The organism is Psychrobacter sp. bablab_jr014 (assembly GCF_016464015.1).
GTDB lineage: Bacteria > Pseudomonadota > Gammaproteobacteria > Pseudomonadales > Moraxellaceae > Psychrobacter.
The window spans coordinates 115,344-298,260 of the sequence record NZ_JACDXT010000019.1 but is presented as its reverse complement, the minus strand read 5'-3'; the positions used below and the strand labels follow the sequence as shown (position 1 = coordinate 298,260).

Below are 182,917 nucleotides of genomic sequence, written 5' to 3'. Positions count from 1 at the left end.
TTGCCATTACTGGCTGAATAACTAACATTCTGTGTCAGCAAAAATCCACACAAGTTGTTCTTTAGTATGCTTTTAAAAAGTAATATCACTGTCGTCCAGTAAATATTTATTACCCATTATAACTAAGCTAATACGCTTCGCTGTATGGGTGAGCCGACTAGTCTATCATAAAATCACAAACTGTCAAACTCTTTTTTTACTAACTTCACAAACCAGCTCTTTAACAGCCGCTTTGCCTCTTCAGTGGGGCGTATTATAGAGAGTTTATTTTGTGTGTCAAGTAGCATTTGATATTTTATTCAAATATTTTACTTGGCTACTCTCTTAACCCGCTTCCCTTTCAGCTGGGACGCATTATAAGCGGATTTAAAACTGGGTCAAGGATTATTTCGAGGGTCTTGCTCACTGCCTTGGCGGACATCAAATTATAGAGATATTCCAATGGTTTATACACTTCGATAGTTTTACTGGCTTAACAACAGTTATGCAAAACAGGGTTTGGCGATACTTTTAAGAGGCTACTACTATTTTAAAATGCTAATACTAAAAGCATAGACATAAAAAAAGCCACTACTCGTGTTAGTGGCTTTTGGTGGTATGAGTTAACAGTATTTTTTACTACGCAACTTTATACGTAATCAATCGCCATCATTAAGCATAGCGTCATCATGATGATAATGGACAGTCCAAAGACTTTATACGCCCACTTAATCTGTTGCTGGATTTGGTCTTGTTGACTGGTGACCTTGATTGGTCTCATGGCAACAAATAACCAATAGCCTGACAACAGCAGATGGACGCCCAAATACCAATAGCCAGTTGCGTTCAATGCTGTGAGCAAACTGCCCACGACTAAGAAAATGGCAATACTAATCGTAATGTGCCACTGCGTCGTTCTAAAGGAGCGTTTGACTGGTAATACAGGGATACTCGCCGCGCTGTAGTCTTTTTTACGAAAGACAGCGATGGCATAAGCATGCGGCATTTGCCAAATAGCAAACATGGCAAACAGTACCCAATACACCCCATCAATAGACGGCGTCAAAGCAGCATAGCCAATCACTGGCGGAATAGCACCAGAGAAACTACCAATGAACGTTCCCCAAACGGAGTGCCGCTTAAAGTACAGACTATAAAATCCGACGTAAACGACATAACCAAACAACGCTGAGTATAAAGCCAATGGTGTGGTAGCGGCCAAACATACGACCCCGATACCTAGCAGTATGGCTGCATAGAGCATGGCGCCAGCAATAGAGAGTTCACCTGTCACTAAAACACGGTCACAGGTGCGCTGCATTCTCGAGTCAATATCACGATCGATGATGTTATTGATTACACAACCAGACGCTATCACTGTCAAAGTCCCAATCAAGGCTTGAAACAATATCAACCAATCGGGGTTGCCTTTGGCGGCTAAAAAATAGCCACCCAAGACGGTGATAGCGTTACCAAACACAATGCCAGGCTTGATGACCTGAACAAGAGGTTGTTTGGCGACATCGAGTTTTAACTGTGCAAGTTTATTCATGATAGTCCATCAGTTAATATCTTCAAATGTCTGAGACCTATGGGTGAAACATTGCCATTTAGGAATGATGAGCCTATATATAAAAGTCTATAAAAGCTCATCATCAGACATTTGCGATAACTTATATACGCAAGCTTGCCGCGCACATAAGAAAGGTAGGAACTTACTGTTGCATATCGGTCATGTCTGAATGATCAGCAATGTCCGAGTGATTTTCTTGTGCTGTAGCAGCAGGCGCACCTTGATGAGATGGCTGGTAGTTCTCTGGTAGATCCAATTTATCTTCAAAACCTTCAAGCTCACGATCCAATCTTGGTGTACCATCGGCATTGGTCGGCATTCTCATGCCCATGTCCATCTGCATTTTTCCCATGCCAGGCATCATGTTTTCGTTGGCGTTATGCATAATCCACAATGAACCAATCATCACAATCGCCACCACAAACAAGGTGAACAAGAAGCTATAGAGTGTATTACGCTGCTCAGGGCTAAAGTCCACATGCAAGAAGAAGTACACTTGCACAGCAACCTGTGCCGCAGCAAAGATAGCAATCATCCAAATCACGCTAGTACCTGACATCATCTCACCCATGACTAGTCCAAAAGGAATGATAGTCAGGATTACTGATAATACAAAGCCGATGATATAGCTCTTTTTACTACCGTGACTGCTCTGGCCGTGGCTTACATCGCCATGTGCATGCGCCTGTTCGGCTGCATGTAAATTTTCATTCTTCATACTGCCACTCCTACCAGATACACTAGCGAAAAGACGCAAATCCACACGATATCCAAAAAGTGCCAGAACAGACTTAAGCATCTTAAACGCGTCATCATGCGCTCAGAAAGACCAAATTTGCTTAACTGGAACAACGTAAATAGCAACCAGCAAATACCGACTGTGACGTGAATACCGTGCAAACCTACCAAACTAAAGAAGCTCGATAAAAAGGCACTGCGATCAGGCCCAAAGCCTTCGACGATGAGATGATGGAACTCATAAACCTCCATCCCAACAAAGCCCATGCCAAATAGCGCCGTAATAATCAACCACAGCTTAAGCTTTGACATGTTGTTTTGATAAGCACCAAGCATGGCAAAACCAAAGGTAATACTACTGATCAGTAGCAAGAACGTTTCAACCAAAACAAACTTAAGGTCAAAAATGTCTTTAGGACTTGGTCCATCGGCTACGCCAACCTTGAGTACCGCATAAGCGGCAAAAAACGTTGCAAACAGAACCAAATCCGTCATTAGGTAAACAAAAAAACCGAGTACCTTGTTTCCCTGCGCATCCAAATGGTCTGGATGATGAGGATCACTGTGGTTAAAGTAATCTATGTTGCCTTTGTTATGATCATCAGAGGGCAACAGCTCCTCGCCGTTGTCGTCTGGTAAATTACTATTTACGTCATGTTTATTCATAGTTTCGGTATTACTCATAATCCGTCTCCTGCGTGAACCGTACGAAGACGCTTATAATAAGCATTTTCAATTTTTTCAATGTCCTCAACGGGTACGATGTAATCGATATCACGTTTGTTTGCTTCACGAATCACAAAGAAAATCATGACTAAGAAAGAGGCAATGACCAACCACCAGATATGCCAGATAAAAGCAAAACCAAAGACGAACGTCAATAAACCAATAATCACACCAGAATCTGTATTTTTGGGCATATGTATTGGGCTGTAGTAATCGGGCGCTTTATCTGATGTCCAACCGCTGTCTTTAAGATGCGCTAAGGCATCAAGATCGTTAATAACGGGCAGCTGAGCAAAGTTATAAAACGGTGCAGGCGATGGCGTGCTCCACTCTAACGTACGACCATTCCAAGGATCCCCACTCACATCAGCAAGACGCGCGCGATCGCGATAACTGACATAGAACATCATCAACTGGCTGAAAATACCGAATAGAATAATAAAGGCACCAACCGCAGCAACGATCAACCAAATCTGCCACACATCATTGGCATAATGATTGGTACGACGTGTCATACCGAAAAATCCTAAAACGTACAGCGGCATGAAGGCCACAAAGAAGCCAATGAGCCAGCTCCAAAACGCACGTTTGCCCCACTTTTCGTCCAAACGATAGCCAAACATTTTTGGCCACCAAAAGGTAATACCCGCAAAGTATCCAAAGACAGCACCACCAATAATGGTGTTATGGAAATGCGCAATTAAGAACAGACTGTTATGCAAGACATAATCAATACCAGGAACCGCGAGCATGACACCTGTCATACCACCAATGGTAAAGGTAATGATAAAGCCAAGTGTCCATAAAATTGGCGTACCAAAAACAATCTTGCCTCGATACATGGTAAAGAGCCAGTTAAAGACCTTCACCCCAGTCGGTATGGCAATAATCATAGTGGTAATACCAAAGAAGGCATTGACGTTCGCGCCTGAACCCATGGTAAAGAAGTGATGCAACCAAACGATGAAACTTAAGATGGCAATAACCATCAAGGCATAGACCATACTGACGTAGCCGAAGAGTTTTTTCTGCGAGAAGGTCGAGATGACTTCTGAGAAAATACCAAAAGCAGGCAGTACCAAGATATAGACCTCTGGGTGACCCCAAATCCAAATCAAATTGATATACATCATGACGTTGCCGCCAGCATCATTGGTAAAGAAGTGCATACCAAGGTAGCGGTCTAATGTTAGCATTGCCAACGTTGCCGTTAATACAGGGAAAGCGGCAACGATCAAAATGTTGGTACAAAGCGCTGACCACGTAAAAATTGGCATGTGCATCAGCTTCATACCAGGCGCACGCATCTTTAAAATAGTCACTAAGAAGTTGACACCCGTCAGCAAGGTTCCCAATCCTGACAGCTGTAAGGCCCAGATGTAATAATCTACCCCCACTGTTGGACTGTATGTCAGCTCTGACAGCGGTGGATAAGCCAACCAACCCGTTGCCGCAAAGTCACCAATGACGAGCGACACGTTGACCAACAAGGCACCTGTAACGAACAGCCAAAATGACAGTGAGTTTAGGAACGGAAAGGCCACATCACGGGCACCAATCTGTAGTGGTATGATCGCATTCATAAGTCCCACAACCAGAGGCATGGCAACAAAGAAAATCATAATCACGCCGTGGGCGGTGAAAATCTGATCATAGTGATGCGGCGGCAAATACCCTGTCTCAGGATAGTTGGCCAGCATCTGATGAGTACGCATCATAATGGCGTCACTAAAGCCGCGTAATAGCATTACAATCGCGACGACGATATACATGATACCAATTTTTTTATGGTCAACTGAGGTCAGCCAATCACGCCAAAAAACGCCCCAAAGCTTCTTTTTGGTTAGAAAAATTAAAACCGCTAGCCCAGCCAAGACCATCATACCACCAGCTGCCATAATGATAGGCTCGTGGTAAGGTATTGCCTCAAGGGACAATTTACCGAATATTGCTTCCATAATCAGCTTTCCTATTATTGAGCGTCAGCTTCTTGCGCATCATCTTTATTTGATGGCGCTGCTGGGTTAATGCTACCTTCGCCGTCATCCTTCAGATCAGACTCCAAGCCCTTATTCACAGCGTTTGGATTATCACGCTGATTGACTTCATTAGACTCTACAAACTGATTTTGTTGCTGTGTCTCTGAGCTATACTGATTGACGATATAGTCAAACATGCCAGGTTGTGCCGATTTGAAGTATTCGATGGCATGGTTTTCTGAAGGTTTCGACAGCTCTTCATAAACCGCCGTATCAAGAACCTTATTGTCTCCCGCTTTAATCTTAGAAACCCAGTTATCGAACCCTTGCTTATCGACAGCATGAGCCAAAAATTTCATATCCGAGAAGCCAGGACCACTATAGTTGGCAGAGAGTCCGTTATAGACACCAGGCTTATTAGCGATCAGATGCAGCTGTGTCACCATGCTCGACATGGCATAAATTTGGCTGCCCAGTCTCGGAATGAAGAACGAGTTCATTACCGTATCTGAGGTGATTTTGAAGCTAACTGGACGGTCTACTGGTAAATAAAGCTCATTGACGACGGCAATATCTTGTTCTGGGTAGATAAACAGCCATTTCCAGTTTTGTGCCACCACTTGAATCTCAAGCGGCGGATTGTCTTTTTGAGTCTCTAGTGGCTTGTAAGGGTCAAGCGCGTGAGTACTTCGCCAAGTAATCACAGCTAGGATTGCAATAATAATAATGGGAATCGTCCACATTAAAACTTCAATCCAAGTGTTGTGTGACCACTGCGGGTCGAAGTCTTTATCAGCATCTGGTCTGTCCGCGCGATAACGGTAAGTAAACCAGAGCGCCATGACGATGACTGGTATGACCACAATCAACATCAAGGCAGTAGTAACAATGATAAGTTCTTTATTTTGCACGCCAACTGCACCTTGAGGATGCAATACACCTTTATCACAGGCGGTCAGGAGCAAGCTGCTTATCAATACCACTACGTTGGCTTTTAGCCAGATCGGTAATTTGAAAAACGTCATGCCTTGTTAACCTTATATTCGGTCAGTTTTGTTAATACATGTTAAATGTCAGAAACACTCCATGGCTGTCACATGCTTACCATGGACAGTAAAGAGATGACGTTCAGTTTTGACCTTATTTATACTCTCTATCGCGTTGGCTATCATCATGTCAGCACTGTTACCAATCAAAATGTGGTGGGTAACACTGCTGACAACTTTAAGCGGCAAAGAGTGCATTCGGTCACTAGATTGCAACAATCATCAATAGAGTAGGTCTTAACGCTATCTGCCCAATCGAAACAGCCGCACAGAATAACGAAACAGTAGCCATAATGTACTGTTTCTATCGGTTTAAAAGACTGAAAAGATTGGCAAACTGCTTTACTAAAAAGGGGGTTAATATTTAAGATTGGCTTATTCTGAGACTAAATTTTATCTGGCTACCACAGTAGTATTCCATGCTGCCTATAGGGTATAAAGCCATCAAATGCAACCCTTTTTAGCTGACAGGCACTATACGCTTCTTTTTTTGAAAAATCTTATCTGCAACAAATTAGAAATAAAACAACATGTTTTTACTATCTAAAATGGATAAATAAAGCTTGAAACTTCTATCAATTTGCGCTTATAGCTTTCATATATATGAATATTCATTTTAGTCTATATTGTGCTTAGTAATTTGGTGGACGGCTACCATAGAAGATAAGAGGTATCGAACAGTAGAATATTTTTGATAACATCCTGTTTTTTTAATAAATAACGTATAAAAAAAGGGACTTACCTATTGGCAAGTCCCTTTTTTTATCTCAGTAACGTTCATATTTACGCTTACATCTTTGCTTTGATTGTCGTCACAATACCTGATAGCGCATAAATGACACCAATCGCGAGAATGCCGACTGGAATGTCATAGAGTACGATACTCATAACAAGTACGCCAACAATCAACGCAACAAAAGGCACTTTTTTCTTATCAAACTCTTTAAAGCTGTAGTATTTGACGTTACTGACCATCAAGAGACCGCAAACGACAATCCAAATGGCAAACAAGGTCATAATAAGCGCGTCAAACTGCCCGACCCAGTCATTGTGATCAACGGCAACCATCACAGCGGAGGTAACCAAAATCGCTGCCAATGGACTGGCTAAACCAACGAAATATTTTTTATCGACAACCCCAATCTGCACGTTAAAGCGTGCCAAACGAAATGCCGCACAGGCAGTAAAGACAAACGCGCAGCCAATACCAATACGACCGAGTGGCTCTAAAGCAAAACTATAGACCAAGATGGCAGGCGCAACCCCAAAGGCAAGCATGTCGGCGAGCGAGTCGTACTGCTCACCGAAGGGGCTTTGCGCGTTTAGCATACGGGCGACACGCCCATCCATGCCATCTAAGATGCCTGATAAGAAAATCGCGAGCGCCGCTTTGTAAAACTCTCCTTGCGTACTGGCAAGGATGGAAAAAAAGCCAGACAGCAAAGACAAGGTGGTAATCAGGTTGGGCGCAAGATAGACGCCGCGACTGACCACTTGCTTGCCTTCTGCCACTTCTTGTTCAATCACCTCAAAGGTCAGACCGTCATAGTTGTCGGTATCTGCCAAGCGCAAGTTATGCTCGCTGTCATCGGTAAATGGCGGCTTGGTGGCAGTGGGCGCGGCTTTAGGGTCAGTGCCTGTATTATTGGTGGGCGGCTGCTCGTGTGTCATGGTAAGTCCTTACTCGCCGACCAGCCAGCGTACATTGGTCGCGCTGTCTACCGATAGCTGTGGGGCGTCCGCGGCTTTTAAGATAGGCTGCAAGAAACGCACGATATCGCGGGCTTGGTTATCAAACTGCCAAGGCGGGTTAATAATCAGCATGCCTGTGCCATTAAGACCCACTGCCACATCATTTGGGTAGATGTTTAGCTCACAGACGAGCTGGCGACGAATCTCAGTACGCTTCATTTTTTTATAAAACAGCTCGACCGCATCGACGTTTTTAATCGGGAACCACAGCGCATAGACCCCTTGTGGCCATTTGTTATAGGTGTGTACCAACAAATCCACAAGCTGCGTAAAGTCTTTGTGCTCTTGCTCATACGGCGGATCGAGCATAATCAGACCACGGCGCTCTTTTGGTGGTACGACCGCTGGGATGCCTTCGTAGGCATTACGGTGATGAATGCCAATCGGCAGCTGATACACCTGATAGTTTAGTGCATCGTATTCATTGGCTTTGGCTTCAAAGGCTTCGCCGCGAATGCCAACGTCTGGATGCTTGGCAATATGGTCGGCAATCCACCATGGCGAGCCAGGATAGACGTTTTTGTCATACGTCTTTTTGGCTTGTTTGACGCCGTCAATATAGTCTTTGACCGCTTGTGGCGCTCTTTCGGTGTCGGCTTGCAACAAGGCTTCGATACCGCCTTTGGCTTCGCCTGTTTTGCGCGCTTCGACGCTGCTTAGAGAATACAATCCACGCCCGCCATAGGCATCAAGCACGTAATAGGGCTTGTTTTTTTGGCTCATTTGGTTGAGCAGTTGTACCAATAAAATGTGTTTGACCACGTCAGCGAAGTTACCAGCGTGGTAGGCGTGTTGATAGTTCATAAGTATAAAAGTTTAAAGTCAGAAAAATTGTATCTATGGTAGCATAGGCTGGATAAAATATAACGATGGTTTTGGTAAAGAGGCCGCTTTCTATCATGACAACGATTACCAGCAATCTACAACTGACCCGCGCTGCCATCACGGATCACCTAGAACTCGTTCCCGAAACGCAGCGTGCGTTGTCTGCCGAAACCTTTATAGTCGACTGGGAAACGCGCTTGGATGACGCGACGCTCGATGCCTTGACGCAGCAAGGTTGGGCGGTACTGGATGCTGTGTTTTCACCTGAGGCGCTGGCGGCATTGCAGGAGGAAAGCGGCTTTGTCGATTACCGTGCGGCGGCATTGACCGCAGGCATTCAAATCAAAGACATTCGCGGCGACCGCATCCGCTGGATTAGCCAAGACTTTTTTGCAGGCTTTTATTATTTGGGCAGTATCAATACCCTAGCCGCTCTGCTCAATCGCTACTTGTTCGCGGGGATACGTCATAGCGAGGCGCATTATGCCTGCTATCCTATTGGCTTTGGCTATCAGTGGCACAGTGACAACCCTGCGGGGCGCGATGAGCGTGTTATTTCGGCGGTATTTTATTTAAATGACGACTGGACGGATGCCGATGGCGGCGCGCTAGAAGTGGTCGATAATCATGGCGTCCATCATGAAGTGAAGCCTGTCGCCAATCGCTTGGTGATTTTTGACAGCAATTTGCAGCATCAGGTACAGACCGCGCACCGTCAGCGCTACTCTATCGCCACATGGATGCGCCGTGATGGTTTGGTGCCTTTTGTCAACGATACGCCGTAAGTGACGTCACGTTTTTTTATTGTTCATGTGCTTCTTATTTTTAATGTTCATTGATGTTTTCTTCTTGGTTTTTGATTAAAAAGGTTTGATATGTCCACTCAACAACACGCCGATTCTGCGGCAATGCACGCCAGCACCCCTGATGACTGCCCACAAGCGGCAACTTTGGCACTCAGTAAAGACTTGATGGCGCGTGCGTCTGTCACCCCTGAAGACATCGGTTGCCAAGATGTCTTAGCGGCGCGTTTGGGCAGCGTCGGTTTTGATTGCGAATTTATGTACTTTGGCGACGCAGCGCAGCAAGGACAGCACGCCGAGGTCAAAAACCTATGGGCACGCCGTGGCACAGGCAATCCTGTAATTTGCTTTGCAGGGCACACCGATGTCGTGCCAACGGGCAATGAAGCCAACTGGACGTACCCGCCATTTGAGCCGACCGTCGCGGACGGCTACCTGTGGGGACGCGGCGCGGCAGATATGAAAACAGGCATTGCCGCATTTAGCGTAGCGGCGGAGCGTTTTGTCCAGCGTCATCCTGAGCACAATGGCTCTATCGCGCTGCTGATTACTTCAGACGAAGAAGGGCCATCGGTCAATGGTACGGTCAAAGTGATTGAAGCCTTAGAAGCGCGCGCTGAGAAAATCACTTATTGCCTAGTCGGCGAGCCATCGAGCACCGATACGCTGGGCGATGTGATTAAAAATGGTCGCCGTGGCTCTTTGGGCGCGGTATTGACGGTGACAGGCAAACAAGGTCACGTTGCCTATCCGCATCTGGCACTCAATCCTATTCACGCGCTCTTGCCAGCTCTCGCTGAGCTGACGGCTGCAACGTGGGACAATGGCAATGACTACTTCCCCGCCACGTCACTACAAGTCTCAAACATCAATGGCGGCACAGGCGCGACCAATGTCATTCCTGAAACCGTTGAGGTGGTGTTTAACTTCCGTTTTTCGACCGAAAATACGGCAGACGCACTCAAAGAAAAGACACATGCCATCTTTGATAAGCATTTTGCTGACAGTGATGCCAGCTACGTCATTGATTGGAAACTCTCAGGCGAGCCGTTCTTAACCCCAGAAGGCAAGCTCGTCTCTGCCTGCCAGCAGTCGATTAAATCGGTAACAGGCACAGAAACCAAATTGTCTACCTCAGGCGGTACGTCTGATGGGCGCTTTATTGCCCCAACGGGCGCGCAAGTGGTTGAGCTTGGCGTACGTAACGCCACCATTCACCAAGTCGATGAGAAAATCGAAGTGGACGACCTTGGGCGCTTGGCACAAATTTATGAAGGAATTTTGGAGCGTTTGTTGTTGGATTAATTGCTTGATTAATTGCTAATTGGGCTTAACCAATCATTCTTTACTGTATAAAAAAAAGCGCCTTTGGAAACTGAGGCGCTTTTTATTGCTCTAGCGTAAAGTTTTAATACGTATCAGTCCGCTTCATCAATCCAGTTCATTTGAATCGATTCTAAGATGCGCTCGTTTGATTTTTGTGGGTCATCGTCAAAATCTTCGAGCTCAGTCACCCAGCGATGCAAGTCGGTAAAGCGCACATATTGTGGGTCGGTGTCGGGGTATTTTTCTGACAGTTGGATGGCAATCTCAAGACTGTCTGACCATTTTAAAGACATGTAGCACTCCTTTTAAGTGGCTGATTTATAACGCATCAAAACGCAGGTTAACTTTTGGTTTTAGGCTTTTTATTTAGGCTTACTACAAAACCACCTTGTCATTTAAAGCTATGTTTAAAATGTATGCACGACAAAGTGGGCTTCAACCTTCATTATACCAATCCCTAAAAACAACCTACCTTTATCAGACTCGCTTGCTGTACTGACTGTACTATCTTCGCTCCTCTTCCTCGATAAATTAGATATCTTGATTTTTGGGAATGGTATTCTCTCTTGGTTGTTAATGCTAGCAAATTTTTTCTACCTCTGTCGAAATTCCTTGATTTTTTTTGCTACACTGAGCACTGACAAGGAAGTTGTCATTATTTTTTGATAAAAAAACATCTACACGCCAAGTTTTGGGCGATATTCATCTGCCGATTCGATACAGATTCAGTCTCATGTTGACTGATTTTTCGTCTAATTTATTGTAGAATCCCCTGTTATTTTTACCATACCCAATTAAGACGGTGGTTTTAGTCATTGATTTGATTTGATTAGACGCCTTTTAGTTTGAGAGTGATTGATGATGTTATACAAGGATTTGTTATGTTAGCGTTAGAGACAAGTCATGTGCGTATGCAGCAGCAGGCTGCGGATAAATCTCAGGCGTTGCAATGTCTGGCAAATATTTTGGTAGAAGACAATCTGGTGACACCAGAGTATCTGACTGGGCTACAAGACCGAGAAAAACAAAGCCCGACCTATCTGGGTCAAGGCATTGCCATACCCCATGGTACGCCCGACTCCAGACAACACATCTTACAAACTGGCGTGCGCTTGGCACATTTTCCTGAGGGTGTCTTGTGGGACGGGGAAAACAAAGTGTATCTGGCGGTGGTCATTGCTGCCAAATCTGATGAGCATTTGCAAGTGCTACAGATATTGACCCGTGCGCTGTCTGAAGACATCTCTGAACAAGTAAAAACAGCAACCTCTGCTGAAGAAATTATCGACTTACTCCAAGCCAGCCCCCCTTCTCTTGCCCTCCACGAAAATTTGATTGATACCCAAGTGCCAGCCGACGACATCGAAGATTTGCTTTGGCACAGCACGCAATTGCTCAAAAAACAAAACTTAGTGTCTTGCGGGTTTTTAACGGGGTTGAACTTAAATCAACTGATACCCTTAGGTGGTGACATCTGGTCTATTACCAGTAACAACCACGTGCTGAGTCCTGCGGTCAGTATTGTTAAGGCGCAAAATCCAGTCACTTATAATGAGCAGCCCTTTGGTACGCTCATCTGTATTGCCAATAATGACAAGACCGACATGCCACAGCTGCATCGTCTGATGGATATCTTGTTTGACCCTGAGCAATTTCAACGATTAAACCAACAACAAGACCGCCGTCAAATTGCTGATCTGATAGGCGCTGAGGTGAATCCTGACTGGCCCAGCCGCAAGGTGGTGGTTGCCAATGCGCATGGACTGCATGCGCGTCCTGCTACCAACTTGGTGAATCTGACCAAGGCATATGATGGTGAGATTTTGGTAGCGCTGGACGACGGCAGTTATGTTTCTGCCAAAAGCCTGACCAAGCTTTTGTCTTTGGGTTGCAGACGTGGTCAGGTGCTGACCTTTATTGCTCAGCCAGAGACCGACGCTGTGGAAGGTTTGGCTAAAATTGTACAGGCGGTGAAGTCTGGATTGGGTGAAGAGGTAGAGCCCGTTGATGAGCAAGCCACACTCACGGCACAAGCGCCTGATCTGGAGTTTGCCCGTAGCATAGATGGCAACGATCAAAGCATTGGCATTGCTGCCTCTGCGGGATTGGCATTTGGCCCTGCCCATGTGATTAAACCAAAGCAGTTTAGCTATGAGCGCTTGGGGGATGGCGTAGAAAAAGAAACGCAAAAACTAAAACACGCCGTGGCTGAAGTCAAACGCCACATCCAAGATGACATAGACAGTGCCGAAGCGGTGCAGATTCAGCAGATTTTTCAGGCGCATTTAGAGATGCTGGATGACCCTGAGCTGGTGAAAGGGGTGAATGAGCATTTGGTACACGACCTGTCTGCCCCAGCCGCATGGCATGCCCATATAGAGGCGGCTGCCGATGCTCAAGAGGCTCTAAAGGATAAGGTGCTGGCTGAACGAGCGGCTGACTTAAGAGACATTGGGGAGCGGGTGCTGGCGGTACTGTGTGGGGTGGCAGCAACCGAAGAGCCTGACGCGCCATATATTTTAATCATGCATGATGTGGGCCCAAGCGATGTGGCACGCCTCAACAAAGACCGTGTGGCGGGCATACTCACTGCGGTGGGTGGGGCAAGCGCACACAGTGCCATTGTGGCTCGGGCACTTGCCATTCCTGCGGTGGTTGGTGCTGGTGAGGCAGTGCTAAACATAGAGACGCAAACGACGGTACTTATAAATGGTGACAACGGTGAATATGTCATCAGCCCAGAACAAGCGCTGATTGACAACGCCATACAAGAGCGTGCTCGCCAGCAGCAATTGCGCCTTATTGCAGAAAAATCTAGCCAAGACCCTACCATCACAACAGATGCGCATCAGGTTGAGGTGGCGGCGAACATTGGTAAGATTCAAGCAGTCCGTGACGCAGTGAGCGCCGGTGCAGAAGCGATTGGGCTGTTGCGTACTGAGCTGGTGTTTATGGCGCATGCCAGTGCACCCAATGAGCAAACGCAAGAGGCAGACTACCGCCACGTGTTAGACACGCTTGCCGGACGCCCTTTGGTGGTGCGTACCTTGGATGTGGGTGGCGATAAGCCATTGCCCTACCTGCCTGTGCCCAGTGAAGAAAACCCATTTTTAGGACTACGGGGCATTCGTTTGACCTTGCGTCGTCCTGAGTTGCTGCGTCAACAGCTGACGGCATTGCTGAAAGCCTCAGATAATCGCCCATTGCGCATTATGTTTCCAATGGTTGGGCGGCTGGAAGAATGGCGGGCTGCCAAAGCCATCTTGGATGAGCTGTTGGTCAGCTACCCATGTGAAAATTTGCAAGTGGGGATTATGGTTGAAGTGCCTGCTGCGGCATTGCTTGCGCCAATACTGGCTAAAGAAGTGGACTTCTTTAGCATTGGTACGAATGACTTGACCCAATACACCATGGCGATAGACCGTGGTCATCCCCTACTCTCGGCAGAAGCGGATGGACTGCACCCCAGTGTGCTAATGCTGATAGACCAAACTGTGAAAGCTGCACACGCTCATGGAAAATGGGTGGGTGTGTGCGGTGAGCTGGCGGCGGATGCCTTGGCAGTGCCCGTGCTGGTGGGACTGGGTGTGGATGAACTAAGCATGTCAAACACCAGCATTCCTCTGGCTAAAGCTCAGATACGCACGCTGAACTTTGCCAACTGCCAACAGCTGGTGCACAAAGCCTTGGCGTGTGATAGCGCTACCGCTGTCAGAGAGCTGGTGAGCGCTGAGCAAAACCGAGCGGCAAATAACTCACAAGCAAATCAGGAATAAGGCATGGCAAAGATATTAACCATTACCCTAAACCCTGCCATTGACTTGACGGTGGGCATTGATGAGCTGATGGTAGGTGCTGTGAACCGACAGCAGTCTGTCATCACCCATGCAGCTGGCAAGGGCTTGAATGTGGCACAAGTGCTCAAAGACTTGGGGCATGAAGTTGTTGTCAGTGGGTTTTTGGGGGATGAGAACCGTCAGATATTTGAAAGTCACTTTGCTCGTGAAGGGTTTGATAATCAGTTTGTGTATGTGTCCGGTGAGACTCGGCAAAACCTGAAAATTGCTGAAGCGTCAGGACGCATGACCGACATTAATGGCAAAGGATTTTGGGTGGATGACAACGCCAAAACCCAGCTGCGAGCTCAGCTCAGTGCTGTTTTGCAAAGCGATGCAGAAACTGGCGGCAATGAAGTGGATATGGTTATCATTGCTGGCAGCTTACCACAAGGTTATAAAACCAAAGAGCTGACTGCACTGATTGAATGGCTTAAATCACAAGGCAAGAAAGTGGCCGTGGATACCAGCGGTCAGGCGCTGAGTGCGGCTATTGCTGCCAGTCCTTGGCTGATAAAACCCAATACCGACGAGCTGACAGAAACCTTTCACCGACCTGCGGCAACGTTTCGAGAACAACAAAAGCTATTTGCCTCGATTAACCAGAACATTGAGCATGTGGTCATCTCGATGGGGGAGCAAGGGGTTAACTGGCTCAATACACAACAGCCACTGTATGCCAAAGCACCCCATGTGACGGTGAAAAGCACCGTGGGCGCTGGCGATTCGCTATTAGCCGGTATGGTGCATGGCTTGTTGTCCGATGATAGCGCCGAACAAATTTTGACTCAAGCTACTGCGATTGCCAGTCATGCGGTGACGCAAGTGGGCTTTAGCATTTCTGATTTTTCTTCTATTACCGATTTGCAGCAGCAAGTCACTGTCCACCCATTAGGCCAGTATGATGCAAGATATTAAACACATTTTATTTATTCCTCATAGCAGCACGCAGCCCATTAATGCGTTGATTTTGACCAGAAAACTTGCCAGTGTGGCAACCCAGCTTGGCTATGAGCATTTTATTTCTGAGTCTGCCAAAACCTTTGATGCCAGTGCGGTGGATGCGGTGATTGTGGTGGGCGAGCCGCTAAAGTCTGTCGGAAAACTACAAGGCAAGCCTGTGGCGAATATTCATTTAGCCAATGCCCAGCAAGATGCTCAGGCGTTATTAACGACGGCATTAAGTCATGCAAGCGTTAATGAAGCAGACTTGGAAACAGGTCAAGCAGGCGAGCCAGCAGCAAGCCTCTCTAGTAGCCCCTCAAGCAGCCCCTCTATAAATCCCTCGACAAGCGACCCTACCCGTTTTGTTGCCATCACTGCCTGCCCAACTGGGGTCGCGCATACCTTTATGGCGGCTGAAGCCTTGGAACAAGGCGCCGCAAAGCTGGGTTATGAAATTGAGGTGGAAACCCAAGGCTCGGTGGGGGCAAAAAATATTTTGTCTGATGAAGACATTGAGCAGGCAGATATTGTGATACTGGCGGCAGATATTGAAGTGAATACTGACCGCTTTGTGGGCAAACGTGTGTACCGCTGTAGCACCGGATTTGCCTTAAAACAGACCGATAAAGCTTTTGCGCAAGCGATCACTGAAGCCAAAGTGCTGACTGCTGCCAATCAAGCTGCTGATGTCAGTAGCGGCGCTCAAGGCGCTGAGAAAAAAGAAAAAGCAGGCGTTTATAAACACCTACTGACAGGTGTGTCTTTCATGCTGCCTATGGTGGTTGCCGGTGGTTTGTTGATTGCGCTGTCGTTTGTGTTTGGTATTGAGGCATTTAAAGAGCCGGGCACACTGGCGGCAGCACTCAAGCAAGTGGGTGATGCGGCATTTTTACTTATGGTGCCTATGCTGTCTGGCTACATCGCCTACTCCATTGCCGACCGTCCAGGGCTGGCGCCCGGATTGATAGGTGGGGTGCTGGCAAGTCAGCTACAAGCAGGGTTTTTGGGCGGGATTGTCTCTGGATTTTTGGCCGGTTATGTGGCATTACTCATCGCCAAAAAGTTAAAAATGCCCGCCAGTTTGGAGGCCTTAAAACCCATTTTAATCATTCCCCTGCTGGCGTCTTTGATTGTTGGCTTGGCGATGATTTATGTGATTGGCAACCCTGTGGCGCAAATCTTTGAAGCCATGCAAAACTTCTTGAACAATATGGGCACGACCAATGCGGTACTGATGGGTATGGTGCTGGCTGGCATGATGTGTATAGACCTTGGTGGTCCAATTAACAAAGCTGCTTATACCTTTACCGTTGGGCTGCTGACCACGCAAACTTATATGCCAATGGCGGCAACCATGGCGGGCGGTATGGTGCCTGCGATTGGTATGGGCATTGCGACTTTGGTCGCTAGAAATAAATTTAGCCAGCCAGAGCGTGATGCGGGTAAGGCGGCGTTTGTATTGGGGCTGTGTTTTATCTCGGAAGGGGCGATACCCTTTGCTGCCAAAGACCCGATACGGGTGATTCCCAGCTGTATCGTGGGTGGAGTGTTGACTGGTGGTCTGGTGGCACTATTTAACAACCAGCTAATGGCACCACATGGCGGGGTGTTTGTGCTGTTGATACCCAATGCCATCACTCAGCCCATGCTGTATTTGTTGGCGATTGCTGCCGGTAGTATTGTTACTGGTGTGGTGTATGCAGTTGTTAAAAAACGGCAAGAAGCTGCGCCCAGTCTGGAGACTCAACCTGTATAAGCACAGCCTATGTATGCGCTGTACGAGGTATAGGCTGTTTTATACCTGTACTGCTAAAAACCATTGACCTTCGATAAAAAAGCTGGGACTTATCCCAGCTTTTTTTGTGTCTGCCTAAAGTAGCTAAGGGTAGCTAAAAATGCGTTTAATGCGCCATCACATAAGGGCAAACTTATTTAAGCGACGGCAATTGGATGCTGCCATCAATGCAGGTCACCGCTTGACCGCCGACCAAAACTGCCGCTTGCTGAATCTGTAGGCGGATGTGCCCGTCTCGACCCAATACCTGACCTTGGCTAGACTGTATTGTGAGACCATCTGCCCCCTCTTCTTCTGCATAATCAAAGACCGCATGGTGTCTCATAAATGCTGCCACACTGCCATTGCCACTACCGCAAACGGGGTCTTCATTGATGCCTGATATTTTGATACTTTTATTTTGGTACTTTTAAAGGTTTTAGTTTTTTTAATTTTGCGATTTGATGGCGGTTTGATGCGCGTTCCACGTATCTATCACGGCACTGGGATGGCTGTCTTCATTGACCAGAATTTGCGGAAGCTTGAGTTCTTTTTTGGTTTTTAGCATAAACTTGGTCATGCCAATTGCCATCAAGCTATTATTTACAAAAAAATGGTGCTGAAAATACAGATATTTTTTATCCCACCCTTCTAGCTGACTTTTTACCGTGAGCTTTTCTAAAAAACGCACTTCTTTTAAATAGACCATCTCTTGCATGGAGATAATCCAGAACAGATTGGGTATGCCTTTGTGATGACAGCATTCGACTATCCATTTGGTGATGTTCAGCTCAATAAAAGACAGATAGCGATAGTTTGGCAAATGATCACGCCAGCCCATGTCATGTGGCAAAACCCGATAGCTGCGAGAGATGGGCGAAAACAATTGCTCATGGTTAAGCTGAATGCTTTGCGATGGTGATGCGGCTGACTCAGTTGTTGATGACTGGGTGTGCTTTAGCTGCTGTTTTAAGAGTGCCATCATGATAAAAAAACGGATAAGCATGTTCATGTGCTGAGGTGGTCCTTGTCATGTTTTTGGTTATTTTTATAAAGTATAAAAGAAAAAGACTGCCGAAGCAGTCTTTTAGGCTGATGATAAAATCTAGGGCGTATCATCAATTAGCCCATGAAATCATTTAGCGGTCTTAAACTGGCTAAATCTTGCCAAACAGCGTCAAAAATCTTGTGAATATACCGATATTCTCTGCAATTTTTTCCTTATTTGGCGACGATTTATCTCACTTTAAGCCTCGCTATCTAAATGATGACACGCCCTAGTTCAAGACTCAATACGGCAATGAGGCCACAGTAAGTGAATAACTGTTAGTGACCCGTACCGTTGATGCTACGCACCATTTCTTCAACCATCTTCTTAGCATCTCCAAATATCATCATGGTTTTGTCCATATAAAATAAGCTGTTGTCCAAACCTGCGTAGCCTGTACTCATTGAACGTTTGATAACCATCACGGTTTGTGCCTTGGTCACCTCAAGGATGGGCATGCCAAATATCGGTGAGGCTGGGTCTTCTTTGGCAGATGGATTGACCACGTCATTTGCACCAATCACCAACACCACATCAGTACTGGCAAAGTCTGAATTAATCTCATCCATTTCTAAAATATCATCATAAGGTACGTCTGCTTCGGCAAGTAACACGTTCATGTGTCCTGGCATACGCCCTGCGACAGGGTGAATCGCAAAGCGAACATTGACGCCTTCATCTTTTAATAGCGCGTACATTTCTTTAACCGCATTCTGCGCGCGGCCTTGAGCCATACCGTAGCCTGGTACGATAATCACATCACTGGCATTGGCCATTAAGAAACCTGCATCTTCTGCTGAACCAGACTTGTAGGTTTTTGGCGCGCCATCGTCGTCACCAGCAACAGCAGCAGCCGTACCCATACCTCCAAACAAAACATTTAATAAGGAACGGTTCATCGCGCGGCACATGATATACGACAAGATAGCGCCTGATGAGCCAACCAAAGAGCCTGCGATAATCAGCATGGAGTTGCCAAGCGTAAAACCAATACCTGCGGCTGCCCAGCCTGAGAATGAGTTTAACAGCGATACCACAACAGGCATGTCACCGCCACCAATCGGTGCAATCCACATCCAGCCAAAAATTACCGCCAATAGCGTCATGATATAAAATGCGGTCAAAGAATCAGTCGTAAAATACAGAATACCAAAGCCAATCATGGCGACAAATAACAGCCCCTGCACGGGCTTCACCCAGCTGCCAGCCACTGTTTTTGCCCAGCTTTTTGCCGCCAGTTTACCAAAGGCAAATACGGATGCCGAAAAGGTAATCGCGCCAATAAAACAGCCGACGAACAATTCAAGACGCGCTATCGTACTGTGTGCTTGCTCGGTATGTAATACGGTTGCCAAAGCAATCGCAACTGCCGCCAAACCTACAAATGAGTGCATCAGCGCGACGGTCTCTGGCATCTGCGTCATAGCGACGGTCTTGGCTTTCCATAAACCAACTAGCGCACCCAGCACCATGGCACCAATAATCAGCCAAAGTATAGGGCCCTCCGCTAAGAAAAAGGTCGTAATCACCGCAATGGTCATGGCCGCCATACCCAAACGGTTGCCACGGATAGCGGTTTTGGGACTGGATAAGCCGCGTAACGTCAATACGAACAATATCGCACCAACAAGATAAAACCAGTCTGCATTGGCAGCGATGACATTCATAGAATTCATGCGTCGCTCCCAGTGTCGGCTGCTACTTTTTTGGCTTTGGGTTTGAACATAGACAACATGCGCTCCGTGACCGCAAAGCCACCAAAAATATTAATACTGGCTAAAAATACAGCAAAAGCACCCAACAGACTGGTGGCACTAAAATCACTACCATCAATCGTCACGGTTTGTAGCATCGCGCCAACAATCACAATGCTCGATAGCGCATTGGTCACTGCCATTAGCGGCGTATGCAGCGCAGGCGTGACGCCCCACACCACGTAATAGCCCACAAAAATCGCCAGCACAAAAATGGTAAAAATCGCTACAAATGGCGTGCTACTCATGTCTCCAGTGTGCGCTACACCCAAAACGGTCGCTATCATCTGATTCTCCTAAAGTCCCTTTAAAGTTGTCAAACTGTGTTGTCAATGCGTCGCTGCGTCATTAGCGTGGTGCTAGGCGTATCTGCCCTGCATGGGTCACAGCCAATGCCCCTTGGATGTCATCATTCATATCAAGGTATAAGGTCGGTGTTGTTTTGTCACCATCAGACCCCTCGCTCTTAATAAGCGTTGTAATAAAGTTCACTAAGTTATTGGCGTACAAGTCAGAAGCCTGCGCTGCGAGCATAGACGGAATATTCGCCGCCCCTACGATGCGTACGCCTTGCTCGGTTGTGACGGTTTCATTCGCGATACACCCTTCGACATTGCCGCCCGTCGCAGCTGCCATATCAATAATTACAGCCCCTGCTTTCATAGTGTCGAGCGTCGTTTTATGTACCAACCTTGGGGCTTGGCGACCGGGTATTTGCGCGGTCGTAATAACGATGTCCGCCGCACGCAAGGCTTTGTCCACTACGGCCGCTTGGTCTTTGATGTATTGCGCTGAAGGCGTCCATGCATAGCCGCCTGTGGTTTTTGCTTGCTGGGCTTCTTCTTCGCTCATGGGCACATCCAGCCACTTACCGCCCAATGATTCCACTTGTTCTTTGGCCGCAGGGCGTAAATCACTGGCCTCAACGACCGCACCCAAACGCTTGGCTGTGGCAATGGCTTGTAGACCTGCCACACCAACACCCAAAATAACAACTTTGGCGGGTTTGACCGTGCCTGCGGACGTCATAAACATCGGAAAAGGACGCGAGTAGGTATTGGCTGCGAGCAACACGGCTTTGTAGCCTGCAAGATTGGCCTGTGAAGACAGTACATCCATATTCTGAGCACGCGACAAGGTACGTGGCAGTAGCTCCATCGCAAATGCCGAAACCCCTTTTTCTGCATACGTGTTTAGCTGAGTATTGCGATACGGGTCGAGCATACCAATCAGCAGTTGTCCTGAGCGCATGCCTTCTACCAAATTGGCTGACAAATCATCTACCACGGTAATAATATCTGAGGACTTGATGACTTCAGCGCTCGTTGGCACGACGCTGGCACCCGCGTCCTGATAGCTGGTATCGGTATAATAAGCGCCCACACCTGCCCCTGTTTCAACAACCACAGAAAACCCCAGTTTTTGTAATTTTTTGACGGCATCAGGGGTGAGTGCTACGCGATTTTCTAGGGCACTTGCGGCACGGATAACACCTATGTTCATACGCTTTCCTTGTAGTGAGTGAAGGCATCGCACGGATAATGCATAAGACGATATTCAGATTAGGGCGTGTCTTCATTTTAAAAATGGCGATAAAAATGAGATAAGTTGCAGGCAAACAAGAAAAATAGCGCAGACAATATTGAGATATTGACCAGCTGTTTGACACCGTTTGCCGATAATTTAGCCATTTTTAGCCCATTTAGTCATAGACGTTTGAATTGAAGACATGCCCTAGAACTGGAGCGATATTGTTTAGCAAAAGAGCGGTATTCTTTAAAGTTCAGCCCGCATCATTTCGCAAAGGTAGTAACCTCACAAATACTATCAAGTAAATAAATGGAATTATAGTGGCCATCACGAACATTTATTATATAAATAATCCTTGTATTGTCTTGGCTGTGCGCGATACCTTAAAAATAAGTGATAAATTCGGTTTTACATTACTCTTGGTCGTTTTATTGATATATTGACCTGACTTATTTTTAAACCCGTTTTAGCTGATGAGGAATAATCATGTACTTTTTACTCTCCCCTGCAAAATCCTTAAACGAAACGGATGCTGTGCCTGCTGCGGCAACTGAATTTTCGCAGCCTGAGCTGATTGCACCTGCCAGCGAGCTGATGCACGTCTTAAAAGAAAAAGACCCGCTGGACTTGCAAGAATTAATGGGCATTTCAAACGACTTGGCAACCTTAAATGCCGAGCGTAACGCACAGTGGCAAACGCCATTTACCACCGACAATGCCAAGCCTGCGCTGTACTTGTTCGATGGCGATGTATACACAGGCTTGGACGGCTATGCGCTGGACAAAGCCTCAGTCGAGTATGTCAACGCGCACGTGGGCATCCTCTCAGGCTTGTATGGGGTGTTAAAGCCGCTGGACTTAATCCAGCCATATCGCCTAGAGATGGGCACCGCGCTTGAAAATCCTAAGGGCAAAAACCTATACACCTTTTGGGACGACGCCATCACGCAAGTGGTTAACGAGCGCGTACAAGCGGTACAAGGTGATGAGGGCAAACCCGTACTCGTCAATCTGGCATCGAATGAGTATTTTAAAGCGGTAAAAAAGAAAGCGCTGAATGCGGACATAATCACGCCACGATTCGAAGATGAGAAAAATGGTCAATATAAAGTCATTAGTTTTTATGCCAAAAAGGCACGCGGACTGATGGTCAAGTACGCAGCAGACAATAAGCTGACCAGTGCTGAGCAGCTAAAGCAGTTTGACTTGGCGGGCTATTATTATTGTAAAGAGGCGTCTGATGCTAAGACGTGGACGTTTCGCCGTGATGCGGCGGATCAGTAAATCGATACAAAAAACGGCTGATACAGCCATGAGGCATTATTGACGACCCTTTTCAATAGTGCCCCATAGCTAGTCTTTATTTTGCTTTATCTTTCATGGGTTGCCAATCATAAGCGCCATAAAACTCGCGTCGTTTATTTCGCGCGATTGGACAAGATGACACCGATGGTACTGAACGCGATGCCGCCTATCATGATAAGTGATAAAGACTCCTTGAGTATCAGCGCCGCCAATATGGCGGTTAATCCTGGGGATAATGAGCCAAGCAACAAGGTACGCATAGAGCCCAATTGCTTGACCGCATAAGAAAAGGCAAGGGTCGACACCACCCCAACCCCAAGACCTTGTACTAAGACAAACGGGAGCGCGTCATCAAAGGAGACAGAACCCATATTGGTCTTCATCACGCCCGACAAAACCATCACCAAGGTCAGAAAAAAAGAGCTATAAGAGAGTACAATAGCAATCACTATCGGACTCAACGTGGTGCTTTTTAACCCCAGTGTGTAACCCGCCCAAATCAGGCTTGCCGTCAATAATAATCCCACACCATACAGCAGACTACTGGGTATGACCTCTGCCCGCCCACCAATCATCGTCGCGATACCAAAGAGAATAAGCATCAATGCGGCAAATTTTCCGAGCGATATCCGCTGCCGATAAAGAATAAAAGACAGCAAGGCAGCAAAGAAGACGGGCGTCCCTGTCAAAATGGTACCCATGTAAGCTGCTGGTACCGTACTCGCACCAAAAGCCGCCAACAAAAGAAACGGTACGCCGCCAAGTAAAATAAATAGAATATCTGGCAGTCTTATGCTTTTGATGTCTTGCCAATGAGCGCGTACCCAAGGGGTTAACAAAACGAGCGGTATACTAAAGCGAATAAGCATGACATCCGCAATACTAAGAGGCGACGCCCCAACCGCACGCACAGTCAACGCAAATCCTGACCAAATCAATAACACAACACTCATCGCCACATAACCTTTGGCTAGCGGCGACATAATAACTAAAGGATTTCTGCGCGACGAGGGATGAAATATCGTATTCATAATGGTGTCTTATGCGGGTTCACAAAGACCAATTATCGATTAAAATACGCGCTTTTATCTCTATTTATTCATTGCAATTTTTCAGAAACTTGGTGGATAATGCCAATTAAATTAAAATTCTTGGCTGAAAAAACCAAAAGGCAAACTATGGACAAAATTGACCGTCATATCTTAGAAGTGCTTCAAAAAGAAGGGCGCTTATCTACGGCAGAACTGTCCGAACGAATAGGGCTGTCGCCATCTCCTTGTGCAAGGCGCCTAAAGCGCTTGGAGGATGAGGGGTACATAGAAAACTACCAAGCGAACATCAATAAAGCCAAAGCGGGCATTATGCTAAGCTTCTTTGTGGAGGTCCGTCTGAACAATCACCAAGAAGACTCTATTGCCGCTTTCGAAAATGCCCTGTCCAATATGGACGAGGTCATCAATGGGCATGTGGTGTCAGGCTCTTACGATTATTTATTAGAAGTGGTCAGCCCAAATCTCGATGGTTATGAGCGCTTCACTCGTAAGCTGCATAAACTTGCGAGCGTCAAAGACATACACACGCATTTATCGGTAAGAAAGGTCGTCAATAAGACGACTTTACCCATTTTTGTGTAAGACTCTTTTGTACCGACTGGAAGAACAATGTCTCACTTAATAAACGCTAACTACCCTATTTAAGGCGGTACGCTTGACAACAAAAACCCCCGATAAGCGATTGCCTATCGGGGGTTTCGTTTGGCTGATGGGCTCAGCCAGCTTTATAGCAGTATTAGGGGATGATTACATCATACCGCCCATTCCACCCATGCCGCCCATACCACCAGCAGCACCCATACCTGCCATTGCGTCTTCTTTCTCTGGCAAGTCGGTAATCATGGCTTCAGTGGTTAGCATTAGACCTGCTACTGACGCTGCATTCTCTAGCGCTGAACGTGATACTTTGGCTGGGTCAAGGATACCCATCTCTAGCATGTCGCCGTACTCGCCTGATGCGGCGTTGTAGCCGTAGTTGCCACTGCCGTTCTTAACTTCATTTACAACGACTGACGCTTCTTCGCCTGCGTTGGTAACGATTTGACGTAGTGGCGCTTCCATCGCACGACGTAGGATGTTGATACCTGCGTCTTGGTCTTGGTTGTCGCCAGTTAGGTCGGCTAACGCGTTAAGCGCACGTACGAGCGCAACACCACCACCAGGCACGACGCCTTCTTCTACCGCTGCGCGTGTTGCGTGCAAGGCATCGTCAACGCGGTCTTTCTTCTCTTTCATTTCAGTTTCGGTCGCTGCGCCAACTTTGATGACCGCAACACCGCCTGATAGCTTAGCGATACGCTCTTGTAGCTTTTCTTTGTCATAGTCAGAAGTAGATTCTTCTGCTTGACGACGGATAGATTCAACGCGCTCTTCGATGTCAGTTTTGTTGCCCGCGCCATCAACGATAACGGTGTTTTCTTTACCGACCGTGACTTTTTTCGCAGTACCTAGCTGCTCAAGTGTCGCGCTCTCTAGGCTCAGACCAATTTCTTCAGAAATAACCGTACCGCCTGTCAAGGTTGCGATGTCTTGCAGCATGGCTTTACGACGATCGCCAAAACCTGGGGCTTTAACGGCACACGTTTTTAAACCGCCACGCATGTTGTTCACAACCAATGTCGCTAGCGCTTCGTTTTCTACGTCTTCAGCGATGATAAGCAGTGGCTTGCTTTGCTGCATCACTTGCTCTAGTAGTGGCACGATTTCGCGGATGTTGGCAATTTTTTTGTCAACCAATAGGATGAATGGGTTTTCAAATTCAGCAGTTAGGCTGTCTTGCTTGTTAGCAAAGTATGGGCTGATGTAGCCACGGTCAAACTGCATGCCTTCGACCACTTCTAGCGTGTCTTCAAAGCCTGAACCTTCTTCAACTGTGATGACGCCTTGCTTGCCGACTTTTTCCATCGCTTGTGAAATCAGTTCACCGATTTTGGTGTCTGAGTTGGCAGAGATAGAGCCGACTTGAGCGATGGCTTTGGCATCGTTCGCTGGCGTTGATAGCGTGTGGATTTGTTCTACTGCCGCGCGTACTGCTTTGTCGATACCGCGCTTTAGATCCATTGGGTTCATGCCCGCAGCGACTGACTTCATGCCTTCTTGCAAGATGGCTTGTGCCAATACGGTTGCGGTAGTGGTACCGTCACCTGCCACATCGTTGGTGCGGCTGGCAACTTCACGTACCAGTTGCGCGCCCATGTTTTCAAATTTGTTTTCTAGTTCGATTTCTTTGGCAACCGAGACACCATCTTTGGTGATGGTTGGTGCGCCAAATGATTTGTCGATAACCACGTTACGACCTTTAGGGCCTAGGGTCACACGTACCGCGTTTGCGAGTACGTTTACGCCGTCCATCATTTGTTTGCGTGCGTCAATACCAAATTTTACATCTTTTGCCATGTTAAATTACTCCAAGAATCATTGATTATATAAAGGGAATGCGTGTTTTGGGTGCGCCTTTATGCTTCTAATACACCCAGCACGTCTGCTTCTTTCATGATTAATAATTCTTCACCGTCAACTTTCACTGTTTGACCTGCATATTGACCAAACAATACGGTATCGCCAACATTTACGTCTAGGGCGCGGACCTCACCGTTTTCACGGATTTGGCCATTGCCTACAGCCAAGACTTCACCTTGAGAGGGTTTTTCTTGGGCTGAACCTGGCAATAAAATGCCACCAGCAGTTTTTTGCTCTTCTTCTACGCGGCGAACAACAATACGGTCATGTAAAGGACGAATGTTCATCTGTATGACTCCAAAAATCAGTCGTTGATTGTGAAATTATTTAAGTTAGGGGGCTTGATTTTCTCATCAAGCTTGTTGCCAATAGTGGGGGCTTAGGCATTTTGCTTCAAGTGTTACGCCCATATTTTTGGCAAAAAACTTGCGCCTATGAGGCGTTTGTTTGTGCACTATGTCTTACTCACTTTAAAAAACAAAGCACTGTGCTAACAGCCATGACATATAGCGTAAGCAAGAATAATCATGCGCTAGCAAAGCTATTCATGTGATTTTGTAGCAATAGAGGCAACAAAAACCACACAGCGCCGCAAGGCGGTAGGCTTGAAAGTGTAACAAAGTATGACCACTATATAGGGCACATTCATCCCTCTTTTTTATCACATCATAAGGATTGATTATGACAAGAAACACATCAGCGCGGGTCAATCTTGCGACAAAAACATGGGTAAAATCATGCCTTACAGGTATGAGCATCGCGGCTATCGGGGTCGCAAGCATTGCCGCACCCAGCATCGCCAGTGCCAAGACCATTGAGCCGAGCAGTGCCACCTATAATTTTACGGTTGAGAATAAATATAAAGGCACCGCAACGCGCACGCTTAGCCACTCAGGTAATGATTGGCAATATAATGTCAAAGCGCGTGTGGCAGGCGTGGCCAGTGCCTCGCAAAACAGCAGCTTTAGCATCACTGGTAATCAAGTGCGTCCAGCCAAAGCCAGCACAACTTATAAGTTATTTGGTATCGGCAACACGCACAACCTGAGCTTTAACAACAGCAAAAAACAAGTCGTCAGCAGCTATAAAGGCGATACCAATACCCTATCGATGCCGCAGCAAGCGTTTGATGACTTGAGTCTAGAGGCGCAAATCCGCCAAGAACTGTTAAATGGTAAATTCTCAGGCAATTATTATCTGGCCAAAAAAGACAAAGTCGAAAAGACGCCATTTAAAAAGTCAGGCGCAACCAAAATCACCGTGCCTGCAGGCACTTTTGATACCGTACGTGTCGACCGCGTCCACGATGACAGCAGCCGCAGTACCAGCTTTTGGCTCGCGCCCAGTCTTGACTATTTGCCTGTAAAAGTCATGCAAGTCAATGACGGCAAAAAAATGGATTTAGAATTGACCAAGGTGAATTAAACCAACCTCGTATCTGTGTTTAAAATTTATGGACAAAAAAAGCGGTCTCGCTCATGAGGCCGCTTTTTTTATGTCAGGTCAGTGCTTTGCCCGTGCTGCTATATCTTTTCTTATTAACGGTTTAATAGCGCGGTGTACGTGGTTTTTTGACCACTTTATTCATCGAAGGTAAGCGTTTTAACAGCACAAACAGACCACCATTAATCAATAATAATAAAACAAAATCAACAATATAAATGGCCAGCTCCGCCATGTCGCTGCCATACACACGGATAAACAACACCACGCCGCTTGCGCCTAAATAAATCAGCGTCAGCATACTGCCGAGCAATAGCGCATAAGGCGAGCGCGCGCGCCACATCCAGGGCGTGAAGATAAACGCGGGCAATAGCCACAGCCCCTGCCACACCATACCACCGATAATATCAGGGTGATTGGCATTGATTGTATTAATGAGTATAGGTAAGCCCAGCAGCCGATACACAAGCCACGTCAGCCATAATGTGCGCAACCATGGGGTAATGCGCGTGACTGCAGCGGCGTGCTGTTCGTCAGGAGTTTGAGCGGGGCGAGAGGTCTCAGACATGGGCATATCTACAGCATAGAGGATTAAATAAGCGGGCAGCTTAGCCCTTCCAGTTGGCTTGTGCAAGCGCTTCGGCACTAATAGCGAGGCGGCGACCCTGCGCAATCGCCAGCTCAAGCTCGTCATCACAAATCGGCTGGTCATGTAACATACCACTGATATGGCTGGCACCATAGGGCGAGCCGCCACGTACCGTACGTTTTAGCGCAGGCTCAGAATATGGTAGCCCAATCATCATCATGCCATGATGTATCAGCGGCATCATCATGCTAAGCAGTGTGGTTTCTTGGCCACCATGGGTCGAGCCTGACGTTGTAAAAACACACGCTGGCTTGTTTTGAAGATTACCACCCAACCAAAGCGTTACGGTGTTATCCAAAAAGTACTTTAAAGGCGCGGCCATATTGCCAAAATGTGTGGGGCTACCCAGTGCAAGACCCATACAATCCTTTAGGTCATCCATCGTACAATAGCGGTCATTGGTATCATCTACATCCGCCTCTGCTCCCGAAGCTTCTGCAGCGACGCTTGCCCGTGATATTTCAGGCACTGTACGCACGCGGGCTGCCATTCCTGTTGATTCAATACCTTTAGCAATAGCATACGCCATTGATTGGGTAACGCCATGATTGGAATAATATAAAACCAGCACATAAGGTGATGTCTGATTCATGCAACGCTATCCTTTATTTTAAGTACGATCCATACCCAGTGGGTACGATGACTGTGTCTACAACACTTCACTGTAACCTGCTCAAAGAGCAGACCAATGGGTCGGTCTATTATGCCTCAGTTGTTGGGTTTCTAGCAAACCATGCCCGCCCTGCAATTTGACACAAATCAAAAGCAGATGTTGATAAACGATATTTGTTACACTGTTTCTTGATAATGACTTGTACCTATTTATTTTTGTATTAAAAGACGCTTATGGATAATTTGCTCACAAAAGTACCTTTTACCAACAAGCGTTGGTTTCAGTTTTTACGCTTTTTAACGCGTCATTTTATTGAAGACAACTGCTCGCAAAAAGCCGCTTCATTAACCTACACAACCATGCTCTCAATCGTGCCGATATTGACGGTACTGCTGATGATACTATCCTCTGTACCTGCGCTGTCCTTAGTACGCGCTCAGATATATGAGGTGATTTATAGCAATTTACTGCCGCAGTCGAGCTTACAGGTCAGCCAATACATCAATAATTTTGCCGAAAAGTCCTCTAATCTCACGGTTATTGGTGTCATGATTCTCTTTGTGACTACGATTTTGACGCTCACGACTATTGAGCGCGCCTTTAACCAAATATGGCGGGTCGAAGACCGTTCAGGCGGCTTTAAAAGTATCTTACGCTATTGGACGATTGTGACACTAGGTCCATTGATTTTGGGAACCGCTTTTATTGCTTCGAGCACCATTCAAAGTTTAAGTTTTTTGAATCAACAAGTCGCAGGCTACGGTATTGATTGGTCATTTTGGATTCAGGTGGCATCGCTCACAGTGACGACGGGCGGCTTTATTGGGATGTATTGGTTTATCCCAAAAGCGCAAGTGCCGCTTAAAAATGCAGCGATTGCAGGACTCATTGTGGCGCTGGTATTTGAGCTGCTCAAACATATCTTTGGGACGGTGATTAGCAACTTTACCAGTTATGAGGCAATTTACGGCGCGTTTGCAGCGCTGCCTGTGTTTTTAATATGGCTGTTTTTGTCGTGGAATTTGATTTTATTGGGTGTAGAGATTAGTTACACCTTAACTATTTTTGCAACCGAAGAAGTCTATCCGCGCCATCCTTTGTTGAGTCTGCTTGATATGCTTAATTTGGCCTATAGCGAACATCAAAACGGCAACAGCGTCACTGAACAAGAGCTGCGTAATGTGCTTGGGCGTAAAGAGTTGCCTAAATGGTATACCTATATTAACTACCTTAAAGACAGCAATCTAATCACAGTGACTGATGATAATGCGTACGTACTCAAAAAAGATCTCAACCGCATGACGTTATGGGAATTTTATCGCACGCTGCCCTATCCGCTACCTATAAAAGACGAACTGGATGAGATGAAAAGTGAGCATCAGGCACCATGGCTGGGTCTGTTAGTACGCCGCTTTATCCATACCGAAACTTATGCCAAAGAGCAGCTCGATCTGCCGCTCGCGCACATTTTTAGGCACAATCATCCGCGTAAAAAGTCTGACCCTGAAACCGAAAAGCCAAGGCATCATTTTAAGTCTAAAAAATACCAGCCGCATTTTGAGCCAGAGGCCTTTGATAAAGACAGCGATATTGCTGAGGACAACTTTGATAAAGAGGCCATCATTCCGCAGGACAGCGCCGATAATATCATCACTGAGGCAGACAATCCTGCGCTTAAAAAGCGGCGCTGATAGTAGCTTCAGTCCACTCCCCTTTTATTAACTATTTACCAAAGCCTTATGACTCAGCATGACAGCGGTATGAAAGAGCGCATCAAACAAAGCCCCAAAGCCAGCTTATACTGGTTCAAAAAGTTCGTGCAGCTGTGGTCACTGCAAACGCTGACTGATCTGCCTGATCGCCTGCGAAATCTGTGGCAAAAGTTAATTGGCTCTTATTGGTTTATCCCGACCGCATGTGTGCTGGCAGGTATTTTGCTCGCTCCTCTACTGATTGCTATTGATCATCAATTTGACAGCAAAGCCATTAAAGAGATTGGTATTGCATTTACAGGCAATGACGATACCGCGCGCGCAATCGTTACAAGCATTGCAGGAGCGGTATTGGGCGTTGCAGGCACCACTTTTTCGATTACGATTGCCGTACTGTCAATGGCGTCTTCACAGTTTGGCCCACGCCTACTACGTAACTTTTTGACCGATACCTCCAATCAGTTTGTGCTGGGTGCGTTTATTGGGACATTTAGCTATAGTTTATTGATTTTAAAGTCCATTTATCAAAGCGATGTGGCATCAGGGATTCCTCAGCTAGCCATTACCTTTGCTATTATGATGGCGATTGTGTGTGCGCTGCTGCTGGTTTATTTTGTCCAGCATATGGTGCATTCGATTCAGGCATCGCATGTTATCCAAGGCGCGAGCAATGATGCGATTTCTAATATTCATTATTGGTATCGCACCTACTGCGATACCGAGCATCAGCACCATGTGGCCGAGAGCGAAGATATTGACGACTACTGCTACTGGCATAAAATTCCCATCTATGCGCCTGTATCAGGCTATCTTGAGCAGCTGTATACTGAGTCCTTGGTCACGCTTGCTAAAGATTATGGCGGCGTGATTGAGATGTATACCCATCTTGGCCAGTTTGTGACCGACCGCAACGTGGTGGGACATTTTTATCAGCGTCCTGCCAAACATGCCAGCCATATTGAGCGTACTCGCACGGCACATTTGGGTATTGCGCCGCGTCCCGTTGATTCGGTATTTTGGCAGCGTTTTGCCACTTCCCTACATATTGAGCGCCGCCGCAGTCATTCAAACGATATTGGTTATAGCTTAAGCCAAATGACAGAGATTGCCATTCGTGCGCTCTCACCTGGCATCAATGACCCAAAAACGGCTGTAAACTGCGTACAATCATTGACTGTATGTTTGAGCGTGATGATGCGCCGCCAGCCGCCCAGTCCCTACCATTTTTATATTCCGTCGCGTGACTATGACCAAACGCCTATCGTCGCCAATGAGCCGCGTCCTGCGATTTTGGCTGTGGTGGCACGCAGCCCAACCATTTCTGACTTTATCAGCACCTCACTGGGCGAGATACGTCACTATGCGATGGCCGATTTGATGGTACTCAAAGCCTTGTGTCGAGCGATGGTCGATTTGAACTATGCACGTGTCAACGATGCCCAGCGTCAGAGTCTGCTGCACGAGCTGGGACTGATTGAGCGTGCTGGACGTGATAATTTGGGCTATACCGAGCTGGTGACAGATTTAGAAGCTATGTGTCGACAGGCGAGGCAGTTTATCAATACTAAAGGCTCGCGCCGTGAGAACTTCGTTTACGTCAGTAAATTTGATGCCCATGTCCGTAAGCAGTTGCGTCGCCAGTTCCGCGAGTCTTAGCCTCATGGTGTTTGGTTTCATACCTTTTAGCAGTGTGAGACTTTATTTTGTTAATTCCAGACGGTGTCTTATTTTGTATCGTCGATTATGTGTTAAAGAGTATGCCCATGACTTCTGTATCCAGCCTTACCGTTCTTGATATTTGCGCGGTATTCCTCTCCATCACGGCAGTGCTCGCTTATGTCAATCACCGCTTTATTGGTCTGCCCACCACCATCGGCGTGATGGTCATCTCGATGCTGGTGTCGATTGGCGCAATTTTCTTGGGCTTTTTGGGCTTTGACCAACTGATTGATTACGAGGTCAGCTTGCTCAATCAGCTTGATTTTACCGAGGTGTTGCTCGATGGCATGCTCTCGATGCTGCTGTTTGCAGGCGCGCTGCATATCAATATTGGCGATTTGCGCCGTTATAAACTGCCGATTGGGGTGCTCGCTTGTATCGGTACACTGCTCTCGGCAGTGATTATTGCAGTGGTCTTGTATTATCTGTTGCCTTTACTGGGTTTTGGCTTACCGCTGATTTGGTGCTTATTGTTTGGTGCGCTTATCTCCCCTACCGACCCGATCGCGGTGATGGGCATTTTGCAATCGGCAGGCGCGCCCAAAAGTATTGAAACGGTCATCGCGGGCGAGTCGTTATTCAACGATGGTATTGGCGTGGTGATTTTTGTGTTGCTGCTGGGTATTTTATCCAGCGGCGAGCTGCCTGATGCGAATTACGTGCTGCATACGCTCAGTGTAGAGGCAGGTGGCGGGATTTTATTTGGCGTTGTGCTCGGTGGTATTTTGTATTACTTGTTAAAGAGTATCGATAGCTATCAAGAAGAGGTGCTGCTAACCTTGGCGGGTGTCATCGGCGGCTACGCCCTTGCCAGCTATTGGCATTTATCAGGGCCGCTTGCGATGGTGATGGTCGGACTGATGGTAGGCAATCGCGGGCGGGCGCTCGCCATGAGTGATAAGACGCGCCATTATGTGGATTTGTTTTGGGAGCTGATTGACGAGATATTAAACGCGATTTTGTTTGTGCTGATTGGTCTTGAAGTGGTGATGATCGCGTATTCGGGCAATTTATTTATCGCCGCGGGATTGACCATTATTTTGGCTTTAGTGGCGCGTTTGATTGTTGTTGGTCTTGCCAGCAAAACTTTCCATCAGCAGTTAGAGCTACCCTCGGGCGCATGGAAAGTCTTAACGTGGGGCGGACTGCGCGGCGGTATCTCTGTTGCGCTGGTACTGCAACTGCCGACAGGCGATGAGCGCGATATTTTACTGGCGCTTACTTATGCCGTGGTGGTGTTCTCAATCTTGGTACAAGGATTGAGTATTGGCCGCGTTGCCAAAACCATTCGTCCTGCACAAACCAAACATTTAAACCGCTGAATAGCTGAATATAAAGACCAGCCAAGCCTAAAAAAGGCAAACCAGACATCCAATGCACACAGGCGTTTTTGTCTTGGTTTGCCTTTTACAATTAAAACTTTACCTATTTTTTAATAACACCGCTTTTATTTCAATAATTACAGCAGTCCTTTTTGCTTCATATTGCGATAGACGACAGTGACAACGGTAATATTGAGTAGTAGCACGCCTACTTTAAACCAATCAAACGGATGCGCAATCAAGTAATACAGCTCAATGGGAATAAACACGCCATAGCCAATCACGCAAAACCAATATGCCCATACCTTGTCATGCCACAAACCGTACGCTTCAATAAAGCGCAAGGCGGCATAAGCAAGTATTAAAAACAAAAAATATATCCAGTGGACACTGGCTTGTTCAGCGCTTTTGCTGATGCTCTCAACTTGCGGCGCAAGCAAACTGCCAAAATGCTGCTGCCACGTATGCGCCAGTCTCTCGAGCCCTTTGGTCAAATCGATATGCCACAGCCAAAGCGCACCTGCCGCAGTCAGGGCACCCAGCCCTTTGATAATTTCATAAACCGCGACCGCCTTGACAGATTCACTAGCAACGTGACTGTCATCGGCAGCCAGCGGCGCAGCACTGTCTTTGGCCTTGGGCATATTACTCAAAGAAGGTCTCCACCACGCGACCTTGCAATGTTTGCTGATAGAACGGGGTGTTTTTGCCATTAGAATACATGGTGTCTTTATCAACGACCCATGTCAGCTCAGGGTCAACCAAGACCGCGCCGCCAACGTCTGCATAATGCGCTTCGATGCCTGCAATTTTGGCAGGGTTCAGACAGATTTTTTCGACCAACGCTTCTTTGGTCAACACACCATCGCGTACCAATTGACAGCCAAGCGCCATAAAGGTATCGACATTCGAAATGCCTGGTGTACATTCGGCAAATGGCGCTTGCTTGGCGGTGCTGCTTAGCGGCTCATGATGACTACAAATTGCATCAATCGTGCCGTCCTGCAAGCCCTTACGCAGCGCTTGTTGGTCGGTGTTACTGCGTAGCGGTGGCAAGACATACGCCTGCGCGTTGAAGCCTTCTAGGTTGTCATCGGTTAAGAACAGCTGATGCATTGCCACATCACAGGTCACAGGCAGCCCTTTGCCTTTTGCCCAGCGCATCAGCTCGACCGATGATTTGCAGGTCAGTTGGCTAAAGTGCGCGGCTACGCCTGTTTCTTCGACCATCAACAACTGCTTGGATAAGGCGACCGTCTCCGCAATCCACGGAATCCCTTGTAGACCATGATAAGAGGCAATATAGCCTTCGTGCGCCACGCCGTCTTTAGACAGGCTTGGCTCATCGGGATAAAAGAAAACTTTCATGCCAAACGTTGCAGCGTATTCTAGCGTGCGCAAGAGTACCAAATCATTGGCAAACGGACGACGCGCATTCGACACTGCGATACAGCCGCCTTTTTTGAGGCCTGCAATGTTAGAAGGGCACTCGCCCGCCAGCCCAGCGGTCAGGGCACCGATGATATGCAGATAAATACCGCCGTCATCAAAGGCACGCTCACGCAAGCCTTTTAACAATGAGCCGTTTTCTAAAACAGGCTTGGTATCAGGCGGGATAACAACATGCAAAAAACCACCTGCCCGTGCGGCATGGCCTTCAGACGCGAGCGTGCCATGTTGCTCTTGGCCTGGCTCACGCAGACGCGCACACAAATCTACCAGCGGCGGCAATAGCCAGTGGTTGCCATCATGGATATTTTTTTGCTGGTCGTCAGAAAAGTTAGGGGTCTTAAAGTTATCAGGAAGTAGATTGACAAGCGTCGCGCTGGTGCTGTTTGCACGGGTATTATGATTCATGAGCGTTATTACCGTATTGAGTCTAAAAAGAATAAAACAAATCAAGGCGCTGCCGATAGCGTTTGACCAAATACAGCCAACGGGCAGGCAGCTGTCTGCTTAGCGCGCGGCTTGGTGCGCGCGCTGCCCTTCCATCGCTAGCGACAGCACCGCCATACGAATCGCAATGCCGTTATTGACCTGCTTTAGAATGACCGACTGATTACCATCTGCCACGCTAGAGGCAATCTCTACCCCGCGGTTCATCGGTCCTGGGTGCATCACCAGCGCATCAGGCTTGGCAAGGGCGACGCGCTCAGGCGTGATGCCATACTGCTTATAATACTCGCTCGATGACGCCAGTAGCGGTGAGCCAATACGCTCATTTTGGATACGCAGACCCATGATGACATCACAATCTGCAAAGCACTTATCGATATCCTCATAGACCGTCACGCCAAAGCGCTCCATGCCCTTTGGTAACAAGGTACGCGGTGCAATCACGCGAATGTCTTTGACGCCCAGCGTCTGTAATGCGCTGATGTCCGAGCGCGCCACGCGTGAATGCTTGATATCACCCACAATCGCCACTGACAGCTCGCTAAAGGGGCGCGGTGCTTCGCGGTGAATGGTTAACATATCGAGCATGCCCTGAGTGGGATGAGCATGCCAGCCATCGCCGCCATTGATGATGGCAATATCTGGCGTGACTTCGGTTGCCATAAAATGTGCCGCACCCGACGCTGAATGACGCACGACAAAAATATCTGCCGCCATCGCTTGCAAGTTCCACAGCGTATCGCGTAGACTCTCGCCTTTTTTAGTGCTTGAGCGGGCGATGTCGATATTGAGTACATTCGCCCCAAGGCGTTTTTCAGCGACTTCAAACGTGGTGCGTGTCCGCGTCGATGGCTCAAAAAATAGATTCATCACCGTGCAGCCTTCCAGCTCAGGGCGATTAATCAGCTGGCCATTGTCATCAAAAAACGTCTCCGCTTTATGAATAATGGCTTCAAGCTGAGCGCGGCTCATGCCTTCTACGCCCAAAAAGTGCCGAAAGCCACCATCAGCATTGAGCTGCGGGCGACTTAGCGAAGTATCGAGTTTGTTTTGGATGGTATCAGAATCCAGCTTGGCATAATCACTGGGCGAAACAGCAGATATCGAGGTTGGCATAATGGCACGTCTTATAGTTGGTTTATATTGAGTCAATACGAGGATAAGTACGACTTTTTGGCCCTAATTTGCTACACTTTACCGCAATGATATCCGTGACCTCTATCAGCCCTTATTTCACTACCTATAGTAGTGATTGGGTAGGCGCGTACAGCATAATCTTGCACCAAATAGCTATAGTGTAGCTGATTTTATGGTTCGGACAAAGATACCCTGCGCGTATTGGCAGAATTTGTCCTCAATTGCGAGCGACCCAGACCCAGTCCGCAACCCACTTTTTTTATTATAATCGCATTTATTAGGAATTGTTATGACCACCTTGACCCATTACCTAGCGCGCCAAGACGTTGATCCTGCTGTCAGTAGCGTCATCACTACCGTCACTGATATCGGTAAAGATATTGCGGCACTGCTTAAAAAAGGCGCATTGGCAGATATCTTGGGCGAGGCAGGCAACCAAAACGTCCAAGGTGAAGAACAAAAGAAGCTCGATGTGCTTGCCAACGACATGTTGCTTGACGCTTTAGCAAAAAATACCCATTGCGCGGGCGTTGCCTCAGAAGAGCTGGACCATGCAACCCCTGCCAACAATGACGGCGAGCTGCTGGTACTTTTTGACCCACTAGACGGCTCATCAAACATTGATATCAATATGGCGGTCGGAACGATTTTTTCGTTCTTACCGTACGAGCGCCAAGGCGAGCAAATCGAAGACGCGGACTTTTTGCAGCATGGGCACAAGCAGCTGGCGGCAGGTTATTTGTTGTATGGCACCTCGACCATGCTGGCACTGACCATTGATAGCGATGTGGTCATGTTTAGCCTCGACCCAGACAGCGGCGATTATGTGATGGTCAATGAGCGCGTGCAAATTGCCCCAGACACCAGTGAATACGCGATTAATAGCTCAAACTACCGCTATTGGCTTGCCCCAATGCAGCAATATATCGATGAGCTGATTGCTGGTGAAACAGGCGTCCGTGGTCGCGACTTTAATACCCGCTGGGTCGCTGCGATGGTCGGTGATGTACACCGCATTCTATGCCGCGGCGGTCTGTTTACTTACCCGTTTGATACCAAGTACGCGCATAAAGCGGGCAAGCTGCGTCTGATGTACGAAGCCAATCCAATGAGCCTATTGATTGAACGTGCGGGCGGCGGCGCGACCGATGCCACGCAGCGTATCTTAGACATCACCCCGACCGACATTCACCAGCGTGTGCCTGTGGTCTTGGGCAGCAAAAACGAAGTTGATTACGTCAAAAACCTACACCTAGCACATAAAGCGTAATCGTACTTGCTACCTACTGGGCGCTGATGGTCTGTCAGTGCCCAACGTAGCCTTTGCCCGTTTCTCGCCTCTTTTATCTCTCATCAGGACACCGCGCTTTGTTATGACTGCCTACTCTTTTGAGCCGATTCATTCGGATAAAAACCCGACCATCAAGCGTGTCAAAGCGCTATTGACCCAAGCTCGCCAGCGCAAAAAACAACAGCAGACGGTACTTGAAGGCGTCCATCTGATTGATGCCGCGCTGCGTAGCGATTATCCCATTGCGCAAGTGTTGTTGTCTGAGGCCAGCCAAAGCCATCCTGAAGTGCAAATGCTGCTGTCACAGTTGCAAGCTGAGAATGCGCCCATCTTACTGCTCGATGATGCACTGTATCAAAACCTGCGTACGCTGGGCACAGGCGTCGATATCATGGCGGTGATTGACATTCCTGCGCCTCATTTTGCGCCCATCACCAGTGATTGTCTTATCCTCAATGATGTGCAAGACAGCGGCAATGTCGGTACGCTGCTACGCACGGCGGCGGCAGTCGGTATTGATACCGTCATCTGTACGCCGATGACCGCGCAAGTTTGGTCACCAAAGACTTTGCGTGCGGGCATGGGCGCGCAGTTCGCGTTGACGATTTATGAAGATGTGTCTATTGATAGCATTTTGTCTGAAGTCAAAGTCCCCCTTCTTGCCACCAGCTCGCACACCGACACGCTGATTTATCAGCATGATTTGCGTGAGCCATTGGCGTGGGTGATGGGCAATGAGGGGCAAGGCGTGGAGGCCACTTTGCTACATTCAGCGACCCCGATTGCGCTGCCGCAGCCCAATGGGCAAGAGAGTCTTAACGTGGCGATTGCTGGGTCACTATGCTTGTATGAGACGTTGCGCCAACGCAGCTATCGAGAGCTTTCTTCATTTTAAGCACTGATTATTATTGTATTTTTTTAAAAAGAAGCCAATCCGCCGAGTTATAGCGCGACTTTCGCTTCTTTTTTTGTCGCTTCTTTTTTTGTAGGCGTTATAGCGGCCTGTTTCTTTTTATTGAGTTGAATCATTACGACCCCAGCGGTAATCAATACCAGCGCTACTATCTCGAAGGTAGTAATCTCTTCACCGATGAAAGCAGCAATGATAACTGCAACGACTGGCGCAATATACGTCGCACCCGCCGCACGCACTGAGCCAAGTTTATCAATCGTAAAGTAATACAAAATGTACGCAGCGCCAATAGCGCTTGCGCCTAAAGCCTTTATCAAAAAAGAATTGCAGACAGGATTGTTGATACCTGTTAATGATAAGACCTTGACGCTTGAATCCAGTTATTACTTAGTGCGTAAGCGCACCGCCTTACCGCGTCCTAGTGTAGATGCCGTATGGCAGTGGTGTCTTGATCATTTAGTAGACGAAGAGACAACCTAAAGTTTACAAAAAAACGCTCAACACAAAAAAATCCCGCTACCCAACCAGTTATGGTGAGGATAGCGGGATTTGAATGATGCTAATGATTGAATAACGCTTAGCATCAACAGCTGTTATTAACTGTCTTAGATTTTGCTGGTCAACTCAGGCAGTGCCTCGAATAGATCCGCTTCTAAGAAGTAGTCCGCGACGCTGGCAATCGGCGCTTCTGGGTCATTGTTGATCGCGACAATCACCTTAGAGTCTTTCATACCTGCCAAATGCTGAATCGCACCTGAGATACCTGCAGCGATGTACAGTTGTGGCGCGACGATTTTACCCGTCTGACCAACCTGCATATCATTCGGTACAAAGCCCGCATCGACAGCAGCGCGTGATGCACCGATAGCAGCGCCCAGTTTGTCGGCAAGTGGCTCAATGTATTTGGTGAAGTTTTCACCGCTTGCTAGAGCACGACCACCTGACACCACCACTTCTGCCGAAGTCAATTCTGGACGGTCAGATTTTGCCATCTCTTCGCTAACAAAGCTTGATTTGCCTGAGTCTTGGACATTCTCTAGCGTCTCAACCTCTGCACTGCCGCCAGTGGCAGCAACGGCGTCAAAGCTGGTGGTACGTACCGTCACGACGACTTTGTTTTCAGTCGTTTTTACGGTAGCGGTCGCGTTACCTGCATAAATAGGACGCTCAAAGGTCTGTGCGTCGACCACAGCAGTCACATCAGACAGCATACTGACATCTAATAGCGCTGCTACACGTGGCATAAAGTTTTTGCCCGTAGTAGTCGCTGGCGCTACGATATGGCTGTAGTTTGCCGCAAGATCCGCTACAAGTAGCGAGATGTTCTCTGCCATCTGGTGTGCATAGGCGGCATTATCAGCGCGTAGTACGCGGCTGACGCCTTCAATCTGTGCTGCTGCATTTGCTGCTGCTTCGTTGTCGCTACCAGCAACCAATACGTGTACGTCGTCGCCCATTTGCTTTGCTGCAGCAACGGTGCTTAGAGTCGCTTTTTTGATACTGGCATTGTCATGTTCAGCATATACCAAAATTGCCATGATTTTTATCCTTTTGTTATTCGCATTATCGTCTGTTTTTGGTTGAGCATGAGCGCCATTGTTTAGTGTGTGAACAAATGGCTTGTCTCTGCCCTAACCTAATGTTTAGACGTGATTATCCGATTACTTTCGCTTCATTTTTTAGCTTGTCTACCAGTTCATCGACTGAGGCAACTTTAATACCTGCACTGCGCTCAGCAGGTGGCACAACCTTGACGATTTCTTGCTTTGAGGTCATATCAACACCATAGTCCGCTGGGGTTTTTTCGTCCAGTGGCTTTTTCTTGGCTTTCATGATGTTTGGCAATTTGGCAAAGCGTGGCTCGTTCAAACGCAGGTCGGTAGTGATAATGGCTGGCAAGTCTAGTGCTACGGTCTGTAGACCACCATCGATTTCGCGAGTGACGTTGACTTTATCGCCTTCAACGACCACTTCTGAAGCAAACGTACCTTGACCGACACCCATCAACGCTGCCAGCATCTGGCCTGTTTGGTTGTTGTCATCGTCAATCGCTTGCTTGCCCAATAGGACAATCTCAGTGCCTTCTTGCTCAGCGATTTGTTTTAGGATTTTAGCGACTTGTAGTGGCTGCGTTTTGTCTTCAGTAACGACCAATACACCACGATCCGCACCCAAGGCTAGTGCGGTACGGATTTGCTCTTGTGCTTCTTTTGGTCCGATTGACGCGACGATAATTTCGTCAATAATGCCCTTTTCTTTTAGACGCACCGCTTCTTCTACCGCGATTTCATCAAATGGGTTGATAGACATTTTGGTGTTTGACAGGTCTACACCTGACTGGTCAGCCTTGACACGAACCTTTACGTTATAATCAATGACACGCTTGACCGCGACTAATGCTTTCATACGTTCCTCTTTATGAATTGTTGTCAATAAAAAAGTAAACTTGCCACACGATGGGGGACACGTTACTCGAAAAAAAATAGGTGAATAGCAGCAGAATGCCTGTGCTTTATTCTTTTTGCCAATCTATGTATCTTGCGTGAGCCTATATGCAAGGTCAAGATAGCGCCATGAATACTGCGTCACGGATTTATTACCCATAAGGTATTGTGCTTTTTATACAATGTTGAGTTTGCCAAAAATTTGCTATATCAAAACAGCTTTTTATATACACAATTAAGCGCTAAATAAATGCTCTATGCGCAAACGCAGCGTTTAGAGCATAGCACACCATATCTCACTGCTTATCGTCATTATCTTCTTAATGACAAAAAGACACTTTACTGCCATATCTGATAGCGCAATCTGCACACAATAAATCAGTACTAAAAGTTTTTATCTTTCTTATTATTAATTTGTACGCTCTAACGATCTAACAGACAGCCGTATCGTTTCTCGTCACCCTGCAGCGTAATAGGCTGCCCTACAAGCCATATATGGCGCGCCTTATAACGGTATCAGCCATCATCTTACCATCATATATTACGATTACAAGCCAGCGATATTGGTTCTTGACAACGCGTGTCTAATCCAGACTGTTTATATCTTACAAGTATTAGATTTTTAAGACAAAAATAAATAGACCCTCAGTTATGATATATATTCATTCTGCTATTCCAAAAAGTAAAAGACGCATACTTGAGTCATGGTATACGGCTCTTAACTATTTTTTACGCATAAAAAAAGCAGCCATTTAATAGGCTGCTTTTAAATTACAATCTAAACAATATTTTTATAACAAACTAAATCATCTGGCTTGTTGTTAATCTTATCGCAAATAAAAATGGCTGACAGTCAGGCATGTCTATTTAACAGTGAAGATTATAGAGCTTCGATTTGCTCAGCTTGTGGGCCTTTTTTGCCTTCACCTAAGATGAAAGACACTTTTTGACCTTCGGCTAGGGTTTTGAAACCGTTACCTTGGATAGCGCTGTAGTGAGCGAACACATCTTGTCCACCGTTGTCTTGAGCGATAAAACCAAAACCTTTAGCTTCATTAAACCACTTTACAGTGCCTTCAACTTTATCAGACATAAATTTTCCTAACTCTTAAACTATTCGTAACGACTTTGTCGCTACCGATTGATTGATAAATACTTACACAAACCAAGAGCAAATGCCTCAAACAGCATAATAAACTATCTAGTGATACCCTACTATTTTTGTTCTCATTTTCATAAGTACAGCCTTAGTATAGCAGCTTTTATGGACTGGAGAAGACTAAATTCAAAAGTTTTGTAACTTATTGATAGCTTTAAAATGACCGTGCAACTTCACTTATTTATCAAACTTTAAAGCATTCCCGCCCAGCTAAAGTGCGTCAAAGATACCAAACACAGTACAAAAAACATCAGTGCAAAGGACTGACTGTACGCAATATATTTAGGTGGAATCACCAAATCATCAGGAGAGTCAGGAATACCGCGACGTCTGAGCAAGCGCGTGCCATAGACCCAGCCAAACACAGTATAAATGCTATACGCCACAGGCACACTGGTCATGATGGACATACCGTCTTCGGCATAGAGCACCCATAAAGAGACAAAAAACCACGCGGTATCAACCAAAGAGAACGTATGAAAGGTGGTAGACTTGGGCAATGCGCCATCGCTACGCTTTAGCATCTGTCCTTCAATCCATATCAGTACAGCAACTACGGCGCTAAGTACCACATAAATCGTTTGCCCATCGAGCCATTCTGGAATTGATATTTGCACAACGTATAACCTATATCTAAATCTATTCATTGATGGTGATTGTTTATGATTTGCACCATCAGTACCTGTACGCCGCTAGTATGCTTTGAACATAAACAAGACATTTCATCTTGTATCCGTAATACTGCACATCAAGCCGATAGCTATCTATATAAGGTATTTTGTTACGATTTCAAGCCAGCACTGGCGACCGTTTAAGCCATAAAAAACCCATGCTACTGTAAGTAACATGGGTCATGCAAAAGCAATGCTATATCGTTACCTGTAAACAGGTTTTGATATGAGCTTAGTTTTTGTCTTTATCGATGATTTTGTTGCCACCAATCCAAGGCATCATGGCGCGTAGTTTTTCACCAGTTTGCTCAATCGGATGGGCTGCGTTGTTACGACGACGTGCTGTCATTGATGGGTAATTACTCATACCTTCATTGATGAACATCTTCGCGTATTCACCAGATTGAATACGTTTTAGGGCATTGCGCATGGCTTTGCGTGATTCTTCATTGATAACCTCAACGCCAGTCACATACTCGCCGTATTCAGCATTGTTACTGATTGAGTAGTTCATATCAGCGATGCCGCCTTCATACATCAAATCAACAATCAGTTTTAGTTCATGCAAGCACTCAAAGTACGCCATTTCTGGTGCATAGCCTGCTTCAGTTAGGGTTTCAAAGCCCATTTTAACCAATTCTACAGCGCCACCACAAAGAACGGCTTGCTCACCGAATAGGTCGGTTTCAGTTTCATCTTTGAACGTGGTTTCGATAATACCTGAACGGCCGCCACCAACGCCTGCTGCATAAGACAACGCCAACTCTTTGGCTTGACCAGAAGCATCTTGGTAAATAGCGATAAGGTCAGGGATACCGCCGCCTTTAACGAATTCAGAACGTACGGTGTGACCTGGTGCTTTTGGCGCAACCATAATGACGTCAAGATCACTACGTGGTTCAACTTGGTTGTAGTGAATTGCAAAGCCGTGAGCAAACGCTAGGGTCGCACCCTCTTTGATGTTTGGCTCAATCACGTCACTGTAAAGCTGCTTTTGGAATTCATCAGGGGTTAGAATCATAACCACATCAGCAGCCGCGACAGCGTCTTGTACTTCAGCGACTTTTAGACCTGAGTTTTCTGCTTTTTTCCATGAGTTTGAGTTGGCACGTAGACCAACGGTCACATCAACGCCAGAATCTTGTAGGTTTAGCGCGTGTGCGTGACCTTGTGAGCCGTAGCCAATAATCGCAACTTTTTTGCCTTGGATGATAGATAAGTCACAATCTTTATCATAATAAACGTTCATAAATAGCGTCCTTTTTCCTCAATCATGGAGACCATGGGTAGTATGCGCGGCCATATAGGCCCTATTAGCAAATGTCCGCGCTGTGTTTAAATCATTATAGGGTTAAAAACAGGGTCAAAAATATTGTGTTAGATACTCAGTGTTTTTTCACCGCGTGCGATACCAATCACGCCTGAGCGTACCACTTCTAAAATACGGTCGCGACCGATGACGTCGATAAAGCCATCGAGTTTGGCCGTATCGCCAACGATTTGGATGGTGTATAGATTGGCCGTCACATCGACGATTTGTGCGCGGAAAATATCTGCGCTACGCTTCACTTCTTCACGCACACCGCCTGTTGCGCGTACTTTGATGAGCATCAGCTCACGCTCAACATGTACGGTGTTTGATAGGTTAATGACTTTGACCACTTCAATCAGCTTATGCAGCTGTTTGGTAATCTGCTCAATCTTTTCAGGTGAGGTAATGGTTGTCAAAGTCAAACGCGAGATGGTTGGGTCTTCTGTTGGCGCGACGTTGAGCGTCTCAATGTTGTAACCGCGCTGAGAGAACAAACCGACCAATCGTGACAAAGAGCCTGCTTCGTTTTCCATCAATACCGAAATCAGATGCTGTTGCATTAGGTGCGCTCTCCTTTTGATAACCACATATCACGCATGGCTTGTCCTGCGATTTGCATCGGATACACATGCTCGTTACGGTCGACATAAACATCAATAAAGACCAATTTGTCTTTGATTGCCATCGCTTCTGCCAACTGCTCTTCCATTTTTTCTGGGTCGGTAATTTTGATACCCACATGCCCGTAGCTTTCTGCCAATTTAACAAAGTCAGGAAGCGACTGCATATACGACTGCGCGTGACGGCCTTCATACAGCATGTCTTGCCACTGCTTGACCATACCAAGTTGGGCATTGTTAAGGTTCAAAATCTTGACAGGCAAGTCATACTGCAAGCAGGTTGACAGCTCTTGGATATTCATCTGAATAGAGCCTTCGCCTGTGATACACACCACGTCACGCTCTGGGCAAGCAAGTTTTGCAGCCATCGCGTATGGCAAGCCAACACCCATCGTACCTAAGCCACCTGAGTTCAGCCATTGACGCGGTTCATCATAGGTGTAGTATAGCGCCGCAAACATCTGATGTTGACCGACGTCACTGGTGATAATCGCTTTACCATCGGTGATTTTACATAGGGTTTGTACAACGTTTTGTGGTTTGATGCCCTGCTCAGTATTGGTGTCATAGCGCAGACCATGACGCGAGCGCCATTCATCAATCTGTGACCACCAGTCGCTTAAAGCCTGTTCGTCCAGCGTTTTGTCATCGCCAATCATATCGAGCATATCGGTCAGTACTGACTTCACATCGCCAACAATCGGAATATGCGCATTAATGGTTTTTGAAATTGAGGCAGGATCAATGTCAATATGAATAATGGTCGCATTGGGGCAGAATTTTTTGACATTATTGGTAACGCGGTCATCAAAACGTGCGCCAACAGCAAAAATAACATCTGCATGATGCATGGTCATATTGGCTTCATACGTGCCATGCATGCCCAGCATACCCAAAAATTGCTTGTCTGAACCTGGGAATGCGCCCAAACCCATTAAGGTATTGGTCACTGGCAGATTCAAGCGATGTGCAAGGTCAGTCAACTCTTTGTGCGCGTTGCTCCAAATGACGCCGCCACCTGAATACAGTACAGGGCGTTTGGCAGCCAGTAAAGCTTCAACCGCTTTTTTAATCTGACCTGTATGACCTTTAACTGACGGCTGATAGGAGCGTACGAATACTTCTTCTGGGTACTCGTAAACATATTTTTCGTGTGGGGCGGTCATGTCTTTTGGCACATCAATGACTACAGGACCAGGGCGACCTGATTGGGCGATATAGAATGCTTTTTTGACGATAGTAGGAATTTCGCTTGGATGACGTACCTGAAAGCTGTGCTTTACGATAGGGCGTGACACACCGACCATGTCCGTCTCTTGGAACGCATCTTCGCCAATCAAACCGCTTGGCACCTGACCTGCGATGACGACCATCGGTACAGAGTCCATAAAAGCAGTGGCAATAGAGGTCACGGTATTGGTCGCACCAGGGCCTGACGTCGCAAGTACCACCCCTGTTTGTCCTGTCACTCGTGAGTAAGCATCCGCCATATGGCCTGCCGCTTGCTCATGACGTACTAAGACGTGCTCGATGTTGTCTTGTTTAAATAGCGCATCGTAGATATGCAGTACCGCGCCGCCAGGATAGCCAAAGATGTATTTGACACCCTCATCGGTCAGCGATTGCACCAACATCTCTGCGCCAGACATCATCACAGGCTGCGCTGTATTTTCTGCAAGCTTTTGTTGTTTTTTGTCAAAGTTTTTAGCGGCATCACTCGTTTGAGTATGCCCCGTCATGTTCGGACTTTGCGTGGTTTGCGTCACTGTCATCACCTTTTTTTTCGGCATAGATAACGCACGTGGCAGCGCATAACATATGCTGCTGATGTATGTGTCATCTTAATCCATATTAAGAATGTGTGCCCACCATGCCAAAGCGCAGCTGCAAAAAAGCCAGCTTACAGCTCAAACATAGCAATAAAAATGGTCATTTGTGATTAGACAAAAGCAGAATACAGCGACAAGATGAGACTTCATCTGTATGAGACGCTTATCATGGGATATCACCCTATGCCAACATAGCGGGGCTACGGTTAGGCTTTTGAGTCACGTACTCTTTTAAACATTTATAAAAGGACGTTTGACTGCTCCATGATAAGGATATCTTAGTCATTGTAGACCGGTAAGTCCAAAGACGAAACGGTAGCTGGGCGCAATCAACATTAGCACTGTCATCCTGACGCTACCTACGTCACAAAGAAAACCACATCAATCTAAAGGCCGATAAACCATAAGAAGATGTGGGCTTTCAAGTAAAGACATCTGCGCTAGCAGTGTTTTACTGACCAATTAACGACTCTTATATTCACCGCTTTAACATCTGTTGTCAAGAAAAAATTTATGTGATGATTGCCAACTAATGGTTATTAAAAAATATACATTTATTTGTATTTTTTGCTAAAATCGACCATGATTTAATACACATCTTATTGTCTGTTGTGCGTCTGTTTACTTTACAGCCTCACGACAGAGATTATTCGCCTGTTGCTAACAAGGAATGCTGTCATGGGATATCCTACTGTGATAAATATCATAACTCGCCTATCACTGCCATTATTGACCGCTACTCTCTTGCTTGGTACCACCAGTGCCAGCCAAGCCGTACAGGTATATAAGTCTGTGGGCACTTATGGTGAGGTGAAGTACAGTCAATATCCACCACAAAAAAGCAAGAACTATGAAGTCATTGAATTTCGTAGCGATGGTCGCCAAAATGACGCAGGACAAATGGCAGGCAAAACCAATAGCAATCAAGCAGCCGCACCCGATCCAGAGGCTCAGCGTATCGCTGAGCTAGAGGCGCGTATTAAAGAGCAGGACGCCAATGCCAATGCGCAGCGCTGCCAATCACTGCGTAACAACCTAACCAATTTGAACGTCGGCGGTCGCATCTATGAGATGGATGACAATGGCAATCGCCGCTACCTTGATGGACGTGAGATTGAGCTAAAACGCGAGCGCGTACAACAAGCCATCAATCAATATTGCACAGGCGCTTAACCCATACGATAAAAAAGGCTGATACGTGAAGTGTCAGCCTTTTTTATTTTGATATCAGCACACTTTTTTTATTCACATCTCTCTATTCGGTCATCTGTGCCATTAAATGACGAATGCAAGCGGGCATGTCTTGCGCCTGTAAGCCGCGCTGCCCAATTTGCCAAGATGATGGCGATGTATTCGCTAACTCATCTCCTGCCAGCCCATGCAATAAAACGGCCTGCTGTAAGCTACGCTGTGAGGTTTCCAAATCTTGTTGCGCCATCAGTCCTGCATTAAGACCAGAGAGGACATCACCCATCCCAGCACTTGCCAGCCCTGCATTACCCACACCGCAGACATACAGCGTATCTGCTTCTAAAACCAGCGAGCCTGCGCCTTTTAATAGCCAATCGCCGCCATAATGCTGGGCACATTGTTTAATCGCCGCAAAGCGATTGTTTTCAATGTCGTTAACCTCACAATGCAATAATCTTGCCGCCTCGCCACTGTGCGGGGTAAAGCGCACAGAATGCGTTTTTGCATAGTCTTTTAGCGATTGAACAAAATTAGGCGCTGTTTTGTATAGATTTGCCAAATGATACAAGCCGTCAGCGTCAATGACCAGCGTGACATCCTTTGCCATTGCCGCTTGCACATAGGTTTGAAATAAGGTTTCGGCGGCATCATCACGCCCAAGCCCCATACCAATCGCAATGACTTGCGCGGACTTGATAAGCTCACTGACACCATCCGTGTCCTGTATGTCCATCGTCATGGCATCAGGCAAGCTGGTCAATAGTGCAGCGTGAAAGGCATGGTGACACGCCACAGTTATTTTACCTGCTCCTGCTGCCATCGCGGTCGATGCTGCCAATATCGCTGCACCGCCCATACCTTGAGAGCCATCAACACGATTGCCGCCAATAATGACAACATGCCCATAGCTCCCTTTGTGGCTGTTGTTTTTACGTGGTGAAAAGGGCTGCACAGTATGCGTTAACCATGCACTTGCGGTCATACTGCCATGCGGTATCAGCGGTATGTCTTCTACCCTACCGATATAATCGAGCGCATCTTTGGTATGTAGCCCTTGTTTACGCGCCACCAAACACAAGGTCACATCAGCTTGAATGGCAGTTTCGTCAAAGACTTGTCCTGTACTTGCCACCACGCCGCTTGGCACATCAATAGCGACTGCCAGCGCTTGATACCTTTTGCTAAGACGATTAAAAGCATTAATGGCGCTAGCATCGGCTTCACGCGGCGCACGGTCAAACCCAATACCAAACAGCGCATCGACATACACTGCCGCATCCAAATCCTTATCAGCAGACGCTTTTGCATCAAGGATATGATAATGATCATACTCCTGACGCGCCAAACGCTGTGCCTTTTGCGCATCTGTAAGGTCTTGCTTATCCATGCGACGTGTATCGGAATTGCGAATATCTTTGTCATCAAGTAGATTGTCTCGTCCTACGACGACGGTAGTGACTTGCCAGCCCAGCTGATGTAAATAGTAGCTAACCAGCCAACCGTCGCCGCCATTATTGCCATGACCTACCCAAACGCACGCACGCTTGTCTTGAGGTTTTGGCCGCTCTAGATGTATGATACGCTGCGCGCATTGCCACGCTGCCTGCTGCATTAAGGCAAAACTGTCGTGACCTTGCTCAAACCAAGCGCGCTCTATGTCATATACTTGCTGGGCATTATAAAGGGCTATCATTATTTATTGTCCTATCGTTATTTTGTTATTTAGCAATTACATTCTTTTTGCATTTGAATGTGTCTTAGCCTAACAAAGGCAGCACGCCTATGCTGTAGTGTCTGCATGACGCTTTATTTGGTTTTTGTAGTGCGACAGTGACGCCCAATCTGCCCATCCATCACAAGGACACCTGCCCTGCCATGAGTTTACCCGACACACGCAAAATAGCCACGGTCTCACCAACCACATTTCATGGTGCCGATGATGTCAAGCTGTGGATTAAAGCGCAAGCGCAAGCGCTGGGGTTTTCCGACTGTGGGTTTTTGTCCGTGCACCATCCGCTATTTAAAAAGCAAATCACTCACCTTGAGCGTTGGCTAGAAAAAGGCTATGAAGGCGACTTGAGCTTTATGCATCAGAATCATCATTTGCGTGCCAATCCCGCCGCCTTAGTCGAAGGTGCACGGACGATTATCAGCGTGCGTATGGATTATCTCACGAGTGCGCCCAAGCCACGCACGATTGAAGATGATTTGCGCCCCAATAATGCCATTATCGCCCGTTATGCACGCGGACGCGACTATCACAAAATCATGCGCAGTCGCCTAAAGCAGCTGGCACTAAAGATCGAATCGATGCTGGGTGAGTGGCAGCATCTAAATATTGGTGCAGAGGACGATTTTGTCTTTCGCCCCTTTAGTGACTCTGCGCCTATCTTTGAACGTCCTATCGCCGATGCCGCAGGGCTTGGGTGGACAGGCAAGCATACCTTGCTCATTAATAAACAAGCAGGCTCGTTTTTTGTTTTAGGGGAGCTGTTTACCAGTTTAAACCTGCCCGATGGCGCGCCCGTTAAGGGGCATTGCGGCAGCTGTAGCGCTTGCATTGATATCTGTCCGACCAATGCCATCGTTGCCCCACATGAGCTGGACGCACGCGCCTGTATTTCATATTTAACTATTGAATACAAAGGCAGTATCGATGTGAAGTATCGCCGCGCCATGGGCAATCGTATTTTTGGTTGTGATGACTGCCAGCTGATATGCCCGTGGAATCGCTACGCCAAAATGACAGCGGTAGACGATTTTGCGCCGCGTCATGGGCTCGATAACAGCGACTTATTAACCCTTTGGCGCTGGGATGAAAAGACCTTTTTAAAGTCTACCGAAGGCAGCCCTATTCGGCGTACAGGCTATGTCAGTTTTTTGCGCAATATTTCTATTGCTTTGGGCAATGCGCCTGCCAGTACAGAAATCATCACGGAACTGCAAACACGCACGGGGCAACATGGTGAAATACTCGATGAGCATATTGAGTGGGCAATCAAAGAGCAAAAAGGCAAGATGGCGATGGGCTAAACAAGCATCTCAGCGTATTTCATATCCATTCATTAAAAAGCCCCGCTTATCATAGCGGGGCTTCTTATTTTCATACTGTTTTATAGAGCATATCTACCCGATTATGGCTTAGGAATACGCAGCACTTGACCTGGATAGATTTTATTTGGGTCAGACAGCATTGGTTTGTTGGCTTCAAAGATTTTCATATAGTCATCAGATGAGCCATACACGTCTTGAGCAATCTTCGATAAGCTGTCGCCTGATTTAACCGTGTACATGGTCGATTCTGGCGCATCTTCTTCGATGTCAATACTGTCAATCACTTTAGCGACATTTTGCACGTTACCGATGGCGATAATGGCCTTTTCGCGGTCAGCTTGTGTTTTTGCAACGCCGCTGATTTCTGCAGTATCGGTCGTACCGTTATATTTGACTTTTAAGTTACTGATATTCAAATGCTGCTGCTGGATACGGCGCAGTAAGATATTAGCAACCGATTGTGCTGAAGGCTCAGTTTCTTTAACAGGCGTGCTGGCGTCAGCTTTGGTTTCTTTCTGCGCCTGATGTTTTTCATCATCACGATTGAAAATTTTGTCGCCCATGTCTTTAGCAAAACTAAAAATACCCATATTAATTTTCCTTAAACTATTATTGTCATATTTCTATTTTGGTGTATTCACTTATGAGGAGGTTTATATCTTTGAGCTGAATATATCCAAAATGATTTTTTGTTATTCATCATCACTGATGGTCGTGTCGTAACACGTTGAATATGAGTATAACGAAGGCGTTTTATTTTTATAGTAAAGGTATGTTGAGTAATGTAAAAGGCATGTAGCATTGTAAAAGTGAGTACAAATGACAGATATAAAAAAACCGCCTATTAAAAATAGACGGCCTGTATCGACTAAGCGGCTATGAATTATAGCTGAGCTTGTACGTAGTCGATAGCTTTTTGCACGGTAGTTAGCTCTGCTGAATCTTCGTCAGGGATAGTGATGCCAAAGTCACTTTCGAATGACATTACTAGCTCAACTAGGTCAAGAGAGTCAGCGCCTAGGTCTTCCATGAAAGAAGCATCGTTGCTGATGTCTTCAACGTTCATGCCAAGCTGTTCAGCAACTGCAGATTTTACGCGTAATTCGATATCGTTACTCATGGGAAAAACTCCTCGTTAGTATCAGTATATTAAAAATCCAAACAGGGGACTTTTGATTAATGATAATGGGTGATGTCTACTATAGTGTGCGCTTTATACACTAACGCATCACTATTGCTTCATGACGTTTATGTTCCAAAACAACGCCACAGCGGTATCTTGGAACAAATTTGATGGGCATTATAACACTATTAAATACAGTTTACACTCGTTCACAAAAAGATTTATTGTTTCCTTGTGAGCAATCATTGCTACGGCGTATCGTAACACGTCAATAGACGTATTACATGTACATACCGCCATTTACTGGCAATACGCAGCCTGTGATGTAGCTGGCTTCGTCACTGGCTAAGAATGACACGGCAGCAGCGATGTCTTCTGGCTGACCTAAGCGCCCTACTGGCACAGCGTCTAGCATAGAGTTTAGTAGGCGCTCATCCATCTCATCGGTCATGTCGGTCTCAATCAGACCAGGGGCGACACAGTTGATGGTGATCTGACGTGAGCCAAGCTCGCGAGCTAGCGTACGGCTAAAGCCCTCTACACCAGCTTTGGTCGAAGCATAGTTTGCCTGACCTGCGTTGCCCATCTGTGCAACCACAGAGCTGATGTTGATGATACGACCACGGCGCGCTTTCATCATACCGCGGATGGCGCGTTTGCTCATGCGATATACTGACGATAGATTGGTGTTGATCACACTGTCCCAATCATCATCTTTCATACGCATCAGCAGACCGTCTTTAGTGATACCTGCATTGTTTACGAGTACTTGTACTGCACCATAGACGCTTTCAATCTCTTCAAACAGCTTTTCAATCTGAGCAGGGTCTCTAACGTCTAGTACGCGACCAATACCGCCTGAATCATGTAAGTAATCATTGATAAGTTCCGCACCTTTTTCAGTGGTCGCTGTACCAATAACAAAGTGGCCTTCTTTCGCGAAACGCTTGGCCACTGCTTTACCGATACCACGGCTGGCACCTGTTACTAGGGTGATGGTTCTACTCACAATAAAATCTCCATTAATTTTTCTAGCCGTGCAGGCTTATCAACAGGATAGCCAACGATAGGATTGGCTTGACGCTTTGCTAAATTGCTCAGCACAATACCACTACCACACTCTATCAATAGATTGACCTGCTTATCTGCGAGCTCTTGCATGGTCTGTGACCATAGAACAGGCTCACTTAATTGCTCTGTTAGGGCTTGTTTAATACCTTGAATATTGGTTTCAACACGCGCATAACGGTTTTGAATGACAGGAATGCTCGCTTGTTCAAATTTAATTTCAGACAATAGCTTTGCTAATGCTTCTGTTGCAGGCTGCATTAACGCACAATGTGATGGCACGCTAACTTTTAGCATAATGGCTTTTTTGCCTGCATTTTGCACTTCATCAACAACCGCAGTGACCCCAACAGCATTACCCGAAATAACCACTTGTCCTGGGCTGTTAAAGTTAGCCGCACCGACAATCGCACCTTCAACGTGCTCAGTGGTTTGCTCGCATAGGGTCTGAACGCGCTGGTCTTCTAAACCTAAAATTGCAGCCATTGCAGTATCAATGCCAGTGACTGCTTCTTGCATCAGCTGACCACGCGCATGTACTAAGCGCACCGCATCTGCAAACTCAATCACGCCTGCTGCACATAATGCACTATACTCACCCAGTGAGTGACCAGCCATATAGCAAGGCTTTTGTGGTAGTTTATCTTCTAGAATACGCCAAATAGCAATACTGGCTGTTAACAACGCAGGCTGTGTATACTGTGTCTGGTTCAGCTTGTCTTCGTCTTGACAGATTGCCCATAAGTCCTCGCCCAATGCGGCGCTAGCCTCGGCAAACGTGTCATGAATTTGTGGATACTGCTCAGCAAGTTCACTGGTCATACCGACCACTTGCGAGCCTTGTCCTGGAAAGATAACCGCGATACGTGGTGGCTGCGTTGATGCTGTATCAGGTGCAGATGCCATAGCCCATATTCCTTAAATAATAACCGATATTGAATCATAAGACCTAAATATCGTCGAGATAAAAAGTAAATGACGGTAGGTAGACTATACACTGAGCAGCTGCATTATCATAGCGCTGTTAATAAGAGTGGATATAAATTTGCAACACCAATCATTATCAGCGGTCAATAATTTATGACAAGCAGTATCTCAAGCGAAAATTACACATAACAAAAAGCCAAGTTATCTGGCCATCTTATGGAGGATAGCAAAATAACTTGGCTCTTGTTAATCAGTGTCTAATGTCCGATATGAAAGTCTCACTGTCGCAATCTGGGTTGCCATAAACAGAGTACTTCCACTATCGTACAGTCAATCACTTACGCGTCTTGACTGACTTTGAACAACTGACGACCACGGTAAAAACCGTCTTTGGTCATGTGGTGACGACGATGCTTTTCACCAGTGGTAGCATCAACGCTTAGCTCAGCCACAGTCATGTGGTGGTGTGAACGACGCATGTCACGACGAGAACGGCTTTTGCGACTTTTTTGAACAGCCATGATATAGCTCCTATACTTAAAAGGGTAAGCTTAAAATTCAGCTTTAATCGATACTGACACAGGCTATGGAATCACAACAACCTAAGTCTTTTGCATCATTGAATGAATCAGGTCTGCTACTGCCATAAAACCAAAGATAAGAACAAAGTATCATAGATGATTTGCTCTGTATCGGTGATATATCAAATAGCTTGTTGCCAGAATGCAATAAACCCAGCATTATACGCATCTTTAAAACATTAATAAAGCCCCATTTTGCCGCAAATGCAAAATCTAAAAGCTTTGAAAGTTTAAGACAATTTTCCTTTTAGAGCAGCCAAAGCGGCAAAAGGATTTTCAGCTTCTTCTTCTTCAATCTCACCCACTTGTTCAACAGCCATTTCACAATCTTCGTGCTTAGGCGACATGGGTACTTTGAGTAAAATTTCATCTTCAATCAATGATTTAAATGGCAATAGACGCTCGGAGGCTTGCTGTATTACTACCTCATCAAGCAATAGATAATCTTGTTCTTCATCAAGAAGGCGCGTCTGGCTGTCGTCATCCAATAATGCAATATTGTATTCGTCACTAATATCGACAGCAACAGGTTGTAAACAACGTTGACAGGTGAGCCATACGATCCCTTCAAGAGTAAATCCCAAATGCAACACATTGCTTTCGCGATACAAATTGGCCTGCAGTTGAATGGCTGGCTGCTCATGCTCTAAAGTTAACAAGGCAGCAAGGCGCTCAAAGATATTGGGAGTAACGACACCAGCCCAGTCAAAGCCATTGTCCGCCCACTTATCTAGCACAATACTTTCAGGCAAAGTCTTGGCGTCATTTTGCTTATTATCAGTTACGTGTTCGCTCTTTAGCGTAGTGCTCATATACGGTCTCATCAGTTAAAACAATGTATAATATTACTCGTCATACTAACGGAAAGCCCTATTTGACGCCAGCGCTAGTATGTTACTATTTTCGCCTTTGTCTAGACTCGTTTTACGATAAAGTAGCCGATTACATCGTTATACCCAGGCTTATTTTAGGATGACTATGCAACAATCCAAGATTTCTTTTGATTCACTATTGTCATCTTCGCGTCGTACGTTATTGCGCCAAACGCTCGGTGAGAGTGTCGTTATCGACGATACATTAACAAGCGCGCTTTCTACATTCAAAAGTCGCTGGCAGTCACTGAAAGCGGCGTCTACCGATAATTGGGTTGATACAGCAATGTCTCAAAAGGCACACGAGGACGCACAAGTTGATTGGCTGATTGAGCTGTTTGATTGCACGTTTTCACGCTACCGTACGCATCTGGTACGCAGTGCAGGCGAACCTGAATATTTTCCTGCCACAAACACCACACCTGCGCGCATTGCGTTTGCCCATGGTTTCTTTGCTAGTGCATTACATGAGATAAGTCACTGGTGTGTTGCCGGTGCGCACAGACGCACTCTGCCCGACTTTGGTTATTGGTATGCCCCCGATGGACGCACCCAAACCCAGCAAGCAGCTTTTGAGCAAGTAGAGATTAAACCGCAAGCTATAGAATGCTTACTGACACTTGCCTGTGGCAGAAAATTTTCGGTTTCTCAGGACAACTTGTTCGCCAACTTCGATACCAGCAAAAGTACTTTTGCCCAAGACGTCTATAACCAAGTTGAAGATTATTTAGATACCCCGCACCATCTACCTAGAGATGCGCGTACTTTACTTTGGGTGTTATTAACGGTTTGTTGGTCCGAGCCGCTAGCTGTTTAAACATTTAAACGAGATACACAATCGCTAACAAGTCCCTAAACAACTTAAAATCTTTCTTTAATTGTCACTTGAACACACTATTTTTGCGGTAAAAGCGCGGGCTATACTAAAAAACAAGCTAACAATAACTTATAAACATATCGAGGTTGTATGCAAACATTATATATTCATCCTGACAATCCGCAGCCAAGACTCATCGAGCAGGCAGCGAAAATGCTTAAAGAAGACAAACTTATTGTCTACCCAACCGATACCAGTTACGCTTTTGGTTGTCGCTTAGGTGCAAAAGCAGCACTGGATAAGTTAAAACACATTCGGGAACTGGACGATAAACATCAATTTACCTTGCTGTGTCGCGACTTGAGTGAAATTGCCACTTATGCCACCGTAGATAATCTCCAGTTTAAACAATTAAAAGCGCATACACCTGCGCCCATTACGTTTATTTTAAATGCCACAAAGGACGTCCCCAAAAAATTGGCTCATCCTAAGAAAAAAACTATCGGTATTCGAGTGCCCAGCAATCCCATTGCGCAAGCATTACTTACTGCTATGGATGAACCTATCTTAACCAGTTCATTACTCATGCCCGATGATGAGCGCGTATTAGACGACCCATTTGATATTGAAGAGCTACTGGGCAATCAAATTGATGGATTAATCAATGCAGGTATTAAGACCACGCTGCTAACCACCATTGTTGATATGACACAAGGCAATCCAGAAGTTATCCGCCAAGGCGCAGCAGATGTAGAAAGCTTGTTACTTTAAAATCAACTACTGCATTTGTTCCTAACACTTCAGTTTTACAAAAACAGCAGACATAAAAAAAAGCTCCAACGAATTGGAGCTTTTTCTATTGCTACAGTTGAGATTAGTCGCGATCAACCAATTCAACATAAGCCATAGGGGCATTATCACCGTCACGGTAGCCGCACTTGATGATACGCAAGTAGCCACCTGGACGATCCTGATAACGAGGACCTAGGGTGCTAAACAATTTGCCTACCATTGGTTTGCTACGCATACGGCTGAAAGCCAAACGACGGTTAGCAACACTGTCTTCTTTAGCCAAAGTGATTAGCGGCTCAGCAACACGACGCAATTCTTTAGCTTTTGGCAATGTAGTTTTGATCAGTTCATGCTCAAACAGTGAGTTGGTCATGTTCTGGAACATTGCCTTACGATGACTGCTGGTACGACCCAGCTTGACTCCACTCTTACGATGGCGCATGGTCAATTATCCTTAAAGTTTAACGGCTACGATAAGAAAAGCGATCATCAACACGTAAATCAGCTGGCGGCCAGTTGTCAAGGCGCATTCCAAGCTCTAGATCTTTAGATGCAAGTACATCTTTGATTTCTGTTAATGATTTCTTACCAAGATTTGGGGTTTTAAGCAGTTCAGTCTCTGAACGTTGAACCAAATCACCGATATAGTAAATGTTTTCAGCTTTTAAACAGTTGGCTGAGCGAACCGTTAGTTCAAGATCGTCTACAGGGCGTAACAGCACTGGATCGACCTCTTCTTTTTCTTTCACAGGCTCAGGCGCTTCTTCAGCTTCTAGGTCAACAAAGATAGAAATCTGTTGCTGTAAAATAGTCGCTGCTTTACGAATTGCCTCTTCTGGATCGATCGTGCCGTTCGTCTCAAGCTCAACAATAAGACGGTCAAGGTCAGTACGCTGTTCAACACGAGCGTTTTCAACTTGATAGGCAACACGCAATACAGGGCTAAAGCTTGCATCAAGCTTTAAGCGACCAATTGCTTTTGTGTCACCATCTTCACGGCGCTGGTTTGCTGGCTCATAGCCACGACCCATAACCACGCGCAGACGCATCTTAAGATGCCCACGTTCACTCAATGTACCTAGTACCAAATCTGGATTGGCAATATCAACATTATGTGGCAGTGTGATGTCTGCAGCAGTGATGGTGCCTGGACCTTGCTTGTCCAAGGTCAAGAATACTTCATTTTGGTCATGAAGTGTAATTGCTAAGCCTTTTAAATTAAGCAGCAAATCAAGTACATCTTCTTGCAAGCCTTCAAGGGTTGAGTATTCATGGTCAACACCATCAATCTCAGCTTCAATCACAGCTGCACCGGGTAATGAAGATAGTAAAATACGGCGTAAGGCATTCCCTAAGGTATGCCCAAAGCCGCGTTCTAACGGTTCGAGCGTGACTTTCGCAATCGTTTCGTTAACCGTGTCCACATTAATGGCGTTCGGCGTTAGAAACTCAGTTGCATTTAGCATCATGATGTCACCTCGAATTATTTAACTGGTTTAATGAACGTTCGTTACTTAACGTTATTACTTAGAGTACAGCTCAACGATCAAGCTTTCGTTGATTTCAGCAGGCAGATCAATGCGATCAGGTGCTTGTTTAAAAGTACCTTGTAGTTTGCTGTGGTCAACATCTAGCCACTCTGGAATACCACGTTGCGTTGCAAGTTCTACAGCGTTTTTGATACGTAGTTGTTCACGAGATTTTTCATGGATAGCGATAACGTCACCGTCTTGTAGCTGAATTGATGGGATGTTCACACGAACAAACTCATCACGACCAGCTTTTTTAACCATAACTGAACGGTGGCTAACCAACTGACGTGCTTCTGCACGAGTTGAGCCAAAGCCCATACGGTATACAACGTTATCTAAGCGGCTTTCTAGCATAGCTAGTAGGTTTTCACCAGTAGCACCACGCTTACGAGCAGCTTCTTTATAGTAGTTAGCGAACTGACGCTCTAAAACACCATAGATACGCTTAACTTTTTGTTTTTCACGTAGCTGCAATGCGTATTCTGAAGTCTTGTTACGACTTACGCCATGCTGACCTGGTGGACGGGCCGCTTTTTTAGTCTTCACGTCATATGGCTTAACACCAGACTTAAGACCTAGGTCAGTGCCTTCGCGACGTGATAATTTAAGTTTTGGTCCAATATAACGGGCCATTTTTATGTCTCCTTAAGCTTTCGGGATAAAAAGCTTCGTCTTTAATATTAGACGCGGCGCTTTTTAGGCGCACGGCAACCATTGTGTGGGATTGGGGTTACATCAGAAATGCTGTTGATTTTATAACCCAATGCACCTAGTGCTCTTACCGCAGACTCACGACCCGGTCCTGGTCCTTTGACCAAAACGTCGACATTCTTAACACCATATTCTTGAGCAGCTTTACCAGCGACTTCAGCAGCAACCTGAGCTGCAAATGGTGTAGATTTACGTGAACCACGGAAGCCTTGCCCACCAGAGGTGGCCCAAGCCAATGCATTACCTTGACGATCGGTAATCGTAACAATGGTGTTATTAAAAGACGCATGGATATGGGCTACGCCCTCCGATACTGAACGACGAGTCACTTTTTTGCGACTACGAGTGTCTTTAGCCATCTTTTAGCTTCCTAAGTTAATTATTTTTTGATTGCTCTGCGTGGACCCTTACGAGTACGCGCATTCGTCTTCGTACGTTGACCGTTTACAGGCAGGTTACGACGATGACGGATGCCACGATAACAGCCCAAATCAACCAAACGCTTGATATTCATTGATACTTCACGACGAAGATCACCTTCAGTCGTATAGTTTGCAACTTCTGCACGGATAGCATCTAACTGTGAATCATCCAATTGACTGATTTTAGTAGTTGGTGCGATGTCTACTGCTTTCAAGATTTGAGCAGAAGTAGTACGACCAATACCAAAAATATAAGTCAATGAAATAACAGCGTGCTTATTATCCGGAATGTTGACACCGGCAATACGAGCCATTGATTTCTCTCCATTAAAGAAAAATAGCGCTTACTTAGTAAAATAACAGCCTATTTTTCAGATTTATTGCTGTTAATACAAGTCGAAAAACACCATTACGTCTTTAATCATGAAATCAAAGACAGTAACAATGTTTAGCTTCTGTATAAACTACGGCAAGTGGCGGATAATAACTTATCCGCCGTCATTTTTCAAGTATTAATTTCAATTGGCCAGTCTTGACCTTTTGATATTAACCTTGACGTTGCTTGTGGCGTGGCTCTGATGTGCAAATAATATGTACACGACCTTTACGGCGTACAACTTTACAGCTACCACAAATTTTCTTAACTGATGCTTGAACTTTCATCGCATGCTCCTTGAAATATCATCGCACTCATTAGCTCTTTAAGGCTGGGTGGACGATTGAATTAACGTCTGATCATGATATTGATGGGTCATCAAGTGCGCTTGGATTTGCGAAATGAAATCCATCACCACAACGACCATAATCAATAGAGACGTACCCCCAAGATGGAATGGCACACCAAATGACGACTGGATAATCATAGGCATTAAACAGATGACCGTCATATAAATAGCACCAATAAAGGTCAGTCGGTTTAATACATGATCGAGGTAACGCTGGGTTTGTTGACCAGGACGAATACCTGGAATATACGCACCACTACGTTTAAGGTTTTCAGCAACTTCGCGCGGACTAAACACCAATGCCGTATAAAAATAGCAGAAGAAAATAATCATTGCGCCAAAGAGCACCAAATACAACGGCTGTCCTGGTGACAATACCAAAGCTATATTTTGCAATATTTTCTGCATAAACGTCGGATCGGTAGACTGACCTACCCATTGACCCAAACTTGCGGGAAATAAAAGCAAAGAGCTGGCAAAAATTGCAGGGATAACACCTGCCATATTAATCTTAAGTGGTAGATGTGATTGCTGCTGGGCGTAAATTTTACGACCTTGTTGCTGCTTTTGCGCATAGTTTACAGGAACGCGGCGTTGTGCCCGTTCGATATAAACAATGCCTGCTGTCACAGCAACGCCCAATACTACGAAAATGAACAGTACAATCAGGTTCATCTGACCCTGATTGACCTGCTCAATAGATTGAGAGATGATGCCGGGTGTTCCTGCCACAATACTGGCAAAAATAAGCATTGATATGCCGTTACCCACACCACGCTCAGTAATCTGCTCACCAAGCCACATTAAGAACATTGCACCAGCGACCAAAGAAGTCACAGCGGGGATGTAAAAGGTAAGTCCTGTTGAGAGCGTTAAGTTTTGGCTAATAAGACCAGCACACATACCCACCGATTGCACCAGTGCTAAAGCAAGTGTACCTTGACGGGTATATTTATTTAACTTACGTCTGCCTGCCTCGCCTTCTTTCTTGAGTGCCTCTAAAGAAGGAAGTACTGCCGACATCATCTGTACAATAATCGACGCTGAAATATAAGGCATAATACCTAATGCCATAATAGACATACGTTCAAGCGCACCACCTGAGAACATATTGAACATGCTCAAAATGGTGTTTTCGTTACGCGAGAACAGATCAGCAAGATTTACAGGGTTGATGCCTGGAACAGGAATATGCGACCCTAAACGATAAACAATCAATGCACCAATTAAAAACAATAAGCGCGACCACAGTTCATCATACTTACGAATAAACGCCAGTGGATTCAGTGGGATACCAGTTGATGACATTGATTGCTTAGACACGTGACTACTCCTCGATGCTGCCACCAGCAGCTTCGATTGCTTGTTTAGCGCCTTTGGTTACTTTAACACCTTTGAAGGTATAAGCCTTGGTAACATCGCCTGATAGGATGATGCGTACACGCTTCATGTCACCACGGATAACGTTGGCGGCTTTTAGGGTTTCAACGCTGACTACGTCACCTTCTACCTTGTTTAGCTCAGACAAACGCACTTCTGCAGTTGTCATTGCCATTTTACTGGTAAAACCAAATTTTGGTAGACGACGATATAGTGGCATTTGACCACCTTCAAAACCCGCTGGAACGCTAGAGCCTGAACGTGATTTTTGACCTTTTACACCACGGCCACCAGTCTTACCAAGACCTGAACCGATACCACGGCCACGACGTTGTGCAGTTTTCTTTGCACCAACACCTGGAGATAATTCATTTAATCGAAGACCCATTACGCTTCCTCCACTTTTACCATGTAGTTGACGCGATTTACCATACCACGAGTTGAAGGGGTATCTTCAACTTCTACAGTATGACCAATACGGCGTAAACCCAATCCTTTTAAGCACGCTTTGTGGCTCTTAAGGCGATGGGCACCCGATTTCGTTTGAGTGACTTTCATTGTTTTCATCGTAACTCACCTACTCTAAGTTAGCCCAAAATTTCGTCTACAGATTTACCACGTTTTGCTGCCATCTTTTCTGGAGTTGACATATCACGTAGGCCGTTAAACGTTGCACGTACAACGTTAGCAGTATTGGTAGAGCCGTAGCACTTAGTCAATACGTTTTTAACACCAGCAACTTCAAGCACGGCACGCATTGCACCACCAGCAATAACGCCAGTACCTTCTGATGCAGGCTGCATGTATACTTTACTTGCACCGTGACGGGCTTTAATTGGGTGGAACAAAGTTGCGTCATTAAGTTCAACAGTAATCATGTTGCGCTTAGCCGCTTCTAGTGCCTTTTGGATTGCTGCTGGTACTTCGCGTGCTTTACCACGACCAAAACCAACACGGCCATTGCCATCACCAACCACAGTCAATGCTGTGAATGAGAAAATACGACCACCTTTGACCACTTTCGCGACGCGATCAACGGCAACCAAGCGTTCTACCAAACCGTCTGTCTGTTCATTTTTCGCCATGATTAAAACTCCAATCCATTTTCGCGAGCAGCTTCTGCCAAAGCTTTCACTCGACCATGATATTTAAAACCACTACGGTCAAAAGCAACTTTAGTGATACCAGCGGCTTTGGCACGTTCTGCAATCATCTGACCTACAGAAGTTGCTGAAGTTACGTTGCCAGTTGCGCCTGAACGCAAGCTGCTGTCTAAAGTAGATGCTTGAGCGATCACTTCACCACCAGTAGGAGAGATAATCTGTGCATAGATGTGCTTTGGCGTACGGTTAACCGTTAGGCGATGAACACCCAAATTACGGATATGTGCGCGGGTTTTTTTAGCTCGACGCAGACGAGCTGCTTTTTTATCAAACATTTCAACTCACCTTATTTTTTCTTAGCTTCTTTGCGAACAACGTGTTCGTCGCTATAGCGGATACCTTTACCTTTGTAAGGCTCTGGCGGACGGAAACCACGGATGTTAGCGGCAGCTTGACCCAATTTCTGCTTATCGTTTGATTTCAAAACGATTTCAGTTTGGCTTGGGGTTTCGGCTGAAACGCCTTCTGGCAATGTGTACTCAACTGGGTGTGAGTAGCCAACGTTCAACGTGATTTTGTTGCCAGCAGCTTGGGCACGATAACCAACGCCGATAAGCTGAAGACGCTTTTCAAAGCCTTCATGAACGCCTTTAACGTAGTTGTTGATCAGGGCGCGCATGGTGCCAGTGTGCATCATGGCTTCTTTGGTATCTACTGCAGGTGAGAGAACAATGTTATCTTCTTCCTGTTTCAGCTCGACCAATTCATGCAGGCGTAAAGACATATTACCGTTCTTGCCTTTAACTTCGACCTGCCGATCGTTCAAAGTAACGCTTACGCCGTTAGGCAGCGCTACTGGGGCTTTAGCCACACGAGACATAGGAGTATTCCTTAAAAAAATTTAACAACTGATATTTGCGAAAAAACTAACAGGCTAAAAAGCCTGCTAGTTTAGCATAGTTGAATATGATAAGCATCACTAAAATAAGTATTGCCTATCAATGATTCAAATAGACTTTATCGAATCGGCATTATGCAACAAATGCAACGATTTCACCACCGATACCAGCAGCACGAGCAGCACGGTCGCTCATGATACCTTGGCTGGTAGAAACGATAGCCACACCCATACCTTGTTTTACGGTAGGAATGCTGTCTTTGCCACGGAATTGGCGTAGACCTGGACGGCTATAGCGTTTGATACTTTCGATAACAGGTTTGCCTTCGAAGTATTTCAACTCGATAGATAGAGTCGCTTTACCATTACCTTCTTCAGTAACTTCAGCGCTTGTTAGGTAACCTTCGCTGACAAGTAGGTCAGCAATAGATTTGCGTAATTTTGAACTTGGCATCGCTACTGATACTTTGTTCGCCATTTGCGCATTACGAATACGGGTTAGCATATCCGCAACGGTATCTTGCATACTCATGTAGTACTCCTTACCAGCTTGCTTTACGAACACCAGGCACATCGCCTTGCATGACACGCTCACGCAACATATTGCGTGATAAGCCAAACTTGCGGAAGTAGCCATGAGGACGACCAGTAACGCCACAACGATTGCGTAGACGTACTGGTGATGCATTACGTGGTAGAGCTTGTAGCTCTAACATTGCATCCATACGCTCTTCATCACTTGCATTTACGTCACTGATGATTGCTTTTAGCTTGATACGCTTTTCAGCATATTTTGCTACCATTTTTTCGCGCTTTAATTCGCGATTAATCATGCTCTTCTTTGCCATAACGTCTTTACCTTATTTAAATGGGAAGCCGAATGCTTTAAGCAACGCACGACCTTCATCATCAGTCTGAGCTGACGTAGTAATCGTTACATCCATACCACGGAGACGATCAATCTTATCAAAGTCTACTTCTGGGAATACGATTTGCTCTTTGATACCCAATGAGTAGTTACCACGTCCATCAAATGCTTTTGATGAAAAACCACGAAAATCACGAATACGAGGAATCGCAATGGCAATGAGACGATCTAAAAATTCGTACATTTGCTCACCGCGTAGCGTTACTTTACAACCAATAGGCCATTCTTCACGAATTTTAAAACCAGCAACTGATTTACGTGCTTTGGTGATTACAGGCTTTTGACCCGCGATAGCGGTCATGTCTGATACTGCACCTTCAAGCAATTTTTTGTCTTGAGCTGCGCCGCCAACACCCATGTTTAGCGTGATTTTAGTGATTTTAGGCACTTGCATCACGTTTTCTAAACCAAGCTCTTGTTTGATTTGCTGTTTTAGCTCATCGTTATATAAAGATTTTAATCTTGCCATTACCATTACACCCTTAGTGTCTTACGCAGTCGCCACTACTTCACCATTTGAACGATAAACGCGCTGTTTCTTGCCTTCGTCGTTAAATTGGTAAGCAATACGGTCTGCTTTTTGGGTTTGCGCATTGTAGATTGCGACATTTGAAATATGCAAAAAAGCTTCTTGTTTAACAATGCCGCCTTCCGCGCCAGTCGCCTGATTTGGCTTTTGGTGCTTAGTGACAACGTTAACGCCTTCTACTTTGATGCGGTCATCTTTTACAGCCAACACAGTACCTTGCTTGCCTTTGTCTTTACCAGCAATCACGATAACTGTATCGCCTTTTCGTAATTTAGCCATGGGTTACCTCACAATACTTCTGGTGCTAGTGATACAATTTTCATAAATTGATCACCACGTAGTTCACGAGTTACCGGTCCAAAAATACGAGTTGCGATTGGCGCTTTGTTTTGGTTCAACAAAACAGCAGCGTTATCATCAAAACGTAGTACAGAACCATCAGGACGGCGAACGCCTTTTTTGGTACGTACAACTACTGCATTCATTACGTCGCCTTTTTTAACACGGCCACGAGGAATAGCTTCTTTAACGGTTACTTTAATGATATCGCCAACCGATGCATAACGACGATGAGAACCACCCAGTACTTTAATGCACTGAACTCGTCTTGCACCGCTATTATCTGCAACTTCCAGCATTGACTCAGTCTGAATCATAGCGTTACTCCACACGTGTGAGCAATAAAAAGCCAGCTGCTGCCGCTGAAACACAATCAGCAGGCAGCTTTTGGAATATCAAAAGCTGTTGCCTGCTTGATTTGTGATTGCTATACGCTCGGCGCAATTAGCATCCTTAAAAAGGCAAGTAGTTTAACAGCTTCTGGCTTTTAATGCAATTTACTTAGATTTTTTCTACTTTCTCAACCACGTCAACTAAAGTCCATGCTTTAGTTTTTGAGATTGGACGCGTTTCTTTGATGCGTACAAGATCGCCTTGTTGGCAGACGTTGTTCTCATCGTGGGCTTTGATCTTAGTAGAACGACGAAGCTGCTTGCCATAGATAGGATGGCGAACCAGACGCTCAATCAAAACCGTGATGGACTTGTCCATCTTGTTGCTGACAACTCGTCCTGTCAATACGCCAACATCTTGGGTTGCTTGATTGTTATCGCTCATGAGTCGCCTCGTTGTTTCTCGTTAATCAAAGTCTGAATCTGAGCAATCGTACGACGATTGCTTTTGACTTCATGGGTGTTACCCAACTGACCCGTTGCTTTAGCCATACGAATACGGAAAGCATCAAGTTGCTTTTCATCAAGTAACTGAGTCAGTTCTTCTAATGATTTATCACGTAATTCACTGATCTTCATTACATTATCGTCCGCTTAACAATGGTAGTTTTAAAGGGCAGTTTTGCAGCAGCAAGCGTAAGCGCTTCTCGTGCAAGCTCTTCTGAAACCCCTTCGATTTCGTATAAGATTTTACCAGGCTTGATTTCGCATACCCAGTACTCTACAGGACCTTTACCTTTACCCATACGTACTTCTAATGGTTTGTTGGTAATTGGCTTGTCTGGGAATACACGAATCCAAATTTTCCCACCACGCTTAACACGGCGAGTAATGGTACGACGTGCCGCTTCGATTTGACGTGCTGTCATGCGGCCACGAGTCAAAGATTTTAGACCAATTTGTCCAAAAGCAACGGTGCTTCCACGTTGAGCTAGCCCTGTGTTACGCCCCTTATGCATTTTGCGAAACTTGGTACGTTTTGGTTGTAACATAGTTTAACCTCTGTCTGAGTTTCGGCGGTTACCACGACCACGGCGTTTTGGCGCACGAGGCTTCTCTTCAGTGACGGGATTGTACACACTGTTCATACCGTCAAGGATTTCTCCACGGAAAATCCAAACTTTTACGCCGATAGTGCCGTAAGTAGTTTCTGCACGTACTGATGCATAGTCGATGTCAGCACGTAGAGTATGAAGAGGTACACGACCTTCACGATACCATTCGGTACGAGCAATCTCAGCACCGCCAAGACGACCAGATAGCTCAACTTTGATACCTTGAGCGCCAGAACGCATGCTGTTCTGTACCGCGCGCTTCATAGCACGACGGAACATAACACGGCGAGCTAGCTGACTTGCGATACCATCAGCAACAAGGCGAGCGTCTAGATCTGGAGAAGTGATTTCTTCGATATTGACCTGAGCAGGTACGCCCATAATTTTGGTCAATTCTTTTTGAAGTTTCTCGATGTCTTCGCCTTTTTTACCGATAACGATACCTGGACGGGCAGTTGCGATAGTAATTTTCGCAGCACCTGTTGGACGCTCGATAGTGATACCGCTAACCATAGCGCTATCTAGTTTTTTGCGTAGGTATTCACGAACTTGGATGTCGTTGATTAGGTATTCTGAATACTGTTTAGGATCAGCATACCAGTTTGCATTATGCTTTTTGACAACCCCAAGACGGATACCGATTGGATGTACTTTTTGACCCATAACTTATTCTCCTACCTTAATAGTGATGTGACAGGTACGCTTACTGATACGATCAGCACGACCTTTCGCACGTGGTAGGATACGCTTTAGCGTGATGCCTTCATCAACATAGATGGTCGATACTTTTAGGTTATCGATATCTAGGCCGTGATTGTTTTCGGCATTAGCGATGGCTGAGTTAAGGCATTTCTTAACAAAGACAGCACCTTTTTTATTGCTATACGTTAAAATATCCAAAGCACGCTCAATAGATTTGCCACGAACTTCATCAGCAACGAGTCTAACTTTTTGTGCCGAGATGGCGGCACCGCGCAATTTTGCAGTTACTTCCATGGTAAGCACCTTATCTCTTAGCTTTTTTGTCAATGCCGTGACCACGATAAGTACGCGTCGGGGCAAATTCACCTAGTTTATGACCAACCATCTGCTCACTTACGATAACAGGTACGTGTGTACGACCGTTATGAACAGACAACGTTAGGCCAACCATTTGTGGTAGGATCATCGAGCGGCGAGACCAAGTTTTGATGGGCTTGCGTGAGTTGGTGTCAATAGCATTCTCAACTTTGGCAAACAAGTGCGCATCGATGAATGGACCTTTTTTCAATGAACGAGGCATGAAACTCTTCCTTTATTTCTTGGCACGACGGCGACGGATGATCATACTGTCAGTACGCTTATTATGACGCGTTTTTTGTCCTTTAGACTTCTGACCCCAAGGGCTAGTAGGATGACGACCTTTGTTACGGCCTTCACCACCACCATGCGGGTGATCAACAGGGTTCATCGCCACACCGCGAACGGTAGGACGAACACCGCGCCAACGTGAAGCACCGGCTTTACCAAGTGATTTCAAGTTGTTTTCAGTGTTAGAAACTTCACCAATAACTGCACGGCAGTTTACGTGTACACGGCGAGTTTCGCCTGAACGCAAACGAATGATTGCGTAAACGCCATCACGACCCAATAACTGTACACCTGCACCCGCTGAACGAGCCATCTGTGCACCTTTACCGATTTTAAGTTCGATATTGTGAATCACAGTACCCAATGGGATGTTTTTTAGCGGTAGGCAGTTACCTGGACGGATTGGAGAACCTTCACCTGAATGTACCGTGTCGCCAGTAGCCAATTTCTTTGGCGCAATGATGTAACGACGCTCACCATCAGCATACTTTAGTAGTGCGATGTGTGCGGTACGGTTAGGATCGTATTCAATACGCTCAACCACTGCTGGGATATTGTCTTTGGTGCGTTTGAAGTCGATTACACGGTAATGGTGCTTGTGACCACCGCCAACGTGGCGAGTAGTGATACGACCATTGTTATTACGACCACCTGACTTGCCTTTTGATTCGACAAGTGCTGCATATGGACGACCTTTGTAAAGGTGTGGATGCACCACTTTTTCAACAAAACGACGGCCTGGTGATGTTGGCTTTGCTTTTACGATAGGCATGATTGTTATCCTTATTCGTTGTTCGCTGTTTCACTAGTAGAAGAAGCGACTTCCTCACCAGCATCAGCCATTTGTACATCTTGACCAGCTTTTAGGGTAACATAGGCTTTTTTGTAGTCATTACGACGGCCGATGCTTTTGCCAAAACGCTTTGTCTTACCTTTAACATTCAAAGTGTTCACACGAGTGACTTCAACACCTTCAAACATTAACTCAACTGCTTTTTTGATTTCACGTTTAGTCGCGTTAGTATCAACTTTGAATACCTGCACACCAAGTGAGTCACCAAGCATTTGAGATTTTTCTGAGAATACAGGCCCTTTTAAGACCTGATAAAGTCTTGCGTTATTCATGCTAGTGCTTCCTCAAATTGTTTCGCAGCTTCAACTGACATGATTACTTTATCAAAAGCGATCAAGCTCACTGGATCCACTTCGTTTGTACCTAGTACATTGACGTGTGGAATGTTGCGGGCCGCTAGGTATAAGTTTTCGTCAACTTCTTTGGTGACGATCAATGCGCGAGGTGCATTTAGTTCACTTAACTTTGCAACCAACTCTTTGGTCTTAGGTGCAGAAACACTCAATTCTTCAACCAAAATTAGACGCTCTTGACGTACTAGTTCGGCTAGGATGCACTGCATAGCACCGCGGTACATTTTGCGGTTAACTTTTTGTGACCAGTCTTGTGGTTTTGCTGCAAATGCACGACCACCTGAACGCCATAGCGGGCTACGAATAGAGCCTGCACGAGCGCGACCAGTACCTTTTTGACGCCATGGCTTGATACCACCGCCAGAAACTTCGGCACGGGTCTTTTGTGCACGTGTACCTTGGCGAGCACCAGCAAGATATGCGGTTACAACCTGATGCACTAATGCTTCGTTGAATTCACGACCAAACGCTGTGTCAGAAAGTTCAACCGCCGCACCTGTAACTGTTTTTAAATCCACGTTAATCCCCTTGCTTAGGCTTTGATTGACGGACGTACGATGACATCGCCACCGTTGGCACCTGGGATAGCGCCCTTGATGACCAATAACCCTTTTTCGGCATCAACCGAAACCACTTCTAGGCCTTGAACGGTCACACGCTTGTTACCCATCTGACCTGGCATTTTTTTGCCTTTGAATACACGGCCTGGTGTCTGGTTTTGACCGGTTGAACCAACAACGCGGTGTGACACTGAGTTACCATGAGTGGCATCTTGGGTGCTGAAGTTGTGACGCTTCACGCCGCCTTGAAAGCCTTTACCTTTACTCTGTCCTGTGACATCTACCATTTGACCTGCTTCAAATAGGTCAGCTAGGATCTCACCACCAACTTCACGACCTTCAAGATCGCTTTCATTGGCACGGAATTCCCAAACACCACGACCCGCTTGAACGCCAGCTTTCGCGAAATGGCCTTTTTGTGCGGCTGTTACGCGGCTGTCACGACGAGTACCTGTGGTGATTTGAATGGCTTGATAGCCATCTGTATCAGTAGTTTTTACTTGAGTAATGCGGTTTGCATCGACCTCGATCACAGTCACAGGGATAGACGCACCTGCTTCAGTGAAGATACGGGTCATGCCGCATTTTTTACCGACTAAACCGATCGCCATTTTAAACCTCTTTATATCTTCTGTTAATGGGTTGGGTGTTATGCATTAACCCAAAGCAATTTGAACGTCAACACCCGCCGCTAAATCTAACTTCATTAGCGCGTCCACAGTTTTGTCGGTAGGCTGAACAATATCAACCATACGCTTGTGGGTACGGATTTCGTACTGGTCACGTGCGTCTTTGTTAACGTGTGGCGAGGTTAGGACGTTGAATCGCTCAATGCGAGTCGGCAACGGTACAGGACCACAAACTTGCGCACCAGTGCGCTTTGCAGTATCGACAATCTCTTGTGCCGACTGGTCAATCAATCGATGATCAAAAGATTTTAGTCGGATACGGATTCTCTGGTTAGCCATGCCAGCAAGCTCCTAATATGTGCTTTTGTCATTCTTGCGCTGCAAGTTGCTGACGAAAAGCCGTTTGGTTAAAGATTTACTTTAAGCGGCTTTATATTCTTAAGTAGAACCAGCAGCGTGCTAAAAGCAAAATAGTTTAAAGCCCCGCCAGCCCTCCATGTATTGGAAAGCAGCAAAGGCATAATGAAATAGTGCTAGAAACGATGCTCTAGCTGTCATAGCGCCAGCTGTTTGCTTGGCCGTGCGCTTATAATTCAGTAGTGCGTATTATACACTTTAATATGACGATTGCAAGGGCAATATCCCTACTCTTAACGAATAATTCGCAAGCAAAACGCTTGATTTTGTCGCTATTTTTGTCATTTTGCAGAGCAAATAGCGTATTTGTCCCCTACTTGCATCATTTGCGTTTTTTACCATTACCATGGCTAATCTAGAACGATATCATATTGTTCTTGGGTGTAGAGGTTTTCGACTTCAAAGGTGATGACGCGCCCAAGCAAATATTCAAGGTCGGCAACGGTGTCGGCTTCTGAGGTCAATAACAGATCAATAACCGCAGCATGCGCAACGACGGTAAATTTCTTAGGGGAGTTATACGTACGCGCGCAGCGCATGATTTCGCGGAATATTTCAAAGCAAACCGTTTCGGCCGTTTTGACAAACCCGCGACCTTGGCAGGTAGAACAAGGCTCACACAGCTGCTGCTCAAGCGATTCGCGTGTGCGTTTACGCGTCATCTCGACCAGCCCCAGCTCACTGACTTGGGTAATGTTGGTTTTGGCGTAATCCTGACTCAGCTGCGTTTGTAGGTTAGCGAGCACGTCGTCTTTGTGCTCTTGCTCTATCATATCGATAAAATCAAGAATGATGATGCCGCCAAGATTACGTAGGCGCAGCTGTCGCGCGATGGCATGCGTTGCCTCTAGATTGGTCTTATAGACGGTGTCCTCAAGCGATCGTCCACTCACAAACGAGCCTGTATTGACATCAATGGTCGTCATGGCCTCGGTTTGGTCAATGATAAGATAGCCGCCTGATTTTAAGTCCACGCGGCGCTTTAAGGCATCGCGTAGGTCTTCTTCCACGCGGTGAACATCAAACAAGGGCTGTTCGGCAGTGTAGTGGATGATACGATCAAAAACAAAGGGCACAAACTCTTTGGCAAAATGGCGCACTTGCTCATAAATCTGAGTATTATCGACGACAACCTTTTCTGTGTCGGCATGGACAAGATCGCGAATGGAGCGCATGGGCAAAGAAAGCTCTTGATAAATCAGCTCGGAGCTTTGGTGGTGATTCATCTCTTGACGGCGGGCGCAGACGGTACGCCACAGCTGAAGCAGGTAATAAATGTCTTCTTCAAGTTTGTCTACGGGCACACGCTCAGCAGCGGTACGCGCAATCACGCCACCTTGCAGATTAACCGTTTGCATAAGGGCCGAAAGCTCGGTCTTTAGACGACTGCGCTCTTCTTCACTGTCAATACGCTGCGAGATACCAATATGAGTGCTCGATGGTAAATACACAAGATAACGTGACGGCAAGGAAATATTGGTAGTTAGACGCGCGCCCTTGCTGCCAAGCTGATCTTTAGTGACCTGTACTAAAATACGTTGACCCTCATGCAGACGGTGCTGTATTAGGTTTTGTGCCGACTGCATGTCAGATGTGGTCACTGCAGGCAGCGCGCTTAAAGCGGTATTAGTGTCTTCACGGTTAATATCACTATCGCTGCCAAGCTTTGAGGTATTTGTGACGTCCTTGGTCGGTGCTGGTGGAGTGACAGGACGCTGCATGTCATTGACATGCAAAAAAGCAGTCCGTGATTGTCCAATATCTACAAACGCCGCCTGCATACCTGGCAATACGCGTACGACCGTACCCAAGTAAATATTGCCAACGAGTCCAAGCTTGTTATGCCGTTCGATATAAATTTCGCTGAGTACGCCATTGTCGAGTACCGCAACACGCGATTCCATGGGACTGACATTAATAAGCAGCTCTTCTGACATAACGCCTCTTTTTTTATCATCTAATAATACGGCGCATGTTAAAGAATGCGCCTAATGGTGGTATCGACCTTAGTGTAACAAATAGACCGTCGATTGCAGGTTTTTTTGGGTAAGTTTAAACGCTATAACCCAGCTTGTGCAGCATGGCTAAGGTTTGCGCCAGCGGTAAACCGACCACATTGGTGTAGCTGCCATCAATACGCTCCACCCACGCCGCTGCCCCACCTTGAATGGCGTAGCCGCCTGCTTTATCGTGCGGCTCACCGCTTTGCCAGTAACTTGTCATCATGGTGTCACTAAGGGTGACAAACTGCACATCGGTCTTTTCTAAAATGTTTACCGTATTTATAACGCTGATGCTACCATCGACACACTGAACTTGGGTCGCTTGTACCGCCGTCCACACTTGGTGCTTGACCCCTGACATCTTTTGCCACATAGCAAAGGCATCAGTTCGGTCTTCAGGTTTAATCAGTACGCTGCGCCCGTCAGGCAATACGCCAATGGTATCGGCAGTTAGGATAATTTGCGTATCGTTTTGCGGCTGTGATGCGATTAATAACGCTGGGTCACTTTGTAGCGCTTGTACAGCGGCATTGGCTTTGGCAGCAACCATACGTGCGATGTAGTCGGTCGGCAGCTCATTTGCCTTGGGCGTCTCATCAATATCGACGCGCAGAATGTGACAGGGCACACCCGCACTGGCGAGCAGTTCACGGCGGCGCGGTGAGCCTGAAGCAAGAATGATCATAAGGTGTCCTATTGATAGCGGTATTTTATAATGAATGGATTAGGGCATGTTGGCGCGTTTGTCGTGTCGTATCGGTTTGACATCATTTGCTTTGCAGCATAAAAGATGCTCAGTCATCGTCATTGGGCGCTCGCCGATAGCGGGAAAATAATAGCATCATCACCAGCCAGCCGCCCATATTGACTGCCACATTAATGGTAATCGCTTGTATTAAGGTAGGTGCAGATACGCTGTCACTAAGTACCGTCGGTGCTATCCACAGATAATACGCGCCACTTGCCAGCACTATAGCCGTCAATGCCACCAGCCAAACACGCCAGCCTGCTAATGGATACCAATAATGACGGCAAAGACTGACCCAAAACAGCAATAAGACAAATAACATGCTGTGCTGCCCTAGCCTACCCTGACTGACAATATCGACTACGAGCCCCAATGCAAATGCAGCGCCTAGCCCCATATAGCGCGGCTGATACAATGCCCAAAACAACATAACCGCAATCAGCCATAACGGGCGCTGCCACTCTTGATAGATGCTAAGTGGATATATCAGCACCAATAGACCTGTCAGCAAGCTGAATGCCATCGCCATAAAAGGACGCGCACGGGTATTAGGAGATATCGGCATCAGTCACATTGGCGGTCGGTGGCAGATTTGGCTCATTAGCGCCTAGCTCATTAATGTTTAGCTCATTGGGCTGGACAATCAACGCGTAGCGTCCTGTATCCATCATGGCAGCGGGGGTCACACGAATCTGTAAAAAACGCGCACTGTCATCACGCTCGACATGACTGACCCGCCCGACCTGATAGCCTGCGGCAATACGCCCGCCCAACCCTGAAGAAATCAATGTATCGCCAACGCGGATATCGGCGCTTTTTAACATATACGATAATGCCAGCTCATTGGGCAGCCCTGTGCCCGTGACGATGGCGCGCTGATTGGTACGCGCCACTTGCACAGCGACCGATTGATTACTGGCGGTCAACAATAACAACTGGCTCGTATTGGCGGTGGTATGCACGATTTGTCCAAGCAGCCCATGGGCATCTATGACGCTTTGCCCCACACGGACGCCCTGCTGACTGCCTTTGTCCAGTAATAAAATTGGCTGCTGTACGCTGGGGTCAGCGCCGATAATGGTGGTGATTTGCAGGCGCGATATGGCGGGCTGCTGAATGCCAAGCAGCGCCTTTAATTGGGTATTGTCGCTTAAGATTTGGTTTTGCTGTTGCAATTTGGCTTCGGTTGTCAATAGCTGGGCGCGAAGTTTGGCATTGTCACGGTGCAAGGATGCTTTACTTTGAGTCATATCGCCAAGCCAGTCAGAGACATAGTGCGGCAATAGGGCCCAGCGCTGCACAGGCTGCAATGCGTTATGCACTTGCGTGTTGATGTGCTGATAGGAGGGCGCAAACCATGCAGGCTTGACCGTATCTATCCATAACAAAATCCCTGCTGCCATCAACAGCAGCACTGCCCGCTTGATGGGCAACGGCGTTTGGCGCATCATACAAAAATAGAGCTTAAACGCTTGTCTTTAATAAAATCCAGCGCTTTGCCGCCACCACGCGCCACGCAGGTTAAGGGGTCTGGCGCGACAATTACGGGTAGGCCTGTGGCTTTGGACAATAGAACGTCCATATCACGCAGCAGCGCCCCGCCTCCTGTCAACACAATGCCGTATTTGGCAATATCTGCAGATAGCTCAGGTGGCGTTTGCTCTAGGGCAGACTTGACCGCGCTAATGATACTGTTTAACGGCTCGTGCAGCGCTTCTTGGATTTCTTTAGCACTTAAATGTACCGTCATGGGTACACCTTGCGCGATACTGCGACCGTGGATTTCTATCTCGTTTGTCTTCGCCTCTGTCGGGGTGTTCGCACAGCCAATAGTGTGTTTGATATGCTCTGCCGTTGGCTCGCCGATGATACAGCCGTGCGTGCGGCGTACGTGGGTAATAATCGCTTCATCGAGCATATCGCCGCCCACGCGCACCGATGCTGAATACACGCAGCCTGAGAGTGCAATAATGGCAATCTCGGTCGTGCCGCCACCAATATCGACAATCATAGAGCCGCTTGCCTCGTGTACTGGCAATCCTGCACCCAATGCTGCTGCCATTGGCTCTTCTAACATCAGCACGTTACTTGCGCCTGCGGAGAGCAGCGCATTACGAATACCCTTACGTTCAAACAAGGTCGAGCGGCACGGCACACAGACCACCACTTGGGGCTGCATAAATAAACGCTTGGCATTGACTTGTTGTAAAAATCGCTTGAGCAGCTCTTCGGTCACTTCAAAATCAGCAATTACGCCATCTTTTAGCGGGCGAATCGCGGAGATATCCGCAGGTGTGCGTCCGAGCATGGCTTTGGCATCGCGACCAATCGCCGCCACCGTCGGGCGCTCCATACGGGTGTGACGCAAGGCGACGATGGTTGGCTCATCGAGTACCACGCCTTTATTGGGAATAAAAATCAGGGTATTTGCCGTACCCAAATCGATGGCGATATTATTGGCTAAAAATCCAAACACATTCATGACAAATCTATCCAAAAGCGGTGCGCAAACGCAGGTCCACATCGCACCAATACACTGCGCGATACCTATAAGGACTCACTGTAGCGAAAGTTTACCGATGCAACAAGTCAGATAGGCACAATAATGCTAAGATGATGCCAATTCTGTACACAATCGTATTGTGTCCGTACCTAATTACAGCGCGACTTATCGACGCAGCAACGCGGGTAAGCTCTGTAATATCAAAGCAGATGCTTTATAATAGACACCACAGATACCCCTTATTATTAAGCGTGGGCGGTCAAACACGCCCGCTCATGGATTCTTATTTGTTGTCAAATTTGCTTGGCAACGATTTATTGCCACATTGCTTATTTTAAACTGGAGCGTTTATGTCACAGCAATCCTCAAGCACTGACCAAGTCAGTCGCCAAGAAATATTAGAAATTGCCAATCTTGCCCGCCTAGGCGTGGACGAAAGCACCGCCGACAGCTACGCAGGCGACATCAATAAAGTATTAAAAATGATGCAAACCCTCGCCTCGGTAGACACCAGCGACCTAAAACCTTTGGCAAACATTCACGAAGCCTGCCAAGAGCTGCGCGCTGACTTTGCTGAGCACGACATTGACCGCGAGCGCAACCAGTCGATGGCACCTGCGGTCGAAGACGGCTTGTACCTTGTGCCACAAGTCATTGAATAACAACAATACCTACCGCTATTTTTTATTTTCCTCATTATTAACGGACGACCGACTATGTCTGAGCTTCATCATTTAAGCCTACACGAGCTGATTACTGGATTAGAAGACAAACAATTTAGCAGTGTTGAGCTGACCGAACATTATCTAAAGCGTATTGAAAAGTTAGATGGCAAAATCAACAGCTTTATCACACAAACTGGCGACACCGCGCGCGCACAGGCCAAAGCCGCTGACGAGATGCGTGTACAAGGCGACAACCGTGCATTGCTTGGCGTACCTATGGCGCACAAAGACATCTTTTGTACCCGTGGCGTATTGACCACCTGTGGCTCAAAAATGCTGCATAATTTTGTTGCGCCCTATGACGCGACCATTGTCACCGCGATTGACGAAGCAGGCATGATTAGCCTTGGTAAGCTGAACATGGATGAGTTCGCCATGGGCTCGGACAATGAAAGCTCACATTATGGCGAAGTCCACAACCCATGGGACATCGAGCGCGTGCCTGGTGGTTCATCAGGTGGTAGCGCGGCAGCAGTTGCGGCAGGTTTTGTGCCTGTAGCGACAGGCAGTGACACGGGCGGCTCTATCCGTCAGCCAGCATCATTTTGCGGCTTAACAGGCATCAAGCCAACGTACGGTCGCGTATCGCGCTTCGGTATGATTGCGTATGCCTCAAGCCTTGACCAAGCAGGCAGTATGGGACGCAGCGCTCAAGACTGTGCGTATCTGCTCCAGCCGATGGTCGGACACGACCCACGCGATGGAACATCTATCAAACATGACGTGCCTGACTATGTGCAAGACATGATCGACGCCGAAAAGCGCGATGAAAATAAGCCGCTGGCAGGTCTGCGTATTGGCGTGGCAAAAGAATACTTTGGCGCGGGTCTAAACAGCGATGTCGAAACCGTGGTACGTAGCGCGCTACAAAAGTATCAAGAACTTGGCGCGACCATCGTTGAGGTGAACATCACCGACCCTGAGATTACCCTTGCCACCTACTACATGCTCGCACCCGCAGAAGCGTCATCAAACCTATCACGCTTTGATGGTGTGCGCTTTGGCTACCGCTGTGAAGCGCCAAAAGATTTGATCGACTTATATACGCGCTCACGCTCAGAAGGCTTTGGTGATGAAGTACAGCGCCGTATTTTGATGGGTACTTATGCGCTATCGGCAGGCTACTTTGATGCCTACTACACCAAGGCACAAAAAATTCGCCGCATGATTGTGCAAGACTTTAATACCGCGTTTGCCAGCTGTGACATCATCGCCAGCCCAACCGCACCAACCGCCGCTTATAAGCTCAGCGACGATCTTGACCCTGCTTCAATGTACCTAGGCGACGTCTATACCATCGGTGTCAACCTAGCGGGTCTGCCTGCGCTCAGCCAACCTGTGGGACTGACGCCAAACGGTCTGCCCGTTGGTCTACAGCTCATCGGTAAGCACTGGCAAGAAAGCCAACTGTTGACCACCGCGCATCTGTTCCAGCAGCACACTGACCACCATCAACAACACTCTGCCATCGCTAAGGAGACCGTATAATGACGCACGCATCAACAACTGAGAGTCAAGCGCAGCCTGTGCGTACCGATTTACTGGTCGATGGCTATGAAGTGGTGATTGGTATCGAAATCCATTGCCAGCTGAACACCGAAAGTAAAATCTTTTCTACCGCGCCGACCGACTTCGGTCACGAAGCCAACACCCAAGCGAGCCTCGTTGATTTGGGCTTGCCAGGCGTGCTGCCTGTGTTAAACGAAGGCGTCGTCGAACGTGCGCTTAAGTTTGGCATGGGCGTCAACGCCGAGCTGGGTCTGTACAATACCTTTGACCGTAAAAACTACTTTTACCCCGATTTGCCCAAAGGCTATCAAATCACGCAAATGGCAAACCCCATTGTTGGGCGCGGCTATATTGACGTGGTGGTCAATGAAGGCGAGAAGAACGAGTACCCCAAACGCATCGGCATCACCCGTGGTCACCTAGAAGAAGACGCGGGTAAATCGGTACACGACGCCATCGTTGGTATGACGGGCATTGACTTAAACCGTGCGGGCACGCCACTCATCGAAATCGTCTCTGAGCCTGACATGCGCTCAACCGCTGAAGCCATCGCTTATGTTAAAGCCATCCACCAGCTCGTGACATGGCTGGGCATCTCGGACGCCATCATGGCGGAAGGCTCGTTTCGCTGTGACTGTAACGTCTCAGTGCGTAAGCCAGGTGCTGAGCTGGGCACGCGCTGCGAGCTAAAAAACCTCAACTCGTTCCGCTTTATCGAGCGCGCTATTAATCGTGAGATTGAGCGCCAAATCGACTTGATCGAAGATGGCGGTCGCGTCATTCAGGCAACCCGTCTGTATGATCCTGAAAATGACGAAACCCGCGCCATGCGTACCAAGGAAGAAGCCAACGATTACCGCTACTTCCCCGACCCTGACCTATTGCCTGTGCGCATCGAACAGCACACCGTCGATGAAATCAAAGCAGCCATGCCTGAGCTGCCTGTGGCTCGCCGCGAGCGTTTTGAGCAAGACTTACAGCTGTCAGAATATGATGCGCGCATCTTGACAGGCAGCCGTCAGCTTGCCGATTACTTTGAAGCGGTGGTTGCAGAAGTGGGCACAGAGCATGCCAAGCTGGCCGCCAACTGGGTCATGGGTGAGCTGCTCGGCGCGCTCAACAAAGACGACACCGACATCACCGACGCCCCTATCAGCGCCAAACAGCTGGCAGGTATGCTAAAACGCATCAATGACGACACCCTATCTGGCAAGCTTGCCAAAAAAGTCTTCGCCGCCCTTTATGCGCGTGAAGCGGGTGACGCGGACGACGCCGCTGACCAAATCATCGAAGCCAAAGAACTCAAGCAAGAGACCGATACTGGCGCGATTAAAGCGATGGTCGAAGAGGTCATTGCTAATAACCAAGCGATGGTCGAAGAGTATCGCGGCGGCAAAGAAAAAGCCTTTAACGGCTTGGTCGGTCAGGTCATGAAAGCAAGCCGTGGTAGCGCCAACCCACAACAAGTCAACCAGCTGCTAAAAGAGCTGCTCGGCTAACTGTATGATAATACAAGGAGGTAAGGGCTGACGGCGCAAGAGATGCAATTAGCCCTTGCAATATGTATTATTTTGCGTAAAATAGTCAGTCATTCGGGGCGTAGCGCAGTCTGGTAGCGCACCACACTGGGGGTGTGGTGGTCGCAGGTTCAAATCCTGCCGTTCCGACCAAACATTGAAAAGAGTCAGTAACTTAGGTTGCTGGCTCTTTTTTTTAGCTTAAATTTAGCACACGTCTATCAGAAGTATTTATACTAATAAAATACATTTGTTCGAGCTGGACAGATAATGATTTTGCAAGGCTCATATCCGAAGAACAGCCATTAACACACCTTCGGGCTGTTAACGCCTTGCATCTATTTTCTAAGGGTGAGAGAGTGTATTTATGCAAAATCAAAACTGTTATAAATTCTGGAAATTATCCAAATCGCTAAAAATAGACGATATTGTCGCACTGTGGTGTGATGTTGAGCCATCACAATTTAATCATTTTGTTTCTCAAACTGGATACAGCCCATCTTGTGCCGACGCTAAAAGGGTTGCTATAGAAGACGCTTTAACTAGTGAGGAATTAGATTATATTGACGAAGGGACATTTACTAGAAATGGTGGGCTTTGGATAGGAAATCCAGTAGAGGAGCTTATTCAAAAAGATAGATTGAGAATTAGCAAAGACGTTTTAAAAGAGTGGTTTATTCAAAAATACGAGCAAGGTTATCTTGATGAGATACCAACTTTTTTAGATGAAGAAAAACAGCAAGCTCAACAAATAAGCGAACAGAGAGCGCATCAAGAACTACCTAATAAAGAGATGACGACTAGAAACAAAAATACAGCCGTTAAGATTATGTACGCAATGCTCATCAAGTCTGGCTGGGATAATACATATCCTACCTCACAAAATCGAGGTAGCGCTAATTCAGAAATTGCGACTCTACTTGATGGATTAGGGCTGCCCGTAGGACATAAAACTATTGGGGACTTTTTACAAGAAGTGCAGAACCTTGAAAAAGAATACCCTAGAAAACTAACTTTTGACCACTCGGACATACCTTTTTAGCCAATTACCCACCAATTGGAACTATTGAATAGCCCAACCCCTTAACCTATCCATATCGCAGCACACCGCAGCGACACAATGTGAACGATATGGAGAAGTTAAGCATGACCAACCCAAATACCCCAAACCAACGCCGCCATCTATTAATCAAGCTGTATCGAGTACTGTCTCCCCTACTCGTTAAATTGATATTTCTTCTAATTCCTTATTTATTCTTTCCATACGATATCAACATCACCATTCATAACCTCACCCTAATCTGGCTCACATAACAAAACTGCCGTTTCCTCTTACGCAGTCCATACCCACGCTACCCGCCGCTCATAGACTTTTTGTGGTGCAGTGGGTACGGTAGGGATTCACTTATTCATTCATTGATTGACTTGGGTTGCCCTATGACCGAGCCTGTTTCCCTACCCGCCAGCCCAGAGACGTCCGCCGCACCGTGGGAGCGCTATCGCCGTCCGTTTGTGCGCGATTTGGCGTTTGTCTTATCGTGTCCTGATGTGATTACCCGCTGGCTGGATTTTGCACCGCATCAAAACAACCATCAAGTCTATGTGCATGATTCGGACTTTTGGCAGGCGCAATATGCTGCCTACTCGCCGCGCTTGCAGGAGATGGACGACAGTAGCGCCTATCAAACCCTCACCCGCTACTTGATGTCGCGGCCGAGTCCTAGCCGTTTGGGCTTTCATTTTGAAGGCTTGATTGCCTTTTGGTTGACTGATGGCTATCGCTTTGGGCTGCACCCGTATGAGATGCTGGCAAGCAATGTGCAGCTGTATCGCGGCAAGCAGACCATCGGTGAGCTGGATTTGCTGCTGCGCAATCATGCGACAGATGAGGTCGAGCATTGGGAGCTGGCGATTAAATTTTTTATGGGGTCAGCGCCGTTTGCGCCTGAAAATTGGGTAGGCATAAACTCAAAGGACAACCTTGAGCGCAAGATGACTCACATGCAGACCAAGCAGTTTCGTAGTGTGTGGGTGGATACCAAAGACTATGGGCAGGTAAAGATTGATAAGCGCTTTGGCATCGTTAAGGGGCATTTTTTTGTGCCGCATGACTGCGATGACTTTGTGCGCCCTGAATGGATGACAGCAGACTTTCCGCTACATCGCTGGTATGACCGCGATGATACCGACGCGCTGATGGCGCTAGAGACAAGTCACTTACGCCGTGCGCGTTATGTCGAGTGGTTTACCAAGCGCCCATTTTATGAAGCGCGCGGTGAGCCTATCGATATGAGTGATATGCCATTGCGCTCTGGGCTGTACTTTTATAATGGCGCGCCGATGGTGGTGTATCGGCGCTATCAGGCACGAGAGGCGGATAAAAACGGTAATACAACGTCTGAATAAAAATTTGCGCTTTACAGCTGCTCAATCACTGCTAACAGCTCTGCACGCAGTATCTCAACGCTCGGCATACGCTCGGCGTGATAACGGACGACGGCAATACCTGCACTCGCCAGTGCCTTGTCTTTTTTGGCATCTGCCTTTTCGCGGGCGCGGCTTTGGTGCGTCCAATCGTCCAGCTCAATCGCGACCAAAATACGCTGGGCATCGCTATCAACAAGCACATAATCCACGCTTTGGCGGCAAATACGATTGAACCAAAAGTTGCGCTCGGACGCGGTATCGCTATAGCTCTCAATCATACGTGACAGCTGCACTTGTACAAAGATATAGCACTCAGGAATGGCTTGGGTGAGCCTATCAAAAAAGATGACTTCGGTATCGGTCATCATAGGCATCGGCTCAAACGGCCAAATGCTTTGCGCGTCTGCCTCTTGAATAGCCACAGAAGGCTGGTCTACTATGTCGTTTGCTGTATCACTTACTGTCTCACTACGCCTTTTGAGCCAAAGCAATAGGACGAAACCCACTGCCAGTACCACAAAGCCCAATGCAAATAACTCATCCATCAGTATTGCCTGTCTCTTTACATCATTTGTTTGGCTTAAATAACAAAACACGGCAAAGGCTGCCGTGTTTTGTCGTCACATCATCTGCTTATATATTGTTTTATTAGGGCATGTCCTCAACTCAAACACTTAAGACTACCAATACAGCACCCATGCGCTGGTGGTCTTAACCTCAGGGTCACTGTTAATTTTGTCTTTAAGCGCAAGGGCGGCAATTTTACCACGCTCAGGCCCGACGACCACACGTACGCCGCGACTGGTACGACTGGTTTTGACTTTATAGCCAGCCGCTTTAAATCGTTTGGCCACTTCATCGGCTGAGTTTTGGCTGGTCGCTAGCGCTACTTGCACACCAAAGCTGCCTTTAGCATCCGTTTCTTTGACCGTCTGACGGGCACTTTCAAGCTTTTTTTGCGCCGCTTCTTTGGCATCTTCAGACTTCGCTGCTTTTTTCTTTTCCTCAGCAGACTTTTGTTCTAGCTCACGCTTTTTTTTTGCGTTTTCTGCTGATTTTTCGAGCTTTTCGACCTCACCTTTGGCAGGGATTTTTAGGGTTTTGCCCACTTTGATAGGGTCAGTGCTTGACATATTATTGGCAGCTGCTAACGCGGCGACTGACACACCGTATTGACGCGCGATGCTGCCCAGTACATCACCACTTTGGATGGTATGCGTGCTTGCGGTACTGCTTGCGCTGCTGGTTTCTTTTTTGGCATCTGCTTCTTTTTTCTTAGCAGCAGCTTGTTCTTTTTCCGCGCTCTCTTTTTCTGCCTGTGCTTTTGCTGCTTTTTCTTTTTCGGCCTTGTCTTTTTCCGCCTGCGCTTTTTTCGCTACGGCTTCAGCGTCTTTGGTGGTCTCAGCAGCATTGTCTTCTGTTTTTGTTTTGGCTTGAGCGGCTTCTGGGCTATCGCTTTCACCACCCATCGAGCTACTGTCTTCTAAGTATTGCTGATTTTCGGCACGGGATTTTTCTAGTGCTTGTGCAGCGGCAGCCTCTTGTTCAGCCAAAATCTCTTGTGCTCGTTTTTGCTGCACAGCCACACGGGCTTCACGCTCTTTTTGCTTTTGCGCAAGCAGGCGTTTTTCAGTCTCAACATCAGTAGTCAGTGGCGGCTGGGTTGCTGTTTTGGTTTCGGCTTTCGCAACTGCGGCAGGCTGGTTGGCAGGGGCTGGGTTGTTACTTACTTGACTGACCATCGCGTATAGCATGACGCTACCGCCTACAATCATACCTGCACCCAATAAAGCTTGTCTTGACAAATTCATCCGTTCACGTCTCTTTACATGTCTTTAGCGCCCAAAGTATCCCTTACAAGGGCGCGTAAATGACTGATTATTAATAATAAACACGTTGATTATAAAGTATATTGCAGCAGCTGTCTGCCACGATGATACACTTATACAGCAGGCGACGTGCTGGTAGGTACATCCGCCGTTAAAGCACTCAGCGCTTCGGCGATGGTGTGAAACGATCCACAGGCCACCAGTAAATCATCGGCATGACTGTCATGGATAATGGCGTCCGTTGCTTCTGGCAGGTCATTGAATGTATGTACCTTCTCGCTGTCCACCTGCTTGGTTAGCGCTTCAAGCATATGCGGCATATCGGCCGCGCGTGGATGATCAATCGGGGCAACATACCAGCTGGCAATCGGCAAGCCTGATGCTTTTAGGCTGGTGACGACTTTATTGACGTCTTTATCCACGAGCATAGAAAACAGCAAATGCATACGCGCATTTGGCTTACTGGCGCTATAGGCTTGCCATTTTGGTACAAGCTGTGCCAGTAAAAAGCCCACGCCTTCTTCGTTATGCGCAACATCAAATACCCAGTTGCGTCCAGCAAGCGTGCGGTTGTCAAACCTTCCTGCCAAGCGCACGGTGCGTAGCGCCTGCTCAATGGCATCCGTAGAGACAGTCAAAGGACTGGCTAAAACAGCAGAGAGCGCGTTGGTTGTATTAATCAGTGATAAGCTCGGGCGCGGCAGACGCAGGGTCACGCTACTGCTGCTATACTGCCAAGTATCCTCATCAATCTCCTCAAAGCTATAATCGCGTCCCGCTTGATAGGCCGTAGATTGATGCGCGTCAATACGTGCCTGTACGCTGTTTGGCATCTTTTCAGAGCCATAAATCAGCGGGATACCATCACGCAAAATACCTGCTTTTTCTGCGCCGATAGATTCAACATTGTCACCCAGCCAATCAACATGATCGATGCCGATATTGGTAATCACGGCCAAATCAGGATCGATAATATTGACCACATCAAGGCGACCACCTAGTCCGACTTCTAAGACCCATACATCGCATTTTGCTTCAGCGAAGATTAAAAATGCCGCCAAAGTGGTCATCTCAAAGAATGACAAGGTCACATCACATTCAGCGCGTGCCACATCGACCGCAGCAAAGGCTGCTATCAGTTCAGCATCACTGACCATCTGCCCATTGATGCGCACACGCTCATTAAAGTCAATCAGATGTGGTGATTGATACAGCGCTGTCTTGTAGCCAGCCGCTTCACACATGGCGGCGATAGTCGCGGTGGTCGAGCCTTTACCGTTCGTACCAGCGACAGTAAAGACGTAAGCGTCATTTTTGGCTCTGCTTGCAATGCCCAGCTTTTGCGCCACAGGGGTTACCCGTGACAATCCCATGTCGATGGCAGATACATGAATCTGATAAATATAATCAAGCCACTCACTCAAATTAGATTGAGCAGTCGGTGCAGTAGAGGTTGATAAGGCAGACATAAAAATACCTGTAAAAAGTGGCAAGAAATCGTAGCCAATAAAAATATAGGGCATTCGTACACCAAAGTGTACAGGCCAAAAAATAGCACTTATCACACAAAGTGACAAATGCTATTTATAAAATATTCAGCTTAAAAAAGCGGGCAATGACGTTGCCTTACGCTTGAATATTTGGCTGCTGACACAGCTTGGCAAGTAAGCGATAGCTGGTGTCAATCAGTTGGTGACGGTGCACCACTTCATCGACCACACCATGGTCTAATAAGTATTCAGCGCGCTGGAACGGTTCTTCCAGTTTTTCGCGTACGGTCTGCTCAATCACGCGCTTACCTGCAAAGCCAATCATCGCTTTTGGCTCTGCCAAATGGATATCGCCAAGCATAGCAAGTGACGCGGTCACGCCGCCGTAAACAGGATTGGTTAATACGACCAAGTACGGTACACCCGCCAAGCGCAAACGCTCAATGGCAGCAGCAGTACGAGCCATTTGCATCAGTGACAACAGGCCTTCTTGCATACGTGCGCCGCCTGAGGCTGCAAAGCATACCAAAGGCATACGATGCTCTAGGGCATACTCTGCGGCTTCCACAAAACGGTCACCCACCACAGAACCCATCGAGCCGCCCATAAAGCGAAAATCAAAAGCACAGCTCACCACATCCAGATTGCGCAATTTGCCGCGCATCACAATAAGAGCTTCGCTTTCGCCTGTTTTTTCTTGGGCTTCGGTCATGCGCTTGGGATACGGTTTGCTGTCTACGAACTGTAGGGGATCTTTTGCAGTGAACTGCTGACCCATCTCGGCGTCCACGTCGTCTAAGAACCACTTTAGACGATCGCGCGCGCTCATGGTCAAGTGATGGTCACAATGCGGGCACACATAGCAATTAAAAATCAGGGCGGTGTTGGTCGTTACTGTATGACAGTTTGGACACTCGGTTGATGGCTCCGTATTGACGGCAGTTAACGGTGCGGTCAACTGCTGCTTAACGCCAGGAACGCTGCGCTCTAACCAAGAAGGTTTCTTGTTATCAGTGGCCGCAGCCGTTGGATTTTGAATATCAGTCATAGTCATCGCCATTATTAAAGGCTGCTGGACAAGCTCGCTCATACACTTGCCCATTAAAATAAGAAAGCTTATGCAAGTAGGCGGTTATGAGGCGCGCCCATTTGCTCATTATTCAATGATTATACGTCATATTAGTTTACACACGTAAACTAAATTTAGCAAAGTCATCTGATTAATGGGGCGCTACGCTGGTGTGACAGACAAACTGTCCAAGGCGGCGCGCAGCTCGTCCATTTTTGCCATAATATTGGCGCGGGCGTTTTCGATGGCTTTGGCATCCTCACCCACATCCGCAAAATTCTGTACCAAGGCACTGCCGACAATCACGCCATCAGCGTGTTGACCCACCGCTTTTGCGGACGCACCATCACGGATACCAAAGCCCACACATACAGGCAAATCGGTATCGGCTTTGATGGCTTGCACTTGGGCGGACACATCATTGGTATCAAGCGTCGCTGAGCCTGTGACGCCTTTTAATGAGACATAATAAATATAGCCGCTGCAATGGGTTAAAACTTGTTTGCGGCGTGCAGCCAGCGTGGTCGGCGACAATAAGAAAATCCCGTTCATGTCGTGGTCTTGCAGCTTTTGGGTAAAATCGCCTGCTTCCGCAGGTGGCAAATCCACCATCAATACGCCGTCAACGCCCGATTCAGTACAACGATTAATGAAGTTATCATAGCCAATGATTTCAACAGGGTTTAAATAACCCATGATAATAATGGGCGTATCGCTGTCTGTTTCGCGGAATTTAGCAACCATGTCCAGCGCATCGCGGGTACTGGTGCCTGCCGCCAAAGCGCGCTCGCCTGCCAGTGATACGGTCGGGCCATCGGCCATTGGGTCAGAAAATGGCAAACCCAGCTCAATCATGTCGGCACCATGCGCGACCAGCTCATGCAGCAAGTCTACGGTGACGCTGGGGTTTGGGTCGCCTGCCATCACATAAGGAATCAAGGCTTTTTTGTTTTGTGACTTTAAGGTGTCAAAAGTGCTTTTAATTCGGGTCATAATACTCTCAATAGTTTATCAAAGATGACAACAATCGCTATGCAGCGCTTAAGTTATCTCAACTTATAACTCAATGCCTTCTGCCTGCATAACTGAATGCAAGTCCTTGTCACCGCGACCTGACATATTAACGATGATGCTTTGCTCTGGGGTCATGGTTTTGGCAAGTTTGAGTGCATAGGCGACCGCGTGCGCCGACTCGAGCGCAGGGATGATGCCCTCTTTACTGGTCACTTCATGGAAACCGTGCAGCGCTTCTTTGTCCGTACAGCCGACATATTGCACGCGCTCAACGTCTTTTAAGAAGCTGTGCTCAGGGCCCACACCTGGGTAATCCAGACCCGCTGAGATAGAATGCGTCTCTTGAATCTGACCGTCATCATCTGCCATCAGATACGTGCGATTGCCGTGTAATACACCAATGCGCCCCGCAGCAAGCGGCGCTGAGTGGCGACCCGTCTCGATACCATCGCCTGTCGCTTCGACGCCGTACATGGCCACTTCTTTATCATTTAAGAAGTCATAGAACAGACCGATAGCGTTGGAACCACCACCGACACAGGCCACAAGGGCGTCAGGCAGTTTGTCCGTTTTTTCTAAATGCTGAATGCGGGCTTCTCTACCGATAATCGCTTGAAAATCACGCACGAGTAGCGGATAAGGGTGTGGCCCTGCGACCGTACCAATGATGTAATAGGTGCTATCGACGTTGGTCACCCAGTCGCGCATCGCTTCGTTCATCGCGTCTTTGAGCGTACGTGAACCTGAGGTAACAGGCACGACTTTTGCACCCAATAAGCGCATGCGATAGACGTTCATCTTTTGGCGCTCGACATCGTCTGCGCCCATATAGACGATACATTCAAGTCCAAGGCGCGCTGCAATCGTGGCGGTTGCCACGCCATGCTGACCTGCCCCTGTTTCAGCGATGATGCGTTTTTTGCCACACATTTTGGCAAGCAGTGCCTGACCGATGGTGTTATTAACCTTATGCGCGCCTGTATGGTTTAAGTCTTCACGCTTAAAATAAATCTGCGCGCCACCAATCTCATTACTCAAACGCTTGGCATGATATAGTGGGGTAGGACGTCCGACATAATTCACAAGGTCGTCATGATACTCTTGCCAAAATGCGGGGTCTGCCTTAACTTTGGTATATAGCGTCTCTAGCTCTTCTAGTGCTGCCATTAGGGTTTCAGAAACAAAACGGCCACCGTGAACGCCGAAGTGTCCATGAGCATCTGGCTGAGCGGTAAAGTTAATTGCAGTAGCATTCGACATGATAAGTATCCTTGTTATCTTACTTTATGCTGGTTATCAGCATCCTCTTACCTGTGTACTTATAAGGCTTGGCGCTGTATATGTAATGGCGCAAAGCTCTGAGCGGTAGGCATGACTTCAATGGCATTGATATTAACATGCTTTGGCTGCTCAGTAAGCCATAAAACGATATTTGCAATGTCTTCTGGACGAATGGCATCAACGTCTTTATACACGTTCGCTGCCTTTTGGTCATCCCCGCGAAAGCGGACATTAGAGAACTCTGTGCCTTCGCATAATCCTGGCTCGACATTGGTGACGCGTAGCGCCGTACCAATCAAATCGGCGCGCAGGTTTAAGCTAAATTGGCGCACAAAGGCTTTTGTCGCGCCATACACGTTACCGCCTGCATAGGGGTACGTGCCTGCCGTTGAGCCGATATTAATGATGTAGCCTGTATTTGCCGCCACCATCTTTGGCAGCAGTAGCTGCGTGATGTTGCATAGGCCTGTGACATTTGTATCAATCATCTGTTGCCATTCGCTCATATCCGACTTGTCCGCCGTCTCAAGACCGATGGCAAGTCCTGCATTGTTCACGAGCACATCTAGCGTTTGCAGCGCTTCTGGCAGAGATTCCACAGCAGCTTTAGTAGCAGCCACATCGCTAATATCAAAGCTTAAGGGTACAAAGTTATCGCCAAGCTCAGACTTTAACGTATCAAGCTTGTCTTGGCGGCGACCTGTACCAATCACGGTATGCCCTTTTGCAATAAACGCGCGCGCTATCGCTGCCCCAAACCCTGCACTTGCCCCTGTTACCATGACTTTCATTGTTTTATCCTTATCGTTGCTATTTTGGTTGTCTACATCGTTATGAGACATTGATAAACACATCATAAAATCAGTTCTTTATAAACAAAATATAGTGAGATAAAACGGTATCTTTCTTGCTTGCTGTGACTTTATCTCCAGAGGCGACGAAAAGTACCGTTTCATCGAGCGCACTTTTTATGCTGTATCTTTTTATTCGGTACTGACTATAGATGGTGGTGGCCAGCGCTCTTCGCTGCGGCAATAAACGCCTGCATCTTCTCTTTATCCTTTTTACCTTTGGCGTATTCGATACCGCCACTGACATCCAGCGCTTGTATAGGCAGATGCAAAGTATCCGCAGCATTATCAGGTGTCAATCCGCCTGCCAAAACCAAAGGTACATCGCTGTCTTTGGGAATGAGTGACCAATCAAAGCGGTGCCCCGTGCCGCCGTAAGCATCTTTATGATACGCATCCAGCAGCACACTGCTCGCCCCTGCCTCGCTATAGGCGGCAATCTCATCAGTAATACTGGCTAAGCTGTGCGTGTCTTTATTGACGCGCAGCGCCTTTATCCAGCGCTTGTTAATCGCGCCTGCGAGCCTTTGGCATTGCTCGGGTGTTTCGTCACCATGAAACTGCACGACATCAAAGCATACTGAATCGGCAAGTGTTTGTAAATCCTGCATCGATATGTTGACCACCAAGGCAGTAATGCTAACAAAAGCAGGAACCGCGTTGACCAACTCACGCGCCGTCTCGATATCTACGGCACGCGGGCTGGGCGGATAAAACACCAAGCCAATCGCATCCACACCGAGCGCTACAGCAGCACGAATATCTGCCGCTTCGGTAAACCCACAAAACTTAACCTGCATTCTGCCCCCCCCTGTGTCGCTCGGCCTTAACAAAACCTATCAATCAGTCGCTGAGCCAAAAAAGACAAACCCAAATCCCGCAAGCATAAATGTCCCTTATTTTGCGGTCTTTGGGGTAAAGAAGTGATGGCAATTTGTTACCCGTACGGATAATCGTGTTACTCAGACAGGGTTTCAATTGCGCATAAAAACTTATCCTAGCATACTTTTAGCCATCTTGTACGCGCTGGTATTTGCTGGTGTGATGGTTTTATTTTTATCCTACCTTGACCTTAAAAAATTAAAAAAGGACGCCTTATGACAGATAAAAAAATAGACAACAATCAACTGGCGCCATTACACTATCTGATGTGGTTTCGTCGCGATTTGCGCATTGATGACAATACCGCACTGACGGCGCTGTGTGAAAAGGCAAACAAAGACCACGCATACGTTTCTGCGGTGTTTTTTATCACCCCTGAGCAGTGGCAACAGCACGATACGGCGGTGACGCAAGTGGACTTTATCATGCGCCGTTTGCCGCATTTGGCTAAGGCGCTCAAAGATGACTTAAACATCACATTAACGGTCGCGGTCTGCGATACTTTTAGCGACTGCGTGGATGTATTGACACAGCTGTGTTTGGATACGCATGTGAAATGTGTAATGGCAAACCATGAATATGAAGAAAATGAAATCAATCGCGATACCCAATTGATTGCCAACCTTGCTGAGCACAACATCAGCGTGATTCGTCATCACGACCAGTGCGTGTTGCCACCTGCCAGTATCACCACGGGCGACAACACCATGTACAAAGTCTTTACGCCATTTTATAAAAAGTGGCAACAGCACTTAGACGTCAGTCCCATACATTGCCACAGCCCTTGCGCGGTCAATGAGCATACGCCAGCACCCAACCAATCGCTTCGTGACGTACTGCCTAAGAAAATCACACACGCTGATAATAAAAGCGGCATCGCAACCCTTATCAAAGACATTGTCAAAGACTATGAAGACGATTGGCAAAAGCGCGATGCTTTACAACACATTGACATTGCCGACCAGTTGGCGTGTACACGTGATGCGTATCCTACCGATATGGGCGCACCTGAGACGCGCTTGCATGATTTTATTAGCGATGATATTGACGATTATGACTCGCACCGCGATACGCCGCATTCGCACGCAACCAGTCGCCTGTCTGCGTATCTGACGACAGGTATGATCAGCCCGCGCCGCTGTTATATCGCCGCCATAGCGCATTTAGAGCGTAAGCGAGACAATAAAGACAGTGATGAGACAGACATTACCCGCTGGTGTAGCGAGCTGGCATGGCGCGATTTTTACCGCCATGTGCTCTGTGACCGTCCCGAATTGATTCGCCACGAGGCGTACAATCAAAAGCTTGATAAGGCGATAAGCTGGTCAAACGATGAAGACAGTTTTGCCGCATGGTGTTGCGGGCATACAGGCGTGCCCCTTGTTGATGCGGCCATGCGCTGCTTAAATGCCACAGGCTTTATGCACAATCGCTTGCGCATGGTGGTGGCGATGTTTTTAACCAAAGATTTATTGATAGATTGGCGCTGGGGCGAAAAGTATTTTGTGCAAAACCTGATTGATGGCGACTTTGCCTCAAATAACGGCGGCTGGCAGTGGAGCGCCTCAACAGGTACGGACTCTGCGCCATACTTTCGTATTATGAATCCCTTTAGCCAAGGCAAAAGCCACGACAAAGACGCGCTATTTATTAAGCAGTGGTTGCCTGAGCTTAAGGATGTGCCTGCGGATGTCTTGCACTCTGAAGCCAAGCTGAATAAAGCTTTTGGCGATAAGGACAAAAAACAAAAAGAGAAAAAAGATAAGGATAAGCAGAAAAGCAAAAAGCAGGACAATCCTTATACTGATATTGATTATCCTGCCCCTATCGTCGATCATAAGGCGGCGCGTAGAGACACCATTGCGATGTTTAAAGACAGCAAGTAGCCGCGGATTAACACAGCACGCTTATTTATGGTTATGCTCTGCATCTAAGGCCACCAGCTCGTTGGTGGCTTTGTTCATGCCATGCATGATTTGCCCCAATAATACTTGTTGCTTGGTAACCAAAATGAGAATCATCGGTAAGTTTTCATTGGCTACCGAGCTGATCATAACTTTGCCATTATTGGCATCCAAAATCACCGAACGACAGCCCGTCAGCTGCGCTTCTTGGGTCAATGCCTGTACCAATGCCAGAATTGAGCTGCCTACTGCAGAGAGCTTGCCGCCATCATAGTCTTTTTGAAATATGGACGCAATTTCAAAGCCATCTGTCGAGGCTAACAGCACACCGTCAATACCGCTGGTGGTGTATACCAGCTCATGCAAAACAGCTTTTGCTGATGCTAAATAAGCGTCAGAGGGCTGCACACGATTGGATTGGTTCTGGAACAAAGCATCATTAAACATAATGTATCCATCATCAAAATTATAAACACGGTAAGGTTTTAGCGCATCAGTACGCCGCTATAAGGGTATGGCAAAAAGGGTATGGCAAATGTATAGCACCACTTCTACGCTATAGTAAAATAATTGTTTAAGCATCTTCTAACGCAGTAATGATGGTTTCAACGAGCAATAAGACATCGTCTTTTTCACGCATATCGACAGGAAAAATGGGCAGCATACGCCCTTTACTGTCCAGCCACTCGCGATACACATTAAATGGACGCTCAGGTTTTTCATCAACGTGGCTTATGCCAACGACCACACGGCCTTGATAAATCTTATCAAACGTCTCTAAATAATGCGCCAAATCCGCGACTGAATCGGGCGCTGAATGGTCTATCAGAATAATAACGCCCAGCGCGCCTTGCGCCAATATCGGCCAAATAAAACTAAAACGCTCCTGCCCAGGCGTACCATACAGCCCAATACTGGTGCCATCACCAATGGTCAGCTCACCATAATCCATACCTACGGTGGTCAGCGACTTACTGTGCGCGTCAAGGTCAGTATTTTGCACCTCAGTTGACACCACCTCAATGTCAGACAAGCTGGCAATGGCGGCGGTCTTACCTGCGCCCATTGGGCCACTAAAAACGATTTTTAAACGCTGCATAACGATAAAACCTCTTCATTAAATAAACCCAATCCCTAGACACGCTTATAAGCTGCTCCAAATACAAACGGCAGCAATCAAAACAAACAAATAACGCCCGACCCACACGTTATCCAAAAATGCGCGAAAGCACGCCATCGGTACTTGGGTGGCGCAAGCACGGTTTTGTTTGGCGAACATCATCGCCACTAAGGCCAAACCAAAAACAGGCGTGATACCCAGTGAGGTTGGCGCAAAGTAATGCCACATCACAACGCCCATCAGTATCAAAAAGGCGGTTTGCAGCAGCCCGATAATGAGCACATCAAAGCGACCAAACAATATCGCTGTAGACTTAATGCCGACCTGTAAATCGTCGGCTCTATCTGCCATCGCATACTGGGTATCATACGCCACTGTCCAACACATATAGGCCATAAACAGTAGCCAACACCAGATATCAGGCGCGCCCAATATGGCGACATACGCCATCGGTATTGCCCAGCCAAACGCCGCTGCTAAAAACACTTGAGGTAAATGGGTATAGCGTTTCATAAAGGGGTAAATAAACGCCAAAGCCACCGCGCCAAGCGACCAATAAAATACCGATAGCGGTAAGAAAAACAACAAGCTGGCGCTGATAAGCGAGAGCACCACAAACGCACCGACCGCTTCTTTACCACTCAAGCGACCATCAGCCAATGGACGACCTTTGGTACGGCTCACAGAACCATCGACCTTACGATCGGCAAAATCATTAATCGCGCAGCCTGCTGCCCGCATAAATATGGCACCGAGCGCAAAGATAAATACCAGCTTCATCTCTGGTAGCCCTGCACTAGCGCCGTCAACTTGCGCAGCATCCATCGCTGCAAACATCACGCCCCACAAAGTTGGCCATAGCAGAAGTTCAATGCCTACTGGCTTATCAAAACGGGTCAGATGAATATAAGCCTGTAGCTTATCTTTAGCGCTCAGCGATGAGGCGGGCATAGTCATAGGTATCGTTATTTATATAAAGTGTACGGTTAGGGCGTTGCAACCAGAAATACAGAATGCGTATCAAACAAAATAACCATCAAAACGCAGGGCATCGTTTTGCCACTGCTCGTCAGGCACTTGCGCGGCAAATAAGGGCGCATCGCTTGGACGTTTAACAATGACGCGACCGCTCTTAGCGTTAGTCTGACACAGTTTCTTAGCAAAGGTAAAGAGCGTTTGTTCCTCAGCATCATTTGGTGGCGCAGCCAGTCGATGCAGCGCCTGCATGCCCTTACCCACTTTTGCCCCTTTACCATTTTTGCGGTCTTGATAGCTGCCTTCAGGAAACATCGGATCCAAATAGACCACATCAAAATGCGTGTCCGCATCTTTCGCGTCTTGCACATATTGCTGTAATGTGGTGTGGCGAATATTCAGGCGCGCCATGAGCTTTTGCCAGTTGGGGTGCGTTTGCATTCGCTGCTGCTCGCTAAGTAGTAATAGCGCCATAATAGGCGCGGCCTCAAGCATCTGTACCTGTGCGCCTGTACTCGCGAGAATCAAACTGTCGTGACCAAAGCCTGCGGTCGCATCGAGCACGCGGCTATGGTCATTGATTTTAGCCGCTTGTAATAACAGCTCAGACTTACGTCCTGCCCGCACCACGCGGCGCTGTAACTTGTCCCACTCAGGCGTGACCAACAGCTCGCCGCTGAGCCAAGACAGCTGATAACTGCCTTCTAATATTAAGACAGGACACGTACTCTCTGTACTCAGCAGTCGCTTTTGCCGCGTATTGAGTTTGCCTGTTAGCGGCATCGCTTGTAGCGTGAGCGGAATATTGGCGTCCGTCACCAATCGCTCAATCGCTGCAATATCTTCAGGTGTTACCGTCTCGGTATACCACAGCTGGCAAGCGTGCGTCGCTACTTGGGTCATCATCCTACCTTGTGTCTTATCATAGCGTTGTTTGTTTTAAAAACACAGCACATACATCTTGTCATTAACCGCTTTGGTCAGAAAATAAGTCTCTAGTCAGGTTTATACAAAATTATGCCGTGATTTGGTAACCAAACACCCATGTGGCAATCAGTACCAACACACCTGTAATGATACGCAGCCATGCAAAAATGGTAAAGTCGCGGCGGCTGACCCAGTCGACCAACCAGCGGATGCACAACAGCGCTACCACGAAGGAGACGACTGTGCCCACGCCCAACACCCACCAATCTTCGCTACTGTTTAACACTTCATGGTGTTTGATTAAGTCAAGAAGCGCCGCACCAACAATCACAGGGATACCTAAGAAAAATGAAAACTCCGCCGATGCCTTACGCGAAACGCCCAGCCACAATGCCCCAATAATGGTCGAGCCCGAGCGCGATGTCCCTGGAATCAGCGCCAAACATTGAAACAGACCAATCAATAATGCCGTTTTAATACCGATATGCTCCGCTTCGTGCGCAATAATGTGTTTGGGGCGTTTTTCCACATAAAAGATCAGCAAACCACCAATAATCAGCATGATGGCAACGGTAATGGGGTTAAATAAATACGCCTTAATCTCATCAGCAAAGGTAAAACCAACAATCATCACAGGAATGGTCGCCACAATCAGGCTCAAACCCAACTGGCGCGGGTTGCTCATGCCGTCAGCCTTACCCGTCAGTAAACCAACCAGCGCTTGCCATAAGCGTCCCCAATAGTCATAAATAACCGCCAAAATCGCGCCCAGCTGCACTACCACCACGAACAAATCGACCTTGTCCTTATCCCAAAAGTTCATGATGTCCGCAGACAGTATCAAATACCCTGTACTTGATATGGGTAAAAACTCGGTAATACCCTCAACAATGCCCATGATGACGGCTTTTATTAATAAAATGATATCCACAATGGTCGTCCTAAGACCAGCGGTACTGGTCGTATGTGTGTTGTTATCTATACTGTAATGATAAAAGTACCCAGCGCTGCCCTATCACGCTTGGTTATCAGAAGAATGGAGGCAAAAAATTAGGCTTTGCCTTGTTCTTTGAGGGTTTTCCATGCTTTGTTACGTAGGTATTTTGGCAAAGCATTACCCGCACTGACGCCGCCTGTCGCGTGAAATTCAGCATAGCCCAAGATGCCAATCACGGCGGCGGTCGGAATAATATCAGGATAAAGCGTTTGTCCATCTTCTGTAGCCAGTAACGGCGCGCCATCACCTGCGATAGGCAGTGCCCCCTTGGTCGCGGTGTCATAGTCGAGCAAGCGCTCGGTGTCCGCGTCTTCATCTGACGCCGCATCTTTTTGCGCGACAGGCTGCATAATACCCGCCTGCAAGGCATATTGCCCAAAGTACACCTGCGACATCCGCGCATCATGCGCGCTGTATAGCTCGGTTACTTGATGCGCACTATAGGTTTGCTGCGCGATGGCTTGTAAGCTTGAAACGCCCACGCACGGAATGTCCTGCGCGACCGATAAGGCTTGCACTACGGCAGTATTGATACGGATGCCGCTAAATGCACCTGGCCCACGATTAAAAAATAACGCCTGAATATCAGACAGTTTGCTGTTATGGGCGCTTAATAGCGCATCAATCATCGGGAGGATTTGTTGTGTTTGCTGGCGTTTGTCGCGCTTGGTATCTTCATTGAGCACCTTGCCCGATGCGTCCAGCAGCGCTACAGAACACTGGTCAAATACGGTATCTATCGCTAAAAACATCCTCACCTCAGCTCTATCATGGGCAGCAAAAAATTGCGCCTATCATAGCACTTAGCATACCAAACAGTGTGATTTTCTGTGTTTTTCATCGTTTATTCACGTCCGCAGCTGCTGTGCGCCAAAGCACTGGTAAGACGGTAGGCGTTTATTTTTTAGTTGTCTTACGCACGTTTTATGATTGCGCTGCACGCTAAAAGCTTGTCTTTATGGCAAAAAAGTTAAAAAAATCCCTCAAAACCACTGATTTTGAGGGCGTGTACTTTTTTATAATTTAGCGTTTATGACATAGGTTTAAAAGCGAGTCTTAAACTTCTTTGGCGCTTGCGACTGCATTTCTTGCATTTTCTTTTGCATCTCTTCGGCGCTTGGCATGTTGTTGGGGTCAAGTCCCATTTGTTTGGCAAGCTCTGCTTGGTTCACGTCCTGCATGCCGCCTTTGCCTTGGTTGCCGCCGCCGAATAATGGACCGCCGCCACCTGCAGCGCCGCCTGCCAATCCTTGTACCGCCTTCATCATTTTACTGATGCCATCAGGCTTAGAAATCATTTTCATCATTTTTGCCATTTGCTTGTGCTGCTTAAGCAAACGGTTGACGTCCTGAATGTTACGTCCTGAACCTGCGGCGATACGGCGCTTGCGGCTTGGGTTAATTTTGTCAGGGTTGCGGCGCTCAAACGGCGTCATTGAGTTGATCAGCGCCTCCATTTCTTTGACTTTTTCTTCAGGCTTGGCGTCTTCGACCGCTTTTTGCATGTCCGAGCCGCCCATACCTGGCATCTTGTCTAAAAAGCCTGCCATGCCGCCCATGTTTTTCATTTGCTGGAACTGAGTGAGCAAGTCTTCTAGGTCAAATTCGCCGCCTTTTTGAATCTTTTTCGCCATTTTTTCGGCTTTTTCGCGGTCAATTTTTTGCTCAACTTCTTCAACCAAACTTAAGACATCGCCCATACCAAGGATGCGCTGGGCAATACGCTCAGGGTGGAAGGCTTCGAGCGCGTCCAGTTTTTCCCCGCGGCCGAGGAATTTAATCGGTTTGCCCGTGATGGCACGTACAGACAGTGCCGCACCGCCACGCGCATCACCATCGGTCTTGGTTAAAATAACGCCTGTTAGCGGCAGCGCATCGTTAAAGGCTTTGGCGGTATTTGCCGCATCTTGACCCGTCATCGAGTCAACGACGAATAGGGTCTCTGAGGGGTTAACCGCAGCGGTCAGCGCTTTGATTTCGTCCATCATGTTGTCATCAATGTGCAGGCGACCGGCGGTATCGATGATAAGGATGTCTTGGTATTGTAGCTTGGCTTCGGCGATAGCGCGCTCAGCGATGGCAATCGGGTTTTCGTCCGTGCTTGAGGGCACAAACTTGGCGCCCACTTGACCCGCCACTTGTTCGAGCTGCTTAATCGCGGCAGGACGGTATACGTCAGCAGACACCAACATGACTTTTTTCTTTTGGCGCTCTTGCAAGTATTTTGCAAGTTTACCCGCGGTGGTGGTTTTACCCGCGCCTTGCAGGCCTGCCAGCAAATACACTACAGGCGGCTTGCCCGTCATTTCCAGTTGCTGGTTGGCGCTGCCCATCATTTCGGTCAGCTCGTCATGGACAATTTTAACAAACGCTTGACCTGGGGCGAGCTCTTTGAGCACTTCTGCGCCGAGCGCTTGCTCTTTCACACGTTTGACAAAGTCGCGGGTCACAGGCAACGCCACATCGGCTTCTAACAGTGCCATGCGTACTTCGCGCAAGGTGTCTTTAATGTTGTCTTCGGTCAGTTGCCCACTGCCAACGATGTTGCGCAGGCTTGATGATAAGCGTTCAGTTAAGGTATCAAACATATCTGGCTCTCAGGTTACAGGTGAATCTATACATCGGTTGCGATACAGCACATACGCCACAAGGATGCGTGGGCGGCAAAAGATGCTTATTGATAATTTTTCTCAAATCATAAGCGAATGGCGCTCAATACGGCTCTATTTTATGATAAATTGAGGGATTATTCTAATCATACCATTTTCACGCGTCATCGCGTCGTTAATATGCTTTTGTTATGTAGTGAGGCCTGTCTGTGTCGTTTGCATTTATGATAGCCAGTGTGGCGTATATTGCGGTAGGTGCCTATATTGCATGGGCGCTTATTCAGCAGATGCCTATCCATAAAGGCGTCAGCTTGATAGGTTTGCTCATCGGTGTGATGGCACACGCAGCGGTGCTGTACCCTCAGATGGTCACGCTGTATGGGTTAAATTTTAACTTATTCAACGTTTTAAGCTTTACCAGTTTGCTGTTTTTGTTCTTCTATATTTTGTTCTGCCTATATCGTCCAATTTTAAGCTTTGGTATTTTGGCAGCGCCAACCGCCTTACTTGGCATGGCGGTTGGTGTGATTGGACGCGCACCCTATCGCCCCTTGACGGATATCAGCATCGGGCTAGAAGCGCATATTTTAATCTCTTTTGCTGCTTACTGCGTGCTGCTGATGGCGACAGTGCAAGCACTATTTTTGCGCTTACAAATCCGCGAATTAAAGCATAAAACCATTCACCGTTTTTGGGTCAATAAGCTGCCACCACTACAAAGCATGGAAGGCTTACTCTTTGACATGATTTTGGTCAGCTTCGTGCTACTCAGCATTGCATTAGGCTTGGGCTTCGTGTACGTGCAAGATATCTTTGCACAGCATATCGTGCATAAGACGGTATTTAGCATGCTGTCTTGGCTACTCCTTGGCGGCTTACTGATAGGACATTGGCGTGCAGGCTGGCGCGGCAAGCGTGCAGCAAACTTAACCATCTATGCGTTTTTATTATTGGCCCTTGGCTTTGTGGGCAGTAAGTTTGTGTTGGAGCTGGTGTTATAAGCGCTTGATATTCAAGTATTAAAAAATTGATAATAAAAAGGTCTGATAACGTATCAGACCTTTTTTTATGAGCAGTGCTAAGTCTTTATAAACAATAACTCAGTTTTATAAAAACAGATTAGTTAAAGACCACCGTTTTGTTACCGCTGACAATCACGCGATTTTGTACGTGCCAGTTGACAGCACGCGCCAGCACATTACGCTCAACGTCACGACCAATGGCGCGCAGCTCAGGCACGCTTTGACGATGGGTCACGCGCTGTACGTCTTGCTCGATGATTGGCCCTTGATCCAGCTCTTCGGTCACATAGTGCGCCGTTGCACCGATCAACTTGACGCCTTTGTCATAAGCTTGGCGGTATGGGTCTGCACCGACAAACGCAGGCAAGAACGAGTGGTGAATGTTGATAATCTGCATCGGCCAACGCGAGACAAAGTCTGAAGACAGAATCTGCATGTAACGTGCTAAGACCAACAAGTCATTGCCTTGCATCAATTTATGAATCTCGGCTTCGGCTTCGGCCTTGTTGTTTTTGGTCACTGGCACATGGTGGAAAGTGATACCAAAGTTTTCGACCGCTTGACGCAGGTCATTGTGGTTACTAACGACAGAGGTAATCTCGCAATCAAGCAAGCCGCGCTGATGACGCCACAGCAAATCAAGTAGCGCATGATCAAACTTCGAGACCAAGACCCCAACTTTGGTCTTAATCGCATTGTCATGTAAGCGCCACGTCATATCGTAGCGCTTGGCAACTGTGTGCGCAAAGCTGGCTTCAAAATTATCGATAATATCGCTCAGTCCCGCAAGCGCAAACTCAAGGCGCATAAAATACTGACCGCCCTCATGCGCGGTCGAGTATTGGTCGAGGGTAATGATGTTGGCGCCGTAGCGGTGGGTAAATTCAGAAACCGCTTGGACGATACCCGCCTGATCCATACATTTAATGAGTAAAGTCGCGGTATCTGTGGCAGGGTTCGTGGCATCGGCTTTGGCGAGTGGCGTGTTGGTTTTTTTATTCGACATAAGGCATCCAAGTAAACAAAAAATGGAACGTCATCACAAGGCATTGGGCGCTTGGATAATGTAAGGCAGCTATTTTAATCGCTTTTGCGCTTTTTTGCTGGGGATGTTTGTGCTTTTTCGCATTTTGCTATCAAGACAACTACAAAAAACCCCAACGCGTGGTTGGGGTTTTTATAAATGGTTGATAGATTTATTGAATAATATAGGTTCTCGTAGTGACGTCGCCACGCGGTGATGTGGTAGAGATTTTAAAATAGTCGCCTGCTGCGCAATCATCGATAGCGTAGTTACTTATTGTTCCTAAATTCATGCCTGGCACACCAGTATCGACCAATGCAGGAACCGTGCTTACTCCGCCAAGCTGCTCAACACTACAGCTCATATTATTTTCTGTTTTATCACTGACCGTCACACTAATCGTCGTGCCTGAAGGCATGGGGTTTAAATCATAGAACCCACCACTATTGACCCGTACATTTACCATGCTATCGGACGCACGGACAATTTGTGGCGCTAACGGATTGCCTAAATTATTCAATAAGGTAAATCTTGCACCACTACCATTCGAGAGCAACTGAATGGTCTGGAAACGCACCACAGCATCGAGTCCTGAATTACAAGTGTCCTCAATATTTGGATTGACGAAATTATTGATAAAGTTTTCTTTGTACTCAATCTTTTTACTGTCGCTAATCATTGAGAATTTAAGCTGCACGAATTGATCTAAGTTATTTTCACACGTGCCATTTGCCCGAGTGGTCAGCGGATAAATAAACTCGCCACTATCAAAGACGCCGTTTTCGTTGTCATCGCGGAAAGTATCACCGATATTATGTACGAACGTATCGATGCCTGCATCCCAAGCATTATTGCCATTGTTGTCGATATACCCTTTTTCACCTTCAGCAACCGCCAGAATGCTCACACGTCCATCGCCCGGACGTGGATTTTGCGCTGAAAAGGTTACCGTACATTCGCCATTACTGGTTAAGCACTGGGCAGGAGACACCTTGCCGCCTTCTGCCGTTAAATTCACCACCGTATTGTCTGGCACGGCATTACCATTACGATCGACCATGCGCACAACGATATCGGTACTGTCGCCATCCATACCCCAATCAAGTACGTTTTTGCCTTGTGAAATGCTGAGACCATCTTGGGTCACACGTGAGCTGGCAATGGAGATACCTTTTGATAAGGCATTGATACGTGGATCACTGCCCAAGGATGCTTTGATTTCTACAGGTCCAGGGGTTGAACCTGGGTAGATATTGACAGAGACATTACCATTAGCATCTGTTTTAGTTATAAGGTCTGCCATATTGCCCAGTTGTCCAAAAGACAATCCTAGCGGCGATTTTTCTAATGATAGAATTACTTCTTTATTCGCGAGGGGCGTGGTGTTTGAATATACGGTGAATTCAACGCTGCCACTTGATGACGAGCCACTATCTGCAATGCCTAAAGTCAGCTCATTTGAGGTATAGACAATGGAGGTCGCTTCTGCAGTAGCGACTGTAACTGTCGTCGTTTTGGTACTGTTTCCTGCACTGGCACTAATAGTAACAGGGCCGCTGCACAAGGTATTGTCTTCATTGATGGCTTTGTAGACCACTTCAACCATACCGTTCGTATCTGAAACGGTTTGCGCGGGTATTTGACCACAGCTGGCACTAAAGTTAACAGAAACACCGTTAAGCGCTACACCATTGCTATCGGTGACTTGTAGAGACAAAGATGTTTGAGCACCTGATGCCAGTGCGCTATTATCCGCCAGCAAATTGCTCACCGTAACATTGGTCGCTTGGACATTAAATGTCTTGCTGTCTGTCGCAGTATTACTATCAAATGTCGCCGTTGCAGTTACCGTATATGCGCCATTAACAGAAGGATCATCTGGTTTTAGAAATACGCGAGCTTGGCCGTTACTGTCACTCAGTACTGAGCCTGATGTGCTCTGAGTCAAAGTGACACCTGCCACATCAATCGCAAAACTGACTTTCGCATTTGGTACAGGATTGCCACTGACATCGGTGACAGTAACTTGGTAATAAGCACCTTCTAATCCTACTGAGCTGATGACATTACCACTAGTATCTAATAAGCTACTGCTATTGATATTCAAAGTATCTGTCGTATCGCCATTTCCTGGTGTACCACTATTCCCACCTGTCCCCAAGTCAGGCTCTGGCGCAACCGTATCAGTACCACCACCGCCACAACCTGCTAAGGCTAAAGCAAGTACCAAAGTGCTCATTTTAAACGCTGTTAATCCTTTCTCGCGTATACCATATTGCATGTTGAAAACTCCGCGGCAATGCTACGCTATATGACATATAGCCATACCGCGCGCTTGCTAAAATAAAAAAGCAAAAATAAGCAGAATACAGACCTATTTTTGTTAACATATTGTGTGAAAATTCTAACGATAACTTTACTGACTTTTGTCATAACTTACAACCAAAAATTGCAAACAATCATCAACATAATGCCTGACAGCACGCCCTTATAATGCTGTCAAAATCTATAAAATAATTTGAGTATTTTTCGATTATGTGGTATAAATATCGGCTTTAAAATTTTCTGAATTGGTGTGTCTGTAATTTGCCTTTAGATGACAGAAATACCAGCTCAATCTTCATATAGTTTTGTTTGGTGCAATGTGCCCGCTTGCTGTGTCCATGCCGCAAAAAAGCGCAACTTGCCCAGACTGGTATGAGTAAGCTCATACCTCACAAATTAGGAGTTCGCCATGTCTCGAGTTTGCCAAGTGACTGGAAAGCGCCCTATGGTGGGTAATAATGTTTCGCACGCAAACAACAAAACCCGTCGTCGCTTTCTACCAAACCTACACAACCATCGTTTTTGGGTAGAATCTGAAAACCGTTTTGTGCGCCTACGTGTTTCTAGTAAGGGTATGCGTATCATCGATAAGCAAGGCATTGATAAAGTGCTCGCTGATCTACGCGCTCAAGGTCAAAAAATCTAAACCACGCGCTGCATGCCATTATTGAAAGGAAAGCTATCATGAGAGATAAAATTAAGTTGGTGTCTACTGCGGGTACTGGTTACTACTACACCACTACCAAGAACAAACGCACTATGCCTGGCAAAATGGAAATCAAAAAATTTGATCCAAAAATCCGCCAGCACGTGATTTTTAAAGAAGCAAAAATCAAGTAACTTTGCATCAAGTAATCTTGATTGCGTCATGGTTCACTGTTTAGCAGTCACCATTACCGCTTCACAAAAAAAGGGCTTATCATCAGATAAGCCCTTTTTTATTGCGTCTATTATTTCACGTTACTTTTACTTTACTTAATTAGAGATGGTTTAGCTATAGTGCTCAGGCTCTTTATCATATACACGGGCATGCCACTGGCTCATTTGTTTTTGCATAATGACCTGAATGGCGGCATGAATCATGTGTTGACCAATCATCTGGGTGTCATTGCCCATGATTTCTTTTAATTGGTCAGAAAAATCAATACTCATCAAAGGCGCATCTTCGGTGCTGGCATCGCGCAGTAGTAACGTACCATCTTCTGCTTCTACCAATTCAAGTGTTGTCTCTTTAGCAAATCCTGCGTGCGCGTCTTTCGTATCGTTATCCACTTCTATCTCGTTTTCAAAGTCATAATAGGACATAAGCATTTCCTCATTATCCTGCCAGCAGCAAAGAAGCGCTACGGAGTACAGGTTAATTCATCATAGCTCATAGGTGGTTGCGTCCCAAGTAAAATTCAAGGGCATCACCTATTAATGTCTACATCGCCCAATCAATGCCAGTAACGCAATTTGCCTAATGTGAATAAAAACGCAACGAACATGCCCATATAATACGTGAGCTTTAAATCGAAGCTGGGATCGCGATATTTAAACGGTAGTGCCACAGTGGTAATGGCGGTCGGCAAAATCAGCAGCATCAGCAGCCAATTTTCAATAACATTGAGCCAGCCTTGAACATCTGCGCCGCGTCTGAGCGATGCCAAACCGAGCAGCAAACAGCCAATGATAAGGATAACAATCAATACTTTAGGAATGTCTTTTGGAAATAAGGTATCGGTCAGTTTTGATAATGCCATAGTGTCGCCCAGCGTTCCTACTTGCCTGTGATAGACGGGTATTTTTCTTAATAATAAAGCACGCCAACCCATGGTACAGACGGGCGTGCTCAAATAACTGCTTTGTTAACTGTAGCTGCCCATAAGCCACAGCATCGACACACACGCGGTCAGCCAGCCTAGACTTAATGCATTGCGCGTTTCAATATGCGTGCCTTTGACTTTATTAAACAGCTTTGCACCCAGCCAAAACAGCAGTGGAATACCAAGGGTAAAGGCAGGGACAATCACAGCAGCATGGCGTAATACGTCCATCAGCTCATGCCCAACTGCCAAGCGAAAGCCATAACCCGCCAGACTTAGCACCAAAGAAAACAGCGCCAAGCCAACGGTAATATATTTGGGCACAAGGTGCTGTTCATTACGCGGCGTGGTCGCTTTGTCAGTCGTAGGATGGTTGTCAGGTTGCATCGCAATTACGCCTGTACTTGTGCCAATTCTGCGCGCATGGCATCAATGGCAGCGCGGTAATCAGGCTGATTAAAAATCGCTGAGCCCGCTACAAACATATCTGCGCCTGCTTCGGCAACCGCTTTGATATTGCTTGCCTTAATGCCGCCATCGACTTCGAGACGGATGTTACGTCCGCTATCATCGATACGCTGACGTACGGCACGGATTTTGTCGAGTGTACCTTCGATAAACGACTGCCCGCCGTAACCTGGGTTGACGCTCATCAATAGGATTTGGTCGACTTTGTCCATCACATAATCGAGATGATGCAGCGGTGTGGCAGGATTGAGTACCAAACCACATTCTGCGCCGCCGTCCTTAATAAGCTGTAATGAACGGTCAACGTGTTGGCTGGCTTCTGGGTGAAAGGTGATGATACTCGCGCCTGCACTCAAAAACTGCTCAATCATGCTATCGACAGGTGACACCATCAGATGCACATCAATCGGCGCGGTAATGCCATAGTCACGTAGCGCTTGGCAAATCATACTGCCAAAGGTCAAATTGGGCACGTAATGGTTGTCCATCACATCAAAATGCACCACATCGGCGCCCGATGCCAGTACATTTTCGACCTCTTCCCCCAAACGGGCAAAATCAGCGGAAAGAATAGAAGGCGCAATTAAATATTCAGGCGTGGTGCTGGTTGTGGTCATAGCAGTGTCCATATCCGTCTTAAAAAAGATACATAGTGATAATAGCTCAGATATCAAGTGCGCGCATGACACCCACTTGATAGTACTGACCTATTATATCAGCCTTCGCGTGACACATCAGCTCAGCTGTGCCATGCGAAAATGATGTTCGATGTGATCAGCAATCACACTTTGGATAAAGTAATAGCTGTGGTCACAGCCTGCTTGATAGCGTAACGTTAAAGGCTGCTCTGCTTGTTGACAGGCGGTTTGCAGCTTTTCAGTCTGTAGCTCGCCTTCAAGATAAAATTCATCTGCGCCGCCTTGATCAATCAAGACTTGCGTGTATTGACGACCTGCCTTGGTAATGACTTTGCTGGCATCTGATGCATCCCATTTATCCTTGTCGTCGCCAAAATACTCTTGATAGGCCACTTTACCCCATGTCGATTCACTCGCAGCGCACAGTGGTGAGATACCAGACACACTGATAAATTTGCTCGGATAAGTAAAGCCAAGCAACAGCGCGCCGTGTCCACCCATCGAGTGTCCCATAATACCAATGCTACTGATGGCAAACTCACTGCGCAACAAGTCATACAACTCATCAACGATATAGTCTTGCATTTGATAATGCTCAGCCCACGGCGCTTGCGTGGCATTGACATAATAGCTCGCCCCTTGCCCAATAAAAAAACGGGCATCATCGGCAACGTCAATATCTTTATCCTTATCAGAACGTGGCGAGGTGTCTGGCGCGATAAAAATCATGCCAAGCTCACTGCACTTTTGCTGAAAATGTGCTTTGTGCGTGACATTATCGGCATTACAGGTCAAACCTGATAAGTACAAAATAGCAGGACACAATTGACCTGCTAATGCTTCGTCAGGCAAGTAAATACTAAACGTCATCGGCGTTTTGGTCGTCGCTGACTCATGACGATAATAATGCTGTTCACCCTCAAAGCAGCGATTGACACTCACTTGGGTCAATGATGAACGGCTCGAGGTGTTGCGAGAAAAGTAAGTCATAAAGGTGCTCTCAAGTAAATATGTGCAGAATAAAGAAGATAGATTAGGGCGTGTTGAAATTATCCGTTTATACTCATTGCATAAACGGATAAATAAAGATCAAAACAGGCGCATTAATACTCAATCACACTGCGGATGCAGCTTGGGTCTTTGAGCAGCTCAAAGCCTTTGTTAATCTCTTCATGTTTGAGCTTATGAGTGATGAGCGAGTCAATATCGATTCTGCCTTCCATGTACCAATCTACGATGGTCGGTACGTCGGTACGTCCACGTGCGCCACCGAATGCTGAACCTTCCCATTTGCGTCCTGTCACCAGCTGGAATGGACGGGTGCTGATTTCTTGTCCTGCGCCTGCAACGCCAATGACAATCGAGCGGCCCCAGCCTTTATGCGCGCACTCAAGGGCTTGACGCATCACATTGACATTACCGATACATTCAAACGAATAATCCACGCCGCCATCGGTCATTTGTACGATATGGTCAACCACATTATCTACGTCATTTGGGTTCACAAAGTCGGTCATGCCAAAGCGGCGACCCCATTCTTCGCGGCTTGGGTCTAAATCTACACCGATGATACGGCTGGCACCGATTAATTTTGCGCCTTGAATGACGTTTAGACCAATACCGCCCAAACCAAAGACCGCAACGGTTGCGCCCGCTTCCATCTGCGCGCTATAAACGACTGCGCCCACGCCTGTCGTGACGCCACAACCGATATAACATACCTTGTCAAATGGCGCATCTTCGCGGATTTTCGCCACGGCAATCTCAGGCAGTACGGTATGACGAGCAAAGGTCGATGTACCCATGTAATGTAAAATCGGCTCACCATCAATGCTAAAGCGCGACGTACCATCAGGCATCAAGCCTTGACCTTGTGTGGTACGAATAGATTGGCAAAGATTGGTTTTAGGGTTTAAACAAAAATTACACTCGCGGCATTCAGGCGTGTATAGCGGAATCACATGGTCGCCAGGCTTTAAGCTTTTGACATTTTTGCCAACCTCTAGCACGATACCCGCGCCTTCGTGGCCTAAAATCGCAGGAAATAGACCTTCAGGGTCAGCGCCCGACCACGTGTAATAATCGGTGTGGCAAATGCCTGTGGCTTTTAGTTCAATCAAGACTTCATTGTCTTTTGGCCCTTGCAAATCGACTTCGTGTAACGTCAATGGCTTGTTGGCTTCCCAAGCAATCGCAGCAGTGGTCTTCATTCTTATCTCCCTTATGCATGATTCATCAATAAAAGTGACTTAGAAAAGTTACGCTATCATCATACAGTTTCAAACTTTATTTTAGTATGTCAGTTGGTAATGCCTTTGTTCTCATTTTTTGTTCTCATTTTTCGAGCAATAAATACAAGTGACCTATCACTAAGCGCCTGTCATCATTTGGCTCATTATCAGGGACTGGCACTGGGCTGTGATTCAGGCGTAACGTTAATACGTACAGGCTGTCCGCTATTAGCAGCCAATGGCGCAGCCGCCTGCTTTGACAATTGAGATTGATTAAACAGCACCTGCTCAAAGGCAGGCAGTGCCGTTTTCATCAGGCTACCGACCACCATTTGTGGCTCAGACGGCTCAAAGCCCATAAAGCCTTCACGCTCGCCAACCCGAACTTTGGCCTCGTTAAAGGCGGCCTTAAAGCTGGTATTGTCACGCAAACCCTCGGCAAAAAAGGCTTGACCAAAATAAGTCATCTCTGCCGTGTTGGTACAACCAAATGACGCTTTATCGGCAGCAGATGCCGTAATCACCACGGTGGTCGGTGATGCCAGCTCGTCAATAAACGACCCTGAATAGCAGGCGGAGACGACAATAACACGCCAGCGAATACCTGACGCATCTAACGCATCGCGCAGCCATGTGGGGTCTAAATTTTCCATCTCAAGCGGCGGATTGTCCAGTTGGAATACATCCTCGTTACCGTGTGAAGACAAGGCTAAGAACAGCACGTCTTCGTCTTTATTCATACGCTGACCAATGGTTTTAAGGCCCCGTAAAATGCTGGTCTTGGTAGCCACTGGTTCATCTGTCCAGCTAAAGGTGTTGTTAATGAGTGCCAAAGAGTGGCCACTGGTGCCAAAGCGCACATCAAACAGCTGGCGCACTTTATCAATCTCAGAGCGAAACACATCTTGTCCTGCAAAGCCTGCCACACCCATAAAGTACCAATCGGTACGTCCTGCAACGCTGCTGTCAATGTTATCAAGGGCTTGTTTGAGCAGTTGCGGCTGCGCATAAAATGCCGATTCAGGCAATACAGGCTGCACCACTATCGGCTTAAAAATAGGCTGGTCAGCGACATTGTTTTGCCAAATGGTGAGTAGCGCCATCGAGCCGACCATCAAAATAATGCGCTCCCACCACGGCGTACGCATACGGCGAGTAAAAATCCATATCAGCGCCAGCGTCTGCCAAACAAAGAGTACCAAAAATAGGAGCGGTAAAAACGAATAGCTCCACTCAGGTAGCCAGCCATGAATGCCCAAAAACTGTAATGCACTTTTTAACAACACCAGCAAACTGTCTGCCACCAGCCAGAGTACGACAGGGACAAAAACCAGCATTTGATTGCCTGAACGGCGGGCCAAAATAATACCGCCCAGCAAAATAATGGTTGGCCAAATCAGATAGCTGATGAGTCCTTGTTCATTAAACAGGCTGCCGCTGTCTGCCACCAACCACGAAAACAGCACATTGCTGCCGAGCGCCAATAAAGCAAACACGGCAAACTGCATAAAGGTAGGTTTTACCCAAGAAAAAGCGCGGCTAGAGCCAATCAGCATCCAGAGCGCGGCAATAATATTGGCAGCAAAATTCAATGAAAAGCGCTGTAGTGAGATGGTTTTGAATGACGAGAGTGACAAAGACTGAGAACCTCTATCTGGTCAAATAACAAAAGCCTCACGCCTCTTTAAAGTAGGCGTATCATGCTGGATGCGATAGTGCGCTTGTTATCATTAGCGTTAGTGTATCTGCTGAATCTAACGAAATTGTAACGGATTGTCAGTAAAGAGGATAAGACTAATTTGTAAAGTATATTTGCTTACATGCTTGAGGCAGCTATCAAAATGCCATCTTAGCAGCAATTTATTCAGCTTTAACAATTCACCATAAAAAAAGAGGCCTGCGTGCAGACCTCTTTTTTATTGATATACTAAGAATTTTGTCCTACAACGTGCTTATTTCATCAACAGCTCATTGACGCGTTTTAGATACGCCGCTGGGTCGTCTAACTGACCGCCATCTGCAAGCAATGCTTGGTCAAAAATCACCTGTGCCAAGTCATCAAACTGCGCGTTGCCATCCAGCTTTTTAATCAAGGGATGCTCAGGGTTAATCTCAAGCGTCGGCTGGCTCTCGGGCACGTCTTGACCCATTTGCTTGAGCATCTGAATCATCTGTGGCGACAGCTCGCCTTCACCAACGACCAAGCACGCAGGGCTGTCTACCAGACGCGTTGACACTTTGACGTCTTTGGCACGACCGTTTAGCGTGGTTTTTAGTTTATCCACCACAGGCTGCATGGCTTCTTGCGCTTTGCTGGCTTCTTCTTTTTCGGCGTCGTCTTGCAAGTCGCCCAAGTCCACCGCGCCTTTGGCGATGTTTTGTAGCGGCGTGTCGTCAAATTGGGTTAAGAAGTTCATCGCCCACTCGTCCACACGGCTGGTCATCAAGATGACTTCGATGCCTTTTTTCTTAAACAGCTCAAGCTGTGGGCTGTTTTTTGCGGCAGCAAGGTTGTCCGCTGTCAGGTAGTAAATGGCTTTTTGACCGTCTTTCATGCGCGCTTTATAGTCGGCAAAGCTGGTCTCTAAACCATCATGCGTAGTCGTGGTGTAGCGGAGCAATTTGGCGATGCGCGCTTGGTTGCCCATGTCCTCGCCCAAGCCTTCTTTGATGACATCACCAAACTCTTTATAAAATTCACTGAACTTGGCTTGTTTGTCGGCGTCTTCGCTATTGGCAAGACTGGCAAGCAAGGTTAGGATACGGCGCGCGTTACCATCGCGGATAGATTTCACATCGCGTGATTCTTGCAACAGCTCACGGCTGACGTTTAGTGGCAAGTCGGCAGAATCAATCACCCCTTTAACAAAGCGCAAGTACATCGGCAACAGCTGCTCGGCGTCATCCATGATAAACACGCGCTTCACGTACAGCTTAAGACCGTGCTGCTGCTCGCGGGTGTATAGGTTCATCGGTGCTTTTTTGGGGATGTATAGCAGCTGGGTGTACTGTACGCGACCTTCGACACGGTTGTGCGTCCACGTTAATGGATCGTCCATGTCGTAGCTGATGTTTTTATAAAAATCGATGTACTCATCATCTTCGACTTCTGAAGCGCTGCGTGTCCATAGGGCGCTGGCTTTGTTGATGGTTTCCCACTCATCGGTGAGCACCATTTCGCCGCCTTTTGGCGTCTCGTCATCGCCATCTTCGCTGGCATCTTCTTGCCACACTTCTTTACGCATCTGAATTGGCAAGCTGATGTGGTCAGAGTATTTGTTGACCAGACGCTTGATTTTGCTGCGCTCAAGGTAGTTGTCTTCGCCTTCTGAATATTCGTCTTTTAAATGCAAAGTGATGGTCGTACCGCGAGTCGCCTTGTCGATGGTCTCAACAGTGAACACGCCTGTGCCGTCAGATACCCAGCGCACGCCCTTGTCCGCAGGCTCGCCCGCTTTGCGTGATTCAACGGTGATGGTGTCAGCAACGATAAAGCCTGAATAAAAGCCCACGCCAAACTGACCAATCAGCTGACCGTCTTGTTTTTGTGATTCAGACAGTTTTTCCAAAAATGCTTTGGTGCCTGATTTGGCAATCGTGCCTAAGTTTTCGATGGCATCGGTCTCATTCATGCCAATGCCGTTATCAATAAAGCTGATGGTTTTGGCGTCATTATCGATGTCGATACGGATACGCAGCTCGCCGTCGTCTTCGTATAGGCTGTCGTCATTGGTCGCTTCAAAGCGCAACTTATCACAAGCGTCCGAGGCGTTAGAGACCAGCTCACGAACGAAAATATCGGCATTAGAATATAGCGAATGGGTCACCAAGTGCAGTAGCTGGGCGACTTCTGCTTCGAAGCTGTGTTTTTTTACATCAGCGGAACTTTGATTGTCCACTTGGGTCTGCTCACTCATAAAAACTCCTATTATTCATACCAAAGATGCTGTCATCAGCAGCGGTGAATCACAAATTTTCCAATACCAACAGTATGGCATCTCTGGCCATAAAGGCTGGGCGATAAATACTGTTAGGCTGGTTAATCAGATAGGGGCGCAGGCAAAAATTTCAAGCCAAAATACCGCAAAAACCAAGATTGGCCATAAAAATCGTCCACAAAAAAACCGCCTAAGTTGGCTTAAGCGGTTTTTATGATTTTTTAGCATTGAGTGGCATTGCCTCGCTTGCCACCTTTAGGCGCGCCAAGCGATGCGTCGCGGCTTATAGACAGCTTGGCAGATGACGTGCTGGATCAGCGTCACGGGCAGCCATCGCATCTTCGACGCTCAAGCCCAAAGCCTTGGCCACGCCCTCGCCATACGCAGGGTCACACCAGTGGCAGTTGCGAATATGACGATACTGGATAAAGTCTGGCACGCCTGCCATGTTTCTGGCGGTATTATCAAACAAGACCTGCTGCTGCTCAGCATTCATCAAATGAAACAACGCGCGTGGCTGGCTAAAGTAGTCGCTGTCGTCTTCGCGAAAATCATAGTGCGCCGCATCGCCATCAATCTTTAAGGGTGGCTCGGCATAATCAGGCTGCTCCTGCCACTGGCTAAAGCTGTTTGGCTCATAGTGTGGGCGGCTGCCATAGTTGTCATCGACGCGGCCTTGACCATCACGGTGGTTGCTCATCACAGGACAACGTGGTTTGTTGACAGGGATCTGCTGATGGTTGACACCGACACGGTAACGCTGGGCATCGGCGTAGTTTATCAAGCGATTTTGGAGCATTCTGTCTGGTGAGACGCTGATACCTGGGACCAGGTTGCTAGGTGCAAACGCAGCTTGCTCGACATCGACAAAATAGTTGTCAGAGTTTTTGTTAAGCTCAAACTCACCCACTTCGATAAGCGGATAATCCCCTTTTGGCCATACTTTGGTTAAATCAAATGGATGATAAGGGACGGTATCTGCCTCAGCTTCTGGCATGATTTGCACGTACATTTTCCACTTCGGAAAATCGCCTTTTTCGATAGCATCGTATAAGTCTTTTTGATTACTTTCGCGGTCCATACCGACGACTTCACGAGCTTCGTCATCGGTTAAGTTTTTGATACCTTGCTGCGTACGGAAATGAAACTTCACCCAATAGCGCTCGCCCGCTTCATTCCAAAAGCTGTAGGTGTGCGAGCCAAAGCCATGCATGTGTCTGTACGAGGCTGGGATGCCGCGATCACTCATGACGATGGTGACTTGGTGAAAGGCTTCTGGTAATAAAGTCCAAAAATCCCAATTGTTGGTCGCTGAGCGCATGTTGGTACGTGGATCGCGTTTGACCGCTTTGTTTAAATCTGAGAATTTGCGTGGGTCGCGTAAAAAGAACACGGGCGTGTTGTTACCGACCATGTCCCAGTTACCCTCTTCAGTATAAAACTTCAAAGCAAAGCCGCGAATGTCACGCTCTGCGTCGGCCGCGCCGCGCTCGCCTGCCACAGTACTAAAGCGCGCAAACATCTCGGTTTTTTTGCCCACTTCGCTAAAAATAGCCGCGCGGGTATATTTGCTGATGTCGTTGGTCACGGTAAAGGTACCAAACGCGCCTGAGCCTTTGGCATGCATACGGCGCTCTGGAATCACTTCGCGGGCAAAATTGCCAAGCTTTTCATTGAGCCAGATATCTTGAGCCAATAATGGGCCGCGCTTACCTGCGGTCATGCTGTTTTGGTTGTCAGCGACTGGTGCGCCATTACCCATGGTCAATTGGGTTGGAGCGTAAGGGCATTTTTTATCACTCATGGTCATACTCCTGTAAAAACAAATGAAAGTGCCAAACTTATACTGAATACGCTTCTAGCAGTACATCTAGAATCCTCGTCAGTTTGTTTGAAAATCGGTGATTCTTGTTCAGATAAATTTTGTTCATAGTAACCTGCCTGTGCAGTTATCTTACCTAGCCTTTGCTTGATTACTATTACAACTGATTTACATTGTTTTGTATAATCAATTAATCACATACTTTCGTTTTATTTTACAGAACTATAGAGGGCTTTGCGATAATCGGCATGGTTCTGGCTCTGCCTTCGTTAATATGATCAGCATAGTTGGCATGGTCGCGAATGCGGCGTATATGCTCGCTCACCTTCCTTTATACTAGCGCGGCATCGGGCGGATGGTCAGTATTTGCTCGCTACGACCAAAGGGGCCATGCACATCGTGGAGCACAGCACTGGTCAGCCCGATACCATCAGCGCCATACTGCTGTACTGCCTCGATACCGAGCCAGCGACCTTTAGGGACACGGTGCATATGGATTTGCAGGTCTGTATTGGGAAACATCCACTCTAGTTTTGACAGCCCTAAACCCAGTCTTGGTACCACGCCATTGGCAGTATCGACCATGCCCAGCAGATGCACCATATCATCAGTGGGTACGCCCTCCACCATCTCGACATCGTTGGTTATCCAAACCATGCCGCGACCTTCTCGGCGATCTGGAGTGGCCACCAAGCGCACACTTTCGATAAAGCCGCCCGGCCAGCCTTTCATACCCTCCCAAGCAGGCAACGTTTCTGGCTTATGCTGTGCTGGTTGATCCTCAATGCCAGCGATGGCGCTGGTGTCTTGCGTCAGCAGTCGCCATGCCCTAGCAATAATGGCATCTCGACCACGGCTGTTCATTACCGCCTCGACAAGCTCGATGGTCTTACCTGGGCGAATACAGCGCGTGGTGATGGTAAACTCATCAAGCGGTATCAGCCCCAAAATATCTAAGCTAATACGAGCAATGCGCATGTTTTTTTGCGGCGCATACCCTTGCAGCTCAGCGCTCAGCACCCCAGTGGCTGGTGCCATATGTTGCTCGTGCTCGTTCCACGCGCCTTGGGCATGCCGGGTCGGCTGATAATGCGCGACACTGACGCCCTCTGCCAATGGTTCGCGTTTGACCAATTTGTAGTACGCTGACATAATTTTCCTTAATATTTTCGATTCTCTTTTTTATTTAAAAGATCTCTTGCAAAAGTACCAGTTTATTGACTTCGACTGACGGAGTTACAAGGGCTAGCGATGACTTATGCAAGAGGTCTAAAGTACACTATTTATGACCGCAAACTGTCTGGCTGATCCTGCCTGACTTATCGTCGACGTGTACCTTATATGAGATATGAGCTTGGTTGGATATGAGTTTGATTAAAATAACGTGTTGCCGGATTCGATAAGCATACGTTATTTGCTCAATCGTTGTTTTTGCATGGTCAGAAGTGTACGACTCTTGACCATGATAAATAGAAAAAACGCCATCACCGCAATCAGTACGCCATATAAGACGCTATAACCCTTTATAAACTGAGCGGTATTGAGTAGCAGCATCAGCACCAAGGCGATGGTGACAAAGGTATGATTTTTAGCTGCTTGTTGATCCCATCTAGCGTGGCTTCTGCTAAGACAAACTTTGTTTTTGGCTGCTGTTGACTCATATCACTTGCCTACTTGGGTGACCGGAATGCGCAGCGCTTTTGGCAGGCTAAACGTCACGTTTTCTTCGATGCCTGACAGCTCATTTGGCAAGTCGCCACCCCACGCTTGTAGCTGGTTCAGCACGTCTTGAATCAACACCTCTGGCGCAGAAGCACCCGCAGTAACGCCAACGCTGGTCACGCCATCGAACCACATTTGGTTCATTTCGCTGGCATTATCAATCAGATATGCTTTGCAGCCCATACGCTCAGCAAGCTCACGCAGACGATTGGAGTTTGAGGAATTGGGCGAGCCAACCACCAGCACCACTTCGCAGCGGCTGGCCAAGTCTTTGACCGCATCTTGGCGGTTTTGTGTGGCGTAGCAAATGTCGTCTTTGCGTGGTCCTTGGATATTAGGGAACTTGGTGCGTAGCGCGTCAATCACGCGCGCGGTATCGTCCATAGACAAGGTCGTTTGCGTGACGAATGCCAAGCGATCGGCGTCTTTGACCGCCAGCGCGCTTACGTCGTCTTCGTCTTCAACCAAGTGGATATTGCCGCCGTGTTTGCGGCTAAAGCGCCCCATCGTGCCTTCAACCTCAGGATGTCCTTCATGCCCAATCAACACCGCATCCATACCGTCATGCGCAAGCTTGGAGACCTCCATATGTACTTTAGTCACGAGCGGACAAGTGGCATCAAAAACAGTCAAATCGCGGCGGGTGGCTTCGTCTTCAACGGCTTTTGACACGCCATGCGCGGAGAAAATCACTATCGAGCCATCGGGCACTTCGTCCAACTCTTCGACGAATACCGCACCACGATTGGCAAGGTCAGACACCACAAATTTATTATGCACCACTTCATGACGCACATAAATGGGCGGTTCAAAACGCGTTAAGGCTTCATTGACAATGGCAATGGCGCGATCCACACCTGCACAAAAGCCACGCGGATTGGCAAGATAAATTTGCATAAGGCGACCTATCATTGGATAATTTACAGTGATGACAAAGGGCGTTTTGATAAAACGTCCGAAAACGTCATAGCGACGCCGCTACTTTAGCATAATTTGGGGCAACTGCGCTTGAATTGCAAGGTCGCGTTACAAGTCCATAGTCACAGGTCATGCCAAAATGAGGCATCACGGCTCATGGTTTATCTCACCCTTTTTAGACTTTTTTTGATTAGGACAGCTTGTATGACAGGTTCACTTTTTATTATTACTGCCGCCTCAGGTACAGGCAAAACCTCTTTGGTCAAGCAGCTGATTGCGACCACCAATGACTTGACTGTCAGTGTCTCGCACACCACACGCAGGCCGCGCCCCGGTGAGATTGATGGGCATCATTATCATTTTACCGATGAAGCGGCATTCGTTGCGGCGGTAGAAAACAGTGAATTTTTGGAGCATGCCAAGGTTTTTGACAATTATTATGGCACCAAAAAGCAAAGCGTACGTGCGCAGCTTGAGGCTGGCGTGGATGTGATTTTGGAAATCGACTGGCAAGGCGCGTTGCAGGTCAGAGACATCTTCCCAGAAGCCGTGATGATTTTTATTCTGCCGCCAAGTGTGGCTACCTTGCGTCAGCGTCTGTCCGCACGCGGTCAAGACTCACAAGACGTGATTGAAAAGCGCTTGGCAGGTTCTGTCACTGAAATGGCGCAGTATGTGAACTTTGATTATGTGGTGATTAATGACAATTTTGAAGTGGCGCTCGCTGAGCTAAAAGCCATCATTATCGCTGACAGACAAACTCTCGCGCGCCAGCAAGACCGCTACGCGAACACCATTGCCAGCTTAATCGGTTCGCAGGTATAAACGCCAGCGATGCTTTTATAGCTGTGCAATCGTGCAGATGCGTGAATAATTGCGCGCAGACTCACAAAAAGCCGCTGCGCCCTTTGGCAAAAAAGTGTTATACTCCTTTGCTATTTTTATACAACTTTGTAGGCATGGGCGACCTTGTCTATATAACCAACCGAGGTAGCTATCTATGGCACGAGTGACGATTGAAGATTGTTTGGATAATGTTGATAATCGCTTTGAGCTGATTTTGGTGGCAAGCAAGCGTGCGCGTCAGCTGGCGAAAGGCATTGCTGAGCCTATGGTTGAGGTGGACAACGACAAGCCAACCGTTTTGGCACTACGCGAGATTGCCTCTGGCAAAATCACCCGCGATATCCTCAATCAGCCTGAACACAACTTTGCCACCAGCTCACTGGATTTGGCATTATCAGGAGACCATAGCTTCTAAAGAAGCAAGGTTACCCATATTAAAAAAGCCATAGTCTGATGCTGTGGCTTTTTTTCGTTTAAGATGAAAAAAAACGCGCAATTGGGGCATGATTTTAGACCAGTAGGCGGCTTAGTAGTTGACATTGGACGCAATTTGCGATTAATTATAGGCTCACCTATCTGCCGCTTTACGCGACATTGTTACCTTATATGTCTGCAACAGACCTATATTGAATTGGTACTTTTAGTCACCACTCCGCCTGTTTGGCTACTATCAGAGCGTGCCCCTCATCAGCAATAGGACTGCCCATTTATGACTCAAACCTTGCCAAAACTCAGTCACCCTATGGTCGACGACGCTCAATATAATTTATTACGTTCGGTTGGCTATCTCAGTGCGCAAGAGCGCCAAGATGTGATTGATGCTTGTGCGTTTGGTGATGTCGCTCACATTAAAGACAAGCGCAAATCTGGCGAGCCATACATTACCCACCCTATCGCTGTTGCTGAGATACTGGCAGGCTTTCGTCTTGATCGCGATACCATCATCGCTGCGATTTTGCACGATACGGTTGAAGACACTGAGGTCAGCGGCGACGAACTAGAAGCCCGTTATGGCAAAGTGGTCGCCCGTCTGGTCGATGGTGTGACCAAACTCAAATCTTCAAACCACAATAAGCAGCAAAATAAAGCCGCGACTTTCCATAAGATTTTGACCGCGACGCTAGATGACCCGCGCGTGCTGATTATTAAGCTTGCCGACCGTCTGCACAACATGTCAACGCTTGATGCGGTGCGCCCTGAAAAGCAGCACTCGACCGCGCAAGAGACTTTAGATTTTTATGTGCCGTTTGCCCGTCTTATGGGACTCAACGACATCGCTGACTATATCGAAGTGCTGTGCTATCGCAATCTGAACTCAAGTATGTACAACAAGCTGTCGGACAAGCTTTTACAGCATGGGCTTGGGCGCAACTTCCAAAAAGAGATTATCCACCGCTATTTGACCATTGTCTTGACCAATTTGGGCTTAGGCGGACACGTCAAAGTCTTGGACAATCGAGTGTCAATGTACCGTCAGTTTTTCCGTAATCGCGGGGAGATTAATACCCTACTGCGCAATTATTCGTTTGAGATTGTGCTCGACAATGTCGAAGCCTGCGATAAGCTTGCTTATTATTTAATTAAAAAATATCAAATCGATGATGACCATATTGAAGACAATATTCGTCGCCCGCGTCCCGGTGGCAATCAGTCGTTGACGCTGATTTATGAGCGCGATAACGATACCATTAAAGTCACTATCTTGACCAAGCAAATGCAGCATGCAGCACGTCTTGGGGTGATTGGTGTAGAGCATGCTTCAGACGTCAGTCAGTCGGTGATTCAGGCGTCGCTGCGCAATATGAAAGACTTGGTGGATGAGGACAGCCTGAATGAAAATCACGCCGATTTCTCAGCAGCCGTGTCGATTATTAATGATTTGATGGATTATCTGCATTCGAGCAAAATCATCTGCTACAGCCCGCAAGGGCATGCTTATGAGCTGCCGCAAGGTTCAACCGCGCTGGACTTTGCCTATGCGGTCGGCCCAATGGTTGGCAATGTTGCCACGGGCGCAAATATCGAAAACGTGCCCGCCAAGCTCGGTACTGCGCTTAAAGACGGGCAAATGGTCGAGATTGATGTCGATAGCCATGCCAAACCAAAAGCAGAATGGCTGGGCTTTGTGGTCACCAACAAAGCGCGTGAAGAAATCATGCGCTGGTTCAAGGACCTGTCCGCCGAAGAAAAACAGCACCATGGCCAAGAAGCACTGGGTCGCGCGCTGCGTACTTACGACAAGTCGCTCGATGATTTAAGCGACAGTGACTGGGAAAACCTACTCGCATGGCGCGGCGTAGAAACCAAAGCAGCGCTGTTTGAACAAATCAGCTCAGGCAATCTGTTGCCGCAGCTGGTGGTCTCGCGCTTCTTTAGCGATGAGATTAATAGCCATCAGCACAGTGTTGATGCCGCGCATCCACAACAACTGATTGCCAATGCCGCTGGGGTGGAGCTGCATTTTGCCAACTGCTGTCATCCGATTTATGGCGACCCGATTTTGGGGCATTTGTCACGTCATGGCTTGGTGGTGCATCGTCACAAGTGCTTTTCACTCGATGACATCCGTAAAGACAATCCCTATCAGGCAATTCAGCTGCGCTGGCGAGATGACAGCGCCGTGCGCCAAAGCGATTCAGATGAATATGAAGAAAAAATTCGCTTCCCTGCGTATTTAAAGCTGTCGATTGTGCTCAATGACGAGCAAATCAGTGAGGTGATTTATCATCTGCGCCAATTAAATATCGGTGTCGAAAAAGTGGACGTGCGTAATAGCGATACCATTTTGCACATTATCGTCCGTAGCCGCGTGCATTTGGCACAAGGTATCCGTGACCTACGCGCACTGCTCGGCTTCCCGAATATCATGCGCCTGTATCAACTATAAACTGATAACCTCTGACAACATAAGCCCATGTTGCTGGTATGCGTTTTATTCACTGCTATGCGCTTTAAAATCTATACCAGCAGTATCTTTATGTGTTACTTGTTCCCACGATTTTGGGTGTCCGCCGCGATGCCCTTTTATTATGATAAATAAGGATTATTATGAGTCGCCAAACCATCCATACCGATAACGCCCCAGCCGCCGTCGGCACATATTCACAAGCCGTCAAGGTAGACAACACCGTGTATGTCTCAGGTCAAATTGGTCTTGACCCAAAAACCATGACGCTACAAGAAGGCTTTGACGCGCAAGCAAAGCAAGTCTTTGTCAATATCGCAGCGATTTGTGAAGCGGCAGGCGGCAGTTTAAAAGACGTGGTGAAATTCAACGTCTCATTGACCGATTTGGGCGACTTTGCCGCGCTGAATGAATTGTTCGTGGCGAATCTGAGCGAGCCGTATCCTGCACGTGCCGCCGTACAAGTCGCAGCTTTACCAAAAGGCGCCGTGGTTGAGATTGAGGCCATTTTGCATTTGGGTTAAGCGGTTATTGCGCTACACTAAGATAACCTTAAGTTTTAGGTAATCACCAATGCCCGCTGGGAAAACTTGCGGGCATTGTTTATGGGTTATGCCTTTTTATTCTGCTTATCTTTTTTTCTTTTTTCTTTTGCATTGTGAGCCTTTATGTTGGTACAAGTCGCCCTGCCCGTGCCCCTTTATCGGGTGTTTGACTACCGCATTGATGCAGGTGGCGCGCTGCCGCAAATTGGCTGCCGCGTGCAAGTGCCGTTTGGTCGCCAGACGTTGATTGGTGTGGTTATCGGTCATGTGGCGCTCGCTGATAGCGACATTCCTGCCAGCAAGCTTAAAGCCATTCAAACGCTGATTGACGATGTGCCGATTGTGGATGCCAAGCTGCTCAGTCTCGCGCAGTGGCTCGCGCGCTATTATCATTACCCGCTCGGCGATGTGCTCGCGGTCATGCTGCCGACCTTGATTCGTCAAGGCAAACCGCTTGATTTGCTCATCAGTCATTGGCGTATTAAACCCAACATCACCGATGATGATTTTCATCCCAATGCGCACAAACAAAAACAGCAGTTCGATATGCTGAAATTGCATGGCAAACGCGGCGCGAGTGAAGAAGTACTATTGATGGAAGGTATGGAGCGTCCGTTTTTGCGCATGCTCGAAGACAAAGGGCTGATTGAACACTATATCGAAGAAAAATCGCCGCCCACGCAGGTCAGCTTGGCGCGTCTGCCGCTGGATTTGCACAAAGAGCAGCAAGCCGCCGTCACGCGCATATTAGAAGCGCATGAAGATAAGTGCTATACAGGGTTTTTATTAAACGGCATTACTGGCAGCGGCAAAACTGAAGTCTATCTACAAGTCATGCAGCCAATATTAGAAGCGGGCAAGCAGGTACTGATTTTGGTGCCTGAGATTGGTCTGACGCCGCAGACGCGCGCGCGCTTTGCCAGTCGCTTTGCAGGGCATATCGTAATGCTGCACTCAGGCATGAGCAACACGCACCGCATGCAGGGCTGGCAAGACTGCCGCACAGGACACGCGCAAATCATCATCGGCACGCGCTCCTCCGTCCTGTATCCGTTTGCTGATTTGGGCTTGATTATCGTCGATGAGGCGCACGATGCGTCTTATAAACAGCAAGACACGTTGCGCTATCAGGCAGCAGATGTGGCGCTGTATCGCGGGGTGCAGTATCAGATACCTGTGATTTTGGGTACGGCCACTCCGACCCTTGAGCATTTGCATTTGGTCGATGAGGGCAAGTTGGTTGAATGCACACTGACCACCCGCGCAGGTCATGCCAAGCCTGCGCCCATGCAGCTGATTGATGCCCGCCTTGAGAGCACACATTATCAAAATAGCCAAGATGGTGCGCGCTATGATACGGGGCTAACAGACAAGCTGTTGACCGCTATTCGTCAGACCTTAGAGGCGGGCGAGCAAGTCTTGATATTCTTAAATCGGCGCGGCTATGCGCCCATCTTGCTGTGTGCGGCGTGCGGCTGGCAGGCGGATTGCCCGCGCTGTGACGCGCATCTGACGGTCCACCATACCCAAAGCGCTGAGCGCAGCAGCTATCTAAAGTGCCACCACTGCGATTGGCAAGCCTATATCCCTGCCACTTGTCCTGATTGCGGCAGTCAAAACCTTGACGCACGCGGTATGGGCACGACGCGCCTGAGTGACAATTTGCACGCTATCTTTGGCAATCCGCAAACCAGCAAGCAGACCTACCCTATCATTCAGATTGATAGAGACACCACGCGGCGTAAAGACAGCTGGGACAAAATTTATCAGCAGATTAATCAAGGCAAGCCCGCAATTTTGGTGGGCACGCAAATGGTGGCAAAAGGACATCATTTTCCCAATGTGACCTTGGTATGTTTGCCCAATGCCGACCGCGGGTTTTTGTCGCCTGATTTTCGCTCGCCTGAGCATACCGCGCAATTAATGATTCAGGTCGCAGGACGTGCAGGGCGCGGCGATAAGGCAGGACGCGTTTTGATTCAGACCTTGCAGCCTGACAATCCGTTGCTGTTAAAACTGGTAAAAGACGGCTATATGTCCTTTGCCCGCCAGCTGCTTGCCGAGCGTCAGCTGATGGGACTGCCGCCGTATCGCCATGCCGCGTTGGTGCGCTGTGAGGGTAAAGCGCTGAGCCAAACCACAGAAGCCCTACGCGCTGCTATCGCCATCTTGCCTGCCCAGCACAAGCTGGCGGTACTCGGCCCTATTGATGCGCCGATGAGTAAGAAAAACAGCCGATACCACAGTCAGCTGCTGCTGCTTGCTAAAGACCGCGCCCATCTGCACCAAGTCTTAAATCACTGGTGGACGCAAGTGCTCGGACTGTCTGAAACCAAGTATCTGCGCCTGAGTCTCGATGTTGACCCCACAGGCTGGTAAACATAAAAACTACCCAATCTATTAGGCTACCTACCTGCGCGTATTTGTGTGTATCTGTACGGCGCGCAGATGCTTACTTCTGCAATACAGCATCAAGCGCATGCACGTGCTATCTTTTGCCTACATACATTGCCTCGGTGAGTACACCTGATGCCAAACAACGTCCCACACGACCACGACCACGACCACGACCACGACCACGACCACAGTCATAGTACACAGCGCGCTGCTACCGATACCTCAGGGTATCAACGTACGCTACTGATTAGCTTTGTTATTATTACAGGCTATATGCTAGTTGAAGCCGTTGGTGGCTGGCTGACAGGCAGTCTGGCGCTGCTCTCGGACGCAGGGCACATGCTCAGTGACGCAGCGGCGCTCGGTGCGACATTATTGGCCTTTAAAATCGGCGAAAAGGCGGCCAATCCGCACAAGACCTTTGGCTATAAGCGCTTTGAGATTTTGGTAGCGCTGGGCAATGGCGCGACGTTACTTATTATCGCGCTAATGATTTTTTATGAGGCCGTGCAGCGTTTGTCTACCCCGCCTGAGATTGCCACCACAGGGATGCTGATTATCGCCAGCATTGGTCTGCTGGTAAACATCGTGGTCGCGTGGTTCATGCATCGCGGCAGTCATGGGCACGACCACGGCGATGAGGGCGGTGGTGAAACCAATCTGAATATGCAAAGCGCGTATCTGCATGTGTTAAGTGACTTGCTCGGCTCGGTTGCCGCGATTATTGCCGCGCTACTGATGATGGGTTTTGGCTGGCTGTGGGCGGATGCGCTGGCTTCCGTCATCGTCGCGGTACTGATTTTAATCAGTGGCTATCGCGTGGTACGCGATTCAGTACATATTCTAATGGAAGGCACGCCCAAAGGTATTTCGCTCACCAAAATCAATGCCCGCTTGCTTGAGCATCCGCAAGTACAGGCCGTGCATGATTTGCATGTATGGAGCATTACCAGCGGCTTACACGCCCTATCCTGTCATGTGCTGGTGAATGATGATATGCGCATCTCTGAGGCCAGCAGCTTGATTGATGCGCTCACGCAGCGCTTGCAAGATATTGGTATTCACCACGCCACCATTCAGGTCGAAGGCGCAGCACACCCCAATACCTTGACGCATTCAGATGCGCTGGTCTGTGATATCAATGCAGGACACCAAATAGACGCGCATAGTGGGCACAACCATTGAGGACAGACAATTTATCCGCTTAGCGGTTCAAATATTGCCTTGCTGAGTATAAGTGATTATGCTTAAAGCACATTTTATGTTGAGCAGCACGTACTACGGCTGTCCGATCCGTTTATTTAGATAACACCGACTGAATGATGAGCCATCACTATGTCTAGACGCTCCGCTGCTTTTGTTCCCCCAAGTGACATCGCCGACCCGACCTCTAAGGAAGGCAAAAAAGAAGCAAAGGCTTTGCTATCTACTTTGCAAGACGACATCGCCAGCTTTCGTCATGCCAAGTTTCCGCCCGATATTTTGCAGCAAGTACGCGACATGCCCATTTTTTCAGGCAATTTGGCTGAGGTGCAGGCGTATCAAGAGGAGTGGCAACCCCTGATTACTCGTGCGATGGCGTTTTATCCCTCTGCTTATCTGCCGCCCGATGAGCTGCCCTTACCTGCCAGCCTTGAGATACCGCAGTTCGTATATCATGTACAGCGCCTGCATTTGACCAAAACCCGTGCCAAAGAATCCAAAAGCTTCGGCTCAGTCGGCGCGCTGATTGATAAATGCGGCGAGTATAGCGACGCGCACGTGGCACGCATGCAGGAGGTCTTTGAAAAAGACGATGAGGCGCGCTTGGTGGCACACCGTGAGTTTATTGACTTGCGTGCTTATGTATTTTGTTTGAACCAAAAAGGCGAGCTGCTCGAGCCTGAGCGTTTGCGCTTTTATCGCACAGGATTGATTATCCATGCGCTGCCTAATTTTAAGATTGTTGACAGTCGGCAAACCCCAAGAAAGCGCCGTAACGACGCGTACAAAAACCCCATCGCGGACAACGGTATTTGGAAAATCTATAAGAAAAAATAATATACAAAAAATAAGACCGCTATTTGTGCCACTGAATGACGGTAGGTTTTTTGTCAAATTATCGCTATTCCAGTGCGACTGCTAGCTGCGTAATGCTATCGCCGCGCTGCTTTATCTTGATTGTTAAGGACGTACTATGTTTGCTGCCGCTGCTGCTGGCTCACCCAACTTGATGTTACAGGCGACGATTTTTTTGGGGGCAGCGCTGCTTTTTGTGCCCTTAGGAAAGCGTTTTGGTCTGGCAACCGTACTCGGCTATTTGATTACTGGCTTAATCCTTGGCCCAAGTGTGCTCGATGTCGCAGGTGACGCCGAGAGCTTGCTGCACTTTTCTGAATTTGGCGTGGTGATGCTGCTGTTCATCATTGGCCTTGAGCTGCAGCCTTCACGCTTATGGGCATTACGCCGCTCTATCTTTGTGCTTGGCGGGTTACAGGTCGGTGTGACAGGCGTGCTGCTCATGGGCTTAGTGTACAGCATTTTCCCCTTTCATTTGGATACCGCGTTTATCGTCGGTTTTGGTTTGGCGCTGTCCTCGACCGCCTTTGTCCTGCAAATCTTGACCGAAAAACAGCAGCTGTCGAGCACGCATGGGCGCGAAGCCTTTACCATTCTTTTGTTCCAAGATATTGCCGTTATTCCTTTGCTCGCGGTTATTCCGTTTTTATCGGGCGTGCGTGAACAAAGCTATGATTTGATTTATTTTGCTAAGGTATTTGCCGTCTTTGGCGGATTGATTGTCGCCAGCCGCTATGTGGTACGTCCGTTCTTTAAATTTGTGGCATCAAGTGGCGCTACCGAATTGCTGACCGCCGTTGCTTTATTTATTGTCATGGGCGTGTCGATTTTGATGGGGCAAATCGGTCTGTCAATGGCGCTGGGTGCATTCTTGACAGGCGTGTTGCTGGCAGATTCAGAATATCGCCACGAGTTAGAAGCCAGTATTGAGCCGTTTAAAGGCTTGCTGCTCGGTTTGTTCTTTATGTCGGTCGGCATGTTAACCGATGTCAACCTTATCATGGCTCAGCCGCTCTTTATCATTGGCTGTGCAGTTGCGTTGATGCTGATTAAGTTTGGCGTCATCGCCGTTATCGCCAAAGCGCTTGGCAATCGCTGGCCGACCAGTATCCGACTTGGAGTGACATTAGCGCAAGGTGGTGAATTTGCCTTTGTGCTCTTTAGCGTGGCGACCAGTCAAAATGTTTTGCGTCCTGAGCTGGCAAACATGCTCAATCTGATTGTGACGCTCTCTATGGCCCTCACGCCCGTGGCGTTTTTATTGCTTGAGAAAATCGGCGAACCGTACTTTGCCAAGCGCAAACCGAGCCGCGAATTTGACACCATTCCTGACCACGAGCATCCTGTGATTATTGCAGGCTTTGGGCGTATGGGGCAGATTATCGGTCGTGTTTTGCGCATGCACAACATCGAATTTACCGCGATTGAGCGCTCTGCCAACCGTGTGGACTTCGTGCGCAAATTTGGTAATCAGGTGTACTATGGCGATCCTAAAAACCCTGAGATTTTGCGTGCTGCGGGTATCGGTAAAGCGCGTCTGTTTATTATCGCCGTTGATGATTTAGAGCGCTCCATCACTACCGCCCAGTTTTTACGTCACAATTACCCCAACCTCGTTATTCTCGCTCGCGCGCGTGACCGCCAGCACTATTACCGCTTACGTGAAGCAGGTGTGCGCCATATTTGGCGAGAGACCTATCTGTCAGCGCTGGATATGTCGCGTGAGTCGCTACAGCTGCTCGGCGTTGCCCCTGATAAGGCGCGTGAGACCATTCAGACCTTCCGCGATTATGATGATGATTTGATTGAGCGCCAGCAAGCCATTTATGACGATGAAGCGCGCATGATTGAGTCGGCACAATCGGCGATGGCGGAGCTTGAGAGTTTGTTTGATGAAGATTTGGGCAAAGCGCGTAAGATGGATTTGAGCGACTTTTATGACGCGCTGCAAACCAACGAGCCGAATCAAGATAAGGAAGCATCGGACAGCACGCCAGACCTCACCAAGCATGCAAAAGATGCTAAAGACGATAAATAGTCTGCTTGCTGAATCACTAAAAGCTACTGCCCTGTGCTGTACTTACTGCATCAAAAGCGAATACAACATAGGGCTTTTTTTATTTCATATATTTCTGCTGTACCATCACACTTTAAATCAGTGCCCTAGTTTGCCAAACAGCGCTTGGGCGTTTGTTTTTTATTGAGTGAGCTGATGCAGCGCCAACTGCCTGTACTGGGCTGATGATAAAACACCATCGTTTTACCGTTTAAATAGCGAATAGGAAACTGTACGTCGCGTACCGTTGCCACCACCGCGCAGTCGGTATCTTTGACGCCCGCCACCTCTGTATCAACACGCATCGCCACTTTTTGTAACTCTGTACCCAATGGCAAATCAACAGGACAGCGCCCCGTCTGCTCATAAATCAGTGCCACGCGGTTTTGCGTGCTTTGGGTAACGTTATAGGCATCAAACAAGACTTCGCGCTCTTTTTGTAGGGCAACAATGGGTAAAAATTGCCCATAAACCACTGCCAAAGCAAAGGCAAAAAAGCCAAAACCCAAGCCCAGCCCCACCATACTGACGCCGCCCTCACGGCGCAGGTGCGCTTCTTGCTGCGCCAAATCGCGTGGATAGTCATTAATCGCATCGGCAATCTCACGCCGTGCCATGCGGTAATAATAGGCGTCTGTCCAGCGCGCCACCATCGCCGCCCAAAACAGCCAAATGACCGCCGCAATGCCAATCCGCACCATCATGTGATAGGCATCGGGAATATAGCCCATCGCCACAAACTCAAACGCCACCAGTATCAAGGTAATATTCAACTGAATAAACGACCAGCCCGCCACACTATAAACAATCGCGTCCATATAGCGCTTGCGGTACAACAGCCATGGTAGAGTCATAAAAAACGCTGCCCAGTGCCATTTAGGTGACAGATAGCCTTGCGCGTCAAACTGCTCAAAGCGCTTCATATAATAACGCTGCGAGCGCTGACCAATAAACCACTTATCCAGCTGCTTGCGTCGTTGCTCGCTTAACTGCTCTTGATAAAACGGCGGCGGTGAGTCCGTCTCAATAAATAACATAGCGCCTACTCTTATCCAAACTCCGTCTTATTATAAGCCAAGCCCAGCGCCGTGGCGATGGTTTGCTGCCTAACGGACATACGGCTCGATTGTGCATTTTATCTGGCACAGATTTCACTTATAATGCCTGCTTACTTAGCATATTGTTTTTTATCTTTTATTTTGGCAACCAAAGTATTTTTTATGAGCTCACATACCTCTACTGACAACGACGCTGTCGCCCAAGACAGCCATGATGACGCGCCATACAAGCGCATCGTCAATACCTTTATGAAGCGCCGCACGCACATGAACAAAAAGGCAGAGCACGCCTTAAACCATCCTGAATTTGCCCGTTATTTGGTCAATAATGGCACAGGCGATGGCGACTTAAGCGGCATTACTGACCTGCGCGCCCTATTCGCTGACACACTGAATGGCAGCGATGCGCCCTTAACCCTTGAGATTGGATTTGGTCTTGGCGACTCATTTATCGAAATGGCAGCCGCTGAACCGACGCGTAACTTCGTCGGTATCGAAGTGCATGAGCCAGGCATTGGCAAATGCGCGTACATGGCCGACCAGCATGGCCTGACCAACGTTAAAATCATCAATGGCGATGCAATTAAACTGTTGCAGCAGTTGCCTGAAGACCACATTGACCGTATCCAGCTGTACTTTCCTGACCCATGGCAAAAAAAGCGCCACCACAAACGCCGCTTTGTCAGCCCTGAGCGCATGCAGATTGTCACGCGCGCGCTCAAATCAGGTGGCTGGTTCCATACCGCCACCGACTGGGAGCATTATGCGTTTTGGATGGTTGAGGTGCTGGACGACTTTGAAGGCTTGAGCAATCATGCTGGACGCGGCAGCTTTACCCCACGACCTGACTTTCGCCCGATGACTAAATTTGAAAAACGCGGTATCGAGCGCGGACATGGGGTTTGGGATTTGATTTATACCAAAGACTGATACGCGCTTACCTCACTTGATAATAAAATACCGCTACTCATTAGCGGTATTTTTTTGGTCAAGATTTAGCACAAAGGCTAAAGACAAGAAGCGTATACCAAGCCATTTGTAGCAAAAGTAATACTACCCAATACGAAGTCAAAACCAACTGCGTAAAGGCATGTGAAACATTGTAATCATAGATTTTAGACACAAAAAAAGCCGCTATGATTACAAGCGACTTTTGAGCGTCTTTATGGTGCTATGAAAATACACACAAGCGCAATCTTATGCAGGATAAGGGTTTGCTGAGTTTTCCCCATAACCTGTGGATAACCCTGTGGATAAGTGACCTTTTGACCGTCATATGCCTTAATAAGACAATGGTTTAGGTAAAATTGTTCATTTTTTATACAATTATTTTTATCTTTATTATCAATACTTTACACACTAAGTAGATTTACACATTATTGATGTACTTTTTGTGTAAAAGCCTCAGTCTTGTCATCGATGTTTCACGAAATAATGATAAGTCCCCGTGTTTTATAACGCATATTGAGTATATTTTTAATAGAGATATTACTTTCAACTTAGCACAGTAGTCTTGATTGCGCCAGCACTTTTTTACTCATTATTGTAGACACTGTCCTTGAAACTTATCACGACATCTACTGTCGTCTACTACCCTATCATTGTGCCTATTAAAGCAGTACTTTGTTATAATCGTTTCATCAAAAGGGCCTACTATTAGTGCTCATATACATATTAATTCTCAAAATCCGTTGATTAATCTTAGCCATAGTAATTGACGGCAACGGTCAAAACCCATAAGCTTTTTTAACTTTTATCGCACTTTTTTTATTTCATATCCTTATTTATCATAGGAGTCCAACATGGACGAGAACAAAGCAAAAGCCCTTAAAGCCGCTCTTGGTCAGATTGAAAAGCAATTTGGTAAAAATACCATTATGCAGCTGGGTGACGACGCTGCCAAGATGGACGTCGATGTGGTATCGACAGGCTCACTCAGCCTAGATATTGCGCTTGGTATCGGCGGCTTGCCAAAGGGACGTATTATCGAGATTTATGGCCCTGAAAGCTCAGGTAAAACCACCATGACCTTGCAAGCGATTGCAGAGTGTCAAAAGCAAGGCGGCACGTGCGCCTTTATTGATGCTGAACACGCGCTTGACCCTGTTTATGCACGCAAATTGGGCGTCAATACCGATGACTTACTTATCTCACAACCTGATAACGGCGAGCAAGCGCTTGAGATTACCGATATGCTGGTACGCTCTGGGGCGATTGATATGATTGTCGTTGACTCGGTGGCGGCACTGACCCCACGCGCTGAGATTGAAGGCGAAATGGGCGACTCGCACATGGGCTTACAAGCGCGTCTGATGAGCCAAGCCTTGCGTAAAATCACAGGTAACGCCAAACGCTCAAACTGTATGGTGGTGTTTATTAACCAAATCCGTATGAAAATCGGTGTCATGTTCGGCAGTCCAGAGACCACTACAGGTGGTAATGCGCTTAAGTTCTACGCCTCAGTGCGTATGGACATTCGCCGTATCGGGGCGGTTAAAAATGGTGATGAAATCATCGGTAACCAAACCCGCGTCAAAGTCATCAAAAACAAAATGGCGCCACCGTTCCGCCAAGCAGAATTTGAAATCACTTATGGTGCAGGCACCAACCACCTTGCCGAAGTCATCGACCTTGGCGTTGAAGTGGGCGCGATTAACAAAGCGGGCGCATGGTACAGCTACGGTGATGAAAAAATTGGTCAAGGTAAAGCCAACTCAGCGCAGTATCTCAAAGAAAACCCTGAGATTGCTGAAGAGATTGAGCGTAAAATCCGTGCCGAAAAGCTGGGCACACCTGCTCCTGAAGGCGTAGATACTGCCGATAAAGAAGACGATGCGGCTGCTGTAGAATAACGCTGTTATTGTATTAGCTGCCTTATGGAAATAAAAACACTGGCACAAATCCTTGCTGAGTCGGACACAGACTCAGCAAGCAGTCAGCCCAAAGCTAAAGCCCAAAAGACGGCGGCAACGCGTGACGATGCCGCCGTATCTGCTATTACCCGCACTTCAAATACGGCTCATACGCCAAAGCCACAAGCAAAACCAGCGGCTTATAAAAAAAACAACACCAAATACAACTCTAAAAACAGCCCCAATAAAAAACGCCAAGCAGATACTGGTCAACCGGATACTGATGATACAGAAGACCTTGTCACGTCTACCCGTTTTGTCTCAATCACCGACGATACAGCCCCTACCCCGCAAAGCGAACACTCCACAACAAAAAAGCGTAAAAAACGCGAGAAAAAATGGCATCCTGCCGCCTCCTACCAACCCAATACACCAAGCGCGCCACAGCCTGCGCCTATCACTGATGGCAGCATTGCCCAAATACTTGCGGACGCACGCGCATCTATTGATAGCGGTGGTGAAGATGGCAATACTGAGCCAGACAATACCGACAACCTACCCGCCGCCCTAAAAGCCTACCTACGCAGCCCCGAAGAGCGCCAAGCCGATATTGACGCGGTGAAAGCTGAAAGCCGTTTGCGTTGGCTTGCTTTTTACTATCTATCACGGCGCGAGTATGGACGCGCCGAGCTTAAACAAAAGCTGCTCGACAAAGAGCAAGACCCTGAGCAGATTGAAAAATTATTAGAAGAATTTGCCGAAAAAGGCTATCAAAGTGACTATCGTACCGCGCTGATGCTGGTTCGTGAAGGTATCCGTAAAGGTCGCGGGCGCACGCACATCAAGCGCAGCTTTTATCAGCGTAAAGTCGACATCCCGCCCAATATTGATGCGCTGATTGATGAAGCGCAGGCGGCGTCCGAAGCCTTTAGCGACATCGTGCGTGAAGACAGTGAGGACAATGAACCGAGCGTCGATTGGCTGCGTTTGGCAGTCGAAGCGCGCGTCAAAAAATACGGCGACGCTATCCCAAGCGTGCCCAAAGAAAAAGCCCGTCAGCTGCGCTTTTTGCAGTATCGCGGCTTTCAGACGGATATTTGCTTTCAAGCCTTAACCCACGATTTGCAAACGTTAGAGGAACGCGACTGACGAGCCGTTTAGCGGTTTATTTCATTAAACCCTCTTGCCGTTAAACCTTCTTGCCGTCAATAATAACCCAGCAGCTTCCACCATAAGAGACCTGCGCCGATCCACAGCACCAAGTTCACCACACTCATCACTGCGCCCAGACGCCACCATTCGCTCAAGGTCACATAGCCTGAGTTAAAGATAATCGGCGCCGTACCTGTCGCGTAATGGGTCAAGGTCATCATGATATTGCCTGCCGCTGCCAATATGAGCGCGTATAGCATCGGCGGCGCGCCAAGGCTGAGACCGACCGCATAAAACGCGGCAAACAGCGCAGTAATGTGCGCGGTGGTGCTGGCAAAAAAGTAATGAATGTACAAATACACCAAAGTCAAAATCGCCGCTGCACCGACCCAGCCGACACCCGTCGTGCCAATCATGGTTTCAATGCTTTGCGAGAACCAATCAATCAGCCCAAGCTTACTCAGATAAGACGCCATCATAATCAGCGCGCCAAACCAGACGATGGTATCCCACGCCGACTTTTCTTTTAAAATATCATCCCAGCTCAGCACGCCTGTCAAAATCAGCGCGCTTAGCCCAATAAAGGCAGTGGTCGTGGCATTGACACTAAAGGCATCGCCCAAAATCATCGCAGGAATATTCGCCCACAAGAGCAGCATCAGCGCAAACACGCCCAGCATGATTTTTTCAGCAGAACTGACCTCGCCCATCTCTGCCAAATTGTCCTTGGCAAATTTTTTCGCATCAGGCGTTTCTTTCAATTCAGGCGGAAATAAAAAGTAAATCACCAGCGGCATGACCAGTAAACACAGCATTCCTGGGATAAACATCGCTACCGCCCACGTCGTCCACGACAGCTGTATCTCGCTGCCTGTTGCTTTATTGACCAAATCTACCACCAGTGGATTGGGCGCGGTCGCAGTGATAAACATACCAGAGGTAATCGGATTGCTGTGATAGTTGACCATCGCCAGATAGCGACCGATTTTGTTTTGTGTACCTGCCTCAGGCGTTGAGTCAAAGCTTTGGGCGATGGACTTCATAATGGGGTGAATAATACCGCCACCACGCGCCGTATTAGATGGTGTAATCGGCGCAATCATCAGCTCTGCGGCGGCAAGAGAATAGGCCACGCCGATGCTTTTTTTACCAAAAATAGAAATAAAATAGTAGGCAATACGGTTACCGAGACCTGTCTTAATCAGCCCGCGTGAAATCATCACTGCCACACCAATCAGCCAAATCAGCGGACTGGCAAAACTCGATAACGCATCTTTTATCGCCGCGTCTGGGCTGTCAGCAGTCACGCCTGTTAGTGCCACTAAGGTCACAGCAACAATCGCAATCGCGCCGATGGGCAGCGCCTTACCGATAATCGCCACAATGGTCGCAATAAATAGCGCCAGCATGTGCCATGCATCAGCAGTCACACCCTCAGGCACAGGAATAACAAACCAAATAATCAGACCAACAGCAATCGCAAGTAACGTAGGAATGAGCTTAAATGGCATAGCACTGTCCTTATCAATACCAGTTGAAGTCAAGCGCTTGCTTTAAAGCGCATTTGTTATCATTGTTAATAGATACCGTTATTACTAGAGCATCCGCATGGTTATCAACCAATAAAAAAAGGACACTCTATTGAGTATCCTTTTATCTATCTATTCGATATCTTATCAGCTATATGGGTCATTTTTAAGTTTAATCTTTATTTTATTCATAATAAAAGAGACTTCTGTCCGCAAATATCATCACTGTAGTGTTTTTAATCGACCTGACAGTTGACTCATAATTGCGGCAACTTCTTGATTGGCTTCGGCTTCATTATCTAGGCTGCCATTCGGCGTCAGTTGATTAATGACCTCTGGCAGTAGCTCAGCAAGACCTTGACGCACTTCTGCGGTATCTGCACCCGTGTGGTTAGCCACTTGGCGAATCTCTTGCTCATCAAATAATCGATTGATGTCATCAGGGTCGATATTATCATTTTGCTCTTGATTGCTCATCCATGAATGCGCCTGACGCTCATAGCCCATATTGGTGATTTTTGATAGCGCCGCGCCTAAGCCGCCATTACGCTGGATCCAGCCCAATACCAATGGTAACAGCGCGGCAATCAACATACCTTTACCGCCAAAGCCGCCCTTATTACGTTGACCGCCTAAGACACTACCCAAAATATCACCCAGACCGCCCGTGCCGCCTTGGCGTGCGCCGCCAGCACCGACCAAACCGCCCAAAATATCATCAAGACCAAAGCTATTGTCCGCTTGTTGCGTTTGGCGACTTTGTGGTTGCGTGCGCGGTTGTTGAGCGCCACCCAGTACGCTGCCCAAAACATCACCCAAACCACCAGTACGTCGCGTGGTGGTGCGCTGTCCGACAGGGTTACGATCCGCATCTTGAGGATCGGTAGCGCTACGAACGATTTGTGTGACCAAACTGCCTAATAAACTCATAACTTACCCCTATTTTTATTGTCTTATATCAAATGTATACCCGCTTAAAACATTGTCTGTTTGGCTGATAGCGTTTTTTATAAACTCTGACCAACGATATCTGTATAAACGGCATGCTCACGGATACGGAATGCTTTTACCATAGCAGATGCTTTGTCGTATCAAATAGCGGTTTTGTTATGTGCTGTAGCGCTTTGTTACTTATCAAAGAGTTAACATCATTTAAAAGTGAGATAAAGGGAATACAGGATAAAAAAGCTGAGCAAGTGATAAGGCAGGAAGCTAAGAAACGCCTATTGAGGACAAGAGCGTTATAGACAGAATTTATTGTTGCGGGGCACTTTGTGCCAAGACACTCAGCGCATACCAATCGGCAGCTGACACTTGGTCGGCATAAAGGATTAAGGATAACGGACGGACATCAGGCTCAACACGCATAAAACGCAAACGCATTACCCGTCCGTAATGCTGAGCGCTAAGGAGTTTGGCCTGCCAGATGATTGGGCGCGGTTCGGTCTGGACAATTAGTTGCCAATTGTCCGTCAAGGGTCGATGCAAGGGCTGTTGGCTGATGTGCTGGATACGCGTGCGTGGCTGCAGAAAATAAAGCGTAAGCACACACGCAATCAATAAAAGCGCATACTGCCACCAAAGCAAATTGGCTAATAACGCCAATAGCCCCAAAGAAAGCAAAAACCCCAACGTCATTATAAGGCGGTAACAACGGCTGGGGCGAATCGCGACATCAACCCGTAACGACATAGGGTCAATGGACGTAATATTACAGGGCTTTGCCATGACGCCACGTTTTGATTTGATTCACAAGCGACCATACCGCCTCATCATCAGGGCGTGATTGATTGGTAAAATAATCAAGCAAATCAGGGTCTTCGTAGGTCAGCATCTCTGCAAAGGTCGCTTGCTCTTCTGGCGATGCGTGTAAATACAACTCCTTCACATACGGATCAATATAAAAATCCAGCTCTTTTAGGCCACGGCGCGCTTGATAAATGATGCGGCGCTGCTCATTGGTAGGCTCAGGGGCGGCAGACTGACTCATAATAAAACCTCTTAACAATAAAAAAAGCAAAGCCGTCAAAGGCATTCACTACTGTGCGGACAAGCTATTGTAAATAACCTCCGCACAGATAGATAGTACCGATATGCGCGCTACTGATCCCCATGCCTATGCTCAGACAACTGCGACCACAGCGCGACCGTCTGCGCCATCATTGGCACATTATGAGTTCGCACGATACATGCCCCTTGCTGAATAGCAAACAGACCCGCTGCTGTCCCTGCGGCATCGCGTTCATCGGCTTTGGTATCAGCAAAAGCATCGATACCACTTTTACTCAGTACCTCTGCCAAAAAGCGCTTGCGTGATATGCCAAACATCAATGGCAGACCCAAGCTTTCGAACTGACGCAGCTCAGTCAATAGCGTGCAGTGCTGCTCGTAATTTTTGGCAAAGCCAAAGCCTGGATCGATAATCATATTATCGCGACGCACACCCGCTTGCGTGACTTCATCAATACGCACAATCAGCTCATGCTTTACCTCAGTAACCACTTGCTGATAATTTGCCAAGTCATTCATGGTGTCAGGCTCACCGCGCATATGCATGAGCATCACAGGAATATCAAGCTTAGCAGCCATTTCAGCAGCGCCAGCGCGTTTGAGCGCACGTACGTCATTCCAGATATCAGCCCCCGCCTCATAGGCCGCTTGCATGACTTCAGGATTACTGGTATCAATCGATATCCAAGGCGCTGAACCGCATTGACGGCGAATGGCTTTAACGACAGGGACGACGCGTTGGATTTCTTCACTGGTGCTGACACTATCGGCATTAGGGCGCGTAGATTCTCCACCAATATCGATAATACTCGCACCTGCATTCAGCATTTCTTGACAGTGACGCGTCGCCCGCATGACAGAGGTAAATTGCCCACCGTCAGAAAAAGAGTCTGGCGTCACATTCAAAATACCCATGACTTGCGGATAAGACAAATCTAAATTCTTGTGACGACTGCTAATAATATAAGGAGGAAGCGGTTGGAATAGTGACATAAGACATCCGTAATGAATGATATTTTTGTAGTTTTATTAAAGGATAACGCTGTTCATCATAACAACAAAGGACGCATAATAAAAAAGCCCTTTTATAAAAAAAGGGCTTTTTCGGCAGCAATTTAGTAAACCTAACAGTCAGTTTTTACATTGCTGGTAGCGGTGGCGGTGTCACTGGTGTGTTCTTGTCATCTTTTGACAATGACACTTCCGTTTGCTGATAAACCTTTGGTGGACGCGGCTCTTCACCTGCCAAGATGTCTTGTAACTGGTCGCGATCAATCGTTTCCCACTTCATCAAGGCATCGACCATCGCATGCATCTTATCTTGGTTGGCTTCGATCAGCTCACGTGCAATATCGTATTGCTCTTCTAGCATACGGCGCACTTCATCATCGACTTTTTGCTGCGTGGCTTCTGAGATACTACGACCGCCACCAAAGTAGCCTTGTGAGCTGTCATCGTCTTCATAGACCATCACACCTAACGCATCCGACATACCGTACTTGGTAACCATTGCACGCGCCATTTTAGTCGCACGCTCAAAGTCATTTGATGCGCCCGTTGACATCTGATGAATAAAGACTTCTTCTGCAATACGACCACCGAACAAAATCGCAATGTCGTTAAGCATTTTTGATTTGTACATGCTGGTTGTGTCGTGCTCAGGCAACTGCCATGTCACACCAAGGGCAAAACCACGCGGCATAATGGTTACTTTATGCACAGGGTCTGTACCTGGTAATAGCTCAGCCACTAGGGCGTGACCTGCTTCATGATAAGCGGTCGCACGGCGCTCTTCTTCACGCAGTACCATAGACTTACGCTCAGGACCCATGTAAAGCTTGTCTTTCGCATCTTCAAAGTCGTGCATATCCACACTGCGCTTATTACGACGCGCAGCGAAGAGTGCCGCTTCGTTGACAAGGTTTGCCAGCTGCGCACCACTAAAACCAGGCGTACCACGAGCTAAGGCACGAGCATCTACAGCGACTGTACTTGGCAATTTTTTCAAATGCACGTTTAAAATCTGCTCACGGCCTTTAATGTCTGGTAGACCGACTTGTACTTGACGGTCAAAACGACCTGGACGCAATAGCGCTTTATCCAGCACATCTGCACGGTTGGTCGCTGCAATGACGATAACGCCTTCGTTACCCTCGAAGCCATCCATTTCAACCAAAAGCTGGTTCAAGGTTTGTTCGCGCTCATCATTACCGCCGCCCATACCTGAGCCACGATGACGACCGACCGCGTCAATCTCATCGATAAAGATGATACATGGCGCGCTCTTTTTGGCTTGTTCAAACATATCACGCACACGTGAGGCACCGACACCAACGAACATCTCTACAAAGTCAGAACCTGAAATTGAGAAAAACGGTACTTTTGCTTCGCCTGCGATGGCTTTTGCCAAAAGTGTTTTACCTGTACCAGGAGGGCCTACCATCAAGATACCGCGGGGAATCATTGCACCCAGCTTGGTAAATTTATCTGGATCACGCAAGAAGTCGACCACTTCGACCACTTCTTGCTTGGCTTCTTCACAGCCTGCCACATCATCAAAGTTCACTTTGATTTGATCTTCTGTCAACATTTTGGCTTTTGATTTACCAAAACTCATTGGACCGCCGCCTTTACCACCAGCGCCGCCTTGCATATTACGCATAAAGAATAAGAACAGACCAATAATTAACAAAATTGGGAAACTGGCTATCAATAGCTGCATCAATATACTTTGGCGCTTTGGTGCAGTGCCTTGTACTTCAACGTCTTTTTCACGCAATAGCGGCATCAGCTGATCGTCAGACACGGCAGGACGGATGGTCTCAAAGGTCGAACCATTTTTCTTTTCGCCAGTAATCTGTTCGCCGTCAATCTCTACGCTGGCTATCTGATCGTCGGACACCGCGGTCACAAATTCAGAATAGTTGAGATTGTCTGGTTCGGACGACTGATCAAAGCCGCTGAACACCAGCACTAATACGCCAATGACTACCAGCCACAATAAGGTATTTTTTACCATGTCGCTCACTAGTTATTCCCATCCCTTACTTATTGGTGTGTTTTATTAAACACGTAACGCCTGTGCGTGCTGCTTCTTTGAGGTTGCCTATCACTATTGTCCGTGATGTATGGCAACGCCCCATATGGTCAGCCTCTGCTTAACAGACGACTTTGCTCAAAGCAAGCAAAGTTAATATATCATGATATGTGGTTTTGCCTTGTATAATTCAAGACATCTCACCATTTATTCCTTATCGGTAATAGCAACTATTCTCATTGCCCCTACCGCGTACGACTGTGCTTTATTTGCTCAGTGATGTCAATGCCAACAATAAAGATTGTCGACTATTTCGTCGCCACCCAAAAGACCTCTTTAGAGCGCGGACGAGATGCTGCTGGTTTAATCGTACGTACTTTGCTAAAACGCTGCTGCATGTCTTGGCGCAAAGCCTGCTCGCCTTCACCCTGAAATACTTTCATAATAAGCGAGCCGCCTTTAGGCAATGTGGCTTCGGCAAACTCGACCGCCAGCTCACATAGGTACATCATGCGCGGCTGATCGACCGCCGAGTTACCCGACGTGTTGGGCGCCATATCAGAGAGCACCACATCGACTTGACGACCACCCACTTCGTTCATAATCTTTTCAAAAACGTCTTGCTCACGAAAATCGCCTTGAATAAAGGTAACGTTCTCAAGCGCATCCATCGGCAAGATGTCAGAGGCAATCAAAATGCCATTATCGCCAACCAAACGCCCCGCTACTTGTGACCAACTGCCAGGGGCACTGCCCAAATCAACCACCGTCATCCCAGGACGAATCAGCTTGGTCTTTTCATTGATTTCTAAAAGTTTGTAGGCGGCACGCGCGCGGTAGCCTTCTTTTTGAGCCTGCTGCACATAATAATCATCAAGGTGCTCTTTCATCCAAGCACGGCTACTTTTTGACAGCTTTTTGTTTTCAATACGCGTGGCCAAACGTGACTCCTTATCTTATATCATGCAGATATTTTACGCTTTAATTGTCTGATGGACGCTTAGTTTTTGCTTATAAATCAATCAAGCTTAAACTATCATCCTTTATATTTAGTGTAACATTTTCACAGACCGCTATTGTAGCCTCTACGCCACGTAAATGACGTGTCGTGTATAGATTGTGCACACGTTTTAATAAGCCATTTAAACGCAAATAATATACCGTAATGGATTGCGTCCTTATAGTGCAGTTGCTACACTAGCGCTCTTTTTGCCTACCTCAGCGTCCTGTCTATCAGTAACGCGCCTTTATAGACAATACATGCCTTTTTGTAACATATCTGCTCATATTGCTAAAAAGACAGTGTTAAAATAACGCTAAGGTCTTTGGGCTATTTTATTTTTACTTTGTCGTTGGACGTATGCGCTCAGTGATACATGCTGGCAAGACACCAAACGACGCTGACACGATTAGGATTATTATGGAACTTGATAACGCCACTATCAAACGCTTAAAAGGTATCGGTCACGAGCTAAAACCTGTGGTTATGATTGGTAACAATGGCGTCACCCCTGCCATCATCGAAGAGATTGACCGTGCGTTAAACGACCATGAGTTAATCAAAGTTAAATTACCTGCGGGCAGCAAGCATGACCGCGATATGATTGGTACTGAGCTTGCGACTACTGCCAATGCTTATTTGATTCATAGCATCGGTCGTATGGCGCTACTGTTGCGTCAAAACCCGAACGCCAACCCAAAGCTGTCGAACTTAACTCGCCACGGTTAATGCGTGTGGCAGTACTGGCGCTTCCTCAGTAAGATATATTTCTGCTGCGGTCAGCGCTTTTTTTATGGCTGGCACTTGGGGCTTATCTACTACAGCCCCTAAAAAATTGTATTTAATAAGGCATATAAAAAGACCGCAATGACCCATCAAGTCGCAGACACAGACCGTCAATGGCAATTTTCTTTACAGCTGGCAGCACATGAGCTGGATACTATCGCAGAGACATTACAGACCACTTATGCCGCTTTAGATGCTATACGCATCATCGTAACCGTAACCTTCTCAAATGTGCCTGCTAAATCACTGTCTTTCGATTACCGCATCACAATAAACGACGAAACATTAGCGGCGCATTTAGACTGGCCTGATTGGCATCCTGAGCACGTCCACTTTACCGATTATCTATGGCAAGAAACCTGCCTTGAATGCTTTATTGCACTCAAAAACAGCACTGCCTATATAGAAGTTAACGCCAGTCCCGATGGACGCTATGCGCTGTATCAGTTTGGCGATTATCGTACGCCCAACCACTTACCGCCGACCGCCTTATACAATACCCAAGATAATAAAGCAGCAAGCATTTACTGGCCGTCGTCCTATATAAGCAGCAGTACCGACACAGAAACGACCATCCAGCCAGATTCGCAGGAATATAACCGCCGTTTCAATATCCCTTTAAGTGAGCTGCGTGCGATTGACCCTGACTTTTATCCTGCCTACCTACATCCTTGCGTGATACTCAAACTGGCAGGCATGCATTTGTACTTTGCACCCGTGCACCCTTCTCCACCCGATTTTCACAATAAGGACTATTGGACAGCGCTATCATAAGTACCCCTTACATATCACTTTTGAAAGCTAATCACTCATTAAAAGCACAATGTGTAGACAAAAAAAACCAGCAATCTTAACGTGAAAATTGCTGGGTTTGGAGAAACTGTGGGCAAAAGCGCTAGGCAATATCATTTGCCTATTAAGCAAAGACTGCTTATTTGTCTGCCATCGCAAGATAGATGCCACGATCTGATGCGTCGTCTACGTAACGCGTATCGCGCCATGTGGTGTAGTTATAAACGCCGCTGTATGGGCTGATGCTGTTTTGACGGAAGTCAGAAATCCAATGCGTACCGTCAAAGATTTGAATGTGGCCATGAGGGTGCTTTGCGCTGCGGTCATAAACAACCACGTCACCGACTTGTGGCTCACTGTCATTGCTGATTTTGCTAAAGCCTGCATTTGCCAAAGTGCCACGAGTAGCATACTGATAGGCAGATGGATTTGGTGTGAAATCATAGCCTGCAAACTGTAATGCTTTACGCACGTAGCGTGCACACCAGCCTGAGCTGCTTGATAATGCCACGCTTGAGGCGCGAGAAGCCGCAATAGCGGGTGCTGAGCCGCTGCTTGGTACCGAAGCACGCGCTTGTTGGCGCTTTTCGTATGACAGCTGACTGGTCAATGAGGCCAGCTCATACTCTTTTTGTTTGGCATGAGCACTTAGATTGTCGATAGCTTGACTGATTTCGTCGTTGCTAAAAACATGTGCGCCGCTACTGGTACTATAAATATTCTTACTTGAGCCATAATTGGCGCTAATCGTACGGTTAGTCACCGTGTTGATAGAAGCATTATTTGGTTGGTAGTAGACTTCTGCTGCACCACTCGTTTGTGCCACGCCCATGCCTAATACCGAAAAAAGAAATAAAGCTCGTTTCATAAAGTTGCTACCTATTGTTAATACAAGAGTGCCTGTCATCCTTAACAGTGCATCAAATCATTTAGAAGAGCATGGTATGCCAATCATGCTACACTCTTCATATCAGCAAACGTGCAACGGTCTATGACCTCATATCCGTAATGATCGTTTGCCGCACCTCTTATCTTAAATGGATTTTTGAACCGTACCTTTATCATCACGGGGATGACACCTACGATGTCAAAAAAACAGCCCAATCGGCTCGCTCAGCTTATTGAACATCAAGCCTTTGCTGGTAGTGCTCTACCCAGTAGTCTAACCCATGACCTACATCGGTTGATTACGGCTACTGATGAAATAAAGCATCTATTGGCAGAGTGTCTGCCAGAAGAAATCCTGTCTACCTGCTGGGTTGTGGGGCTCACTGATACTGAGCTTACGCTCAGTGTCTGCTCCGTAACGGCTGCCAACCATATGCGCTATTTACAAAAGGCATATCTAGAACTCTTGACCAATCAATCACTTACGTTTCGACAACTCAAAGAACTGCGTGTCGTAGTAGTGGACAATTGCGCCAATAAGGTTGCTCAGTCGTCCCAGTCTTCTCGACCAGATGTGTTTAAAAATACTAACAAAGCCAATGTAAATCAGGCCCTTAGCCAAAACACAAAGCGGACTATAGCACAGGCAGCCGAGCATGTCACCACCGACCAAAAACTCAAAAATGCACTTTTACGCTTAATTAATGACTGATTTTTTGGCGTTTACTTTGTAACTTTATGTAAAAAATAACTTTACAGCTTTGTAAATGATGATAATTATTCTCAAAATTAATATAAAAAAAATACCCAAACTTTTTACTTCATCTTGAAGATAAAAGTTTGGGTATTTCTAAAAAATAGTATAAGAACCCATCAATAGAGCTGATCAGCGCTTTTTGCAACTCATAGGCTGTATTTTTTTATCTAACAACAAATAGGCTGACGCTCTAAAATGTAATATTGCGTAAGTGTTACGAAACAGCCTGTATAATCCTGTACTTTTCCTTAGACGATTACGTCATTCACACGTAAATAGTCGATAGGCGCAGTTACGTTGTCATCAAATGTTACAATTTCAAAATTATTTTCATCAGAAAGTACTTCACGTACTAGTAAATTGTTTAAAGCATGACCCGATTTGTACGCGTTAAAACGACCCAAGATAGGATGTCCAATCAAATACAAATCACCAAGTGCATCTAAAATTTTATGACGCACAAATTCATCCACAAAACGCAGACCTTCTGCATTCAATACTTGCATATCATCGATAACAATCGCGTTTTCCATGCTTCCGCCGCGTGCTAAGTTATTTTGGCGCATCATTTCGATATCTTTAACAAAGCCAAAAGTACGGGCACTACACAGTCCCTCTATAAAGTTTTGTGAGGAAAGACTAAATTGTGCATGCTGCTGCTCTTTATCAAAAGCAGGATGATCAAAGTCAATCTCAAAGTTTAATTCAAAACCATCATACGGACGCAGTTCTGCCCATTTATCATCAATTTTGACGCGTACAGGACGAACGACTTTCAAGAACTTCTTTGCCTTTTCTTGTTCGCAGATACCTGCATCGAGCAAAATATCGACGAACGGTGCAGCACTACCATCCATAATGGGAATCTCGGCAGAAGATACTCGAATCAATAAGTTATCAATACCAAGGCCTGCAATAGCGCTGAGTAAATGCTCAACCGTACCGATACGCACATCATCTAAAACCAAGTTAGAAGACATCAAAGTGTCCTGCACCAAAAAGGCATCTGCTGGTACAGGCGCTGAGCCAATGAGGTCCGAGCGTTCAAAGACAATACCCGTATCTGTCGGCTGCGGGTAAAACGCAAGATGCACAGGTTCACCGCTGTGCAAACCTATACCTGTAACGGCAATCGCTGCTTGAATAGTACGTTGATTCATTACTGCGCTCCCACATAATTTGTTACAATTGGCCTAGTGTACCATTAGCACACCCCCATCGGCTATAGGTAAAAAACATCATTTTTTTTATCTTATTGATTAATATTGCTTATCATGCGGTAGATATATTCAATATTTTGTTGCACATTGTGTCTTGAATCCAATAAACACATGGCCTTAACGGTGAGCGACTATATGTGTGCAATGCAAAAATAAAAAAAGACCGACGCTTTAGCATCGGTCTTTTTTTGTATGACTGCTCGGTCTATTTGTTCTGCTGACGCTTTAAATAGTCCTGAATACTGTTGGTTCTAGTTTGTGGCTGCTCTTGATTGGTACTTGGACGCACTGTATTTTCTTGATACAGCTGAGTTTGTTGACGCTTTTGGCTATTTAAAGCGCTAGTATGCACATTTGGATCAACAGACTGTGTGCTGTTAGCCGATGGTATGGCTTGTGGTGCTACGGGCTCAGGCTCGATATCTTCATTTAGTGTCAGACCCGTTGCAATCACAGTGACGTGTAGATCATCCCCCATTTGCTCATCAATCACTGAGCCGTAGAAAATGTGTGCATCATCAATATCGGTGATGTCGTCCACAATTTCACTGATTTTGCTAAACTCATCCAGCGATAGCGACTCAGATGAGATAACGTTAACCAGCAGACCTTTTGCGTTTTCAAGACGTAGGTCATCAAGTAGCGGTGAGCGAATGGCTTTTTCAGTTGCCTGACGCGCACGATCATCACCACTGGCACGACCGATACCCATCATTGCATGACCTTTAGCCGTCATTGCCGTGCGCACGTCGTTAAAGTCAATGTTGATCATACCTTCGCTAGCGATGGTCTCAGCAATACCTTGTACCGCGTGCAGTAGGACATCGTCTGCCTTTTTGAACGCGTCCTTCATTGAGATATTACCGTATACACTCATCAACTTATCGTTTGGAATCGTGATGATAGAGTCTACAAAGTTAGACAGCTGATCGATACCTGCTTGAGCCGCTTTAACGCGCTTACCGCCTTCAAAACGGAATGGCGTGGTCACAACCGCTACCGTTAGGATTTCCATTTCTTTAGCAATGCGCGCAACTACGGGTGCAGCACCTGTACCTGTACCACCGCCCATGCCTGCGGTAATGAACACCATGTCTGAATTTTTTAAGAGACCACGGATGGCTTCTTCTTCACTCTCAGCAGCCTCACGACCAACCTCTGGATTTGCTCCAGCGCCAAGGCCACGGTTGGTTTTCGCACCCAGTTGTAGCTTGTGCGGCGTTGATAGACGATCTAGCGCTTGTTTATCGGTATTGGCACAGACGAACGTCACGCCTTTGATACCTTGTTGTACCATGTGCTCTACCGCATTACCACCGCCACCGCCAACACCAAATACGGTAAAGTGCGCTTGACCGTTGCTTTGACCTTGGTTGTCATCTGACATGTTGTACTTTAGCATAAAAAAAATTCTCCAGTTGCATAGCAAAATGAGGCATCTAAGTCAGCACTCATATTTAGGCTATCGACTTACTAACTAATATAAAGGGGTATCCATAAAATTCGGCGCAGCTTTGCTCATTCCGTGGTTCATAGCGGTTGATTATAGTATCTTTTTCAGCACATTACCAAAGCTCTGACGCATCCCTTTAAATAAACTCAAAGAGCCTGCATGAGCGATGGCTTCAGGCTCACTTTGCTCACTATTACGAAACTGCTCGCTTTGACTGTACAACAACGCGCCAAAGGCGGTTTGATATTCACGGTTATGGATACTGCTGTCCAATGCTTTAACAATATCCTCATCATCAGTACTGTTATCAGCGGTAATGTGAGGGTGCGTATTGGTCATGACGACAGGCATTTTTAACAATTTTTTGGCAAAAGGAATCATACCTTTGATGCTACTGCCGCCGCCTGTCAACACCATGCCACGATCGATATAACCCAGCAGTCCTGCCTCATGTAACTGGCGTACCACTTCAGTAAAGATATGAATATAACGGGCTTCGATAATCTGTGCCAGACCGTACATATGAATGTTTAAGGGCTCACTGGTGCCTTGCGGCTTAAATTTAAAAAAGTGCCCTGGGTCGATACTATTCACATCGACAGTGCCATGCAGTTTTTTTAGTTTTTCTGCCTCAATCATAGAAATGCCCATATCCGCCGATATGTCCATCGTCACTTCATGGCTACCGCTCGGTATGCAGCAGGTGAATATGATCTTGTTTTCTTTATAGACGCAGATACTGGTGGTGCTGGCGCCGATGTCCACGAGGCACACGCCCTGTTGACGCTCCTCTAACATCAGGCTGTATTCAGCACTTGTCACTGCATCGAAGACCACATGGTCAATACCAACATCACAGCTTTGCAAAAGCTTTTGAATATTTTGACGCGTGGCAACAGGCACCATCATCATGTGATACATGACAGTGATGTCATCGGCAACGATTTCGATAGCATTATCAACCATGTGATCATGGTCATTAATATAGATACCTTGCTGACAGCAATGCATTAAATAATAATCAGAAGGTAGGTCGGCTTTTTTGGCCACACTTAATGCATTGACCATGTCTTGAGCATGTACGCTGTCTTCTTGAATGGCAACACTGCCTGCACTATTAGTACTGACAAGCTCAGGCGTTGCAAAACTTAGCCAAACGCTGTGCACACGGCAGTTGGCCATGTCTTCTGCTTCTTGAATCGCTTGTTTAATCGCGCTTTGTAAACGCTCACGATGCTTGATTTGACCTTGATAAAAGTCGTTGTTTTTAACGTGTCCTGTCCCAATGATGCGTATGTCTTTGGCAGACATCACACGACCAATGACTACTTGTACCGCGGTAGCACTTAGATGAACAACAACCAAATTTTCAGTATTTTTCATGGTAACAAATAAATTATCGCTGAATAAAACGCCTAAAACGCTTTATTAAATCGTTAAAAACATACGTTACAAAGCCATGGCATACATACTCAATTAAAGTATGTACTTATTTTTTTGTACGATTCCCTGTGGGTATGCCTATCTCCCACCGTACGGCTGTCGTTCGCTTAAGATGCTGCGGTGCTGTGCCAAGTGATTGCAAAACCATTCTTATAACGCAAGTCAACAGACTGTATTTCAGCGCGGCGATCTTTAAGCTGATGATTTAAAGCATCACGCAGTGCTATCAGTTTTTGCGCCGTACTTTCGTTATCCACGATGACACGAAGACCTGTATCAAAGCGTACCACCCACGTCATACGCGGCGTCAAAATAATATCTGCCACATGCATGTCAAGCGGCTCATACCATTCATTAATTTGTTGCATCTCTTGCATGATGACTGGCCCTTTGTCCGTCTCACCTTGCAAAGTGACATAATTGGCATTAACAAGCTCACGACCATCAGCAGGGACGAATACTGCCCCTTTTGCGTCAATCAAGCGCTCAGTACCAAAGTGAGCGATGGCTTTTTTTGGTAGCGCAGTGATGACGATACCTTGTTGCCAGTCACGAGTAACGCTGACTTCATCTACCCAAGACAAACGCAAAATTTTGTCTTGTATGGCTTGTAGATCCGTACTAAAAAAGCTGCCAACGTGCTGCTGCTGAATGCTCTGTTGTAAAACCGCATATTCTGCGGCATTCAAGGTTGAAGCATCGATATGCAAATCTGCTGGTGGTGCTTCTTGTAAACGCTTACTGCCCATAAAGACAATAAGTAATAAAAGCAGCATAAGCAAACCAATAAAAATATATTTAATGGTAGAGCCTGAAAGCGCTTGCGGCATTTTATATTTTCGGGGTGGTGACCTCATTAAGTCAGTTACCTCGTTGACAGTTTGAGTCATGTTACTAAAAACCCCTTTGTTCACAGAATCAATAGTAATTATAATAAAAAAACATAAGTTTATTATTACGATCTACTATTGATACAGCAGTGCATCATCCATAAGCGTTTATTAATTTTGATATTTTTGACTATACATACGTATGTTTTAAATCCTAAATCATAGTGCCATAGCCGAATCATTGTTGCAATATTAACGTATTTTAGTAATAAACAATAGCGCCTGCTTTGTATCAAGAGATTACATTACATAAGTTTACATAAAAATTGATATGACTTACTTTCTTATTAATGCAGTACATTCATACCTTATCAAATTCATATTTAAGGCTTTAAAACAATCAAATAAAATCATTACTGAACCGTTTGTGCCAAAATATGCCAGCACAAGCTTTCAAAGTCCATGCCACGTGCTTTTGCTGCCATTGGTACAAGGCTATGGCTGGTCATTCCTGGAACAGTGTTGACTTCTAGCAACCAAAAGTTACCTTGCTGATCCTGCATGGCGTCAATACGTCCCCAGCCTTTAGCATCAACAGCACGAAACGCAGCAAGGCTTAGTGCTTGCAGGTGTTGCTCTTCGCTGTCACTAAGGCCGCAGGGAATGTAATAGCTGGTGTCATTGCGATTGTATTTGGCTTCAAAATCATAGAAATTGGTAATGTCCGCAGGCTCTAAGCGAATGACAGGATAGGCTTCATCATCGATAATGACGATGGTAAATTCACGCCCTGTAATCCAGCGCTCTGCCATCACTTCATCGCCGCAGGCAGCTGCCGTTTGATAAGCCAGCGGCAGCTCGTCCAAATGATTGACCTTGGTCATGCCAATGCTTGAGCCTTCATGTACAGGTTTTACAATCAGCGGTAAGCCAAGCGTGTTGACCACTTGCTGCCAATCGGTATCTGCAGTGAGTAAAGAAAATGGCGCGGTTGATAAACCGCAGCCTTGCCACAACTGCTTGGTGCGCACCTTATCCATACCAAGGGCTGAGGCAAGTACGCCTGAGCCTGTTTGTGGAATATTCAACCACTGCAAAATACCTTGGAGCAACCCATCTTCACCGCCGCGACCGTGCAATATGTTAAACACGCGATCATAGTTTGCAAGCTCAGTGATGGCTTGCTCTTTTGGATCGAATTGCACTGCATCGACGCCACGACTTTTTAGCGCTTTTAGTACCGCAGCACCACTATTTAAGGACACGCTACGCTCATTACTGTCACCACCACAGACCACCGCCACACGACCAAAGACACTGGCGTCAGTCACATGACTGCTAGGCGCTTTTTGAGTCGTCATAGGCTGGGCGGCTTGGTTGCTGGTCGCAGTATCGCTCGAAGAAGATTGGCTCATAAGACACATCCAAAATAATGGCAAAAAAGAGTTAAATAAAAGCGTTAAGTGTGATTACTTTAAGTACAAATTGTTTTCTGCAAGCTCAATGGCGATTTGACCCACATTGCCTGCGCCTTGGGTAATCAGCAAATCACCGCCTTGAAGCAAGCGCTGCATGGCAGGTGCAATGTTGTTTTTATCAATGATGGTCGGCTCAACCGTGCCGCGCAGACGAATGCTGCGTGCCAGCGCTTTGGTGTCCGCACCAACGATGGGCGCCTCACCTGCGGCGTAGACGTCGAGCATCAACAGCTCATCCACAGTCGATAATACTTCGACAAAATCATCAAAACAATCACGGGTACGGCTATAGCGGTGCGGCTGGAACAACATGACCAGACGACGGTCAGGGAAGCTTTGGCGCGCCGCTTTAATGGTCGCATCCACTTCTTTTGGATGATGACCATAGTCATCAATCAACAAGACATCGCCTTCTTCATGCTCAACGCAGGCTTGCTGCTCAAAACGGCGACCCACGCCTGCGAATTTTTGTAGCGCACGCTTAATCGCTTCATCATCTACGCCTTCATCGGTCGCCATGGTTACGGCGGCAAGCGCGTTGTAGACGTTGTGAATACCTGGAATATTTAGGGTCAGTTGTAATGGGTCGCGGTCACGGCGCAGTACGGTAAAGTGGGTCTTCGTACCGTCGCTGACCACATCGACCGCTTGTACATCGTTGTACGGCTCAAGACCAAAGGTCAACACGGGACGCGAGATGTCATCAATCATCGCGTACAGCTCAGGGTCGTCACCGCAAATAACGGCAAGACCATAAAACGGCATATTATGCAAAAACTGAATGTACGCCGCTTTTAATTTATCAAAGCTGTTTTCATACGTTTCCATATGGTCTTGGTCGATATTGGTAATAATCGCCGCCATGGGATGTAGTGATAAAAACGACGCGTCCGACTCGTCTGCCTCTGCCACCAAAAAGCGGCTGCTACCGAGCGCGGCATTTTTGCCCGACGCATTTAAGCGCCCACCGATGACGTACGTGGGATCCAGCTCGCCTTCGGCAAGCATAGTGGTCAACAGACTGGTAGTGGTCGTCTTACCATGCGCGCCCGCCACTGCGATACCATGACGATAGCGCATCAGCTCACCGAGCATGTCCGCACGGCGCACCACAGGCAAGCGCGCTTTTAGGGCGGCGGTCACTTCAGGGTTGCTGCGGTCAATGGCAGAGGACACTACGATCACATCAGCATCAGCGATATTTTTTGAATCATGACCAATAAAAATCTCAATACCAATGCTTTTTAGGCGCTTGGTCACCGCACTGTCAGCAATGTCCGAGCCACTCACCTGATAGCCTTGATTACACATTACCTCAGCGATGCCGCACATGCCTGAGCCGCCAATACCCACAAAGTGTAGATGCTGGATACGGCGCATTTCAGGAATTTCAATCAGGCGTTTTGGTAATTCATTAGGCTGAGCGGTGTCGCGTAGCTGGGTGGGTGACATAATGAGTTCTCTATAATCAATAAGTAAAATAAAAAGGGTGCCGTTAAGCTAAGACAGTGACCATTAGCATTTACTGCGTCAACTGTTGCCAAAGAATATCAGCAACGTGGGTGCTGGCATTGCGGTTGGCTAAGGCATGACCCTTTTGCGCCATATCCAGACAGCGATTACGATCAAGTGTTTCTAAGGTGTCGCTTAAGCGCTCTGCCGTCAGCTCCGATTGCGGCATCAGTATCGCAGCGCCATGCTCGGTAAGCGTGCGCGCATTGGCGGTCTGATGGTCGTCAACGGCGTGCGGTAGCGGCACAAAAATCGCGGCAATACCGACGTTTTGAATTTCGGTTACGGTCAACGCGCCTGCACGGCACACGACCACATCCGCCCAGTTATAGGCATCTGCCATATCGCGGATAAACGGCTGCACGGTGACTTCGTGCTGGGGAATATTCACGTCTGCATACGCCGCCTCGGTGGCCGCTTCGTTATTGCGTCCGCACTGGTGCCTGACGGCAACGGGCGTTGACATATTGGCTAAGGTTTTGGGCATCGTGGTGTTTAGCACCTGCGCGCCAAGCGAGCCGCCAACCACCAAAACACGTAGCGGGCTGGTATCATGCACATCGTAGCGCGTCGCGGGTGCAGCAACGCCTGTGATGTTTTGGCGTACAGGATTGCCAACGGTGGTTAGCTTGGCCTGTAGTGATGGCTCACGAAACGTCTTATCAAAGGCTTGTAGCACTTGGCTTGCCATTTTTGCCAAATAGCGGTTGCTCATACCTGCGATGGCATTTTGTTCATGGATAATTAGCGGCGTGCCCGTCATACGCGCTGCGATGCCACCTGGCGCACTGACGTAACCACCAAAACCAACCACCATATCAATCTGATTGCTGCGGATAACCTTTATGGCTGCCATCGTTGCAGACAACAAAGTTGTCGGTAACTTTAGTAATCGCCCGAACCCTTTACCACGTAAGCCCTGCATATTAATAGCATGAAACGGATAGCCTGTTGGCTTGACCAAATCATTTTCCATCCCGTTTGGCGTACCAAGCCAATGTACAACCGCGCCGCGTTGGGTCAAGACTTCAGCGACTGCCAGCGCAGGAAAGACGTGTCCACCTGTGCCAGCAGCCATCATTAATATGTGCGGTGTTTTCATAAACGCGTGCCTATATTGTCTTATCAAGGTGAAGGGGCTTTATATACCATCAAGGAAGGCCTCACCATACATCGTCCTTGAAAAAACGTGCATAGTATAGAGTAAAGTCTGAGCAGATACACCGTGTTTTGTACACGGTTTGTACCTTTATTTTTCAGTGTTTGAGCGCCTATCACAGCGCCCATGGCTCTATCATTGCACGTCAGTGTTCTTTGTCTTTTTCAGGTTTAAAAACGCGACTCTATCGCCACCATTAATTGGGTGGCAATGTCGGTGCCGCACTGGTCATCAATCTCGCGCACACAGGTTGGACTGGTGACATTGATCTCGGTAATGCGTCCGCCGATTAAATCCAGACCCACGAACATCAAGCCTTTTTCTTTGACGATCGGCGCGACCACTTCCGCCACTTTACGCTCGGCATCACTGATCGGCATCGCTACACCGCGTCCGCCTGCGGCAAGGTTACCACGCGTCTCACCATCGCTTGGGATACGTGCTAAGCAGTATTCAACCACGTCGCCATCGACAATTAAGACACGCTTATCGCCTTCTTTAATCTCAGGCAAATAGCGCTGTGCCATAATCGGCAAGGTCTCAAGCTCAGTCAGCATCTCAAGAGTTGCACCAATATTGTGGCTGTCCGCTTGCAAACGGAAAATGCCTGTGCCGCCCATACCGTCCAACGGCTTGACGATAACGTCTTGATGCTCTTTGATAAACTTGCGGATGTGCGCCTGACGACTGGTGACGATGGTCGGGCTCATATGCTCGCTAAACCATGTGGCAAACAGCTTTTCATTACAATCACGGATGGCGCTTGGGTCATTGACCACCAGTACGCCTGCCGCTTTAGCGTGGTCTAGTAAATAGGTCGCGTAAATAAAGCGCATATCAAATGGCGGGTCTTTACGCATCAAGATCACATCAAAGCCTGTGATGGCTTCGGTCTTTTGCGCTGACAATTCATAAAACTTATCAGGATTGCGCGCAACGCTCACGTCCTGCGCGTCCACCATCAATTGCCCTTTATCCAGCCACAAATCATGAATCTGACAGTAACTGAGCGTGTGCCCGCGCTCGGCTGCCGCCCACATCATCGCAAGGGTGGTGTCTTTTTTATAATTGACCCGTTCAATCGGATCCATCACGACCAAAATACGTAATGCGGTGGGAATAGCTGCTTGAGTCATAAGGCGCTCACTTGGTTATTGGACATTGGGCATCAGCGTGTTTTATCTGTTTTTATCTATAGTAATGCTGCGCCAATGTGCGATGATTGAGGGTGCGACGCCGCTCATGACCAGCGGACATATCGCACGATAAAGAATAAAAATTGTAAAAATTATACGCCATATTGCGTACGGTAATGCTGCATTTTTGCAAGCTGCTCGGCATCTTGATAAGGACTGTTATCAGACGCTAAATAGCCGATGATATCATCCATATCCACGAGCGCCTGTACAGGCACATCAAGGGTCGCGGCAAGCTCCTGAATGGCTGACTGCTCAGCTTGACCTTTTTCTTTACGGTCGAGCGCGACTAAAATACCTGCAACGGTCGCGCCTGCGTTCGATAGGATATCGACCACTTCACGCATCGCCGTGCCAGCGGTGATGACGTCATCTAAAATCCATACCGCACGTCCTGAGACGTCCGCGCCGACTAGGTTACCGCCCTCGCCGTGAGTTTTAACTTCTTTACGGTTGTAGCCCCATTTGGCATTGATGCCGTGATTGAGCCATAGCGCCTGTGCGGTCGCTGCCACAAACGGAATGCCTTTGTATGCCGCGCCAAAGATGACCAGCTCGTCTTGATTGGCCTCTTTCATTTGCGCTGCTAAGGCGTCGGCATAACCGCTTGCCAATACTGAGAGCATCTCGCCTGTTGCCAAGAGTCCTGCGTTAAAAAAATACGGGCTGATACGTCCTGACTTTAAAACAAACTCACCGAACTTGAGCACTTGATTGTCCAGTGCCAGTTCAATAAATTGATGGGCTGAAAATGCGGCGGTTTGCATAACGGTTTCCTTAAAAGCAAGTCAAAAAATCTAACGACAAATAAGCCGTTATTGTACGCATTATTATAAGAGCAATAAACGCTTAGCATGACTAAACTTATTATTTTTAACGTCGAATCGCCTAAAAAATAGTCGCTGTCAGTGCCATGGTCGAATGCTCAACACGCCCTAGCTTGACCAACCATTGATGTAATAGTCAGTGATATTGGCATAACGCGCCAGCAAACTACAGCGTGAGGAGAGATTAAAATAACACTGTCCGTCATCCTGAAACTGAATATCAAAGCCCAAGTAATGCGCCGCAACAATAATATGTCCTGTAAATAGACGTATTTGGCGATAGGTGGCACGCTGCGCGGGTGTCAATACGGTTTGGCTAAGCAAATAGCTGCGCACATACTGGCAAATGTCGTCCGCGCTGTAGCTGTGGTTGATGCTTTGGCGCTTGGGGCATGAGGTTAATGCATGTACCGCCACGCTGCACGCCAAAATATCGGTCGCAAGGCTGCCCGCCCCCGTATCAAAGTCCTGTGGCTGCAAGATGACCTGCCAATCTTCCGCATAGTCGCTACTTATCAGCTCATCCTTATCGTAGCGGCGCACCAGCGCACGTAAACTCGCCGCTTGCGGATCAGCTTGACTTTTTGACTTATTTTTTAATTGGGTTTTGGTTTTTGTCTTGTTGTGGTTTTCTGTGACCATGCCATAACGGGTCAGCGCGGGATAAGCGCGCAGAGTCTTTTGGATGTCTGCCATGTCAAGCAGCGGCATATCGGTCAATGAGGGCAACAGCGGATAGCTGCTGTGATTGTGATAAAAGCTGTCAGGCAATACTATCAACCCGCCCGCCTGCAACAATGCCAGATGCTCAGCAAACGGCTGTGACGCCATCAGTTGCCATTTTGACAAAGTATTGCTGTCGGTCTGATGCAAGGTGTGCCGCTGTCCATATAAGCGGCGCAGTTGCTGATTGACGCGGCGCGCAGGCTCTGGAATGTCAGTTAACGGGCGGGCAGGATTGAGCGGGGTCTTATCGGGGTCAAAATTTGGATGACTGATAGCAAAAGGCGTGCTCGATGTGTCACGCGTAGTGGCATGGCGCATCGGCACAGCACCAGACACGTCCTGAGGTGGCTCATGTGGCTCGGTCATCCTTTCTCCATTTTTCATTTTACATTGTTACTTTACAAACATAGGGACGCGCCCTAACACATATACTTTTTAAACATGTTATTGCTGTTGATAGCTGGCTAAAATCGCTTGATACCCCATTTGCCAATCAGGGTATCGAAGCCACGTCAAAGGAATATTGCTGTGCAGTCGCTTACCCGTTACCGCACCCGCTCTATTCACGCTAGGCATATCGGTGTCCAGCTGCTCGCTTAGCCAACGCATCAAATCTTGAGTTGTGACGGGCGCGTAATCGGTGGCGATGTATAACGGCTCGGGCGTCTCCATCGTTAATACATTCACAATAATTTGCACAAGGTCGCTGTCCATAATGCGGTTCGTCCAGTGAGGATCGTCAATGCTGGCAGCACTGCCCTTTTCTGCTTGGCGCAAGCGCATCAGGCGCGTTTTGCCATAGATGCCACTTGGGCGAATGATGCTAAGACGCGCCGCAAATGCTGATTGCAACACCTGCTCCGCCTGATAAATCACTTGCGAAGCGGCACGCGTGGGCGTGGTCGGCACCGTGTCTTTGTCTATCCACTCGCCGCTGTCTTGACCGTACACGCCTGTTGAAGAAATAAACACCATGCGCTGCAGTTTGGGCAACTGCGCAGCAAGCGTGGCAAGGTGCTCAGCAATCGCCAAATAGCTGTCTTGATAGCCTGATTCAGAGTACGCATCAGGGGTGACAATAATAGCAATGTGACTAAACGGTGCAAGCTGCTCGGCGGTCAATGTGCGCGCATCGTGCTGCATAAAGTCCGCATTCGCTGCCAAATCATACGTATTACGCTCGCGCCGCGCCAGCCCTGTCACAGGGTGCCCGTCTGCTGCCAGTTGGTTGGTCACCTCAAGGCCAATCGCTCCTTGTCCGATGATGAGCCAGCGCGCTTCGGTCATAGTCTTGCCTTTTATTGTCTTATTTTATCTTTAATTTATAGCGTTTAATTTTAAATTTTTAAGCGATGAATAGTCCCCGCTGTTTAAAAATAACGGCGGTACGACAGCTGGACATCATCGCCTTTTTCAATGCGCTCTTGCCACTCATAGTTGGCTTCTAGGCGTATGGCGTTTTTGGCGTCAATGTCGTATTGCACGCCGAGCATGGTAATCGGTTGCCAGTAATGCCCACGATAACCCGCCGCGTCGCTGTTGCCATGATACCAATACGGCAGCTGCAATTGGGCTTGTGCGCGTAACCGATTGTTAATCTGATAGTCGCAGCCCAGATGCACCCCTGCACCCACGCGATAGCCTTTACTGATGCCGCGACCGACCTGCCCTGTTGCAGATGCTAAGCCATAGCACAGCTGCGGCGGCATCTCGCCTGTACCCGCGCGCGGCGTGCCAAACGCCCATGATACCCCGCGCTCATAACCAAGGCTACCAACCAGATGGTCGCGCCCTTCTGGGTCAGCGCCATCATTGACCCGCGTCGCTTGAATGTTAATGCCCCAGCTGCTACCTGCATGACTGGTATTTAAGGGATTAAACGAGCGCCCGCGAATCAAGGTCGCCTGCTGCAACTCAACACGGTCATTGTCTCTATCAGTGTCTGTTTCGTTAAAACGCACGCGCGCCTCTAGCCCGCCCAAGTCAAAGAACTGCGGAAAGCCCGACGCCTTATCCAAGCGGTCGTGATAGCCTGCGCGAATGCCCACTTCGGTATAGCTGTCACCACCTGCCTGCCCCACGCCGATACTGGCCATTTGTAGCGGGTGGCGGGTCAAGGGATTGTTGTCTGAGGCGACCAAGGTATCATCGGGCAATAGCGTCTGAACATCATCAGCATTGATGGCCTTATTCAGCATATCTTTGTCTAGCGGTACATCATTTTCGGTGGCTTTATTTTGTAAGGCTTGGCGGCGGGTGGCAGCAGATGGTGTGTACGATTGATCGTCAAGCAACTGATAGTCTTGCAATAAAGTAATGACCTCGGCAGGCACGACCGCATACGGTAGCTGCTGGAGCAAGGTATTCTGAGGGCGCACCACGTCAATAAGACGAAGTATCTCCGAGGCACAGTTGTCGGTAGTAAAATAATATGGCAGCGCCAAATCCTTGGTTTCCCACACGTGGTACATGATTTGCTCGACCTCAGCAGGCGTCAATGCCAAGCGGTATGTCCATACGTCACGCTCATCATCGTGAACGTATTTTGCCAATTTTTCAGAATAGGGGTCAATCTCAATCACGTTGTTATAAATGCCCGAGATGGATTTAATGGCATAAATGACAAAGCTGTCCGCCGCGTCGCCATCAACGGTATCATTGAGCGCATAGGCGTGCCGGATATTGTGCTCAGGAGTGCCTGTGGTTTGTGAGTCAATACGCAGCAAGGTATGGGCAAAGGCAGACATCGGATTGTCCAGATACTCCTCGGCAAACATCACCGACAGCTGTTTTGCGGCCAGTTTGTCCGTCCAGTTGTCTAACTTTTTGCAGTGGACAGAGATATAAACATCATCCAATCCCAGCTCAGCGCTTAGCCAGCGGGCGCGCGCAGGAAAACGGCATAGCGCGTCATCATCAGGCAAGGTGATTGGCGTACGCGTATTCTGAATCTTTGGATAGTGCGCCGCAATGGCGACCAATAGCGCGTCCATTTCTGCTGCTGGATTATGTTGCCCATCTTGGGTTAAATAAAAGCTGGCCTTGTCTACAGCACTTTCTTTTGCTTTTTTTGCTGCGATATCGCCCTTGTCCACAAAGTACAATAAACGCCGCCATGTAGTGCGCTCATATAAGCGCTGCTCACGTACTTGCGCGCGCCATGTGGCAAGCTCAGCGCTGACAGGTTGTGCGCTCATATCGGTCGTGGCAGTATTAGAAGTAGTAGCAGCGGCGCTGATACTCGTAGGCGCGAGGCTGTCTGTGTCCACGTTTGCCTTTGCATTATACAAAGGAATACTGACTGCACTGATGGCAAGAACAAAAGACAAGCGTGTGTACCGAGATACAGACGGGACAAATAAAGGGGTAATCAGGCGCATAGCATCATCCTTGTCAGTCTCATTTGCCCATACTTTGGCAGCAATCAATCATAACCGTGGCGGCAGTCGGTAGCAACGCAAAGACAAACTGACTGTACGTATATGAATCATTTGCGCTACAATCCGCAGTCTGCTGTTGGTTGTTGAGGTTTTTATGTCCCATTCTGTATCCTATGATGAATCCTCATCATATCGTACTATGACGGTCTGTAGAGGCCGTTTATCTGACGCCACATGGCTGCACTCACCCAATCAAAACACCCGTCCTGACACGTGTGATATTGATACAGTGGTCATCCATAATATCAGCTTACCGCCCAATGAATTTGGTCAATGTGACGCGTCAGGTCAACATTATGTCAAAGCCTTGTTTACCAATTGCTTAGACTGGGACGCGCATCCGTATTTCCAGACCATCAAAGGCGCTGAGGTGTCCGCGCATCTATTCATCGAGCGCGATGGCAGCATCACCCAGTTTGTGGACTTTGAAGCGCGAGCATGGCACGCAGGCAAGTCCAGCTATTTGGGCCGCCCTGATTGTAATAATTATAGCATTGGCATTGAGCTTGAAGGTTCAGATTTTGTGCCATTTACAGAGGCACAATACGAAGCCTTGGCGCAGTGTCTCGCCGCCATTCATCACGCCTATCCTAAGACGCGCCAGCACTTGACAGGCCACAGCGATATTGCGCCCAACCGCAAGACCGACCCTGGCGAGCATTTTGATTGGGTACGCATACGTGCGCGGGTAGCGCAGCTGATGACGCAGGCGGCGGTTTAGCTTTTAGCGGCATCTTGCTCAGTCGCTATGTAGCAGATTAACTCAATTCAGAATACATAACGCACCTAACCTATCAAAGAGAACCGTCTATAAATGCTTTGTAAAAATTGACATGATGCGTTTCCACAGATGCTCCATTTATCATTCGATTGAAAATGCTATAATCCCTGCGTTTTTTCCTCCACTCATATCATCCGTGCTCACGATCTGCTCGACAGCTGCGCAGCTCGTGACCACTGATTTTTGCAAATTAGCTCAATAGGTTCTCATGGCAAAAAGTCGATTGTTTCGTTCCACGATGGTGGTCAGCAGCATGACCATGTTGTCACGTATTTTAGGTCTGGTGCGTGATGTGGTGCTGCTCAGTGTGTTTGGGGCAGGCGGGCTGATGGATGCCTTTTTGGTGGCCTTTAAAATCCCCAACTTTTTGCGGCGTCTGTTTGCCGAAGGCGCGTTTAGCCAAGCGTTCGTGCCTGTATTGTCCGAATATAAAGAAAAATATACTCTGCAAGAAGTACAGATTTTAATCAGTCGCACCTCAGGCGCGTTGATGCTTATCTTATCCATGCTGACCGTGGTGGTGATACTCATCGCCCCATGGGTGGTTACCTTGTTCGCGCCAGGCTTTGCTGACCAGCCTGATAAGTTTGCCGTCACCACTGACTTACTGCGCTTGACCTTTCCATATTTGTTGTTTATTTCCATGACCGCATTTGCCAGCGGCATTTTGCAAAGTTACGGGCGCTTTGCCGCGCCTGCCTTTGCACCTGTACTCATGAACCTATGTATGATTGGCGCCGCGCTGATTTTTGCGCCGATGTTTGACACGCCGATTATGTCGCTCGGTTACGCCGTCGCCCTCTCAGGCTTGCTCCAGCTGTTATTACAACTGCCGCAAATGTGGCAACAAAAGCTGTTGGTCGCGCCCAAGATTGATTTTAAACATGAAGGCGTCAAGCGCATTTTAAATCTCATGCTGCCTGCGATTTTTGGCGTATCGGTCACGCAGATTAATTTATTGTTAAATACCGTGTTCGCCTCGCTCATGATTGGCGGCTCGGTATCGTGGCTGTATGCTGCCGAGCGTATGAGTGAGTTGCCACTGGGGCTGATTGGTGTGGCGATTGGTACGGTGATTTTGCCCAGCCTGTCAGCGAGTGAAGCCAAAAAAGATGACGTGACCTTTAAAAAGACCATCGACTGGGCAGCGCGTTTGATTGTGCTCGTCGGCTTGCCAGCCGCGGCGGCGCTGTTTGTTTTGTCAGACACGCTCATGCAAGCGCTGTTTTTACGCGGTGAATTTACCTTACGGGACGCCGACATGAGCGCCCTTGCCTTACAAAGTATGGCAGGCGGCATCTTGGGCTTTATGCTGATTAAAATCTTTGCCCCTGCGTTTTTTGCCCGTCAAGACACGCGCACCCCTGTCAAAATCGGCATCATGTCGGTGTTTGCTAATATGATTTTTAGCGTCTTATTTATCGGTATTTTTTACTTATTGGGCAAGCCTTTACACGGCGGTTTGGCGCTCGCCACGACAGGCGCGTCCTTTGTTAACGCAGGTCTGCTGTACTACTTTTTACATCAGCGCGGCATTTTCCGTTTTGGCGCGCACTGGAAAAAGCTGTTTGCTCAATTTGTTATCTCAACTTTGGCAATGGTCGGCGCATTGCTTGTGGCCGTTCCATACTTTCCTACCCACGCCTCACAGTGGGAGCGTGTGGGCGCATTGATACTGCTGTGCGCTTTGGGCGCGGTGGTATATGGGGCAGTACTGCTTGCATCAGGTTTCCGCCCGCGTCAGCTTAAACACGGTTAGGCGCTTTACCAAACCCATACGGGCGCTCGCAATAGTTGCACTGCCCAGTTTGTTTATTCTTGCCATAATGGTCCTCATTCAAGATTGATTGAGGACTTTTTTATGCAAAACTTATCTAAGCGTTTTTCTGCCATTATGCTCGGTACGGCTCTCAGTGCTGCATTAGTCAGTGGCTGTAGCAATGCCGAGGACAAAGAAGTAGAAACGACTGAGGGTCCTGACATGACTGTCGAGAAAACTGATGCCGAAAATACAGCCTCTCAAACTTCTATGGATGAAGCATCTACAGATATGGCAGCCACGGCAAATACCACAACAGATACAGCAGCTACCAGTACAGACAGCACCGACTCAGAACTGTCTGAAGTGATGGTCGATACGGGCAACAGCAGCGCCGCAAACAATCAAAAAAGCATCGTGACCAACGCCACCTCTGCGGGCACGCCTGCTGATACCGTCAAAAAAGCCTTGAACGCCACGTATCATGGCAATGTCGATGCAGCGGCAGCCTACTATCAAGTGGATATCGCGGACTTTAAACAAGAACTTGCAGACACACAAATGGCATTTCAGCAGACCGTCGATAGCATTACGTTGACCAATACCACTTACAATGATGCCAAAACAGAAGCCACCGTTGATGGTGAGCTGATGTTAAAAGGACAAACCAAGCCTGTGCCCGCGACTTATACACTAAAAAAAGTGGATAGCGAATGGAAGATATTTGAAAATGGTAAAGGCTAATCAGCGTTAAGGCGTTGATGGTAAATCTGGCGTCGATGTGGACAACGAAAGCCCTAACATCAGCACGTCGGCATAAAAACCGTCCATATCACAAACGCTCGGCATATGGCCCCATTGACGAAAGCCGAGCTTATTAAACAGCTTAATGCTTGGGTCATTATGACCAAAAATAAGCGCAACCACGTGTTGAATGTTCAAACTTGGCGCTTGCTCTAGCATCCAACTGACCAGCGCCGCCCCGATGCCTTTTTTTTGGGCATCTGTATGAATATAGACGCTAATCTCGCTGCTGATGTGGTAGGCTGGGCGCGCGTATAAATCGCTAAAGCTGCCCCAAGCGACAATTTTGCCTGCTGCGTCACACAGCACATAAATGGGACGCTGCGTATTATTATAATGCGCATCAAACCACGCTTGACGCTGCGCAACAGTCACGGGCAACAAGTCGGCGGTGGCACGCTTGCTGGCAATGCTTTGATTATAAATGGCGGTAATGGCAGGCAAATCATCAGGACACGCCAAACGCACATCATAATCTAAAAGGCGCGCAAGCACGGTGGTAGATGGGCTGGTTGATACAAAATCAGATGCAGTCATACGAAATACGCCATAGCTGGGTGCAGGTGATGTTAGGCTGTCCATTTTACTTTATAATAACGCACAATAAACCCTCTTTCGTCGATCAAAGCGGAGATATGCGCCACGCTTTTTTCTCATCATAGCTGCACATTTATGAATACCTACTTTTTAGAGCAACTGATTACCCCTTCTCATCCGCACCAGCTGCCGCCATGCGTGTTGACCATCGGTAACTTTGATGGCGTACATTTGGGGCATCAGCAGATGCTGGCACAGGTACAAGAGCAAGCAAAGCAAATGCAGCTGACCTCGGCGGTGATGATATTTGAGCCACAGCCGCGTGAATTTTTTACGCCCGAGCGTGCTCCTGCACGCCTCACCAACTTAGCCGAAAAACAAGCCTTGCTCGCAGAGTATGGCGTAGAGACTTTAATTATCGCAGGCTTTGACGCGGAGTTTCGAGCGCTAAGTGCCAAAGCGTTCGCTGACATTTTGGCAGACAAACTCAATGTACGCGCATTGGTGCTTGGCGATGATTTTCACTTTGGCCATGACCGCACAGGTGACAGTCAGTTTTTACGCGACTACGGCTTACAGGTGACCAACCTGCACACCGTCATGGATGCCAGTGTCACGCCTGAGCGTATTAGCTCAACGCGGGTGCGTAAGCTGTTGCTGGCAGGTGATATTGAGGCTGCCAACACACTGTTAGGACGTGATTATGCCATCACAGGTACGGTCATTCATGGTGACAAGATTGGGCGTCAGCTGAATTTCCCAACCGCCAATATTGAGCTGTCTCGCATCAAACCTGCTTTGCATGGCATTTTTGCGGTGGATGTGGTGCGCTTGGATGATAAAGGCGGCGTGATTACTGACGGCTTTGCCCCATTGGTACAAAACGCTCAAATGGGTTTGACAGGTTTGCGCGCACACAGTTTATTTGGCACTGCCAATATCGGCCTACGCCCATCGGTCAATAACGAAAAAGAGTGGCGGCTTGAAGTGCATTTTCCCAAGCTCAATGCCAATCTCTACGGCGAGCGTCTACAAGTGCGCTTTTTGCACTTTTTGCATGGCGAAAAAAAATATGCAGGATTGGACGCATTAAAAGCAGGCATTCAAGACGATGTAGAAAAGTTACTTGTGTGGCGCGAAAGGGTGCTTGTCAGCCGTTTGGATTAAGACGCCCTGCTTTATTATCCATACCAACAGTAAGCGAAAAACTAGCAGACATAAAAAAGCCACCGTCACTAGGATATAGTGACGGCGGCTTTTTCAACAACCGCAGTACGGTTAATCAAGTCTTATGCATCAGGATGCAAACGCACATTTAACTCATCAATGGTAGGCGCCCATGCTGCATCTTGACGCCATTCTTCTTGTAAAAACATGCGCTGCTTGTCACTCCAAATATGCGCATCGACCAGCTTTTCCTCTTTCGCCAGTTGATTATCTGCAATAAAAGCTTCAATCGCTTCATCTGAGCTGTCTAGCCCAAGCTGAGCAAACAAATCATTCATGCTGTATTCTGGTTCACCTAACATCTTACACTCCTTCGCTTTCTTAATCATTGCCGTTATTGTCTGTCTTACTATAGCAAAGCCCAAATAAAACTGATATAGAATCAAGAACACGCTCGATTAAATGCTATTTTCCTTGCTTGCTGTGACTTCGTCTCCAGAGGCTGCGAAAAATAGCCTTTAATCTTGCTGTATCATTTTTAAATTGACTTGACTATATTTTATGTTTCTCATCGTTGTCTTGTTTTGCGTCATCCGTACCCTGCTTAGCTTGCATCTGCTAAAACTAAGCAGCATTCGCGTTTGACACTGTTTTTTATTTTAGTGTAGCAAGTTTTTCATTTTAAACCGTTATCGCTTGTTAACGTTTGTGTGCAAGTGTTCGCTCGGCATCGAAAATTGAATCAATAACTCATTCTTCAGTAGTACAAATCAGAATTTTATTCAAAAAAAAGCCCTTTATAAAAAGGGCTTTTGTCAGTCAAACAGCTTTGCTTATCATCGAGCAACATTGCTTAGGGTAGCAAGTGGGCTACTGCGTCACGCTCTTCGCTCAGCTCTTGCTCAGTGGCTTTCATTTTCTCTTGTGAGAAGTCTGATGACACGTCAACGCCGTCAACGATTTTCCAATCGCCATTGCTGCATGTGCATGGGAATGAGTAAATCAAACCTTCCGCAATGCCGTATTCACCATTTGAGTACACGCCCATAGAGACCCAATCGTTCTCATCAGAGCCAAGTGCCCATGTACGCATGTGTGCGATAGCCGCATTGGCAGCCGAAGCAGCAGATGATGCGCCACGTGCTTTGATGATTGCTGCGCCGCGTTGCTGTACACTTGGGATGTAGGTGTTTTCGTACCAGTCGCGCTCAATCAAATCAAGCGCAGGCTTGCCATTTACGGTACAAGCGGTCAGGTCTGGATACTGGGTTGATGAGTGGTTGCCCCAGATGGTCATGTGCTTAACGTCGTTAACAGTGCTGTTCGTTTGCTCAGCAAGCTGGGCAATCGCACGGTTGTGGTCAAGACGCGTCATGGCCGTAAAGTTACGTGGGTCTAGATCTGGTGCGTTACGCTGGGCGATTAGGGCATTGGTGTTGGCTGGGTTGCCCACGACCAATACTTTAACGTCGCGGCTTGCCACGTCATTTAGTGCTTTGCCTTGTGCTGAGAAAATCGCAGCGTTGGCTTCTAGCAAATCTTTACGCTCCATGCCAGGACCACGAGGACGTGCGCCTACCAAAAGCGCGTAGTCTGCGTCTTTAAAAGCAACAGTGGCGTCATCAGTCTGTACCACACCTGCAAGTAATGGGAATGCACAGTCTTCTAATTCCATAACGACCCCTTTTAGGGCGTCAAGTGCTGGCGTGATTTCTAGCAACTGCAAGATAACGGGCTGGTCTTTGCCTAGCATCTCACCAGATGCGATACGAAATAACATGGCATAGCTGATATTACCAGCGGCGCCAGTCACGGCAACACGTAAAGGCTGTTTCATACAATACTCCCTCGTTTGTTATTAGATAATGCAAGTCATTAAATGCAGCAGGCTTATCTTTTGTGATGTGGTGGTTATGATTATGCTGCTTTAAACCGAGGGTTAGTGTAGCACTTCATTTCACAAGCCGTCTAGGGACAATCAAATATCGACTTTGGGCAATATTGTTACATTTTATACATATAGCGATATTCATCACGCAACAAAATAATCTTTATACACGCTGATGATGCGGTATGCGTACAAGCGATTATTTGCCACCTGAGATAATAAAGTTGTTGCCGCAGTTATCAATGACATTTTCGCATTGTCCAAAGCCATTACCGTCATAGCAGACACGCACTTGCGTCAATACAGACTGGCGACGATTGCCATCTTGGCAAATAAGATCAAGGCTGCCTGCGCGCATGCCAGAATTTAGGCGCAGCATTTGATTAACAAAGCTGGATTTAGATACCGTGTAGCTGTTGCCTGTATTCAGCTCACGAGGCAATTCAAGCTCACTTGCCATATTTACGATTTGGCGAAAATAGATACTGCTGCTATAAGGGCTACATGCCCCATAGCGCTGCCATGCTTGGGTACGGATGGTACTGTCGGGCATGATACGGTTGACGACTTTTAACTGTAGCGGGGTTAAGCGCGGCTCACTGCGATTGTTACAGCTGCTGCCATAGCCCAAATCCAGCCCCGATACGGTGAGCGAATATCCTTCTAAGCATTGGCGCAAGCGTGAGCGCGAGCTTTGCATACTACACAATGCGGGCGCCATCTCAATCATGAGTACGCGTGAGTTGTTGGCAGCGTGCGCTGGTATCATCATGCTTTGCAGCACAGCGGCGGCCGCAATAGGCATAAGATAGATGGGCAGGGACAGACGGGGTAAGAGAGGTTTTGATGTTTTGGTCAAAGAGGCTGCGGCAGACGTAGTAGAGGGCGTCGGTATTGAGGCCATATCATCTGACAATGTGGGAGAACTTTTTATCATAATCAACAAAGTATTTAGCAATAATCAACTGGCAAGCACACGAGCATGCCTATTGACCTACCTGTGTACCCAAAACGATTTAAGCATTTATAGAAAACATGCAGCATAAAATTGGCCAGCGTTGCCATCCAACTTTGTTTAAGGCCGCATAAGCAGACGCAAACTAATGTCATGTTAGCAAACTGCTTTTTTTTATCTATAGCAAGTACGTAACTTTTCATCAGTTGACACGTCTGAAGCTTAATTTTGAGCCTACTGCGCCCGCCTATCGCTAAATACGACCGATAAGCATAGCATATAACTAATAGCTGGCAGGTATCACACCCATGCGCTGACTTATCGGTAAATTGCGCCCCAGCAAATGACTGTAGATCGTGGCGTTTTCCATCACGTGCTTCACATAGTTGCGTGTTTCAGGATAGGCAATCGTTTCAACATATTGGTCAGCAGCGAGCGAGCCGTATTCTGGCTGCCAGCGTTTGGCTTTGTTTGGTCCTGCATTGTAGCCTGCGGTTGCAAGGACAGGCTGATAGTTAAGCTTGCCCAAGATATCGCTCATATACCATGTGCCGTAGCGGATATTGGTATCCCCGCTATTGGCGCGGCTCGCACTGTAAGACTCGCCCAAATTACGTGCAATGTACTGCGCCGTACCAGGCATGATTTGCATCAAACCACTAGCGCCCACATGGGAGCGCGCCGAGGTCACAAAGCGGCTCTCTTGACGTATGATGCCGTACGCCCATGCAGGGTCAATACCCACAGATTCACTATAGCGTACCACGCTCGATTGGTGCGGCATCGGGTGCGATAGCGCATAGCTGTCCACGCTGTCCGCATTGTCAATGGCATAAATGGCACGGTCTAGCCAGCCGATATCATAGGCTTGACGAGCGGCGGCAATAAGTAACTGCTCATCATTGTTGTCGCGGGCTTGTTTGACGGCCCAATTCCACTCACGGTTGGCATAAGCGCGGCTGGCGTCGGCATTGTACAAGGCAAAGGCACGAGCAAAATGCGGGTCCTGTAGAGCGCGAGCTTGGTCTTGGCTGCTGACATTGGGCAAGGTAGAGCCATTTCGTGCGGTAAAACGCTGCCCAACTTTGTCCTTTGCCATCAGACCATAGTAGTCGTTGTGTGTTGCTAAATTTTGGTAGATGCGCGTGGCATTATTACGCTGTTTGCTGTCATTAGACGCTGCATAGGCACGCGCCAGCCAGTATTGCCATTGGTTTTCTTTTTGTGTTTCGCTGTCCATTTGGGTAATGGCCGCAATCACATCATCCCAGCGCCCAAAGCGAATACCCGCCATGGCATAGTCTTCGGCTTCTTCAAAGTTAAAGTCATTGTCCAAGCTCTTACGGAACCAATCGACCGCTTGCGCGTCAAAGCCATCATCGGTATTAAAGTTCATACGTTTGACGCCCAATATACGATAGGCGTAGCGCCGCGTTTCGTCAGACAACAGATGCTGGCGGCGCTGGTCATCGGTGCGGATGTCGGATTCAAGCTGAATGCTTGCCTGACGATAAGAGTCGTCGGTAATGCGTCCAAGCGCATAGAGGTACAGATATTGATTGAGCTGGCTATACGGCTGGCTTTGCATGTCGTTAATAAAGCGCGTCGGCGAGCGTTGAATGTTGCTCAGCATGTCGTAGCTGATGGGCGTGCCAAGACGTGTTGACAGCGCCATGATGTCGCCTGTCTTACCCACACGCAGCATACGTTTGAGGCGCGACTCGCGGTCTTTATTACTAATCAAAGGATTGTCATTCATCTCCATCGCTAGCTGATCACACAGTGCGGGCTGCTTTTGCGTGGTTAGCCAAACATTGGACTTTTCAGACAGTGAGCGTATGGTGTCGCCGCCATGATTAAAGCCCAAGGCCACCGCGCAGCGCTCGCTGCTGTCGGCATTGGTGATAAGATTTGCCACTTGACGCACCGCACCATAGTCGCCCGCTGCTGCTTTGTCTTCAGCATAGTCCGCGACCAGCTTTTCTGCCATCACTGAGCCTTTGTACTGGCGCACAAACTGGATAATGGTCGCAGGGCTTTGCTCAACCAAGCGGTCGTTTAACCGCCAATAGGTCGGATACATGGCAAACAAACCGCCACTCATCAGCTGCTCATAGTTATACAGCGAGCCGATATCGCCTTGCCCTGATGCCCGCAATGCGTCGGAAAAATAGTTGACGCTGCTGTCGGTCTGATAGTTTGGGTTATAACTGCTATAACTGGCAGGCTCAGCGCAGGCGGCTTGCATTAAGCTAAGCGCGCCCAATGTCGCTGCTGCGCCAAACAGCTTTGCCCCTAAGGTGTTTGACAAATAAGGCTTGGTCGATGCCACATCGGACTGCTCTGTACGGCACGTAGAAAAAGACGGTGCGGCGTTGGTCGGCTTTGCCATAATAACTCTCTGTATTGTTTGCTAAAAAGTCTGCTTTAATAATCGCAGCAAAATATTCAAAAATGGGCAAACGCTGAACATATATTTTTCATTCAACACGCCCTAATCAGGACACGCCCTAGCTCTCTTGACATATTGTTATAGCGCGTCCATGGCGATTACTGATGTTTAGATACAGTATAACGCTCTCATCATACTATACTCAGGCCACCTCGCCCACGCGACTTACCTTTTGTTAAAAAATAAGACAGCAATCTGTAACACGCACGTGTCATCGGCGCGATATCCTGCCCGTATTTATAAACCGCGAAGTAAAACGCGAAGTGGCTTATGATAAGCACTTGATAGTATTGCAAATAGTTTGATAGATTTCTAGTCGATATCGACGCGCAGCTTTTCCCATTGCTTTTAGATTGTGCTAAAATACGCCACCGTTTGACCCTGTAATTTTGCTATCGACAGTGCTAGTGGATAGCGAACGGTCTTATTTTTCGGTACTTTTTTAATTTTTGGTTTTGATTTTTTAATCACAATGGATAGTCGCTTATGAGTGTTTCTGTATTTAATCCCCGCCTTGATGACAGCGCAGACACCCAATCGAGCGCTGACCATACCCAAGCCGCGCCAAGTGCGGACGCGCCTGTTAAAAAAGTGTTTATCACCACCCAAGGCTGTCAGATGAACGTCTATGACTCCGACAAGATGGTCGATGTCTTGGGCGACTCGCATGGCATGCAGGTGACGCACGACATCAATGAAGCCGATGTGCTCTTGATGAATACCTGCTCTATCCGCGAAAAGGCACAAGAAAAAGTATTTTCTGAGCTGGGTCGTTGGCGCAAATTGAAAGAGAAACGTCCTGACTTGGTCATCGGCGTTGGCGGCTGCGTGGCATCACAAGAAGGCGACAATATCCAAAAGCGCGCGCCGTATGTCGATATGGTGTTTGGCCCGCAAACCTTGCACCGCCTGCCTGAGCTGTACGACCAATCGCATGAACAGCGTAAAATCGCGCCCAAAGACCGTATTGGTACGGTGGACGTGTCGTTCCCAAGTATTGAAAAATTCGACTTTTTGCCTGAGCCACGCGTCGAAGGTTACAAGGCATTCGTCTCAATTATGGAAGGCTGCTCAAAGTATTGCTCATTTTGCGTCGTGCCGTATACGCGCGGCGAAGAGCTGTCGCGTCCATTAGATGACGTGCTTGCTGAGATTGACAACCTTGCTGCCCAAGGCGTGCGCGAGATTAATCTACTCGGTCAAAATGTGAACGGCTATCGCGGTGAAAAAGACGACGGCAGCATTTGCCGCTTTGCGGAGCTATTACATTATGTGGCGCATATTGACGGCGTTGAGCGCATCCGCTATACCACGAGCCACCCGCTAGAATTTACCGATGACATCATTGATGCCTATGCCAAGCTGCCGCAGCTAGTATCGCACTTGCATTTGCCTGTACAAAGTGGCTCAAATGCCATTTTGGCAGCGATGAAGCGCAACCACACCATTGATGTGTATATCAATCAGATTAATAAGTTAAAAGCGATACGTCCTGACATTCACCTATCGAGCGATTTTATCATCGGCTTCCCAGGCGAGACGGATGAGGACTTTAACGATACGCTGCAATTGGCAAAAGATTTGAACTTTGACCACTCATACAGCTTTATTTACTCCAAGCGTCCCGGCACGCCTGCCGCTGAGCTGCCTGATGATGTGAGCTTTGCCACCAAAAAAGAGCGCCTAGCCACCTTCCAAAAAGTCATCGTCGATTCGACTTTGCAAAAAACCCGTGAAATGGTCGGCACCACCACCCGCGTCTTGGTCGAGCAAATCGCTGACCGTCATCCTGATTGCTTGATTGGTACTGCGGACAACACGCGTACCGTGATGTTCCCTTACGATATCGACAAGCGTGACGAGTTACTGGGCAAAATCGTCCAAGTCAAAGTGACCGACTTTGTCAGCCCGCATATGGTCAAAGGCGAGCTGCTAGAAGTCTTGGCATAAGTTGCTTGACCGCTTAAACAAAAAAAACCGTTCTGTGAGGAACGGCTTTTTTATGGATAAATGTACTATCAATGGTGTTCATTGCGCGTTTAGCCAATCCACCTGCCGCAAATTGCGCTTTTGTGCGTGACGCTGCTTTTTGTGTTGCAGGCGCACATCATCTTTGGCATGGACGCCACCTTTTTTAAGCAGCGGGTCATTGGCAAGTGGATTGCGCGGCTTGATGGCTGGCAAGGACAGTTGCCCGTCTTTTGCCGCCGCGTCAAGTTGCCGCGCGGTTTTTAAGGTTTGTTTTAAGCTCATTATTTTATCCTTTCTAATTTTATTAGCCCTTGATACACATCACTTGTTTTAGCGTATGCACCACTTCCACAAGGTCACTTTGGTTGGCCATCACCGTATCAATATCTTTATAAGCGCTTGGGATTTCGTCCATCACGCCTTTGTCTTTGCGGCATTCCACGCCATCGGTCTGCGCTTTTAGCTCATCAATGGTAAAGGCGCGTACCGCCTTGCCACGACTCATACGCCGCCCTGCCCCGTGTGAGCAGGAGCAAAACGACTCAGGCTCGCCGCGCCCACGTACGATAAAGGACTTTGCGCCCATTGAACCGGGAATAATGCCCAGCTCATCTTTATAGGCGCTGATCGCCCCTTTGCGAGTTACATACACCGATTCGCCAAAATGCACCTCTTCATTAACATAATTGTGATGACAGTTAATCGCCTCTTTAGTCGGGCGAAAGCGTGGCAGACCCGCTTTAGGCGACTGCATCACCTGCAATATCAGACGCATCATCTCCGTGCGGTTGTGCTGCGCGTATTCCTGCGCCCAGCCGACCGCCTCGATATAGTCATCAAAGCTTGCCGAGCCTGCGGCAAAATACGACAGGTCACGGTCAGGCACATGACCAAAGCGCGACTGATGCTCTTTTTTGGCAAGGTTAATAAAATACTGACCAATGCAGTTGCCAATGCCGCGACTGCCTGAATGCAGCATCACCCACACGTCTTGATTTTCGTCAAGGCACAGCTCGATAAAGTGATTGCCGCCGCCGAGCGTACCCAGCTGCTTTGCCCACGTACGCTCAAAGCCCTTGAGCATCTTTAATAACCCAGGATGCTTGTCGGTAATCGGCTGTAAAAGCTTTGCCAGTGGGTTTAAGGTCGACATCTTTGCTGTGATTTGCTGATGCATGTTAAAGCCTACAGGGACTTTTTCTTCAATCAGACCTCGCAGCGCCTTTAAGCTGTCGGGCAAGTCAGACGCAGTCAGCGACAGGCGCACCGCATTCATCCCGCAGCCGATATCCACACCGACCGCCGAAGGAATGATTGCCGACTTGGTCGGTATCACACTGCCCACCGTCGCGCCCTTGCCCACATGCACATCAGGCATCACCGCAATGTGTGAATGCACAAATTCCAGCTGCGCCAAGTTGCGTAACTGCTGAATGGCATTGATGTCCACCTCATCGGTATAAATCTTGACAGGCACGCCATGTTTGCCACTTTTATTTAATATCTGTTTAATGCTCATAATCCAAACTCTTTTTATTTATTCATATACTTTATTTATTTTTAAAACCATTAGGCAATACTCACCCCTCTTAAATAAATAAGATAAAAATAAATAATAAAATTAATTTTTAATTTAAATAAAAAAGTTAAAGACAGCAAAAAATGCAGACAGCAGCTGTGGTGTGTCAGCGCATGGCTCAGCAAAACGCATCGCTCGGCAAAGCGCGAAAACACACAGGCAGCCGCGTAGCGCCAGTATGCACACAAGGCAACAACCAAGCGCAGCATCGGCAACAGGACGACAGATAACGTCAAGGACAATAAAATAACGGTAGGCAGATAAGTACAGTGCAGTGCAGTGCGCTGCGCTTATAGCAGCGGCTCAGACCTTAATGACGAGATAAGAAAACCGTCACATATGCATACTGATTGGGCAATGCCTTATACAATAAAGGCAGCACGCATCAGCACAGCAAGATAGGTATCTGAATAATACTGGTAATTAAATGATTAAAACTTATCGAATCCGTACGGCAAAATTATCGCGATGACATCTGACATCGACACTGTCTTTAACACGGGCAGTACATGATGATGGGACATGATAATTCCTCCGTAGGTTGCTATCAGCGCAAGTGAGTCCCAAGCGATGATAAGTGAATGACAGCTGATGAAAAACATCAGCGTAGGGATAATGAGATTAAGCAGCTGCCATGTATGAGGCGCTACTTAATATAGCCAATATAATAATAAATTTATTTTTTATGTCAAGTTTTATTTTTAAATAAATAAAAAAAATTTAAAAATTAAAAGTTATTTATTCTAAATGCCTTTATATTTTTCTTATATTTTTAACAACACTTCTGCCAATAACGCTGCGGCAATCAAAACAAAAATCCCACCACAAAAACGATTGAGCCATAGCAGACGGTCGCCGACATTCAGCCAGCCTGCCAGCTGCTTGCCACCAACCGTGTATATCATCTGCCACAGTGTTTCGCTTGCGAACATACCGATGGTGAGGAGCAGATATTGTGGGAACAGCGGCGCGCTAAAGTTAATAAACTTTGGGAAAAATGCCGCAAAGAACAAAATCGCTTTAGGGTTCGATAGCGACACCCATACGCCCGTGCGGAACAGCTTGCCACGGCTGGGCATCGCTTTTGCGCCCACGTTCGTGCCTTGTGCTTGCGCGTAGGCATAGCCGTTAGCGTCATAATTATTGGGCGTGTAGTCGTCTGTATCAAATGCATCGACATCCGCAGGTGTACCAAGCCCGTTGTCACCACCGCGCTCATACCACGCGCTGACACCCAAATAAATCAGATACAGCGCGCCCACCACCTTGACGACTTCTAATAACCACGGCATCTCGCGGCTAATCACATCAATACCGAGTAAAGTTGATAATAAGAGTATTAATAAGCCAACGCTCAGTCCTGCCAGCGTCCACAGCGTGCGCTTAAAGCCGTAATTTAGACCGTATTGGAATGCCAGCAACATGTTCGGGCCTGGTGTCGCGGAGATAAAAAACACGCTAACAAAAAACACCATAAATAGCTGTAACGACATACTGACAGTTCCTTAACGACGACTTTTAAAGCAAAAAAAAATGCAGCACAAAATCATGTGCCGCTCGAGGGCGTATTATCATTTAGATAGCGAGGTTTAAAATGAGATAAATCGTAGTTAAACAAGGAAAAAATTGTAGAGAATATAGGCATATTCACAAGATTTTTGACGCTGTTTGGCAAGATTTAGCCATTTTAAGACCGCTAAATTCTTAAATGGTCTAATTGATGATACGCCCCAGATACTATACATATGTTGGAATACATTTGCGCGGACTTTCTTGTACTTTTGCGTACAAAGCACAAAGCGCACGGTTTAGCCCGTGCGCTTATGATGGGTCATAACATTTGAGGGCAATAAATGCCTTATGTATCCGCTTGGCAATGGCTCAGTAAGCGCGCCAAAAACGCATCGCAGCGCGCCATATCATCAAGTGGCACGAACTCATTGGCTTTGTGCGCCTGCTCAATGCTGCCAGGACCACAAATAATGGTCGGAATCCCCGCATTGGTAAACTGCCCACCTTCGGTAGCGTAGCCAACCTTATGCCGCGCATCGTCGTCAATCAGCCCCGCCACCAGCGTTTGTAGGGCAGCGCTGTCGGCATCGGTCATCGCGGGTACGCTCTCTTCTTGTAGCAGCTCAATATCGGTTTCGGGCGCACGCGCTTGCATGGTGGCGCGTAGCTCGGCGATTTTTTCTTCAATCGGTACTAAGATATCGTCTTGCGTCATGTGCGGCAAGTTACGATAATCAAAGGTAAACTCGCACAGATTGGGCACGATATTGGTCGCTGTACCGCCTTTTATCGTACCGATGGACAAGGTCGAATACGGCACGTCAAACAGCGCATCGACGTCATCGCGGCGGCTGATACGCTCAGCAAGGCTGTCCACATAGCCGACCAGCTGGCTGGCATAGCTGATGGCATTGACGCCTTGCGCGGTCAATGACGAATGCGCCGACTTACCATGTACGCGGCAACGATAGACGGAGATGCCTTTGTGCGCGACAACCATGCTCATATTGGTTGGCTCGCCAACGATGCAATAATCAGGTGCGATACCACGGTCTGCCAAGTCTGCCAAAATCAGCGGCGCACCTAAGCAGCCCACTTCTTCATCAAACGACAGTGCCAAGTGCAGGGGGCGTTTGAGCTTGCCAGCATTGGACAAGCGCACCGCTTCGGGCACGATAGACAGCGCGCAGGCAATAAAACCTTTCATATCACAAGCGCCGCGCCCGTACAGCTTGTCACCGCGAATGGTGGCGGCAAAGGGGTCGCTGTCCCAGTCTTGACCATCCACAGGCACGACATCGGCATGCCCTGACAACACCACGCCGCCTGAGACTATCTCCTGCGCTGCCCCTGCGGGCACGGTCACGAACAGATTGGCTTTGGTGTGCTCGATATTGTGCGTCAAGGTCGGCTGTAGCCCAAGCGATTGGCAATACGCCTGCACGTCCTCAATTAGTGCCAAATTGGAATAGCGACTGACGGTATTAAAACCAATTAAACGTGTCAGCCAATCGATACTGTTTTGTGGGTGGCTGCTGTTTGCCTCAATGCTGCGGCTGTCCATGCCTTGAGGGTTGTCATTGATAGATACAGACATCGTGCCTCCTTCTTATATCGTTATCATTTATTGTCTATTTATAGCGCTTATGGCAAGTGGCGGTCATGCAAAAAAAGGTAGAAAAATGTATTACAAAGAAAATGCGTGCTTTATCAACGCAAAGGGCATAAGGGTAAAGGGTACGCCATGCATCAAGCTTGCCTACATGACGTTCTTATAAGATATGGTAGAACCCAAATAAAATTGTTATACCTTCAAAAACATGCTCGATTAAAGGCTATTTTTCTTGCTTGCTGTGACTGCGTCTCCAGAGGCTACGAAAAATAGCCTTTAATCTTGCTGTACCACTTTTGAATTAATTTGACTATAGGTCTTACGACGGGGTGTTTTGGTTCATCGCGTCAATCACAGGCGGCATTGGCTTTTGCGTGATGCCTTCTGCTTGCTGTTCTTTCACGGTTTTGGCGTCCATTGGCAAGCCTGCGATGAGTGACAATGACTTGACCGCTTTACGCTTTCTGGTCGCAAAGCTGACAGGCACCATGCGCGCAAACTCATATAAGTATAAAAATGCCTCTTCGCCGCCTTCGAAATCCTCTTCTTCTTCCAAGCGAATCGCGCCAATTTTTGCCAAATCAGACAGCATTTCGTTTTCTTCGGCAGTGATGTTGCAATCGGACACACCAAAACCTGTCATAAAGCCATTTGCCCAGCCTTTTAGCGCCATTACGCGCTCGTATAGATCGTGCTCATCATCAGGCAGTAATGGATTATAGGCGTAAGCTTCATCTTTGTCTTTGAGCTGAAATACCGTGTCTTCGGCTTCTTCGGTCAATAAGGTTAGCGCAGGCTCTGGCAACGGCGCAAAGCTTAATTCATTCAGCAGTACCGCCCAGCCATCTTCATCGGGCGCATGACACGCAGTCATCAGTCCTGTCATCAAGCCATGCAGCTCACTGATACTGACGTCTGTCCAGTCGTTAAAAGCGGCTGACCAGTCGTTCCAACCTGAGATATTGTCATTCATAATCTATCGTCCTACATATAGACTGACCATCATAGCCCTACGCCACTCGCAGTGCTACCGCCAATCTTAAGAAAAACATACACAATCGGTGCAATTACTTTGTTGATATAGATATTATGTGGTCACCTATGGCATTATTAAATATCGCGACTCTAATTCTTCGACGCTCAATAATAAGGTTAAAAACTGACTATGTATGAACAACTAAAAATTCTAGAAGCCATGATACTTGACATCAAAGCGCAGTATCACAAGGTCAGTACCGAGCTTCAGCATCTAAAAAACCAGCCAAAAACCGATGACCGCGACCTAAACCAGCTCCAAGCGCAGCGCGACAACAGTATTGCTGCCCATGAGCGCGCGCAGCAGCAGTTGACCGACCTTGATAACCGTTATCAAAGTCTGGCCGAAGCGCATCACATGCTGGGCGAAGAGCACGAAGAGCTACAAAACCAAATCGAAGAATTGCAGCACCGCAATACCCGCCTTGAGCAACAAAACCAGCTGTTTAAACAACAAGCCATGGACATCAAAAAAATCAACCATGAGCTACAAGAAAAAAACCAGCTGGCGGCGGAGCGCACGCAAGTGGTACTAGAGCGCCTAACGCAAATTGATCAAATGGATTTAGATAACGACTAAGCGCCTATCCAAAAAAAGCCTAAAGTCAAAAACGCATACAGCGCATCGCCTGAGCAAATTTACCCAACTTTTTAGGAATGACCATGACCGACCAGCCTACCGCGCCTGAGTACGAAGAAGACCACGCGCCCGAACAACCAAGCGCCCCACAAATAATAGATGAGAACCCTGTCAAAAAAGTCAGCATCGCCATCGCAGGTGTGACCTACAGCATCTACTGCCCTGCCGACGAAGAAGCCAACCTACGCCAAGCGGCCAGCTATATCAATAACTTTGTATTGGATGTTAAAAAAGACGCGCCAAACCTTGCGCAAGAAAATTTGCTGCTGCTTTCGTGCTTAAACCTGTATGAAAAAGTGCAAAAACGCGACCAAGCCGATGAAGACTCGCGTCACAGCGAAGAGCAGTCAAACGCGCTATTAAACAAAATCATCGAAGACGCGCACTCGGTACTACATTAAGTCATACGGACTGACGCCACCATAACGCAAAAACGCCATTTTGTTTATGGCGCTTTGGCAAATGGTGGTGTGTTTTTTAATTCTAGTTTTGCTGGCAGCTTATTTGCTACTTGGCTCAGGGTGTGCTGGTGCTATCGTGCCGCGTGCCTTATGAAACTCCGCTTGGTGCTCATAATTACAAAAAAACCAAGACCCCGCCTCGCCCGTCTCTGTGGCATTCGGATTGTTTTCTAGCACGCCGCGATACTCTGCCAAGCTGTGCCCGCAATAATCACAGTTACGCGGTGTGGTCACGTCGCCTTCTTTAGGCATCATACTCTGTGGCGGACGTGGGTACATAAACTTAAAAAAGCCCCACATCACAATCCAAATAATAATCAGCGTGGTAATCAAAGCAAACACAGGAAAGCTCCTTAAATAAAGCGCGCACTGACACCCAAGCGGCTACCTGCTGGCAGACACCAATGAGCGCTTGGACATAAAAACCATCATCCACGTGGTCTTAAGTGTACTGTAAATCAGGATATAAATACAGTTTTTGCCATATCCGTGAGCCTGTTTGCTTGTCTGTCTTATTCATTATTATTATCAAACTGCCATAAAAAAAACTGACCATGATGGTCAGTTTTTTATTGTCGTTAATAACCAGCTATAGCCTTACATCTGCAATTCACTGATATCGGCAACGGTTAAGAACAGTGCACGCACTTGGCTGAGTAACGCCAAGCGGTTACGGCGTAGCGCCACGTCTTCACTGTTCACCATCACGTCAGCAAAGAACGCGGTCAATGGCGCTTCTAGTTGTGCCAGTTGCTCAAGCACTTGCGTGTAGTTGGCGTCATCAATCAGCGGCGCAGTGACTGCTTTTGCTTGCTCAATCGCCTCATGCAAGGCTTGCTCTGGCGCTTCTTGTAATAGCGCTGTATCTACCGCATCGCTTGGCGAGTCTTCTGATTTTGCCAAGATATTCGCCACGCGCTTATTGGCATCAGCAAGACCTGCTGCTTGTGGCAAGGCTCTAAAATTCTGCACGGCATGGATACGCTGGTCAAAATCAAGCGGCATGTGCGGGTTAATCGCTTGCACCGCTTGGATAGTATCCACGCTCACACCTTGTTCGGTATACATCGCACGATAGCGCGAGTTTAAGAACGCCATGACTTGGGTAAAGGTCTCGCCCATCTTAGCGACTTTTTGCGTCTCGCCGCTGTTGTAGTTTTTAATCGCCTGCTCAACCAGCGCCACGATATTGATGGGCAGCTGCTTTTCAATCAAAATACGCAAAATACCAATCGCTTGACGGCGTAGGCTGAACGGATCTTTTGAGCCTGTCGGCGCTTGACCAATGGCAAAAATACCGACCAAGGTATCGAGTCTGTCAGCCAGTGCTAAGCAAATGCCAATCGGCGTTTGTGGCAAGGCATCACCACTAAACTTCGGCAAATACTGCTCTTCTAAACTTGCGGCGACCGCTTCAGGCTCGCCGTTCAGACGCGCATAATACGTGCCCGCGATGCCTTGCAGCTCAGGGAACTCGCCGACCAATGAGCTTGCCAAATCGGCTTTGGCAAGCATTGCTGCGCGTACGGTCTCATCAATATTAATCGTGTGCCCGCTTTGCTGTAGCAAGCCTGCGATAAAGGCAGCAAGCTTGGCGATACGCTCTGATTTCTCAAAAATCGTGCCCAGCTGCTCTTGGAAGACGCGAGTTTTCAGACTTTCGGTCAACGCAAACAAAGGCTGCTTTTGGTCTTGTAAGAAGAAAAACTCAGCATCGGCAAGACGTGGACGCACAACTTTTTCGTTACCAGAGACAATCTGCGTAGGGTCTCTAGATTCGATATTGGTAATAAAAATAAAGTACGGCTGTAATTTGCCTGCCTCATCGGTCAAACAAAAATACTTTTGGTCTGCCTGCATGGTCGAGATAAGCGCCTCTTGTGGCACTTGTAAAAAGCGCGGCTCAAAGCTTGCACGCAGTGCAATCGGTAAATCAACCAGCGCGGTGACTTCATCCAGCAGTGCCTCAGGTACGATGGCTTGGGCGTTGACTTCGGTTGCTAATGCCTTGACTTGATTGGCAATCATCATCTGACGCTTATCAAAGCTCGCAATCACGCGCGCGTCTTCGAGTATCGCTTCGTAGTTGTCTGCATGGTCGATTTCGCGATAGTCAGGGCTGTGGAAGCGGTGACCACGCGTTTGCTTGCCTGTTTGATGCCCTTGGATGGTCGCGTCAATCACCGCGTCATCTTGCATCAACACCACCCACTGTACAGGGCGTACAAATTCTTCTTTTGACGCGCCCGAGCGCATACGCTTGGCAATCGGTAGGTTATCAAGCGCGGTTTGGAAAATCTCAGGCAGCAGCTCGGCAGTGGCTTTACCATGAATGGTCTGCTCATAGCCCACGTAGTCGCCTTTATCGGTATTGATGGTCGTCAGCTCCGATGGCTCAATGCCCAAGCCCTTGGCAAAGCCCATGGCTGCGCGGGTTGGGTTGCCGTCGGCATCAAAGGCCGCTTTAATCGCAGGGCCGCGTTTTTGCTCGCTGCGGTCAGGCTGTTTGTCCGCGATGTCTTTAATTTGAATCGCTAAGCGGCGCGGCGCAGCAAAGGCAATAATCTCACCAAAGCCAATCTCTGCGGCGTTTAGCTGCTCAGTCACGCTGCTGACAAGCGCATCACGTAGTGGCTTTAGGCTTTTTGGGGGCAGCTCTTCGCATCCTAATTCAAATAAAATGGTGGTCATGAGGTGCTCCTATTGTTGCGCGTTTGCAGTGTTATTTTCGGTCTTGGCTGCCGTTTCTTCTTTGGGCAGGTATTTTTCTAACGCCTCGGCGCGGTGTGCGTCGTCCGCTAATGGGAAGCCCAATTTAGCACGCGCTTCGACATAGCCAAAGGCAACTTTACGCGCTAAGGTACGCACACGCAAAATAAAGCGCTGACGCTCAGTAACCGAAATCGCGCCACGTGCGTCCAGTAAGTTAAAAGCATGTGAGGCCTTAAGCACCATCTCATACGCGGGTAGTGGCAAGCCTGCCGCCGTTAGCTTGTCCGCTTGGTCTTCATAAAAGTCAAACAGCTCTGAGGTTTTTTCGATATCGGCGTGCTCAAAGTTATAGGTTGATTGCTCCACTTCGTTTTGGTGGAACACATCGCCGTAGCTCACGCGGCCAAACTCACCGTCCGCCCATACGAGGTCATATACGCTGTCCACCCCTTGCACATACATCGCAAGGCGCTCAAGACCGTAGGTAATCTCGCCTGTGACAGGGAAACACTCAATGCCGCCCACTTGCTGAAAATACGTAAACTGGGTGACCTCCATGCCGTTCAGCCATACTTCCCAGCCAAGACCCCACGCGCCGAGCGTTGGTGATTCCCAGTTGTCTTCGACAAAGCGAATGTCATGTACCAAAGGGTCAATACCAATCGCACGCAGCGAGTCCAAATACAGCTCTTGAATGTTTGGCGGGTTTGGCTTTAGTACTGCCTGAAACTGGTAATAATGCTGCAAGCGGTTGGGGTTGTCGCCATAGCGTCCGTCGGTTGGGCGGCGTGATGGCTGCACATAAGCGGCATTCCAGCGTTCAGGGCCTAACGAGCGCAAAAATGTCGCGGTATGAAACGTGCCTGCGCCCACTTCCATATCATACGGCTGCAAAATCACGCAGCCCTTAGACGCCCAATAATTTTGTAGCGTGAGAATCAAATCTTGAAAGGTCATCGGTTGTGAGGTCGTAGCTTGGGAAGTCATAAAAAAGTCACTTTAGAATAAAAAGTATGAGACCAGAC

Annotated in this window: 179 protein-coding genes, 1 tRNA gene and 2 pseudogenes; 51 read left to right on the top strand and 131 right to left on the bottom strand. The window is 47.4% G+C overall.

Going from position 1 to position 182,917, the window contains the following annotated elements; all coding sequences use genetic code 11:
* Positions 1-628: 628 nt before the first annotated feature.
* The 7 genes and pseudogenes from cyoE to JIE71_RS06055 form a co-directional block, all read right to left on the bottom strand.
* Positions 629-1,531, bottom strand: a complete 903-nt coding sequence (gene cyoE / locus JIE71_RS06085; RefSeq protein WP_199507830.1) for a heme o synthase — start codon at positions 1,529-1,531, stop codon at positions 629-631.
* 379 nt (positions 1,532-1,910) lie between these two features.
* Positions 1,911-2,204 (bottom strand): annotated as a pseudogene (gene cyoD, locus JIE71_RS12415) (cytochrome o ubiquinol oxidase subunit IV); the annotation flags it as partial.
* A 62-nt stretch (positions 2,205-2,266) separates the two neighbouring features.
* Entirely contained in the window at positions 2,267-2,974 is a 708-nt protein-coding gene (cyoC, locus tag JIE71_RS06075) for a cytochrome o ubiquinol oxidase subunit III (protein WP_228284557.1), read from the bottom strand.
* Positions 2,971-4,974 (bottom strand): cytochrome o ubiquinol oxidase subunit I, encoded by a 2,004-nt coding sequence (cyoB, locus tag JIE71_RS06070; protein ID WP_206767401.1) that lies wholly within the window; start codon positions 4,972-4,974, stop codon positions 2,971-2,973. The genes cyoC and cyoB overlap by 4 nt, the downstream gene beginning before the upstream one ends.
* 14 nt (positions 4,975-4,988) lie before the next feature.
* A complete protein-coding gene (gene cyoA / locus JIE71_RS06065) occupies positions 4,989-6,020 on the bottom strand; it encodes a ubiquinol oxidase subunit II (RefSeq protein WP_199507828.1) in 1,032 nt (343 codons plus the stop codon).
* 810 nt (positions 6,021-6,830) lie between these two features.
* Positions 6,831-7,712 carry a CDP-diacylglycerol--serine O-phosphatidyltransferase gene (pssA, locus tag JIE71_RS06060; protein ID WP_199507827.1) on the bottom strand — a complete coding sequence of 294 codons (882 nt, stop codon included), beginning with the start codon at positions 7,710-7,712 and terminating at the stop codon, positions 6,831-6,833.
* Between the two features lie 9 nt (positions 7,713-7,721).
* A complete protein-coding gene (locus JIE71_RS06055) occupies positions 7,722-8,597 on the bottom strand; it encodes a 23S rRNA (adenine(2030)-N(6))-methyltransferase RlmJ (RefSeq protein WP_199507826.1) in 876 nt (291 codons plus the stop codon).
* 95 nt (positions 8,598-8,692) lie between these two features.
* Between JIE71_RS06055 and JIE71_RS06050 the strand changes: the two genes are divergently transcribed.
* Together JIE71_RS06050 and dapE are read left to right on the top strand one after the other, a co-directional pair.
* Positions 8,693-9,403 (top strand): 2OG-Fe(II) oxygenase, encoded by a 711-nt coding sequence (locus tag JIE71_RS06050; protein WP_199507825.1) that lies wholly within the window; start codon positions 8,693-8,695, stop codon positions 9,401-9,403.
* Positions 9,404-9,526: 123 nt separating this feature from the next.
* On the top strand, positions 9,527-10,726 hold the full coding sequence (dapE, locus tag JIE71_RS06045) for a succinyl-diaminopimelate desuccinylase (protein WP_199507848.1): 1,200 nt from the start codon (positions 9,527-9,529) through the stop codon (positions 10,724-10,726).
* Between the two features lie 113 nt (positions 10,727-10,839).
* On the opposite strand, the gene iscX is transcribed toward dapE, so the two are convergent.
* Positions 10,840-11,040, bottom strand: a complete 201-nt coding sequence (gene iscX, locus JIE71_RS06040) for a Fe-S cluster assembly protein IscX (RefSeq protein WP_199507824.1) — start codon at positions 11,038-11,040, stop codon at positions 10,840-10,842.
* Positions 11,041-11,628: 588 nt separating this feature from the next.
* Here iscX and ptsP point away from each other — a divergent pair.
* Genes ptsP through JIE71_RS06025 form a run of 3 tightly spaced genes read left to right on the top strand, consistent with a single transcriptional unit; the run spans position 11,629 to position 17,284 of the window.
* Complete coding sequence (ptsP, locus tag JIE71_RS06035) at positions 11,629-14,523, top strand: phosphoenolpyruvate--protein phosphotransferase (protein ID WP_199507823.1); 2,895 nt, start codon at positions 11,629-11,631, stop codon at positions 14,521-14,523.
* Between the two features lie 3 nt (positions 14,524-14,526).
* Entirely contained in the window at positions 14,527-15,501 is a 975-nt protein-coding gene (gene pfkB, locus JIE71_RS06030) for a 1-phosphofructokinase (RefSeq protein WP_199507822.1), read from the top strand.
* Positions 15,488-17,284 (top strand): fructose-specific PTS transporter subunit EIIC, encoded by a 1,797-nt coding sequence (locus JIE71_RS06025; RefSeq protein WP_199507847.1) that lies wholly within the window; start codon positions 15,488-15,490, stop codon positions 17,282-17,284. The genes pfkB and JIE71_RS06025 overlap by 14 nt, the downstream gene beginning before the upstream one ends.
* Positions 17,285-17,456: 172 nt before the next feature.
* On the opposite strand, the pseudogene JIE71_RS06020 reads toward JIE71_RS06025, so the two are convergent.
* The 5 genes and pseudogenes from JIE71_RS06020 to JIE71_RS06000 all read right to left on the bottom strand — a co-directional run.
* Positions 17,457-17,702 (bottom strand): annotated as a pseudogene (locus JIE71_RS06020) (PhzF family phenazine biosynthesis protein); the annotation flags it as partial.
* A 48-nt stretch (positions 17,703-17,750) separates the two neighbouring features.
* Entirely contained in the window at positions 17,751-18,314 is a 564-nt protein-coding gene (locus JIE71_RS06015; protein ID WP_199507821.1) for an acyl-CoA thioesterase, read from the bottom strand.
* Between the two features lie 314 nt (positions 18,315-18,628).
* On the bottom strand, positions 18,629-20,017 hold the full coding sequence (locus JIE71_RS06010; protein ID WP_199507845.1) for an NAD(P)(+) transhydrogenase (Re/Si-specific) subunit beta: 1,389 nt from the start codon (positions 20,015-20,017) through the stop codon (positions 18,629-18,631).
* A gap of 5 nt (positions 20,018-20,022) precedes the next feature.
* Positions 20,023-20,352 (bottom strand): proton-translocating transhydrogenase family protein, encoded by a 330-nt coding sequence (locus JIE71_RS06005; RefSeq protein ID WP_199507844.1) that lies wholly within the window; start codon positions 20,350-20,352, stop codon positions 20,023-20,025.
* 100 nt (positions 20,353-20,452) lie between these two features.
* The gene (locus JIE71_RS06000) at positions 20,453-21,607 is read right to left on the bottom strand and encodes a Re/Si-specific NAD(P)(+) transhydrogenase subunit alpha (protein WP_199507820.1); all 1,155 of its coding nucleotides are present in this window, start codon (positions 21,605-21,607) and stop codon (positions 20,453-20,455) included.
* A gap of 513 nt (positions 21,608-22,120) precedes the next feature.
* On the opposite strand from JIE71_RS06000, the gene yaaA reads away from it, so the two are divergent.
* A complete protein-coding gene (gene yaaA / locus JIE71_RS05995) occupies positions 22,121-22,918 on the top strand; it encodes a peroxide stress protein YaaA (protein ID WP_199507819.1) in 798 nt (265 codons plus the stop codon).
* Between the two features lie 134 nt (positions 22,919-23,052).
* Here yaaA and JIE71_RS05990 read toward each other — a convergent pair whose 3' ends face one another.
* Positions 23,053-23,970, bottom strand: coding sequence for a DMT family transporter (locus JIE71_RS05990; RefSeq protein ID WP_228284555.1), 918 nt, complete (start codon positions 23,968-23,970; stop codon positions 23,053-23,055).
* Positions 23,971-24,117: 147 nt separating this feature from the next.
* Between JIE71_RS05990 and JIE71_RS05985 the strand changes: the two genes are divergently transcribed.
* Positions 24,118-24,573: an Lrp/AsnC family transcriptional regulator gene (locus JIE71_RS05985; RefSeq protein ID WP_199507818.1), complete on the top strand. Its 456-nt coding sequence runs from the start codon at positions 24,118-24,120 to the stop codon at positions 24,571-24,573.
* Positions 24,574-24,738: 165 nt separating this feature from the next.
* Here the strand turns inward: JIE71_RS05985 and groL are convergent, their stop codons facing one another.
* Together groL and JIE71_RS05975 are read right to left on the bottom strand one after the other, a co-directional pair.
* Complete coding sequence (gene groL, locus JIE71_RS05980; RefSeq protein ID WP_199507817.1) at positions 24,739-26,388, bottom strand: chaperonin GroEL; 1,650 nt, start codon at positions 26,386-26,388, stop codon at positions 24,739-24,741.
* Positions 26,389-26,447: 59 nt separating this feature from the next.
* On the bottom strand, positions 26,448-26,738 hold the full coding sequence (locus JIE71_RS05975) for a co-chaperone GroES (RefSeq protein WP_199507816.1): 291 nt from the start codon (positions 26,736-26,738) through the stop codon (positions 26,448-26,450).
* Positions 26,739-27,201: 463 nt separating this feature from the next.
* Here JIE71_RS05975 and JIE71_RS05970 point away from each other — a divergent pair, with 463 nt between their 5' ends.
* A complete protein-coding gene (locus tag JIE71_RS05970; protein ID WP_228284561.1) occupies positions 27,202-27,876 on the top strand; it encodes a DUF3108 domain-containing protein in 675 nt (224 codons plus the stop codon).
* Positions 27,877-27,997: 121 nt separating this feature from the next.
* Here JIE71_RS05970 and JIE71_RS05965 read toward each other — a convergent pair whose 3' ends face one another.
* Positions 27,998-28,462, bottom strand: a complete 465-nt coding sequence (locus JIE71_RS05965; protein ID WP_323126913.1) for a hypothetical protein — start codon at positions 28,460-28,462, stop codon at positions 27,998-28,000.
* 40 nt (positions 28,463-28,502) lie between these two features.
* Positions 28,503-29,135, bottom strand: coding sequence for an NAD(P)H:quinone oxidoreductase (gene wrbA, locus JIE71_RS05960; protein ID WP_199507813.1), 633 nt, complete (start codon positions 29,133-29,135; stop codon positions 28,503-28,505).
* 254 nt (positions 29,136-29,389) lie between these two features.
* Here wrbA and JIE71_RS05955 point away from each other — a divergent pair, with 254 nt between their 5' ends.
* The 3 genes from JIE71_RS05955 (at position 29,390) to JIE71_RS05945 (ending at position 33,909) form a co-directional block, all read left to right on the top strand.
* Complete coding sequence (locus tag JIE71_RS05955) at positions 29,390-30,847, top strand: YihY/virulence factor BrkB family protein (protein WP_199507812.1); 1,458 nt, start codon at positions 29,390-29,392, stop codon at positions 30,845-30,847.
* A 48-nt stretch (positions 30,848-30,895) separates the two neighbouring features.
* Entirely contained in the window at positions 30,896-32,524 is a 1,629-nt protein-coding gene (locus JIE71_RS05950; protein WP_199507811.1) for a DUF2254 domain-containing protein, read from the top strand.
* A gap of 107 nt (positions 32,525-32,631) precedes the next feature.
* Positions 32,632-33,909: a cation:proton antiporter gene (locus JIE71_RS05945; RefSeq protein WP_199507810.1), complete on the top strand. Its 1,278-nt coding sequence runs from the start codon at positions 32,632-32,634 to the stop codon at positions 33,907-33,909.
* A gap of 137 nt (positions 33,910-34,046) precedes the next feature.
* Here the strand turns inward: JIE71_RS05945 and JIE71_RS05940 are convergent, their stop codons facing one another.
* From JIE71_RS05940 to JIE71_RS05930, 3 genes are all read right to left on the bottom strand, one after another.
* The gene (locus tag JIE71_RS05940) at positions 34,047-34,553 is read right to left on the bottom strand and encodes a DUF2127 domain-containing protein (protein ID WP_228284560.1); all 507 of its coding nucleotides are present in this window, start codon (positions 34,551-34,553) and stop codon (positions 34,047-34,049) included.
* A 1-nt stretch (position 34,554) separates the two neighbouring features.
* A complete protein-coding gene (locus JIE71_RS05935) occupies positions 34,555-35,766 on the bottom strand; it encodes a dihydroorotase (protein WP_199507808.1) in 1,212 nt (403 codons plus the stop codon).
* A 99-nt stretch (positions 35,767-35,865) separates the two neighbouring features.
* A complete protein-coding gene (locus JIE71_RS05930) occupies positions 35,866-36,921 on the bottom strand; it encodes an aspartate carbamoyltransferase catalytic subunit (RefSeq protein WP_199507807.1) in 1,056 nt (351 codons plus the stop codon).
* Positions 36,922-37,231: 310 nt separating this feature from the next.
* On the opposite strand from JIE71_RS05930, the gene JIE71_RS05925 reads away from it, so the two are divergent.
* Together JIE71_RS05925 and JIE71_RS05920 are read left to right on the top strand one after the other, a co-directional pair.
* Positions 37,232-38,212: a class 1 fructose-bisphosphatase gene (locus JIE71_RS05925; protein ID WP_199507806.1), complete on the top strand. Its 981-nt coding sequence runs from the start codon at positions 37,232-37,234 to the stop codon at positions 38,210-38,212.
* Positions 38,213-38,315: 103 nt separating this feature from the next.
* Positions 38,316-39,128, top strand: coding sequence for a TrmH family RNA methyltransferase (locus JIE71_RS05920; protein ID WP_199507805.1), 813 nt, complete (start codon positions 38,316-38,318; stop codon positions 39,126-39,128).
* 47 nt (positions 39,129-39,175) lie between these two features.
* Here the strand turns inward: JIE71_RS05920 and JIE71_RS05915 are convergent, their stop codons facing one another.
* A complete protein-coding gene (locus JIE71_RS05915; RefSeq protein WP_266095950.1) occupies positions 39,176-39,418 on the bottom strand; it encodes an EamA family transporter in 243 nt (80 codons plus the stop codon).
* A 1-nt stretch (position 39,419) separates the two neighbouring features.
* On the opposite strand from JIE71_RS05915, the gene JIE71_RS05910 reads away from it, so the two are divergent.
* Complete coding sequence (locus JIE71_RS05910; protein WP_199507852.1) at positions 39,420-39,626, top strand: hypothetical protein; 207 nt, start codon at positions 39,420-39,422, stop codon at positions 39,624-39,626.
* Between the two features lie 125 nt (positions 39,627-39,751).
* Here JIE71_RS05910 and JIE71_RS05905 read toward each other — a convergent pair whose 3' ends face one another.
* The 7 genes from JIE71_RS05905 to JIE71_RS05875 form a co-directional block, all read right to left on the bottom strand.
* Positions 39,752-40,684 carry an electron transfer flavoprotein subunit alpha/FixB family protein gene (locus tag JIE71_RS05905; RefSeq protein WP_199507803.1) on the bottom strand — a complete coding sequence of 311 codons (933 nt, stop codon included), beginning with the start codon at positions 40,682-40,684 and terminating at the stop codon, positions 39,752-39,754.
* Between the two features lie 115 nt (positions 40,685-40,799).
* Positions 40,800-41,552, bottom strand: coding sequence for an electron transfer flavoprotein subunit beta/FixA family protein (locus tag JIE71_RS05900; RefSeq protein WP_199507802.1), 753 nt, complete (start codon positions 41,550-41,552; stop codon positions 40,800-40,802).
* A gap of 918 nt (positions 41,553-42,470) precedes the next feature.
* Positions 42,471-42,683, bottom strand: coding sequence for a cold-shock protein (locus JIE71_RS05895; protein WP_058025376.1), 213 nt, complete (start codon positions 42,681-42,683; stop codon positions 42,471-42,473).
* 257 nt (positions 42,684-42,940) lie between these two features.
* Positions 42,941-43,366 carry a hypothetical protein gene (locus JIE71_RS05890; protein WP_199507801.1) on the bottom strand — a complete coding sequence of 142 codons (426 nt, stop codon included), beginning with the start codon at positions 43,364-43,366 and terminating at the stop codon, positions 42,941-42,943.
* Between the two features lie 286 nt (positions 43,367-43,652).
* Positions 43,653-44,669 (bottom strand): ketol-acid reductoisomerase, encoded by a 1,017-nt coding sequence (gene ilvC / locus JIE71_RS05885; RefSeq protein ID WP_199507800.1) that lies wholly within the window; start codon positions 44,667-44,669, stop codon positions 43,653-43,655.
* Positions 44,670-44,797: 128 nt separating this feature from the next.
* On the bottom strand, positions 44,798-45,292 hold the full coding sequence (gene ilvN / locus JIE71_RS05880) for an acetolactate synthase small subunit (RefSeq protein WP_199507799.1): 495 nt from the start codon (positions 45,290-45,292) through the stop codon (positions 44,798-44,800).
* Complete coding sequence (locus JIE71_RS05875; protein WP_228284559.1) at positions 45,292-47,004, bottom strand: acetolactate synthase 3 large subunit; 1,713 nt, start codon at positions 47,002-47,004, stop codon at positions 45,292-45,294. The genes ilvN and JIE71_RS05875 overlap by 1 nt, the downstream gene beginning before the upstream one ends.
* A gap of 855 nt (positions 47,005-47,859) precedes the next feature.
* Between JIE71_RS05875 and JIE71_RS05870 the strand changes: the two genes are divergently transcribed.
* The gene (locus tag JIE71_RS05870) at positions 47,860-48,354 is read left to right on the top strand and encodes a DUF4124 domain-containing protein (RefSeq protein WP_199507798.1); all 495 of its coding nucleotides are present in this window, start codon (positions 47,860-47,862) and stop codon (positions 48,352-48,354) included.
* 82 nt (positions 48,355-48,436) lie between these two features.
* Here JIE71_RS05870 and JIE71_RS05865 read toward each other — a convergent pair whose 3' ends face one another.
* A complete protein-coding gene (locus JIE71_RS05865) occupies positions 48,437-50,065 on the bottom strand; it encodes an NAD(P)H-hydrate dehydratase (protein ID WP_199507797.1) in 1,629 nt (542 codons plus the stop codon).
* 182 nt (positions 50,066-50,247) lie between these two features.
* Between JIE71_RS05865 and queG the strand changes: the two genes are divergently transcribed.
* The gene (gene queG / locus JIE71_RS05860) at positions 50,248-51,405 is read left to right on the top strand and encodes a tRNA epoxyqueuosine(34) reductase QueG (RefSeq protein ID WP_199507796.1); all 1,158 of its coding nucleotides are present in this window, start codon (positions 50,248-50,250) and stop codon (positions 51,403-51,405) included.
* A gap of 101 nt (positions 51,406-51,506) precedes the next feature.
* Here queG and lysM read toward each other — a convergent pair whose 3' ends face one another.
* The 6 genes from lysM to JIE71_RS05830 form a co-directional block, all read right to left on the bottom strand.
* The gene (gene lysM / locus JIE71_RS05855) at positions 51,507-52,016 is read right to left on the bottom strand and encodes a peptidoglycan-binding protein LysM (RefSeq protein ID WP_199507795.1); all 510 of its coding nucleotides are present in this window, start codon (positions 52,014-52,016) and stop codon (positions 51,507-51,509) included.
* 293 nt (positions 52,017-52,309) lie between these two features.
* Positions 52,310-52,546, bottom strand: coding sequence for an acyl carrier protein (acpP, locus tag JIE71_RS05850; RefSeq protein ID WP_199507794.1), 237 nt, complete (start codon positions 52,544-52,546; stop codon positions 52,310-52,312).
* A 283-nt stretch (positions 52,547-52,829) separates the two neighbouring features.
* Positions 52,830-53,558 carry a 3-oxoacyl-ACP reductase FabG gene (gene fabG, locus JIE71_RS05845; protein ID WP_199507793.1) on the bottom strand — a complete coding sequence of 243 codons (729 nt, stop codon included), beginning with the start codon at positions 53,556-53,558 and terminating at the stop codon, positions 52,830-52,832.
* The gene (gene fabD / locus JIE71_RS05840) at positions 53,555-54,523 is read right to left on the bottom strand and encodes an ACP S-malonyltransferase (protein WP_199507792.1); all 969 of its coding nucleotides are present in this window, start codon (positions 54,521-54,523) and stop codon (positions 53,555-53,557) included. Before fabD ends, fabG begins: the two co-directional genes overlap by 4 nt.
* 359 nt (positions 54,524-54,882) lie before the next feature.
* Entirely contained in the window at positions 54,883-55,065 is a 183-nt protein-coding gene (rpmF, locus tag JIE71_RS05835) for a 50S ribosomal protein L32 (RefSeq protein WP_199507791.1), read from the bottom strand.
* Positions 55,066-55,355: 290 nt separating this feature from the next.
* Entirely contained in the window at positions 55,356-55,937 is a 582-nt protein-coding gene (locus JIE71_RS05830) for a YceD family protein (protein ID WP_199507790.1), read from the bottom strand.
* A gap of 160 nt (positions 55,938-56,097) precedes the next feature.
* Here JIE71_RS05830 and JIE71_RS05825 point away from each other — a divergent pair, with 160 nt between their 5' ends.
* Both JIE71_RS05825 and JIE71_RS05820 read left to right on the top strand, forming a co-directional pair.
* Positions 56,098-56,814 carry an elongation factor P hydroxylase gene (locus JIE71_RS05825; RefSeq protein ID WP_416232013.1) on the top strand — a complete coding sequence of 239 codons (717 nt, stop codon included), beginning with the start codon at positions 56,098-56,100 and terminating at the stop codon, positions 56,812-56,814.
* 150 nt (positions 56,815-56,964) lie between these two features.
* The gene (locus JIE71_RS05820; RefSeq protein WP_199507788.1) at positions 56,965-57,585 is read left to right on the top strand and encodes an L-threonylcarbamoyladenylate synthase; all 621 of its coding nucleotides are present in this window, start codon (positions 56,965-56,967) and stop codon (positions 57,583-57,585) included.
* Positions 57,586-57,688: 103 nt separating this feature from the next.
* Here JIE71_RS05820 and rplQ read toward each other — a convergent pair whose 3' ends face one another.
* The 33 genes from rplQ to JIE71_RS05655 form a co-directional block, all read right to left on the bottom strand.
* Complete coding sequence (gene rplQ / locus JIE71_RS05815) at positions 57,689-58,048, bottom strand: 50S ribosomal protein L17 (RefSeq protein WP_199507787.1); 360 nt, start codon at positions 58,046-58,048, stop codon at positions 57,689-57,691.
* A 19-nt stretch (positions 58,049-58,067) separates the two neighbouring features.
* Positions 58,068-59,075: a DNA-directed RNA polymerase subunit alpha gene (locus tag JIE71_RS05810; protein WP_199507786.1), complete on the bottom strand. Its 1,008-nt coding sequence runs from the start codon at positions 59,073-59,075 to the stop codon at positions 58,068-58,070.
* A gap of 54 nt (positions 59,076-59,129) precedes the next feature.
* Positions 59,130-59,771, bottom strand: coding sequence for a 30S ribosomal protein S4 (rpsD, locus tag JIE71_RS05805; protein WP_199507785.1), 642 nt, complete (start codon positions 59,769-59,771; stop codon positions 59,130-59,132).
* Positions 59,772-59,818: 47 nt separating this feature from the next.
* Positions 59,819-60,208 carry a 30S ribosomal protein S11 gene (gene rpsK, locus JIE71_RS05800; RefSeq protein ID WP_025644368.1) on the bottom strand — a complete coding sequence of 130 codons (390 nt, stop codon included), beginning with the start codon at positions 60,206-60,208 and terminating at the stop codon, positions 59,819-59,821.
* A 20-nt stretch (positions 60,209-60,228) separates the two neighbouring features.
* Positions 60,229-60,585 (bottom strand): 30S ribosomal protein S13, encoded by a 357-nt coding sequence (gene rpsM / locus JIE71_RS05795; RefSeq protein WP_199507784.1) that lies wholly within the window; start codon positions 60,583-60,585, stop codon positions 60,229-60,231.
* A gap of 232 nt (positions 60,586-60,817) precedes the next feature.
* Positions 60,818-60,934: a 50S ribosomal protein L36 gene (rpmJ, locus tag JIE71_RS05790; protein WP_199507783.1), complete on the bottom strand. Its 117-nt coding sequence runs from the start codon at positions 60,932-60,934 to the stop codon at positions 60,818-60,820.
* Between the two features lie 38 nt (positions 60,935-60,972).
* A complete protein-coding gene (gene secY / locus JIE71_RS05785; RefSeq protein WP_199507841.1) occupies positions 60,973-62,304 on the bottom strand; it encodes a preprotein translocase subunit SecY in 1,332 nt (443 codons plus the stop codon).
* A 19-nt stretch (positions 62,305-62,323) separates the two neighbouring features.
* A complete protein-coding gene (gene rplO / locus JIE71_RS05780) occupies positions 62,324-62,764 on the bottom strand; it encodes a 50S ribosomal protein L15 (RefSeq protein ID WP_199507782.1) in 441 nt (146 codons plus the stop codon).
* Positions 62,764-62,943 (bottom strand): 50S ribosomal protein L30, encoded by a 180-nt coding sequence (gene rpmD / locus JIE71_RS05775; protein ID WP_199507781.1) that lies wholly within the window; start codon positions 62,941-62,943, stop codon positions 62,764-62,766. The genes rplO and rpmD overlap by 1 nt, the downstream gene beginning before the upstream one ends.
* A gap of 20 nt (positions 62,944-62,963) precedes the next feature.
* Positions 62,964-63,461, bottom strand: a complete 498-nt coding sequence (gene rpsE / locus JIE71_RS05770; RefSeq protein ID WP_199507780.1) for a 30S ribosomal protein S5 — start codon at positions 63,459-63,461, stop codon at positions 62,964-62,966.
* Positions 63,462-63,463: 2 nt separating this feature from the next.
* On the bottom strand, positions 63,464-63,814 hold the full coding sequence (rplR, locus tag JIE71_RS05765; protein WP_199507779.1) for a 50S ribosomal protein L18: 351 nt from the start codon (positions 63,812-63,814) through the stop codon (positions 63,464-63,466).
* An 11-nt stretch (positions 63,815-63,825) separates the two neighbouring features.
* Positions 63,826-64,359, bottom strand: coding sequence for a 50S ribosomal protein L6 (rplF, locus tag JIE71_RS05760; RefSeq protein WP_199507778.1), 534 nt, complete (start codon positions 64,357-64,359; stop codon positions 63,826-63,828).
* Between the two features lie 151 nt (positions 64,360-64,510).
* On the bottom strand, positions 64,511-64,909 hold the full coding sequence (rpsH, locus tag JIE71_RS05755) for a 30S ribosomal protein S8 (protein WP_199507777.1): 399 nt from the start codon (positions 64,907-64,909) through the stop codon (positions 64,511-64,513).
* A gap of 10 nt (positions 64,910-64,919) precedes the next feature.
* Positions 64,920-65,225: a 30S ribosomal protein S14 gene (gene rpsN, locus JIE71_RS05750; protein ID WP_199507776.1), complete on the bottom strand. Its 306-nt coding sequence runs from the start codon at positions 65,223-65,225 to the stop codon at positions 64,920-64,922.
* Positions 65,226-65,237: 12 nt separating this feature from the next.
* On the bottom strand, positions 65,238-65,774 hold the full coding sequence (gene rplE, locus JIE71_RS05745; RefSeq protein WP_199507775.1) for a 50S ribosomal protein L5: 537 nt from the start codon (positions 65,772-65,774) through the stop codon (positions 65,238-65,240).
* 21 nt (positions 65,775-65,795) lie between these two features.
* The gene (gene rplX, locus JIE71_RS05740; protein WP_199507774.1) at positions 65,796-66,113 is read right to left on the bottom strand and encodes a 50S ribosomal protein L24; all 318 of its coding nucleotides are present in this window, start codon (positions 66,111-66,113) and stop codon (positions 65,796-65,798) included.
* Positions 66,114-66,121: 8 nt separating this feature from the next.
* The gene (gene rplN / locus JIE71_RS05735) at positions 66,122-66,490 is read right to left on the bottom strand and encodes a 50S ribosomal protein L14 (RefSeq protein ID WP_131668169.1); all 369 of its coding nucleotides are present in this window, start codon (positions 66,488-66,490) and stop codon (positions 66,122-66,124) included.
* 184 nt (positions 66,491-66,674) lie between these two features.
* Entirely contained in the window at positions 66,675-66,950 is a 276-nt protein-coding gene (rpsQ, locus tag JIE71_RS05730; protein WP_199507773.1) for a 30S ribosomal protein S17, read from the bottom strand.
* The gene (rpmC, locus tag JIE71_RS05725) at positions 66,947-67,144 is read right to left on the bottom strand and encodes a 50S ribosomal protein L29 (RefSeq protein ID WP_199507772.1); all 198 of its coding nucleotides are present in this window, start codon (positions 67,142-67,144) and stop codon (positions 66,947-66,949) included. The genes rpsQ and rpmC overlap by 4 nt, the downstream gene beginning before the upstream one ends.
* On the bottom strand, positions 67,144-67,557 hold the full coding sequence (rplP, locus tag JIE71_RS05720) for a 50S ribosomal protein L16 (protein WP_199507771.1): 414 nt from the start codon (positions 67,555-67,557) through the stop codon (positions 67,144-67,146). Before rplP ends, rpmC begins: the two co-directional genes overlap by 1 nt.
* 3 nt (positions 67,558-67,560) lie before the next feature.
* Positions 67,561-68,283: a 30S ribosomal protein S3 gene (gene rpsC / locus JIE71_RS05715; protein ID WP_199507770.1), complete on the bottom strand. Its 723-nt coding sequence runs from the start codon at positions 68,281-68,283 to the stop codon at positions 67,561-67,563.
* A gap of 3 nt (positions 68,284-68,286) precedes the next feature.
* The gene (rplV, locus tag JIE71_RS05710) at positions 68,287-68,616 is read right to left on the bottom strand and encodes a 50S ribosomal protein L22 (RefSeq protein ID WP_199507769.1); all 330 of its coding nucleotides are present in this window, start codon (positions 68,614-68,616) and stop codon (positions 68,287-68,289) included.
* 10 nt (positions 68,617-68,626) lie between these two features.
* Positions 68,627-68,902, bottom strand: coding sequence for a 30S ribosomal protein S19 (rpsS, locus tag JIE71_RS05705; protein WP_058368265.1), 276 nt, complete (start codon positions 68,900-68,902; stop codon positions 68,627-68,629).
* Positions 68,903-68,914: 12 nt separating this feature from the next.
* Positions 68,915-69,742, bottom strand: coding sequence for a 50S ribosomal protein L2 (rplB, locus tag JIE71_RS05700; RefSeq protein WP_199507768.1), 828 nt, complete (start codon positions 69,740-69,742; stop codon positions 68,915-68,917).
* Between the two features lie 11 nt (positions 69,743-69,753).
* Positions 69,754-70,095 (bottom strand): 50S ribosomal protein L23, encoded by a 342-nt coding sequence (gene rplW, locus JIE71_RS05695; RefSeq protein ID WP_199507767.1) that lies wholly within the window; start codon positions 70,093-70,095, stop codon positions 69,754-69,756.
* Positions 70,092-70,694, bottom strand: a complete 603-nt coding sequence (gene rplD / locus JIE71_RS05690; protein WP_199507766.1) for a 50S ribosomal protein L4 — start codon at positions 70,692-70,694, stop codon at positions 70,092-70,094. Before rplD ends, rplW begins: the two co-directional genes overlap by 4 nt.
* A gap of 14 nt (positions 70,695-70,708) precedes the next feature.
* Positions 70,709-71,347: a 50S ribosomal protein L3 gene (rplC, locus tag JIE71_RS05685; protein ID WP_199507765.1), complete on the bottom strand. Its 639-nt coding sequence runs from the start codon at positions 71,345-71,347 to the stop codon at positions 70,709-70,711.
* Positions 71,348-71,392: 45 nt separating this feature from the next.
* Positions 71,393-71,704: a 30S ribosomal protein S10 gene (gene rpsJ / locus JIE71_RS05680; protein WP_010196670.1), complete on the bottom strand. Its 312-nt coding sequence runs from the start codon at positions 71,702-71,704 to the stop codon at positions 71,393-71,395.
* Between the two features lie 428 nt (positions 71,705-72,132).
* Positions 72,133-73,719: an Rne/Rng family ribonuclease gene (locus tag JIE71_RS05675; RefSeq protein ID WP_199507764.1), complete on the bottom strand. Its 1,587-nt coding sequence runs from the start codon at positions 73,717-73,719 to the stop codon at positions 72,133-72,135.
* Between the two features lie 115 nt (positions 73,720-73,834).
* The gene (locus tag JIE71_RS05670; protein WP_199507763.1) at positions 73,835-74,470 is read right to left on the bottom strand and encodes a Maf family protein; all 636 of its coding nucleotides are present in this window, start codon (positions 74,468-74,470) and stop codon (positions 73,835-73,837) included.
* A gap of 109 nt (positions 74,471-74,579) precedes the next feature.
* Positions 74,580-75,098 (bottom strand): rod shape-determining protein MreD, encoded by a 519-nt coding sequence (gene mreD, locus JIE71_RS05665; protein WP_199507762.1) that lies wholly within the window; start codon positions 75,096-75,098, stop codon positions 74,580-74,582.
* Positions 75,082-75,984, bottom strand: coding sequence for a rod shape-determining protein MreC (gene mreC, locus JIE71_RS05660; protein ID WP_199507761.1), 903 nt, complete (start codon positions 75,982-75,984; stop codon positions 75,082-75,084). Before mreC ends, mreD begins: the two co-directional genes overlap by 17 nt.
* A complete protein-coding gene (locus JIE71_RS05655; protein WP_199507760.1) occupies positions 75,981-77,015 on the bottom strand; it encodes a rod shape-determining protein in 1,035 nt (344 codons plus the stop codon). The genes mreC and JIE71_RS05655 overlap by 4 nt, the downstream gene beginning before the upstream one ends.
* 371 nt (positions 77,016-77,386) lie before the next feature.
* Here JIE71_RS05655 and gatC point away from each other — a divergent pair, with 371 nt between their 5' ends.
* The 7 genes from gatC (at position 77,387) to JIE71_RS05620 (ending at position 83,193) form a co-directional block, all read left to right on the top strand.
* On the top strand, positions 77,387-77,698 hold the full coding sequence (gene gatC / locus JIE71_RS05650; RefSeq protein ID WP_199507759.1) for an Asp-tRNA(Asn)/Glu-tRNA(Gln) amidotransferase subunit GatC: 312 nt from the start codon (positions 77,387-77,389) through the stop codon (positions 77,696-77,698).
* A gap of 54 nt (positions 77,699-77,752) precedes the next feature.
* Positions 77,753-79,249 carry an Asp-tRNA(Asn)/Glu-tRNA(Gln) amidotransferase subunit GatA gene (gene gatA / locus JIE71_RS05645; protein ID WP_199507758.1) on the top strand — a complete coding sequence of 499 codons (1,497 nt, stop codon included), beginning with the start codon at positions 77,753-77,755 and terminating at the stop codon, positions 79,247-79,249.
* Positions 79,249-80,769, top strand: a complete 1,521-nt coding sequence (gatB, locus tag JIE71_RS05640; protein WP_199507757.1) for an Asp-tRNA(Asn)/Glu-tRNA(Gln) amidotransferase subunit GatB — start codon at positions 79,249-79,251, stop codon at positions 80,767-80,769. The genes gatA and gatB overlap by 1 nt, the downstream gene beginning before the upstream one ends.
* 94 nt (positions 80,770-80,863) lie before the next feature.
* Positions 80,864-80,940 (top strand) — tRNA-Pro (locus JIE71_RS05635).
* A gap of 214 nt (positions 80,941-81,154) precedes the next feature.
* On the top strand, positions 81,155-81,829 hold the full coding sequence (locus JIE71_RS05630) for a hypothetical protein (protein ID WP_199507756.1): 675 nt from the start codon (positions 81,155-81,157) through the stop codon (positions 81,827-81,829).
* A 104-nt stretch (positions 81,830-81,933) separates the two neighbouring features.
* The gene (locus JIE71_RS05625) at positions 81,934-82,101 is read left to right on the top strand and encodes a hypothetical protein (protein WP_199507755.1); all 168 of its coding nucleotides are present in this window, start codon (positions 81,934-81,936) and stop codon (positions 82,099-82,101) included.
* 123 nt (positions 82,102-82,224) lie between these two features.
* Positions 82,225-83,193: a DUF1853 family protein gene (locus tag JIE71_RS05620; protein ID WP_199507754.1), complete on the top strand. Its 969-nt coding sequence runs from the start codon at positions 82,225-82,227 to the stop codon at positions 83,191-83,193.
* An 11-nt stretch (positions 83,194-83,204) separates the two neighbouring features.
* Here JIE71_RS05620 and JIE71_RS05615 read toward each other — a convergent pair whose 3' ends face one another.
* From JIE71_RS05615 to JIE71_RS05580, 8 genes are all read right to left on the bottom strand, one after another.
* Positions 83,205-83,759, bottom strand: a complete 555-nt coding sequence (locus JIE71_RS05615; RefSeq protein ID WP_199507753.1) for a DUF2726 domain-containing protein — start codon at positions 83,757-83,759, stop codon at positions 83,205-83,207.
* A gap of 135 nt (positions 83,760-83,894) precedes the next feature.
* Positions 83,895-85,025 (bottom strand): LysM peptidoglycan-binding domain-containing protein, encoded by a 1,131-nt coding sequence (locus JIE71_RS05610; RefSeq protein ID WP_199507752.1) that lies wholly within the window; start codon positions 85,023-85,025, stop codon positions 83,895-83,897.
* Positions 85,026-85,156: 131 nt separating this feature from the next.
* Complete coding sequence (folC, locus tag JIE71_RS05605; RefSeq protein WP_199507751.1) at positions 85,157-86,512, bottom strand: bifunctional tetrahydrofolate synthase/dihydrofolate synthase; 1,356 nt, start codon at positions 86,510-86,512, stop codon at positions 85,157-85,159.
* Positions 86,513-86,669: 157 nt separating this feature from the next.
* Positions 86,670-87,581, bottom strand: coding sequence for an acetyl-CoA carboxylase, carboxyltransferase subunit beta (accD, locus tag JIE71_RS05600; protein WP_199507750.1), 912 nt, complete (start codon positions 87,579-87,581; stop codon positions 86,670-86,672).
* Between the two features lie 183 nt (positions 87,582-87,764).
* Positions 87,765-88,595: a tryptophan synthase subunit alpha gene (gene trpA / locus JIE71_RS05595; RefSeq protein WP_199507749.1), complete on the bottom strand. Its 831-nt coding sequence runs from the start codon at positions 88,593-88,595 to the stop codon at positions 87,765-87,767.
* 63 nt (positions 88,596-88,658) lie between these two features.
* Complete coding sequence (gene trpB / locus JIE71_RS05590) at positions 88,659-89,876, bottom strand: tryptophan synthase subunit beta (RefSeq protein ID WP_199507748.1); 1,218 nt, start codon at positions 89,874-89,876, stop codon at positions 88,659-88,661.
* Positions 89,877-89,935: 59 nt separating this feature from the next.
* On the bottom strand, positions 89,936-90,688 hold the full coding sequence (locus JIE71_RS05585) for an SDR family oxidoreductase (RefSeq protein ID WP_199507747.1): 753 nt from the start codon (positions 90,686-90,688) through the stop codon (positions 89,936-89,938).
* A gap of 206 nt (positions 90,689-90,894) precedes the next feature.
* Complete coding sequence (locus JIE71_RS05580) at positions 90,895-91,548, bottom strand: phosphoribosylanthranilate isomerase (protein ID WP_199507746.1); 654 nt, start codon at positions 91,546-91,548, stop codon at positions 90,895-90,897.
* Positions 91,549-91,845: 297 nt separating this feature from the next.
* On the opposite strand from JIE71_RS05580, the gene JIE71_RS05575 reads away from it, so the two are divergent.
* A complete protein-coding gene (locus tag JIE71_RS05575) occupies positions 91,846-93,516 on the top strand; it encodes a cryptochrome/photolyase family protein (RefSeq protein ID WP_199507745.1) in 1,671 nt (556 codons plus the stop codon).
* 21 nt (positions 93,517-93,537) lie between these two features.
* Here the strand turns inward: JIE71_RS05575 and JIE71_RS05570 are convergent, their stop codons facing one another.
* The 7 genes from JIE71_RS05570 to ffh all read right to left on the bottom strand — a co-directional run bounded on the left by JIE71_RS05570 (position 93,538) and on the right by ffh (position 100,141).
* Entirely contained in the window at positions 93,538-93,981 is a 444-nt protein-coding gene (locus tag JIE71_RS05570; RefSeq protein ID WP_199507744.1) for a roadblock/LC7 domain-containing protein, read from the bottom strand.
* 127 nt (positions 93,982-94,108) lie between these two features.
* A complete protein-coding gene (locus JIE71_RS05565; protein ID WP_199507840.1) occupies positions 94,109-94,639 on the bottom strand; it encodes a GTP-binding protein in 531 nt (176 codons plus the stop codon).
* A 39-nt stretch (positions 94,640-94,678) separates the two neighbouring features.
* On the bottom strand, positions 94,679-95,611 hold the full coding sequence (gene ubiA / locus JIE71_RS05560; protein ID WP_199507743.1) for a 4-hydroxybenzoate octaprenyltransferase: 933 nt from the start codon (positions 95,609-95,611) through the stop codon (positions 94,679-94,681).
* A gap of 63 nt (positions 95,612-95,674) precedes the next feature.
* The gene (locus JIE71_RS05555; protein WP_228284554.1) at positions 95,675-96,532 is read right to left on the bottom strand and encodes a class I SAM-dependent methyltransferase; all 858 of its coding nucleotides are present in this window, start codon (positions 96,530-96,532) and stop codon (positions 95,675-95,677) included.
* Between the two features lie 112 nt (positions 96,533-96,644).
* Positions 96,645-97,487 carry an undecaprenyl-diphosphate phosphatase gene (locus tag JIE71_RS05550; RefSeq protein ID WP_199507741.1) on the bottom strand — a complete coding sequence of 281 codons (843 nt, stop codon included), beginning with the start codon at positions 97,485-97,487 and terminating at the stop codon, positions 96,645-96,647.
* A gap of 119 nt (positions 97,488-97,606) precedes the next feature.
* Positions 97,607-98,305, bottom strand: a complete 699-nt coding sequence (gene tsaB, locus JIE71_RS05545) for a tRNA (adenosine(37)-N6)-threonylcarbamoyltransferase complex dimerization subunit type 1 TsaB (RefSeq protein WP_199507740.1) — start codon at positions 98,303-98,305, stop codon at positions 97,607-97,609.
* A gap of 291 nt (positions 98,306-98,596) precedes the next feature.
* Positions 98,597-100,141 carry a signal recognition particle protein gene (ffh, locus tag JIE71_RS05540; protein ID WP_199507739.1) on the bottom strand — a complete coding sequence of 515 codons (1,545 nt, stop codon included), beginning with the start codon at positions 100,139-100,141 and terminating at the stop codon, positions 98,597-98,599.
* A 230-nt stretch (positions 100,142-100,371) separates the two neighbouring features.
* On the opposite strand from ffh, the gene JIE71_RS05535 reads away from it, so the two are divergent.
* Entirely contained in the window at positions 100,372-101,163 is a 792-nt protein-coding gene (locus tag JIE71_RS05535; protein ID WP_199507738.1) for a cytochrome C assembly family protein, read from the top strand.
* A gap of 118 nt (positions 101,164-101,281) precedes the next feature.
* On the opposite strand, the gene purU is transcribed toward JIE71_RS05535, so the two are convergent.
* Both purU and JIE71_RS05525 read right to left on the bottom strand, forming a co-directional pair.
* Positions 101,282-102,190 (bottom strand): formyltetrahydrofolate deformylase, encoded by a 909-nt coding sequence (gene purU, locus JIE71_RS05530; protein WP_199507737.1) that lies wholly within the window; start codon positions 102,188-102,190, stop codon positions 101,282-101,284.
* Positions 102,191-102,380: 190 nt separating this feature from the next.
* On the bottom strand, positions 102,381-104,447 hold the full coding sequence (locus JIE71_RS05525) for an Ig-like domain-containing protein (RefSeq protein ID WP_199507736.1): 2,067 nt from the start codon (positions 104,445-104,447) through the stop codon (positions 102,381-102,383).
* A 495-nt stretch (positions 104,448-104,942) separates the two neighbouring features.
* Between JIE71_RS05525 and rpmB the strand changes: the two genes are divergently transcribed.
* Together rpmB and rpmG are read left to right on the top strand one after the other, a co-directional pair.
* Positions 104,943-105,179, top strand: coding sequence for a 50S ribosomal protein L28 (gene rpmB / locus JIE71_RS05520; protein ID WP_199507735.1), 237 nt, complete (start codon positions 104,943-104,945; stop codon positions 105,177-105,179).
* 38 nt (positions 105,180-105,217) lie between these two features.
* Positions 105,218-105,373, top strand: a complete 156-nt coding sequence (rpmG, locus tag JIE71_RS05515) for a 50S ribosomal protein L33 (RefSeq protein WP_068037488.1) — start codon at positions 105,218-105,220, stop codon at positions 105,371-105,373.
* Positions 105,374-105,523: 150 nt separating this feature from the next.
* Here the strand turns inward: rpmG and JIE71_RS05510 are convergent, their stop codons facing one another.
* The 11 genes from JIE71_RS05510 to ispH form a co-directional block, all read right to left on the bottom strand.
* Positions 105,524-105,838, bottom strand: coding sequence for a hypothetical protein (locus JIE71_RS05510; protein WP_199507734.1), 315 nt, complete (start codon positions 105,836-105,838; stop codon positions 105,524-105,526).
* A 131-nt stretch (positions 105,839-105,969) separates the two neighbouring features.
* A complete protein-coding gene (locus JIE71_RS05505) occupies positions 105,970-106,275 on the bottom strand; it encodes a hypothetical protein (RefSeq protein ID WP_199507733.1) in 306 nt (101 codons plus the stop codon).
* A 105-nt stretch (positions 106,276-106,380) separates the two neighbouring features.
* Complete coding sequence (locus JIE71_RS05500; RefSeq protein ID WP_199507732.1) at positions 106,381-106,725, bottom strand: hypothetical protein; 345 nt, start codon at positions 106,723-106,725, stop codon at positions 106,381-106,383.
* Positions 106,726-106,730: 5 nt separating this feature from the next.
* Positions 106,731-107,423, bottom strand: coding sequence for a ribulose-phosphate 3-epimerase (gene rpe / locus JIE71_RS05495; RefSeq protein ID WP_199507731.1), 693 nt, complete (start codon positions 107,421-107,423; stop codon positions 106,731-106,733).
* Positions 107,424-107,540: 117 nt separating this feature from the next.
* Positions 107,541-108,434: an S-formylglutathione hydrolase gene (fghA, locus tag JIE71_RS05490; protein WP_199507730.1), complete on the bottom strand. Its 894-nt coding sequence runs from the start codon at positions 108,432-108,434 to the stop codon at positions 107,541-107,543.
* A 113-nt stretch (positions 108,435-108,547) separates the two neighbouring features.
* The gene (locus tag JIE71_RS05485) at positions 108,548-109,654 is read right to left on the bottom strand and encodes an S-(hydroxymethyl)glutathione dehydrogenase/class III alcohol dehydrogenase (protein WP_199507729.1); all 1,107 of its coding nucleotides are present in this window, start codon (positions 109,652-109,654) and stop codon (positions 108,548-108,550) included.
* Between the two features lie 188 nt (positions 109,655-109,842).
* Positions 109,843-111,312, bottom strand: a complete 1,470-nt coding sequence (locus JIE71_RS05480; RefSeq protein WP_199507728.1) for a C13 family peptidase — start codon at positions 111,310-111,312, stop codon at positions 109,843-109,845.
* Between the two features lie 315 nt (positions 111,313-111,627).
* Positions 111,628-113,592, bottom strand: coding sequence for a molecular chaperone HtpG (gene htpG / locus JIE71_RS05475; RefSeq protein ID WP_199507727.1), 1,965 nt, complete (start codon positions 113,590-113,592; stop codon positions 111,628-111,630).
* 304 nt (positions 113,593-113,896) lie between these two features.
* Positions 113,897-115,423, bottom strand: a complete 1,527-nt coding sequence (locus JIE71_RS05470) for a catalase (protein ID WP_323126912.1) — start codon at positions 115,421-115,423, stop codon at positions 113,897-113,899.
* A 348-nt stretch (positions 115,424-115,771) separates the two neighbouring features.
* A complete protein-coding gene (locus JIE71_RS05465; RefSeq protein WP_199507725.1) occupies positions 115,772-116,587 on the bottom strand; it encodes a thioesterase family protein in 816 nt (271 codons plus the stop codon).
* A 510-nt stretch (positions 116,588-117,097) separates the two neighbouring features.
* Entirely contained in the window at positions 117,098-118,054 is a 957-nt protein-coding gene (gene ispH, locus JIE71_RS05460; protein WP_199507724.1) for a 4-hydroxy-3-methylbut-2-enyl diphosphate reductase, read from the bottom strand.
* 225 nt (positions 118,055-118,279) lie between these two features.
* Here ispH and gmk point away from each other — a divergent pair, with 225 nt between their 5' ends.
* The 8 genes from gmk to JIE71_RS05420 all read left to right on the top strand — a co-directional run bounded on the left by gmk (position 118,280) and on the right by JIE71_RS05420 (position 128,864).
* On the top strand, positions 118,280-118,900 hold the full coding sequence (gene gmk / locus JIE71_RS05455) for a guanylate kinase (RefSeq protein ID WP_199507723.1): 621 nt from the start codon (positions 118,280-118,282) through the stop codon (positions 118,898-118,900).
* Between the two features lie 175 nt (positions 118,901-119,075).
* On the top strand, positions 119,076-119,336 hold the full coding sequence (rpoZ, locus tag JIE71_RS05450; protein WP_199507722.1) for a DNA-directed RNA polymerase subunit omega: 261 nt from the start codon (positions 119,076-119,078) through the stop codon (positions 119,334-119,336).
* 294 nt (positions 119,337-119,630) lie between these two features.
* The gene (locus JIE71_RS05445) at positions 119,631-121,808 is read left to right on the top strand and encodes a RelA/SpoT family protein (protein ID WP_199507721.1); all 2,178 of its coding nucleotides are present in this window, start codon (positions 119,631-119,633) and stop codon (positions 121,806-121,808) included.
* Positions 121,809-121,969: 161 nt separating this feature from the next.
* Positions 121,970-122,350, top strand: a complete 381-nt coding sequence (locus tag JIE71_RS05440) for a Rid family detoxifying hydrolase (RefSeq protein WP_199507720.1) — start codon at positions 121,970-121,972, stop codon at positions 122,348-122,350.
* A gap of 144 nt (positions 122,351-122,494) precedes the next feature.
* Positions 122,495-124,750, top strand: coding sequence for a primosomal protein N' (locus tag JIE71_RS05435; protein WP_199507719.1), 2,256 nt, complete (start codon positions 122,495-122,497; stop codon positions 124,748-124,750).
* 150 nt (positions 124,751-124,900) lie between these two features.
* Positions 124,901-125,953: a cation diffusion facilitator family transporter gene (locus JIE71_RS05430; RefSeq protein WP_199507718.1), complete on the top strand. Its 1,053-nt coding sequence runs from the start codon at positions 124,901-124,903 to the stop codon at positions 125,951-125,953.
* 150 nt (positions 125,954-126,103) lie between these two features.
* Positions 126,104-126,808, top strand: a complete 705-nt coding sequence (locus JIE71_RS05425; protein ID WP_199507717.1) for a hypothetical protein — start codon at positions 126,104-126,106, stop codon at positions 126,806-126,808.
* A 136-nt stretch (positions 126,809-126,944) separates the two neighbouring features.
* Positions 126,945-128,864, top strand: a complete 1,920-nt coding sequence (locus JIE71_RS05420; RefSeq protein ID WP_199507716.1) for a monovalent cation:proton antiporter-2 (CPA2) family protein — start codon at positions 126,945-126,947, stop codon at positions 128,862-128,864.
* Positions 128,865-128,989: 125 nt separating this feature from the next.
* Here the strand turns inward: JIE71_RS05420 and JIE71_RS05415 are convergent, their stop codons facing one another.
* The gene (locus JIE71_RS05415; protein WP_199507715.1) at positions 128,990-129,919 is read right to left on the bottom strand and encodes a DUF2628 domain-containing protein; all 930 of its coding nucleotides are present in this window, start codon (positions 129,917-129,919) and stop codon (positions 128,990-128,992) included.
* A 183-nt stretch (positions 129,920-130,102) separates the two neighbouring features.
* On the opposite strand from JIE71_RS05415, the gene trmB reads away from it, so the two are divergent.
* The 3 genes from trmB to JIE71_RS05400 all read left to right on the top strand — a co-directional run bounded on the left by trmB (position 130,103) and on the right by JIE71_RS05400 (position 133,941).
* Positions 130,103-130,870, top strand: coding sequence for a tRNA (guanosine(46)-N7)-methyltransferase TrmB (gene trmB, locus JIE71_RS05410; RefSeq protein WP_199507714.1), 768 nt, complete (start codon positions 130,103-130,105; stop codon positions 130,868-130,870).
* An 872-nt stretch (positions 130,871-131,742) separates the two neighbouring features.
* Complete coding sequence (gene recA / locus JIE71_RS05405; protein WP_199507713.1) at positions 131,743-132,792, top strand: recombinase RecA; 1,050 nt, start codon at positions 131,743-131,745, stop codon at positions 132,790-132,792.
* A gap of 24 nt (positions 132,793-132,816) precedes the next feature.
* Positions 132,817-133,941 (top strand): regulatory protein RecX, encoded by a 1,125-nt coding sequence (locus JIE71_RS05400; RefSeq protein WP_199507712.1) that lies wholly within the window; start codon positions 132,817-132,819, stop codon positions 133,939-133,941.
* A 56-nt stretch (positions 133,942-133,997) separates the two neighbouring features.
* Here JIE71_RS05400 and JIE71_RS05395 read toward each other — a convergent pair whose 3' ends face one another.
* From JIE71_RS05395 to JIE71_RS05365, 7 genes are all read right to left on the bottom strand, one after another.
* Complete coding sequence (locus JIE71_RS05395; RefSeq protein ID WP_199507711.1) at positions 133,998-135,455, bottom strand: anion permease; 1,458 nt, start codon at positions 135,453-135,455, stop codon at positions 133,998-134,000.
* 240 nt (positions 135,456-135,695) lie between these two features.
* A complete protein-coding gene (locus tag JIE71_RS05390; protein WP_199507710.1) occupies positions 135,696-136,403 on the bottom strand; it encodes a YidB family protein in 708 nt (235 codons plus the stop codon).
* 324 nt (positions 136,404-136,727) lie between these two features.
* Positions 136,728-137,201, bottom strand: a complete 474-nt coding sequence (locus tag JIE71_RS05385; protein ID WP_199507709.1) for a hypothetical protein — start codon at positions 137,199-137,201, stop codon at positions 136,728-136,730.
* The gene (locus JIE71_RS05380; RefSeq protein WP_199507708.1) at positions 137,185-137,463 is read right to left on the bottom strand and encodes a succinate dehydrogenase assembly factor 2; all 279 of its coding nucleotides are present in this window, start codon (positions 137,461-137,463) and stop codon (positions 137,185-137,187) included. The genes JIE71_RS05385 and JIE71_RS05380 overlap by 17 nt, the downstream gene beginning before the upstream one ends.
* Positions 137,464-137,573: 110 nt before the next feature.
* On the bottom strand, positions 137,574-138,476 hold the full coding sequence (gene folP / locus JIE71_RS05375; RefSeq protein WP_199507707.1) for a dihydropteroate synthase: 903 nt from the start codon (positions 138,474-138,476) through the stop codon (positions 137,574-137,576).
* Between the two features lie 145 nt (positions 138,477-138,621).
* Complete coding sequence (gene ftsH, locus JIE71_RS05370; RefSeq protein ID WP_199507706.1) at positions 138,622-140,511, bottom strand: ATP-dependent zinc metalloprotease FtsH; 1,890 nt, start codon at positions 140,509-140,511, stop codon at positions 138,622-138,624.
* A 317-nt stretch (positions 140,512-140,828) separates the two neighbouring features.
* A complete protein-coding gene (locus JIE71_RS05365; protein ID WP_199507705.1) occupies positions 140,829-141,461 on the bottom strand; it encodes an RlmE family RNA methyltransferase in 633 nt (210 codons plus the stop codon).
* 479 nt (positions 141,462-141,940) lie between these two features.
* On the opposite strand from JIE71_RS05365, the gene JIE71_RS05360 reads away from it, so the two are divergent.
* Positions 141,941-142,249, top strand: a complete 309-nt coding sequence (locus JIE71_RS05360) for a YhbY family RNA-binding protein (protein WP_199507704.1) — start codon at positions 141,941-141,943, stop codon at positions 142,247-142,249.
* Positions 142,250-142,387: 138 nt separating this feature from the next.
* A complete protein-coding gene (locus tag JIE71_RS05355) occupies positions 142,388-143,080 on the top strand; it encodes a hypothetical protein (protein ID WP_199507703.1) in 693 nt (230 codons plus the stop codon).
* A 157-nt stretch (positions 143,081-143,237) separates the two neighbouring features.
* On the opposite strand, the gene JIE71_RS05350 is transcribed toward JIE71_RS05355, so the two are convergent.
* Entirely contained in the window at positions 143,238-143,966 is a 729-nt protein-coding gene (locus JIE71_RS05350; RefSeq protein ID WP_199507702.1) for a CHAP domain-containing protein, read from the bottom strand.
* A 216-nt stretch (positions 143,967-144,182) separates the two neighbouring features.
* Here JIE71_RS05350 and JIE71_RS05345 point away from each other — a divergent pair, with 216 nt between their 5' ends.
* A complete protein-coding gene (locus JIE71_RS05345) occupies positions 144,183-144,698 on the top strand; it encodes a DciA family protein (protein ID WP_199507701.1) in 516 nt (171 codons plus the stop codon).
* A 293-nt stretch (positions 144,699-144,991) separates the two neighbouring features.
* Here the strand turns inward: JIE71_RS05345 and lpxC are convergent, their stop codons facing one another.
* The 12 genes from lpxC to JIE71_RS05285 form a co-directional block, all read right to left on the bottom strand.
* A complete protein-coding gene (gene lpxC, locus JIE71_RS05340; RefSeq protein ID WP_199507700.1) occupies positions 144,992-145,903 on the bottom strand; it encodes a UDP-3-O-acyl-N-acetylglucosamine deacetylase in 912 nt (303 codons plus the stop codon).
* 265 nt (positions 145,904-146,168) lie between these two features.
* Entirely contained in the window at positions 146,169-147,365 is a 1,197-nt protein-coding gene (gene ftsZ, locus JIE71_RS05335) for a cell division protein FtsZ (RefSeq protein ID WP_199507699.1), read from the bottom strand.
* 141 nt (positions 147,366-147,506) lie between these two features.
* Positions 147,507-148,799, bottom strand: a complete 1,293-nt coding sequence (gene ftsA / locus JIE71_RS05330; RefSeq protein ID WP_199507698.1) for a cell division protein FtsA — start codon at positions 148,797-148,799, stop codon at positions 147,507-147,509.
* A 167-nt stretch (positions 148,800-148,966) separates the two neighbouring features.
* The gene (locus tag JIE71_RS05325; protein WP_228284553.1) at positions 148,967-149,635 is read right to left on the bottom strand and encodes a cell division protein FtsQ/DivIB; all 669 of its coding nucleotides are present in this window, start codon (positions 149,633-149,635) and stop codon (positions 148,967-148,969) included.
* Between the two features lie 467 nt (positions 149,636-150,102).
* The gene (locus tag JIE71_RS05320; protein WP_323126914.1) at positions 150,103-151,020 is read right to left on the bottom strand and encodes a D-alanine--D-alanine ligase; all 918 of its coding nucleotides are present in this window, start codon (positions 151,018-151,020) and stop codon (positions 150,103-150,105) included.
* A 138-nt stretch (positions 151,021-151,158) separates the two neighbouring features.
* Positions 151,159-152,619 carry a UDP-N-acetylmuramate--L-alanine ligase gene (murC, locus tag JIE71_RS05315; protein ID WP_199507696.1) on the bottom strand — a complete coding sequence of 487 codons (1,461 nt, stop codon included), beginning with the start codon at positions 152,617-152,619 and terminating at the stop codon, positions 151,159-151,161.
* Positions 152,620-152,689: 70 nt separating this feature from the next.
* Positions 152,690-153,781, bottom strand: a complete 1,092-nt coding sequence (murG, locus tag JIE71_RS05310) for an undecaprenyldiphospho-muramoylpentapeptide beta-N-acetylglucosaminyltransferase (protein WP_199507695.1) — start codon at positions 153,779-153,781, stop codon at positions 152,690-152,692.
* Between the two features lie 227 nt (positions 153,782-154,008).
* Positions 154,009-154,974 carry a glutathione synthase gene (gshB, locus tag JIE71_RS05305; RefSeq protein WP_199507694.1) on the bottom strand — a complete coding sequence of 322 codons (966 nt, stop codon included), beginning with the start codon at positions 154,972-154,974 and terminating at the stop codon, positions 154,009-154,011.
* A 152-nt stretch (positions 154,975-155,126) separates the two neighbouring features.
* Complete coding sequence (gene pyrE / locus JIE71_RS05300) at positions 155,127-155,801, bottom strand: orotate phosphoribosyltransferase (protein WP_199507693.1); 675 nt, start codon at positions 155,799-155,801, stop codon at positions 155,127-155,129.
* Between the two features lie 168 nt (positions 155,802-155,969).
* On the bottom strand, positions 155,970-156,953 hold the full coding sequence (locus tag JIE71_RS05295) for a hypothetical protein (RefSeq protein ID WP_199507692.1): 984 nt from the start codon (positions 156,951-156,953) through the stop codon (positions 155,970-155,972).
* Between the two features lie 78 nt (positions 156,954-157,031).
* Positions 157,032-157,874 (bottom strand): SDR family oxidoreductase, encoded by an 843-nt coding sequence (locus JIE71_RS05290; protein ID WP_199507690.1) that lies wholly within the window; start codon positions 157,872-157,874, stop codon positions 157,032-157,034.
* An 83-nt stretch (positions 157,875-157,957) separates the two neighbouring features.
* On the bottom strand, positions 157,958-159,967 hold the full coding sequence (locus tag JIE71_RS05285; RefSeq protein WP_199507689.1) for a DUF4105 domain-containing protein: 2,010 nt from the start codon (positions 159,965-159,967) through the stop codon (positions 157,958-157,960).
* A 154-nt stretch (positions 159,968-160,121) separates the two neighbouring features.
* Between JIE71_RS05285 and ampD the strand changes: the two genes are divergently transcribed.
* From ampD to JIE71_RS05270, 3 genes are all read left to right on the top strand, one after another.
* Complete coding sequence (ampD, locus tag JIE71_RS05280) at positions 160,122-160,748, top strand: 1,6-anhydro-N-acetylmuramyl-L-alanine amidase AmpD (protein ID WP_199507688.1); 627 nt, start codon at positions 160,122-160,124, stop codon at positions 160,746-160,748.
* Between the two features lie 268 nt (positions 160,749-161,016).
* A complete protein-coding gene (gene murJ / locus JIE71_RS05275; protein ID WP_199507687.1) occupies positions 161,017-162,567 on the top strand; it encodes a murein biosynthesis integral membrane protein MurJ in 1,551 nt (516 codons plus the stop codon).
* Positions 162,568-162,669: 102 nt separating this feature from the next.
* On the top strand, positions 162,670-163,311 hold the full coding sequence (locus tag JIE71_RS05270; RefSeq protein ID WP_199507686.1) for a hypothetical protein: 642 nt from the start codon (positions 162,670-162,672) through the stop codon (positions 163,309-163,311).
* A gap of 6 nt (positions 163,312-163,317) precedes the next feature.
* Here JIE71_RS05270 and JIE71_RS05265 read toward each other — a convergent pair whose 3' ends face one another.
* Positions 163,318-163,908, bottom strand: coding sequence for a GNAT family N-acetyltransferase (locus JIE71_RS05265; protein ID WP_199507685.1), 591 nt, complete (start codon positions 163,906-163,908; stop codon positions 163,318-163,320).
* A 135-nt stretch (positions 163,909-164,043) separates the two neighbouring features.
* Here JIE71_RS05265 and ribF point away from each other — a divergent pair, with 135 nt between their 5' ends.
* Complete coding sequence (gene ribF, locus JIE71_RS05260) at positions 164,044-165,075, top strand: bifunctional riboflavin kinase/FAD synthetase (protein WP_199507683.1); 1,032 nt, start codon at positions 164,044-164,046, stop codon at positions 165,073-165,075.
* Between the two features lie 122 nt (positions 165,076-165,197).
* Here the strand turns inward: ribF and JIE71_RS05255 are convergent, their stop codons facing one another.
* From JIE71_RS05255 to JIE71_RS05240, 4 genes are all read right to left on the bottom strand, one after another.
* Positions 165,198-165,437, bottom strand: a complete 240-nt coding sequence (locus tag JIE71_RS05255; protein ID WP_199507682.1) for a DUF2789 family protein — start codon at positions 165,435-165,437, stop codon at positions 165,198-165,200.
* Between the two features lie 491 nt (positions 165,438-165,928).
* Positions 165,929-166,912, bottom strand: coding sequence for a malate dehydrogenase (locus JIE71_RS05250; RefSeq protein WP_199507681.1), 984 nt, complete (start codon positions 166,910-166,912; stop codon positions 165,929-165,931).
* Between the two features lie 250 nt (positions 166,913-167,162).
* Entirely contained in the window at positions 167,163-167,900 is a 738-nt protein-coding gene (locus JIE71_RS05245) for a hypothetical protein (protein ID WP_228284552.1), read from the bottom strand.
* A gap of 301 nt (positions 167,901-168,201) precedes the next feature.
* On the bottom strand, positions 168,202-170,310 hold the full coding sequence (locus JIE71_RS05240) for a lytic transglycosylase domain-containing protein (RefSeq protein WP_199507680.1): 2,109 nt from the start codon (positions 170,308-170,310) through the stop codon (positions 168,202-168,204).
* Between the two features lie 546 nt (positions 170,311-170,856).
* On the opposite strand from JIE71_RS05240, the gene miaB reads away from it, so the two are divergent.
* Positions 170,857-172,320 carry a tRNA (N6-isopentenyl adenosine(37)-C2)-methylthiotransferase MiaB gene (gene miaB, locus JIE71_RS05235; protein WP_199507678.1) on the top strand — a complete coding sequence of 488 codons (1,464 nt, stop codon included), beginning with the start codon at positions 170,857-170,859 and terminating at the stop codon, positions 172,318-172,320.
* A gap of 78 nt (positions 172,321-172,398) precedes the next feature.
* On the opposite strand, the gene JIE71_RS05230 is transcribed toward miaB, so the two are convergent.
* Both JIE71_RS05230 and JIE71_RS05225 read right to left on the bottom strand, forming a co-directional pair.
* A complete protein-coding gene (locus JIE71_RS05230) occupies positions 172,399-172,623 on the bottom strand; it encodes a hypothetical protein (protein WP_199507851.1) in 225 nt (74 codons plus the stop codon).
* A gap of 22 nt (positions 172,624-172,645) precedes the next feature.
* Positions 172,646-173,860, bottom strand: coding sequence for an RtcB family protein (locus tag JIE71_RS05225; protein ID WP_199507677.1), 1,215 nt, complete (start codon positions 173,858-173,860; stop codon positions 172,646-172,648).
* A gap of 143 nt (positions 173,861-174,003) precedes the next feature.
* Here JIE71_RS05225 and JIE71_RS05220 point away from each other — a divergent pair, with 143 nt between their 5' ends.
* Positions 174,004-174,150 (top strand): hypothetical protein, encoded by a 147-nt coding sequence (locus JIE71_RS05220; protein ID WP_199507676.1) that lies wholly within the window; start codon positions 174,004-174,006, stop codon positions 174,148-174,150.
* Between the two features lie 534 nt (positions 174,151-174,684).
* On the opposite strand, the gene JIE71_RS05215 is transcribed toward JIE71_RS05220, so the two are convergent.
* The 3 genes from JIE71_RS05215 to JIE71_RS05205 all read right to left on the bottom strand — a co-directional run bounded on the left by JIE71_RS05215 (position 174,685) and on the right by JIE71_RS05205 (position 178,017).
* On the bottom strand, positions 174,685-175,413 hold the full coding sequence (locus JIE71_RS05215; protein ID WP_199507675.1) for a LysE family translocator: 729 nt from the start codon (positions 175,411-175,413) through the stop codon (positions 174,685-174,687).
* 365 nt (positions 175,414-175,778) lie between these two features.
* Entirely contained in the window at positions 175,779-176,996 is a 1,218-nt protein-coding gene (gene argE, locus JIE71_RS05210) for an acetylornithine deacetylase (protein ID WP_416232014.1), read from the bottom strand.
* Positions 176,997-177,363: 367 nt separating this feature from the next.
* Positions 177,364-178,017: a UPF0149 family protein gene (locus JIE71_RS05205; RefSeq protein WP_199507672.1), complete on the bottom strand. Its 654-nt coding sequence runs from the start codon at positions 178,015-178,017 to the stop codon at positions 177,364-177,366.
* Positions 178,018-178,209: 192 nt separating this feature from the next.
* Here JIE71_RS05205 and JIE71_RS05200 point away from each other — a divergent pair, with 192 nt between their 5' ends.
* Positions 178,210-178,659, top strand: coding sequence for a hypothetical protein (locus tag JIE71_RS05200; RefSeq protein WP_199507671.1), 450 nt, complete (start codon positions 178,210-178,212; stop codon positions 178,657-178,659).
* An 83-nt stretch (positions 178,660-178,742) separates the two neighbouring features.
* The gene (gene zapA / locus JIE71_RS05195) at positions 178,743-179,120 is read left to right on the top strand and encodes a cell division protein ZapA (protein WP_228284551.1); all 378 of its coding nucleotides are present in this window, start codon (positions 178,743-178,745) and stop codon (positions 179,118-179,120) included.
* Positions 179,121-179,219: 99 nt separating this feature from the next.
* Here the strand turns inward: zapA and JIE71_RS05190 are convergent, their stop codons facing one another.
* The 3 genes from JIE71_RS05190 to glyQ form a co-directional block, all read right to left on the bottom strand.
* Positions 179,220-179,522 carry a hypothetical protein gene (locus tag JIE71_RS05190; protein ID WP_323126911.1) on the bottom strand — a complete coding sequence of 101 codons (303 nt, stop codon included), beginning with the start codon at positions 179,520-179,522 and terminating at the stop codon, positions 179,220-179,222.
* 255 nt (positions 179,523-179,777) lie between these two features.
* The gene (gene glyS, locus JIE71_RS05185; RefSeq protein WP_199507669.1) at positions 179,778-181,871 is read right to left on the bottom strand and encodes a glycine--tRNA ligase subunit beta; all 2,094 of its coding nucleotides are present in this window, start codon (positions 181,869-181,871) and stop codon (positions 179,778-179,780) included.
* Positions 181,872-181,880: 9 nt separating this feature from the next.
* The gene (gene glyQ / locus JIE71_RS05180; protein WP_199507836.1) at positions 181,881-182,849 is read right to left on the bottom strand and encodes a glycine--tRNA ligase subunit alpha; all 969 of its coding nucleotides are present in this window, start codon (positions 182,847-182,849) and stop codon (positions 181,881-181,883) included.
* Positions 182,850-182,917: the final 68 nt, after the last annotated feature.

What these genes read in the sequence shown, in the direction of transcription:
- cyoE (WP_199507830.1), bottom strand. Translation starts at nt 1,531, where the DNA reads ATGAATAAACTTGCACAGTTAAAACTCGATGTCGCCAAACAACCTCTT.
- cyoC (WP_228284557.1), bottom strand. Translation starts at nt 2,974, where the DNA reads ATGAGTAATACCGAAACTATGAATAAACATGACGTAAATAGTAATTTA.
- cyoB (WP_206767401.1), bottom strand. Translation starts at nt 4,974, where the DNA reads ATGGAAGCAATATTCGGTAAATTGTCCCTTGAGGCAATACCTTACCAC.
- cyoA (WP_199507828.1), bottom strand. Translation starts at nt 6,020, where the DNA reads ATGACGTTTTTCAAATTACCGATCTGGCTAAAAGCCAACGTAGTGGTA.
- pssA (WP_199507827.1), bottom strand. Translation starts at nt 7,712, where the DNA reads ATGACACACGAGCAGCCGCCCACCAATAATACAGGCACTGACCCTAAA.
- JIE71_RS06055 (WP_199507826.1), bottom strand. Translation starts at nt 8,597, where the DNA reads ATGAACTATCAACACGCCTACCACGCTGGTAACTTCGCTGACGTGGTC.
- JIE71_RS06050 (WP_199507825.1), top strand. Translation starts at nt 8,693, where the DNA reads ATGACAACGATTACCAGCAATCTACAACTGACCCGCGCTGCCATCACG.
- dapE (WP_199507848.1), top strand. Translation starts at nt 9,527, where the DNA reads ATGCACGCCAGCACCCCTGATGACTGCCCACAAGCGGCAACTTTGGCA.
- iscX (WP_199507824.1), bottom strand. Translation starts at nt 11,040, where the DNA reads ATGTCTTTAAAATGGTCAGACAGTCTTGAGATTGCCATCCAACTGTCA.
- ptsP (WP_199507823.1), top strand. Translation starts at nt 11,629, where the DNA reads ATGTTAGCGTTAGAGACAAGTCATGTGCGTATGCAGCAGCAGGCTGCG.
- pfkB (WP_199507822.1), top strand. Translation starts at nt 14,527, where the DNA reads ATGGCAAAGATATTAACCATTACCCTAAACCCTGCCATTGACTTGACG.
- JIE71_RS06025 (WP_199507847.1), top strand. Translation starts at nt 15,488, where the DNA reads ATGCAAGATATTAAACACATTTTATTTATTCCTCATAGCAGCACGCAG.
- JIE71_RS06015 (WP_199507821.1), bottom strand. Translation starts at nt 18,314, where the DNA reads ATGAACATGCTTATCCGTTTTTTTATCATGATGGCACTCTTAAAACAG.
- JIE71_RS06010 (WP_199507845.1), bottom strand. Translation starts at nt 20,017, where the DNA reads ATGAATGTCATCGCTGCCAATGCAGACTGGTTTTATCTTGTTGGTGCG.
- JIE71_RS06005 (WP_199507844.1), bottom strand. Translation starts at nt 20,352, where the DNA reads ATGAGTAGCACGCCATTTGTAGCGATTTTTACCATTTTTGTGCTGGCG.
- JIE71_RS06000 (WP_199507820.1), bottom strand. Translation starts at nt 21,607, where the DNA reads ATGAACATAGGTGTTATCCGTGCCGCAAGTGCCCTAGAAAATCGCGTA.
- yaaA (WP_199507819.1), top strand. Translation starts at nt 22,121, where the DNA reads ATGTACTTTTTACTCTCCCCTGCAAAATCCTTAAACGAAACGGATGCT.
- JIE71_RS05990 (WP_228284555.1), bottom strand. Translation starts at nt 23,970, where the DNA reads ATGAATACGATATTTCATCCCTCGTCGCGCAGAAATCCTTTAGTTATT.
- JIE71_RS05985 (WP_199507818.1), top strand. Translation starts at nt 24,118, where the DNA reads ATGGACAAAATTGACCGTCATATCTTAGAAGTGCTTCAAAAAGAAGGG.
- groL (WP_199507817.1), bottom strand. Translation starts at nt 26,388, where the DNA reads ATGGCAAAAGATGTAAAATTTGGTATTGACGCACGCAAACAAATGATG.
- JIE71_RS05975 (WP_199507816.1), bottom strand. Translation starts at nt 26,738, where the DNA reads ATGAACATTCGTCCTTTACATGACCGTATTGTTGTTCGCCGCGTAGAA.
- JIE71_RS05970 (WP_228284561.1), top strand. Translation starts at nt 27,202, where the DNA reads ATGAGCATCGCGGCTATCGGGGTCGCAAGCATTGCCGCACCCAGCATC.
- JIE71_RS05965 (WP_323126913.1), bottom strand. Translation starts at nt 28,462, where the DNA reads ATGTCTGAGACCTCTCGCCCCGCTCAAACTCCTGACGAACAGCACGCC.
- wrbA (WP_199507813.1), bottom strand. Translation starts at nt 29,135, where the DNA reads ATGAATCAGACATCACCTTATGTGCTGGTTTTATATTATTCCAATCAT.
- JIE71_RS05955 (WP_199507812.1), top strand. Translation starts at nt 29,390, where the DNA reads ATGGATAATTTGCTCACAAAAGTACCTTTTACCAACAAGCGTTGGTTT.
- JIE71_RS05950 (WP_199507811.1), top strand. Translation starts at nt 30,896, where the DNA reads ATGACTCAGCATGACAGCGGTATGAAAGAGCGCATCAAACAAAGCCCC.
- JIE71_RS05945 (WP_199507810.1), top strand. Translation starts at nt 32,632, where the DNA reads ATGACTTCTGTATCCAGCCTTACCGTTCTTGATATTTGCGCGGTATTC.
- JIE71_RS05940 (WP_228284560.1), bottom strand. Translation starts at nt 34,553, where the DNA reads ATGCCCAAGGCCAAAGACAGTGCTGCGCCGCTGGCTGCCGATGACAGT.
- JIE71_RS05935 (WP_199507808.1), bottom strand. Translation starts at nt 35,766, where the DNA reads ATGAATCATAATACCCGTGCAAACAGCACCAGCGCGACGCTTGTCAAT.
- JIE71_RS05930 (WP_199507807.1), bottom strand. Translation starts at nt 36,921, where the DNA reads ATGCCAACCTCGATATCTGCTGTTTCGCCCAGTGATTATGCCAAGCTG.
- JIE71_RS05925 (WP_199507806.1), top strand. Translation starts at nt 37,232, where the DNA reads ATGACCACCTTGACCCATTACCTAGCGCGCCAAGACGTTGATCCTGCT.
- JIE71_RS05920 (WP_199507805.1), top strand. Translation starts at nt 38,316, where the DNA reads ATGACTGCCTACTCTTTTGAGCCGATTCATTCGGATAAAAACCCGACC.
- JIE71_RS05910 (WP_199507852.1), top strand. Translation starts at nt 39,420, where the DNA reads ATGTACGCAGCGCCAATAGCGCTTGCGCCTAAAGCCTTTATCAAAAAA.
- JIE71_RS05905 (WP_199507803.1), bottom strand. Translation starts at nt 40,684, where the DNA reads ATGGCAATTTTGGTATATGCTGAACATGACAATGCCAGTATCAAAAAA.
- JIE71_RS05900 (WP_199507802.1), bottom strand. Translation starts at nt 41,552, where the DNA reads ATGAAAGCATTAGTCGCGGTCAAGCGTGTCATTGATTATAACGTAAAG.
- JIE71_RS05895 (WP_058025376.1), bottom strand. Translation starts at nt 42,683, where the DNA reads ATGTCTGATAAAGTTGAAGGCACTGTAAAGTGGTTTAATGAAGCTAAA.
- ilvC (WP_199507800.1), bottom strand. Translation starts at nt 44,669, where the DNA reads ATGAACGTTTATTATGATAAAGATTGTGACTTATCTATCATCCAAGGC.
- ilvN (WP_199507799.1), bottom strand. Translation starts at nt 45,292, where the DNA reads ATGCAACAGCATCTGATTTCGGTATTGATGGAAAACGAAGCAGGCTCT.
- JIE71_RS05875 (WP_228284559.1), bottom strand. Translation starts at nt 47,004, where the DNA reads ATGATGTCTGGCGCAGAGATGTTGGTGCAATCGCTGACCGATGAGGGT.
- JIE71_RS05870 (WP_199507798.1), top strand. Translation starts at nt 47,860, where the DNA reads ATGGGATATCCTACTGTGATAAATATCATAACTCGCCTATCACTGCCA.
- JIE71_RS05865 (WP_199507797.1), bottom strand. Translation starts at nt 50,065, where the DNA reads ATGATAGCCCTTTATAATGCCCAGCAAGTATATGACATAGAGCGCGCT.
- queG (WP_199507796.1), top strand. Translation starts at nt 50,248, where the DNA reads ATGAGTTTACCCGACACACGCAAAATAGCCACGGTCTCACCAACCACA.
- lysM (WP_199507795.1), bottom strand. Translation starts at nt 52,016, where the DNA reads ATGGGTATTTTTAGTTTTGCTAAAGACATGGGCGACAAAATTTTCAAT.
- acpP (WP_199507794.1), bottom strand. Translation starts at nt 52,546, where the DNA reads ATGAGTAACGATATCGAATTACGCGTAAAATCTGCAGTTGCTGAACAG.
- fabD (WP_199507792.1), bottom strand. Translation starts at nt 54,523, where the DNA reads ATGGCATCTGCACCTGATACAGCATCAACGCAGCCACCACGTATCGCG.
- rpmF (WP_199507791.1), bottom strand. Translation starts at nt 55,065, where the DNA reads ATGGCTGTTCAAAAAAGTCGCAAAAGCCGTTCTCGTCGTGACATGCGT.
- JIE71_RS05830 (WP_199507790.1), bottom strand. Translation starts at nt 55,937, where the DNA reads ATGAGCACTACGCTAAAGAGCGAACACGTAACTGATAATAAGCAAAAT.
- JIE71_RS05825 (WP_416232013.1), top strand. Translation starts at nt 56,098, where the DNA reads ATGACTATGCAACAATCCAAGATTTCTTTTGATTCACTATTGTCATCT.
- JIE71_RS05820 (WP_199507788.1), top strand. Translation starts at nt 56,965, where the DNA reads ATGCAAACATTATATATTCATCCTGACAATCCGCAGCCAAGACTCATC.
- rplQ (WP_199507787.1), bottom strand. Translation starts at nt 58,048, where the DNA reads ATGCGCCATCGTAAGAGTGGAGTCAAGCTGGGTCGTACCAGCAGTCAT.
- JIE71_RS05810 (WP_199507786.1), bottom strand. Translation starts at nt 59,075, where the DNA reads ATGATGCTAAATGCAACTGAGTTTCTAACGCCGAACGCCATTAATGTG.
- rpsD (WP_199507785.1), bottom strand. Translation starts at nt 59,771, where the DNA reads ATGGCCCGTTATATTGGACCAAAACTTAAATTATCACGTCGCGAAGGC.
- rpsK (WP_025644368.1), bottom strand. Translation starts at nt 60,208, where the DNA reads ATGGCTAAAGACACTCGTAGTCGCAAAAAAGTGACTCGTCGTTCAGTA.
- rpsM (WP_199507784.1), bottom strand. Translation starts at nt 60,585, where the DNA reads ATGGCTCGTATTGCCGGTGTCAACATTCCGGATAATAAGCACGCTGTT.
- rpmJ (WP_199507783.1), bottom strand. Translation starts at nt 60,934, where the DNA reads ATGAAAGTTCAAGCATCAGTTAAGAAAATTTGTGGTAGCTGTAAAGTT.
- secY (WP_199507841.1), bottom strand. Translation starts at nt 62,304, where the DNA reads ATGTCATCAACTGGTATCCCACTGAATCCACTGGCGTTTATTCGTAAG.
- rplO (WP_199507782.1), bottom strand. Translation starts at nt 62,764, where the DNA reads ATGGGTCTTCGATTAAATGAATTATCTCCAGGTGTTGGTGCAAAGAAA.
- rpmD (WP_199507781.1), bottom strand. Translation starts at nt 62,943, where the DNA reads ATGAAAACAATGAAAGTCACTCAAACGAAATCGGGTGCCCATCGCCTT.
- rpsE (WP_199507780.1), bottom strand. Translation starts at nt 63,461, where the DNA reads ATGGCGAAAAATGAACAGACAGACGGTTTGGTAGAACGCTTGGTTGCC.
- rplR (WP_199507779.1), bottom strand. Translation starts at nt 63,814, where the DNA reads ATGTTTGATAAAAAAGCAGCTCGTCTGCGTCGAGCTAAAAAAACCCGC.
- rplF (WP_199507778.1), bottom strand. Translation starts at nt 64,359, where the DNA reads ATGTCTCGTGTGGCTAAAGCCCCAGTAGCGCTGCCTAACGGCGTAAGC.
- rpsH (WP_199507777.1), bottom strand. Translation starts at nt 64,909, where the DNA reads ATGAGTATGCAAGATACCGTTGCGGATATGCTAACCCGTATTCGTAAT.
- rpsN (WP_199507776.1), bottom strand. Translation starts at nt 65,225, where the DNA reads ATGGCAAAGAAGAGCATGATTAATCGCGAATTAAAGCGCGAAAAAATG.
- rplE (WP_199507775.1), bottom strand. Translation starts at nt 65,774, where the DNA reads ATGGCAAGATTAAAATCTTTATATAACGATGAGCTAAAACAGCAAATC.
- rplX (WP_199507774.1), bottom strand. Translation starts at nt 66,113, where the DNA reads ATGGCTAAATTACGAAAAGGCGATACAGTTATCGTGATTGCTGGTAAA.
- rplN (WP_131668169.1), bottom strand. Translation starts at nt 66,490, where the DNA reads ATGATTCAGACTGAGTCAATGCTGGAAGTTGCAGATAATAGCGGTGCA.
- rpsQ (WP_199507773.1), bottom strand. Translation starts at nt 66,950, where the DNA reads ATGAGCGATAACAATCAAGCAACCCAAGATGTTGGCGTATTGACAGGA.
- rpmC (WP_199507772.1), bottom strand. Translation starts at nt 67,144, where the DNA reads ATGAAGATCAGTGAATTACGTGATAAATCATTAGAAGAACTGACTCAG.
- rplP (WP_199507771.1), bottom strand. Translation starts at nt 67,557, where the DNA reads ATGTTACAACCAAAACGTACCAAGTTTCGCAAAATGCATAAGGGGCGT.
- rpsC (WP_199507770.1), bottom strand. Translation starts at nt 68,283, where the DNA reads ATGGGTCAAAAAGTACATCCAATCGGTATCCGTCTTGGGGTTGTCAAA.
- rplV (WP_199507769.1), bottom strand. Translation starts at nt 68,616, where the DNA reads ATGGAAGTAACTGCAAAATTGCGCGGTGCCGCCATCTCGGCACAAAAA.
- rpsS (WP_058368265.1), bottom strand. Translation starts at nt 68,902, where the DNA reads ATGCCTCGTTCATTGAAAAAAGGTCCATTCATCGATGCGCACTTGTTT.
- rplB (WP_199507768.1), bottom strand. Translation starts at nt 69,742, where the DNA reads ATGCCTATCGTAAAAGCAAAGCCAACATCACCAGGCCGTCGTTTTGTT.
- rplW (WP_199507767.1), bottom strand. Translation starts at nt 70,095, where the DNA reads ATGAATAACGCAAGACTTTATCAGGTCTTAAAAGGGCCTGTATTCTCA.
- rplC (WP_199507765.1), bottom strand. Translation starts at nt 71,347, where the DNA reads ATGGCGATCGGTTTAGTCGGTAAAAAATGCGGCATGACCCGTATCTTC.
- rpsJ (WP_010196670.1), bottom strand. Translation starts at nt 71,704, where the DNA reads ATGGCTAACCAGAGAATCCGTATCCGACTAAAATCTTTTGATCATCGA.
- JIE71_RS05675 (WP_199507764.1), bottom strand. Translation starts at nt 73,719, where the DNA reads ATGTCAGAAGAGCTGCTTATTAATGTCAGTCCCATGGAATCGCGTGTT.
- JIE71_RS05670 (WP_199507763.1), bottom strand. Translation starts at nt 74,470, where the DNA reads ATGATCATTCTTGCTTCAGGCTCACCGCGCCGCCGTGAACTGCTCGCC.
- mreD (WP_199507762.1), bottom strand. Translation starts at nt 75,098, where the DNA reads ATGCCGATATCTCCTAATACCCGTGCGCGTCCTTTTATGGCGATGGCA.
- mreC (WP_199507761.1), bottom strand. Translation starts at nt 75,984, where the DNA reads ATGATGCGCCAAACGCCGTTGCCCATCAAGCGGGCAGTGCTGCTGTTG.
- JIE71_RS05655 (WP_199507760.1), bottom strand. Translation starts at nt 77,015, where the DNA reads ATGAATGTGTTTGGATTTTTAGCCAATAATATCGCCATCGATTTGGGT.
- gatC (WP_199507759.1), top strand. Translation starts at nt 77,387, where the DNA reads ATGTCACAGCAATCCTCAAGCACTGACCAAGTCAGTCGCCAAGAAATA.
- gatA (WP_199507758.1), top strand. Translation starts at nt 77,753, where the DNA reads ATGTCTGAGCTTCATCATTTAAGCCTACACGAGCTGATTACTGGATTA.
- gatB (WP_199507757.1), top strand. Translation starts at nt 79,249, where the DNA reads ATGACGCACGCATCAACAACTGAGAGTCAAGCGCAGCCTGTGCGTACC.
- JIE71_RS05630 (WP_199507756.1), top strand. Translation starts at nt 81,155, where the DNA reads ATGCAAAATCAAAACTGTTATAAATTCTGGAAATTATCCAAATCGCTA.
- JIE71_RS05625 (WP_199507755.1), top strand. Translation starts at nt 81,934, where the DNA reads ATGACCAACCCAAATACCCCAAACCAACGCCGCCATCTATTAATCAAG.
- JIE71_RS05620 (WP_199507754.1), top strand. Translation starts at nt 82,225, where the DNA reads ATGACCGAGCCTGTTTCCCTACCCGCCAGCCCAGAGACGTCCGCCGCA.
- JIE71_RS05615 (WP_199507753.1), bottom strand. Translation starts at nt 83,759, where the DNA reads ATGGATGAGTTATTTGCATTGGGCTTTGTGGTACTGGCAGTGGGTTTC.
- JIE71_RS05610 (WP_199507752.1), bottom strand. Translation starts at nt 85,025, where the DNA reads ATGAATTTGTCAAGACAAGCTTTATTGGGTGCAGGTATGATTGTAGGC.
- folC (WP_199507751.1), bottom strand. Translation starts at nt 86,512, where the DNA reads ATGTCTGCCTTATCAACCTCTACTGCACCGACTGCTCAATCTAATTTG.
- accD (WP_199507750.1), bottom strand. Translation starts at nt 87,581, where the DNA reads ATGACTGATATTCAAAATCCAACGGCTGCGGCCACTGATAACAAGAAA.
- trpA (WP_199507749.1), bottom strand. Translation starts at nt 88,595, where the DNA reads ATGACCCGAATTAAAAGCACTTTTGACACCTTAAAGTCACAAAACAAA.
- trpB (WP_199507748.1), bottom strand. Translation starts at nt 89,876, where the DNA reads ATGTCGAATGCTACTGCAATTAACTTTACCGCTCAGCCAGATGCTCAT.
- JIE71_RS05585 (WP_199507747.1), bottom strand. Translation starts at nt 90,688, where the DNA reads ATGAAAGTCATGGTAACAGGGGCAAGTGCAGGGTTTGGGGCAGCGATA.
- JIE71_RS05580 (WP_199507746.1), bottom strand. Translation starts at nt 91,548, where the DNA reads ATGCAGGTTAAGTTTTGTGGGTTTACCGAAGCGGCAGATATTCGTGCT.
- JIE71_RS05575 (WP_199507745.1), top strand. Translation starts at nt 91,846, where the DNA reads ATGACAGATAAAAAAATAGACAACAATCAACTGGCGCCATTACACTAT.
- JIE71_RS05570 (WP_199507744.1), bottom strand. Translation starts at nt 93,981, where the DNA reads ATGTTTAATGATGCTTTGTTCCAGAACCAATCCAATCGTGTGCAGCCC.
- ubiA (WP_199507743.1), bottom strand. Translation starts at nt 95,611, where the DNA reads ATGACTATGCCCGCCTCATCGCTGAGCGCTAAAGATAAGCTACAGGCT.
- JIE71_RS05555 (WP_228284554.1), bottom strand. Translation starts at nt 96,532, where the DNA reads ATGACCCAAGTAGCGACGCACGCTTGCCAGCTGTGGTATACCGAGACG.
- tsaB (WP_199507740.1), bottom strand. Translation starts at nt 98,305, where the DNA reads ATGTTTTTAGCGATAGATACCGTATTTGACCAGTGTTCTGTAGCGCTG.
- ffh (WP_199507739.1), bottom strand. Translation starts at nt 100,141, where the DNA reads ATGTTTGATACCTTAACTGAACGCTTATCATCAAGCCTGCGCAACATC.
- purU (WP_199507737.1), bottom strand. Translation starts at nt 102,190, where the DNA reads ATGTCGAATAAAAAAACCAACACGCCACTCGCCAAAGCCGATGCCACG.
- JIE71_RS05525 (WP_199507736.1), bottom strand. Translation starts at nt 104,447, where the DNA reads ATGAGCACTTTGGTACTTGCTTTAGCCTTAGCAGGTTGTGGCGGTGGT.
- rpmB (WP_199507735.1), top strand. Translation starts at nt 104,943, where the DNA reads ATGTCTCGAGTTTGCCAAGTGACTGGAAAGCGCCCTATGGTGGGTAAT.
- rpmG (WP_068037488.1), top strand. Translation starts at nt 105,218, where the DNA reads ATGAGAGATAAAATTAAGTTGGTGTCTACTGCGGGTACTGGTTACTAC.
- JIE71_RS05510 (WP_199507734.1), bottom strand. Translation starts at nt 105,838, where the DNA reads ATGTCCTATTATGACTTTGAAAACGAGATAGAAGTGGATAACGATACG.
- JIE71_RS05505 (WP_199507733.1), bottom strand. Translation starts at nt 106,275, where the DNA reads ATGGCATTATCAAAACTGACCGATACCTTATTTCCAAAAGACATTCCT.
- JIE71_RS05500 (WP_199507732.1), bottom strand. Translation starts at nt 106,725, where the DNA reads ATGCAACCTGACAACCATCCTACGACTGACAAAGCGACCACGCCGCGT.
- rpe (WP_199507731.1), bottom strand. Translation starts at nt 107,423, where the DNA reads ATGACCACAACCAGCACCACGCCTGAATATTTAATTGCGCCTTCTATT.
- fghA (WP_199507730.1), bottom strand. Translation starts at nt 108,434, where the DNA reads ATGACTTACTTTTCTCGCAACACCTCGAGCCGTTCATCATTGACCCAA.
- JIE71_RS05485 (WP_199507729.1), bottom strand. Translation starts at nt 109,654, where the DNA reads ATGAAGACCACTGCTGCGATTGCTTGGGAAGCCAACAAGCCATTGACG.
- htpG (WP_199507727.1), bottom strand. Translation starts at nt 113,592, where the DNA reads ATGAGTGAGCAGACCCAAGTGGACAATCAAAGTTCCGCTGATGTAAAA.
- JIE71_RS05470 (WP_323126912.1), bottom strand. Translation starts at nt 115,423, where the DNA reads ATGACCATGAGTGATAAAAAATGCCCTTACGCTCCAACCCAATTGACC.
- JIE71_RS05465 (WP_199507725.1), bottom strand. Translation starts at nt 116,587, where the DNA reads ATGTCAGCGTACTACAAATTGGTCAAACGCGAACCATTGGCAGAGGGC.
- ispH (WP_199507724.1), bottom strand. Translation starts at nt 118,054, where the DNA reads ATGCAAATTTATCTTGCCAATCCGCGTGGCTTTTGTGCAGGTGTGGAT.
- gmk (WP_199507723.1), top strand. Translation starts at nt 118,280, where the DNA reads ATGACAGGTTCACTTTTTATTATTACTGCCGCCTCAGGTACAGGCAAA.
- rpoZ (WP_199507722.1), top strand. Translation starts at nt 119,076, where the DNA reads ATGGCACGAGTGACGATTGAAGATTGTTTGGATAATGTTGATAATCGC.
- JIE71_RS05445 (WP_199507721.1), top strand. Translation starts at nt 119,631, where the DNA reads ATGACTCAAACCTTGCCAAAACTCAGTCACCCTATGGTCGACGACGCT.
- JIE71_RS05440 (WP_199507720.1), top strand. Translation starts at nt 121,970, where the DNA reads ATGAGTCGCCAAACCATCCATACCGATAACGCCCCAGCCGCCGTCGGC.
- JIE71_RS05435 (WP_199507719.1), top strand. Translation starts at nt 122,495, where the DNA reads ATGTTGGTACAAGTCGCCCTGCCCGTGCCCCTTTATCGGGTGTTTGAC.
- JIE71_RS05430 (WP_199507718.1), top strand. Translation starts at nt 124,901, where the DNA reads ATGCCAAACAACGTCCCACACGACCACGACCACGACCACGACCACGAC.
- JIE71_RS05425 (WP_199507717.1), top strand. Translation starts at nt 126,104, where the DNA reads ATGTCTAGACGCTCCGCTGCTTTTGTTCCCCCAAGTGACATCGCCGAC.
- JIE71_RS05420 (WP_199507716.1), top strand. Translation starts at nt 126,945, where the DNA reads ATGTTTGCTGCCGCTGCTGCTGGCTCACCCAACTTGATGTTACAGGCG.
- JIE71_RS05415 (WP_199507715.1), bottom strand. Translation starts at nt 129,919, where the DNA reads ATGTTATTTATTGAGACGGACTCACCGCCGCCGTTTTATCAAGAGCAG.
- trmB (WP_199507714.1), top strand. Translation starts at nt 130,103, where the DNA reads ATGAGCTCACATACCTCTACTGACAACGACGCTGTCGCCCAAGACAGC.
- recA (WP_199507713.1), top strand. Translation starts at nt 131,743, where the DNA reads ATGGACGAGAACAAAGCAAAAGCCCTTAAAGCCGCTCTTGGTCAGATT.
- JIE71_RS05400 (WP_199507712.1), top strand. Translation starts at nt 132,817, where the DNA reads ATGGAAATAAAAACACTGGCACAAATCCTTGCTGAGTCGGACACAGAC.
- JIE71_RS05395 (WP_199507711.1), bottom strand. Translation starts at nt 135,455, where the DNA reads ATGCCATTTAAGCTCATTCCTACGTTACTTGCGATTGCTGTTGGTCTG.
- JIE71_RS05390 (WP_199507710.1), bottom strand. Translation starts at nt 136,403, where the DNA reads ATGAGTTTATTAGGCAGTTTGGTCACACAAATCGTTCGTAGCGCTACC.
- JIE71_RS05385 (WP_199507709.1), bottom strand. Translation starts at nt 137,201, where the DNA reads ATGGCAAAGCCCTGTAATATTACGTCCATTGACCCTATGTCGTTACGG.
- JIE71_RS05380 (WP_199507708.1), bottom strand. Translation starts at nt 137,463, where the DNA reads ATGAGTCAGTCTGCCGCCCCTGAGCCTACCAATGAGCAGCGCCGCATC.
- folP (WP_199507707.1), bottom strand. Translation starts at nt 138,476, where the DNA reads ATGTCACTATTCCAACCGCTTCCTCCTTATATTATTAGCAGTCGTCAC.
- JIE71_RS05360 (WP_199507704.1), top strand. Translation starts at nt 141,941, where the DNA reads ATGGAACTTGATAACGCCACTATCAAACGCTTAAAAGGTATCGGTCAC.
- JIE71_RS05355 (WP_199507703.1), top strand. Translation starts at nt 142,388, where the DNA reads ATGACCCATCAAGTCGCAGACACAGACCGTCAATGGCAATTTTCTTTA.
- JIE71_RS05350 (WP_199507702.1), bottom strand. Translation starts at nt 143,966, where the DNA reads ATGAAACGAGCTTTATTTCTTTTTTCGGTATTAGGCATGGGCGTGGCA.
- JIE71_RS05345 (WP_199507701.1), top strand. Translation starts at nt 144,183, where the DNA reads ATGTCAAAAAAACAGCCCAATCGGCTCGCTCAGCTTATTGAACATCAA.
- lpxC (WP_199507700.1), bottom strand. Translation starts at nt 145,903, where the DNA reads ATGAATCAACGTACTATTCAAGCAGCGATTGCCGTTACAGGTATAGGT.
- ftsZ (WP_199507699.1), bottom strand. Translation starts at nt 147,365, where the DNA reads ATGCTAAAGTACAACATGTCAGATGACAACCAAGGTCAAAGCAACGGT.
- ftsA (WP_199507698.1), bottom strand. Translation starts at nt 148,799, where the DNA reads ATGAAAAATACTGAAAATTTGGTTGTTGTTCATCTAAGTGCTACCGCG.
- JIE71_RS05325 (WP_228284553.1), bottom strand. Translation starts at nt 149,635, where the DNA reads ATGCTGCTTTTATTACTTATTGTCTTTATGGGCAGTAAGCGTTTACAA.
- murC (WP_199507696.1), bottom strand. Translation starts at nt 152,619, where the DNA reads ATGTCACCCACCCAGCTACGCGACACCGCTCAGCCTAATGAATTACCA.
- murG (WP_199507695.1), bottom strand. Translation starts at nt 153,781, where the DNA reads ATGAAAACACCGCACATATTAATGATGGCTGCTGGCACAGGTGGACAC.
- gshB (WP_199507694.1), bottom strand. Translation starts at nt 154,974, where the DNA reads ATGACTCAAGCAGCTATTCCCACCGCATTACGTATTTTGGTCGTGATG.
- pyrE (WP_199507693.1), bottom strand. Translation starts at nt 155,801, where the DNA reads ATGCAAACCGCCGCATTTTCAGCCCATCAATTTATTGAACTGGCACTG.
- JIE71_RS05295 (WP_199507692.1), bottom strand. Translation starts at nt 156,953, where the DNA reads ATGACCGAGCCACATGAGCCACCTCAGGACGTGTCTGGTGCTGTGCCG.
- JIE71_RS05290 (WP_199507690.1), bottom strand. Translation starts at nt 157,874, where the DNA reads ATGACCGAAGCGCGCTGGCTCATCATCGGACAAGGAGCGATTGGCCTT.
- JIE71_RS05285 (WP_199507689.1), bottom strand. Translation starts at nt 159,967, where the DNA reads ATGCGCCTGATTACCCCTTTATTTGTCCCGTCTGTATCTCGGTACACA.
- ampD (WP_199507688.1), top strand. Translation starts at nt 160,122, where the DNA reads ATGTCCCATTCTGTATCCTATGATGAATCCTCATCATATCGTACTATG.
- murJ (WP_199507687.1), top strand. Translation starts at nt 161,017, where the DNA reads ATGGCAAAAAGTCGATTGTTTCGTTCCACGATGGTGGTCAGCAGCATG.
- JIE71_RS05270 (WP_199507686.1), top strand. Translation starts at nt 162,670, where the DNA reads ATGCAAAACTTATCTAAGCGTTTTTCTGCCATTATGCTCGGTACGGCT.
- JIE71_RS05265 (WP_199507685.1), bottom strand. Translation starts at nt 163,908, where the DNA reads ATGACTGCATCTGATTTTGTATCAACCAGCCCATCTACCACCGTGCTT.
- ribF (WP_199507683.1), top strand. Translation starts at nt 164,044, where the DNA reads ATGAATACCTACTTTTTAGAGCAACTGATTACCCCTTCTCATCCGCAC.
- JIE71_RS05255 (WP_199507682.1), bottom strand. Translation starts at nt 165,437, where the DNA reads ATGTTAGGTGAACCAGAATACAGCATGAATGATTTGTTTGCTCAGCTT.
- JIE71_RS05250 (WP_199507681.1), bottom strand. Translation starts at nt 166,912, where the DNA reads ATGAAACAGCCTTTACGTGTTGCCGTGACTGGCGCCGCTGGTAATATC.
- JIE71_RS05245 (WP_228284552.1), bottom strand. Translation starts at nt 167,900, where the DNA reads ATGATAAAAAGTTCTCCCACATTGTCAGATGATATGGCCTCAATACCG.
- JIE71_RS05240 (WP_199507680.1), bottom strand. Translation starts at nt 170,310, where the DNA reads ATGGCAAAGCCGACCAACGCCGCACCGTCTTTTTCTACGTGCCGTACA.
- miaB (WP_199507678.1), top strand. Translation starts at nt 170,857, where the DNA reads ATGAGTGTTTCTGTATTTAATCCCCGCCTTGATGACAGCGCAGACACC.
- JIE71_RS05230 (WP_199507851.1), bottom strand. Translation starts at nt 172,623, where the DNA reads ATGAGCTTAAAACAAACCTTAAAAACCGCGCGGCAACTTGACGCGGCG.
- JIE71_RS05225 (WP_199507677.1), bottom strand. Translation starts at nt 173,860, where the DNA reads ATGAGCATTAAACAGATATTAAATAAAAGTGGCAAACATGGCGTGCCT.
- JIE71_RS05220 (WP_199507676.1), top strand. Translation starts at nt 174,004, where the DNA reads ATGCAGACAGCAGCTGTGGTGTGTCAGCGCATGGCTCAGCAAAACGCA.
- JIE71_RS05215 (WP_199507675.1), bottom strand. Translation starts at nt 175,413, where the DNA reads ATGTCGTTACAGCTATTTATGGTGTTTTTTGTTAGCGTGTTTTTTATC.
- argE (WP_416232014.1), bottom strand. Translation starts at nt 176,996, where the DNA reads ATGGACAGCCGCAGCATTGAGGCAAACAGCAGCCACCCACAAAACAGT.
- JIE71_RS05205 (WP_199507672.1), bottom strand. Translation starts at nt 178,017, where the DNA reads ATGAATGACAATATCTCAGGTTGGAACGACTGGTCAGCCGCTTTTAAC.
- JIE71_RS05200 (WP_199507671.1), top strand. Translation starts at nt 178,210, where the DNA reads ATGTATGAACAACTAAAAATTCTAGAAGCCATGATACTTGACATCAAA.
- zapA (WP_228284551.1), top strand. Translation starts at nt 178,743, where the DNA reads ATGACCGACCAGCCTACCGCGCCTGAGTACGAAGAAGACCACGCGCCC.
- glyS (WP_199507669.1), bottom strand. Translation starts at nt 181,871, where the DNA reads ATGACCACCATTTTATTTGAATTAGGATGCGAAGAGCTGCCCCCAAAA.
- glyQ (WP_199507836.1), bottom strand. Translation starts at nt 182,849, where the DNA reads ATGACCTTTCAAGATTTGATTCTCACGCTACAAAATTATTGGGCGTCT.